This window comes from Nocardioides zeae, assembly GCF_030818655.1.
GTDB classification, from domain to species: Bacteria; Actinomycetota; Actinomycetes; order Propionibacteriales; family Nocardioidaceae; genus Nocardioides; species Nocardioides zeae_A.
Genome location: NZ_JAUTAN010000001.1, coordinates 3,709,085 through 3,936,356, shown reverse-complemented (window position 1 = coordinate 3,936,356; position 227,272 = coordinate 3,709,085). Strand labels below are relative to the sequence as shown.

The following is a 227,272-nucleotide window of genomic DNA, read 5'->3' as shown; positions in this document are numbered from 1 at the left end:
GGAGGAGATCTTCGGCCCCGTCGTCTCGCTCACCGGCTTCGACGACGAGGCGGACGCCCTCAAGATCGCCAACGACACCCTCTACGGCCTCGGCGCCGGCGTGTGGTCGCGTGACGGATCGCAGGCGTTCCGCGCCGGCAAGGAGATCCAGGCCGGCCGCGTGTGGACGAACAACTACCACGCCTACCCGGCGCACGCCGCGTTCGGCGGCTACAAGCAGTCGGGCATCGGCCGCGAGAACCACAAGATGATGCTGGACCACTACCAGCAGACGAAGAACCTGCTCGTGTCGTACAGCCCCGACGCGCTCGGCTTCTTCTGATGACGACGCCCGACACCGGTTCGGCCGGCACGACGAGCGACCTCCCGGACGGCGCCCTCGGCGTCACGGAGGACTCGCCGCTGCCGCCCGAGCCGGTGCGGGTCTCGGTCACCGACGCGGCGGCGGAGCTCGTCCGCAGCCTCACCGAGACCCACGGTCCGGTGATGTTCCACCAGTCCGGCGGCTGCTGCGACGGGTCGGCGCCGATGTGCTACCCCGACGGCGACTTCATCACCGGCGACGCCGACGTGCACCTGGGCGACCTCGACGTCGGGCTCGAGCGCGGCGTGCCGGTGTGGATGTCGAAGGCGCAGTTCGAGTACTGGAAGCACACCCACCTCACCATCGACGTGGTGAAGGGCCGGGGTGCCGGGTTCTCGCTCGAGGCCCCCGAGGGCGTGCGGTTCCTCATCCGGTCACGGGTGCTGACCGACGAGGAGTTCCTCGCCCTGGAGCGCAGGATCGCCTCCGCCTGACCCGCCTGCGTCACCCCCCTGCGTCACCCACCCGCGTCGCCGGGGCGCGACCACGACGGTCAGGCCCCGGCGATCCGGAACCCGCCGGGCACCGACCGGGCGACGTGGATCTGCTGGGCCATGGCGTGCGGTCCCGCGGCGAGGACGCGCCCGCGTGGCAGGTCCCCGCCCACCGCGCGCAGCTCCCGCACCACCTCCGATCCCCCCTCGCCACCCGACCGGCGCACGGCCGCGGCGTACAGCAGGATCGCCTCGTAGACGCCCTCCGACAGGCTCGACAGCGGGGGCGCCCACGCGCCGTACTGCTCGCGGTAGGTGCGGCGGAGCGCGACGTTGGCCTCGGTCTCGAGGCCGTCGAAGTAGCCGAGCGCCGTCCAGATGCCCGCCGCCGCCTCGTCGCCGATGTGCTCCCGCGTCGACTCGTCCATGACGAGCGACACCACGGTGCAGCGCTCCCGCAGCCCGGAGCGCCACATCTGGCGCTCGAAGGCGACCTCGTCCGCGCCGACCAGCGACGACACGACGACCCGTGCGTCGCTCCGCTGCAGCCGCTCGATGGCCTCGGCGAAGTCGGTCGTGCCCAGGGGCGTCAGGATGCTCGTCACCACCTCGCCGCCGATCTCGTCGACGGCCCGGCGACTCGCGGCGTGCGCGCCGTGCGACCACGAGTAGTCGTTGCCGATGAGGTGCCAGCGGTGGCCGACCTCCGCGGGACGCAGGTGCCGCGTGGCGGCCCGCATCTGCGCGAGCGGGCGCTCGCCCCACCGGAAGACGTTGTCCTCCCCCGCGCCCCCCTCGTTGAGCACGCCGTGGATGAGGGGGATGCCGGTGTCGGCGACGGCGCGTCGTACCGCCTCGAAGGAGGCGCTGGTGACGCTGCCGATGATCGCGCGGCACCCGTCCTGCACCATCCGCCGGGCCTCCACGGCGGCACGGCCCGGGTCGGTGGCGTCGTCGTGGACCACCACCTCGAGGCGCCGGCCCGCGAGGCCGCCCTCGGCGTTGACGCGGTCGACGGCGAGGCGGGCGAGGTACTCGCACGCCTGCGCGAACACCGCACCCGGCCCCGTCTTGCTCGTCAGGAGGCCGATGCGGTGCACGTCCGCCGCGGGCGCGCGGTCGTCCCGCCACCCGCGCTGCTCCATCCACCAGGCCAGCCCCGCCTCGTCGAGGTCGGCGGTCACCCGCAGACGGCACCCCGGTACGCCGTCGCTCACCTCGTCGGTGAAGTGCAGCTGCAGCCGTCCCCGCCACGGCTGGTCGTGGACGACCGTGATGCGGCGCCCGGGGACGCAGGCGCTGATCCGCCCGAGCAGGAGCACGACCGGCCCGTCCTCGCCCAGCGGGATCCGCGCGCTGACGGGCGCGCCGGGACGCACGACGGCGCAGTCGACGTCGAGCAGCCACCCCCCGGCGCCCGCTGTGGCACCACCGGGCCCCCGCGAGCCGAAGGAGGCATAGAGGTCCCCCGCCGAGAGGGTGTGTCGCTCACCGGCGACGAGGACGACCGTGGTCATGCGGTGCGTGCCCCTCGTGAGGGCCCCGGGGGCGGGGCGGGTGGGTCAGGGCCTACGAGGCCTCGGCAGCGTCGGCGACCTCGTCGTCGCTCGACGTCACGATAGGGGAGACGGCAGGAGCACCGGTGGAGGCGGGCGAGGCGCCCTGGGCCAGGATCGACTGCAGGAACCCGAGCGCGTCCAGCACGGGCCCGTCGGGGTGCAGCGCGTAGTAGCGGTACCGCCCCTCGCGCCGCTCGACGACGAGGGCGGCGCTGCGCAGCACCCGCAGGTGGCTCGAGATCGCCGTGCGCCCCACCTCCTGGATGGCGTCCGCCAGGGCACCGGCGGTCGTCTCGTCGTTCTCCGCGAGGAGGTGGAGGATCCGTCGCCGGATGGGGTCGGACAGGGCCTCGAACGCCGTCTGCGCCGCGTTGCGCACCACCGGTCACCTCTTCGGTCTCATGTCAGCCAGTCGACACACGTTAGCAGGCAACGGTCGCCTGCTAGTAAATCTGTCGACATCTATTGACATGTTCAGGCGACAGGCGTTCGCTCCTCCTGCATCCGTCAACGCTGATTGACACATCGGAGGAACATGTGAGCCTGACCCCACCGACACGCGGCGACGTCGAGCGCATCGCCGGCGCATCCGGCCTGGGCATCGCCGAGACCGACCTCGACACCTACCACGGCGCCGCCACCGGACTGCTGCAGTCCTGGAACGTCGTCGAGGAGCTCTACGCCGAGATCGCCCCGACCGCGCCCGCGCGGGAGTGGACCCGACCCCGGGACGAGGAGAACCCCTTCGGCGCCTGGTACGTCACCACCGAGATCACCGGCGCTGCCGATGGTCCGCTGGCCGGGCTCCGGGTGGCGGTGAAGGACAACACCGCCGTCGGCGGCGTCCCGATGATGAACGGCTCGCGGATGCTCGAGGGCTTCGTGCCCCGTCAGGACGCCACCACCGTCGCCCGTCTGCTGGACGCGGGCGCGACGATCGCCGGCAAGGCCGTGTGCGAGGACCTGTGCTTCTCCGGCGGCTCCCACACCGCCAAGTCCGGCCCGGTCCGCAACCCCTGGGACGAGACGCGCTCCACGGCCGGCTCCTCCAGCGGCAGCGCGGCACTCGTCGCCAGCGGCATCGTCGACGCGGCCCTGGGATGCGACCAGGGCGGCTCCATCCGGCTGCCCGCCGCCTGGTGCGGCGTGGTGGGCCACAAGCCGACATGGGGCCTGGTCCCCTACACCGGCGCCTTCCCGATCGAGCAGACGATCGACCAGATCGGCCCGATCACACGCACCACCCGGGACGCCGCCCGCGTCCTCACGGCGATCGCGGGGGTCGACGGCGTCGATCCCCGCCAGCCCGACGTGATCGAGGCGGTCGACTACGTCGCCGCGCTCGACGAGCCGGTCGCCGGACTCCGGATCGGCATCGTCACCGAGGGCTTCGGCCTGGCCAGCTCCGAGCCCGAGGTCGACGCCGCCGTCCGTGACGCCATCGCCACGCTCGAGGGCGCCGGCCTCGTCGCCGAGGAGGTCTCGATCCCCTGGCACAGCCACGGCGCCGCACTGTGGGACGTCATCTCCGTCGAGGGCGCGACCTACCAGATGGTCGACGGCAATGGGTACGGGCTCAACTGGAAGGGCCTGTACGACCCCGACCAGATGGAGTTCTACGGGCGCACGTGGCGCCAGGACCCGAGCGCCTTCTCCGAGACGGTGAAGCTCGTCCTGCTCGCCGGCCGGCACGCGCTCGAGACCTCCCACGGCACGCACTACGCGATGGCCCGCAACCTCGAGCCGCAGCTCGCTGCCGCCTACGACGCCGCGCTGGAGCGCTTCGACGTCCTCGTCATGCCGACCACGCCGATGCGCCCGACGGTGATCCCCGACGCCGACGCCCCGGTGGCCGACGTCCTGGGCCGTGCCCTGGAGATGCTCACCAACACCGCGGCCTTCGACGTCACCGGCCACCCGGCCTGCTCGGTCCCTGCAGGACTCGTCGACGGTCTTCCGGTCGGCCTGCAGATCATCGGCAAGAAGTTCGATGACGCCACCGTCCTGCGCGTCGCGCAGGCACTCGAAACCGCAGTCGGGGGCTTCCCGCTGCCGACCTCTGTGAGGAGCAACGCATGAACGGAGTGTTCGACCTCGCCGGCACCGACGGCGTCGGACCGGTCGTCGTCCCCGACGACGAGCCCGTCTTCCGCGCCGAGTGGGAGAAGGCGGTCTTCCCGATGTTCGCCATGTGCTTCCGCGCGGGCTTCTTCGGCGTCGACCAGTTCCGCCACGGCATCGAGCAGATCGATCCCGCGGTCTACCTGAAGTCGCCCTACTACGAGCACTGGGTGCACACCGTCGAGCACTTCGGCGAGAAGCTGGGCAAGCTCGACATGGCCGAGCTCGACCGACGCACCGAGTACTACCTGGCGAACCCCGACGCCCCGCTGCCCGCCCACGAGGACGACCCCGAGCTGCTCGCGTTCGTCGAGGCCGTCGTGCCTGCGGGCGCCCCCGCCGGCCGGCCCTCCGACAAGGTCGCGCGGTTCTCGGTGGGCGACGTCGTGCGGGTCGACCGCTCCTCGCCCAAGGGCCACACGCGGCGCGCCCGCTACGTCCGCGGCGCCGTCGGCGAGGTGGTGCTCCACCACGGTCCGATGATCTACCCGGACACGGCCGGGAACGGCCTGGGCGAGAACCCGGAGCACGTCTACACCGTCCGCTTCAGCAACGCCGAGCTCTGGGGCGAGGAGCACGCCGAGCCCAACGGCGCCGTCTACTTCGACGTCTGGGACCCCTACCTGGAGCTCGTGACCCCCGCCGCCGGCAGCGCCGCCGCGGCCCCCGCCACCCCCGGAGGAACCCCCGCATGAGCGACAAGATCCGCACCCAGGAAGAGATCGCCGCCCGCGTCAAGGCGCTGGAGTCGATGCTCATCGAGCAGGGCGTCATGACGACGCAGGCGATCGACCGCATGGTCGAGATCTACGAGCACGAGGTCGGCCCGCAGCTGGGCGCCCAGGTCGTCGTGAAGGCGTGGACCGACCCCGGCTTCCGCGAGCGCCTCCTCGCGGACTCCACGGAGGCCTGCAAGGAGCTGGGCATCAGCGGCCTGCAGGGCGAGGACCTCGTGGCGCTGGAGAACACCGACAGCGTCCACAACGTCATCGTCTGCACCCTGTGTTCCTGCTACCCCTGGCCGGTGCTCGGGCTGCCCCCGAACTGGTACAAGGACCCGCAGTACCGCGCCGCCATCACCCGCGAGCCCCGCAAGGTGCTGCGCGAGGCGTTCTCCTTCGACGTCCCCGAGTCCGTCGAGGTGCGCGTCTGGGACTCCAGCAGCGAGATGCGCTACTGGGTGCTGCCGCAGCGGCCGGCCGGCACCGAGGACTGGAGCGAGGAGCAGCTGCTGGCCCTCGTCACCCGCGAGTCGATGATCGGCGTCGGCCCGCTCGCCGAGGCGGCGTGATGGCGACCGCCACGACGCTGCCGCCGCCCTACACCGACCCCGCCGAGCTCAGCCGCGCCCGCGCGGCCGTCGAGCAGCTCGTCTGCGGCCTCCCCGGGGCGACCCCCGGCGCCACCCCCGGCCAGGACGGGTTCGAGCACCCGTGGGAGATCCGCTCGTTCGCGATGGCGGTAGCGGCCCACGAGCGGCTCGGCTTCGACTGGGCGCAGTTCCAGGGCGCCCTCATCGCCTCGATCGACGCGTGGGAGGGCGCGGACCCCGCGACGCGGGGCCCGTGGTCCTACTACGAGCACTGGGTGGCGGCCCTCGAGTCCGTGATGGCCGCCTCCGGGGTGCTCGACGGCACCGTGCTGGAGGTCCGCACCCAGGACGTCCTGGCGGTCCCGGCGAACCGGAACCACCACGAGGCGCACCTCGAGCCGATCGCCGTGGACCCGGCGCGCTGATGGCCGCCCGGCGCACCTCCCCGGCGCAGGCGACGCGGCGGGCCCGGTACGTCGCGGGCCCGTCGCTCGACCTCCGCCTCACGCTCGACACGACCGGCGCCGAGCAGATGCTGGTCAACCTGCGCTCCGACGCCGAGCTCCCGCTCGTGCAGCGCCTGCTCGAGGTCTTCGACGGGGCCGTTGCCGTCAGCCTCTGCCGCGTCGAGCGCGACGGACGCCGGGCGCTGGCCCTCCGCCTCGCGGAGCAGCGTCCGGTCACCTGGCTCGGGGCCGACCTGCTCGAGGTCGCCCCGGCCCACCGGGCTGCCGCGGCCTGACGGGCACGGCGGCAAGCAGTGCTGCCGCACCACGGGTGCTGCGGCGGACCGAGGAGTGATCCCGGTTCGCCGCAGCCCGCCCGATCAGATTAGGGTCACCTAACATGCGCACCCGGATCGCTCAGCGGCTCGTCCCCGATCCCGAGGTCGCACCCCCCGCCGTCACCGACGAGCGTCCCACCACGGGTGGCCGGCTCCTGCGCCGTACGCTCCGCCGGCACCGCGGCCGCCTCACCGCCGCCTTCGCGCTCATCGCCACGTGGCAGGTCTGCGAGGCAACCGTGCCGGTCGCGATCGGCATCATCATCGACCGCGCCGTGGCGACCGGCGACCTCGTCGCGCTGGGCTGGTCGGCGCTCGGGCTGGCGGCGCTGTTCGCGGTGCTGAGCTACAGCTACCGCTTCGGCGCACGCGTCTCCGGCTACGCGATGCAGGTCGAGAACCACCGCCTGCGCACCGAGATCACCGACCACGTGCTGTCGCCCGCCGGTGCCCGCACCGGTGCGATGCCCGGCGAGGTGCTCTCGCTGGCCACCTCGGACGCCGAGGTCAGCACCCTCGTCGTCCACCAGGTCGCCCAGGCCTGCGCCGGCATCGCCGGCCTCACCGTCGCCGTGGGCGTGCTGTTCTGGACCGACCCGCTGCTGGGCGTCGTCGTCGCGGTGGGTACGCCGCTGGTCCTGCTCGGCTCGCAGGCCGTCGCCCCGCTGCTCAGCCGCCGCACCGCGGCCGCGCAGGAGCGGATCGCCCGCGCGTCCGGCCTCGCGGCCGACCTCGTGTCGGGCCTGCGTCCGCTGCAGGGCGTCGGCGCGCAGGGCACCGCGCTGGGCCGCTACCGGGTCGCCAGCCGCGACGCCGCTGAGGCCGGTGTGGCCAGCGCCCGCGCCGAGGGCCTCATGCTCGGCGTCACGGCGGGCGCCTCCCTCCTGTTCCTCGCCGTCGTCGCGCTGCTCGCCGGCCTGCGCGCGGTCGACGGCCACCTCACCGTCGGCGAGCTCATCGCCGTCGTCGGCCTCGCCCAGTTCCTCGCCGAGCCCCTCCTCATGTGCGCCGAGCTGGTCTCCACCCTCGCGGCGTCGCGCGGCAGCGCGGGACGCATCTCGACGTTCCTCGCGACGCCGCCGCTCGAGCGGCACGGCGACCGTCCGGCACCGACCGACGCCCCCCTGGTCGTGCGCGACGTGGTGGCCGGTCCGCTGCGGGGGCTCGACCTCGCCGTACGCCCCGGGTGCCTGGTCGCCCTCGTCGTCGACGAGCCCGCGGCCGCCAGCACCCTGCTCGGCCTGCTGCGGGCGGAGGACGTGCCCGAGGCCGGTCAGGTCAGCCTCGGCGACGTGCCGCTGGCGGAGCTCGCGCTCGCGGAGCGCCACCGCACCCTGCTCGTCGCCGCGCACCGCGTCGACCTCTTCGAGGGCACGCTCGCCTCGAACGTGGACCCGGGCGGCGCGCTGCCGACCGCCCGCCGCGACGAGGTGCTCGGCGCCTCCGCCGCCGACGACGTCGTCGCCCTCTCCCCCGAGGGCCTCGACGCCCACGTCGCCGCCCACGGGTCGACGCTCTCGGGCGGCCAGCAGCAGCGCGTCGCCCTGGCGCGCGCCCTCGCCGCCGACCCGCCCGTGCTCGTGCTCGACGAGCCGACGACCGCGGTCGACGCCGTGACGGAGCAGCGCATCGCCGGCGGCCTCCGCGCGCTGAGGCAGGGCCGCGCCACCCTCGTGCTCACCTCCAGCCCCGCGCTCCTGGCGGTGGCCGACGAGGTCGTCCACGTCGTGGCCGGGCGCGTGGCCCGCACGGGCACCCACATCGCGTTGCTCGAGCACGCGGCGTACCGGGAGGCGGTGCTGCGATGACCGCGGAGACCAGGGGCACCGGCGAGACCGTGGAGATCGGTCGCGACGCGGACGCCGAGGCCGGGCGCACGCTGCTGCCCGTCGCGACGCCGCGGGAGGCGGCCCGCAAGGCGTGGGCGGCGTTCGCGGGCCACCGGGCGCCGCTGGCGCTCGCGGGCGTCATGTTCGCGCTGTCCGGCCTCGCCGGGCTCGTCGCCCCGGTGGTGTTCGGGCGGATCGTCGACGCGGTCACCGGGAGCGCGGAGGGCCCGGGCGGCCCAGGCGGCTCGGCGAGCGCCAGCGCCCTGGTCTGGTGGGGCGCCGGCGCCATCGCCGTCGCCGCCGTCGTCGAGCTCGTCGCGGCGTGGGCCAGCGTCACGTTCCTGGCCCGGGCCGGCGAGCCCGCGCTCGCGCGGTTGCGCGAGGAGGTCGTGGAGGTCGCGCTCGGCCTCGACCACGAGGTCGTCGAGAAGGCCGGCGAGGGTGACCTGCTCTCCCGCGCCGGCGACGACGTGCGGGTGCTCGCCGACGCCCTCACGAAGGTGGTCCCCCTGCTGGTGCGCTCCGTCGTCGCGATCGCCTTCACCGCCGTCGGGTTCTTCGCGCTCGACTGGCGCCTGGGCGTGGCGGGACTGCTGACGCTGCCGTTCTACGCGATGAGCCTGCGGTGGTACCTGCCCCGCTCCGGCCCCTACTACCGCGCCGAGCGCGCCGCCATGGGCGCCCGCGCCGAGGCGCTCCTCACGGCCGTCCACGGCAGCGCGACCCTGCGCGCGCAGGGCCTGGCGCCCGCGCACTCCGAGCGCGTCGGCCACGCCTCGTGGCGCTCGGCCGCCATCGGCCTCAGCGTGTGGAACCTGCTCACCCGCTTCGGCCAGCGCACCAACCGCGCCGAGCTGATCGGCCTGCTGCTGGTGCTCGGCAGCGGCTTCTTCCTCGTGCGCGGCGACCTCGGCCCCCGCAGTCACCGTCGGCGCCGTCACGACCGCCGCCCTCTTCTTCCACCGTCTCTTCAACCCCATCGGCGCGGTGCTGATGATCTTCGACGAGGTGCAGTCCGCGGGCGCGTCGATGACGCGCGTCGCCGGCGTCGCGCAGCTGCGCACCGCCGCCCCCGCCCCGACCCCGGCGCCGGCCGCACCGGCACCGCTGGTCATCGAGGGCGTCGGGCACGCGTACGACGCCGGTCGACCCGTCCTCGCCGACGTCAGCCTGGTGCTCGAGCCCGGTGAGCGCGTCGCGGTCGTGGGCGCCAGCGGCGCCGGCAAGTCGACGCTCGGGCAGATCGTCGCCGGGCGCATCGCCCCCACCGCCGGCACCGTGCGCCTCGGCGACGTGCCGGTCGCCGTGCACGGCGTCGCCGCGCGGCCCCCCGTCGTCATCGTGACCCAGGAGGTGCACGTGTTCGCGGGCACCGTGCGCGACAACCTCACGCTGGCGGACCCCGACGCCCCCGACGAGCGCTTGTGGGAGGTGCTCGAGCACCTCGGCTCCGCCGGCTGGGTGCGGGCCCTCGGCGGGCTCGACGTCGTGGTCGGCGAGGGCGCCACCGCGTTGACGCCCGCCCAGGCGCAGCACCTCGCGCTCGCCCGTGTCGAGCTCGCCGACCCGCAGGTGGTCGTGCTCGACGAGGCCACCGCCGAGGCCGGCTCGTCCGGCGCCCGCGACCTGGAGCGGGCGGCCGCGCGGGTGGTCCAGCGGCGTACCGCCCTGACGATCGCCCACCGCCTCACGCAGGCCGAGGCCGCCGACCGGGTGGTCGTCATGGACGGCGGCCGCGTCGTCGAGGTGGGCACGCCGGCCGAGCTGGTCGCGTCGGGCGGGCACTACGCGCGGCTGTCGGCGGCCTGGCACGCCTGACGTCGCAGCGCTCGCCCGCCGCCACGGGCGCGGGGTCCTCACCACCCGGCGTGCATAGTGAACGGGTGGCTGCGACCAGCGATTCCACCGGCGCCAAGCGCCGAACCCTGACCGTGCTCGTGACCGGTGCGTCCGGCTTCATCGGGCACCGGCTCGTGCCTGCGCTCGTCGCGGAGGGGCACGACGTCCGGGCGATGACCCGGCACCCCGAGGACTACGACGGCAAGGGCACCCCGGTGTACGGCGACGTCGCCGACCCCGGGTCGCTCGCGGAGCCCCTGACCGGGGTCGACGTGGCCTACTACCTCGTGCACTCCCTCGACGACGACGACTTCGAGGAGAAGGACGCGTCCGCAGCCCGGGCGTTCGGGCAGGCGGCGGCCGCGCTCGGCGTCCGCCAGATCATCTACCTGGGCGGTCTGGGCTCCGACGACGAGGAGCTGTCGCCCCACCTGCGCTCGCGTCGCGAGGTCGAGCACCTGCTCGCCGAGAGCGGGGTGCCCGTCACCACGCTGCGCGCCGCGATCGTCGTCGGCCACGGCGGCATCTCCTGGGAGATCACCCGCCAGCTCGTCGACAAGCTGCCCGCCATGGTGGCGCCCCGCTGGGTCAAGACCCGCACGCAGCCCATCGCGGTGGACGACGTCGTGCGCTACCTCGCCGGCGTCGCCGACCGCGAGGAGGCGCTCGACCGGGCCTTCGAGATCGGCGGCCCCGACCGGCTCGACTACCTGGGGATGCTCCGCGAGGCGGCCAAGATCTCGAAGGGCCACGCGCCGCCGATCGTGCCCGTCCCCGTGCTGTCGCCCCGCCTGTCGTCACGCTGGCTGGCCCTCGTCACCACCGTCGACGCCACGACCGGTCGCAACCTCGTCGACTCGATGGGCGTCGAGGTGGTCGTCACCGACCACTCGATCCGCGACATCGTGCCCGGCGAGCCGCTGACCTACGCGGAGGCCGTCCGTCGCGCCCTGGCCGAGAGAGAGGCCGAGGAGGCGGAGGGGAAGGCAGGGGCCGAGCGCTGAGTCCCGTACCTCCGGCTCCCCCGCCCCGGGGCGTCGACACCCGGCAGCGCGTCGTCACCATCGGCACGGTGGTGGCGGGCGCCGTCGTGCTCGCCCTCATGCTGCGGTTCGACCCCGGCTCGGTGGGGTTCTACGCCTGCACCGTGGCGCTCGCCGCGGTGTGGGCCGCCGGGGCCTTCCTCGCCGGGCCCGTCCACCTGGGCCGCACCGGACGGGCGCCCGGGCGCCGGCCGCTCCTCGTCCCGTTCGGGATCGGGGTCGGGCTGATCGCGCTGTTCGTCGTCGGCGGCCTGGTCGTGCGGGAGGTCCCGCTCCTCGAACCCCTCGACCGGGCCGTGCGCCACGTCGTGGCCTACACCGGCGACGGTGTCGCCCCCGGTCTCGTCGTGGTCACCGCCGTCGCGGGCATCTGCGAGGAGCTGTTCTTCCGGGGTGCCCTCTACGACGCCGTCCGCCGCCACCCCGTGCTCGTGACCGCGGCCGTCTACGTCGTCGCGACCGCCGCCACCGGCAACATCATGCTGGCCTTCGCGGCGGCCCTGCTGGGGGTCGTGACCGCCCTGCAGCGGCGGGCCACCGGCGGGGTGCTCGCCGGCTGCATCACCCACGTGACGTGGTCGGTCGGGATGCTCTTCATCCTGCCGATGCTGTTCCCGTCGGCGTAGCCCCCACCGGGGCGCTCACCCGCCGACGGCGGCCTGGAGCTCCTCGTTCGTCGCGATCTCGTCGGCGGGCGGCACGCTGAGGTCGAGCGGCTCGTTCTGCTCCGAGAAGGTGTACGTCGCGCCCGACGCCCCCTGCGCCACCTCGGCCTCGAGGATGAAGGGCTCGCCCGTCGTCGCCACCCGGAGCGTCGCGCTGCCGGCGCCGTTCGTGAGCGTGACCGCCGGGTCGCCGTCGACCTCGACCTCGTCGCTGACGAGCCAGCCGTCCTCCTCGAAGGCGTCCGCGTCGTAGGTGTCGCCGAGGAGCGCCTCCAGCCCCTGCTGGCAGAGGATGCCGAGCGACGTGGCGTCCGCCGACTCGGTGCCGTCGATCCACCGGTCGCCGACGACCTCCTGCAGCGCGGCGATCTGGGCGGCCTGGTCGCCGCCCTCGCCCTCGCCCTCACCTTCGCTGGGGGTGCCGGCGTACGCCGCCCAGTACTCCGGACCGGGCCGGAAGAAGAACTGGTCGTCCACGGCGAGCACCTCGCCGAAGGCGCCGTCCGCCCCCACCGATCCCGAGCAGTCGCCGTCGACGTCGAGGCGCAGGTCGAACGGCGGCAGCTGCGCGTCGGTGGGCTGGAGGACGACGCGCACCGACGTGAGCTCGCGCATGGCCCCGTCGATCCGCTCGCCGATCTCGCCGATGGGGTCGTCCTCGATGCCGTTGCGCTCCGCGCCCGCCGCGTCGGCGTCGTCGCCCTCGCGCAGCTGCGAGAACACCGCGAGCCCGCCGACGACGGCCACCAGGGCGAGGGCCGCCCCTCCACCGACCAGCGCGGGCCGCGAGAAGCGGCGGGGCTTCTCCACCCCCCGCTTCACGAGCAGGGTGGGCTCCTCCGCCTTGTCCGCAGGCTTGTCCGCAGGCGGGTCCGCCAGCTGCTCGTCGCGCTCCTGGTCGGGCTCGTCGGCCACCGTCTCGCTCCGATCGACGTCGTCGTGCCGCGCGTCACGGCGACGCGCCGACGGCGAACGGTACCGGTCGCCCCTGAGAGCGGTCAGCAGGTCCGCCCACGGACCTCCTCCGGCTGGGGGCGTCAGTCCAGGCCGACCTCGGCCGCCGGCACGACCCCGCGGGCGGCGGGGTCCGGGACGACGACCTCCTCGTCGTACGCCAGTTCGTCGACCGTCGCCGGCGACCCGTCGCGCGGCGTGACGACCCGGACGAAGCGGTGCTCGCCGGTGGCGGCGACGACCAGCGAGACAGGGCCCTCCTCGCCGGTGCGCTCGAGGCCGAGCACCGGCTGGTCGTCGACCTGCTCGAGTCCGGTGACCTCCGTGGTGGCGTCCTCGCCGCCGAGCAGCCGGCCGTCGCGCGTGTCGTCGAGGGCCTGGCAGACGAGGGCGATGTCGGTGAGGCCGGAGAGCGGGTCGAGCAGCACCCAGCGGCCGGCAGCGGCCGCGACGACGGCGTCCGCCTGCTCGGCCGTGAAGCCGACCTCCTCCAGGAAGGGGGCGTCGAACGCGCCGTACACGTCCTCGCTGTCACCGATGCCGGAGACCATGCGCGTCGGCCGGAGCACCTCCGCCGTGCCCGACCCGGCGGTGAGCGTGCCGAGGCACGCGCCCTCCTCGCCCACGGCGACCTGGGCGTCGACGGGGAGGCCGAGGTGCGTCGCACGCACCCGCGCCCGCACGGTGGTCACCTCCGACATGTCCTGCAGGACGGCGGCCTCGATCGACGAGGCGGGCAGGGCCGCGAACCGCTCGGCGGCCGCGGGGCTGTCGTCGGCCCCCGCGCCGGGCTCGGGCGGCGTCCCCGAGCCGGACGACGCGTCCTCATCGGCGTCGTCGGAGCTGCAGGCCGCGAGGCCGGGGAGGAGCAGGAGCGGTACGACGAGCGCCGCCCACCGGCGTCGGGAGGTCGGTCGGGTCATCGGTCGGGTCATCGCAGCACCTGCTCCTCGACCCACGTCGGCACGATCTGGCCGGCCTTGCCGTGGCGGGCCTCGTGGAACATGGAGCGCCCCTCGGAGGGCACGAGGTTGAGCTCGAGGGTGTGGGCGCCGTAGGCCCGCGCCACCTGCACGAACCCGGCCGCCGGGTAGACCGCGCCCGACGTGCCGATCGAGACGAACAGGTCGGCCTCGGCCAGCGCGTCCTCGATCTCCTGCATCCGGTAGGGGATCTCGCCGAACCACACCACGTCGGGCCGCAGCTCGCACGAGCCGCACGCGGGGCACGGCGGCAGGTCGGACAGCTCCCCGAGCCACTCGCTGCGCTTGCCGCACGACCGGCACAGGGCCTTCTTCAGCTCGCCGTGCATGTGGATGAGGCGCTTCGTGCCGGCGCGCTCGTGGAGGTCGTCGATGTTCTGCGTGACGAGGAGGAAGTCGTCGCCGAGGTGCTCCTCGAGGCGGGCCAACGCCTCGTGGGCCGGGTTGGGGTGGACGAGCGCGAGGGCCGCGCGTCGGGCGTCGTAGAACGCCTGCACCACCCCGGGCTGCATCTCGTAGGCCTCCGGGGTCGCCACGTCCTCGACCCGGTGCCCCTCCCAGAGGCCGTCGGAGTCGCGGAACGTCGGCACGCCCGACTCGGCGGAGATGCCCGCTCCCGTCAGCACCACGATGCGCATGGCGGTCATTCTGCACGCCCGTGCGCCAGGTCACGGTGGGGGCCGTCACACGTGGGACCGCGAGGTGCCCGTGCCCCCTCCCCGTGTAACGCGGTGTCCGGGCTACTCCACACGTGTTCTACCACCGCACAAGTGACACCTACACCGCGTTACACGTCGGGGGGTGGGCGTGCTCCGGCGTGACCCGACCGGGGATGCCCGACGGTGGGCCGGGCGCTCAGCCCGGGCGCGTGATCGAGACCGCGAGCGCGACGAGGTGGCCCATGCGGGCCAGCTCGGACTCGAGGAACTCCGGGCCGCCGCGCCGACCGACGACGATCTGCTCCGCGCGGCCGCTGCCGGTGCGCGCGAGCGGGACGGCGCAGAGCACGTTGACGTCGTCGTCCGGCTGTTCGACCCGCGCCACGCGGTCGACCGCGAACCAGCCGACCGTGCCGGGCGCGGCCCCGGTGGCGTGGACGATCTTGGTGCTGTCGTGGCAGCCGGGGGCGTCGACGCGACGTACCCGCGCCGCCCAGTCCGCCCGGAACGTCACCGGCAGCAGGTCGACGACCCGGTCCAGCGCCTCGGCGGGGTGCGCCGTCAGCTCCTCGACGGCCTCGAGGTCGAGGAAGAGGTTGCCGCCCGCGGCGTACCGGCTGATCCACACCACCCGGACCCCGTCGAGGCGGTTGCAGGCCGAGACGATCGAGTCGGGCATCGCCCCGGGGGCCATCTCGAGGAGCACGTCGTCGACCGCGGTGCCGTCGGGACGGTGCTCGACGATCTCGATGGCCTCGATGTCGGCGCCCGCCTCACCGATCGCGGAGGCCACCCGGCCCAGCGACCCCGGCACGTCGGGCAGCTCCACCCGCAGCAGGAAGGGCATGGCGCAGGTCCCTCCTCAGGCCTCGGGTCTCGTCCGTTCCGAGGTCACGATAGTCGCTCGGCCATCGTCGGACGGTCGGGTGCCCACGTGCCGTCCGGCACGCCGTGAACCGGACTGGCATGATGCTGGCAGTCCCACCCCGCCGGATCGGAGGCCCATGTCCCGTCGCGCCCTCGTCGCGCTGCTCGCCGTGGGCGCGCTCGTGACCGGCTGCTCCGACGACGTCGCCACCGAGCCCGACCAGCCCCACGAGCTCGCACCGTCGCAGCCGCCCGTCGACACGACGGCCGTCACCGTCGACGGCTACCCGGCCGTGGTCGACCCCTCCGTGCTCGAGGACGTGCCCGCCGCGTCGACGGTCACCGTCACCGAGCAGCAGGGCGAGGTGCACGTGACGTGGCCGCGGCTCGGCATCGCCGCGCTGGACGCCGAGCTCGACCGGCTCGGAGCGGACGAGGTGGCCGCGTTCCGCCCCACCGTGGCGTCGGCCCCCGAGGACTCCGAGCTCAACGGCACCTGGAGCTTCGTCGGGTCGTCCGGCGACATGGTCGGCGTGCTCACCGACACCTTCCGCCTCGCCGAGGGCAGCTCGGTGGAGACGTGGCAGACGACCTGGTACGACGCGGCCGCCGGCACCGTCGTCCCCAACGGCGCGCTCGTCGACGACCCCGCGGCGCTCGCCGAGGACGTCACCGAGGCCCTCGACGGCCAGCCGGCGGTGGACGTCGACCTGCTCGCCACCGCCCTCACGACCGGCGTGCCCGTGCTCGGGTTCACCGAGAACGGGGAGCTGTTCGTCGGCTTCGACGAGGGCCAGATCTCGCCTGCCCACACCGGTCGGGTGAGCGTCGTGCTCACGCTCGACCAGACGGACGACCTGCTCTCCGACCTCGGCGAGGTCGCCCAGGCGTCGCTCGTCGACCCCACCCTGCCCCCGGGCGCCGTCGACCCGGGCGCCGTCGACCCCGGCGCCGTCGACCCCGGTGCGGAGGAGACGGAGGGCGCGGAGGACACCGAGGACCGGGCCACCTCGACCCCGCCGGTGGACACCGGTGACGTCGACTGCGCCGTGCAGCAGTGCGTGGCCCTCACCTTCGACGACGGCCCCGGCGCCGGCACGCCCGCGCTCCTCGACGCGCTCGGCACGCTCGACGCGCCGGCCACCTTCTTCGTGCTGGGGCAGCAGGTCGCGACGTACCCGGGCGTCACCGCCGCCATCGCCGCCGCCGGCCACGAGCTCGGCGTCCACACGTGGGACCACCGGAACCTGACCCGCCTCCCGCTCACCGAGGTCGACCGCGAGCTCGCCCGCACGGTCACCGTGGTGGAGGACGTCGTGGACCAGACGCCGACGCTGTTCCGGCCGCCGTACGGCGCGACCGACGAGCGGGTCCGCACGCGCGCGGACGCCGCCGGGCTCAGCGAGGTGCTGCCGACGGTCGACCCCGACACGCTCGCCGGCCTCGCGCCCGCGGCGCTCGTCGAGCGGGTCGTCGCCGGCGCCGAGGCCGGCGGGATCGTCGTGCTCCCCGACACCGCCACCACGAGCGCGGCGACCGTGACCGCCATCGTCACCGGGCTGCGCCAGCGGGGCTTCACGCTCGTGACCGCGAGCCGCCTCCTCGACAGCACCGGAGACGCGGAGGACGGGGACGGCCCCGGGGACACCGAGACCACCGGCTGACCCCCCGGGTCGGCCCGGTCAGCCGGGTCAGCCGGGTCCTTCGGTCGCGCGGAGCCGCTCGCGGAGGCCGCTGGCGCGCTGCACGTGCCGCCCCACGGCAGCGCCGATCGCCTCCTCGGACCCCACCAGGCACACGGACCGCTGGGCCCGCGTGACCGCCGTGTAGAGCAGCTCCCGCGTCAGCAGTCGCGACTCCGGTCCGGGCAGCAGCACCGTGATCCGCTCCGCCTGGCTGCCCTGCGCCTTGTGGATCGTGAGGGCGTGCATGGTCTCCACGTCCCCCACCCGGCTCAGCGCCAGCTCGCGGGAGGCGCCCGCCGTGGCGAAGACGGCGCGGAACGAACCGTCCGGCGCCCGCACCACCACGCCGGTGTCGCCGTTGGCGAGGCCGAGACCGGGGTCGTTGCGGCTGACGAGGAGCGGACGGCCCGCGTAGGAACCGCCGGGCACCACCCCCGGGTCCTCCTCCGCCAGCCACGCCTCGACGCGCCGGTTCTGCGCGGCCACGCCGGCCGGACCCGACCGGTGCGCACACAGGAGCCGGTGCTCGGCCAGCAGCGCGAGCGCCGCCGCACCGTCCCCGGCGAGGGCGGCGGCCCGTACCGCCCGAGCCATGGGCAGCACGAGCGGTCGCAGCGCCTCGTCGAGCGCCGCCTCCGTCGCGGGCTCCGCCAGGTCGACGAACCCGACGGGCTCCGACGGGTCCGCCGGGGACCCGGGCGCGCGCCGTACGCCGCGGAGCAGCCCCAGCACGCCCGCGTCCTCGCCGGCGCCGTCGCCGGGGCCGTCCGTGTCGCCGTCGCGCAGCGCCGCGGCCAGGGTGCCGATGGAGGCGCCGAAGCGGTGGGAGGTGCGCAGACGCACGACCGGGCCGTCCTGCTCACCGAAACCCGCCACGAGGTCCGCGAGCACGGCGCCCGCCTCGACGGAGGCCAGCTGGTCGGGGTCGCCGACGAGCAGGAGCCGCGCGTCCGGACGCACTGCCTCAAGCAGGCGGGCGGTGAGCGTGAGCGACAGCATCGAGGCCTCGTCGACCACCACGACGTCGTGGGGCAGGCGGTTGCCCCGGTGGTGCCGGAAGCGCACGGACGAGTCGGGCCGCGCGCCCAGCAGCCGGTGGAGCGTGGTCGCGGGCGCCCCCTGCACGAGCCGGGCGACGCGGTCCTGGTCGGCCGGTGAGAAGCGGCGTGCCGACTCGGCCACCGCCTCCGTCAGGCGCGCGGCGGCCTTGCCGGTCGGCGCGGCCAGGGCGACCCGGGGCGGGCGGCCACCGGGACCCCGCTCGGCCTGCTCCGCCAGGAGCGCGAGTAGCCCGGCGACCGCGGTGGTCTTGCCGGTGCCGGGGCCGCCGGTCAGCACGGTGGTGCGGTGGGTCAGCGCGTGCCGGGCCGCGGCGCGCTGCTCCTCGTCCCCCGGGGCGGGGAACACCCGGGTCACCCCCTGCTCCAATAGGCCCAGATCGACGCCGGGCGCCGGTTGCCGCTCCCGCAGCCGGAGGTCGTCGGCAACCTGACGCTCCTCCCGCAGGTAGCGGTCGAGGTGGACCAAGGACCCCGCGCGGTGGAGCACGCCCGTCGCGACCAGCGCACTGCCGTCGATCGCGGCGCACCAGGCGTCGTGGTCCGGCCAGGTCCAGCCGGTCGGCACCTCCGTCGACGCCGCGACGCTGGCCAGGTCGAGGCACACGGACCCGCCGCGGACCGACCGCACGCAGAGCGCGAGGGCCAGCAGCGCCAGGTCGTGCTCCGCACCGCGCCCGTCGGCCAGCACCGCGAGACCGCCGACGCGCGTCGCCACCTGCACGTCGGCCGCCGTCAGCACCCCCGCGTGGTTGAGGTCGCGGAGGAGGCCCTCCGGCGCCACCGCGGCGATCCGGTGGTCGTGCGGACCGTCCGGCTCGAAGAGCTCGCTCATCGGTCGTCACCCCCGTCGAGCAGCGCGCTGACCGCCTCGACGAGCGGGACGGGCGGGACCCAGGCGAAGACGCCGCACGGCTGCCCGTCGACGAGGGGCGTGGCCGGTCCGCACATCCCGCGCAGGTAGAGGTAGAGCACGCCGCCCAGGTGGACCTCCGGGTCGTAGTCGCGCAGCCGCCAGCGCAGGAACCGGTGGGCCACCACGGCGTACAGCAGGGCCTGCAGCGGGTAGTCGCTCCCCGCCATGGCCGCCTCCATCGCCTCGGGCCGGTAGGTCGAGGCCCGGAGCGGGGGTGCGTCGTCCCCGTGCGGACCCAGCCAGTTCGTCTTGTAGTCGACGACGACGTAGCGGTCCGCGCCCTCCGCGCCCGCTCCGCGCAGCCGGAGCAGCACGTCCACCGATCCCCCCAGGTAGCCCCGCAACGGCTGCTCCGCCAGCGTCGCGTCGGCGTCGAGCACCGCGGCGTAGCTGCGGACGGGGTCACCCTCCGGGAGGTGCGCCCGCAGGACCGGCGCGAGGTCGCCGAGCACCACGCCGCCTGTGCCGGCTGCTCCGGTGCCGGTGCTCCGGGCGAGGTCGCCCCCCGACAGCGGGAGCTCGAAGTCGAGCTCGCGCAGGGAGTCGGCGGGCGCGACGGTCGCGAGCGTGCGGCCGCCGGCCAGCGGACCCAGCGGGGAGGCCGCGACGGCGAGGAGGGCCTCCACCAGTGCGTCCTCGTCGAGGTCGGGCACCGGCCACCAGGCGCGCTGCTCGGTCACGAGGGCAGCCACCCGCTCCGGCGCGTCGGGGGCCGTGAGGTCGGCGTGCTCCAGCACGGCGTGCACCAGCGACCCGAAGGTCGCGCCGACCGGCAGGTCCGCCATCGGTGAGACGAGGTCGCCGACGATCTCGCCGCCGACGGTCTCGCCGCCGGCGTCCGGAGCCGGTGGCGGCGTCCCGGTGTCGGGCTCGTCGTCCCGCGGCACGACCTCGGGCTCGCTGGTCGGCGGGAGCACAGGCTCGTGACCCCCGGTCGCGCTGCCTCCCGCGGCCAGGGCGGAGTACGACGTGCGGCGCCAGCCGAGGTCGACGTCGCGGTCGAAGGGGCGCACCGCGAGCGGGGGCGGCGGAGCGGCGGCCGGGCGGTCCGGCGCCGGAGCCGGCAGCGCCCGCTCGAGCACCGGCCCCCCGGCGGCCTCGAGCGCGGCCAGGCGGGCCTGGGCGTCGTCGTCGCTCGGCAGGGGCGCCGTGGGCGGCACCGTCGCGACACCGCGCGTGCGGCCGAACAGCACCCGGTGCAGCGGGGACCCCGCCGTGTTGTTCGTCGGCGCCCACCAGGCGACGACCTGGGACTGTGCGCGCGTGGCCGCGACGTACAGGAGCCGCAGCGACTCCCCCGCGTCCTCCGCCTGGTGCTCTTCGCAGCTGCGCCGCCAGTGCGGTCCCGACTCGCCACCGACGTCGATCGCGCGACGACGGTGCCCCCGCTCGTCGGGGGGCAGGTGGAAGAGCGGGACGGCGGGCTCGGAGACGTAGCGGTCGCTGAGCCAGGGCAGGTAGACCACCGGGTACTGCAGGCCCTTGCTCCCGTGGATCGTCACGAGCTGCACGGCCGCCAGGTCGCTGTCGAGCCGCCGGGTGCGCTCGTCGACCCCGTCGCTCGCCCCCTCCCGCATCTCGTGCTCGAGCCACGCCACGAGGCCCGCCGGGCCGAGGGCCTCCCCGCGAGCGCGGTCGCCGCCGCCCCGCGCCTCGCCCCGGGACGCCGCGTGCAGCGCCTCGGCGAGGTGGCGCAGGTCGGTCAGGTGGCGCTCCCCCTCGACGCGGGACAGCACGCGGGCCGCCAGGCCGCCCCGCTGGGCCGCCTCGAAGACCGCGGCCACACCGCGACGGGCGAGCAGCACCGACCAGCGGCGCAGCGCGTCGGCCGTGCGGTCGGTCGCGCGGTCGCCCTCCGCGGCGAGCGAGGCCGGGGTGTCGGGGAAGAACGAGGTGAGCGCGGCCGCCCGCACGAGCAGCGAGCGGTGGGGCGCGTCGACGGCGCTGAGGAGCGTGCGCCACTCCTCTGCGGCGGGGGTCGCGAAGACGCTGCCGCCACCCGCGAAGACCGCGCGCACGCCGACCTCGGCGAGGGCGTCGCGCACGGCGCCGAGCTGACGACGGGTGTGGGCCAGGACCGCCACGTCGCCGGCCTGGAGGCGGCGCCCGTCCCACTGCGCGCCCGAGGCGAGCAGGGCCGCCACGTCGCGCGCGCAGTCGGTGTCGACGTGGGGCCGCACCTGGTCCATGCGCAGGCCGCGTCCCTGCCGGGTCACCCGGCTGACGTCGGTGCGCCGCACCACCCGCAGGCGGAACGGCGCGTCCGACGGCGCCCCGCTCAGCCGCGCGGCCGTGTGGTGGGCGGCCACGGGACGCACGACGATGCGGTCGTCGCCCAGCGCCGTGCCCTCGAGCAACCGGTTCGTGGCGTCCACGAGAGCACGGTCGGAGCGCCAGTTGGTCGCGAGGGTCTGGTGGGTGGTGGCGGTCGCGGCCGCCTCGAGGTACGTCGCGACATCACCCCCGCGGAACGCGTAGATGGCCTGCTTGGGGTCGCCGATGAGCACCATCGTGGCGTGGCCCGAGAACGCGCGGTCGAAGACCTGCCACTGCACCGGGTCGGTGTCCTGGAACTCGTCGACGAGCACGACGCGCCAGCGCTGCCGCATCCGGGTGCGCGCCGCGGCACCCGGCTCCTCGAGGGCGGTGGCGAGCTGGCTGAGGAGGTCGTCGTAGCCCAGCAGCCCCGCCCGCCGCTTGCGGCGCTCCACCTCGGCCCGGACGGCGCGCGCGAACCGCACCCGGCGCAGGGCGGGCGTGCCCTCCGCGGGGTGCTCCGGGACGAGGGCTGCCTGCGGGTCGCCGACGGCGGCGGCACCCAGGCGGCGGGCGTCCGCGACCGAGAAGACCGGTGCCTCCTCGTCGACGAAGCCCCGCAGGTAGAGGTCGTCGACCACCTCGTCGCGGACGTCGGCGACGTCCTCCACCAGGCGGGCCGACGGGTCGGTGTCGCCCGCGACGCCGAGGCTGCGCAGCACCTGCTGGCAGAACTGGTGGATCGTCGCGATGGTGGCGCCGTCGAAGTGCGCCAGGGCGCTGCTGACCCGGGCGTGGCGGGCGCGGAGCGTCGCTCGGTCGCCCGTGCAGAGCAGGGCGACGACCTCGTCCACGACCCCCTCGGCGCCGCTCGTGGGCTCGCTCGTGGGTTCGCTCGTGGGTTCGCTCGTGGGTTCGCTCGTGGGTTCGCTCGTGGGCTCGTGGCGCGCGAGCGTCGCCGCCAGAGCGGACGCCACGTCGACCAGCTGGGCCCGCACCCGCTGGCGCAGCTCCTGGCTGGCGGCCCGTCCGAACGTGACGACGAGCAGCTCGTCGAGACGGGCGTGGCCCTCCGCGACGTACCGGGCGACGAGGGCACCGATCGTCCAGGTCTTGCCGGTGCCGGCGCTGGCCTCGAGCAGGGTCGTGCCCTGGGGCAGCGGGCCGAGCACGTCGAACGGCGTGAGCTCCGGCGGCGTCAGGTCATCGGCGCTCACAGCGGCCCCATCCGCTCGCCGCCGGTGACCAGGGGACCCCACACCCGCCAGGCGAGCTGCCCGATCCGGGTGCGGAAGCCCGGTCCCTCCGTGGAGGGCACCCACAGCTCGTCGTCGCGGGGCGGGCCGAGCAGCACCTCGACGCCGGACGCGTCGCCGTAGACCAGCGCGTGCTCCGGGTCCTCGTGCTCGCCGGGGACGGCGGCACGGTCGCGCGAGGTCTCCCACTCCCGCCGCGCCACGACCTCCAGCTCGACGTCGTCGCCGGCCCGCTGGCGGCGCATGGCCTCCGCGACGGCGCACGCCGTGCGCACCGGCATCGGCAGCGGCTCGGCGAGGCCGCGGTCCCGCAGGTCCACGAGGGCGCGCAGGTGGTCGAGGGCGCGGTGGTCGAGCGGTCCGGCCAGCGAGCGCTGCGGACCGGAACGACCGCTGCGCCCGACCGTGTGGGCCGTGAACGAGGAGTCGGGGTGGGCCGCCGAGAGCGCCAGCAGGCGCACCCACGCCCCGATGCGGTGCCGCGCCCGCACGCCGGAGAACCCGACCGAGACCAGGCGGTTGCCGTGCACGCCGCCGACGGTGCCGACGAGGCGGCGTCCGTCCCCCAGGTCGACGTCCACGTCGAGCGTGCGCGCATCACCGGCCCGCAGCTCGACGGTGTCGACGTAGAGCGCGCGCACGTCGCGCTCGGCGCTCGCGAGGGTGCGGGCGCCCAGCGCGCGCGGCGGCAGCTGACCTCGCCGACGCTCGGCCTCGCGGGCCAGCTCCGGGTGCACGCCGTCCAGCACGTCGGCGAGGAGCCGCGCGCCGACGCCCCACCGGTCGAGGGCGTCGAGCTCCAGCGGCAGCGCGTCCTCGACCTCGTCGGCGTCGAACCGGTTGCCGACCCCGAGCCCGGTGCGCAGGAACTCCCGCACCGGTCGCTCGACGAACCGCACCAGGTCGTCGAGCGCCACCTCCGGCTCGCGCTCCCGGGGCAGCGGCGCGGCGACGAAGGGACCCCGCGGCACCCGCTCCCGCACGACCGCGCGGGCGCCCGCCAGGGCGGTCGGGTCGAAGCTGAAGGGGGGCGCGCCCGGCGGCACGAGGCCGTGCCCCGTGGCCGCCCCGGGCTCGAGGTTGGCGGGGTGGAACGGCTGCAGCGGGTGACGCACCACCAGTGGTCGCTCGACCGGCGCCGTGGCCCGGAGCGCCGTGAGGAGCTCGCCCACCGGCACCGAGGGCGGCCGCACGCCGCCCGTGTGCTCCGTCGCCCCCGTGTAGGTCACGACCAGCCGCTCGCCGGCCGCCATGACGGCATCGAGGAGCAGCTGCCGGTCCTCCGCGCGGGGGTCGCGCTCGCCGAGGAGCGGTCGCCGGGCGAGCACGTCGTCGCCGTCGTCGATCCCCGCGCGCGGGAACACGCCGTCGTCGAGGCCCAGCAGGCAGACCACGCGGTGCGGGACCGACCGCATCGGCACGAGCGTGGCCACGGTGAGGGTGCCCGTGCGGAAGCTCGTGCGCGTCGGACGGCCCGACCAGAGCCGGGCCAGCAGGGCGCGGACGTCCGGCAGCATCAAGGGCGGCGCCACGCCGTCGTCGTCGGGGGCGAGGCGTCGCAGCTCGCGGTCGAGCTCGGCCTGCATCCACGCGTCGGCCGGGGCGACCGCGGCGAGCGACGCCACACCGTCGGCGAGCACCGTCGCCCACCGGGCGGCCGGCGCCGGGCCGTGCAGGGCGTCGAGGGTGACATGGAGCCGGTCGACGAGCTCGGCGACGCGGCCGGCCAGGTCGATCGCGCCGCTGCCCACGTCGTCGAGCGGCAGGGCGTGGGCCAGCCAGTGCGGCTCGTCTCCGGAGACCGCGACACCGAGCAGCACGCGGTCGAGGCCCGCCCGCCACGTGTTCTGGGCGATGCCGTCGAGGCCGAACCCCGCACGGTGGGGCGCATCGATCCCCCACCGCACACCGGCGTCCGCCACCCACCGCTGCAGCACCGTCAGGTCGTCGTCGGCCAGCCGGAAGCGGCGGCGCACCACGGGCAGCGACGCCAGGTCGAGCACGTCGGAGGCGGTCACCCGACCGCCGGCCATCGCGACGAGCCGCTCGGCCAGGGCCAGCAGCGGGTTGGTGCTGCCCAGCGCGCGGTCGGCGAGGCGGACCCGCAGCCGGTGGGCCGGGTGCCGCCCCTCCCGGGCTGCGGGCTCCTCGCCCTCGTCGAGCGCGCCGGCCAGCCCGAAGCCCGCCTCGATCAGGGGCGCGTAGGTCTCGACGTCGGGGCACATCACGAGCACGTCCCGGGGCTCGAGCGAGGGGTCGTCGGCCAGCAGCCCGACGAGCACCTCGCGCAGCACCTCGACCTGGCGCGCCGGTCCGTGGCACGCGTGCACCTGCACCGACGTGTCGACCGCCCGGGTGCGCGCGGCACGGTCGTGCTCGCCGGGGATCCGGTCAGCGCGCACGTCGGCCTGGAGGAGGTGCAGCAGCGGGGCTCCGGGCTCCGGCTCGTCGTGGTCGTCGTGGGTCACCACCGCGACACCGGGCAGGGCGGCGAGGCGCAGCCCCAGCTCACGCGCGTCGCGCCCCAGGGCGGCGAGCAGCGGGTGGTGGACGAGGACGTCGGTGTCGTGGTCCGCCCGCACGGGCGCCGTCGTGTCGACCGGGGCGTGCGCGTCCAGCGCTCGCGCGACCGCGGTGGACGCGACGGGCAGCCACAGGTGCACGTCGCGACGCTCCCCCAGGGCCGCGACGAGCTCCATCTCGGCGGCGGGCAGGCGCGTGTGGCCGAACAACGAGAGCCGCCCCGGCAGGTCGAGCTCCCCGACCTCACCCGCCCGCAGGGCCGCGACCGTGCGCTCGTGCCGCACGTCGGGCGGCGGCGCGTCGACCTCGTCGAGCACGCGGCGCCAGAGCTCGGCCTGCCAGTGCAGGTCGTCGGGCAGCGGTGCGCCCGCGCCGTCGGTCAACAGCCCCTCGCGCCACGCGGCCAGCAGCCGCGGGCGCTGCGAGGCGTAGGACCCGAACAGTCCTGCGAGGCGCCGCGCGACGGCCCACCGGCGCGAGCGCCGGAGGTCGCCGAGCTCCGCCGGCTCTCCCGGGGCGAGCGCCGCGCCCAGGTGGCGCGCCAGCGGCGCGCACCACGGCTCGTCGAGGTGGGCGTCGATGACGGCCAGCACCGGCCAGACGAGCCGCGACGGCTCCCACGGGTCGTCGCGGTCGCGATCGAGCAGCAGGGTCACCAGCGAGTGCGGCCGCAGGAACCGCACACCCGCGCACACCCCGTCACCACCTCGCGGGCCCGCCCCGAGCCGGTGGGAGAGCCGCTGGGCCAGCCACCGCTCGATCCCGCGCTCCGGCACGACCACCAGCTCGTCGGCGAACGGGTCGTCCACCGGGTGCGCGAGCAGGTCTCCCAGCGCGTCGGCGAGGACGCCGGTGCTGGTCGCGCGGTGGACGGTGAGGGTCACGCGGGAGAGCCTGCCACGAGCGACCGACACTCCCGGACGGTCCTCCACAGGGGTAGCCCGAGCTGTCGCCGCCCACTGCACCGCGACCCCCGGAAATGGTCACCGACGACAGTCCGGACGCCGCCTCACCCGTCGTTGCCGACCATTTCGTGGCCCCGCCGCGCCGCGGCGTACGTGACAGCTCGACGCCCACGCCGCGCCGTACGACCCACCTCGACGCCCACGCCGCGCCGTACGACCCAACTCGACGCCCACGCCGCGCCGTACGTGACAGCTCGACGCGACTACCCCGCCAGCGTCGCCGCGAGCCAGCCGCGGGCGAAGCGCTGCCACTCCTCGGTCTGGCCGCGCCAGGCGGCCCACACCTCGCGCGCGGTCATGCCGGGCGTCAGCAGCGCCGCCTCGGACGCGTCGGCGTTGACGAGGACGATGCGGCCGGGCGCGTCGTACGGCACGCGGGAGCGGGCCCAGATCGCGAACCAGATCTGCTGCACGTGGTCGCCGTCGGTGACCAGCTCCGTGCCGTCCCGCGACAGACGCACCTGGAAGGGCCGCTCGCCGGGCGCCTCGACCCGCACGCCCACGCGGCGGGAACGGGGGATCCGGCGCCGCACGTCGACCGCGACCGCGTCCGGCCACCACAGGAGCGCGGCGTCGAGGAACTCGTCGGGCTCGAGGCGCAGGGCCCCGTCCGGCGAGTAGATGCACGCGGTCACGTCCACGGGAGCCAGTGTGACGGATGCTCCCGCGGACGGCGCCGCTCAGTGGGGCAGCGGCGCGCCGTCGGCGCCGGGCTCCTGCTCCGGGTCCTGCTCCGGCTTGCGCACGAACGTCACGACGACGAGCAGCAGCAGCGACACGCAGGCGCCGACGAGGAAGGCCGACCGGACGCCGTCCGCCACCGCGACCTCGGCCGTCGCGCCGTCCTCGGCCGACCGCGTGGAGACGATGGTCATGACGGTGACGAACAGCGCCGTACCGGCCGCACCGGCGACCTGCTGGAACGTGCCCAGCACCGCCGAGCCGTGCGCGTAGAGCGCCGGGCGCACCGACCCGAGACCCGCCGTCATCAGCGGCGTGAAGGTCACGGCCAGTCCCAGGCAGAGCACGACGTACGCCGCGAGCAGCCACGCCACGGGCGTGTCGGCCCCGACGGTCGCGAGCATCCAGAGGGCCGCGCTGATGAGGGCGGCTCCGGGGAGGAGGAGCAGGCGGGGGCCGCGGGCGTCGTACACACGCCCGACGAGCGGGCCCGCGAGGCCCATGAGGATGCCGCCGGGCAGCGTCAGCAGGCCGGTCGCGGTCGGGCCCATGCCGAGCACGGTCTGGGCGTAGTAGGGCACCAGGATGAAGGTGCCCATCATCGCGGCCATCGCCACGAGCATCGCGACCATCGCGACGGTGAACTGCCGGGACGCGAAGACCCGCAGGTCGAGGAGGGCGCGGTCGGTGCGGGCCAGGAGCAGCTGGCGCGCGACGAACGCCGCCAGCGCGACGCCACCGACGGCGAAGGGCACCGCCGGGGACAGCCCGTGCGCCCCCTCGGCCGCGTGTCCGAGGCTGACGAGGCCGTAGACGAGACCACCGAAGCCGAGCACTGCGAGCGGCACCGAGACGAGGTCCACGGGGGCCGCGTGCGGCGCGGCGACCGGGCGCACGAGGCGCAGGCCCAGCACGAGGGCGGCCACCGCGACCGGCACGACGAGCCCGAAGACCCACCGCCAGCCGAGGTGCTCGAGCACCACGCCGGACAGCGTCGGACCGAGGGCCGGCGCCACGGAGATGACGATCGAGATGTTGCCCATCATCACGCCGCGGCGGGCCGGCGGGACGAGCGTCATGATCGTGGTCATCAGCAGCGGCAGCATGATGGCGGTGCCGGTGGCCTGCACGACCCGCGCCGTGAGCAGCACGCCGAACCCGGGAGCGAGCGCGGCGAGCGTCGTGCCCGCGGTGAAGAGGCTCATCGCGACCCCGAAGAGCGTGCGCGTGCCGAGGCGGGAGATCAGGTAGCCCGTCAGCGGGATGACGACGCCCATGGTCAGCAGGAACGCCGTCGTGAGCCACTGCCCGACGCTCGGGTCGACCCCCAGCTCGGTCTGCAGGACCGGCAGGGCGACGCTCATGACGGTCTCGTTGAGGATCACCACGAAGGTCGCCACCAGCAGCACGCCGATGAGGACGACGTCGCGACGCTCGAGCCTGGAACCCGGCACGGGTCCCGCGGCGGGTCCCGCGGCGGGTCCCGTCGCGGGCAGCGCCTCGGCGCGGGTGTCGGTCATGGGTGTCTCCTGGAGCAGCGGGGTGGGTGGCGCGACGGACGAGGGATCCGACCGGAGAGGCTCGCAGAACTCATCGTCCGCGAGCCAATCGTTTTCGACCGCCGGTCTGTTCCGCGCGCACTGCCTTGAGGATTCCTTGAGGAAACGTTCCGTCCGGGGCGGAGATGCCGTAGGTTCGCCGACGACGGCACCCTCCCCCTCCGGTCGTCACGGCGCCACGCCTCCCCCGGGCCCCAGAAAGTCGACGCCTCCCATGCTCCCCACGCCCCTCCGTCCCGCAGTGACGATCGCGGTCCTCGCGGCGCTCGTCGCCACCACCGGTGCGGCCGCGCCCGCCCCCGCCACCGCGCGGGTCGCCGCCGACACCCGCAGCGACGCGCGCATCGACCTGGGGGGCGTCGCGGTCCGCGACACCCTGCCCCCGACGTCGGTCACGACCTACGTCTGGCAGCCCGGCGCGACCAGCGTCGCGTCCTGGCGCACCACGGCCACCGCCGGCGGGCTGACCGAGCAGGTCACCGCCCGCGCCCCGCTCGCCACCCGTCCCGTCGTGGGCGGCGAGGAGCTCGTCGTGGGCGACGCCGTGCCCGGCACCTCCCCCGTCGTGGGCTTCGGCGGCGCGCTGACCGACTCCGCGGCGTACGTCATCGACACCTCGCCCCAGCGCGACGCGATCCTCGCGGACCTGTTCGGCGCGGACGGCGCCTCGCTGGACGTCGTGCGCCTGGCGATGGGGGCGAGCGACTTCGTCGCGACGCCCGGGCACGCGAGCTACGCGGACGCGCCCGACCCGACCCTCGCCTCGTTCTCGATCGAGCGCGACCGGGCCCACGTGCTGCCGGTGCTGCGGGACGCGCTCGCGATCAACCCCGACCTCGTCGTCGTCGCCGCGCCCTGGTCGGCGCCGGGGTGGATGAAGCGGTCGGGGAAGTACGTCGGCGACTGCTGGCAGCAGCAGAACCAGCTGCGCGACGACATGGTCGGGGTCTACGCGCGCTACTACGTGCGCTTCCTCCAGGCGTACGCCGCGGAGGGCGTCGACGTCGCCCAGGTGTCGCTCGGCAACGAGCCCCAGCACTGCAACTCGACCTACCCGACGATGACCATGCCCGCCGCCACCCAGGCCCGGCTCGCCACCGCGCTGCGGCCCGCGCTCGACGCGGCCGGGTTCACCGACGTCGCGATCCTCGGCTGGGACCACAACTACGTGGACGAGGGCACCGACCGCCCGACGGGCTACCCCGCCGCGCTGCTCGCCGCCGCCGGCGAGGCGGTCGACGCGATCGGCTACCACTGCTACGAGTCCAACCTCCGCCGCGAGCCCGCCGCCCAGCAGACCACCGCGCGACCGGCCTGGATGACGGAGTGCACCGGCACCACCCACTGGCGCGACACCCGGCAGAACCTCGTCAACGAGACGCACCTGGCGCTCCTCAACCCGCTCCGGTACGGCGCGGTCGCCTCCCTCTACTGGAACCTGGCGCTCGACACGGCCGGCGGGCCGCACCTCGGCGGGTGCGCGACCTGCCGGGGCATGGTCGAGGTGGGCGACGAGGGCTACGTGGTGGGGCAGTCCGCGGCGTACTGGTCCCAGCTCTCCCGCTTCGTCCAGCCCGGTGCGGTGCTGCTGGGCTCGACGCAGCGGTCGCCGGTGGAGACGGTGGCGTACGCCAACCCCGACGGCTCCCGCGTGCTCGTCGTGCTCAACACCTCCTGGAGCACGCTCGACTGGGGCACGCCCACCGACGGCTCGGGGTCGCCGGAGGAGGCGGGCGGGGACCCGACGGGCTCGCTCCTCGGCACGCTGCAGGGCCTCGTGCGGGGGCTGCTCGGCCGGTGAGGGCCCGCCCGCACCTATCCTTGGCTCCCGTGAGCGACGACGTGACCGAGACGGGGACGGCTCCGGCCGGCGAGGTACCGCCCGAGCTGGCCGCGCTGCGCTCCAGCATCGACAACATCGACGCGGCCCTGGTGCACCTGCTCGCGGAGCGCTTCAAGTGCACGCAGCGGGTCGGCGTCCTCAAGGCCGAGCAGCAGCTCCCGCCGGCCGACCCGGCCCGCGAGGAGCGGCAGATCACCCGGCTGCGCTCGCTCGCGACCTCGGCCGGGCTGGACCCGGTGTTCGCGGAGAAGTTCCTCAACTTCGTCATCGCCGAGGTCATCCACCACCACCAGCGCATCGCCGAGGGCGGCTGACGGTCGGTCCGTCGGGTCGGGTGCGGCCGGGTGCGGCCGGGGAAAGAAAACGCGGACGCGCTCGCGGAAAGTGCGCGCGGCCGGGCGGACGGGGAAAGAAAGTGCGCGGCGCCCCGCGGCCGGGGAAAGAAAACGCGGACCCGGGACTACCCCGCCCGGCGTGTCGCCCGGTCAGATTCCGCACTCTTCGCGGGCCCTTCCGGACCGATGCCGAGCCCGTCCGCGTTTTCTTTCCCCCGGCACGACGCCCACCCAGGCCGATCCGCGTTTTCTTTTCCCCGCGCCTCGGCCCGCCAGCCTGAGGCTCAGTCCGTCAGCGCCTGCACGACGAAGTCGGCGAGCTCGGCGTAGGCCTCGGCGTCGCTCAGCTCGAGCCGCTCGAAGAGCCGGCCACGCTGGATGTCGAACATCGTCGCCGCGACCATCTCGGCGACGAACCCCGCGTGCACCTGGCGCAGCTCGCCGGACGCGACGCCCTCGCTGACGAGCTGCCGGATCCGGTCGGCGGCGGCCTCGGTGTTGCGGCGGTAGACGGCGTCGGTGGCCGGGAAGGCGGCGATGTCCGCCAGGAAGGCCGGGGACAGCGACTGCAGGTGGTCGGCCACGGCCCGCAGGTAGGTGTCGATGAGGGGCCCGGCGCCCTCCACGCCGTCGAGGCGCGCCTCGATGAGGTCGGTGGCCCGGCGGAACGAGGCCCGCACGATCTCGACCGCCAGCTCCAGCTTCGAGCCCGCGAGGGAGTAGAGCGTCGTCTTCGAGCAGCCCAGGCGCACCGTCAGGTCGTCGAGGGTGAACCCGGCGAACCCCTCCGCCTCGCACAGGTCGACGAGGCGGTCGAGGAGCTGCTGCTGCCGCGCCGTACGACGCGTGCGTGCCGCGGTCACCACCGAACGTCCACCTCCTCGACTCCTGCCTCACCCTAGCGATACCGTGAACGATACTGTAGAACTGCTGCGAGTATCGCCCACCGAGGAGGACCCATGCCTGCCCGCCGACTGCTGCCCGACCAGGAGTCCGCCGACCTCATCGCGCTCGTGCGCGAGGTCGTGACCAAGGAGCTGGCCCCCCGCGCGGCCGAGGCCGAGGAGAAGGGCGAGTTCCCGCGCGAGGTGTTCCGGCTGCTGGGGCAGACGGGGGTGCTGGGGCTGCCGTACGCCGAGGAGGTGGGCGGCGGCGGGGTGTCCTACGAGGTCTACCTCCAGGTGCTCGAGGAGATCGGCCGCGTCTGGGCGAGCGTCGGCGTGGGCGTCTCCGTGCACGCGCTCTCCTGCTTCGGCCTCGCCACGCGGGGCACCCAGGAGCAGCAGGAGGCGTGGCTGCCCGACATGCTCGGCGGCGACCTCCTCGGCGCCTACTGCCTCTCCGAGGCCCACGCCGGCTCCGACCCGGCGGCCATGCGCACGACGGCGCGGCGCGACGGGGACGAGTACGTGCTCAACGGCGCCAAGGCGTGGGTGACCCACGGCGGCGAGGCCGACTTCTACAAGATCATGGCCCGCACGTCGGAGGACAAGAACGGCATCTCCTGCTTCCTCGTGCCGGCCGACACGCCCGGGCTCGTCGCCGACAACCCCGAGCGCAAGATGGGCCTGATGGGCTCGACCACGGCGTCGATGCTGCTCACCGACGTGCGCGTGCCCGTCGAGCGCCGGCTCGGCGCGGAGGGCGACGGTCTCAAGATCGCGCTCGCCGGCCTGGACTCGGGCCGTCTCGGCATCGCCGCCGTCGCGACCGGCGTCGCCCAGGGCGCGCTCGACGCGGCACTGGCCTACGCGCAGCAGCGCGAGGCGTTCGGTCGCCGCATCATCGACCACCAGGGCCTCGGCTTCGTGCTGGCCGACATGGAGGCGGCGGTGCAGTCCGCCCGCGCCGTCACGCTCCACGCCGCGCGCCTGCGCGACCAGGGCCTGCCGTTCTCGCGCGAGGCCTCCGTGGCGAAGCTCGTCGCCACCGACAACGCGATGAAGGTGACCACCGACGGCGTGCAGGTGCTGGGCGGCGTCGGCTACACCCGCGACTTCCCCCTCGAGCGCTACATGCGCGAGACAAAGGTCATGCAGATCTTCGAGGGCACCAACCAGATCCAGCGGATGGTCGTGGCGCGCTCGCTCGACGCGAAGCCCGACGCCTCGCTCCACGTCACCGCCTGATCCGCCGCCCGACCGCCGACCCCACCCGCCGGACCCCACCTGCCGACCCCACCATCCCCAGGAGAACCCCCATGCAGCTCGTCGACACCGCCGCCATCGTCACCGGCGCCGCCTCCGGCCTCGGTGCCGCGACCGCCTCCGCGCTCGCCGCGCAGGGCGCGACCGTCTTCGGCCTCGACCTCCCCGGCTCGCTCGAGTCCGCCCCCGCGGTCGACGGCGTGACCTACGTGCCGACGGACGTCACCGACCCCGAGCAGGTCGCGGCGGCGGTCGCGACCGCCGCCGAGGGCGCCCCGCTGCGCACCGTCGTCAACTGCGCGGGCATCGGCCCGTCGGCGCGCATCCTGTCGCGCAAGGGCCCCCACGACCTCGGCCTCTACGCGAAGATCATCCAGGTCAACCTCATCGGCACGTTCAACGTGCTGACGCTCGCCGCCGAGCGGATCGCCCAGACCCCCGAGCTCGAGCACGGCGCCCGCGGCGTCGTCATCAACACCGCCTCCATCGCGGCGTTCGACGGCCAGGTCGGGCAGGCGGCGTACTCCTCCTCCAAGGGCGGCGTCGTCGGCCTCACCCTCCCGGCGGCACGCGACCTGGCGCAGTACGGCATCCGCGTCAACGTCATCGCGCCCGGCATCGTCGAGACGCCGATGCTCGCCACGGTCTCCGAGGAGTTCCGTGCCGGCCTCGCCGCCGGGGTCCCGTTCCCGCAGCGCCTCGCCCGGCCCGACGAGTACGCCCAGCTCGCCCTCGCGATCATCGACCACGACTACCTCAACGGCGAGGTCATCCGCATGGACGGCGCGCTGCGCATGGCGCCGCGCTGATCCCCACCGCACCCACTTCCACCGGCAAGGAGACACCCGTGGCCGAGGCCTACCTCATCGACGTCGTCCGGCTCGCGTCCGGCAAGGGCAAGCCGGGCGGGGCCCTGTCCGGCACGCATCCCGCCGTGCTGCTGTCCCACGTGCTGACGGCGCTCACCGAGCGCACCGGCGTGGACCCGGCCCGCGTCGAGGACGTCATCACCGGCTGCGTCCAGCAGGTCGGGGAGCAGTCCATGAACATCGGGCGTACGGCGCTGCTGGGCGCCGGATTCCCCGAGACCGTGCCCGCCGTCAGCATCAACCGGCAGTGCGGATCGAGCCAGCAGGCCGTGGACTTCGCCGCGCAGGCCGTGATGTCGGGCTTCGCCGACGTCGTCATCGCCTGCGGCGTGGAGTCGATGAGCCGCGTGCCGATAGGCGCCTCGACCCTCGGCCTCGACACCGACGGTCCCGAGGTCGCCGCGCGCTACCCCGAGGGCCTCGTCAACCAGGGCGTCTCCGCCGAGCTGGTGGCGCAGCGGTGGAAGCTCGAGCGCGACGAGCTCGACGCCTTCTCGGCGGAGTCGCACCGCCGCGCCGCCGCGGCCACCGAGGCGGGCTTCTTCGACGGCGAGGTCGTGCCGATCGACGTCACGCTGCCGGACGGCACCACGCTCACCCACCGCGTCGACGAGACCATCCGCGCCGCGACGAGCGCGGAGGGCCTCGCCGGCCTCCGGGCGTCGTTCCGCACCGACGAGCTCGCCGCCCGGTTCCCCGATCTCGGATGGCAGATCACGCCGGGGAACTCCTCGCCCCTGACCGACGGCGCCTCCGCCGCACTCGTCGTGAGCGAGCGGGTGCTGGAGGAGCTCGGCCTCACTCCCCGCGCCCGCTTCGTGGGCTTCGCCGTGACCGGCGACGACCCGGTGCTCATGCTGACCGCCCCGATCCCCGCCACCCAGAAGGTGCTCGCCCGCACGGGCCTCGGCATGGACGACCTCGACGCCTACGAGGTGAACGAGGCGTTCGCCCCGGTGCCGCTGGCGTGGGCCCGCGAGCTCGGCGCCGACCCGGCGAAGCTCAACCCGAACGGCGGCGCCATCGCGCTGGGCCACGCGCTCGGCTCGTCGGGCACGCGCCTGCTCGGCACGCTCCTCGCCGACCTCGAGCAGACCGGCGGCCGCTACGGCCTGCAGACCATGTGCGAGGCGGCCGGCATGGCCAACGCCACCATCATCGAAAGGCTCTGATCCGTGGACCTCTCCTCCGGCTCCTCCACCGCGCTCGTCACGGGCGGCGCGTCCGGCCTCGGTCGCGCCACCGTGGAGGCCCTCCTCGCGGCCGGCGCCCGCGGTGCCGTCATCCTCGACCTGCCCTCCTCCGCCGGCGCCGACGTCGCGGCCGAGCTGTCGCAGCGCTTCGACCGCGACGTACGGTTCGCGGCGGCCGACGTGCGCGACGCCGACACCGTGCAGGCGGCGGTCGACCTCGCCTCCGAGATCGGCGACCTCCGCGTCGCCGTGAGCTGCGCCGGCACCGGCGCCCCCGGCAAGACCGTGGGCCGGGGCAACGAGCCCCTGCCGCTCGAGTCCTTCCAGCGGGTCGTCGAGATCAACCTCGTCGGCACGTTCAACGTGATCCGCCTGGCCGCGGCCCGCATGGCCGAGCTGGAGCCCCTCGGCGAGGAGCGCGGCGTCGTCGTCAACACCGCGTCGGTGGCGGCCTTCGACGGCCAGGTCGGGCAGGCGTCGTACTCCGCCTCCAAGGGCGGCATCGTCGGCATGACGCTCCCGATCGCGCGCGACCTCGCGAACCTCGGGATCCGCGTCGTCACCATCGCCCCGGGCCTGTTCGACACGCCGCTCCTCGCGACGTTGCCCGAGGAGGCCAAGGCCTCCCTCGGCGCCCAGGTGCCGCACCCGAGCCGGCTCGGCGAGCCGGGCGAGTACGGCGCGCTGGTCGCCCACGTCGCCGCCAACCCGATGCTCAACGGTGAGGTGATCCGCCTCGACGGGGCGATCCGGATGGCGCCGCGCTGACCCCAGCCCCGAACCGCGTCGTGGCCCCAGCGCACCACTTTCCGGTGCGCTGGGGCCACGACGCGTGTGCGGGGTTCAGGGCAGCTGCCGCAGCGCCCGCTCCAGCAGCGGCGCCACGGCCGTCCCGGCGGTGTCGAAGCCGTCGCCCACGGTGCCGCCGGAGCGGTACCGGTGGTCGATCCCGGCGGCGATCACCGCGAGCTTGAACGCCGCGAGCGCCAGGTGGAACTCCCAGTGGGGCAGGGCTCCGCCCGTGGCCTCGTACGCCGCGGCCAGCGTCGCCTCGTCGGCGAGGCGCGGCGAGGTCCAGGCCGCGTCGAAGCCCAGGATGAGGTCGAGGACGGGGTCGCGGTAGATCGCCATCAGCGCCACGTCGGCCACCGGGTCACCGATCGTGGAGAGCTCCCAGTCGACGATCGCCGCGACGGCGCCGGTGGGTCGCCCGTCGCCGTCGGCCGCCAGCAGCGTGTTGTCGATGCGGTAGTCGCCGTGCACCACGCTGGTGCGCGCCTGGTCCGGCAGCGCCTCCCCCAGCCGTGCCGCGACCCGCGTCGCGAGCGCGTCCACGCTCGCGTCGTGGTGCTGCTTGACGTGCTCCCACTGGCCGCTCCAGCGCCGGAGCTGGCGCGCGGCGTACCCGTCCGGCCGCCCGAAGTCCCCGAGACCGACGGCGACGTGGTCGACGTCGTGCAGGCGGGCCAGCGCCTCCACGAGACCCGCGGAGACGTCGGCCACCTCCGCGTCGGTGAGGGTGTCCAGCTGCTCCCGGCGCGCGACCGACAGGCCGTCGACGAACTCGACCACCGTGAACGGCGCGCCGAGCACGCTCTCGTCGGTGCACGAGGCGATCGTGGGCGCGACGGCGACACCCGCGCCCTCGAGGGCGCGCGTCACCCGGAACTCGCGGCCCACGTCGTGCGCCGAGGGCGTGTAGCCGCCGAGGGGCGGACGCCGCAGCACCCACCGGCTCGCGCCGTCGGTGACGGCGAACGTCAGGTTCGACTTCCCGCCCGCGATGAGACGGGCCGACAGGGTCCCCGTGGTCGTGGTCCCCTGCGTCGCCAGCCAGCCGGTGACGCGGTCGAGCTCCGCGGGCCCGAGCCCGCCGGCGGCGTCGTTCACGACCCGGCGCCGCTCGTGATGCGCTTGACCGCGCGCTTCGCGATCGACCAGCGGTGCACCTCGGAGGGGCCGTCGTAGATGCGGAACGGCCGGATCTCGCGGGCGATCTTGGCGACCGGCAGGTCCGCCGTGACGCCGAGGCCGCCGCACAGCTGCTGGGAGCGGTCCACGACGCGGTCGAGGGCCTCGGCCGCGAAGGTCTTGGCGATGGACGTCGACTCCGACGCCCGGCCCCCCGCGTCGAGCTCTTCGCAGGCCACCCGCAGCAGGGCCCGGGTCGCCGCGAGGTCGATCTCGTTGTCGGCGATGTGCTGCTGGGCGAGGCCGAGGTCGGAGATCCGGCCGCCGAACGCCTGCCGGCCCGCGACGTACGCGACCGCCGTCTCGTGGGCCCGGCGCGCCGCGCCGGTCCAGCGCATGACGTGGGTCATCCGCGCGGGACCGAGCCGCACCTGGGCGTAGCGGAAGCCGAGGTCGACCTCGCCCAGCACGGCGTCGTCGCCGACGACGACGTCCTCGAAGCGCATCTCGCAGTGGCCGCCGATCATGGCCCGGTCGACCGTCGGGAGGTGGCGACCGACGACCACGCCCGGGGTGTCCGCGGGCACGAGGAACATGGTCGCGCCACCCGGGCCGCCGGGCTCGCCGCCGGTGCGCGCCATGACGATGAAGAAGCCGGCGCCGTCGGCGCCCGTGATGAACCGCTTCTCCCCGCTGATGACCCAGCCACCGTCGCCGCGGACCGCGCGCGTGCGCAGCGCGGACGGGTCGGCACCGGCGCCCGGCGCGGGCTCGGTCATCGCGAAGGCGGAGCGCACGAGGCCCCGCGCGAGCGGCTCGAGGAACCGGGTGCGCTGGTCGGCGCTCGCGATGGCCTCGAGCATGTGCATGTTGCCCTCGTCCGGGGCGCCGACGTTGGTGGCGATGGGACCGAAGAGCGAGTAACCGGCCTCCTCGAGCGGGCCCGAGCGGTCCACCATCCCGAGGCCGTGCCCGCCGTACTCCCGCGCGACCTGCGGGGCAAACACCCCGGCGGCGCGCGCGGCCTCCTGGAGGGCGACGCGACGCTCGTCGCCTCCCGCCGCGACGATGTCGCCGTCGTGCTCGTCGTCGAGCGGCAGCACGTGCTCCGCGACGAACTCCCGCGTGCGCGCGGTCAGGTCCTCGGCCAGCGTTCCCATCTCCATCCCTCCTGACCGAACGCTCGCTCGGTCTGCGAGGGATGGTGCCAGATGGGCGGAGGTGACGCAATCAGGCCGGTGTGCCCGGGAGAGGAAAACGCGGACCGGACCCAGCCGGATCGAGGAAAACGCGGACTCCCCGCGGCCTCCGGTCCGCGTTTTCCTAGGATCGCGGCCGGCGCCCGACCCGCGCACCTGGCAAAGTTCAGAGAACCTGAACTTCCTCGCGCCCTCCCGCCCGCCCCCGCACCCCGCGCGTTCCGGCCGACTCGGCGCAGGCGCTACTCCGCCAGGTGGTCGCGCAGGGCGCCGAGGGCGGCGTCGAGCTGCTCGCCGAGGTCGGCGTCGTCGTGGGCCAGCCAGGTCTCGTACGCCGCGAGCGAGACCCCGAGGGCGGCATGGCCCACGACGACGGCGCGCACGTCGTCCGCCGCGATGCCGCGCCGCTCGGCGACGAAGCGAGCGATCACGCCGCGCCACTCGGCGTACATGAGCGCGGAGTGCGCCTGCAGCGCCGGCGTGCCGAGGAGGAGCCGCATGCGGCCCCGGTGCTGCTCCTCGCCGCCCGCGGGCACGGCGTTGAAGTCGAGGATCGCGTCGTGGAGGGCCTGCCACACGGGCTCGTCGTGCGGGGCCTCCTCGAGCCGGCGCGCGAGCTCGGCGAGGCCCTCGGAGAAGCGGCCCCAGGGGATGTCGTTCTTGGAGGCGAAGTAGCGGAAGAGGGTGCGTCGGCTGATGCCGGCGGCCGTGGCGATGTCGTCGACCGTCGTCTGCTCGAAGCCGTCGCGGTGGAAGAGGTCGAGCGCCACGGACTCGATGGACTCGTGGGTCGTCGACCGAGGTCGGCCGAACATCTCGCCGCGCTCGTGCCGCACCGCCGCCTCCTTCCGCCACCGGCACGACGGGGACGCCGGACCGCCCGCATCCCATCACGCGGGCACGGCCGCCGGAAGGAGGGCAGGCACCACCTGCCCGACCGGGCAGTTATGACACCAGGTGTCGCCTCGTCCTTCCCAAGTGGCACCCCGTGTCATTACTGTGGCGCACGGCACACGCGGGGGGCTCGCCACCCCGCACCGACACCGCGAGGAGATGCGCATGAGCAAGCCCCAGGAGTCCGTCGAGACGCAGACCGACCTGAGCGCCGACATGCTGATCGAGGAAGTCTCGATCGACGGCATGTGCGGCGTCTACTGAGCCGACGAGCCCAGGAGACCTGCGATGAGCGACGCCCCGGACAGCCCGGCCCCCGACGCCGTGCGACTCGACCAGCCGTGGGCCATCTCGCCCGCGGTGGCGCTGCGGCCCGAGCCGTTCGGGGCGCTCGCCTACCACTTCGGCAACCGCAAGCTGACGTTCCTCAAGCGTCCCGAGCTCGTCACCGTGGTGCGCGCGCTCGCCGACGAGCCCGACGTGGCTGCCGCCCTCGCGGCCGCCGCGGTGCCCGAGGCCCAGTGGCCCGGCTACCTCGCGGCCCTGCAGGGCCTCGCCCGCACCGACATGATCCGCCCGCGCCCGACCGAAGGAGCCGCAGCATGACGATCGCCCCCGAGCGCCCCGGGCCCAGCACCCGGATCGGCCAGCTGCTCCCCACGACCGGTGACCGCACCCCCCGGGGCGACCGCCTCGTCGACCAGTTCGAGCTCGGTCTCGACGCGCCGATCTGCCTGACGTGGGAGCTGACCTACGCCTGCAACCTCGAGTGCGCCCACTGCCTGTCCAGCTCGGGTCGTCGCGACCCCCGCGAGCTGTCGACCGACCAGGCGAAGGCCGTCATCGACGAGCTGCAGCGCATGCAGGTCTTCTACATCAACATCGGCGGCGGCGAGCCCACGATCCGTCCCGACTTCTGGGAGCTGCTCGAGTACTCCATCGAGCACAACGTCGGCGTGAAGTTCTCGACGAACGGCGTGCGCCTCAACGCCGAGCGTGCGGCCTTCCTCGCCTCGCCCGCGATGAACGGGTACGTCGACATCCAGATCTCGCTCGACGGCGCGACCGCCGAGGTCAACGACTACGTCCGTGGCTCCGGGTCCTTCGACACCGCGATCCGTGCACTGGAGAACCTCCAGGCGGCGGGCTTCTCCGACGCGAAGATCTCCGTCGTCTGCACCCGCCAGAACATCGGCCAGCTCGACGAGTTCAAGGCCATCGCCGACAAGTACGGCGCGATGCTCCGCCTCACCCGGCTCCGCCCGTCGGGCCGCGGCGCCGACGTGTGGGACGAGCTGCACCCGCTCCCCGAGCAGCAGCGCGAGCTCTACGACTGGCTGATGGCCAACGGCGAGAACGTCCTCACCGGCGACTCCTTCTTCCACCTCGCCGCGTTCGGCGAGTCGCTGCCCGGCCTCAACCTGTGCGGCGCGGGCCGTGTGGTCTGCCTCATCGACCCGATCGGCGACGTCTACGCCTGCCCGTTCGCGATCCACGACAACTTCCACGCCGGCAACATCCTCACCGACGGCGGCTTCCAGCAGGTCTGGCAGACGTCCCCGCTGTTCCAGGACCTGCGCGCCCCGCAGACCGGCGGCGCGTGCGCGAAGTGCTCCTTCTTCGACGCCTGCCGCGGCGGCTGCATGGCCGCCAAGTTCTTCACCGGGCTCCCCCTCGACGGTCCCGACCCGGAGTGCGTGCAGGGCTACGGCGAGTCCGCCCTGCAGTCCATGAACGAGGCGGGTGGCCGGGTGGTCCCGGAGCCCAGCCAGGACCACTCCAAGAAGAACCCCACCCGCAACCAGCCCGTGATGCTGCAGCTGGGTCGCCGCCCCGAGGACCTCGAGGCCGCCCTCACGCCCCGCGGCATGCCCGTCTCGGCGTGCGCCGAGAGCCCGCTCGCCGGTTTCGACCCGGGCACGGGCGCCCTGGGCGGCGGGGGCGGCTGCGCCTCCGGCGCCTGCGGGTGCTGATCCCGCGCCGTACCCGAACCCCCCGATCCGCCGGCGGGCACGCCTGCGCCGACCACGCGCGCCCGCCGGCACACCACCGCAGGAGAGACCCATGGCCAAGCCCGAGTGGCTGAGCAACCCCTGGAAGCAGAACCCCTGGTTCGAGTCCGTCGCCGTCGCCCAGGAGCGGGCGCGCAAGCGCCTGCCGCAGCCCGTGTACGGCGCGCTCGTCGCCGGCTCGGAGCGCGGTCAGTCCGCCGGGGACAACCAGGCGGCCTTCGCCGAGATCGGCCTCCAGCCGGTCGTCGCGGGCCAGCAGAAGGAGCGGTCACAGGCCACGACGGTCTGGGGCCAGGAGATCTCGCAGCCGGTCGTCATCTCCCCCACCGGTGTGCAGGCCGTGCACCCCGACGGCGAGGTCGCCGTCGCCCGCGCCGCCCGCGACCGCGGCACGCTCATGGGCCTGTCGAACTTCGCCTCGAAGTCCGTCGAGGAGGTCACGGGGACGGGGGCGCGGACGTTCTTCCAGATGTACTGGACCGGCGAGCGCGACATCATGCTCCACCGGATGCAGCGCGCCCAGGACGCGGGCGCGCTCGGCCTCATCGCCACCACCGACTGGTCGTTCTCGATCGGCCGCGACTGGGGCTCGCCCGAGATCCCGGAGAAGGTCGACCTCCGCACGATGGTGCGCTTCGCCCCGAAGGTGGCCGCCAAGCCGCGGTGGCTGTGGACCTTCGGCAAGACGGGCACGATCCCCGACCTCACCGCCCCCAACCTGGCGCCGCCGGGCGGGATCGCGGGACCGACGTTCTTCGGCGCCTACTACGAGTGGATGAACACCGAGCCGCCGTCCTGGGACGACGTCGCGTGGATGCGCGAGCAGTGGAAGCAGGTCTCCGGCGGCAAGCCGTTCATCCTCAAGGGCGTCAGCCGGGTGGACGACGCGCTGCGGGCCGTGGACGCGGGTGTCGACTCCATCTCCGTGTCGAACCACGGCGGCAACAACCTCGACGGCACCCCGGCCGCGATCCGGATGCTGCACCCGATCGCCTCGCGGGTCGGCGACGACCTCGAGGTCGTCATCGACGGTGGCATCCGCCGCGGCTCCGACGTCGTCAAGGCCGTCGCCCTCGGCGCCCGGGCCGTGCTCATCGGCCGCGCCTACCTCTGGGGCCTCGCCGCCAACGGCGAGCAGGGCGTGGGCAACGTGCTCGACGTGCTCCGCATGGGCGTGGACTCGGCGCTGCGGGGCATGGGCGTCGCGTCCATCCACGAGCTGACGCCCGAGCACCTCCTCGTCCCGGAGGGCTTCCACCGCACGCTGGGCGCACCGTGACCCCCGCCCTCTCGTCACGCACGTGGCCGGACGTCGAGCCCGGCACGCTCCTCCTCGTGCCGGTCGGCTCGATCGAGCAGCACGGTCCCCACCTGCCCCTCGACACCGACGGCGTCATCGCCGCCGAGGTCGCGGCGCGCGTGGCGGTGCACCTCCTCGACGAGGTGCCCGTGCTCGTGGCGCCGCCCCTGCTGTTCGCCGCCTCGGGCGAGCACCACGGCTTCCCCGGCACGCTGTCGATCGGCACCGAGGCGCTCGCCGCCCTGCTCGTCGAGCTGGTGCGCTCCGCCGAGCTCTGGACCCCGCGCGTCGTCCTCGTCAACGCCCACGGCGGCAACGTCTTCGCGCTCGAGAAGGCCGTGCGTCAGCTGCGGGAGGAGGGGCACGACACCGCCTGGGTCGCGTGCGCGACCGAGGACGTCGACCTCCACGCGGGTCGCACCGAGACCTCGATCATGCTCCACCTCCGACCCACCGCGGTCGACCTCCGCCGGGCCGAGGTGGGCAACACCGGCACCCTGACGGAGATCCTGCCGACGTTGATGAGCGGCGGCGTGCGGGCCGTCTCCGCCAACGGCGTCCTCGGCGACCCGACCGGCGCGACCGCCGACGAGGGCCGCTGCCTCGTCGCGGAGCTCGTGCGCGACGTGCTCCAGCGCGTCCGCCACGCCGCTCCCGACGCCCGGGGACACCTGGCCGCACCGGCAGCGCGGGCCGCGGGCCGCGTACCGGTGCAGGCGTGAGCGACCGCCGCGTCGCCCTCGTCACCGGCGCCGCCGGAGGGCTGGGCACGGCGGTCCTCGCCGCGCTCGCCCGTGACGGCTACGACGTGGTCGGTGTCGACGTCGCCCCCGTCGCCGCGCCCTGCGCGGAGTGGCACCTCGTCGACGTGCGGGACGGTACGGCGCTGCGCGAGCTGGCTGCGGACGTCGTGGCCCGCCGGGGCCGCCTCGACGCGGTCGTCGCCGCGGCGGCCGTCGTCGGCGGCGGCAGCCCGCTCTGGGCCACCCCCGACAGCGTGCTCGACGAGCTGTGGGAGGTGGACGCCAAGGGCGTCTGGACGACCGCCGCCGCGACGGTCCCCCACCTGCTCGCCTCGCCCGAGCCCCACCTCGCGCGCTTCGTCGGCATCGCGTCGGCCGCGGGCGAGCACGGGCTGTTCGGGCTGGCGGCCTACACGGCCGTGAAGCACGCGGTCGTCGGGATCGTGCGCGGCCTCGCCGCGGACCTCGCCGGCACGGGCGTCGTGGCCGTCGCCGTGTCGCCCGGCGCCACGCGGACGCCCATGCTCGAGGCGACCGCGGCCCTCTACGGCCTCGCGGGCGAGGACGGCATCGACGAGCTCGCCCGCCACCAGGGCCTCCGCCGGGCGCTCGAGCCGGCCGAGGTCGCCGACGTCGTCGCGCTCTGCTGCTCGCCGGCCGGAGCCGCGCTCCACGGGTCGGTCGTCAACGCCGACGGGGGTTTCGGGATCTAGCGCCAGGCGCGCCACCGTCCTCCCCGGAGCTCGGGTGGGACCGGGGCCCGCGGCGGCTCCTCCGTCCGGCCACCGAGGTAGCCCACCACCGCGTCGAGACCCACCTCCTCCTGGATCGCCGCCGCGATCGACAGGCCCTCCGCGCGCCACGACGCGTCGCCCGGCAGGCCGTCCGCGTGACGGCGCTGCGCGCGCCACCGGTGGATGCGGCGACGGGTCGGGACCGAAACGGCGAGGGTCCGGATCGGGAACCGCACGGGCCGGCCAGCCTCCATCCGGAGGAGATCCGCGCCCTCGCCCGGCAGGGCCAGCAGCAGCGCGTGCCGCCCCGGCTCGCACCGCCACACCTCGTGGTCCCCGCCCAGCTCGAGCTGGACCTGGCGCGCGAGGCCGAGCGCGCGCACCAGGTGGCCGAGCAACCCGTCCCGCATCTCATCGTCACCGTCGTCGCGCCTGCACCAGTCGGCGAGGTCCTCCTGCAGGGGACCGCTCAGCCCGAGCTCGTCGGCGTCGGCGTGCCCGGCGTCGTCCCAGGTGGGTCCGCGCAGCCACAGCGGGTGCTCGGTGTAGTCACTGAAGAACTGCAGGTAGACCATCGTGGGCCTCCGGGCCGGAACGGCCGTCGCGAGTCGGCCTCGCACCACCCCCCGGCGCCGTCGGCCGAGTGGATCAGCATGCACCGGCGGTGGTGACGCCGCCACCGATTTCCGGCGGCGGGCGGGGCGCCCGGCCACCTCCTGCGGAACGGGTGCAGCCGGAGGTTCCGTCGGCCCGCATCCGTTCCGCAGAACTCCAGCGGGGAACGCGCGGCGCGCCCCACAATCAGCATCATGACGACGTTCCCGATCCGACGGACCCTGGCGCTCGGCGCCGCCGTGCTGGCGATCGCGGGCGGGGGCCTCGCGGCGAGCGCTGGGATCTCGGCCGTCGCGAAGCCCGCGCCGCCCCACCCCCTCACCGTGGCGGAGACCGAGGCGTGGGTCGAGGAGCTGCTCGCGCTGCCGCCCGACGAGGTCTGCGAGCTGTCCGCCTCCAAGTCGTTGTGCGAGCGCACCCTCGACGGCGCGCCTGCCGGCCCGACCGGCGATGTCGCCACCCAGGTCGACCTCCAGGACGACGGCACGGCCCTCGTCACGTTCCGTGGGGAGCTCGCCACGGGCGAGCGGTTCCACAGCGAGATCGACGTGCTCCGCGACGCCGACGGCGAGGTGCGCGGCATCGCGCCCGTCTACTGGTGGTCGACGGTCGCCTGACCACCGCGCGTCGGACACCCCGGCAGAGGGTTCGCTCGGCCCACGCCCAGGTCCCGTCGTCGCGCCCCGCTCCGGCCTCGCCCCCGGCTGGTGAGTGGGACTGCGTGTAACGCGGTGTCCGGGCTACTGGAGCAGTAGTCGACCACCGCACAGGACGCACCAACCCTTCCATGGACGCCCGGACACCGCGTTACAACGGCGAGGACGAGCCACCCCACCCCCCCACACCGAAGACGACCCGTCAGCTCGCGACGCCGAGGCGCCGGTCGCGCAGGCGCTCGCTGCGCAGCCCCTCCATCTGCCGCGCCGCTTCCAGCAGGGCCGTCGGGGTCGTCGCTCCGAACGACGCGACGGCTGCGGCGTACTGCTGGCGGAGCCGGGCCATCGCCCGCTTCCGCGGCACGCCCCAGAAGTCGTCGGGCGTGAGGCGCTGGACCGCCAGGCCGACCCCTTGCAGCCCGCCCTCCCGACCCTTCTCCGCCATCACAACGTCGGCCACGGGCCCGACGGCGACGCCGCCCTCGGCGACCGACAGGTACTTCACCCGGCCGTCCAGCTCGATGGCCAGACATCCGACCAGCATGTCGATCCAGATGACACCGCGGCCGAGCCGCACCGGGAACTGGGTCACCGGACGCAGCCCGAGCGCCTCGACGACCAACAGGCGAGCGATCGACTCCCCGCCGTTCTCTGCGCCGGCGTCGGCCAGGTCGACCGCCCGACGCGCCTCGTGCACCCCTGGCCAGTGCCGCTGGCCGGCGACCTCACCGTGCAGGTCGGCGATGGTGACGTTGCGCCGCAGCACCTGGTCCATCGCGACGACGCCGGTGGTCAAGCCGTGCTCGCGGGCGAGGTCGACGGCAGTGCGGGCGGCGCCGAGGTGCGGGACGCCGTCGGTGAGCGCGAGATCGCCGGGCGGGGTGCGCGCGACGTGGTGCTTGACCCCGTGCTCGGTGCGTGTGCCGTTGACCCTGCCCCGGGTGACGTGGACGAGCCGCTCGCGCGGTACCGCGACGTCGATGCCGAGCGCCCGCGCCGCCGAGTCGTGGCTGAGGACGTGCGGGGCCCTCATCGTCAGGTGGACGGCGCGGTCGCGCATGCGCCACCGCCCCACGTCGTCGGCGGCCTCCCAGGCGGGCCGGGCGACGTACCCTCCCCGGCGCACCCGCACCCACTCCCCGCCGGGCCGCAGGAGCGTCCGGATCTCCGGTGTCCGGTAACCCACCCCCGCCGCCTGCTCGCGGGTGAACACGCCGCCCTGGGTGGCGGCCGTCGCCGCGAGGAGGGGATGCATGCGCCCACGGTGACCGACCGGCGGACCGAGCAACCGGTACGGCGCGCTGCCTGGGGACAGACGTACCCCGGGGCCCGCCTGGGGAGGGCCAGCGGGCCGGTCGGCGGCGTCCATCAACCCGTGTAACGCGGTGTCCGGGCTTCCTTGGAAGGGTTGGTGCTACTCCTGCGGTGGTCGACCACGTGTGCAGTAGCCCGGACACCGCGTTACACCGGGAGGGGCGACACCGGAAGAGGCGACACCGGAAGAGGCGACCACCGCCGAGGGCGTCACTCCGTCGCGTTGACGACGCCGCGCGCGAGCACGAGGTGCCGGTGCACGAGCTCCTCGGGGCTCAGCGGTCCGTCGGGCCGGTACCACGACGACACCCCGATGCAGAGCACCGTGACGCCGCGGCTCGCGGCCTTGGGGTACGGCGTGGCGAAGGTGCCGTCGGCCGCACCGTCCTCGACGGCGCTGTCGAGCATCGCCTGGAGCTCGTCGCGCAGCGCGACGATCCGGTCGCGGTTGGCGCCCTCGAGGCTCCGCAGCTCGCTCGAGGTCACGAACGCGTGCTTCGTGCGGAACATGTGGAACCGCAGGAGGCACTCGACCCAGGCGTCGAAGCGCGCTGCGGGGGATGCCCCGGCCTCCTCCAGCGCCGCGGCGGTGCGCTGCACGAGGTCGCGCATGACGTCCTCGAGGAGGGCGACGAGGATGTCCTGCTTGGACGGGTAGTGGTGGTAGAGCCCCGGCACCGACAGGCCGGCCGTGGAGGCCAGCTCCCGGATGGAGGTGCCGTGGTACCCGTGCTTGGCGAACGCCTCGAGCGCCGCCTCGAGGACCCGGGGCAGCTGGGCGTCGTCGTACTTCCGCCACTCCAGCGGCTCCGCAACCATGCGGAGCACCCTACGACCTCCGCCACGCCGGGAGGAGCGAACGCACCGAGCGTTCGCTCACCGCTCCACGCCAGACGCCCCACCCGTAGGCCAGGTCGTCGAGCCGACGGAGCACGGCGTACGTCGCGACGTCGGTCGCCGGCCGCTGCCGCACCCAGCCCGCCGCGGTGTCGGCGACGACGGCGGCGGCCACCAGGCGTCGTACCCGGCGGGACGTCGCGAGCCCCACCACGGTGAGGGGCCAGTGGTGGCGGAGCAGGCCCGCGGCGACCTGCTCGACGTTCATCCAGGTCGCGAGGAGCGTGAGGGACGTCGCGGTGCGCCGGGCATCGGCGTCGCCACCCAGCCGGTCCGCGAGCCGCGCGGCCACCACGACCCCCGCACCCCCGGCCAGGACGGTCGGCACCGGACGTTGCAGCAGGAGCGCCGCGACCTGCGCGACACCGAGCGGGGCGAGGACCGCGGGGGCGACGAGGTCGCCGTGCCGGGCGGCCAGGACCGCCGCGCTGCCGCCGTAGTCCGCCCGCCGCCGCGCCCACGCCCCGAGGGCGACCCGGTGGTCGTGGCGGGCGGTGGCTCCCGCGTCGTACCGCACCCGCCAGCCCGCGCGCACCAGCCGCCACACGAGGTCGACGTCCTCCCCCACCCGCAGGTCGGCGGCGAAGCCCTCCCCCAGCGCCGCGACCCGGGCGAGCAGCACGGCGGAGGGTACGTAGGCCACGGCGGTGCCGGGGGCCACGAACGCCGAGCGGGGACCCCGGTCGAGGGAGGAGGCCACGGCCTCGTACCGCGTCAGCGCCGACCCCGTCTCCACCAGACCGCGGATCCGCGGCGCGACCACGGCGAGGCCGGGGTCGACGAAGGCAGCGCGCAGGCGCCGGAGCTCCTCCGCCGTGACGACGACGTCGGAGTCGACGAACAGCACGTACGTCGCGCCCCGCCGCCGCGCCTCCGCGAGGCCTGCGTTCCGCGCACCCGCCGGTCCGAGGTTCGTCGGCAGCCGGAGCACGTCCGCGCCGTGCCGTGCCGCCGTCGCGGCGAGGGGGCCGGGATCGGGCGAGGCGTCGTCGACGACGAGCACCGGGACCGCGCCGCCGAGGGCGCCGAGCAGCCGCTCGACACCGTCGGCCCGCTCGTGGGCGGGGACGACGACGAGCACGTCGTCGCCGGCCGGCGGGGGTGCGTCCGCGACGTACGCCGCGAGCCCGGCCCCCACCAGCTGCGCCGCGAGCCCGGCGCGGCCGGGCGTGCCGTCGAGCACGAAGGAGCCGCCCTCGAGCAACCGTGCGCCACCCGCGCCGAGCCGGACCGCCCGCACCGGGGCGCCCCCCACGAGGAGGGCCCCGTAGCGGCGCACGCCCGCGTCGAGCAGCACACGCGTGCCCGGCGGCAGCGCGGGACGGTCGGGCGGCGGCGGGAGGCTCACGAGGACCAAAGGTAGTTCCGATCGGCGTTACCGCCCCGCACCTTCGCGTTCACACCCGTGACATAAAAGACAGTTCAACCTCTTGCCAACCGGGCGGGCAGCCCCCAGTGTTGACGGCCGAAAGTCCTCGTCGGGGTCGACGGGGCCGCCCAGGCTGCGCCGAGGCTCACCACGGCTTGGGGAGAACCAGATCGCGCACGCGCGAGTGGTGAGCACGGGAGACCCAGGCAGCACGCCGCTCCACCGCAGGGTGGAACGGCTTGGGGTGAAGGTCCGCCCACCGCGAGGTGGTCGGCCCGGGCAACGGCAGCCCGAACCCGACAGGTCATCTTTCGTAGGCGTCGCCGCAAGGAATCCCCTCCATGCATGCTGATGTCAGCGTGCCCGCACGTCCGGGCACCCCCGCACACGCTCCTTCTCCCATCCCCGGCACCCCCCGCCACCGCGCCCACGGCCGCGCCCGCATGACGGTCCGCACCCCCGGTCGCACCTCCACCCTCCGCCGGGCCGCCACCGCCGGCGGTCTCGCCCTCGCGGCCGTCGCCTCCACCGCGGCGCTCAGCGTCGGCACGGCCCAGCCGGCCGAGGCCTACCCCGCGCACTGGTCCTCGACCCAGCGGGCCGAGTACGAGCGCCAGATCGAGATCCGCAACTACGAGGTGCTCAAGGCGGCCCGCGCGCTCAAGGGCGTCAAGTACCGCTACGGCGGCACCAGCCCCAGCACGGGCTTCGACTGCTCGGGCTACGTCGGCTACGTCTACAAGAAGGTCGGCAAGACGCTGCCCCGCACGTCGCGCCAGATGGCCGAGTCGGTCGGTCGCATCAGCACGAAGTCGGCCCGCGTCGGCGACCTCGTCTTCTTCTACAGCGGCGGCCGCGTCTACCACGTGGCGATCTACGCGGGCGACGGCTACGTCTGGCACGCCCCCGGCACCGGCGAGCGCGTCAAGCTCGAGAAGATCTGGACCACCAGCGTCACCTTCGGCCGCGTCTGAGCCTCGGCCCCGCGCCACCGGCGCACCGCACGTCCCGAGAACCGTCGGCGGCGATCCCTAGGATCGCCGCCGACGGTCGTTCCGGGGGCGGCCGCACGCCGACGGTGACGAGGGGGCGCGGGTGCGCACACGCGTGGTGGGGATCCTGCTGACGTTGCTGGTGGTGGGCGCGATCTGGTTCACCGGCAACCGGGCGGAGGACGATCCCCGCGGCGGTCCCGACAGCGAGCCCGGCGGCGAGCCCGGCGACGGCGCGTCCAGCACCGCGGTCGTCACCGCGGTCGTCGACGGCGACACGATCCGGGTGGTGCCCGCGGGGTCCGACGAGGAGCGTCGCGTGCGCCTGCTCGGCCTCGACGCGCCCGAGGTGCGCGGCACCCCCGAGTGCGGCGGCGCCGAGGCCACCGACGTGCTCGTCGACCTGCTGCCGGTGGGCACCACGGTCACCCTCGTCGGCGACCCCACCCAGGACGACGTGGACCGCTACGACCGGCTGCTGCGCTACGTCGAGGGCCCCGACGGCACCGACGTGGGCGAGCGCCTGGTCGCGTCGGGCTGGGTCGCGACGTACGTGTTCCGGGACGAGTTCGAGCGCCTGGACCGGTACGCCGCGGCGGAGGACCGAGCGGAGGCCGAGGGCCGCGGCGCGTGGAGCGGCTGCTGAGCCCGTCGCACAGGTCGCACCGCCTCAGGCGCCGAGGTAGCGCCCCGGCCGGTGGTTGAGGGCGAGCACGAGGTTGAGCAGCGCCGCACCCACGGCCGAGACGAGCACGTTGGCGGGATCGACGACGGCCAGCGCGCCGAGCACGACGCCGACGTCGAGCGCCATCTGCACGTGGCCCGCCCGCCACCCGAGCCGCTCCTGCGCGAGGAGCGCGACCACGTTGAAGCCGCCGAGGCTGGCGCCGTGGCGGAACACGATGAGCAACCCGATGCCGACGAGGAGGTTGCCCGCCATCGCGGCGTAGACGGGGTCGAGGTCGGCGAGGTCGACGAAGCGGTGGTGGAGCTCCGCGAAGCCGCTCACCAGCACGACGCAGAGCAGGCTGCGTGCCGCGAACCCCCAGCCCATCTTCACCGCGGCGAGGGCGAAGAACGGCACGTTGAGCACGACGAGGACGACGCTGAAGGGCAGGCCCGCGGCGTAGGTCAGCAGCAGCGCCAGACCGGTCGTGCCTCCGGTGACGGCCGCGCTGGTCGTGAGGAACAGCAGCCCCAGGGAGACGAGGAAGGTGCCGGTGAGCACGCCCAGCACGTTCTCCACGAACGAGTGGGGAACCGTGTCGGGCGGGGTGCTCACGCCCGCACACTAACGACGCCGGCGGACACTCCCGACCGCGTGGGACCCAGTGCGGCACTCGGTACCAAATATGGGGCCGCAGTACCGCGACGTACCGGGTGTGCGAGCATCAACGGCAGTTGACGCCGTGCGCACCCCCGGGTGCCACCGACGAAGGGATCCGGACGACATGGGATTCGTGGACACCGCCCTCGACGAGGCCGGCCTGCTCAACCCGCACGTGCGGGAGTACGTCGCGCACTGGGCGGAGGTGACCGGCGCGGCGCGCATCGAGGTGGTGGACGCCGCCGACGACGCGCGGCTCGTCGCGGAGGCCCTCGAGGCCGGCGAGCTGCTGCCCGCGGGCGAGGGTCGGTACTACTCGCGCAGCTACCACAAGGACACCGCGCGCTCCGAGGAGCGGACGATCGTCGCGACCAACGACGAGCGCCACAAGGGCGAGTACAACAACTGGCGCCCCGCCGCCGAGATGCGCGAGCTGCTGACGTCGAAGATGCGTGGCCAGCTCGAGGGCAAGACGATGTACGTCGTCCCCTACCTCATGGCGCCGCAGGGCTCCCCGCTGGAGAAGTACGCCGCGGGCGTCGAGCTCACCGACACGCGCACCGTCGTGCTCCACATGATCCGGATGGCCCGCGTGGGCGTCTCCTACATCAACGACCTCGCCGAGCCCGACAGCTTCGTGCGCGCCGTGCACGTCGCCGGCGACCTGCCGAACCTCGGCCAGGGCACGGCGGACGACCAGCGCTACTTCGTGACGATCGCCGACGAGCGCACGATCCTGCACTACGGCTCGTCCTACGGCGGCAACGCGCTCCTCGGCAAGATCGCCCACGGCCTCCGCCAGGCCGCCTTCGACGGCTTCGCCTCGGGCGAGTTCCTCTCCGAGCAGTTCCTGCTGCTGGGCATCACGGACAAGCAGACCGGCGAGAAGCACCACGTCGTCGGTGGCTTCCCGAGCGCGTCCGGCAAGACCAACCTGGCGATGACCCTGGCCCCCGAGGCGCTGGGCGACCGCTACCACGTCGAGTTCTACGGCGACGACATCGCCTGGATCTGGCCCGGTGAGGACGGCCGCCTCTACGCCTTCAACCCCGAGGGTGGCGTCTTCGGCGTCGCGAAGGACACCAACGAGCTGACCAACCCGACCGCGCTGCACTCGGTCGACGAGGGCTCGGGTGCGATCTTCACCAACGTCGCCTACAACCCGGACACGCAGGAGGTCTGGTGGGAGGGCAAGACGCCCCAGCCGCCGGCCGACGTCACGGGCTGGGAGGACTGGAAGGGCGACAAGATCGCCGACCGGTCGGAGTCCGAGAAGGACGCCCCGTGGGCCCACCCGAACAGCCGCTTCACGACCGCGCTGAGCCAGGTGCCGAACGTCGCGCCGGACTACGACGACCCGGCCGGCGTGCCCGTCGACGCGATCATCTTCGGCGGCCGCACGCGTGACCGCGAGCCGCTGGTGCGGGCGTTCCACGACGTCGCCGAGGGCGTGTACGACGGGCTGACGCTCGGCGCCGAGGCCACGTTCGCCGCCGAGGGCGTCGAGGGCCAGCTGCGCTACGACCCCATGTCTATGCGCCCGTTCATGTCCTACGCCGAGGCCGACTACGCGGCGCACTGGCTCAAGATCGTCGGGGCCGCCTCGAAGCCGCCCATCTTCGCGCACGTCAACTGGTTCCAGCGCGACGCCGAGGACGGCCACTTCCTGTGGCCCGGCTACCGCGAGAACCTGCGGGCGCTCCTCTGGCTGATCCAGCTGCGCAAGGGCGAGGTCGAGGGCCGGCCCACGCCGGTCGGCATCCTCCCCACGCGCGAGGAGCTCGACCTGACCGGGCTCGACCTCCCCGAGGCCGACCTCGAGCGGCTCCTCGACATCGACGTCGAGCGGTGGCGCCAGGAGATGGGCTTCCGCCAGACGCACCTCGAGCTCTTCGAGGGTCTGCCCGAGGAGATCTGGGTGGCCCACCGTCGGGTGGCCGCCGCCCTCGACGAGGCCTGAGGCACCACCCCGGGCGTCCCGCCCGAGCAGCACCCGGCAGCGCCCTCAGCCCTGCAGTCGCGGCGTACCGCACTGCAGGGCGGGGGCGCTGTTGAGCGACAGGCGCGACCCCGCGATCTCGGCCCCCGCGAGGCCGAGGATCGGCGTGACGATGCCGCTGAGGATGCTGGTGGGCCGGGACGCGTCGAAGTAGGCCCGGGCCGACCCGTCGACGGCCGACTGGGCGAGGGCGTTCTTCTCGCTGGTCGTCAGCGCGACGCCGCCGACGTTGAGGCCCGCGACGTACTTGTGCGCCGTGACCGACGCGGTGCCGACGACGGTCGCGGAGTCGATGGTGACGCCGCCGGTGCTCGTCGTGTACGGCGTGTCGAAGCTCTGCGGCGGCACCTCGACCGTGAAGGAGCTGCGGCGCGAGGAGCCGATGGTCGCCGTGATGTCGATCGTCGCGTTCACCTCGACCCGCGTCTCGCTGAGCGACGGCAGGGCCAGCAGCTTCAGCTGGGTCTGCAGGACGGTGCGGACGTTGGTGCGCAGCGTGACCTTGACGAGCCCGTTCTCCACCGTGAAGGTCGCCTTCTGCGGGCTGCCGCAGCGCAGCTCCGTCAGGGTCGAGACCGTCGGTGCGACCCCCACGTCGAGGCTCACGTAGTTCGGCTGGTTGACCGTCAACGACGCCGGCGCGGCCAGGATCCCGGGGATGCCCGGCACGACGATCGACGTGACCACCGGGTTGAGCGAGGTGTCGACGTGCACCCCGAGCTGCTGGGTGTCGGTCGCGCGGGCCGTGGTGTGGGCCTCTCCCGGTCGCCCGCAGTACTGCCGTGCCCCCTGGATCAGCCGGATCGCCAGGCCGGTGTTGGTGACGCCGGGGGCGAGGCTCCCGATGTAGACGTTCATGAGGTTCTCGCCGTTGACGAGGTACATGGAGCCCGCCACCAGGTCGAGCAGGTCGTAGGTCGCGCCCACCACCGAACCGGAGCCGGACGAGACCCCGATGATCCGGCCCACCTGCAGGTCGATGCTCTGGGTGAGCGTCCACGAGCGGAGCTGGTTGAGGATCGTGACCTGGGTGCCGCTCGTGCCCGCCGGCAGCGCGTTGACCAGCGCCAGGTAGTAGTCGCGGGCCTTCACCGTCGCCGTCGCGAGCTCGTTGACCGACCCGAGGCCCAGGTTGGCGGCGAGCTTGTCGAGCGAGACGGCGACGCCCGCGAGCCCCGTGTAGTCGGCCGCCGACAGCGTGGCGTTGCTCTGGCCGATCCGGCGGAGCACCGGGTTGAGGAGCAGGGAGTTCCCCGACCGCACCATCGCCGCGTAGGAGCCCAGCCGGTAGCAGGCCGACGAGGTCGCGCCGGCGACCGCCGCGCGGGTCGCGGGCCCGTCGCCGCCCGTGATGGGGTAGCGCACCTGCGAGCGGGCGGTCACCCGCACCGCCGTCGGGGACGTCGCGGCGTCGGCGGCGGTGAACGCCCGGAACTGCCCCTGGAGCGTGACCTCGCCGACCTCCCACGTCACCCGCGTCCCGTCGCCGACGGCGTCGTCGTTGCGGGCCACCGACTGGTCCCGCGCGGCGTCCATGACGGCCCCGAGCTGCGCGGCCGTCCGGCCGTCGAGGTTGCGGGCGAGGTCGAGCGCGACCACGTCGGCGACGGCCTGCAGGTCGGAGCGCAGGACACGCTGCAGCCCGAGGTCGGTGACGAAGGCCGCGGCGGCGACGACGACCGCGATCATGACGGCGACGAAGACCGCGACGCTGCCGCGCTCGTCACGGCGGTGCTGGTGGTGGCGGTGCTGGTGGTGGCGCATCCGAGATCCCTCCCGCGGCCCGGGGTCGGCGACGGGGGAACCGCCGGGCCGGGTCGCGACGAGGACCCATCGGCGCGGGGGGACCGCGGTTGAGCAGAATCCCCGCGCTCGGTCCGTGAGCCACCGTTCGGGGTCGTAACAATCACCCGACAGACTGAGCGCATGACGAGCGAGAAGACGCTGGCCTCCGTGGACGACCTCCTCGAGGCCGACCGCCGCGAGCCCGACGCCGCCCTCTTCGCCGGTGGCGTGGGGTCCGAGCCGCAGCACGCGGCCCTGCGCGCCTCGGTGCGCCAGCTGACGACGTTGCTGGGCGAGTCGCTGACGCGCCACGAGGGTCCCGACCTGCTGGCGCTCGTCGAGAAGGTACGGCGCCTGGCCCGGCAACCCTCGGACGCCGAGCTCCACGCGCTGCTCGCCGACGTGGATCCCGCGACGGCGGTCGTGCTGGCGCGGGCGTTCGCGGCGTACTTCCAGCTGGTCAACACCACCGAGCAGCTGCACCGCCTGCGGGAGCTCGACGCGGGCGAGGAGGGGCCGTTCGCGGCGACGCTCGGCCGGGTGGGCGAGGCGCTCGCGGACGGCACCCTCACGCGGGACGAGCTCGTCGACCTACTGGGCCGGGTGGAGTACCGCCCCGTGTTCACGGCGCACCCGACGGAGGCCTCGCGCCGCACCGTCCTGCGCCTGCTCCGCAAGGTCGCGGAGGTCGTGACGACGGCCGAGCAGCCCGGCCGTCCCGCCACCCACCGCGCCGCCGACGAGCGACGGCTCGCCGAGCTGGTGGACCTGCTGTGGCAGACCGACGAGCTGCGCGTCGTGCGCCCCGAGCCGGGCGACGAGGCGCGCACGGCCGTCTACTACCTGCGGTCGATCGCCGCGGAGGTGGTGCCCGAGCTGCTGGGCGAGCTCGACCGGGCGCTGGCGACGCTCGACGTCGAGCTCCCGGCGACGGCGCGCCCGCTGCGGTTCGGCACGTGGGCGGGCGGCGACCGCGACGGCAACCCCAACGTGACGCCCGCGGTGACGCTGGAGATCCTCGCCCTCCAGCACGCGGCGGGGCTCGCCGAGCTCGTCGAGGCCGTCGACGAGGTGCTGACCGAGATGACCGCCTCCACCCGGGTGGTGACCCCCTCCGCGGCGCTCGCGGAGAGCCTGGAGCGCGACGCGGCCGCCCTCCCCGTCACGTGGAGCACGGTGCGGCGGCTCAACGCGGAGGAGCCCTACCGCGTGAAGCTGACGTTCGTGAAGGTGCGCCTGCAGCGCACCCGCGACCGGCTGCGCGCGGGCACGCCCCACGAGCCCGACCGTGACTACCTGTCGGTGGACGAGCTCGTCGCCGACCTGTGCCTCGTGCGCGACTCGATGCTCGCCTCCGGCGACACCCTCACCGGGGACGGCGCGATCCTGCGGCTGATCCGCACCGCGGTCACCTTCGGCGCCGGGCTGGCGACGATGGACGTGCGGGAGCACTCGGGCAAGGCGCACGCCGCCCTGGCGGAGCTCTACGGGCGCACGGGCGAGCTCCCGACGCCGTACGACGAGCTGGAGCGCCCCGAGCGCATCGCCCTGCTGGCGCGCGAGCTCGCGTCGTCCCGACCCCTCACGGGCGCCGGGGCGAGCGACCTCGGTGAGGCGGCGACGGCCTCCCTCGACCTCGTGCGCACCATCCGCACGGCGCTCGACACCTACGGCGACGGGGTCGTCGAGACCTACATCGTGTCGATGACCCACGACGTGGACGACCTGTGGGCCGTGGTCGTGCTGGCCCGCGAGGTCGGGCTCGTCGACCTGGGCTCCGCCGACCGTCCCGCGCGGGCCCGGATCGGCTTCGCGCCCCTCTTCGAGACGGTCGCCGAGCTCGAGAACGCGGGACCGCTGCTGGAGGCGCTGCTGGAGGAGCCGTCGTACCGGCGCCTCGTGGCCGCCCGCGGCGACGTCCAGGAGATCATGCTCGGCTACTCCGACTCGTCGAAGGACGCGGGCATCGCGGCGTCGCAGTGGCAGATCCACCGGGCGCAGCGGGCGCTGCGCGACGTGGCGGCGCGGCACGGGGTGACCCTGCGGTTGTTCCACGGGCGCGGCGGCTCGGTGGGCCGCGGCGGCGGGCCCACGGCCGAGGCGATCATGAGCCAGCCCTACGGGTCGCTGACCGGCGCGATCAAGGTGACGGAGCAGGGCGAGGTCATCTCGGACAAGTACGCGCTGCCGGGCCTCGGCCGCCGCAACCTCGAGGGGGCGCTCGCCGCCGTCGTCGAGGCCACCCTGCTGCACCGCCGCTCGCAGCTCCCGGCGGACCTCCTGGAGACCTGGAACGACACGATGGACGTCGTCGCCTCGGCCGGCCAGACGACCTACCGCGGCCTCGTGCGCGACCCTGGTCTCGTGCCGTTCTTCGTCGCCGCGACGCCGGTCGACGAGCTGGGCCGCATGAACATCGGCTCCCGCCCCGCGAAGCGCCCCGGCGGCGCGGGCGGTCTCGACGACCTCCGCGCGATCCCGTGGGTGTTCGGCTGGACCCAGACGCGGATGATCCTGCCGGGCTGGTTCGGGGTCGGCTCGGGCCTGCAGGCGGCGCTCGACGCCGGGCGGGCGGGCACGCTGCGGGAGATGTACGGCTCCTGGGCCTTCTTCCGCACCTTCCTCTCGAACGTGCAGATGACCCTGGCGAAGACGGACCTCGACATCGCGGCGGAGTACGTCGCGGCGCTCGTGCCCGCCGAGCACCACGGGCTGTTCGAGCTCGTGCGGGAGGAGCACGCGCGCACGATCGCGAACGTGCTCGAGGTGACCGGCCAGACGTCGCTGCTGGAGCACGCCCCCGTGCTGCGGCGGACGCTGGCGCTCCGCGACTCCTACCTGACCCCGCTGCACGCGCTGCAGGTCGCGTTGCTCCGGCGCGTCCGGGAGACGCCGGAGGGCGCCGAGCCCGACCCGCAGGTGCAGCGGGCGCTGCTGCTCACCATCAACGGCATCGCGGCGGGACTGCGGAACACGGGGTGACCGCTCCCGGCCCGCGGCGTGGGTCCTAGGGTGCGGCCATGCTCGCCACGACCCGCGACGGTGCCGTCTCGCTGCTCACCCTCCAGCGCCCCGAGCGCCGGAACGCGCTGAACCTCGACCTCTGCCGCGCCATCGACGCGGCGGCCCGCGCCGAGGTGGAGGCCGGCGCACGGGTGCTCGTGCTGACCGGCGAGGGCACGTCGTTCTGCTCGGGCGCCGACCTCGGGGGCGTGTACGGCGCGGAGTTCCTCGACGCGCTCTACGGCATGCTCCACGGGCTCACGCGCCTCCCCGTGCCGGTCGTGGCGGCGGTCAACGGACCCGCCATCGGCGCGGGGACGCAGCTCGCGCTGGCCTCCGACCTGCGGGTCGCGGACGTCTCGGCGCGGTTCGGCGTGCCGACGGCGCGCAACGGCATGGCCGTCGACGCGTGGACGATGCGCACCCTGCAGACGGTCGCCGGCGGCGGGGTGGCCCGACGGCTGATGCTCGCCGCCGAGACGGTCGACCGCGACGAGGCGCTGCACTGCGGGCTCGCCGACCGTGCCGGGACCCTCGACGACGCCCTGGCCTGGGCCGCCGAGATCGCGACCCTGGCCCCGCTGACCCTGGCCCACAACAAGCTGGTGCTCAACGGCGGCAGCGACGCGGACGTCGACCGCACCTTCGCCGCGTGCTGGGCGAGCGAGGACGTGCGCGAGGCCGCCGTCGCGCGGACCGAGAAGCGCGCGCCGGTGTTCCGGGGGGTCTGAGCCCTTCTTCTCCGGGTCGTGGTGCGAGGCCGTCGGTTTTCGGGGGTCTGGCACCACGACCGGGGGGCCGGTTCAGCGCAGCGGCACGAGCACGCGCTCGAGCCGACCCTGGGCGAGAGTGAGCACCTCGATGCCGTCCGGGCGCGAGAACAGCGCCACCGGTTCGAGGTAGCGTCGATCCTCGGCAGTCGGGTGGGCTGGCTGCTCGACGCGGGCGCCGTCCGCGACACGGACGGTGACGAGACGAGGCTTCTTGTCGATGCCGGGGTGGGCGACATATGCCAGCGTCCTGCCGTCGGACGACAGCAGGGGACCGATGGTGAAGGAGCGGGCCCGGACGATGTCGCCCCCCAGCCAGCGGTAGGTGCTGGTGGAGATGTCCGCCACTACCACGTTGACGTCGAGCGCCCCGGACGGGGCGCCCTGGACCTCGTTGCCCTCGGTGAGGAAGGCAATTCGATCACCGGTGGCGTCGATGGACGGGTCGGTCGAGGGGAAGTGCCCCGGGTCCCCCGACGGGGTCTGCGAGACGAGCACCTCAGCTCCGGTCTCGACGTCGAATCGGAACACCTGGTAGACCCACCGGGTCGAGGTCTGTCCCCACGGGATCGGGACCTCGGCGTCGTAGGCGACGAACCGGCCATTACCGGAGATCGCAGAGTTCCACGCAGCACGGCGAGCGACCGTCAGCTCGCCGGTGGGGAGGTCGACCACGGACAGGTACGGCGACCAGGTCGTCCGCTCCTCGTTGAAGAACCACCCGCGGAAGGCCACCCGCGTGCCGTCCGCGCTCAATGAGGGACGCTCGGCGCGCTCTGGCCACGCGACGTCCCCGCGCCTGGTGATCGTGCGCGAGACCCCACTGCCGATGTCGTGAACGACGAGAGCCTGGGTGGATTCGTGGCCGACGGGCTGCTGCTGCGCGACGGTGGGCGACTCCGTCACGAAGGCGACCGTCGAGCCGTCCGCGCTGACGGTGGGTGTCATCGACCAGCCGCTCGGGGCTCCGTCCCCATCGCCGGACAGCAGGCGAGTCTCTCCCGTCGCCCGGAGGTGGACGTAGACCTGCCCAGGAGCCCGCGAGCCGTCCGGACGGGTGGGCTGACCTGAGAAGACCACGACGGAGCCGTCACCGCTCGTCGCGTAGGACGACACCTGTTCGACAACGGACAGGAAGGAGTCGTCCTCCGCTGGCGGGACGTACCGCGTCAGGTTGATGGTGGCTGACACGGCAGTCCCCGCGCCGCCCTGGGGCCGCGAGACCGCGCGCAGGACCACGGGACCGGTGCCCTCCGGCACCACGACCGCCGGGAACGCCCGACCTGCGGTCGACTGGGGGAGGGACGCGACGCGCGTCCACCGACCCGCGTCGAGACGCTCGAGGTCGACGAAGCGTCCCGCCCGCGTCGGCGTCACCTGCACCCTCGTCGTCACGGACTGGCCGGCCACGACAGGCGCCGTCGTCGAGCTCAGCGTCAACGTCTGAAGTACTGGGGTGACCGTCACGACGGGCGAGTAGCGGGCCGGGTACGTCGTGCGACCGACCTTGTGGGCGGGAACGAACACGCGGAGCCGTGTCGGTGCGGCCGCCTTGAAGGAGAACGTGTACCGCCCGTCGTTCAGCGACCTCGCGAGGAACAGCGTCACCCAGGCTCGCCCGTTCCACCGCTGCGGGTAGACCTTGGTAGCAGCCTTGACCCCGATGCCCCCCGCCAGGTGAGAGGTCTCTCCGACGATCGGCACCGGGGTGGTCAGCCGCAGCGAGACGGCAGCGGGAGCGGCCTGGGCCGGCGGAGCGGTCACCTGCACGGCGGCCACGAGTCCAAGGGCCACGGCCAGGACGAGGCGTACGGCGTTCTTCAGCACGAGGCACGAGCCTAGGGATCTCGCGGCCGCACCGCAGCGGAACTCGTCACCACCTCGATCACGCCCGCCCCACCCCGGTCGTGGTGCGCGACCTGCGGAAACCCGGGGCCGGGCACCACGACCGGGGAGAGCGATCAGGCCCGACGCGGGAACTGCGTGAAGTCGGGCTTCCGCTTCGCCTTGAACGCCTCGCGGCCCTCCTGCGCCTCGGGCTGGCCGTAGAAGAGCAGGTTGGCGTCGTGGGCCAGCTGCTGGATGCCGGCGTAGCCGTCCTCGTGGGCGTTGAACGACAGCTTCGAGAGGCGCAGCGCCCAGGGCGAGAGCTCGAGCATCTCGCGGCACCACTTGAGGGTCTCGGCCTCGAGGTCGGCGAGGGGTACGACGGTGTTGACGAGGCCCATCTCGAGGGCGGTGGCCGCGTCGTACTGGCGGCAGAGGAACCAGATCTCCTTCGCCTTCTTCGGGCCGACGAGGTCCGCGAGGATGCTGGCGCCGTAGCCGCCGTCGAACGAGCCGACCTTCGGGCCGACCTGGCCGAAGCGGGCGTTGTCGGCGGCGATGGTGAGGTCGGCGACGAGGTGGAGCACGTGGCCGCCGCCGATCGCCCAGCCGGCGACCGAGGCCACGATCGGCTTCGGGCAGCGGCGCATCTGCACGTGCAGGTCGGTGACGTGGAAGCGGCCGGTGGCGCCCTCGTGGGTCTTGTAGCCCGAGTCGCCGCGCACGCGCTGGTCGCCGCCGGAGCAGAACGCCTTGCCGCCCTCGCCGGTGAGGATGATGACGCCGATGCGCTCGTCCTCGCGCGCGACGTCGAGCGCGTGCGAGATGTCGATGAGCGTCTGGGGGCGGAACGCGTTGTGCACCTCGGGACGGTTGATCGAGATCTTGGCGATCCCGTCGTCGGTCGTGGAGAAGATGATGTCCTCGTAGTCGCCCGCGGTGGTCCAGGTCGTGTCGTCGCTCATAGCAGTCATTGTGACCGGGTGCGCCATGTCAAGGGAACTTGACTCTGGTCGGGGCGGGGTCCTAGCGTTCGATGTCAAGGATGTTTGACGCGAGGGGGGCTCATGGAGCGGATGACGCTCGAGACGAAGGTGCGCTCGGTGCTCACGGTGGTGGTGCTGGTGGCGATCGGCGCCGTCTACACGTGGAAGTGGGAGACCACCGCACCCATCGTCGTCATCGCGGCCAGCCTGGCCGGTTTCCTCGGCGGCCTCTACCGCCGACGTCGGAAGCCGCAGCCCGGCCCGGCCGACATCGAGGCCGACTGGAGCCGGCGCGTCCAAGCCGGCACCTTCCTCGACACCATGCAGTTCTTCCTGCCCACCCTGGTCCTGGTCTCGATCGCCGTCGGCTGGGCGCACGAGGCCGCACCGTTCGTCTACATGACCGGCCTCACCGTGCTCGCCGGCATCGACTACGGCCTGCGCTACTGGCTGATCCGCACGAGGGAGCAGTGACCTGATGCGCAACCACATCGCCGAGCACCGCACCTGGCGCGGCTGGACCCAGCAGGACCTGGCGCAGCAGCTGGGCGTCTCGCGCCAGACGATCATCTCGATCGAGCGGGGCCGTCACGATCCCGCGCTGGCGCTGGCCTTCCGGCTGGCGGCGCTGTTCGAGACATCGGTCGACGCCCTGTTCGAGCCGGACGCGGGGAACGCCGGCGACTGAGGCCCCGCCGGGGGTCGCGAAGTGTGCGGCCGGGACGGCTCCCGTCCGGTCCGGACGGCACCAAGCGCACAGTTCCGCACCCCTGCGCCGCGCCGTACGACCCACCTCGACGCCCACGCCGCGCCGTACGACCCACCTCGACGCCCACGCCGCGCCGTACGACCCACCTCGACGCCCACGCCGCGCCGTACGACCCACCTCGACGCCCACGCCGCGCCGTACGACCCACCTCGACGTCACCCCCCGCGGACCACCTCCGACTCGGGCACCGGCTCGAGCGCCGACAGCCGCGGGTAGCGCACCACCCCCCACACCAGCGCCCCGGCGAGGCTGACGAGCAGCGCGCCCGCGGCGAGGCGGAGCGCCCACTCGACGCCCGCCGTACCGGCCACCACGCCCGCCGCCGCCGCCCCCAGCGGGCTGCCGCCCCACGCGATCATGCGGGCGGTGGTGTTGACGCGCCCCTGGAGCGCGTCGGGGGTGACGACCTGGCGCACGACGATGCCGTTGACGATGAGCGTCGTCGACGCCAGGTGGAAGCAGGCGAGGAGCACGAGGGCGAGCACGAGCGACGTCGTCGCCGACAGGGCACCCACCGCGACGGCCGCGACCGCGAACCCGCACGTCGTGATGAGGCCGACGCCGACCCGCTGCTGCAGCCGCGGCAGCGCGAGGCTGGCGACGAACGTGCCCAGCGCCCCCGCCGCGAACAGCCACCCGACGGCCGCGTCCTCCGCCCCCAGCCCGAGCCGCTCGACCCCGATCACGACGACGAGGCCCGCCACCGCGCCGCCGGCGAGGCTGCACCCGATCCCGAGCAGCGTCAGCGCGCGCACCACGGGCTGCCCGAGCACGAACCGCAGGCCCTCGAGGATGTCGGCGCCGAGGCGCGTACGGCGCTCCCCACCTCCCGCGGCCGCGCCCGGTCGCGTCTCGCTCCCCTCCCAGCGGAGCCGCGCGAGCACGAGCGCGGCGACGAGGTGGGCCGTCGCGTCGAGGCCGATGACGAGCGACGCGGGCAGGGTGGCGACGAGCACGCCGGCGACGACGGGCCCGGCCACGCTGATGGCCGTGCCGACGGTGACGAGCAGCGACGTGGCCGACGCGACCCGCTCCCGCCCGACCATCTGCGGCACCACCCCGAAGGACGCGGCGTCGGCGAACACGAAGAGCGCCCCCACGAGCAGCCCGGTCGCGAGCAGCTGGGGGTAGGTCAGCACGCCCAGGGCGTCCGCCACGGGGAGGGCGGCGAGCAGGAGGGCGACGCCCAGCGACGTACCCACGAGCACCCGCCGCCGGTGCCACCGGTCGACGAGCGCCCCGGCCGGCAGGCCGAGCAGCAGGTAGGGCAGCGTCTCCGCGGCCGCCATCAGCGCGGTGAGGGTCGCGCTGCCGGTGAGGCGGTAGACGAGCACCGGCAGGGCGACGAGCGTCAGCGCGCCGCCCGCCATGGCGAGGGCGCGGACGGCGAGGTAGGTCCGGTACGCCGGGACGTCCCAGGCGCTCACCGAGGGCGCACTCACAGGCTGGCTCCTCACAGGCTGGGCGGGGGCAGCAGGAGCAGCTGGCCGGGGTCGGTGACGTCGACCCGCCGTCCGTGCCGGTTCGGCGTGGTGGCAGCGACCTCGGCCCACCGCGGCAACCCGTAGTAGGCGAACGCGGCGGGCGCGTTGGGCACCAGTCCCCGCGCGCAGACCCGCGCGACCCGCAGCGGGGTGAGCGCCACGTCCGGCGTCGTCAGGTCGCAGACCACGACCTCGTGCCCGGCGGCGGCGAGCGCCGACCGCATCCCCGCCTCGGTCCCGACCGGCAGCGCGTCGATGCCGACCGTCTCCCCCGGGTCGGTGAAGCGCGGCCCGAGCTGCGCCTGCACCCGCGGGTCGAGCCACACCTGCGCCTGCGCGCCGAGGTCGCGCACGTGCTCCTGCGCCGACCCCGCGGCGTCGAGGTAGGAGCGGTCCGCCCGGTGCTCGAGGTAGAGACCCCGCGACAGCACCCCCGCGTCCATCGACCCGAAGACCCAGCCGTCGGCGTCGAGGAGACCGCGGGTGAAGACCCAGCTGTGCACCGCCTCGAGCACCGCCTTCGTGGCCGTCTCGACCGGGTCGAGCTTGGCCGAGAAGCCGCCGGCGGCGATGCCCGTGACGGGGTCGCGCACGAGGGCCGCGACGACCGGCACACCGAACCACGACGGCAGCTCCAGCAGGTGCACCTGCAGCCGCGACCCGGCGAGGTGGTCCGCGAGCCCCGGCACGCTCGCGACGTCGATCCCGCGGGCCGGCAGGTCGAGGTGCCACCACAGCGACAGGGAGTCGCGCTCGACCAGCTCCAGCAGCCCGCGCCGCGCGGCGTCGTCGAGCCCCTGGCCGGTGGCGATCCCCGCGTAGTTGAGGTGGTGCAGGAACGGGTCGCCCCGCCGCTCGCCGGTGCGCCAGTTGAGGTGCACCCACGACGCCGGGACGAGAACCTCGCCCCCACCGTCGCCCGTGCCCGCGACCCACGCGATCTCGACGTCGTCGGTGAACCGGGCGTAGGGGAACCCCGCCCGCGCGTGCTGCCAGTCCGCGAACCAGCGCAGGTCGTCGGGGCCGAGCAGCCGCCGCCCCTCGGCGCGCAGCTCGGCCGCGCTCGCCCGCCGGAGACCGGCGGGCACGTAGTTGCCGCAGTAGCGCTCCACCGCCTCCCCGATCGCCGCGACCCGGGCGCCCTCGAGGTCGCCGAAGGTCGTGCCGAGCGACACGAGGTCGCTCGGCCAGGCGCCGTGGGTGCGGGAGTCGGCGACGGCGGCGGTCAGGCCGACGTACGCCGCGGGCATGCCGTCCAGCCGGTCCACCGGGTGCAGCTCGCGGACGAGTCCCAGGAGCGGGTCGACGAGGTCGTCGAGGGCGAGCGGCGGGACGGGGGACGCGGTCAGTGCTGCGGCCATGGGGCGACCTCCAGGTCGACGTGGCGGACGGTGCGGACGTGCGGGGCGCCCGAGCGGGCGGGCGCGGTGCGGGGGAACGCGTCGGCGGCGACGACGAGCACGTGGTCGTCGGTGGGGTCGAGGACCACCGGCCCCAGCGTCACGCGCGGCCCGGCCGCGGCGCCGTGGGCGAGCTCCTCGAGCGCGGGCCCCCCGGCCCCCCGCGCCCGGCGCGCGAGCGCGACGCACCAGGGGCCGCCGGCCGGCGCGTCACCCGCGACGTACGCCGCGACGTCGGCCACGAGCGCCCGCCCACCTCCCGGGCGCGGCAGGTCGACGGGGAGGAGGAGCCGGTCGGGACGGCCGCGCGGGTCGAGCGCCCGCGTGCCGAAGGGCGGCGACGGGACGGGGTGGGCCGGGTCGACACGGAGGGCGCCGCCCGGGATCCGGCGACGGAGCGGGGTGCCGGGGCGGAGCGAGCGCGTCCCGTCGCCGACGACGGCGCCGGTCGGTGGCGCGCCGTCGACCAGCAGGTCCAGCCACGCCAGCACGCGGTCGGCCCGACGGGCGCCGCGCAGGTCGTGGCCCCAGGGACCGAGCACGAGGTGGGCCGGGCCGCCCCAGGCGCGGGCGAGGTCGACGGTGTCGTGGGCGAAGTGGTCGTGGAGGCCGCCGACCGCCAGCAGCGGCACGTGCTGCCGGGCGGCGAGCGCGGCGCGGGCGGCGTCGGTGCGGGTCGCGTCCACGACGCGCTCCCAGTCACCGAGGTCGGCGTGCTCGGACCACCAGCCGAGGCGCGAGGCGAGCTGGAAGGCGCCGCCGCGGGTCCACGCGGTCTCGCCGAGCCCCAGCGCGGGCACCGCGACGGACACGGCGTCGGGGCCGTCGGTGGGCGCCGCGCCCCGCCTCTCGAGGGTGGCCAGCGTGGCGAGGGCGCAGTGCGCGCCGTACGACGTGCCGTGGAGCACGACCGGACCCCGCACCCACGACTGGCGGCGGGTCCAGGCGAGGAGGTCGGCGCCGTCGGGGCCCTCGCCCGCGTAGGGCGTGAACCGACCCGGCGAGCCGTGACGGCCCCGCACGTCCTGGAGCACGAGCGCGACGCCCCGCCGCGCCCAGCCCACGCCCTCGGGGGCGTGGCCGACCGCGTCGTACGGCGTCCGCGCGACGAGCACGCCGCGGGGCGGGGCCGTCGGGACGCCAGACGTACGTCGCGAGCCCGCCCACCTCGTGCCGCTCGGCGTGCACGGTGGGTCCGGGTGCGGCGGCGAGCGTCATCGGGGCGGGGTCGGCACGGGCAGGACGGGGCGGCGCGCGACCGCGAGCGTGCGGAGGTCGATCGTGGTGGCGAGGTAGGCGTCGCGGGAGGCGTTCTCCCCCGGCCCGTCCGCCCGGTCGAGCGCCTCGCTGGCCAGGGTGTGGGCGACGAGCTCGACGGCGCGGGGCGAGGGCGTCGTGGAGGCGGCGACGACGGTCGGGGCGACCTCGGCGGCCGGGGCGACCTCGTCGAGGCGGCGGTGGTGACCGGCGGCGCGCCAGCGGGCGACGACGTCGGCGAGGGGTACGGCGCGGGGGGCGACGACGACGTGCCCCTCGGCGGACCACGCCTCGACGCTGGCGGTCCGCGGGGCCGTGACCTCGATGCGGAGCCGGTCCCCGGCGGCCTGCTCCACCGCTGCCCCCATCCGGCGCAGCGCGGCGGCGGTGGCGTCGGCGAGCGGTCCGGTGCCGTGCACCCGCGCAGTCGGGGTGGTCGTGGGCCGCAGGTGCCCGGCGGCGCCGAGGGCCTCGTACGCCGCGGCCGCGGTCGGCGTGCGCGGGCGACGGTCGGCGACGAGCGCGCGCCGCAGCTCGTCGGCCTCGGCGGGCGGGAGGTGCACGGCGTGGAGGGTGCCGTCCGCGGTGCGCAGCAGGTCGCCGTCGGCGGTGCGGTGGAGCCGGACCCCGGGGGCCAGCCGCGGCGCGGTGAGGACGGTCATGGGGGCTCCCGGGCGTGGGTGGGTCGACAGGTCGGGTCGGGTCGGGGTCGGATCGGAGGGTGCTGCCCGCGCGCCGCAGGAGAGGTGCGGCGCGCGGGCAGCGGGTCAGACGAGGTCAGACGAGGTCAGCGGTCGCCCTCGGCCTCGACGGTCTCGACCTCGTCGAACGGGTTCTCGACGAGCGCGTTGCTGTGACCGGCGGAGTGCGTCGCCAGGGCGGCGCGGGCGGGGACGGGGCTGAAGAACTCGTTCATCTGCTGCTCCTTCGCATCGGTGTGGTGCGGGCCCCCAGCGGGCCCGCATGAGGATCACACCATTTCTGAGAATGATTCTCAAGAGCGGGTGGTCAGTGCTCGATGCCGAGCTCGTCCTCGACCTGGTCGAGCACGATGCCGAGCGAGATCGTGCCGCGGCCGGTCGCCCACACGGACGCCTCGACCTCGACGACCCGGTCGTCGCGAGCGGCCGTCAGCTGCGCCCACTGGGGGTCGCTGGCGAGACGCTCCGACAGCGGCTCGGAGTCGCTCGAGGCCGAGAACGCCTGCGCGAAGACGACGTCGGGGTCCACGGCGGCGATCTGCTCGACGGCGACGGTGGCGAACGGGTCGGCGCCCGCCTCCCACGGGTAGTCGCTCACCTCGGCCAGCAGCGAGCCCACCGGGGTCGCGACGGAGTCGACCCCCAGCGAGCCGGGCTCGCCGAACATCGAGAGCGTGGTCAGGTCCGAGCGGTGCTCGGCGGCCTGCTCGACCCGCTCCGTGAAGGCGTCGGCGGCCGCGTCGGCCTGCTCCGAGGTGCCGGTCAGGTCACCGACGGTCCGCAGGACGTCGAGGGACTCCTCCCACGAGGTCGGGTCGACGAGGTAGAGCGGCGCGATCTCCTCGACCGCCTCCCGCAGGCCGTCCTGGGCGCCGGCGAGTCCGATCACGAGGTCGGGAGCGGCGAGGGCGATGTCCTCGACGTTCTCCTCGCCGAAGCCGCCGGTGATCTCGCGCATGTCGGCGTCGGGCCCGGCGTACCGCTCGTCGAGCGCCAGCTGGTCGCGGTAGGCGACCGGCGTGATGCCCACCTCGGTGAGCGCATCGACGCAGATCATGGTGAGGCAGGCGATGCGCTCGGCGGGGGCGTCGAGGGTGACCTCCACGCCGGTGGCGTCGGTGGCGCTGACGGGGCCGGCCTCCGCCCCGCCCGACGACCCGGAGGCGGCGTCGGAGGAGTCGCTCGCACAGCCCCCGAGCACCCCCGCGCCGAGGGCGAGGACGCCGGCGACGGCGAGGCTCCGGGAGGGTCGGACGGGACGAGCGGAGCGGGTGGTGCGGGTGCGGCGTGACGGACGCGGGTTGCGCATGGGATCTCCTGTACGTGAGGATGGCGGCCAAATGATAATGGTTCCCATTCGCGGCGCAACACGGTCCCCGTCGCGCCCCGACGCTCCCCGTCGCGCAGCCCGGCTCGGGCTCCACCTCGCCGTGGCCGCCACGCTCGTCGTGCTCGTGGTCGCCGCCCTGTGCCTCGGCGAGCCGCGGCTGGGCCCGGCCGCCGTGCTCGACGCCCTGCGCGACCCGGCGCACCCGCAGCACGTGGCGGTCACCGAGGCCCGGCTGCCGCGCGCCGTGCTCGGGGTCCTCGCCGGTCTGGGGCTGGCGGTCGCCGGGCTGCTCATGCAGGACGCGCTCCACAACCAGGTCGCCGGTCCCGAGCTGCTCGGGGTGTCCTCCGGCGCCGCCGTCGTCACCGCGGCCGTCGTGGTGCTGGCCCTGCCGGTGCCCCTCGCGGCGCTGCCCTACCTGGCGCTGGTCGGCGCGCTCGTCGCCGGCGTGCTCGTGCTGCTCGCGATCGGCGGCAGCACCCGCGACCCCGACCAGGTCGTGCTCGTCGGCGCCGCCGTCTCGGCCGCCTGCGCCGGCCTCGTCGTGGCGATCGTGGGGCTCGGCACCGAGGGCAACGTCGTGGTGCTGTTCCGCTACCTCCTCGGCAGCCTCGCCGCCCGCGGCTGGGACCACGTCGAGGTCGTGCTGCCGTGGGTCGTCGTCGGCGTCGCGGTCGCCGTCCTGCTGCGCCGCCGCGTCGGCGCGCTGGCGCTCGGGGACGTCGCGGCGACGGGCCTCGGCGTACCCGTCGTCCGCACCCGCCTCACCGCCCTCACCGTGGCGGCCGCGCTCGCGGCCGCGGTGGCGAGCGTCTGCGGACCGGTGGCGTACGTCGCGCTCCTGGCCCCCCACGTCGCCCGGCGCCTGCTCGGCAGCACGAGCACGGCGCGCGTCCTCGGACTGAGCGGCCTCGTCGGCGCGGTGCTGCTCGTGGCGGCCGACCTCGGGTCGCGCCTCGTGCTCTACCCCGTCGAGCTGCCGGTGGGCGTGGCCACGACGCTCGTCGGCGTACCCGCCCTCGTCTGGACCCTCGCCCGCTCCCGGGACGCGCGATGAGGGCGCTCGCGCTGACCGTCGGCGCCGCCCTGGCCGTCGTGGCGCTCGTCGCGGCGCACCTGTTCGTCGGGCGCTCCGCGCTCGCACCCGGGGACGTGGCCGCGGCCCTGCTCGGCCACGCGCGGGAGCCGGCGCACGAGATCATCGTGCTCCGCTTCCGGCTGCCCCGCGTGCTCGTCGGGCTCGCGGCGGGCGCCCTCCTCGCGACGTCGGGCGTGCTCGTGCAGGCCGTCGTGCGCAACCCGCTCGCCGAGCCCGCGACCACGGGCGTCGGCTCGGGCGCCGCGCTCGCCGTCGTGGTGAGCCTGCTGGTGGCGCCGGGGCACCCCTACGTCGCGCTCGCGGCCCTCGTCGGCGCCCTGGTCGCCGGCGGTCTGCTCTACCTGCTGGGGCGGCGGTCCCTCGCGCTGACCGGCATCCTGCTCGGCGCCGTGTTCGGGGCCCTCACGTCCTTCGCGCTCGTCCTCGACTCCGCCCCCATGGGGACCGTGCTCCGCTGGCTCGTCGGGTCGCTCAACGCCCGCACCACCGGGGACTGGGAGGCGGTCGCACCGTGGCTGCTGACGGTCCCGCTCGCGTGGCTGCTGGCCTCCCGCATGAACGCGTGGGCGCTCGGGGAGACGACGGCGGTGGGTCTCGGCGTACGCCGCGTGCTCACCCCCGCGGCCGTCCTCGGCGTCGCCGTGCTCGCCGCCGCAGCGGCCGTCACCGCTGCCGGGGCGGTCGCGTTCGTCGGTCTCGTCGCGCCCCACGCCGCCCGGATGCTCGTCGGCGCCGACCACCGGCGGCTGGTGCCCGCCGCCGCCGTGCTGGGCGCGCTGCTGCTGTCGGCGGCGGACCTCGTCGCGTTCGCCGTGTCCCTCGAGCTGCCCGGTGCCCGCCCCGACGTGGCGGGCGTGCCCGTCGGCGCGGTGACGGCGCTCCTCGGAGCGCCCCTGCTCGTCCACCTGGTGCGCCGCAGCGCGCGCCCGACCCTCCAGGAGCGCGGATGACGACGTCCCTCCCCCCGGTGCTGGCCGCCGACCGGATCACGGTCGCCTACCGCCGCGCGGCCGTGCTCGACGCCCTGTCGCTGCAGGTCGAGGCGGGCACCGCCACGGCGCTCGTCGGGCCCAACGGCTCGGGGAAGTCGACCCTCCTCGCGGCGCTCGCCCGGGTGCTGGCGCCCCGGTCGGGCGCGGTGCTGCTGGACGGCACGCCGCTCGGCGACCTCCCCACCCGCGCCGTGGCGCGGCGGCTCGCGCTGCTGCCGCAGACGTCGCTGGCACCGCCCGGGGCGACGGTGCGGGAGCTGGTCGAGCAGGGGCGGTACCCGCAGCGGGGCCCCTGGGCGATGCTGCGCCGCACCGACGACGCCGCCATGGAGCGCGCCCTCGAGCGCACCGGCGTCGCGCACCTCGCCGACCGGCGGCTCGCGACCCTGTCGGGCGGCGAGCGCCAGCGCGCGTGGATCGCGATGGCACTCGCGCAGGAGACGGACGTGCTGCTGCTGGACGAGCCGACCACCTACCTCGACGTGCGCCACCAGCTCGACCTCATGCGCCTCGTCGGTCGGCTCCGCGACGAGGGCATGACGATCGTGATGGTGCTGCACGACCTCAACCAGGCGGCCCGCTACGCCGAGCGGATCGTCGCGCTGCGCGACGGGGCGATCGTCGCCGACGGCGACCCCGCGACGGTCGTGACGCCGGCGCTCCTGCGCGACGTCTTCGAGATCGACGCCGTCGTCGTCCCCGACCCCGTCAGCGGCCGCCCGCACTTCGTGGAGCGCTGAGGCCGCGTCGAGCTGGGTCGGACGGCGCGGCAGGCGCGTCGAGTTGGGTCGTACGCCGCGGCAGGCGCGTCGAGTTGGGTCGTACGCCGCGGCAGGCGCGTCGAGTTGGGTCGTACGCCGCGGCAGGCGCGTCGAGTTGGGTCGTACGGCGCGGCAGGCGCGTCGAGTTGGGTCGTACGCCGCGGCAGGCGCGTCGAGTTGGGTCGTACGGCGCGGCAGGCGCGTCGAGGTGGGTCGTACGGCGGGCGTCGAGTTGTCATGTACGCCGCGGTTGTCCACAGGCGGTACGGCGCTGAGATCGGTGCCGATCAGAACTGTCGGTGGTCTCGGGTTGAGTGGTCGCCATGACGGGGGTCAGCTCAACTGGGGACGCCGGTGGCTTCGGGCCACCGGTGCCGGAACCCCCTGCCGAGTTCCTGGTCGATGCGCCGGAGCCGGACTGGTTGGAGCACGCGTTCACCACGGGTGAGTGGCCGGTCGAGGCGACGCTGGGGTGCCGGGTCGTCGCGCGCGGCGAGGGCCGGTACGACGCGGCTGAGCCCACCGCGGACGTCGAGCCGACCTGGGCGGTGCCCGGCGTGGGTCCCGGCGTGGGTCCCGGCGTGGGTCCCGGTGCGGGCTCGGATCCGGTCGACCGGGGGCACCCGGTCCTCGAAGCAATCCGGACGGCCACCGACGTGCTCGCGACCGACGGCCGCACCGGGCTCGGCTGGTTGAGCGCACCGCAGACCGGCATCGCGCTGCTCGACGCCCATCGGCTGGTCGCACGGGCCTCCGCACTGGTCGCGGTACTGGTACAGCACGCCGACGAGGTCGAGCTCCACCGGAGCAACGGCGCCTCCACGGCAGCGGTGTGGCTGGCAAACGCCGCGACCGTGACGCGCCGCGATGCCTACCGGCTCGCGCGCATCGGGTCCGCAGTGGGCGATCGCTGCAGCACCTACCTGGCGCCGGCGTGCGAGGCCGGTGCGGTGGACACCGAGCAGGCCGACGTCATCGTCAAGGCCCTCGACGCGTTACCCGACGACCTCGACCCCGGGCTCCGACTCCGAGCCGAGAAGACACTGGTGGGCTTCGCGGCCGACCACGACGCCCGGGCCCTGCGAGCGCTGGGGAAGAAGATCCTCACCGTGATCGCTCCCGAGGTGGGCGAAGCCCACGAGGCGGCATTGCTGGAGCGCGAGGAGCGAGAAGCCCGCGCCACCGCACGGCTCAGCATGGTCTCCGACGGACTCGGCCGCGTCTGGGGACGATTCGTGATCCCCGAGCTCCACGGGGCGATGCTCCGCAAGGCCCTCGACGCCTATGCGGCACCCAGGCACCTCAACACCGCAGACGACCCCGACCAACGTTTCCAACGGGACCGGACGACACCCGAACGCTACGGCCAGGCCTTCCAGCAGCTGCTAGAAATGCTCGACCAGAAAGACCTCCCGAGCACGGGCGGGACCGGCGCGACCGTCGTGGTCACCATGACGCTGGAGTCACTCCTGGGTGGGTTGGCGACAGCGTCCCTCGACACCGGCGGCACCCTCAGCGCCGGCGAAGCCCGCCGCTTGGCCTGCGGAGCCGGCCTCATCCCCGCCGTGCTCGGTACCGCCAGCGAGGTTCTCGACCTCGGCCGCACCGCCCGCTTCCACACCAAGGCCATGCGCACCGCCATGGCGACAAGAGACCGGGGCTGCGTCGCCGAGGGCTGCACAAGACCACCCCACCAGACCCACGCCCACCACCTCACCGCCTGGGCCCAGGGTGGGCACACCAACGTGCACGACGGCTGCCTCCTCTGCGACCAGCACCACCACCAGATCCACGACCCGCTCTACCTCACCGAACGACTCGGCACCGGCAAGCTCCGCTTCACCCGCCGCGAGTGAGCGGCGCTCCGACGAGGCGTCAGCCCTCCACCGGCGACCCCACCGCGAACAGCACCGCGGTGAGCTGGTCCTCCGGCAGGTCGAGCAGCGCGTCGAACGCGGTGTCGTCGTAGCCCATCACCGCGACGCCGGGCAGGCCGAGCGCGGTCGTCGCCAGGTAGAGGTGTCCCAACGCCACACCGGCGTCGAGGTGGAGGGTGCGGTAGTGCCGGGCGGGATACCGACCCAGCGTCGTGTCCAGCCGCGCCACCAGCGCCACGACCACACCCGCGCGCTCGGCGAGCTCCGGCTGGTCCAGCGCGCGGGCGAGGAAGGGCGTCGCGTCGCCGACCCGCACGGGCACGAGCGACGGTGCCTCCGTGCGCAGCTCCGCGCGGTAGACCCCGTCCGGCACCAATCCCGGCTCCGGACCCGGCGACGACCCGGCGACGCCCGGCCCCCGCACGACGCCCGGCGACGACCCGGCGACGCCCGGCCCCCGCACGACGACGTACGCCGCGAGCGACGGCAACCCGCCGGCCGACGGCGCGACGCTCAGCGCACGCGCCTGCCCGTCCGGGAGCCGCACGGTCCGCTGCACGCCCAGCGCGGCGCGGAGCAGCGCGGCGAGGTCGTCGAGCGCCACGGGGGCGGCGCCGTACCGGTAGGACGAGCGCCGCGCGGCGAGCACCTCACCCAGGTGAGCCGCCGGAAGTGCCGTGTCGGGAAGCGGCACCGGTGAGGAACCCGACCCCACCAACGGCGGCAGCACCTCTCGCGCGCCCCGCGGGTCGTCGACACCGCCCGTGGCGGTGCGGTTCAGCTCGTGGTGCAGCTCCCGCAGGCGCGGTACGTCGGGGTGCACCCCTCAGGCCGACGCGCGCTGCTCGCCCTGGTCGAGCTGCAGGGTCGCGGCGGTGCGCTCGAAGTGCGCGGCCGCGGCGGCCGGGTCCTGGGCGAGCGGCGAGCGGTGGCCGGGGACCATCTCGTCGAGCACCGGGCCCCAGGCGTCCATGCGGTCCGGGAAGCACCGACCCATGAGGTCGAGCATGATCGCGACGGTCGTCGACGCGCCCGGCGACGCGCCGAGCAGACCCGCGATGGTGCCGTCGCCCGCGGCGACGACCTCCGTGCCGAACTGCAGCACGCCGCCCTTCTCCGGGTCCTTCTTGATGACCTGGACGCGCTGGCCGGCGGTGATCATCTCCCAGTCGGCCGGGTCGGCCTCGGGCATGAACGCACGCAGCTCCGCGAACTTGGTGCTGCGCCGGGCGACGAGCTGGCTGACGAGGTAGACGACCAGGCTGACGTTGCGGAACGCGACCTGGATCATCGGCACGAGGTTGTGCAGCCGCACGGAGCGGAACAGGTCGAAGAGCGACCCGTTCTTGAGGAAGCGGGGGCTGAAGCCGGCGTAGGGCCCGAACATGAGGCTCGCCGAGCCGTCGACGACGCGGGTGTCGAGGTGGGGCACCGACATCGGGGGCGCACCGACGGGCGGCTTGCCGTAGACCTTCGCCGCGTGCTTGCGCACGGCCTCGGGGTTGCGCGTGCGGAGGAACTCGCCCGACACGGGGAAGCCGCCGAACCCGCGGATCTCCTTGATGCGCGACTTCTGCAGCAGGGTGAGCGCGCCGCCGCCGGCGCCGACGAACACGAACCGCGCCCGCAGCGTGAACTTCTCGCCCGTGGCGCGCTTCTTGCCGGTGACGACCCAGAGGCCCTCGGCGTCCTTCTTCAGCGAGGTGACCTGCGAGCCGAGCTGCAGCTCCGCGCCGCCGTCGACGAGCTGGTCGGTGAGGATGCGCGTCAGCGAGCCGAAGTCGACGTCGGTGCCCGCGGTCGTGAACGTCGCCGCGACGGGCTCGTCGCCCGAGCGACCGTCGATGAGGGTGGCCGCCCAGCCCCGGATGACCTCGGGGTCGTCGGAGAACTGCATCCCGGCGAAGAGGGGGTGGGTGCGGAGCGCGTCGTACCGCTTGCGCAGGTACTCCACGTTCTCCGCGCCCCAGACGAAGCTCATGTGGGGCGTCGGGTTGATGAACGCCTTGGGGTCGGGGATGCGACCGCTCTCGACCAGGAACGACCAGAACTGCCGCGACAGCTGGAACTGCTCGTTGACCTTCACCGCGGAGGTGATGTCGATGCTGCCGTCCGTCTTCTCGGGCGTGTAGTTGAGCTCGCAGAGGGCCGAGTGCCCCGTGCCCGCGTTGTTCCACGGGTCGGAGCTCTCCTGCGCGAGCGAGTCCAGGCGCTCGACGAGACGGATCCTCCAGCCCGGCTCGAGCTGCTGCAGCATCGAGCCGAGTGTCGCGCTCATGATGCCGCCACCGATGAGAACTACGTCGAGGGGTGCGTCCACGACAACGATTAGACCGAGCCATCGGTCGGGACACACAACCGGGGTGCCTCGATGCCCGCATAACGAGACGAAGGTCACGAACTGGATCGTTCAAGGCGGCGTGGCGCGTCACCTCGACGGGGGAGCCCGTGATCCGCCCGGGAATCCCGCGGGGCATGAGAGTCCTCTCATCCCGGCCTCACGCTCGCGTCACCGACCGTCCGCAGGGTTCCGGTCATGCCCCGTTCACCTCGCCGCCGGGTGGCGCTCTACTCCCACGACACCCAGGGTCTCGGCCACGTCCGCCGCAACATCGAGATCGCCGCCGCCCTCGTCGCCGCGCACGGGGCCACCGACGTGCTGCTGCTGACCGGCACGCCCGCGGCCGCGGCGCTGCCGCTGCCCCCGGGAGCCGAGGTGGTGGTGCTGCCCGGCGTCGCGAAGAGCGGTCCCGGGGCCTACGCCTCCGCCTCCCTCGGCCTGCGCCTCGGCGAGGTGCTCGACCTGCGCGGCCGGATGATCGAGAGCGCCCTCGCCGCGTTCTCCCCCGACCTCGTCGTCGTCGACAAGGTCGCACGGGGCCTGGGCGGCGAGCTCGACGCGGCGCTCCGCACGCTGCGCACGACGGTCGGGCCCCGCGGCCTGCCCACCCGTGTCGTCCTCGGGCTCCGCGACGTGCTCGACGACCCGGCGACCGCGCGGGCCGAGTGGGAGGCCGAGGGCACGACGGCGGCCGTGCGGGCGTCGTACGACGCGGTGTGGGTCTACGGCGACCCCCGCGTCCACGACCTCGCGGCCACGCTGCGGCTCCCGGACGACGTGGCGGCGATGGTGCGGCACACCGGGTACCTCGCCCACGGCCGCGGCGGTCACGTCACCGCACCCCCGGCGGGCGACCCGGCGCCCCCGACGGACCCCTACGTGCTGTGCCTCGTCGGCGGCGGGCAGGACGGCCACCGCCTCGCCGACACGGTGGCGCGCACGCCGCTGCCGGCCGGCCACCGCGCCGTCCTCGTCACCGGCCCCTGCATGCCGGTCGAGCAGCGGCAGGGGCTGCAGGAGCTGGCGGCCCGGCGACCCGACCTCGACGTGCACCCCTTCGTCGGCGACACCCGGCCCCTCGTGGCCGGCGCCGCCGCCGTCGTCAGCATGGGCGGCTACAACTCCGTCTGCGAGCTGCTCACCGCCGGACGACCGACGCTCGTCGTCCCCCGCACCACCCCGCGCCGCGAGCAGCTCGTGCGCGCCGAGGGCCTCGCCCCGCACACCGCGCTCGACCACGTGCTCCCCGAGCACGCGACGCCCGCGGTGCTCGCCGGGTGGCTGGACGGCGCCGTACGCCGCGCAGCGGCCCCCCACGACCTCGACCTCGACGGGCTCGGCCGGCTGCCGCGGCTCGTCGACGACCTGCTCGTCCCCACCCTCGCCGAGGAGACCTCCCGTGCCACTGCCTGAGAACCGGCTGCCTGAGAACCGGCTGCCTGAGAACCGGCTGCCTGAGACGCCCACCCGGCCGCGCGTCGGCTACGTGCTGACGATGTTCCCGCGCTTCTCGGAGACGTTCGTGCTCACCGAGCTGCTCGCCCTCGAGGCCCGGGGGCTGGAGCTGCGCGTCCTGTCGCTGCGCTCCCCCGACGACGGCCGGTTCCACGCGGCCCTCGGTGACCTCCGGGCACCGGTGACCTACCTGCCGCACCTGGCCCGCAGCCCGAAGGGCAGCGCCGTCTGGGACGCGCTGCGGGCCGCCCACGGCCGGCTCCCCGGGCTCGCGGCCCACCTCGACGACGTGCTGGCCCTCCCCGCCGAGACCGGGGCGGCGGCCCTCGCGGTGGCGACGGAGGCCGTCGCGCAGGGACTCACCCACCTGCACGCGCACTTCGCGGACACCCCGGCCACGGTCGCCCGCGTCGCCGCTCGGCTGGCCGGCATCACCTGCTCGCTCACGGCCCACGCGAAGGACGTCTTCCACGACGGTCTCGATGCCGACGCCCTCCGCGCCAACCTCGCGGGCGTCGACACGGTGGTGACGGTCTCCGACTTCCACGTCGACCACCTCCGGGCACTGGCGCCCACGGCCCACGTCGTGCGCGTCTACAACGGGCTCGACCTCGACCGCTTCGCCCTCCACACGGGCCGTCGCGCCACCCGCACCGTCGCGGCCGTCGGGCGCCTCGTGCCGAAGAAGGGCTTCGACGTGCTCCTCGAGGCCACCGCCCTGCTGGCCCGCGCCGGCGACCCGCTCCGCGTGCACCTCGTCGGCGCCGGGGCGGAGGAGGAGCGTCTCCGCGGCCTCGTCGCCACGCTCGGGATCGCCGACCGCGTCGACCTGCTCGGTCCCCTCCCCCAGGACCGGATGCTCCAGGTCGTCGCCGACGCGACACTGCTCGCGGCGCCCTGCCGCGTCGCCGCCGACGGCAACCGCGACGGACTGCCGACGGTCGTGCTCGAGGCGCTCGCCCTCGGCACCCCCTGCGTGACCACCCCCGTGACCGGCATCCCCGAGGCCGTCGCCGACGGCCGGAGCGGCGCCCTCGTGCCGGAGGACGACCCCGTCGCGCTCGCGGCCGCGCTCAGGGAGCTGCTCGACGACCCGGGGCTGCGGGCCTCGTACGCCGCGGCCGGCCGCGCCCGCGTCGAGGAGGCCTTCGACACGCGCACCAACGTGGCCCTCCTCGAGCGCCACTTCGGCGTGGCGGGGGTGCCGGCATGAGGGTCGCCTACGTCTCGACCGACCCCGGCATCGACGTGCTCGGCACCAAGGGCGCCTCGGTGCACGTCCAGGCCGTCGTCGCCGCCCTGCTGCGCCGCGGCGCGGAGGTCGACCTGCTGACCCCGCGCGCCGACGAGACCGCCGCCGCCGACCTCGCCGCCCACCCCCGGCTGCGGATCCACCGCCTGCCGCGCGTCGGTCGCGGCGAGCCCGCGGCCCGGGAGCGCGCGGCCCGGGCCAGCGACGCCTCCGTCGCGGGCCTGCTCAACGAGCTCCACGCCTTCCCCGGCACCCGGAGCACACGTCCGTTCGACCTCGTCTACGAGCGCTACGCCCTCTGGGGTCGCACGGCCACCGGCTGGGCCGCCGCCCGCGGCGTACCGTCCCTCCTCGAGGTCAACGCCCCCCTCCCCGTCGAGCAGGCCCGGCACCGCGTGCTGGTCGACGCGCCGGCGGCGTACGACGCGGCCCGCGCTGCCCTGACCGCCGCCACCGCCGTGATCGGCGTGAGCCCGGCCGTCAGCGACTGGGCGGCCTCCCTGGGGGCCGACCCCGTCACGACGATCGGGAACGGCGTCGACACGCGCCGCGTCGTGCCCGCCGCCCGGCCCGTGCACGACGGCCGACCCGACCCCGCCCGACCGTTCACGCTCGGCTTCGTCGGCACCCTCAAGGGCTGGCACGGCGTCGACACGCTCCTCGCGGCGCTGGCGCTGCTCGGCCCCGGCCACCGCCTGCTCGTCGTCGGCGACGGTCCGACGGCGACCGACCTGCGGGCCACCGCCGACCGGCTGGGCGTCGCGGACCGGGTGACGTGGACCGGCGCCGTACCGGCGACCGCCGTGCCCGCCCTGCTGCAGGAGATGGACGTGGCGTGCGCGCCGTACCCGCCCCTCGACGGCTTCTACTTCTCGCCGCTGAAGGTGACGGAGTACCTGGCCGCGGGGCTCCCCGTCGTGGCGAGCGACGTCGGGGGTCTCCGGGCGCTGCTCCGCGGTCCCGGAGGAGCGGGGGGAGACCTCGTGCCGCCCGGCGACGCCGCCGCGCTGGGCGACGCCGTCGCCGACCTCCGGGACGACGTCGTCCGCCGCCGCGCGCTCCGCGCCACCCACCGTCGCGCCGCCCTGGCGCTCGACTGGGACCACGTCGTCGAGGCGTCCCTCGCCACCCTGCCCCACCCGCCGGTCAGCCCGACAGGAGCCACCCGTGTCGCGTGAGAAGCCCACGACCCTCCGCGAGGCCGGGCCCGGCCTGCGTCGCACCGCGACGCACCTGCGGCCCTACCTGCGCAGGGAGACCCCGCTCGTGGCCGGCGGCATGCTGGCGCTGTTCGTCGAGGTGCTCATGCGGCTGGCCGAGCCGTGGCCGCTCAAGGTCGTCATCGACACCGTCATCGCCGCCTCGGGGACCGACGTCGCCGGCGCCGCACCCGGCGACGTCCGCGCCACGCTGACGATCGCCGCCGTCGCGCTGCTCGGGGTCGTGCTCGTGCGGGCGGTGGCCGCCTACCTGACGACGCTCGCCTTCGCGCTCGCCGGCAACCGGCTCCTGACGCGGGTGCGGGCCGATGCCTACGCCCACCTGCAGCGGCTGCCCATGGCCTTCCACGACACCGCCCGCACCGGCGACCTCGTGCAGCGGGTCACCGGCGACGTCGGTCGCCTCAAGGAGGTCGTCGTCACCGCGGGCCTGCCGCTCGTCGGCAACATCGTGACGATGCTCGGGATGGTCGTCGTCGTGGCGTTCCTCGACTGGCCCCTGGCGCTGCTCATGGTGGCCGTCGTGCCGCTCTTCCTGCTCGCCGGGCGGGAGACCTCGCGCAGCATCCACGGCGTCTCCAAGGAGCAGCGCAAGGCGGAGGGCGAGCTGGCCTCGCTCGCCACCGAGACGCTGTCGTCGATGCGGGTCGTGCACTCCTACGGCCTCGCCGACCACCTCCAGGGCCGCTTCGCGCAGAGCAACGGCCGGAGCCTCGCGGAGGGGGTGCGCACCAAGCGGCTCTCCGCCCGCCTCGAGCGGTCGACCGACGTGCTGGTGGGACTGGCGACGGCGCTCGTGCTCTACGTCGGGGCGCAGCGCGTGCTCGCGGGGATGCTGACGCCGGGCGAGCTCGTCGTGTTCCTCACCTACCTCAAGGCCACGTTCAAGCCGATGCGGGACCTGGCGAAGTACACGGGCCGCATCGCCGCCGCGGCCGCCTCCGGCGAGCGCGTCGTCGACCTGCTCGAGGTGGAGCCGACCGTGCGCGACCATCCCGCGGCACGCACGGCCCCGACCCTGCGCGGCGACCTCGTCCTCGACGACGTCTGGGTCTCCTACACGCCCGACGCCCCCGTGCTCCGCGGCGTCTCCCTGCGGGTCACGGCCGGGGAGCGGGTGGCGCTCGTCGGCACCTCCGGCTCCGGCAAGTCGACGCTCGCCTCCCTGCTCTCCCGGCTGCGGGACCCCGACGCCGGCGCCGTCCGGGTCGACGGCCACGACCTGCGCGACCTGACGCTGGAGTCGCTGCGCAGCCAGGTCTCGGTCGTGCTGCAGGAGAGCGTGCTGTTCGCGACCTCGATCGAGGAGAACATCGCCCACGGCCGCCCCGGTGCCACCCGGGAGGAGATCGAGGAGGCCGCCCGCATCGCCGGTGCGCACGACTTCGTCGAGGCGCTGCCGCACGGCTACGCCACCGTCGTCGGCGAGCGCGGCGCCACCCTCTCCGGCGGGCAGCGGCAGCGGATCGCCATCGCCCGCGCCGCCGTGCGTCGCGCGCCCGTCGTGGTGCTCGACGAGGCCCTCACCGGGCTCGACGAGGGCACCGAGGCCGAGGTGCTCGCCGCGCTCGAGCGGCTCACCGCGGGCCGCACCACCATCGTGGTCACCCACGACCTCGCCCACGCCCGCGACTGCGACCGCGTCGTGTGGCTCGAGGGCGGCGAGGTCGTCGCCGACGGCCCGCCCGCCGCTGTGCTCACCCCGGGAGCAGCCCGTGCGGTCGGCTGAGCGGATCGACCTCGGCGTGCCCGGGCTCGACGTGCTCCTCGGGGACGGGCTGGCCGACCTGCTCGGCACCGACGACCTCGTGCGCCTCCGCCTGCGGGTCAAGGCGGGCACCTCGGCCGCCCTGGCGGTACGCCGCGGGACCGACCACCTCCTCGTCCTCGCCGCCGCGGACCACGCCCGGCCGAAGCTGGCGAAGTCGCACGACCGGGCCGCCCGGCTCGGCGCCGTCGTGGCCGCCGACCCCGAGGCGGGCCTGCTCGCGACGACCCTCGTCGGCGACCGCGACCTTCCGGGCCTCCGCCACCTGCCCGCGGACGCCGTGGTGCTGTCGGCCAACCCGCAGCGGCGGGTCGTCGCGCGGCTGGACGGTCCGGACGGGCCCGCCGTCCTCCGCGTCGTCCGGCCCGCCGCGCACGCGGCGGCCGTGCGGGGGCCGCGGACGCTGGCGGGACGGGCCGGCACACCGCGGCTCCTCGACGCCCACGCCCGCCGCGGGGCGCTCACCACCTCCTGGGTGCCGGGCCGCCCGCTCGACGGCTCCCCCGACCCGCGGGCGCTGCGCCGGGCCGGCACCGCCGTCGCGGACCTGCACGGCACCACGACGGACCTGCCGCTCGAGGACCGTCCCCTCCGGGCCCTGGCGCAGGCCCGCGACCAGCTGGCCCTCCTCCTCCCCGCCGAGGCGGACCGGGTCGCCGCGCTCGCGGCGCGCACGGCGACCGCCCTGCGCGACGCTCCCTCCGGCCCGGTCGTCACCCTCCACGGCGACCTGTCCCGCGACCAGCTCGTGGTGGACCCCACGACGGGCCGGGTGGGGATCCTCGACCTCGACCGCGCCCGCCGGGGCGAGGCCGCCGACGACCTCGGCAACCTCCTCGCCGACGACCTCGTCCAGGGGCAGGGGTCCGGGCGGGGCGAGGCGAGCGCGCTCCTCGCGGGGTACGCCGCGGTGCGCCCCCTCCCCGACCCGACGGCCCTCCGGGCCTGGACCGCCGGTCACCTCCTGCGGCGTGCCGTCGAGCCGTTCCGCACCTGTGCACCCGACTGGCGGAGCGCCACGGCCGCCCTGCTCACCACCCTGGAGGACCTGTGCTGACCACGACCCCGACCCCGGCCACGACCGGCTTCCCCGCGATCCGCGCCGAGGTGGCCGCCGCCGGCCTCGACCTCGAGCGGGCGCAGCCCCGCAGCGGCACCCACCTGCTGCTGCACCTGCGGGAGCCGGCGACCGGGGGCGGCCCGGGCGGCGACCTCGTGCCCGGCCAGTGGTTCGCCGACGCCGAGGAGGCCGACCGGGTCGCCCGGCGTACCGCGGCCACAGCCCCCGCGGGCGCTGTCGAGCGCCGCGGGGACCACGTTGTCGTGCAGCGCCACGGCGCGGACCGCCGCCTGCCGGAGCTGGCCCCGCTCGTCGCGGCGCCCGGCACCCACCTCGTCGCCCACCGGCCCGAGCGGCGCGCCGTCGTGCGCGTCGACCGGGGCGACGCACCGCCCCACTTCGTGAAGGTGCTGCGCGGGGACCGCGCGGCCGGGGCCGCCGCCACGCTCGAGCACCTCGCCGGGGCGGGGTTGCCGGTGCCGCGCGTGCGACCCGGCACACCCCCGTCGCTCCTCGTCACCGAGGCGCTGCCCGGCACGACGCTGCACGACCTGCTCGCGACGGGTGCCGCCGTCACCACCACCGACCTCCACGCGGTCGGTGGTCTCGTCCGGCGCCTGCACGAGGTGGCCCCGCCCGCCGGGACGCCCCGCCACGACGCCGGGGACGAGGCGGAGCTCACGGGTCGCGCGGTGGGTCTCGCCGCGGCGTACGGGCTCGGCGTGCCGGCCGGGCTCCACGACGCCGTCGCGCGCCTCGCGGCGGTACCCGCCCCGGAGCGGTCCGTGCTGCTGCACCGCGACCTCCACGACAAGCAGCTGCTGCGGGACCCGGCCACGGGCGCCTGGTCGCTGCTCGACCTCGACCTGCTGGCGCTCGGCGACCCCGCGCTCGACCTCGCCAACATGGTCGTGCACCTCGAGCTCCGCGCCCGGCAGGGGCTGCTCGACCCCACCGTCGTGGAACGGTGGTCGGCGGCGCTGCTGGAGGGGTACGGCGCGGACGAACGCACCCGCGTCGCCGTCGACGCCCACGCGGCGGTCGCCCGGGTGCGGCTCGCGGCGGTCTACGCGTTCCGGCCGGGCGGGGGCTGATCCGCGAGCCGGGGGGTGCCGAGCCGCAGCTCGGCCCCCGTCCACCGCGCGCGCAGCCAGCGGTCGTGCGTCGTCACGACGACGGTGCCGGGCGCGACGCCGACCGCCTCCTCGAGCTCGCCCGCCAGCCGGAGCGACAGGTGGTTGGTCGGCTCGTCGAGCAGGAGCAGGTCGGGTGCGGCCGCGATGGCGACCGCGAGGTCGAGCCGGCGCCGCTGCCCGACGCTGAGCGCCCCGACGGGTGTCGCGTGGGCGCGCGGCGGCAGCAGCCCGAGCGAGCGCAGCGGGACGCGCTCGGCGGTCGCGGGACCCACCGCCGCGAGATAGGCCGCGCGGGCCGTGCGCCGCGGGTGCGTCACCACCGGGTCCTGCCGCAGCAGCCGCACGGTGCGGGCACGGACGTCGAGGTGGCCCCCGACGGGCACGTCACCCGGGAGCTCCCCCGCCAGCACCGCCAGCAGGGTCGACTTGCCCGACCCGTTGGGACCGCTGACGAGCAGCCTCCCGCCGGCGACGAGGTCGAGGCGGTCGAGCGCGAGGCGGCCGGGCACGACCAGCCCCCGCGCCTGCACGACGATCCCGTCGCCGTCCGCGTCCGCCGTGAGCGCCCCGGCGAAGCGCAGCGGCGGTCGCGGCTTGGGCAGGGCCTCCCGCTCGGCCACCTCCAGCCGGCGCTCCGCGTCGCGCACGCGCCGGGCGTGGGTGCGCTCGACGCGGGCTCCCTTGAAGGCGTGGATGAACTTGTCGTTGTCCCGGGGGCCGCGGTCGCGGGCCACGGCGGTCGTCCCGATCCGCGTCGCCGCCCGCAGGTCCGCGATCTCGTCCTGCTGCGCGGCCCAGGTCTCCTCCCAGCGGCGCCGGCTGGCCTCCTGGTGGGCGAGGTAGTCGCCGAACGAGCCGCCGAACACCCGCCCGCCCGCGCCGTCGGTGCCGAGCGCACCGGCGTCGAGGTCGAGCAGCGCGGTGCAGACCCCGTCGAGGAACGTGCGGTCGTGGCTGGCCGCCACCACGATGCCCGGCAGCTGCACCAGCGTGCTCTCGAGCAGCTCGAGCGCCTCGGCGTCCAGGTGGTTGGTGGGCTCGTCGAGCAGGAGGCAGTCCGGGCGCCGCACGAGCGCCGCTGCCAGCGCCAGCCGCGTGCGCTGCCCGCCCGAGAGCGCGGCCACGGGGCGGTCCCGGTCGAGGTCGGCGACGCCGAGCACGCCTGCCGTCACCTCGGCCCGGCGGTCGGCGTCCCAGGCGTCGTGGTGGGTCGCGCGGGCGAGCACGTCGTCGTACGCCGCGGCGACGTCCTCCCCGGCCGCCATCCGCGCGGCGAGGCGCTCGAGCTCAGCCACGAGGTCGTGGAGGGGCCGCAGCGCGTCGTCGAGCAGGTCGCCGACGGTGCCGCGCGTCGCGCTGCCGTCGCGGCCCACGGCCGGCTCCTGCGCGAGGTGGACGAGGTCGCGCGGCCGCACCACGGTGCCCGCGTCGGGGCGCTCGACACCGGCGAGGAGGCGGAGCAGGGTCGACTTGCCGGTGCCGTTCTCGCCGATCAGCCCGAGCCGGGTGCCGGGTGGCACCGTCAGGTCGAGGCCGTCGAGGACGGTGCGGTCGCCGTACGAGCGCACGAGACCGCGCGCGGCGAGGGGAGTCGGAGTGGTGGGGGTGGAGGGGCTGGTCACCGGGGGCTCTTCCGAGGAGGACGGGGACCGCGCGGGCAGGCAGGTGCCTCGGGCCGCGGTCGGGGGTGTCCTCAGAGCTCCACGGGAGCGAGGCTACGCAGCGGGCGGGAGGGGATCCAACCCATTTCCGCCGGGGACGCCGTCGTGCTCGCGGGCGTCGATGCGACGGAGCACGTCGATCACCCGTCCGGCGATGGTGCCGTCCGGGGCGTGGACGACGACGACCGAGCCGCCGGCGCGGACGTAGCGGAAGCCCTCGGCGAGCTCGCGGAGGCCGCCGGCGAGGAGCATCTCGACGCGGCTGAGGTCGATGGTCACCTCGGGGACCGCCCGCAGGTCGGTCGTCTCGAGGAACGTGCGCATGCCGTGGGCACTGTGGCGGTCCACGGTGCCGAGCACGGTGATCGTCGAGCCGTCCGGCTCGAGCCGGATGTCGACGGGGAAGGGGATCGGGGAAGGGATGGTCTGGTCGGGCATGGCTGCCCTCCTCAAGTTCACGCACCCGAGACCGGGAACGTCTCCGTCGACGGTACGCGTGTTCGACCGTCACGTCACTTGTCGCCGCGAGTCCCTTCACCCGTTCGGTGGCGTCGCAGGTCAGGGCGGTGGTTGCATCATCCAGGGACTGTCTGTCCGCGGTGCCCGCGACCCTCCGCGGGAGCCGATCTGCACAGAACCTCCACGGTTCGTCCCCCACTCCCGGCCCCCTGCGCTCCTAGCCTTCTCGGCATGGCCCACCGCACCCGCTCGGTCCTCGCGTCGTGGAGGACGACCCCGTCATCAACCAGGCGGTCACGGACCGCCTGACGGCGGAGGGGTACGTCGTCGCGCAGGCCTGGGACGGACCCACCGCCGTGGCGGCGCACGCGGAGCACGCGCCCGACGTGCTCGTGCTCGACGTCATGCTGCCGGGCTTCGACGGGCTGGAGGTGTGCCGCCGGGTCCAGGCGACACGTCCTGTCCCGGTGCTCATGCTCACGGCCCGGGACGACGAGGCGGACGTGCTCGTGGGGCTGGGGGTGGGCGCCGACGACTACCTGACGAAGCCGTTCCGGATGCGGGAGCTCGTGGCGCGCGTCGGGGTGCTGCTGCGGCGGGTGGAGCGGGCGGCGGAGCTCGCGGCCGCCCCGGCGGCGGCCCGCCCGGTGCTCGAGCTCGGCGACCTGCGGGTCGACGTGGGCGCGCGCCGCACGTGGCGCGCGGGCACGGAGGTGCGCCTCACGCCGACGGAGTTCGACCTGCTGGTCTGCCTCGCCGCCGATCCCGGCACGGTCGTGACCCGCGAGCGGCTGCTCGCCGAGGTCTGGGGCTGGTCGGACGCCGCCGGCACCCGCACCGTCGACAGCCACGTCAAGGGCCTGCGGGCGAAGGTGGGCGCCGACCGGGTCCGCACCGCGCACGGCGTGGGCTACGCGCTGGAGCCCGGGGCCGCCTCGTGAGCCGCGAGCCCCTGGCCGGGATCGGCTCGGTCAAGGTCAAGCTCGGCGTGCTCGTCGCCGCCAGCGTCACGGTGGCGACGCTCGTCGCCTCCCTCGGCCGGGCCGCCTCCGTGCCGCTGTGGCTCAGCCTGCCGGTCACGGTTCTGCTCGCCCTCGCGGTGACCCAGCTGCTGGCCGTCGGCATGACGTCGCCACTCCGGCAGATGACGGCCGCCGCTCGCCGGATGGCGCGGGGGGACTACACGGCCCGGGTGGCGGACGGGTCCCGCGACGAGGTCGGCGAGCTGGCCCGCGCGTTCAACACGATGGCCGGCGACCTCGGCGACGTGGACCGCCGCCGGCGCGATCTCGTCGCCACCGTGAGCCACGAGCTCCGGACCCCGCTCGCCGGGCTCCGCGCCGTGCTCGAGAACCTCGTCGACGACGTCGGCGCACCCGGCCCCGAGGCCCGCCACGCCGCGCTCGCCACCGCGCTGGGCCAGGCCGAGCGCATGAGCGGACTGGTCGAGGACCTCCTCGACCTCGCCCGCGTCGACGCGGGCCACGCCCCGCTGCGCCCGGAGGCGGTCGACGTCGCCGCCCTCCTCGACGCCTGCGTCGCGGAGGCCGTCACCGCGGCGGGCCCGCGCGGCCGGTCGGTGACGTACGCCGTCGACGTCGACCCCGTCGACCTCACCGTCCGCGCCGACCCGGCGCGCCTGCACCAGCTCGTCGCCAACCTCCTCGACAACGCCGCGCGGCACAGCCCGGCGGGCGGCACGGTGCGGGCCACCGCGGGCCCCGGCCCGGACGGCGGGCTCCGCCTGCAGGTGCACGACGAGGGGCCGGGCGTCCCGCCGGCCGAGCGGGACCGCGTCTTCGAGGCGTTCGGCACGGGCTCCGGCGGCGGCACCGGCCTCGGTCTCGCCGTCGCCCGCTGGGTCGTCGACATGCACGGCGGGGCGATCCGCTTCGTCGATCCCGTGGGGCCGACCGGCGCCCGCGTGCAGGTCGACCTGCCGCCCGCTCCCACGCCCAGTCCGTCCCCGACCACCCCGGAGGCAACCGTGTCCACCCCGCTCCCGACCCGCCCCGTCCCCGGCCGCGACGCACCGGTGCGGCCGCCCGGGGTCGTCGACGACCTCGTCGGCGACTTCTGGCCCGACGACGGCGTGCCGGCCCGGCTGCGGGTGCTCCTCGCCTCCCTCGGCGTGGGCCTGCTCGGCGCGGTCGTGCTGCCGTTCCGCGACCACGGCATCGGCGCGGCGCTCGTGCTCCTCGCCGCGGGCGGCGTCGTGCTCGGCGCGGCGAAGCACCGCCGCGACCCCTTCACGCTGGCCAGCGCGGTGCTCTGCGCACTGCTGGCGGCCGCGGTCGCGGTGCGCGACGCGGAGTGGATCGCGTTCCTCTGCGCGCTCACCGGCGCGGCGCTCTGCGTCATCGGGGTCACCCGGGGCCGCACCCTCCCGGCGTTCGTGCTCGCCGGGCTGTCGTGGCCGCTCGCCGGCCTCCGCGGCCTGCCGTGGCTGGGCCGCACGCTGGCGCGGCTCACCGGGCTCGGCCAGGGCGCGGCGCTGCTGCGGACCGTGGTGCTGTCGGCGCTCGGCCTGCTCGTGTTCGGCGCCCTCCTCACCTCGGCCGACGCGCTGCTGGCGGAGTGGGTCGACGCGCTGCTCCCCGACCTCACGGTCGACACGATGGTGCTCCGCGCCTTCCTGACGGTGGCGATCGGCGGCGCGGTGCTCGCCGCGGCGTACCTCGCCCTCAACCCCCCGCGGGTCGACCGCGGCCCGCGGCCGGCCCGTCCCGTCGCGCACCGCTTCGAGTGGCTGGCCCCCGTGCTGGTGGTGGTGGGCGTAGTCGCGGCCTTCCTCGTCGCGCAGGCGGCGGTGGTGTTCGGTGGGCACGACTACCTGCGCCGTACGACGGGGCTCACCTACGCCCAGTACGTCCACCAGGGCTTCGGCCAGCTCACCGTCGTCACCGCGCTGACGCTCGTCGTCGTCGGGGTCGCCGCGCGGAAGGCCCCCCGGGAGACCGTCGGTGACCGGGCGTGGCTGCGGGTCGCGCTCGGCGCCCTCTGCGTCGAGACCCTCGTGGTCGTGGCCTCGGCGCTGCACCGGATGGGCCTCTACCAGGAGGCCTACGGCTACACGCGGCTCCGCCTGCTCGTCGACGTCTTCGAGGGCTGGCTCGGCGTGGTCGTCCTCGCGGTGCTCGTCGGCGTCGTGACGCTGCGGGGCGCCGGGGTGGCGCGGTTCGCGCTGCTGAGCGGCGTCGTCGCCCTGCTCGGGCTCGCCGCGGTCAACCCCGACGCGTGGATCGCGGAGCGGAACCTGGAGCGGTACGACGCGACCGGGCGCGTCGACTGGACCTACCTCTCCGAGCTCTCCGACGACGCCGTGCCGGTGCTCGCCGACCTGCCGGCGGACGAGCGCGCCTGTGCGTTGCCGATGTTCGCACCGGCGGACGACGACTGGCTCGAGTGGAACCTGGGCCGCGCCCGGGCGGCCGACGCGCTCGATGCGCTCGGGCCACGGACGTACGCCGCGGAATCCTCGGGCGGCACCACCTGTTCCTGACGGGGACCGATCCACTGACGCACCATGGAGGAGCAACGTCGTGCAGCTGGACCTCTCGGGCCGGACGGCCCTCGTCACCGGATCGAGCCAGGGCATCGGCCTGGCCATCGCCACCGGGCTCGCCCGGGCCGGCGCCCGGGTCGCCGTGAACGGCCGCCGGCCCGAGGCGCTCGAGGAGGGGAGGCGCACCCGCGTCAGGCCGGCTCCTCCACCCGCGGCCGCCGCACGAACAGCGCCACGACGATCGCGACCGCCGAGATGACGCCGCCCCAGAGCAGGGCGGCGTGGACGCCCTCGGCCGTCGCGGCGGCCGTGTCCAGCCCCGCCTCCAGCTCGGCCGTCGAGCGTCGGGTCATGACGGTGATGAAGAGCGCCGTACCGGCCGCGCCGGCCACCTGCTGGGCGGTGCCCACGATCGCGCTGCCGTGGGAGTAGAGGTGCTGCGGCAGCGACCCCAGCGCCGAGGTGAGCAGCGGCGTGAACATGAGCGCCAGGCCGATGCTGAGCAGCACGTGGATGGCGACGACGACCCCGAGGGCGGTGTCGACATCGAGCAGCGACATCGCCCAGAGGGCGGCGCTGGCGACGACGGCACCCGGTACGACGAGGGGCCGGGGCCCGTGGCGGTCGAAGAGCCGTCCCACGACCGGCGCCAGGAGGCCCATCGCGAGACCGCCCGGGAGGAGCACGAGGCCCGTCTCGAGGGTGGTGCGACCCAGCACGGTCTGCAGGTAGATCGGCAGCAGGATGAGCGTGCCGAACAGCGCCATCATGGTGACGCCGACGAGGCCGACGGCGATGCTGAAGGTGGGCGTGCGGAACGCGCGGAGGTCCATGAGCGCCCGCTCACGCAGCGCCAGCTGCCGGGCGACGAACGCCACCAGGCCCACGGCGCCGACGGTGACCGGGATCCAGGGCGCCACCGGTGCGTGCCCCGAGGCAGACTCACCGATGCTCGACAGCCCGTAGATGAGACCGGCGAACGCCACCGCCGACAGCACGACCGACAGCACGTCGAGGGGCGGTCGGCCCGGCGTCGTCACGTTGCGCACCCACACGGCGCCGAGCGCCAGCGAGGTGAGCGCGATCGGCAGCACGATCCAGAACATCCAGCGCCAGCCGAGGTCCTGCAGGATGAGGCCCGAGACCGTCGGGCCGATCGCCGGCGCCACGGAGATGACGATCGAGATCGTGCCCATCATGCGACCGCGCCGCTCCGGCGCCACCGTCGTGAGGATGGTGGTCATCAGCAGCGGCATCATGATCGCCGTGCCGACCGCCTGCACGACGCGACCCGTCACCAGCAGGCCGAAGCCCGGCGACACCGCCGCGAGCAGGGTGCCGAGCGAGAAGGTCGTCATCGCCACGAGGAAGACGGTGCGCACGTGGAAGCGCTGCAGCAGCCAGCCCGTGAGCGGGATGACGACCGCCATCGTCAGCAGGAAGGCCGACGTCAGCCACTGCGCACGGGCGGCCGAGATGTCGAGGTCGGTCATGAGCTGGGGCAGGGCGACGCCCATGATCGTCTCGTTGAGGATCACGACGAAGGCGGAGACGACGAGCAGCGGCACGACGCCCCGCGGGAGGGCGGGCGCCGCCGGGGCGGCGGTGGGGGTGGTCTCGGCGGGCAGGGTCTGTTCGGTAGTCACGCGGGTCCTTTCTCGACCCGGACATTGTGGCAGTGACTGCCAACTCGGCGCCAGCTGACGGACCGCTAGCATGGGACGCCGAGGAGGCCCGATGACCACGACGCTGCGCGACCGCCGTCGCCGCCAGACCCAGCAGGACATCTCCACGGCCGCGCTGGCGCTGTTCGAGGAGCGCGGGGTCGCCGGCTGCACGGCCGACGACATCGCCGCCGCGGCCGGCGTCTCCTCGCGCACCTTCTTCCGCTACGCCGTGACGAAGGAGCGCGCCGCCCTGCTCGCCCACGTCGAGATCGAGGACGCCTTCGAGGCCGGGGTGGCGGCACTGCGACCGACCGAGCCCCTCCTCCCCCAGCTCGAGGCGCTGTGGATCGAGGTCATGCGCCTCCACGAGAACGGGCGGAGCCCCGCGGGCCGACAGTTCCGCACCCTCCACCGGCTGCTGCGCGCCGAGCCGTCCCTGCGTGCGGCCGCGGTCGCGGTCGACGACGAGCGCCGGGCGGGGTTCACCGCGGTGCTCGCGGAGATCACGGGCGCCGCCCCGTCGGACCCGACCCCCCGGGTGCTCGTCGAGGTCACCGCCGCCGTCGCGCGGGCCGCCTTCGACCGGTGGGCCGAGGCGATGGACGACCCCGCGACGTACGGCGAGCCCGACCTCGTGACGCTCTACGAGGAGGCGGTCACCGCGTTCCGGACGATGACGGCACGCTGACCCAGGCGGCGCCGGGCTCGTCCCGCGTCGCCTCGTGCTCGTCGGGCAGGTCGAGGACCTGGGCGAGCGTCGGGTCCAGCTCGACGAGCCGGCCCAGCACGGCGGCGCGCACCTCGGAGCCCCAGTCGTGACCGCCCTCGCCGCACACGAACGACCAGCCGCCGTCCTCGCGGAACACGTAGCGCGCCGGCCGCTCGGCCCGCTGCACGTGCAGGCAGACGTGGGCCACGGTGTCGTGGGGCAGGCCGGGGGCCACCTCCCGCTCGTACGGCGCGAGCTCGACCCGCGGCAGGCTCGCCACGTCGGGCACCGGGCTCAGCACGCTGCCGGGCACGGGCGGGCCGTAGCGCTCCGACGTCTCCCACGGCCAGTGCCGGTCGCCGTCCATGAGGTGCACCTGCGTGACCGCGACGGGCGCCGGCCAGCCCTGGGCGCGCGCCACCGTGTCGGCCATCGTCACGTGCTCCGCGGCCACCACCGGCGGCACGGGGGCGGCCACCGCGTCGTACCGGCCCGTCGCGTCGGCCGCGAAGACCACCGGGGTGTCGAGGCGGACCTGCTGGTCGCGCACGCGGAAGGCGAGGTCGTTGAGGAGGGCGTAGGCGGTCTCCTGGCTCTCCATGACCACGAGGAGCTCGGGGTGTCCTGGGTGCCCCGGGTGTCCCAGGCCGGCGAGCCCGACGGTGTAGGCAAAGGACGGCCCGTCCTCACCGCCCGCGACCGCGATGATCGCGTGGCCGTGCATCCGCGCCTGGCCGGCGAGCTCCGCGACCAGCTCGTCCCCGTCGATGCCGCTGCCGAGTTGGTCCATGCGGGCCATCCTCGGCCATCGGGCGGCGTGGTCCAGCATCGTGCACCAGCGATTTCGCGATATCGGCCTCGCCCGAACGTGGCGCGCCCTAGGCTCCCCGCCATGACCACCTCCGACGTCCCCGCCGCGCGCGCCACGCGCCGTACCCTCGTGCGCACCGCCGCGTGGGCCGTGCCCGCGGTGAGCGTCGTCGCCGCCGCTCCTGCGTTCGCCGTGTCGGGGGGGACGAGCCGGTTCGTCGTGCAGCAGACGCGGTACCTCGTCGTCGGCGAACCGGTGCCGGCCGAGTACCGCCTGGACGTGACCATCACGGGAGCACCGATCGCCGACGCGCGGATCGTCTGGACGCCGCGCACGCCGACGAGCCAGACCATCGGCCTGTTGTCCTCGAACCTGACGCACGTCTCCGGTGACTACTTCAGCGAGCCGACCATGTTCATCGTGAGCGGCACCTCGTTCTGGTTCACCGACGGTCTCGCCGACAGCGCCGACGGCTCGTGCACGCTGCAGCTCCTCGACGGCACGACGCTCCTGGAGACGCTCGTCGTCACCTACGACTCGTCGCTCGCACCCCAGCCCTACCCGGGAGTCTGACCCTGCGCCGCCCGGTGCGACAGCACCGCGGCGAGGAGGCCCGCGGCGAGCGGGATGAGCAGGGCGACGCGGAGGCTCGCGACGTCCGACAGCGCCCCGACGGCCGGTGACGTGACGAGGAAGCCGATCCGCATGAGCCAGCCGAGCAGCGCGATGCCGGTGCCTGCGGGCAGGCCGGGCACGCGGTCGGCGGCGGCGAAGGCCGCCGGCACGAGGGTCGCGCTGCCGAAGCCCATGAGGGCGAAGCCGAGGAAGGCGACCGGGTACGGCGCAGGCAGCATCGCCAGCGCCATCCCGGCCGCGATGAGCAGCCCCCCGCTGCGGGCGACCGCCTCGCGGCCCCACCGGTCGGTCATCGGGTCGCCGACGAGCCGGCCCACGAACTGGCTGACGAGCACCACGGTGAGCGCGAGGGCGGCGGTGCCGACGGGGGCGCCGGCCTCGGTGCCGAGGTAGAGCACCGCCCAGTTGTTGGAGACGTCCTCGACGAGCGTGCCGCAGATCGCGAGGACGACGAGCGGCAGCACGAGCCGCAGCGCCGTCCACCGGCCGGCCGCGGGCGCGGGGGTCTCGGCGAGCGCGTCGGCGATCGGAGCGGCGGCAGGCGGGAGGACGGCGAGCCAGGAACCGAGCACCGCGACGAGCGTCCAGACGATGCCGTTGACGATCATCTGGGTGCCGATCGCGACGTCCTGGGCCGCGGCGAACGCGCCGATCACGCCGCCCGTCGCCGCGCCGAGGCTCCAGATGGCGTGGAGGGAGTTGATGATCGACCGGCCCGCCCACCGCTCGACGGCGACGCCCTGCACGTTCTGCGCCGCGTCGACCACGGCGTCGACGATGCCGCCGAGCGCCAGGGCCGCCACGAGCACGAGCACGCTCGGGTGGAAGCCCGCCACCGCCATCGCCGCCGCGAGCACGCCCGACCCGACGGCCGTCACCGTCGGGGCCCCGAAGCGACGGACCACGGGGGCCGCCATCGCGGCGGCGGCCACCGCACCCGCCGGGAACGCGACCACGACGAGGCCGAACGCCGTGTTGGACAGGTCGAGCGCGGCCTTGATCTCGGGGTAGCGCGGCAGCAGCGCGCTGTAGAGCACCCCGTTGGTGAAGAACATGAGGGCGACGCCCCGACGGGCGCGGCCGGGCGTCGCGGCAGGCACCGGTCGAACCTAGGTCATGACCACCAGCTCCTGCGTCGCGCGGGTCGTGGCGCCGTACCGGACGCCGCGCGGCGGGGGCGGCGTGAGGGGTCGCGGAGCCTCAGACCGTGGCGTGGAGCGGGGCCTGGCTCCAGGTGGTCGCGAGCTCGAGACCGCTGCGGCGGAAGAGCTGCGACACCGGGCAGCGGCGGTCCGTCTCCGACTCCAGGCGTGCGAACTCCTCGGGGCTGGCGTCGGACTCGATGGTGGCCGTCACGGTGACCCGGTCGAAGTTGGCGTTGCCGTCGGCGCCGCCCACGAGCACGGCGGTGTCGAGGTCGCCCTGCACCTCGAACTCGAAGCGGCCCAGGGTGATGCCGAGGTCCTTCGCCACCAGCTGGGCGGTGACCTGGTTGCAGGACGTCAGCGCGCCGAGGGCGTAGAACAACGGGCTGGGCGCCGCGTCCTGCCCGCCGAACGCCGGGTAGGCGTCGGTCTCGAAACGGTGCTGCGAGCCGGGGACGTGCAGCTGCTGGGCGACGCCGGTGCCCTCGCCGCGCACGACGAACGGGACGACGGTCTCCTTGGGGCGAATGCTCACGGGGGATCTCCTTGTGGTCAAAGACGACTGGGTTACTCGATATAGAGAAGCACGGGGGTGGTCGGCCGGTGGGGCGTCTCGCCAGGTGGGCGGTCGGGCCGCCGTGACGGGTTTACCGTTGCCGTCGTGACGGACACGCCGGCCGACCTGCCGACAGGGGTACGCCGCGTGCTCGCCGCCACCGACGCGTGGACCGCACGAGATGCCGCCGAGGACCTCCTCGGGCTGGGCGAGCCGGGCGACCCCGCCTACGAGGTCTGGAACGACCTCATCGACATCTACGAGCACGGGGAGGTGTCGACGCAGGCTGCGTGGTCGGTGCTGCGTGCCGCCTGCGCCCAGTGGCTCGTCCTCGACGAGGCCGGTCGGCGGGCCTTCGAGCACCGGACCCTGGGCCGTGACCTCGACGACCTGCTGGCCGAGCAGGGACACCACCGAGGCCCGCAACCCGACCGGGCCGTGACCACCCCCTGGCGTGGGCGGTGGGACGAGGTGAGCCGTCACGTGTCGGGCGTCGAGGTGACGGGGTCGGCGTACATGGCGGCGGTGGGGGTGCTGCGGGTCCTGGCTGACGAGCCCATCCAGGGCGTGCTGAGCGTCGCCGCCCGCGAGGACGAGCTCACGACCCTCGCCCGGCGGTGGCGAGCCTCGCCCGCCGACCGCGAGGAGGTGGGCCGGGCGCTCCTCGAGCTCCTCCGCTCCCTCGGTCCCACCACCGTGCCTCCTCTCCTCGACGAGGAGGCGTGCGCATCGGTGACGACGACGCTCCGGCGCGCGGGATATCGTGGGGAGCTGCGAGCCCTCTTCCCACCACAGGGAGAAGAGCTGGTCGTGGTGCTGCCACCGGACGCCCTCGCCGAGCTCGACACGGACGCTCTCGAGAGGGACCTCGGGACGACAGTGGGACGCCGTGCTCGACTCCTTGCCCCGGACGACCGCCGGACCGTCCGTCTCGGCTGGGCCCCGCACCGTCAGTCGGTCGCGGGCAGCTCGTCCCCGTAGCGCCACGCACGCGCCCAGCCCGCCCCGACGAGCGCGACCGTGGCGGTGGCCGCGGCGTACAGGACGCCGGCGGCGACCAGCAGCTGCCGCGTACGACGCCGGCGGAGCGCACTGCGCTCCTCGGGGGTCGGGCGGACCTCGGCGCCGCGCTCGGCCAGGACGGCGAGGACGTGGGTGGCGGTGCGGTGGTTGGAGCGCGCGGCGTAGGCACACGAGAGAGCGACGGCGAGGGCGACGGGTGCGACCAGGGGCTCTCCCGCGATGACGGCGGCAACGCCACCGAGCGTGGCGAAGACCGCCATCACGAGGAGCATGACGAGGTACCAGCTCCGCCGGTGGGCCACCGTCTCGGCCCAGGCGTCACCGGGCGCCAGGGCGAGGAGACGTTCGCGACCGGCCTCGCCCTGGTAGCGGCGGTCCTGGCGGGCCGAGCTCAGCGGCAGGACGATCCAGACGACGGCCTGCAGCAGGATGGGCGTCACGCGGGTTCCTCGTGCATCGCCACCGTCTACCCCGGCCGGCGGGCCACGAACCTAGTCGATGCGCTTCACGGTCGCGCGGTGGTGGCGGGCGAGCTCGACGTAGGACCGCGCGTTCCGCTCCAGGATCCCCGCCGCCGTGCTGCCGGGCTCGATCGGACCGACGACCTTCGCGGGGGCGCCCTTCACGAGGCTGCCGTCGGGCACCTGGGTACCGGGCGTCACGAGCGAGCCGGCCGCGACGAGCACGCCGGAGCCGATGACAGCGCCGTCGAGCACGGTCGAGCCGTTGCCGATGAGGGTCCCGTCGCCGACCTCGAGGCAGTGGACGATGCAGCCGTGCGCGACGGTGCTCCCGGACCCGATCGTGAGGTGGCTCCCGGAGACGAGGTGCAGCACCGACCCGTCCTGCACGTTCGAGCCCTCGCCGATGGTGATGGTGCCGACGTCGCCACGGACGACCGCGCCGTACCAGACGCTCGCCCCCGCACCGAGGCGTACGTCGCCGACGATCGTCGCGGTCTCCGCGACCCACGCGTCGGGGTGGATGGTCGGGGCGACGCCGTCGAGCTCGAAGAGAGGCATTCGGTCAGCCTAGGCCGCGGCCGGCGCGCCACCGGCGCAGGACGTCGAGCCCGATCACGAACACCAGCACGAAAGCCGTCGTGACGAGGATCCGCGGGACCCACCCGGCTGCCGCGACCCCGCCGAACATCCCCAGCACCACGACCGGGCCCAGGACACAGCCGGCGGCGAGCCAGCGCTCGTCGGCGGGCCGCGACATCTCCTCGACGTACCGCCGCTCGCGCCGGCTCAGCCCGCGGTGCTCCCCCTCCACCCCGGAACCGTACGACGCGGCTCCCGTCCGGTGCCCACGTTCAGAACAGGATGATCCAGCTTCCTACGGACGCGCTCAGCAGGGCGACGCCCGCGATGCCGCATGCCGCTCCCGTGGCGACGTGGCGGATCCACCCGGTCGGACTGACGCAGGCGACGACCAGCACGGCCGCCGCCGCGATCGCGAACCCGACGAAGACCGCACCCGGACCCGCCACAGACTGGCCGAGAGCGGCGACCATGACGACCATCCCGTAGGCGCCCACCAGCACACCGGCGAGGCTGGACGGGCCGAACCAGCTCATGCCTGGCCACCGCCGAGCAGTACCCCGAGTGCAGAGAGAGGTCCGATCACGAACGGCACGCTGATGACCGCGCCACAACCGGTCGCCAGACCGACGCCGACCGACCGCACGGTGCCCCGCCGCGCCGACAGCAGCGACAGACCGAGCGCCAAGGACCCGCCGATGAGCACGAGGGCGGCCCCGTAGGCACTGACGAACGACAAGGCCCACCAGGCAACGAGGACGGCGGTCGGGGTCGCGGCCATGGTCGCCGTAGCAACGGGCCAGCGGATCGGTTCGCGCATTCCGCCTCCTTTGAACACGTTCAAAACTCTGTCTCGACCGTAGCGCAACAGGCGCTGGCGCGGTGGCCGAACCTGGGGAAACACGCTGGCGACCTGGGCCGGGGCGGCGTAGAATCGCACACATGTTCGACCACCTTCCGCCTCGTGAGCTGCTGGACGCAGCCGCTGAGGCGGTGCGCGCCCGCCGCCTGGCGGAGGTGCGTGACTTGGAGGTGATCGCGGCGTGGGCTGCGGTGCACTCGGGTGAGCCGGTCGGTCCCGTGCGGCGGAGGAACCCGCTCATCAGCGTGGGTGGGGAGGGTACGCCGCGGGTGCAGGACCACGCGCTCGGTGAGATTGCCCTGGCCCGTAGCTCGGGTGTGGTGGCGACGATCAACGCCCTCGCGGACGTGCTGGACCTGCAGCACCGTCTGCCGTTGACGTGGGCGGTGGTGCGGCAGGGGACCGCGGAGGTGTACGTCGCGCGGAAGGTCGCCCGGATGTCCCGTCATCTGCCGCGTGCGGTGGTCGGAGTCGTCGACTCCGCGGTGGCGCGGATGATCGCCACCGAGGCACCCGGGCGGGTGCTGACCGTGGCCGAGGGCAAGGTCATCGAGGCCGACCCCGCCCTGCACGAGGAGCGGGTGGAGGAGGAGAAGCGCCGCCGCTACGTCGGCCTCGGCCGCACCGACGAGTACGGACTCCGCACGTTGATCGCCCGCCTGGATGCTGGGGATGCGGCGTGGGTGCAGGCCACCGTCACCCGCGTCGCAGAGATCATCACCCCCGGCCACCCGGACGCGACCGCGGACGAGGTCCGCGCCATCGCACTCGGCTACCTCGCGCGACCCGCCGAGCTCCTCGCCCTCCTCGTCGAGCACGAGGCGGCTGAGTCGACCGCTTCGAAGGAACCTCCGCCGGTCACCGACGACGAACCCCTCGAGCCGTCACGCGCGACCGCACTGCCCGCCGCCGTGCTCGACAAGCTCCACCGCACCGACCTGACCAAGCTGCGCCCCAAGGCGGTCCTCTACGTCCACCTCCACGAAGCCACCCTCCTCAGCATGAAGGGCGTCGCCCGCGTCGAAGAACTGGGCCCCCGCACCCTCGGCGCCCTCCAACAGCTCCTCGCATCAACGAAGGTCACGGTGAAACCGGTCATCGACCTCGCCGACGCGGTCCGCACCACCGCCTACGAACACCCCGAAGCCATCAAAGAACGCGTCCACCTCACCACCAGCGGCGACTACTGGCCCTACGCCACCTCCACCAGCCGCAACGCCGACTACGACCACCCCACCCCGTTCGACCACGACCCCGAGAGATCCCCCGAAGCACAACAACCAGCCCAGACCGGCACCCACAACTCCGGCCTCCTGCAACGCCGCCACCACCGCTGGAAGACCCACGCCGGCTACCAAGCCCGCCAACGCGCGCCGGGCCACTACGTCTGGCTCACCCCCCACGGTCTCGGCTTCACCACCGACCCGACCGGCACCCACCCCTGCTCCGAGAACGAGGCGCGGCTGATGCTGGCGTTCGCGCGCCGCTACGACGGATGACGCGCGACGTCGTCGCGGAGGATCCCGGGCCACCGGCCGACCTCGGCCGGCGTGCTGGCGACCTCCAGGACCGCGCCCGGGACCAGCGACGCCAGCGTCTCGGCCGTGGACAGCGGGTGGGCGGGGTCCTCGGTCCAGGCGAGCACCGTGGTGGGCAGTCGGAGGCGGGCGATCGCCGTACGGTCGGGGAGGTCGCACAGCGCCGCGCCGCGGAACAGCGCCGGCAGGAGCGCCTCCTGCACGTCGGGCACGGTCTCGGGAGCCTCGACGGTGGCGGGTGGCCGCGGCGCCGCGCGCCCGGCCTCGACGAACGCCGCCATGCCCTGCTCCTCGACGACGACGGCGGCGCGGCGGTAGTCCTCGGCCTTCGCCACCCGCGACTCCCACGCGGTGGGCGGCACGAGCAGGGTGAGTCCGTCGAAGCGGTCGGGCTCGCGCACGGCGGCGTGCAGCAGGGTCGCGCACCCCATCGACGGGCCGACGCCGTGGATGCGCTCGCCGGGGAACCAGTGGTCGAGCAGCCGGAGGAGATCGTCGGCGAGCACCGTCCAGCGGTAGTCCTCGGGCACGGCGCGACCGGTGGAGCGTCCGTGGCCGCGGGCGTCGTACCGGAGCAACCGCGTGCCGCTCAACCCCCGCCCCAGGTCGAGGTCGAGCAGGCGGTCACGGTGGCGGCTGGAGGTGAGGCCGTGGAGCTGCACGACGGGGTGACCCCCTTCGTCGCTCAGCTCCACGTCGAGCTCGGCCCCGGGGACGGCGAACGTCGGCACGGCTGCTCCTGGGGTGGGCGGGTCCGCCTAGGGTACGGCCATGCGGCTGACCAACGTGGCGCACCTGCGACTCCCGTTCGGCCGCCTGTGGGGGTACGACGTCACCGTCGGCGAGCGCGGCGCCGCACTCCCCGTCTCGTTCGACCAGGGGCGCCACGTCGGCGCCGGCGACCGGGCGGGCAGCTGGATGGCGCTGTCGTTCCGCCTGCGGGGGCCCGTGGAGCGCGAGCGGCTCGCCGCGGCCTGGATGACGGTGGTCGCCCGCCACGGCACCCTCCGCTCGGCCTTCACCCCCGGGCCCGGGCCGGGTGACGCACCGGAGCTCCACGACGTCGCCCTCGCCCCCGGCGCCTGGGTCGAGCACGAGATCGGTCCCGGGCAGGCCGTCAACGACGCGCTGCGCGAGGTGCTCGACGCAGCGTGCTCGCCCTACCGGGCGCCGTCCCACCGGCTCTGCGTGCTCGAGACCGCCGACGGTCCGACCGTGGTCATCGGGGCCGACCACGCCCACGTGGACATGTGGTCGATGCTGGTCATCGTCCGCGACCTGCTCGGGGCACTGAACCCGGGCGAGGCGAGAGGTGAGATCGGCAGCGGCACCGAGCGCCCCACCGTCCCCGCCTTCGCCGAGCACACGCGGGCCCTCGAGGACCGGCCGGCCGCGCCCGACGACGTACGCGACCGGTGGGCCGAGATCCTCGCCGCCTGCGGCGACGTGATGCCCTGCTTCCCCCTCCCCCTCGGGGACGTCGCGTCGGAGCACCCGGAGCGGGTCGAGGTGCGCGACGTGCTCGACGTCGACGACACGGCCGCGATCGGCGCGCGCGCCCGCGAGCTCGGCGTGTCCACGCTGGCCCTCGTGGTGGCGGCCATGACGGAGGTGACCCGCGACCTCGCGGGCGAGCCCCTCCGGGCCGTCTTCCCGGTGCACAGCCGCACGCCCACCCCGGAGAGCGGCGCGACCTGGCACGACTCCGTCGGCTGGTTCATCACCAACGCGGTGATCGAGTCCCCCGACCCGGATCCCCGGGCGTGCGCGGCCGCCGTCAAGGAGGCGGTACGGCTCGGGTCGTGGCCCCTCGCCGACGTGCTGGCCCCCTGGGGCGGCATGCCGGCCGCACCCGGGATGTTCGCCATCTCCTGGCTCGACCTCCGCCGCCTCCCCGTGCGGGTGGACTCCGTGGGCCTGGAGGCGCAGTACGTCGGCGCCGCGATCCGCACCGACGGCGTCATGCTCTGGTTCGTCCTCGACGACTCCGGCCTCCACCTGCGGTGCCGCTACCCCGACACCCACGAGGCCCGCCGCAACGTCGGCGGCTGGCTCGACGCGCTGGTCGCGCGGCTCCGCAGTCGGTGATGCACACTCCTGGTCAGACGGCCGCTGACGCCCTATGCGCCGCGAACCGCTGGAGGGAGAGCACGAAATTCGCCGCGCCGATCACCACGAGCAGGATTGCGAGCGCGGCCCACAGGTGCTCCCATCTGTCGTTGGCGGCGGAGGCCTGAGCCCGAGCGACCTCGCCCAACGCGTTGGTCGCATTCGCGACGGTGTGCTCCGTGTCCGCGGCGGTGTTCTGGATCCCCGTGTAGGCGTCGCCGCCGTAGAACTCGTACGACGACGTACTGGCGACGTCCTGGTAGCCCGACGCCCGGCCCCCGGGCGCCTCCTCGACGACCCACTTGGCGGCCAGCAACGAACCCACCAGCAGAACTGCGGCGAGAGCGAGTGAGATCGCGCTGAGGATCCCGCCCGAACGTCGACGGTTCGACGCCTTGAAGGATGCGGGTGGAAGCGCTGGGGGCACGTACGGCGGCGGCCCACTCGGTACGTCGATGCCAGTCATGATGCAGTCCTTCGTTCGTCGGAAGGCCCGGGACTCCGCAAGCTGCCAGCACGTGCGAACAGCCCAGCGACCATGGTCCCCCGGTCCGCTCGAAGGATCGGCACCGGAGACCGCCGGTCAAGGAAAGTCGGCCGGGTCGAGCATTGGGCGCACCGACCGGGCCGTCCATCCCGCCGTTGCGCCCGTTGCCCGGCACGTCCCCACCGTCGGAACGGACGTGAAATGCAACGAGGCCGGCTCCGAAGGAGCCGGCCTCGTCGTGCTGCGCGCCCGTAGGGATTCGAACCCCAAACCTTCTGATCCGTAGTCAGATGCTCTATCCGTTGAGCTACGGGCGCCCGTCGCTCGCCTGAACGAGCAACCCGGAAACCATAGCCGACGCCGCGCGCCAGACGAAATCCGCTTCCCCGGACCGGCGCACCGCCCCGGCCTTGTGAGGCCGTGAGCGAAAAGTGACGCGAGCGTGAAACACGCACCCCGGTCGGCGTAACACGCGCGACCCAGGCTCCTTCCCGTGACCACCATCGCTCCCCCGCCCGTGACGGGCACCCCCACGAGCACCAAGCGCCGCACGCGACGTTGGATCGACGACTGGCGCCCCGAGGACGAGCAGTTCTGGGCCACGACGGGCCAGCCCGTCGCCCGCCGCAACCTCCTCTGGTCCATCTTCGCGGAGCACCTGGGCTTCTCGGTGTGGCTGATCTGGAGCGTGAGCTCGGCCTACCTGGTGGCGATGGGCTTCGCGTTCTCCCCGCAGCAGCTGTTCCTGCTGGTCGCGATCCCCAACCTGGTGGGCTCGCTGCTGCGCATCCCCTACACCTTCGCGGTCGGGCTGTTCGGCGGCCGCAACTGGACGATCGTCTCGGCGGCGCTCCTGCTCGTCCCGACGCTCGGCTTCGCCGCGGCGGTCACGAACGAGGGCACGCCGTACTGGGTCTTCTGCGTCATCGCCGCCACCGCCGGCTTCGGCGGCGGCAACTTCGCCAGCTCGATGGCCAACATCAACTACTTCTACCCGACCGCGAAGAAGGGCGCCGCGCTCGGCCTCAACGCCGCGGGCGGCAACCTCGGCGTCGCGCTCATCCAGCTGCTGCTGCCCGTCGTCGTCGGCGGTGCCGGCATCTTCGGCCTGGTGACGGCGTCCGAGGGCGGCATCCACCTGGAGCGTGCCGCGCTCCTCTACGCGGGCCTCGCCGTCGCGGCCACCGTCGCCGCCTGGCTGTGGATGGACAACCTGGGCACGGCGGTCGCCAAGCCCCGCGAGCAGCTGCGGGTCGTCAAGGAGCCGCACACCTGGATCATGTCGGTGCTCTACATCGGCACGTTCGGCTCGTTCATCGGCTACTCGGCCGCGATGCCGCTGCTCATCAAGCTCAACTTCTGGGTCCCGGAGCCCGCGCCGCTCGGCACCGGCATCTACTTCGCCTACTACGCCTTCCTCGGCGCCGGCGTCGGCTCCGTCGCGCGGCCCGTGGGTGGCTGGCTCGCCGACCGGTACGGCGGCGCGAAGGTCACGCTGGCCGCCTTCGCCGGGCTCGCCGCGAGCACGCTGGCGGTGCTCTGGACCGTCTTCCAGCTCACGCCCAACCCGACCGCCGACCCGGCGATCGCGACGGAGAACGAGAGCCTCTTCCCGCTGTTCCTCGGCTTCTTCCTGCTCGTCTTCGCCTGCACCGGCATCGGCAACGGCTCGACCTACAAGATGATCCCGGCGATCTGGCGCCGCCGGGCCGAGGCCTCCACGCCCGCCGGCACCCCCGAGCGCACCGGTGCCCTGGCCGCCGCCGGCAAGCAGGCCTCCGCCGCGCTCGGCGTCATCGGCGCCGTCGGCGCGATCGGCGGCTTCCTCATCCCGCTCGCCTTCAGCGCACCGTGGGTCGCCGACCCACTGTCCGCCACCAAGGGCGCGTTCATGGTCTTCGCGGCCTACTACGTGCTCTGCGCCGCCGTGACCTACGGCGTCTACCTCCGCCGTGGCCGCACCGCCGCGCACGTCTGATCCACCCCCGTCCCCGACCCCGCCCCGACAGAACCGGAGTCCCCGTTGACCACCACCCACTGCCCCTACTGCTCCCTGCAGTGCGGCATGACGCTCCGCCGGGAGGGCCGCGCCCTCACGGTCGGGCCGTGGGCGGAGTTCCCGGTCAACGAGGGCGCCCTGTGCCGGAAGGGGTGGACGAGCGCCGGCCTGCGCGGCCACCGCGAGCGCCTGACCACGCCGCTCGTGCGGGACCGCGCGGCCGACGGCTCGCGCGGCGAGCTGCGGGCCGCCACCTGGGACGAGGCCCTCGACCTCGTCGCCTCCGAGCTCTCCCGGGTCCGCACCGAGCACGGCGCCGACGGCGTCGCCGTGTTCGGTGCGGGGGGACTCACCAACGAGAAGGCCTACGCGCTGGGCAAGTTCGCCCGCGTCGCGCTGGGCACGAGCCAGATCGACTACAACGGCCGCTGGTGCATGAGCTCCGCCGCCTCGGCGGGCCTCCGGGCGCTGGGGCTCGACCGCGGCCTGCCCTTCCCCCTGGCCGACGTCGAGAAGGCCGACGTGCTCGTGCTCGCCGGCTCCAACCTGGCCGAGACCGCTCCTCCGGCGGCCCGCCACCTCGACCGTTTGCGCGCCCGGGGCGGGCAGGTCGTCGTGGTCGATCCGCGGCGTACGCCGACCGCGGAGCGGTCCGACCTCCACCTCGCCCCGGTGCCGGGCACCGACCTCGCGCTCGCCCTCGGCGTCCTCCACCTCGTGGTGGCGGCCGGCGCGGTGGACGAGGCGTACGTCGCGGCCCGCACCACCGGCTTCGACGAGGTCCGTCGGTCGGTCGCGACCTGGTGGCCCGAGCAGGTCGAGCGCGTCACCGGCATCGCCGCCGCCGAGGTGCGGGCCCTCGCCGACCTGCTCATCGGCACCGCCCGGGCCGGCGGGCGCGTCCTCGTGCTGACCGCCCGCGGCGTCGAGCAGCACAGCCAGGGCTCCGACACCGTGCTGGCCTGGATCAACGTCGCGCTCGCGCTCGGCATGCCGGGACGCGAAGGCGCCGGCTACGGCTGCCTCACCGGCCAGGGCAACGGCCAGGGCGGCCGCGAGCACGGCCAGAAGGCCGACCAGCTGCCCGGCTACCGCTCCATCGAGGACCCCGCGGCGCGGGCGCACGTCGCGGCGGTGTGGGGCGTCGACCCCGCGAGCCTGCCGGGCAAGGGCCGCTCCGCCTACGAGCTGCTGGATGCGCTCGGCCGGCCCGCCACCGACGACCAGCCCGCCGGTCCGCGCGCGATGCTCGTCCTGGGCTCCAACATCGTCGTCTCCGCCCCCAACGCGCTCCACGTGACCGAGCGGCTGCGCAGCCTCGACCTCCTCGTCGTCGCCGACCTCGTGCTGTCGGAGACCGCGGCCCTCGCCGACGTCGTGCTGCCCGTGACCCAGTGGGCGGAGGAGACGGGCACGATGACCAACCTCGAGGGACGCGTCGTGCTGCGGCAGCGGGCGATCACGCCGCCCGCGGGCGTGCGCACCGACCTCGAGGTCATCGCCGCGCTGGCCGAGCGGCTCGACGCGCCCAGCACCTTCCCCGCCGACCCCGAGGAGGTCTTCGCCGAGCTCGGCCGGGCCTCCGCGGGCGGGCCGGCGGACTACGCGGGCATCACCTACGACCGCATCCGCGCCGAGCACGGCGTCTTCTGGCCCTGCCCCGCGCCGTACGCCGACGGCACCCCCCACCCCGGCACCCCGCGGCTCTTCGCCGACCGCTTCGGGCACCCGGACGGCCGCGCGCGGTTCCTCGTCACGACGTTCCGCGGCGCCGCCGAGCAGCCCTGCGACGACTTCCCCCTGCACCTGACGACGGGGCGGGTGCTGGGGCAGTACCAGTCCGGCGCCCAGACGCGCCGCGTCAAGGACCTCCCCGACACGGGCCCGTACGTCGAGCTCCACCCCCTCCTGGCCCGCCGCCTCGGCACGACCGACGGCGAGGTGCTGACCGTGCGCACCCGCCGCGGGGCCATGCGCGCCCCGGCGCGCGTGGTCGAGACGATCCGACCCGACACCGTCTTCGTGCCCTTCCACTGGGTCGGCGCCAACCGGCTCACCAACGACGCCCTCGACCCGGCGAGCCGCATGCCGGAGTTCAAGGTCTGCGCGGCGGCGGTGACCGCATGAGCGAGCAGCACGTGGTGGTCGTCGGCCACGGCATGGCCGCCGTGCGCCTCGTCGAGACGCTCGTCGCCGGCGGCTGGGTCGAGCGCGGGAACACGCTGACCGTGCTCGGTGACGAGACCGGCCCGGCCTACAACCGCATCCTGCTCTCCGCCGTGCTCGAGGGCGTCCACGACGAGCGGGCGATCACGCTCCGCGACGAGGACTGGTACGCCGCGGCCGGCGTCACCCTGCGCACCGGCGCCCGCGTCGCGGAGATCGACCGCGAGGGCCGCGAGGTCGTGCTCGTCGACCGCAGCCGGGTCGCCTACGACCGGCTCGTGCTCGCCACCGGCAGCATCCCGACGCTGCCCCCGGTGCGCGGGCTGGTGCGCCCCGACGGCTCGCTGCACCCGACGGTGCACGCCTTCCGCTCGGCGGGCGACCTCCGCGGTCTGCTCGCCGCGCTCGACGACCCGTCGCGGCCGGTGCGCCGCGCGGTCGTCGTCGGCGGCGGCCTCCTCGGGCTCCAGGTCGCCCGCGCGCTCGGCGCCCGCGCCGGGCGCCGCGCCGTCGTCACCGAGGTCGTCGAGGGCGCCGACCACGTGCTGTCGCGCCAGCTCGACCGGGCCGGGGCGAGCATCCTGGCCCGCGACCTCGCCCGCCTCGGCACGACCGTCTACACCGGCGCCCGCGCCACGCGGCTCGTCCCGAGCCCGATGCCCGAGCACGCCGTGGGCGTCCGCCTCGACAACGGCCACGTGCTCGCCACCGACCTCGTGGTGCTGACCGCCGGCGGCCGGCCCGCCACCGCGCTCGCCCGCGGGGCCGGCCTCGAGGTGCGCCGCGGCATCGTCGTCGACGATCACCTCACGACCACCGACCCGTCCGTCCACGCCATCGGCGACTGCGCCCAGCACGCGGGCCGGGTCTCCGGCTTCGTCGGCCCCGCCTGGGACCAGGCGGTCTGCCTGGCCGGGCACCTCCTCGACGAGACGGGCGCCGGGACGGGCGCCGCGCCGTACCCCGGCATCCGCGAGGTCGCCCGCCTCCGCGCCACGGGTCTCGACGTGGCCGTGCTCGGCGACCCGGAGGCGGCGGCCGCGGCCGGCGGCGAGGTCGTCGCCGTCACCAACCCCGTCACCCGCTCCCACCGCAAGCTCGTCGTGCGCGACGGCCGCATCGTCGCCGCCGCCCTCGTGGGCGACCTGGCGCGGGTGGGGCTGCTGACGCAGTACGTCGAGCGCGGCACCGTGCTCGGCCCCCACGAGCCCGGCGACCTCCTCCTGCCGGAGCGGCGCACCAGCGCCTCCGGCCCCGCCGACCTGCCCGACACCGCCGAGGTCTGCGCCTGCGCCGGTGTCAGCGCGGGCGCACTGCGCGCCTGCCGCTCCCTCGACGAGGCACGGGAGACCACCCGCGCCACCACCGGCTGCGGCGGCTGCTCCGACGCCGTCCGCGCCCTGCTCGCCACCCGCACGCCCGCACTCACCGGAGGAACCCCATGAGCCCCACCACCGACGGCCGCCGTCCCCGCATCGTCGTGGTCGGCCACGGCATGGTCGGCCACCGGTTCGTCGCCGCCGCCGTGGAGCGCGGCCTCACCGCGACCCACGACGTCGTGGTGATCGGCGAGGAGCCGCGGGCGGCCTACGACCGCGTGGCCCTCACCTCGTTCTTCGAGGTCGGCGCCGAGGCGCTCTCCCTGCTGCCCGGCGGCGCGTACGACGACCCCCGCGTCTCGCTCCGCCTCACCACCGCGGTGGTCGGCGTCGACCGCGACGCCCGCACGGTGACGACGGCGGAGGGCGAGACGATCGCCTACGACGAGCTGGTGCTCGCCACGGGTGCCGCCCCGTTCGTGCCCCCGATCCCGGGCAAGGACCTCGACGGCTGCTTCGTCTACCGCACCATCGAGGACCTCGAGGCGATCCGCGAGGCCGCCGCGCCCGGCCCCGACGGCACGCCCCGGCGCGGCGTCGTCATCGGCGGCGGCCTGCTCGGCCTCGAGGCGGCCAACGCGCTCCACCAGCTGGGCGTCGAGGCACACGTCGTCGAGATGGCCCCGCGGCTCATGCCCGTGCAGCTCGACGAGACCGGCGGCGCCACCCTCGTGCGCCACATCGAGAAGCTGGGCCTCACCGTGCACTGCGGCGTCGCCTCCACCGAGGTGCTCGACGACGGCACCGGCCGGGTCGCGGGCCTCGGCCTGCGCGACGCCGAGCCGATCGCCGCGGACATCGTCGTGTTCTCCGCGGGCATCCGGCCCCGCGACGCGCTCGCCCGCGACGCCGCCCTCGAGGTCGCCCCGCGCGGGGGCGTGCTCGTCGACGAGCGGCTGCGCTCCGTGACCGACCCGCACGTGTGGGCGATCGGCGAGTGCGCCGCCCCGGCGGGTGTCATGTACGGCCTCGTCGCCCCCGGCTACGCCATGGCCGAGATCGTCGTCGACGCCCTGCTCGGCGGCACCGCGGGCGCCTTCACCGGCGCCGACATGTCCACCAAGCTCAAGCTGCTCGGCGTCGACGTCGCGTCCTTCGGCGACGCGTTCGCCACCACGCCCGACGCCCTCGAGCTGGTCTTCTCCGACGCGGTCGCGGGGCTCTACAAGAAGCTCGTCGTCGGTCCAGCTCCGGACGCCCCCGACTCCTGGGTGCTGCTCGGCGGGATCCTCGTGGGCGACGCCTCGGCGTACGGGCTCCTGCGCCCCATGGTGGCCAGCGGGATGCTCCTGCCCGAGAACCCCGAGGAGCTCATCCTCCCCGAGTCGCGCGGTGCGCTGCAGCTGGGCCTGCCCGACGAGGCCGTCGTGTGCTCCTGCAACAACGTCACGAAGCGCGACCTGCTCGACGCGGTCGACGTCGAGGGCGAGCACCGGTGCGAGGACCTCGGGTCGACCAAGGCGTGCACCGGCGCGGGCACCACCTGCGGCTCGTGCGTGCCGACGGTGAAGGGCATCATCGAGGACTACTTCACGGCCGTCGGCAAGACCGTCGACCGGAGCCTCTGCGAGCACTTCGCCCTCACCCGCCAGGAGCTCTTCGACATCGTGGCCGTGCACGGCTACCGCTCCTTCACCGAGGTCGTCGAGGGCCACGGCACCGGCCGCGGCTGCGACATCTGCCGCCCGACCATCGCCTCGATCCTCGCCAGCCAGCTCAACGGGCACGTGCTCGAGGGCGAGACCGGCGCGCTCCAGGACACCAACGACGCCTACCTCGCCAACATCCAGAAGAACGGCACCTACTCGGTCGTCCCGCGCATCCCCGGCGGCGAGATCACGCCCGACAAGCTCATCGTCATCGGCGAGGTGGCGCGCGACTTCGGGCTCTACACGAAGATCACCGGCGGCCAGCGGATCGACCTCTTCGGGGCCCGGATGGAGCAGCTGCCGGCCATCTGGACGCGCCTCGTGGACGCCGGCTTCGAGTCGGGGCACGCCTACGGCAAGTCGCTGCGCACCGTGAAGTCGTGCGTCGGGTCGACGTGGTGCCGCTACGGCGTGCAGGACTCGGTGCAGCTCGCCATCGACCTGGAGCTCCGCTACCGCGGCCTCCGCAGTCCCCACAAGCTGAAGGGCGGCGTCTCCGGCTGTGCCCGCGAGTGCGCGGAGGCCCGCAGCAAGGACTTCGGCGTGATCGCCACCGAGAAGGGCTGGAACCTGTACGTCGCGGGCAACGGCGGCGCCACACCGCGCCACGCCGAGCTGCTCGTGGGCGACGTCGACACCGCGACGCTCGTGCGCTACCTCGACCGGTTCCTCATGTACTACATCCGCACCGCCGACCGCCTCCAGCGCACGGCGCCGTGGGTGGAGTCGCTCGACGGCGGCCTGGAGCGCGTGCGGGAGGTCGTCGTGGACGACGCCCTCGGCCTCGGCAGCGAGCTCGAGGCCGCGATGGCCCGCCACGTGGACTCCTACTTCGACGAGTGGAAGGCGACGCTGGACGACCCGGCGAAGCTCTCCCGGTTCGTGTCCTTCGTCAACGCCCCCGACGTGCCGGACCCCGCGATCAGCTTCACCACCGAGCGCGGCCAGGTGCGTCCGGCGGACCCGGACGCCCCCGCCGCCCCCGTCGAGCTCGGCACGACCATCCCGGTAGGAGCCCCCCGATGACCCCCACCACCACGACCGGGTGGACCCCCGTCTGCACCGTCGACCAGCTCCCCCGCGAGCGCGGGGTCGCCGCGCTGGTCGACGGCCGCGCGGTCGCCCTGTTCCGCACGTACGACGACGCGTGGTTCGCCCTCGACAACCGGTGCCCGTTCGCCAACGCCTCGGTGCTGGCCCGTGGCATCGTGGGCACGCGCGGCGACGTACCCTTCGTCGCCTCGCCCATGCTCAAGCAGCCGTTCGGCCTGCGGGACGGCGTGTGCCTCGACGACCCGACCGTGCGGGTCACGACGTACGCCGTGCGCGTGACCGACGGCGTCGTGCACGTCGGTCCCGCGAACCAGGAGGTCCCATGACGCACGGCCCCCTGTCGGGCTTCACCATCGGCGTGACCGCGGCCCGCAAGGTCGAGGAGCAGGTCGCGCTGCTGGAGCGCCGGGGTGCCGCGACCGTGTGGGCGCCCGCGCTGGCGCTCGACCCCCGCCGGGTGGACGACGCGACCCTGCGGGCCGTCACCGAGGAGGTGCTGGCGCGGCCGGTCGACCTGTTCCTCGCGACGACGGGCATCGGGATGAAGGCCTGGTTCGACGCCGCCGAGTCGTGGGGCCTGCTCGACGACCTCGTCGCCCACCTCGGCCGCGCCGAGATCCTCGCCCGCGGACCGAAGTCGGTCGGGGCGCTGCGCCGGCGCGGTCTCCGCGAGCTGTGGTCGCCCGAGTCGGAGCGGTTCGACGACGTGCTGGCCCACCTCCGCGGGCGGGACCTGACCGACGCCCACATCGTCGTGCAGGAGCACGGCCAGTCGCTGTCGATGGTCGCCCACGCCCTGCGGCGGCTCGGTGCCGTCGTCACGTCGGTGGCGGTCTACCGCGTCGAGGCCGCCGAGGACCCGACCCCGATGTTCGGCCTCATCGACCACATCGCCGACCGCAGCGTCGACGCCGTCACCTTCACCTCCGCGCCGGCCGTCGCCGCCCTCATGGAGGCCGCCGCCTCCGTCGGGCGCCGCGACGAGGTCGTCGCCGCGTTCCAGGCCGACGTGCTCGCCGCCAGCGTCGGGCCGGTCACCACCGCCGCCTTCGAGCTGTGGGGCGTGCCGACGGTCGAGCCCGACCGCGCGCGCCTCGCGGCGATGGTCAAGATGCTCGAGACCGAGCTGCCGCTGCGCTCGGAGGGCCTCGCGCTCGAGGCGGGCGGCCACCTGCTGCGCCTCGTGGGCGACACGGTGCTCGTCGACGGGGTCGAGGCGCCGCTCACGCCCGCGCCGCTGGCCGTGCTCCACGCGTTGGCCGAGAACCCGGGGGCGGTCGTCCCGCGCCGTACGCTGCTCGCCGCGCTGCCCCGCGGCGCCGACGGCTCCGACCACGCCGTCGACATGGCGGTGGCCCGGCTCCGGGCCGCCGTCGGCACCAAGGTCGTGCAGACCGTCGTCAAGCGGGGCTACCGCCTCGCGGTGGAGTCCTGAGGAGATGCCCGTGCTGCCCCACCTCCTGCCCCACCTCCTGCCCCGGCTGGTCACCGTCGCCCACGGCACCCGTGACGGCTCGGGCAGCCCCGTCGCCCGCGAGCTGACCCGGGCGGCGGGCGAGCTGGTCGGTGTGCCGGCGACGGCGTCGTACGTCGAGCTCGCCGACCCGCTCCTGACCGAGGTGCTGGCCGCGGCCGACCGTCCGGTCGTGGTCGTGCCGCTGCTCCTGTCCGCCGGCCTCCACGTGGACTCCGACGTGCCCGAGGCGGTCGCCGCGGCCCCGGTGCCGGCGGCCCTGACGGCCGCGCTGGGGCCCTCGCCGCTGCTGGCCGACGCGATGTGCGCCCGCTTGCGGGACGCCGGCGCGCGGCCGGGCCAGCCGGTGACGATGGTCGCCGCGGGGTCACGCCGTCCCGGTTCCCTCGACGACCTCGCCACCACCGCGCGCATGCTCGGCCTCCTGTGGGGCGCCCCCGTGCGGGTCGCCACCCTCTCGGGGCTCGGCGACCGCCCCGCGGACGTGGTGCGCCCGGGCGACGCCGTGGCGCCGTACCTCCTCGCCCCCGGCTTCTTCGCCCGGCGCTGCACGGAGGAGGCCCGCGCCGCGGGCGCCACCGTCGTCGCCGACGTGCTCGGTGCGCACCCCTGCGTCGTCGAGCTCGTCGCCCACCGCGCCCAGGTGGGTCTCGCGCTCGCCCGCCGGGCCGCTCGGGCGGCCTGACCTAGGCTCGACCCATGACGGGGTGGGTCGTGCTGCTGGTCCTGGTCGCTCTCGCCGCTGCGGCGGGGGTGGTCGTCGTGCGGCGCCGACGGGCCGAGCGCCTCGCCGCCGCCGACGCCCTGCGCCGCGTGACGGCGGTCGCCGAGGAGGACGTCACGCGCTTCGGCGAGGAGCTGCAGGAGCTGCACGTCGAGACCCTGGTGACGGACCTCGACGCACCGATGCGCCAGGACTACCAGCGGGCGCTCGACGCCTACGAGGCGGCGAAGGACCTGCTCCGCGACGTGCAGCAGCCCGCCGACGTCAAGGGCGTCACCCGGTCCCTGGAGGACGGGCGGCACGCCATGGCGTGCGTGCTGGCCCGCCAGGCGGACGAGCCGCTGCCGCAGCGCCTGTCGCCCTGCTTCTTCAACCCCGCCCACGGACCCTCGACCACGGAGGTGGCCTGGGCACCGCCCGGCGGGATCGAGCGCGACGTGCCCGTCTGCCGCGCCGACGCCGAGCGGCTCGCCGCGGGCGCCGACCCCGACACGCGCATGGTGCGCCGCGACGGCGCGATGGTGCCCTGGTACGACGGCGGGGCGGCCTACCGGCCCTACGTGAGCGGCTACTACGGCAACGCCGCCGCGCAGGGCCTCTTCCCCGCCGTGTTCCTCGGGGCGGTCCTGGCCGGTCCCGCGCTCGGGACGGCGGGCCACGACCTCGAGGGCGGAGGCTACGACGGGAGCGGCTTCGACGGCGGCGGGTTCGACGGTGGAGGGTTCGGACGGGGGCTTCTGAGCGCCGCGCCGATCGAGCGCTCGCGCTGGCCCGATCGGGTGAAGTGCCAGGTCAGAAGTGGTGCAGGTCACGTCTACGACGCCGTGTCGTGGGTTCGACCCACGCTTAGACCGATCCAATGGTGAACCCGTCAGGGCCCGTCTAGCCTCACCTCAACCCGGGCTCGCCACGAGCCCGGCATCGCCGTCGACGACGCCGCGCGATCAAGCACTCCGACCACACCGTCGACACGCTCGACGGCCGGCGGGGCCCTGCCGAGGCGGGTCACGTCGGAAGCGCGAGAGGTAACCATGACCGCCACCGCCACCGCCCCCGAGTCCACGGACTCCACGCCGCCCACCACGCACGCCGGGATCCTCGCCTGGGTCGAGGAGGTCGCCGAGCTCACGCAGCCCGCGCGCATCCACTGGGTGACCGGCTCCGACGAGGAGTGGACGGAGCTGACCGACGCGCTCGTCGGGACGGGCACCTTCACCCGCCTCAACCCCGAGCTCAAGCCGAACTCCTTCTACGGCGCCTCCGACCCGATCGACGTGGCGCGGGTCGAGGACCGCACCTACATCTGCTCCGTCGACGAGCGCGACGCCGGCCCCACCAACAACTGGATGGCGCCGGAGGAGATGAAGGAGCTCATGCGTGGGCTCTACGCGGGCTGCATGCGCGGGCGCACGATGTACGTCATCCCCTTCGTCATGGGACACCTCGAGGCCGAGCAGCCGATGTTCGGCGTCGAGATCACCGACTCCGCCTACGTCACGGTCTCCATGCGCGTCATGGCCCGCCTCGGCACCAACGTGCTCCGCCGCATCGAGGAGCTCGACGCGTCCGGCGCGGAGGTCAAGTGGGTGCCCGCGCTGCACTCCGTCGGCCACCCGCTCGCCGAGGGCGAGGCGGACGTCGCCTGGCCGTGCAACGAGACCAAGTACATCGTGCAGTTCCCCGAGGAGCGCGCGATCTGGTCCTTCGGCTCGGGCTACGGCGGCAACGCCCTGCTCGGCAAGAAGTGCTACGCCCTGCGCATCGCGAGCGTCATCGCCCGCGACGAGGGCTGGCTCGCCGAGCACATGCTCATCCTCAAGCTCACGAGCCCGCAGGGCGTCGTGAAGTACGTCGCGGCCGCATTCCCCAGCGCCTGTGGCAAGACCAACCTCGCCATGCTCAAGCCCACCATCCCGGGCTGGAAGGTCGAGACGCTCGGCGACGACATCGCCTGGATGCGCATCGGCCCCGACGGGCGCCTGTGGGCCGTGAACCCGGAGTACGGCTTCTTCGGCGTCGCCCCCGGCACCAACGAGCACACCAACCCGCACGCGATGGCCACCATCAACAAGGGCAACTCGCTCTTCACGAACGTCGCGCTCACCGAGGACGGCGACGTCTGGTGGGAGGGCCTCGAGAACCCGCCGGCGCGGGCGACCGACTGGAAGGGCAACCCCTGGACGCCCGAGAGCGACGAGCTCTCCAGCCACCCCAACTCGCGCTACTGCACCCCGATCAAGCAGTGCGACATCCTCGCGGCCGAGTACGACGACCCGCGTGGCGTGCCGATCGACGCGATCCTCTTCGGCGGTCGCCGCAAGACGACCATCCCGCTCGTGTTCGAGGCCCGTGACTGGACCCACGGCACGTTCCTCGGCGCGACCCTGTCGAGCGAGACCACGGCCGCCGCGATCGGCGCGGTCGGCGTCGTGCGTCGCGACCCGATGGCGATGCTGCCGTTCATCGGCTACAACGCGGGCGACTACTTCGGCCACTGGATCAACATCGGCAAGGACAACGACGCCGCCAAGCTGCCGAAGATCTTCTACGTCAACTGGTTCCGCCGCGACGACGAGGGCGGCTTCCTGTGGCCCGGGTTCGGCGAGAACAGCCGGGTGCTGAAGTGGATCGTCGAGCGCATCGACGGCCAGGCCGCCGCCGTCGAGACCCCGATCGGTCACGTGCCGGCCGAGGGCTCGTTCGACATCGACGGTCTCGACCTGACGCCCGAGGCGCTCGCCGCCGCGCTCGCGGTCGACGTCGACGAGTGGAAGGCCGAGATCCCGCAGATCACCGAGTGGTTCGAGAAGTTCGGCGACGACCTGCCGTCCGTGCTCTGGACCGAGCTCGACGGCCTCAAGGCGCGCCTCGGTCTCTGACCGCCGCTCCCCCCGCGACGCCCCCGGCCGACGGCCGGGGGCGTCGTGCGTTCCATGGGATCATCGGGGCCGGGGGTCGGGAGCAGCCGGACGCGGGTCGGAGGTCGTGGATGGTCGAGGTGGGTCCGGAGCAGCGCGCGCTCTTCGAGGAGTCGGGGATCCCGCTCTACGAGGAGGTGCTGGCCGGGGGCGGCCTGGCCGACGACGACCCGCGCATCGCCCGCGGCGGGGCGTTGCACGCGCCGTACGCGCTCCTGGTGGAGCTCGGCCTGCTCGGGCTCGACCCGCGCACCAAGCGGTGGGTGGCGGTCGACCCCACCGCGGCGACCTCCCAGGTCGTCACCCCGCTCGGGCAGCGCGGCGCGGAGCTGCTGGCCGAGTCGTCGGCGTGGGCCCGCACGTTCGGCGCGCTCTCGCAGGCGTGGCGCCGCGCGCCGCAGCCAGCCGCCGGGCCGATCACCGAGATCCGTGGCGACGCCATCGACCCCTACATCGCCGCCGTGGTGGCCGACGCCGAGTCCGAGCTGCTCACCGCGCAGCCGCAGGTCGGCCGCAACTCCGGCTCGCTGGCGAAGGCCGCCGAGCGCGACGTGCGGGCGCTGGAGCGCGGCGTGCGGATGCGCACGCTCTACCAGCACGCGGCGCGCCGCAGCTCGATCACGCACAAGTACGTCGCGACCGTCACCGAGCGCGGCGCCGAGGTGCGCACGCTCGACGAGTTCTTCAACCGCATGATCGTGGTCGACCGGATGGTCGCCATCATCCCGGGCCGGGAGGGCCACTCGGTGGCCATCGCCATCCGCGAGCCCTCGCTCGTGGCCTACCTCGTCGACGTCTTCGAGCGGCACTGGGAGCGCGGTCGGGCGTTCTCCAACAACGAGAGCTCCATGCTGCGGGACATCGCGGCGGAGCAGCGGGCCATGACCATCCGGATGCTCATCGAGGGCCACGCGGACCCGGTGAGCGCGAAGCGGCTCGGCGTCAGCCCCCGCACCTACGCGGGCTACGTCGCGGACCTGAAGGACGAGTTCGAGGCGCAGACGCGCTTCCAGCTCGGCTACACGATGGGGCAGCGCGGCGTGTCCGGGCACGAGCGTCCCGAGTCGTCCTGAGGCACCGGGGCCCGGGAAGAGAACAAGGGCGGTGGCGCATGGCGCCACCGCCCTCACACCTGAGGCGAGCCGGGGGGCAGGGACCGCACTGTGGGGGTTGGGTTGGTCCTCGCCTCAGGAGCTGGTGGGGGTCAGGATCAGCCCTGGCCCCAGCTGGTGTCGCTCGGCTCGTCCTGGACGGGGGCGGTCTGGACGACGGCGATGCGCTTCTTCTGGCCCCAGCTGGTGTCGGCGTGGGCGGAGCCGGCGGCGGCGCCGATCAGGCCGATGCTGACGGCGGCAGCAGCGACCGCGAGTCCGGCGCGGCGGACGAACTTCATGGTGGCTCCCTCGTTGCGCTGACAGTGACGGGTCCCTCTGGCCCGCTCGTCCCATACTGCTGCATGAGAAGGGTTCCCGTCAGGGAAAGGCCGGGTCATGTCTGTGCAATGCGATTTCCTGCAGGAATGTGCAGTCCGGGAGAACGACTGAGCCCCACGGGCGGACCCGTGGGGCTCAGGCACTGCGGAGGCGGAGGGATTTGAACCCTCGATGGGGTTGTAGCCCCAAACCCGCTTAGCAGGCGGGCGCCATAGACCGGACTAGGCGACGCCTCCTCGACAGCCGTCACAGGCTACACAGAGCAGCCGGGCCGCGCCCAATCAGGTGGCGCTCAGAGCCGGCGCAGGCCCCGGCCCCGCATCAGCCGCTCGTGGACCAGCTCGACGAACTGCTCCCGGTCGCCCGCGAGGAACGTGACGGGGATGGTCGTGGACCCCCCGTCCTTGAGCCGCAGCACCACGCAGGGCTCGTCCGCGACGTACGTCGTCACGGCGTCCTCGACGTCCACCCACCGCGCGCGGGTCACGCCCGCGCCGCGCACGAGGCGCACCAGGTAGCCGTCCTCGGTCAGGCGCACGACGTAGGCGCGGGTCAGCAGGTGCAACCCCGCGGCCCCGAGCAGGAACAGCAGCACCGCGACGACGAGCACGGGCACGGCCGGGGAGACGTCGAGGAGCCAGGCGCCCGCGAAGAGCACGACGGCGACCACGCCGAGGACGACGACGGCGGTGCCGAGGAGCCGGGCGGCGACGGCGGGGGCGAGGCGGATGTCCTGCTGCACCGGACCATTGTCCCCCACGGCATGTGGTGACACGTGTCACACTCGTGGCGGGACCCGTCCCGACCGTCCCCGACCGTCGCCCGAGGAGATGAACGTGCGCACCCCCCACCCCGCCCTCCACGCGCTGCACGTCGCCCTCGACGCGCTGCCGCCCCCGCACAGCCGCCAGGGACCGGCGCTCGGCAACTGGCGCTGGACCGTGCGCCAGCGGCTCGCCGGCGTGCGCAGCCTGCTGCTCAACGAGACCGACACCTACGGACCGGCGTGGCGCGCACCGGAGGGCTCCGGCCTGCTCGACGCGCGCAACACGCTCCTCGAGCGGGTGCGGGTCTACGACACCCTCATGCTCCAGACCCCCGAGCCCGACGTGGTGCGGCGCGACCTCATGCGGCTGCTCATCGACGTCGACAACCACACGGCCCGCGTGCGGGACGCCCTCGCCGCGTCACCCCCGGCCTGAGGGGTCCCGAGCACCCCTACACTCAGGTCCCGACGCGTGGCTGCGGCCGCGCTCGGGAGGGGTGCCGGAGTGGCCGATCGGAACCGCCTTGAAAGCGGTCGTGGGGAGACCCACCGCGGGTTCGAATCCCGCCCCCTCTGCTCAGCCGGGTCAGGCGGGGTCGAGCACCACGAGCACGTCGCCCTCCTGGATGACGTCGCCCGGCGCCACCTTGATCTCGCGCACCCGACCGGCCTGCTCGGGGTGCACGGGGATCTCCATCTTCATGGACTCCAGCAGCAGCACGGTGCTCAGCGGGGTGACGTCGTCACCGACCGCGCAGCCGACCTCGACCACCGACGCCACCATCTCGGCGACGACCTCCACGACCTGCTTGCGAGCCATGGGCACGACGCTAGCCGTTACCGTGGGGTAGGACGGCCTCGGAGCAGCCTCAGAGCAGCGGACGCGTCCGGGACGGCTCGGGACGCACGGCGCTGCGCTCCTCGTTGCGCCGGGCCCGCGAGCCGCGGGAGCCGGTGAGGGCGAGGTCGGCGCGGATCACGACGTAGGCGATCACGAAGCCGATCACCAGGGAGTAGACGACCCCGAGGAGTGCCTGCAGCAGCGTCGCCGAGGGGTTCATGACCCCGTTGGCGACGGGCGCCGTCGCGGCCACGCCGAAGATGCAGAGCCACCAGCCCTGGCGGCGGCGGGCCCGCATGTAGGTGCCCCAGGCCAGGGCGGGCACGCCCAGGGCCGCCTGGATCGGACGCGGCACGCCCCCGACGGTCTCGAGCATCCAGCTGGCGGAGTCGAGCACCGACCCGACGACGGACGTGGCGCCGTAGCGGCGGAGGGCCTCGGCGTACGCCAGGATCACCGCCAGCACGAGCGAGCCCACGACGACGGCGATCACCCCGCGGCGACCGAGGCCGTGGAGGCCGGCGCCGAGGCGGTAGACGAGGCCGAGGACGACGAGGAACGACAGCGCGAGCACGGTGTACTCGAACCGCGCCAGCGAGATCGTCGGGGCGTAGCCGACGGCCGCGACCGCAGCACCACCCGACAGCACCACCGCGATGACGACCTCGCGCACCGCGATGAGGAACTGGCGGGCGGGCACCGTGGCCATCACGCCGAGCACGGCCCCGACGGTGCAGGTCATGACCGCCGCCCCCGTGCGCAGCTCCTGGGTGTCGAGGAGGAGCACGGCCGCGCCCGCCACCGCGGCCAGCGCGGCGAAGACGATCGGGCGGCCGCCGGTGCGGGCGGCGAGCGCCCACGTGTAGGCGCTCGTCACCGCGACGGCGCCGATGCCCTCCGTGACGTCGGGCAGCACGCCGGTCCCCCCGAGCACCAGGAGCGCCAGTCCGCCGACGACCAGCAGCCACCAGGCACCGAGGCGGCGTTCACGGGAGACGGTGGGGGTCGGCACGGCGGGCAAGGCTACAGCCGCCGGTTGGCCAGCGACGGATTCGTGCGGCGGGCGTCCTCGAGCACGGACCGCCGCACCTCCCCCACGAGCACCTCGGCGTCGGGGCCCGCCTCCGCCACCACGGCCCCCAGCGGGTCGAGCAGCACCGAGTGGCCGCTGTAGCGCGGAGCGGGCTGGCCGGTCGCCGCGACGTACGCGGTGTTCTCGATCGCGCGGGCCGCCGCGAGCGTGCTCCAGTGCCGGACCTTGCCCTCCCCGGCCACCCAGGCCGCCGGGCAGACGAGCACCTCGGCGCCGTGGTCGACGACGAGCGTGCGGGCGAGCTCCGGGAAGCGCAGGTCGTAGCAGGTCAGCAGGCCCAGCCGGAACCCCGCGACGTCGACGGTCACCGGCGCCATCGGGCCGGCGAGCAGCCGGTCGGACTCCCGGTAGCCGAAGGAGTCGTAGAGGTGGATCTTGCGGTACGACGCGCGCACGCCCCCGCCGTCGACCACCACCAGCGTGTTGAACGGGCGGCCCGGGTCGTCCGAGCGCTCGAACATCCCGGCGACGACGGTCGTGCCCGTCGCACCGGCCGCGGCGACGGCAGCGGTGACGAACGGACCCTCGAGGGTCTCGGCGTGCGCGGAGACGTCGGAGCCGGCCTTGCCGAAGTCGCGGGCGAAGACCTCCGGCAGCACGACGAGGTCGACCTCCGGGCCCGCCTCGGCGACACGGGCGGCGAGCCGGTCGCGGTTCACCGCCGGGTCGAGGTCGGAGGCCTCCTGCACGAGCGCGACACGCATGAGACCCAGGGTAGGCGGCCTACGCTCGTCCCCATGCGTGCTGTCATCGCCCCCGAGCCGGGAGGGCCCGAGGCCCTCGTCCTGACCGAGCGCCCCGACCCCGAGCCGGGTCCGGGCGAGGTGCTCCTGGAGGTCGCCGCCACCGCCGTCAACCGCGCCGACCTGCTGCAGCGGCAGGGGTTCTATCCGCCGCCGCCCGGCGCGAGCGACGTGCTCGGGCTCGAGTGCAGCGGCACCGTCGTCGCGCTGGGCGACGGCGTCGCGGCGGACGGCCGCTGGTCGGTCGGCGACGAGGTGTGCGCGCTGCTGGCGGGCGGAGGCTACGCCACCCACGTCGTCGTCCCCGCCGGCCAGCTCATGCCGCTGCCGCCGGGCGTCGACCTCGTCACCGCGGCCGCGTTGCCCGAGGTGGCCTGCACCGTCTGGTCGAACGTGGTGACCGTCGGCGGGCTCGCCGCGGGCGACACCTTCCTCGTGCACGGCGGGGCCGGCGGCATCGGCACGTTCGCCATCCAGCTCGCCAGCGCCCTCGGGGCCCGGGTGTTCACGACGGCCGGCTCGGCCGAGAAGCGGGCGTTCTGCGAGGAGCTCGGCGCCGAGCGCGCGATCGACTACCGCGAGGAGGACTTCGTCGCGGTGCTGAAGGAGGCCGGCGGGGCGGACGTCGTGCTCGACAACATGGGCGCGAAGTACCTGGGCCGCAACGTCGACGCCCTCGCCACGGAGGGACGGCTCGTCGTCATCGGCATGCAGGGCGGCGCCAAGGGCGAGCTCGACCTCGGTCGCCTGCTCGCCAAGCGCGCGTCGGTGCACGCCACCTCGCTGCGGGCCCGGCCCGTCGACGAGAAGACGGCCATCTGCGCCGCGGTCGCCGAGCACGTGTGGCCCCTCGTGGGCTCCGGGGCGGTGCGCCCGATCGTGCACGCGACGCTGCCGCTCGACCGCGCCGCGGAGGCGCACGGCCTGCTCGAGGCGTCGTCCCACTCCGGCAAGGTGCTCCTGACCCCTCAGTAGGCTCGGGGTCATGAGCGACGAGGCGCAGGACGGGCAGCAGCAGGACCAGGCCGACCAGGTCGTCATCATCGGTCCCGACGGCCAGCCCGTCGGCACCGTGCCGGCCAGCGCGCTCGCGGGCCGCGTGGCGACCGCGGACGACGCCGACGGGTCCGACGGGTCCGACGGCGAGACCCACCCGCGCGACCTGGTCGAGCAGCCCGCCAAGGTCATGCGCATCGGCAGCATGATCCGCCAGCTGCTGGAGGAGGTGAAGGCCGCGCCGCTCGACGAGGCCAGCCGCAACCGCCTCAAGGAGATCCACCAGTCGTCCATCAAGGAGCTCGAGGCGGGCCTGGCGCCGGAGCTGGTCGAGGAGCTGCAGCGGCTCTCGCTGCCGTTCGCGGAGGGCACCCCGAGCGACGCCGAGCTCCGCATCGCCCAGGCGCAGCTCGTGGGCTGGCTCGAGGGCCTGTTCCACGGGATCCAGACGGCGATCTACGCCCAGCAGATGGCGGCCCGGGCCCAGCTCGAGCAGATGCGGCGGGCCCTGCCCGGCGGTCAGGGCGCGCCGGGTGTCCCCGGCCCGGTCCGGGGCGACGAGGGCGAGGCGCCGCGGTCGGGCGGCATGTATCTCTGAGCCGCCCGGCCGACCAGCCGCACGGCCGCCCGCGTCAGCGGCGGCGGCCGGTGATGCGGGCCAGCAGGGCCGTGCCCGCGAGCCCGAAGACCCCGATGGCGGCCAGCAGCAGCCCGGGGAGGGCGAGCCCGGCCGCACTGGGGCCGGTGTCGCCGTCGGACACGTCGGACCAGGTCACCTCCGCGGGGGCCGCCACGTCGGGCTGCTCCCCCTGGGCGATGACCTCCTCCACGGCGGTGAGCTGACCGGTCGACAGGAAGCTGCAGGTCTCGGCGGCCAGCACGCCGGTCTCGGCGTCGGTGGCCGCGCCGAGCAGCACCACGTAACGGACCCCGGCCTCCGGGGGCATCCCCTTGCCCGTGGCGTCGGCGCCGACCGCCACCTGCACCTCGCGCGGCGCGAGGTCGCCGGCGAGCACGCGCTCGACGTCGAGCCGCACGTCGAGCGGCACGGAGTCGGCCACGCCGGACGTCCCGGGCGTGGTGGGGCCGCCCTCGGTGGTCGCGGCGGCGACGTCGGTGACGATGCCGACCACGACGGAGTCGGCCGCGGCGACCTGGTCCTCCAGGGTGCCGTCGCAGGCGCTGGCGGGCGCCGCGGCGTACGTCGGGACCGCGGTCGCGCCGACGGCCGCGGGCGCGAGCAGCAGGCCGCCCGTGACGGCGACGACGGCCCCGGCGACGCGGTGGCGTCGGGCGGGTCGATCGTTCATCGGGGTCCTCCTGGGCTCTGGTCGTCGGCGCCGGCCCATCCTGCCAGACCGAACAGCGCGGCCAAGGTGGCTGCGACCCCGTCCTCGTCGTGGCGGCCGGCCACGGCGTCGGCCGCGGCGACGGCGTCGGGGTGCGCGTCCGCCATGGCCCAGGAGCGTCCGACCCAGGTCAGCATCGGCACGTCGTTGGGCATGTCGCCGAAGGCGACGACGTCCGCCGCCTCCACGCCGAGCTCGGCGCAGAGGGTGGCGAGCGTGGTGGCCTTGGTGACGCCGCGGGCGCTGATCTCCACGAGCGCGGTGGTCGACGACCAGGTCACGGTGGCGAGGTCACCGACGGTGGCGTCGAGGGCGCGCCAGTAGTCCTCCGGGTCGGCCTCGTCGTGCCGGGCGAGGAGCTTGACGCAGGCGGGTGCGTCGTCCGCGACGAGCTCCGCGAGCGGGGCCACGACGGGCTCGGGGCCCCGGTGCGGCCGGCCACCGCCGGGGCGCGGCCGCCACTCCGGCTCGTGCGCGAAGCCCGTCAGCGTCTCGAGGGCGAACATCGTGCCCGGGACCGCGGCGCGGACCCGGTCGGCGACGTCGAGGAGGGTCGCCGGGGCGATGGCGAAGGCGTCGCGCACCTCCCGGGCCGCCACGTCGAAGACGATGCCGCCGTTGGAGCAGATGGCGAGGCCGTGGCCACCGACGTCCACCCAGAGGTCCTCCATCCAGCGGACGGGACGGCCGGTGACGAACACGACGGGCACGTCGTGCTCCTCCTCGAGGGCCACGAGCACCGCACGCGTGCGGTCGCTGACCCGGCCGTCGGCGCCGAGCAGCGTGCCGTCGAGGTCGGTCGCGACGAGGCGGGGGCGGCGGGTCACGGACGCGACCTCAGCCGAACCAGCGGTCGATCTCGACCGCCGCACCGTCGTCGTCGACGGTGCCGGTCACCGCGTCGGCCGCGTCGCGCACCACCTGGACCGCCTGGCCCATCGCGACGCCCCGGCCGGCCCACGCCAGCATCTCGACGTCGTTGCGGCCGTCGCCGATCGCGAGCACGTCGGCGGCCTCGAGACCGAGGTCGGCGCACACGTGGTCGAGGCCGGAGGCCTTGGAGACCCCCACCGGCGTGAGGTCGAGCCACGCCGTCCAGCCGACGACGTAGTCGGTGCCCTGCAGGCCCAGCCGACCCGCCATCTCCACGAACTCCTCCGCGGTCGCCTGCGGGTCCCGCACGATGACGCGGCTGACGGGCTTCGCGACCATGTCGTCGAGGTCGGTGACGACGAGCTCGCCGTCCAGCTCGCCCTCCGGGAACGGGCGGCTCACGTGGTAGCCCTGCCCGCCGCGGTCCTCGACCGCGATCAGCGCGGTCGGCTGCTGCTCGAGCACGGCCCGCACGGCGTCGCGCGCGTCGAAGGTCTCCTCGTGCACCACCTCGAGGGGGGCGTACCGGCTGAGCACGGCGCCGTTCGACGCCACGATCCACAACCGGTCGTCGCCGCTCGGCGTCTCCTGGCCCCGCAGGCCCAGGAGGTCGGCCACGGGCGTCATCGCGTGCACCGAGCGGCCGCTGGACAGCACGACGTGGGCGCCGGCGTCCATCGCCCGGCCGATGGCCGCGACGACCGCGGGGCTCACCTCCTCGTGGGGCGTGCCGGAGCCGTCGACCCAGCGCAGCAGCGTGCCGTCGATGTCGAGCGCGACGAGGCGGGGGCGCCACCCGGGCTCAGGCACCGACCACCTCGAGGACCTCGCGCCCGCCGAGGTAGGGGCGGAGCGCAGCGGGCACCCGGACGCTGCCGTCGGGCAGCTGGTGGGTCTCGAGGATCGCCACGATGGTGCGCGTCATCGCGCACAGCGTGCCGTTGAGCGTGGCGATCGGCTTCGTGCCGTCCGCGAACCGTCCGCGCGTGTCGAGGCGCCGCGTCTGGAAGTCGGTGCAGTTCGACGTCGACGTCAGCTCGCGGTACTTGCCCTGCGTCGGGATCCACGCCTCGCAGTCGAACTTGCGCTGGGCGCTGAGGCCGAGGTCGCCCGCGGCGACGTCGATGACCCGGTAGGCCAGCTCGAGCTTGTCGAGAAACGCCTTCTCCCAGCCCAGCAGGCGCTGGTGCTCGGCCTCGGCGTCCTCGAGCGTCGTGTAGACGAACATCTCGACCTTGTCGAACCAGTGCACCCGGATGATGCCCCGGGTGTCGCGGCCGTGCGAGCCGGCCTCCTTGCGGTAGCAGGGGCTGAACGCGGCGTACCGGAGCGGCAGCGAGCCGGCGTCGAGGATCTCGTCGGCGTGGTAGGCCGCCATCGGCACCTCGGAGGTGCCGACGAGGTACATGTCCTGGCCCTCGATGCGGTAGACGTCGTCGGCCGCCTGGCCGAGGAAGCCCGTGCCCGCCATGGCCTCCGGCTTCACGAGCGCGGGCGGGATGACCTCGGTGAAGCCCGACTCGTGCGCCTGGTCCATCGCCATGTTGACGAGGGCTCGCTCCAGCTGCGCCCCGACGCCGGTGAGGAAGTAGAACCGGCTGCCCGAGACCTTGGCGCCCCGCTCGATGTCGATCGCGCCCAGCAGCCGGCCGAGCTCGACGTGGTCCCGCGGCTTGAAGCCCTCAGCGGCGAAGTCCCGCGGCGTGCCGACCTCCTCGAGCACGACGAAGTCGTCCTCGCCGCCCGCCGGCGTCGCGTCGGCGGCGGGGTTCGGGATGGAGAGCAGCGCGTCCTGCCAGGCGGCCTCGGCGGCCTTCTGCTGCTCCTCGGCCGCCTTCACCTCGGCGGCGAGCGTCTTGGTGCGGGCGAGCAGCTCCTGCTTCTCCTCGGGCGCGGCCTTCGGGATCAGCTTGCCGACCTGCTTCTGCTCCGCCCGCTTGGCCTCGAACACCGCGATCGCGTCGCGACGGGTGCGGTCGGCCGTCAGCGCGACGTCGACGACCTCGTCGGAGAGCCCCCGCTTGGCCTGGGCGGCACGGATGCGGTCGGGGTCGTCACGGAGCAGGCGGGGGTCGATCATGGGGGCGAGGCTATCGCCCGACCTCAGAGCAGCTCGGTGCGGCGGTCCGCCTTGAGGCCCTCGACGATCTTCTTCACGTCCTGCGCGCGGGCGCGCGTCGTCACGAGGAGCGCGTCGCCGGTGTCGACCACCACCACGTCGTCGAGGCCCACGACCGCGATGTCGCGCTGGCCGTCGGCCACGACGATGCCCGAGGCGTCGATGGTGCGCACCCGCGCGGGGTCGCCCAGCACGGCGAGGCCGCTGCCCGGGTCGCCGTCCTCGGTGTCGGCCCCGAGCAGCCCGGCCAGGGCGTCGAAGTCGCCGACGTCGTCCCAGTCGAACGTGCCGGGGACCGTCGCGACGACGCCCTGCTCGGCCGCCGGCTCCGCGACGGCGTGGTCGATGGCGATCTTCTCGAGGCCCGGCCACCGCTCGTCGAGGCGCGTCGGATCGGCCGCGATCTCCCGGAGGCCCGCGGCCAGGTCGGGGTGGTTCGCCGCCAGCAGGTCGAGCAGCACCCGCGCGCGGACGACGAACATGCCGCCGTTCCAGCGGTACTGCCCCGTCGCCAGGTACGCCGCGGCCCGCTCCGCGTCGGGCTTCTCGACGAACTCCTGGACGACCCGGGCGGTGCCGCCGCCCGCGGGGTCCACGAGGTCGCCCGAGCGGATGTAGCCGAACGCCGTGGAGGGGTGGGTGGGCTCGATGCCGATCGTGACGACGACCTCGCGGGCGGCGGCGAGCGCCACGGCCTCGGACACGCAGGCCGTGAAGCCGTCGACGTCGTGGATCACCTGGTCGGCGGCGAACGAGCCGAGCACGGCCTCGGGGTCGCGGGCCTCGAGCACCGCGGCGGCGAGGCCGATCGCGGCCATCGAGTCGCGCGGCGTGGGCTCGGCGAGGAGCTGGTCGGCGGGCAGGTCGGGCAGCTGGGAGACGACGGCGTCCCGGTGGGCCGTGCCGGTGACGACGAGCACGCGCTCGCCGGCCAGGGGCTGCACGCGGTCCCAGGTCTGCTGCAGGAGCGAGCGGCCCGAGCGGGTGAGGTCGTGGAGGAACTTGGGGCGACCCGCCCGCGACACCGGCCACAGCCGTGTGCCGGCGCCGCCCGCGGGGATGACCGCCCAGAACCGCTCGTTGCCCGTCATGGGGGGAGAATCTCACGGAGCCCGGGGCGCCGCCGGGGAAGGCCGGGGCCCGCGGTGTGACGTGCATACTCTCCCGGGTGCCCTGCCGGGCCCTGCGCGCCCGGCCCCACCCCCGTCGTACGCCGCTGCACCCGCCGCGGAAGGAGACCGCATGCTCGACCGTTCCCGCACGTTGCTGCTCGGCTGGGCGGCCGTCTGCCTCGTGCTGCTCGCCGGGCTGGGCGCGGCCGTCACGAGCGGGTGGGGTCCTCTGGTCGGGCTCGACGACCGGGGCGAGGGGGTGCAGTCGTGGCGGACGGACGTCGACTGGCTGCGCGACCTGCTGGCCGGGGTGGAGCTGGTCTTCGGCACCGTCGGGGTGACGATCATGACCGTCGTGCTGGCGCTCGCGCTGGTGCGCACGCAGCGCCGGGCCGCGATCTACGTCGTCGTCGTCATGCTGGCGACGGCCCTGGCGACGACCGCGATCAAGCTGGTCGTCGGGCGCCCGCGACCGGACTGGCAGGACGTGGTCGGCACCCTCACCAGCAAGTCGTTCCCCTCCGGCCACGTGTCGTCCGTGACGGCGCTGGCGGGCGTCTGCCTCGTGCTGTCGGTGATGGTGGTGCGCCGCAAGACCGTACGGCGCGTGGTCGTCGCCGTCGGCGTGCTGCTCGTCGTCGTGGTCGCGCTCGACCGGGTGCTGCTCGGCCGCCACTACCCGACGGACACCGTCGGCGGGGCGCTGCTCGGCGCCGCGATGGTGCTCGCCGGACTCGCCCTCTACTCGCCGCTGCCGCGCAGCATCGCGGTGCGGGCGGAGCCGCTGCCGGAGGTCTACTCCTCCGAGCGCCGCCTCGCGGTCGTGCTCAACCCGATCAAGGTCGAGGACGTCGAGGTGTTCCGCACGGTGGTGACCCGCCTCGCGACGGAGGCGGGCTGGTCGGAACCGGACTGGTACCTCACGACCATCGAGGACCCCGGCACGGGCATGGCGCACGCCGCCGCCACCGCCGGGGCCGACCTCGTGCTCGTCTGCGGCGGCGACGGCACCGTGCGGGAGGTCTGCGCGGAGCTGGCCGGCACCGGCGTGCCCGTCGGCATCATCCCCGCGGGCACCGGCAACCTGCTGGCCCGCAACCTCGACATCCCGCTCTACCTGCGCTCCGCGATCGACGTCGGCCTCAACGGCCAGGACCGGGCGATCGACCTCGTCCACGTCGGCGGCGACGGCATCGAGGACACCCACTTCATGGTGATGGCCGGCATGGGCTTCGACGCCGCGATCATGGAGGGCGTCAACGAGGACATCAAGAAGAAGGTCGGCTGGCTGGCCTACGTGCTCTCGGGCATGAAGTCGCTCATGTTCCCCGCCGTCAAGGTCGACATCACCGTCGACGGCGGCGAGACGACGACCCACCGCGCCCGCACCGTCGTCGTGGGCAACGTCGGCTACCTCCAGGCCGGCATGCCGCTCCTGCCCGACGCGACCATCGACGACGGGATGCTCGACGTCGTGCTGCTGCACCCGCGCCGCTTCTGGTCGTGGATCCCGCTCGCCACGCGCGTGCTCTTCAAGCGCCAGCGCACCGACGACACCATCAACCGCTTCCGGGGCCGCTCCATCGTCGTGCGCGCCCACACCGACACCCCGCGCCAGCTCGACGGCGACTCGATCGGCTCGGGCCGCGAGCTGCGCATGGAGTGCATCCACGGGCGGCTGCTCGTGCGCGTGCCGCGCTGAGCCTCAGTCCCGCCGCGGCGGGCACGCGACTCAGGCCCGGGTGAGATGAGTGCGCGCGCGGAGCCGCCCCCCGGGAAAGAAAACGCGGACCCGGGCCGGGGCCGTCCCGGCTGGGGGAAAGAAAACGCGGATGGGCGGCACCCTCGTACGGCGTGTCGCACGCCCGGAGTCCGCACTCTTCTCGACCCGGATCAGGCCGGCGCGCACTTTCCTCCACCCGCACGGATCACGGCCCGACCACCGTCCGCGTTTTCTTCTCCCTGGGCATCAGGGCCGCGCTGAGCCTCAGTCCCGCCGCGGCGGGCCCAGCCCGTCGACCTCGCGCTCGCGGACGAGCTCGTCGGCGATGTCGACGAGCTTGCGGTTCTGCTCCTGCGACAGCCGGCGGAGCACCTCGAACGCCACGGTCTCCTCGAGCTCGAAGCGCTCCATGACGATGCCCATCGCCGCGCCGATGCGGGTGCGGCGGGTCATGGCGTCGAGCATCCGCTCGACGTCGTGGGCGGCGGCGAGGGCCACGGCGCCGTGGGTGGCGAGGACCTGGGCGCTCTCCCGCTCCTCGTGCCCGAAGCCGCCGACGGCGTCGGAGTAGAGCGTCAGCACGCCCACCTCGTCGCGCTGCGTCGCGAGGCGCAGGCTCAGCAGGGAACGGACCCCGAGGTCACCGGCGATCTCGCTCGACCAGTCCGGCCAGCGGCTCTCCGCCGCCAGGTCGTAGGAGTGCACCAGCGCCTCGCCGCGCAGGGCGTCGAGCGCGGGGCCCTCGTCGAGCACCTGCTGCAGCTCGTCGGCGCGGCGCACGCGCGGGTCGGTGGCGGCGACGTTGCTCAGCGAGCCGTCGGAGCCGAGCACGGCGAGAGTGGCCTCGGTGCAGGAGGGCAGCAGGTCGCGGGACGCGGCCACCAGCTGCTCCCGGGTGGCGTCCACCCCTCGCAGGTCGTGCAGCTCGAGGGCGAGCTCCGCCATTCGTCGACCGAGGTCCGACACGCGCACGTCGAGCAACCTTCATCCGCAGCCTGGGCACATGTCACCCTCGGCTGCCTGCTCAACCGCAGGACATAAGTTGCCAGGTCAGGGGGCCCCCGAGCAAATGAGGCGCGCAGCCGGTCGGGAAATGGGCGGTTGGGGTCGGTCCGCCTCGACCGAGGTCGTCCCAGCTGCACAGTTCTGCCGCCCGCTCGGGCCCGTGGCCCCGAGCGCCCTTCCTCCCGGCAGCTCAGTCGCCGGTGAGCCGACCGCCCCCCACGACCTCGCCCGCGAGCTCGTGGAGCTTGCGGTTCTGCTCCTGGGAGAGGCGGCGCAGCACCTCGAAGGCCACCGGCTGGGTGAGGCCGTGCCGCTCCATGACGATGCCGATCGCCGCGCCGATCCGGGTGCGGCGCTCCATCGCGGCGTGGAGGTCGTCCACGTCGGAGGACGCCGCGATGGCGACGGCGGTGTGCGCAGCAAGGGTGAGGGCGGTCTCCCGCTCGTCGTGGTCGAAGCCCCCGACCTCGGTCGAGTAGAGGTTGAGGGCGCCGATGTCGTCGCGCCGCGTCCACAGCCGTACGGCGAGCATCGAGCGCGCCCCGAGGTCGGGCACCACCTGCTCCACCCACCGGGGCCAGCGGTCGTCGGCCGCGAGGTCGGCGGAGTGCACGACGGCGTCGTCGCGGATGGCCTGGACGCAGGGGCCCTCGCCCAGCTCGTACTGGAGGCGGTCGCCCTTGAGCACCGCGTCGTCGGTGGCCGCGACCGTCTCGAGGGTGCCGTCGCGGTGGAGCATCGTCAGGCCCGCACCGGTGCAGGACGGGATCGTCTCCACCGCTGCGCGCACCGCCTGGTCGGCGGTGTCCGCGGTGCCGCGCGTCCCGTCGAGGTCCCGCGCCAGCTCGGCCATCCGGCGGCTGAGATCGTTCATGGGGCAGAGATTGGCAGCGACCTCCGGACGCTGCAAGCCGTCACGGCCGGGCCGCGCCGATCGCCTCCGCCTCCTCCGGCGAGAGCTGCTGCTCGCTGCTCCAGGCGCTGACGGTCTTCGCGTAGGTGCGGGCCTCGCTGCGCCCGTGGATGGAGGTCACGACCGCGCCGGAGCCCGTGTCGTCGAGCAGGGCGAGGCTCCACGACAGGTGCCCGCCCATGTCGCCGTGCGCGTCGTACCGCACCACCGCGAGGTGCCGCAGCGATCCCGCGGCCTCCGACCGCAGCGTCGCGACCTCCTGCCGGAGGCCGAGCACGTCGGCCGGCACGTCCGCGTCGGGGGTGGGACGCGCCGTACGCCGCAGCGCCGCCACCGCCACCCCGAGGCTGGCAGCGGCGAGGGCGAGGGCGAGCACGACGACGATCCACACGGCCGCGACCCTAGTCGGTGGCGGACCGCGGCCGTGGGAGCGTCAGCTCAGCAGCAGGTCGACGTCGCCGGTCGGGTCGCCGGCGTCGTCGTAGAGCTCGACGACGATGGTGTACGTGCCCGGGTCGAGCTCGAGGTCGAGCCACTCGTCGTCGTGCTCGAGCCCGGCGTCGGCGTAGTCGACCTCCTCGCCGTCGGCGTCGAGCACCGTCACGACCAGGTCGCCGTCCTCGATGTGGTTGACGACATCGAGCAGCACCCAGCCCTCGGTCGCGACGTCGAGCGTCACCTCGAGCTCGCCGTCCTCGAGCGACGTGACGAGGAGGCCGTCCTCCGCGCCCGCCAGCGTCGCGTCGGCGCGCGGCAGGTCGTAGGCGTCGGGCTCGCGCTCGAGGCCGTCCGAGTAGCCGCCCTCGTAGGACTCCACGTCCAGCGTGACCCCCGGACCAGCGGCGACGACGAGGCCGGCGCACGGACCCTCGTCGGTCCAGCAGTAGCTCGCCGTGCCCGGCCCGGTGGCGACGACCTCGCCGTCCTCGGCGGCAGCCTCGACGGCGTCCGCCGTGAACGACGCGACGCCGTAGGCGCCGTACTGCAGCTCGACCGGGTCCCCCAGGGCGACGGTCGGCACGGCGCCGACGTTGACGGTCACGGCGACCTCGGCGCTCCGCTGCTCGGCCAGCTGCACGTGCACCAGCTGGTCGCCGGACTCGTCCACGGTCACCGCGGTGACGACGGGCTCGCCCTCGGCCGCCTCGTCCCACAGCCCGCGCTCGACGACGCTCGCGTAGTCGGGGAAGGAGGGATCAGCCGACTGGTAGACGTCGAGCCCGTCGACCTCGACCCCCGGCTCGACCGCCACCGACAGCACGTCGCCCGCCTCGGCCGGGACCTCCAGCAGCGCCGCGCCGGCCTCGTCGAACGTCACCGCCGTCGTGCCGGTCCCGACGGGGATCCGCTCGCCGTCCGTGGGGTCGCCCAGGAGCTGCGTCAGCCATGCCTCCGGCAGCTCGGCCGCCACGGTGGCGAGGTTGTCGTAGAGCGTCGCCAGCGGGTCGACCTGGTAGCCGCCCTCCACCTCGACGAGGGTCAGCACGAGACCGTCGATCGTCGTCGCGTCGACGAAGTCCGCCGGCAGGCACTCCTCCTCGCCCTCGACCGTCAGGCAGGAGCCGTCGAGCACGAGGTCGACGTCGTCGGAGTGCGCGCCCTCGACGGCCGTGCCCTCCGCGGCGAGCCGGTCGACCCGCAGCCGCACGAGCCCGTTCGCGTCGCTGATCTGCGTGGTCGCGAGGTCGGTCACCGCGAGGTCGAGCGCCAGACCGTCGGAGTCCACGAGGTCCTGCAGGGCCGACGCGAAGGGGTAGAGCCCGCCGACCAGGTCCACGGGCAGCGCGTCGAGCACGTCGGCGACCTGACCGTCACCGAAGCTCTCGACGAGCAGCCGGATCGCGTCGTCCGGGGTCGCACCCACCGCGCGGTCGCCGCTCTCCGCGGCGTCGAGCGCCGTCGCGAGCGCCGCGAAGTCGGGCGCGGGCGCCTCGGTGACGCGGGCGACGACGTCGGCGACCGTGCCGACGATGCTGACGTGCCAGCGGTCGTCGTGGCGCACCACGAGGAAGGTCGTGTCGACGTCGGCACCCTCGTCGGCACCGTCCTCCAGGTCGTCCCCCGACCAGGAGAACGGCATCGCCACGTAGCTCCACAGCGCGGCCAGCGGCACCTCGAGGCGGTCCAGCTCCACGGGCTCGTCGGCGAGGCTGTCGGCGACGTCCTCCTCCGGGGTGGAGGCGTACCAGCCGTAGCCGTCGTCGATGCCGTCGAACGACCGCGACGGGCCCTCGGACACGACCACCGAGCCGGACCCCGAGGCGTCGGACTCGACCTCGATCGACGCGAACGCTCCCAGCCCGACGAGCGCACCCAGCGGCCCGAAGGTCTCCGCGACGTCGATCGGGGCGCCGTCCTCGCGCTCGACCACGAACGTGCCGCCCTCGACGGTCACCCGCGCGACGCCGTCGGCGAGCTGCTCGGACGACAGGTCGAGGTCCTCGATGCTCGCGACGAGTCCCTCGCCCGCGAGCGCGGCGGCGTCGACGTCGAGGCTGGCGAGCCGCTGCTCGACGGCCTCCTGCAGCGCGTCAGCCCCGCGCGCCTCCCCCGGGCTGAGCGCCGCGATCGAGGCGACGCCGTCCTCGGCGGCCATGCCCTCGAGGAAGTCCTCGACGGCCTGCTCCGGCGACGAGGCACCGGACGCGAACCCGGCGAGCGCGCGCACCGCGGCGACGCCGAGCAGCACCACGGCGAGGGCGACGAGGGCGAGCACGAGCCAGGTACGGCGCCCGTCGCGCCCCGCCGGGTCGGTGGACGGCACGGGCCGTGGCGGCAGCGGCGGCAGGACGGAGGCGTGGCTCATCGGGGGTTCTCCTCGAGGGTCGGCGACCGGCGGTCGGTGCCGAGGGCGGCGAGGGCGACGAGCGCCCCCAGTGCGGCGAGCAGCGCCCCGGACCCGGGCCGGGCGCCGCTCAGGTGGGTGGGGTCGAGGTCCGCGACGCGCACGAGCAGCAGACCGGTCACGGCGACGGCGAGGAGGCCGAGGAGGGCGCGCACGCGGCGTACCCCACGGCCCGGCAGGGCGGCTCCGGCCAGCAGCGCCGCCCCCAGCAGCGGGAGCGCGACGAGGGCGACCACCTCGGCCGTCGAGACCGACGGCAGGGAGCCGGCCCGGACGAGGCCGAGCACGTCGACGGGGGCCGTCGTGGACAGCGCGCCGCGGGACGTCCAGGTCAGCAACGACTGGACCACCAGCGCGGTGCCCGCCACCGCCCAGAGGGCAGGCGCGACCGCGGTCGCCCACGACCGACGTCCCCCCATGTGCCCTCCCCCCGGCGTGCTCGCCCGCGGGCGTCGAGGAAGGGTACGGCGCACGCGCGCCGCGACGCAGCGCAATGGCTGGGCGGGGGTGTACCGGTCCAGTCCGCCCGGAATCCACGGCGGGACCACTACGGTGGCCCGCATGACGGCGACGACGACGGCCGGGTGGGGTGCCGACAGCGAGGTGGGACGCCTGCGCACGGTGGTGCTGCACCGGCCCGGCGCCGAGCTGCGCCGGCTCACCCCCCGCAACAACGACCGGCTCCTCTTCGACGGGATCCCCTGGGTGGGACGCGCCCAGGAGGAGCACGACGCCTTCGCCCAGGCGCTGCGCGACCGCGACGTCGAGGTGCTCTACCTGACCGACCTGCTGACGGAGACCTTCGCGTCGCCGGAGGCGCGCGGGGACGCGATCGCCGGCGTGCTCCGCAGCCGCCACCTCGGCGACACCCTGCGCGACTACCTGGCCGACCACCTGGCCGACGCCTCGCCGGCCGAGCTCACCGAGGCCCTCACCGCCGGCATCCGCAACGACGAGGTGCGCGGCGGGCACGGGTTGGTGACCTCGCTGCTCGCCCCCGACGACTTCCTCGTCGACCCGCTCCCCAACCTGCTCTTCACCCGCGACTCCAGCGTGTGGGTGCGCGACCGCGTGGCCGTCACCAGCCTGGCGATGCCCGCCCGCAGCCGGGAGACGCAGCTGACCGAGCTGATCTACGCGCGCCACCCCCGGTTCGCCGGTGCGGAGCGGATCCACGGCTGGCACAACGAGTACGTCGAGGGTGGGGACGTCCTGCTCCTCGCGCCCGGCGTGATCGCCGTCGGGGTCGGCGAGCGGTCGACGCCCGCCGGGGTCGAGCGCCTCGCGCGCCAGGCCTTCCACGGCGGGCTCGCCCACACCGTGCTGGCCGTCCCGATCGCGCAGGAGCGCGCCACGATGCACCTCGACACCGTCTGCACGATGGTCGACGTCGACAAGGTGGTGATGTATCCCAACGTCGCCGACACGCTCCGCGCGCACGCCGTCACCCTGGCGGAGCCCGTCGGCGACCGCAGCGAGTCCGAGCTGGTGCTCCGCGTCGCGCCGGCCGCCCCGTTCCTCGAGGCCGCAGCGGCCGCGATGGGCATCGACCGGCTGCACCGGATCGACACCGGCCTCGACCCCGTGACCGCCGAGCGCGAGCAGTGGGACGACGGCAACAACACGCTGGCGCTGGCGCCACGGGTCGCGGTCGCCTACGAGCGCAACGACGAGACCAACGCGCGGCTCGAGGAGGCCGGCATCGAGGTCGTGCGGATCGCCGGGTCCGAGCTGGGCTCCGGCCGCGGCGGGCCCCGCTGCATGAGCTGCCCGGTGCTGCGCGACCCCCTCGACTGACGCTGGACCGATACCCGCGTGACCCCGACCGCCTCGGCGCGTTGGGGGGTCGGGACGGCCCTGGACACCTCACGGCCCGTTCCGCCAGGATCGCGCCATATCGATCCTGATCATCACGAACCGGCACCGAGAGACGCTGCCGGTGAGTCCCGAGAGGTTGCGCATGCCCATCTTCGACGCACTGACCCCCGCCGAGATCGCCACGGTGAAGAAGGCGGGCACGGAGCTGCCGCTGCCGGCCGGCTGGTCGCCGATCAACGAGCGGACGGGCGCGGACAAGGCCTACATCATCCTCGAGGGAGAGGTGTCGGTGCGCCGCGGGGGCGAGGAGATCGCGACCCTCGGGCCCGGCGACATCATGGGCGAGATGGCGATCGTCAACCACACGCTCCGCTCGGCGACGGTGGTCGCGACCACCCGGCTCAAGGTGGTGCACCTGACCCCCCAGGCGATCGAGGAGCTGAGCTCGTCGGTCCCCGCCTTCGGCACCGCGATCCGCGCCGCTGCCGCCGAGCGTCTCGGTGGCAACGCCTGACCCGAGCCGCCAGGTCGAGGCGGCGCTGCTGGGCGGCGCGCCCCACCTGACGCGGCGCCAGGTCGCCGAGCGGGTCGGCGTGCCCCTCGCCCTGGCCGAGGAGCTGTGGCACCGCCTCGGCTTCCCCCACCACGGCGACGACGACGTGGCGTTCACCGACGCCGACGTCGAGGCGCTGTCGCTGGCCCGCGACCTCGTCATGCTCGGGATCCTCGACACCGAGTCGCAGGCCGCCCTCGTGCGCACGTGGGGCCGCAGCTTCGCGCGCCTGGCCGAGTGGCAGACCGACCTGCTCGCCCGGCGGGCCCTCGACTCCGACGAGCCGGACCTGCGGATCACGGAGCTGACGGCCGAGGTGCTGCCGCGCCTCGAGGTGCTGCAGAGCTACATCTGGCGGCGCCACCTCGCCAGTGCGGCCAACCGCATGCTCACGCCGACGACGGTTGCCACCGCCGGGGAGGCGACGACGACGCTCACCGTCGGGTTCGTCGACATCGTGGGCTACACGACGCAGAGCCGGAACCTCTCGGAGGCGGAGCTCGTCGCCTGGGTGGAGGGCTTCGAGGACACCGCCACGACCGTCGTGACCGACCACGCCGCCCGCGTCATCAAGACGATCGGCGACGAGGTCCTCTACGTGACCGACGACCCGGTCGCGGCCGTCGAGGTCGCCCTCACCCTCACCGAGCGCGGCGCCGACCCCGACGACCCGTTCCCGCAGGTGCGGGCGGGGCTGGCGCACGGCCAGGTCGTGGTGCGCCTCGGCGACGTCTACGGCAGCACCGTCAACGTGGCGGCCCGGCTCACCTCGCTCGCCCGGCCCGGGACCGTGGTGGTCGACGAGGGCCTGCAGCACGTGCTCGTGGGCCTCGCGACGCCGGACGAAGACGACCCGGACGAGCCCGACGACGACGAGGCCGACGAGCCCGACGGCTCCGAGCGGGGCGGGATCGCGCCGTACGACGAGGTGCGGCGCCGCGCGGAGGAGCTCGCCGACGACGCCTACCAGCGTGCCCGCGACGCGTTGTCCCTGCTGACCGGCGAGGAGAGCCCCGAGCACCTGCCCTACCGGTTCCGGAAGATCCGACGGGCCAGCGTGAAAGGTTTCCCGGGACTGCGCGGGCGGGTACTGCGCCGGGCGGAGCCGCACGGCTAGGCTCCGAACGGCCCGACGGGGGGACTCCCGCGGGGTGACCAGGGAGGCGCTGCGTGGCTCGTCTGACCGCGAACAAGAAGGTGTTGCTGGCGGACGTCGCCGGCACCACCGTGAGGGCGATGTCCGGCTCGATGGTGGCCTACCAGGGCCAGGTCGAGTTCAAGAGCGCCGGCATGGGCGGCGGGGGCGGCTTCCGCGCCGCGATCCGCCAGCGCGTCGCCGGCGAGTCGATCTCGCTCATGGAGTGCACCGGCAACGGCCGGGTGCACCTGGCCTACCAGGCGCAGGACGTCACCGTCATCAACGTGCAGAACGACACCGTGACCGTGGAGTCGGAGCACATCCTGGCCGTCGCGGGCGAGCTCCGGCTGGACGTGCAGTTCGCCGGGCTGCGCGGCATGACCACGGGCCAGGGCCTCGCCACCACGAAGGTGATGGGCTCCGGCCAGCTCGGCATCGTCTCCGACGGCCCGCTGATCGGCCTCGAGGTGGTGCCCGGCCAGCCGCTGGTCGTCGACCCGGACGCGTACGTCGCGGGGCTCGGCAACCTGCAGATGTCGCTGGTCTCGGGCGTGAGCTGGCGCTCGCTCGTCGGCGACGGAGGTGGCGAGCCGTTCTCGCTGCGGTTCGAGGGGCACGGCCGGGTGTACATCCAGCCGGCCGAGCGGTGAGGGGGCACGACGTGACGTACGAGGTCGTCAACTCCAAGGTGGTCCGCGTGCAGGTCTCGCAGGCCAACCCCGTGCTCGCCCGCCGCGGCGCGATGCTCGGCTACTCCGGGCAGGTCGCCTTCCGGCCCGTCTCGGGTGCCGCCCAGGGCGTCGGCGGCATGGTCGGCACGATGCTGGCCGGCGAGAGCAACAAGATGATGGTCGCCGAAGGCCAGGGCTCCGTGCTCTACGGCTTCCGGGGGCTCTACGTGACGGTCATCGACCTCACGGGCGACTCGCTCGTGGTCGAGGCCGACCGGCTGCTGGCCCACGACGCCCACCTGCAGACGGGCGTCGAGATGGTCGGCCAGGGCGGGGTCCGCTCCGCCGTCCGGGGCGCGATGACCGGCCAGGGGCTCTTCACCACGCGGGTCTCCGGCAACGGCACCGTCTCCGTGCTCTCCCACGGCGGCACGTTCCCCATCCAGCTCAACGGCGAGACCGTCGGCGTCGACCCGCAGGCGTACGTCGCGCACACCGGCGCGCTGCAGGTCGACCTCAAGGCGTCCGTCGGCATGCGCGACCTCATCGGCCGGGGCTCGGGCGAGGCGTTCCAGCTGCACGTCTCGGGCCACGGCACCGTCTACGTCCAGGCCTCGGAGGAGAAGTTCTGATGATCGACGGCATCGAGACCCCCACCTGGGACGCGAACAGCCTCCCGGCCGACGACAACGTCAACCCCTACGCGTTCTCCATCGCGCTCGCCGGCGAGTGGTTCGTGTCGAAGGGCGCGATGATCGCCTACTACGGCAACGTCGAGTTCGCCGGCGTCAGCCAGTACGCCTCGCGCGCGTCCTGGGTCGCCGCTCGCTTCTCCTCGCCGCTCTACGCCAGCGAGTGGGTCGTCGCGGCGGGGCAGGGCAAGGTGATCGTGGCCGACCGGGGCTACGACGTGAACTCCTACGACCTCGACGAGGGCAACCTCACGATCAAGCAGACCAACCTGCTGGGCTTCCAGACCTCGCTGGAGCTGAAGCAGTCGATCGTGCCGGGCTTCGTCACGCTCATCGGCACCGGCACGTTCCTCGCCTCCTCCAACGGGCCGGTCATCTTCGTGGAGCCGCCGTTCCGCGCCGACCCCGACGCCCTCCTGGGCTGGGCCGACTGCCCCTCGCCGAGCCAGCACTACGACCACCACTGGATGGCGCAGTCGTTCATGGCCGGCATCCAGGGCATGTTCGGGCGCGAGTCGGGCGAGGAGCGGCAGTACGACTTCACCGGCGCCGGCACGATCCTCATGCAGAGCTCGGAGCAGCTGCGCGTGGACGGCGCGCTGCTGAAGCTCGTGGAGAGCCAGACGAACCTCCTCGACGCGCAGTCCGCGGGGGCGCTGGGGCAGCGGCTCGTGCAGCGCTCGCAGCAGCAGTAGGGCGGTCGCCGCGGCGTACGGAGTGTGAACACCCGCCGTGGCGGGCACTCCGGCGACCACCGGTTCGTTGAACTCGACGAACCACGACGACGCACCACCAACGATCCCGGCGACCGCCGGGGTCACGACGGAAGGAAAGCTTCATGGGAGTCTCGCTCAGCAAGGGCGGCAACGTCTCGCTGTCGAAGGAGGCCCCGGGCCTCACCGCGATCGACATCGGCCTCGGCTGGGACGTCAACACGTTCTCGGGTGGCGACTTCGACCTCGACGCGTCCGCGATCCTGCTCGGCGCCAGCGGCAAGGTCGTCTCCGACCAGCACTTCATCTTCTTCAACAACCTGAAGTCCCCGGACGGCTCGGTCGAGCACGCCGGTGACAACACGACGGGTGAGGGCGACGGCGACGACGAGGTCATCAAGGCCAACCTCGCCTCCGTTCCGGCCGAGATCGAGCGCATCGTCGTCGCGGTCTCGATCTACGACGCCGAGACCCGCAGCCAGAACTTCGGCGCGGTGCGCAACGCGTTCATCCGTGTCGTGAACCAGGCCAACGGCTCGGAGATCGCCCGCTACGACCTGTCGGAGGACGCCTCCGTCGAGACCGCCATGGTCTTCGGCGAGGTCTACCGCAACGGTGGCGAGTGGAAGTTCAAGGCCGTCGGCCAGGGCTACGCCTCGGGCCTGCGCGGCATCGCCTCGGACTTCGGGGTCAACGTCTGACCCGACCGGGTCGCAGAGACAGCGACGGCCGGCACCCAGGAGGGTGCCGGCCGTCGTTCACGTTGAGGGTCCGGCCGCTGCTGACGGGGGATACAGCAACGACCGGACGAGAGGAATCTACTGATCCGACCGGCCGGTGGCAACTCCCCACGGCCACCGGTCTCCCGTGTCGCGTGCCACCTGACCTGCGCGTTCGCTGGAATCTGACTCAGCGGATGGGTCAGCGGATGGTCACCTGACGGCCCGCGAGCGCCGACCGCACGGACCGCTGCTCGGTCGTCAGGGGCTCGGTGGTGGCCAGTGCGGCGTCGAGCCGCTGCCGGAACGCAGCCGCGCCCTCCTCGAGCACCTCGGCGCCGGTGCCGGCGGGCAGGTCCCACACCGGGGTCAGCAGACCGTGGGCGCGGAACATGCCGACGAGCTTCGAGCCCTCCGCGACCTGGTCCTCGCCGGCCGCGTGCAGTCGGGCGAGGGCGTCGAGCAGCTCGTCCTCGGGCTCCGGCATCACCCAGCGCAGGTGCTCCTTGGTGTGCACGTCGGCCCAGTACGCCGCGGGCACAGCCGCCAGCTTGCGGCTCGGCGTCATCTGGGCGTCGGCCTGCTCGGCCGCGGAGGCGACGGCACCCGTCTCGTCGCCGATGAGGTCGCTCCAGTAGCCGAAGGACTCGTGCACGGTGACGTCGAGCGGCTCGTCGACGATCAGGTCCTGAAGGCGCGGGCCCTCCCCCGGGTCGCTCGTCAGGCCGACCGTGCCGGTCTCGCCCTGCTCGGCGTACGCGAGCGCCTGCACGAGCACGGCACCCAGGTCGCGGGCGGGGTCGCCGAAGCTGTGGAGCACCTGCAGCGCGAGCACGACGCGGCCGTCGGCGTCGACGTACGCGGGCGCGGCCCCGGGCAGCAGGGTGGCCAGCACGACCTCGCGGTCGCCCTCCTTGAGGGTCAGCGGCGCGGTCGCCGCGGGGACGAGCTCGCGCAGCGCGATGAGGTCGCCCTCGGCGGCGAGGCCCTCGAAGGGGCGCTTCACGAACACCGGCGGCGGGCCGTCGGGCGAGCCGTGGCACGCCTTGTAGCGCCGGCCCGAGCCGCACGGGCAGGGCTGTCGGGGCCCGACCTCGCCGGGGGTCTGCTGCTGGTCACGTGCCTTGGTGCGGGAGCGCTTCGCCATGCGCGCCAGCGTAGAGGGCCGCCTCAGGTGCCGTCCGTGGGGAGGGCGTCGACGAGCCCGCGCATCACGCGGGGGCGGTCGGTGATCACGGCCGTGACGCCGAGGCTGCGGCACAGCTCGAGCTGCTCGGGCGTGTTGACGGTCCAGACGTTGATCTCGTGCGGCGACTCCGCCAGTCGCCAGGCGAGGCCGGGGTGGTCGGTGAGCTCGCCGATGCCGGGGCCGACCATCCAGTCGCGGCCGATCATGCGGCGCAGGGCGGGCCACATCTCCGCGCGCTCGAAGAGCTGCACCACCCGCACCTCCGGCGCGAGCCGCTGCACCCGCTGCAGCGCGGTGTGGGCGAAGCTCATGACCCGCACCGGCGCGTCGGCGCCGTCCCAGCCGAACTCGCTCAGCAGCTGCACGAGGCGGCGCTCGACGAGGCCGCCGTACCGGGTCGGGTGCTTGGTCTCGATGAGCAGCTCGACGCGGCGCGGCGCCTCCGCGGCGACCTCCATGAGCCGGCGCAGCGTGAGCACGCCGTGCATCGACTCGTCGACGACCGGCGCCTCGTCGTCGAGCTCCGCCCAGGGCCGCTTCCAGGAGGCGATGTCCAGCTGGTGGAGGTCGGCGAGCTCCATCGTTGAGATGAGCCCCCGGCGCTGCGCGGCGACGCGGCGGAGGTCGCGGTCGTGGACGCAGACGAGGTGCCCGTCGGCGGTCAGCCGCACGTCGCACTCCAGCCCGTCGGCGCCCGCCTCGATCGCGGCGAGGAAGGCGCCGAGCGTGTGCTCGGCGTTCTCCTCGCTGTCCCCCCGGTGCGCGACGACCTGCGGCCTCATGCGGACCATCCTGCCCGTCGTGGGCGTCGAGTTGGGTTGTACGGCGCGGCGGGTGTGTCGAGGTGGGTTGTAAGGCGCGGCGGGAGCGCCGAGGTGGGTTGTAAGGCGCGGCGGGTGCGTCGAGTTGTCATGTACGCCGCGGCGGGGGCGTCGAGGTGGGTCGAACGGCGCGGCGGGGGCGTCGAGGTGGGTCGAACGGCGCGGCGGGCGCGCCGAGATGCTATATACGCCGCGGCCCAGGTTGGGGACTCGTCGCTGCGTACGTGACAACTCGACGCCGGCCTCGGATCGGTCATCCACAGATCACCACCAAAAGGTGGTTATCGAATGTCTGTTCGATTAGAGTTGGGGTCATGGATCGGGGGACCCAGCACACGGCGACCGCGTTGATCGACGCGGTCCGCGAGCGCGCCACGGCGGCTCGTGTCGCGGAAGCGGCTGCGTTCGTCGCCGTGGGCGACTGGGCGACGGCGCACACCTCCGAGGAGGTCGTGGGCGATCCGATCACGGCGTTGGGCGAGTGGCGCGAGGAGTCCTTCGTCGAGGCTCTGGCGGGGGATCAGTTCCTCGAACTGGGCGGCCCGGGAGCGCCGGTGGTGGCGGAGTTCTGCATCGGCGAGGTCGCCGCCGCCCGGGGGTGCTCGTTCGACGCCGCACGGCGACTGGTGGGGGATGCGATCGAGCTGCGCTACCGCCTCCCGCGTGTCCAGGCCCGGATCGCCGCGGGTGAGGTCGACGTCTGGCGCGGACGCCGCATCGCGCAGAGCACCCGCACCTTGACGTTCGAGGCGGCGAGCTTCGTGGACCGCCACATCGCGTACGTCGCGCACAAGGCCACCGGTCCCGAGGTCGACCGTTTGGTGGCGGAGGCCGCGGCGCGGTTCGACCCGGAGACCACCGAAGCCGAACGGGCCGAGGCTGACGGAGGACGCCACCTCACGATCGAGCTGGGCGACATCGGCTACACCGACCCGCTCACTGGGTGCCTGCGCGGGACCGTGGACGTCCACGGGACCCTCGACCTGGCCGACGCGCTCGACCTGGAGCGCACGGTCGCGCACGTGGCGCGGCAGCTGGTCGCCCTGGGGTGCGACCAAGACCTCGACGTCCGCCGCTCCATCGCCCTCGGTGAGATCGCCCGGCGCTGCGACGGTGTCACGACGCTCCAGTACGACGCGGCCAGCGGGCCTGATGGCGACGAGACCCGACCGGTCCAGCGGGCGCGGCGCGAGGTCGTGCTGTTCGTCCATCTCGACCAGGCCGCGATCGCCGGCACCCTGAACGGGTTCGGTCCCGGGATCGACGCCTGCACCGGCATGACGGGGATCGACCTGGCCCGCCTCGACACCCCCGGCGCACCCCGCGGCGCAATCACCGCCGAGCAGGTCCAGGCCTGGTGCGCCAGCCCGGACACCACCGTCACGATCAGGCCGATCATCGACCTCAACCTCGAGGACGCCGTGAACGGCTACACCCCACCGGACCGCATCGCCGACCACGTCCGCGCCCGCTGGCCCCGCTGCGTCTTCCCCTACTGCACCCGCAGCTCACGCACCGCCGACCTCGACCACTGCCGCGCCTACGACGACAACGGCCCACCCGGCCAGACCTCGACCAAGAACCTCTTCCCGCTCTGCCGGCGTCACCACCGCATGAAGACCCACCGCGAGATGACCACCGGCAACAAATGGACCTACCGCCCCACCGACCCCACCGACCCCACCCAGAACGAGCCACCGAACGCCGTCATCTGGACCAGCCCGATGGGCCTGCGCTACCTCGTCGACCGCGACGGCACCCACCCCTGGCCACCAACGACCACCTAGCGCCGCCCACACCTCACCGCCGCCCGCCCACACCCCGTGACCGGGCGGCGAAGCATGCCCACCCGCGGGCACCCGGCGCTAGGCTCGCCGCATGCCCGAGCTGCCCGAGGTGGAGGCGCTGGCGCTCGACCTGAGCGGCCGGCTGGACGGCCGCGCGATCGCGAAGGTCCACGTCGCCGCGTTCAGTGCCCTGAAGACCTTCGACCCGCCCCTGACGGCGCTCGAGGGCGCATTCGTCGACGGCGTCACTCGCCACGGCAAGTTCCTCGACATCGACGCCGGCGGTCTGCACCTCGTGCTGCACCTGGCCCGGGCGGGCTGGGTCCGCTGGCGCGACGAGGTGCCGACGATCCCGCCGAAGCCGAGCAGCAAGTCGACCCTCGCCGTGCGGGTCGTGCTCGACGACGGTTCCGGCCTCGACGTCACGGAGGCGGGCACGCGGAAGAGCCTGGCGATGTACGTCGTGCACGACCCCGCCGACGTCCCTGGCATCGCCCGCCTCGGGCCCGATCCGTTGACGCCCGACTTCACCCGCGACGTGCTCGCCGCGATCCTCCAGCGCGCCGGCCGCGCCCAGATCAAGGGCGTGTTGCGCGACCAGTCGATCATCGCGGGCATCGGCAACGCCTACTCCGACGAGCTGCTCCACGCCGCCAAGCTGTCGCCCTTCAAGCCGGCGAACAGCCTCACCGACGAGCAGGTCGACACCCTCCACGCGGCGCTCGACGGGGTGGTGGGGGACGCCGTACGGCGCTCCCGCGGTCTCGCGGCGAGCGAGCTGAAGGGCGAGAAGAAGACCAACCTGGCCGTCCACGGCAGGACGGGCGAGACCTGTCCCGTGTGCGGCGACGTCGTGCGCGAGGTGTCGTTCGCCGACTCGAGCCTGCAGTACTGCGCCACCTGCCAGACCGGCGGCAAACCGCTCGCCGACCGGCGGATGTCGAAGCTGCTCAAGTGAGGCGCTGACGGCTCCACGTGCTGGGCGCCAGCGGCTCGGGCACGACGACGCTCGGGCGCGCCCTCGCGGACCACTGGTCGGTGCCGCACGCCGACGCGGACGACTACTTCTGGGTGCCGACGGCCCCGCCGTACGTCACGAAGCGTCCCGTGCCTGACCGGCTGAGCCTGATGGCGACGATGTTCCTCCCGCGCGAGGCCTGGGTGCTGTCCGGTTCGATGCTCGGCTGGGGCGAGGACGTCGTCGAGGCCTGCAACGCCATCGTCTTCCTCACCCTCGACCCGGCCGAGCGGATGCGCCGCCTCGAGCAGCGCGAGGAACGCCGCCGGGCCGGCGAGACGTACGACGCGGAGGCGTTGGCCGCGTTCATGACGTGGGCCCGCGGGTACGACGACCCGACGTTCGAGGGACGCAGCCGCGTCGGTCACGAGGCCTGGCTGGCCGACCGCCGGCAACCCGTGCTCCGCCTCGACAGCACCCGGGGGCCTGCAGAGCTGGTGCGGGAGGTCCTCCGGTGGGAACCGGTCCGCCGGTAGCGTCTCCCCCATGGTCTCCATCCCCACCGTCTCCATCGACGGCGTCCCGAACCCCCTGCCCGAGGGCCTCGCCGTGCTCGACGTGCGCGAGCCCCACGAGTGGGAGGCGGGGCACATCGCCGGTGCCGTCCACATCCCGCTCAGCGAGCTCCCGGCGCGCCTCGACGAGGTGCCGACGGAGCAGACGCTCGTCGTGTGCAAGGCGGGCGGCCGCTCCGGTCAGGCCGTGGCGTGGCTGTCGCAGCAGGGACGTGACGTCGTCAACCTCGACGGCGGGATGCTCGACTGGGCCGGGGCCGGGCGCCCGATGGAGAGCAGCACGGGTCAGCCCCCGCACGTGGCCTGACGGTCAGTCCTCCGTGGGCTCGGCCGACGGCTCGATCGTCTGCGGCGGGTTCGTCACCTGCGGGCAGCCCTCGAGGTAGCGCGACCACGCCTCCAGCTGCGCGATCTGCTCGGGCGGGTAGTCGGGCTGCTCCAGCTCGGCCGCCACGGCGTCGGTGGGCACCTGCGCGGCGTACTCCTGCAGCAGCGCGAGTCCCGCCGCCGCGTCGTCCGGCAGGTCGGTGGGCCGCTCGACGTCGCTCATGCTCTGCGCCCAGAGGCGCAGGTCCTCCCCGGTCTCCATGAACGCCACGAGGCCGGCGGCGGTGCAGAAGTCCTCGAGCACCTGGTCGGGACCCAGGGTCGTCTCGAGCGCCGTCGGTGCGGTCGACGGCGAGCCCGACGACCCGTCGGCCCCGTCGCTGTCCCCGTCGCCACCGCCGTCGCTGCACCCGCTGGCCAGCAGGAGCACGGCGGCCGCCGTGGCGGTGAGGACGGAGCGGGTACGACGCACGCGGCTCACGCTACCCGCGTCACAGGCAGAGGTCGGCCTCGTAGTCGGCGTACGCGTCGAAGTCGGCGCGGTCCGACGGGCTGAGGTCGTCGTAGGGATTGTCGCTGTCGAAGTCGGCCGTCGGCGCGCCGTCGATCTCGCGCAGCACCTCGAGGTAGAGGAGGAAGCCGGCACGCTGGTCGGAGTCCGCGCCCGTGGGGGTCCCGACCTCGGCGAGGTCGTCCGCGACGGGGTCGGTGTCGAAGTGCGTCACGATGCCGTCGATCTGGTCACCGATGTCGTCGTCGGCCGCCACGACCGCCTCGCAGAAGTCGTCCTCGGACGCGTCCGTCGGGGGCTCGTCGGACGGCGCCTCGGTCGCGGAGGTGGTCGACGTCGTCGACGGGTCACCCCCCGGGTCGGCGGACGGGTCGGCGGACGGGTCGTCGCCCCCGCCGAGCAGCAGCACCGCCCCGATCGCGACGAGGCCGGCCACGATCACCGTGGTCAGCGCCACGGCGAGCAGGGTGCGCCCGCCGACAGCACCGCGCTGGCCGTGGGTCGTGCGTCGTCGCATCCGCTCGCGCTCCGTCCGGGGCCGTCTCATCAGAAGCTGGCGCAGGTCTCCGTGTAGTAGTCGCCGAACGCCTCCTCGCCGTCGAGCTCGGCCTCGTCCTGCTCCTCGAACTCGTCGACCGTCAGCCCGTTGCCGGCCTCCATGGCCTCGATGATCGCCTCGAAACCCGTGCGGGCGTCGTCGGGGATGTCCGCGGGCGTGCCCGTGGCCTTCAGCACCTCGATCGCCACCCCGAAGTCGACGGTCTCGTCGCCCTCCTGCGTCGACTGGTCCAGGATCTCCTCACCGGCGACCTGCATGGCCGCGCAGAAGTCGTCCTCGCTCGCGTCGGTCGGCAGGTCGAAGGTCGGGCTGGTGACGGTCTCGCTCGGACGTGCGTCACGGTCCCGGTCGCGGTCGTCGTCGCGGTCGCTGCTGTCGTCGCGATCGTCGTCACCGCCGAGGGTGAGCACGAGGACGACCACCACCAGCGCGACCACCGCGACCAGAGCGACCACCAGGGCGACGACCAGACCGGTCCGCTTCGGACCCGGCGTGGGCTGGCCCGGCGTGGGCTGGCCCGGCGGCGCACCCGGGAACCCCGGCTGACCCGGCAGCCCTCCCGCCGGGAACGCGGGAGGCGGCGGCTGCTCCCCCCACGTCGTGCCGTTCCACCAGCGCTGCGTGCCGGAACCGTCGTCGTACCAACCAGGAGGAGTGCTCACCGGCCACATTGTGTACGACGCGCACCTCCCCGAAACATCACGAGGCGCCGGCGGCGTGAGCCACCGGCGCCTCGTGCTGGACGCTGCTGCGGGACCGTCAGGCGCCGCTGCAGGTCTCGAGGTAGTAGTCGCCGAACTCGTCGTCGCCGTCGAGGTCGTCGCTCTCGTCGTTGACCTCGTCGACGGTCTTGCCGTCGAGCTCCTTCATCGCGTCGAGGACGGACTCGAAGCCCTCCCGGGCGTCGTCGGAGATGCCCTCCGGCGTGCCCGTGCTCTCGAGCTCGTCGATGGCGTCGCCGAAGTCGACCTTCTCGTCGCCGTCCTTCTCGCCCTGCTCGACGATGGACTGGCCGGCACTCGTCATCGCGTCGCAGAAGTCGGACTCGCTGGCGTCGGTCGGGGCGCCGCCGCAGGCGGTCAGGGTGGCGCCGGCCAGCACGAGGGCGGCGGCGGACAGAACTCGCTTCATGGAAGTCTCCTCGATCTCGGGGATGTCATCGGGTCACACGCGGTGCTCCGCCGGGGGCCGGCGGGACGGCGGACCGTCAGAACATGCCTTCCTCACCGCAGGTGTCGCTCACGTAGTCGCCGAAGGCGTCGACCTTGTCGTTGTCGTCCTCGCTGATCTTCTCGTCGTCGAGGTCGTTGATCTCCTCCTCGCCGAGACCGTTGCCGGCGTCGCGGAACTCCGTCACGACGACCTCGAAGCCCTCGCGCGCGTCCTCGCTGATGCCCTCGGGCGTGCCGACGTCGGCGAGGTCGTTGGCGTAGTCCTCCGCGTTGAACTCCTCGTTCTCCTGGTCGAAGTACTCGAGGATCGCCGTCCCGCCGGCGACACCGCAGAAGTCGTCCTCGCTGGCGTCGGTGGGGGCGTCCACGCCACCGCCGCAGGCGGTGAGGGAGGCGCCGGCGAGCACCAGCGCAGCGACGGAAAGAACACGCTTCATGAAGGCTCCTAGGTCTCGGGGGGCCACCCGCGTCCGCACGTCGGCGGCGGTGGCGCGAGCGGCACCATCCCCGGGCCGCACCGCGCCAAACCCGACCGACTCAGGAATTTCTCAGTGGTCGAAGGGCGCCGGCAGCGGCAGGGTCAGCGCGCGCTCCAGCCGCGCCAGGTACTCCGCCCGGTCCACCTCGACGACGCCGAGGCTCGCGAGGTGCGGCGTCCGCCACTGCACGTCGAGCAGGCGTGGCGCGGGGAGCTCGGCCGCATCGGCGGCGAGCAGCTCGACCAGTCCGACGAGTGCCACCTTCGAGGCGTCGCGGACCCGGTGGAACATCGACTCGCCGGCGAACAGCCCGCCGATCGCCACGCCGTACAGGCCGCCGACGAGCTCGTCCCCCTGCCACGCCTCCACCGAGTGCGCCCAGCCGAGGTCGTGGAGGCAGCCGTAGGCCTCCGCGACGCGGTCGTCGATCCATGCCCCGCTGCGCGACGGGTCGGCGCACCCGGCGACGACCTCGGCGAACGCCGTGTCGACGCGGATGTCGAAGTCGCGCCGGGCCCGGCGCAGCGAGCGGCTGACCCGCACCTCGTCGAGCGGCAGCACGCCGCGGCGCAACGGCGAGAACCACAGGAGGTGGTCGTCCTCGGGCATCGGGAACTGCCCGCTGCGGTACGCCGCGAGGAGGGTCCCCGGCTCCAAGTCGGCCCCCGCGCCGACCACGTCATCGTCGAGCGTGCGCAGGCGCGGGTCGCCGAAGTCCCAGTAGGTGGGAGGCGGTTCGACGGGCACGGCTCCAACGTACGCGGGGCCGCATGACCGGGTGCTCCCTACGATCTGCGCATGGGGCTGAAGCAGACACTGGGCCGAGCGGCCGCGTCCAACGTGCCGACCGTGGCACCCAAGCTGACATCCGGGTTCGTGCGGAAGGCGTTGCACCACGCCATCCACGGAGCCGGACCACTCAAGCCGGCCGCCGAGGCGGCCGCCTCCTACCTGGCCGACCACGACGGCGACGTCGAGGCCGCGATCAAGGCGGCACAGCTGCGGCACGCCCAGTACGCCGGCGCCCAGGGCCTGCTGACCAACGTCGGCGGCATCGTGACGGTGGCCGTGACCATCCCCGCGAACATCTCGGGGCTGACGATGATCCAGGCCCGGCTCATCGCGATCACGGCCCACCTGCGGGGCTACGACCTCGACGATCCCCGGGTCCAGAACGCCGTGCTCGCCTGCATGATGGGACCCGGCGAGGTCAAGCGCATGCTCAAGAAGAAGACCATCCCGGCGCCGCCGATGGCGATCGCGACCGCGCCGCAGCACGACCCCGAGCTCGACGTGCGGCTGTCGAACGAGGTCGCCGTCGACCTCATCACCCGCGTCATGGGCAAGCGCTTCGCCGTCACCGTGAGCCGCCGCGTGCCCGTGCTGGGCGGCGTGGTCGGCATGACCGCGGACGGCTGGGCGACGTGGCAGCTGGGCCGGTACGCCGCGAGCGAGCTCCTGGCCCGCCCGAAGAAGGCCTCCTGACCCGGTCCTGACCCGGTGCTGACCCGGTCCTGACCCGGGTCGTGGTGCGAGCCCCGCGGATTCCGCAGGCCTCGCACCACGACCGCGGGGGTCAGTTGAGGTAGACCGAGATGTAGTCGTCCGGGTCGGCGCTCGGGAGCACGTCCGTCACGTCCGCCGCGATGAGCACCGTGTAGGTGCCGGGCACCGCCTCGAACGAGCAGGTCTCGTCGCCGAACACCTCGGCGTCGTTCGCCGAGCAGACGGTGGTGCCCTCCGCGTCGTACACCGCGATCCGGATGTCGAAGTCGGGGTAGAGGTTGGTCGCGTCGACCGTCATCGAGCCCCCCGTCGTCACCTGGAAGTCGAGGCTGGCCAGCGCCGGCTCGCCCTCGGCGGTCGGGTCCGCGAGCGTGGTCGGCGAGTTGAAGGTCATGCCGTTGGGGAACCGGCCCTCGGCCAGGTCGCCGGCCGGCTCGGTCGGCTCGTCGGTGGGCTGCTCGTCAGCCGGCACGCCGGGCTCCGGGAGCGTGAGGCCCGGCTCGGTCGCCACCACGAGGGTCTCGTCGTAGAGGTAGCACCCCTCGCCGTCACCGCAGAAGTACTCGGCGGCGTCCGTCGTGAACAGCCCCTCCGGCACCAGGTAGTCGGAGCTCGTCAGGTCGAAGAACGCCGCCCCGATCGGCGCGCCGTCCTCCACCGGCACCTCGTCGCCGGGCTCGAGGTCGTTCGCCGAGATCACGTCGACGAACAGCTCGACGGTGTCGGCGTCACCGGAGTAGTCCAGCGTGATCGTCTGCGTGCCGTCCTCGGCCGCAGCCCAGACCGCGAACGGGTCGTCGCCCTCCCACGTCTCGAGCATCACGAACTCGTCGGCGTCGACGTCCGGCTCCCCCAGGTCGCCGTTGCCCTCGGCCGCGAGCAGCACCAGCTGGTTCTCCTCCACGCCCTCCAGCTCCACCTCGACCCGGCCGTCGGTCACGTCGAACTCGTTCGTCGCGCCGAGCTCGATGCCTGTCGAGGTGTCGCGGTCGCGGTCACGGTCGTTGTCGCCGTCGTTGCTGTCGTCCCGGTTGACGACGAAGAAGACGACGATCGCCGCGACGATCGCGAGCACGAGCACCACGGCGCCGACGACGATCCAGATGCCCTTGCCCTTCTTGCCACCCTGGCCACCCGGGCCGCCGGGCCCGCCGGGCCCGCCGGGGCCGAACCCGCCGCCGTACCCTCCCGGCGCCTGCGGGTAGCCCTGGCTGTAGCCCTGCCCGTACCCCTGCCCGTACCCCTGCCCGTAGCCCTGGCCCTGGTCGTAGCCCTGGCCGTAGCCCTGGCCCTGGTCGTAGCCCTGGTCGTAGCCCTGGCCGTAGCCCTGCTGCCCGTAGCCCTGCTGCCCGTACCCCTGCTGGCCATAGCCCTGCCCGTAGGGCTGGTTCCCGTAGGACTGGTCGCCGTAGCCACCGCCCTGCGGCGGGTAGGGCTCGCCCACGGAGGTGGGGGCGTCGCCGGACGTGCTCCCGCCGTACGGCGCGTTCGAGCCCGCGTCGACGGGGGTGCCGCAGCGGTCGCAGAAGGCGGAGCCCGGGGTGATCTCGCCGCCGCAGGCGGTGCAGGTGGACATGAGCAGCTCCTCGGTCAGGGTCGTGTCGAGGCCGGGAGCCGCAAGGGGCGGGTCCGGCTGGCGGCGTCGTCTACCCCGACCGTGCGTGGTCTAACCCGCTGGCCCGTACCGCCCGGTGGTGAACGACCGTTAACCTGAGCCCCGTGACCACGCCGACCCGCCGCGAGCAGATCCTCGCCACCGCGGCCGCGCTCTTCGCCCGCCGCGGCTTCCACGGAGTCGCCGTCACCGACATCGGCGCCGCCTGCGGGATCTCCGGTCCGGCGCTCTACAAGCACTTCGCGTCGAAGGACGCGCTGCTGGCGGAGCTCCTCGTCGGGATCAGCGAGGAGCTGCTGCGGGTGGGCCTGGAGCGGGTCGAGGCCGCCGACTCCCCGCGCGCGGCGCTCGACGCGCTCGTCGACTGGCACCTCTCCTTCGCGCTCGACCACCGCGACCTCATCGTCGTGCAGGACCGTGACTGGAGCTCGCTGCCCGACGAGGCGCGGGAGCAGGTGCGCCGGCTCCAGCGTGCGTACGTCGACGTGTGGGCCGACCGGCTCCGCGAGCTCGACCCGCACCTCGGCCTCGAGGCCGCCCGCGCCACCGCGCACGCCACCTTCGGCCTGCTGAACTCGACGCCGCACAGCGCGCTGCTGCCCGACGCCGCGATGCGGGAGCTGCTGCACGGCATGGCGCTGCGGGGGTTCGGGGTCGCCTGAGCGACGAGTTCCGCGAAACGGCTTGCGAAGCGGCCCGGCCACCCCGACCATCGCTCCGTGCCCGAACTCCACCAGTGGGGAGCCTTCCTCCTCGCCTCGCTCCTGTTCATCCAGCTGCCCGGACCCAGCCTCCTCTTCACGATCGGCCGTGCCCTGACGGTCGGACGTCGCGACGCGCTGCTGTCGGTCGTGGGCAACGGCACGGGCATCTTCGTGCAGGTGCTGCTCGTCGCCGTCGGCCTCGGCGCGGTGGTCGCGGCGAGCGCGACGGCGTACACCGTGGTGAAGATCGTGGGCGCCGTCTACGTCGTCTACCTCGGCATCCAGGCCGTCCGCCACCGCGCCGACGCCCGGCGGACCCTCGAGGAGGCCAGCGCCGCTGCGGAGGCGGCACCCGCCACCTCCCCGCTCTCCGCGCTGCGGGTCGGGGCGCTCGTCGGGGTCACCAACCCCAAGACGCTCGTCTTCTTCGTCGCCTTCCTGCCGCAGTTCACCGACCCGTCGGCCGGTACGACGGGGCTCCAGGTGGCCACGCTCGGGCTCGCGTTCGCCGCGATGGCGGTCGTGTCGGACTCCGTCTGGGCCCTGGTCGCCTCGCAGGCCCGCGCCTGGTTCGCCCGCCGGCCCGCCCGTCTCGACCGCCTCGGCGCGACCGGGGGCGTGATGATGGTCGGGCTCGGCGCGTCGATGCTGGTGGCCGACCGCTAGAGCCCGGGCAGGGCGCACGTCACCAGCGCTCCGGCACCTCGCCCCGCTCGAGGGCCGCCAGCAACCGGGCGGCCCGGAGCGCGGCATCGACCGCCACGTCGAGCTCGTCGGGCCCGTCGGGTTGGTCCGGCTGGTCGGGGTCCCCGGTCGCTCCGGTCGGCGCCGGGCCCCGCGCGTGCAGGCGGACCAGCAGGTCCTCCCGCGGCAGACCACGGAGCGCGAGCAGCACGAACGGATCCTCCGCCAGCAGCCAGCCGAGCTGCACGAGCACGGCGAGCGCGTGGGCGCAGGGATCCAGCGTGTGCGGACAGGTGCAGGTGGTGGCGAGCTCGCCGCCGTACGGCAGCAGCTCGGCCCCCACCTCCTCCGCCTCCTCGACGAGCTGGTGGGGCAGATCGCCCGCCAGGAGCGCGGCGATGCGACCCGCCTCGGCGGCGACCACCTCGACGAGGCCGGCGAGGGCCTCGTCGTCGCACCGGGGCACCTCGACCGTCACGGTCCAGGCGTCGTCGTCGTCGCGCACGGCCGCCAGCGCCGAGCCCGGCCCGATCCCGATCGCGCCCACCATGCCGGCGCGGGCCAGCCGGGACCCGTCACGCAGGTCGCGCTCGGCGAAGGCCGCCTCCTCGACGGCGCGGGCCCACGCCTTCGCCCACCACGGGCGGGGGCCGCTCGACCGGCGGGGCGCCAGGCGCGGGTGGGTGACCCGGACCTCCGGCACCGAGCCCGGTCCCGGCACTGGCGCCACCTCAGGCCGTCCCGGGATCGCGGCGCAGCGTGACGAGGTCGCGCAGCTCGGCGTCGTCGAGCTCCGTGAGCGCGGCCTCCCCGCGACCGAGCACCGCGTCGGCCAGACCGCGCTTGCGGCGCAGCAGCTCGGCGATGCGCTCCTCGATCGTGCCGCGCGTGACGAAGCGGTGCACCTGGACGGGGCGGGTCTGGCCGATCCGGTAGGCCCGGTCGGTCGCCTGCTCCTCGACGGCGGGGTTCCACCAGCGGTCGACGTGGACCACGTGGTCGGCGCGCGTGAGGTTGAGCCCGGTGCCGCCGGCCTTCAGGGAGAGCAGGAAGACCGGCGGACCGCCCGCCTCCGGACCGGCCTGGAACGCGGCCACCATGCGCTCGCGCTCGGCGACCGGCGTCTGGCCGTGGAGGAGCTGCAGCCCCACCCCCGCCGCCGCGAGATGGCGCTCCACGAGGCGCGCCATCGCGACGTACTGCGTGAAGACCAGCACCGACGAGCCCTCGGCCACGACCGTGCGCACGAGCTCGTCGAGCAGGTCGAGCTTCTCCGAGCGGCCCGCGATCCGCCCCTGGCTCTGCTTGAGGAAGTGGGCGGGGTGGTTGCAGATTTGCTTGAGCCCGGTGAGCATCGCGAGCACCAGGCCGCGCCGGGCGTCCTCGTCGGAGCGCTGGATGCGCTCCATGCAGTCGCGCACGTAGGTCTCGTAGAGCACGACCTGCTCCCGCGTCAGGTCGAGCAGGTGGTCGGTCTCGGTCTTGGGCGGCAGCTCCGGGGCGATGCCCGGGTCGGACTTGCGGCGACGGAGCAGGAACGACCCGATGAGGTCGGCGAACTGCCGCGCCTTCTCCGGGTCGACGCCCGACTCGATGGGCGCCGCCCAGACCTTGCGGAACGCGTTGCGGCTGCCGAGCAGACCGGGTGTCGCCCAGTCGAGGATCGCCCAGAGCTCCGTGAGGTTGTTCTCCACCGGCGTGCCCGTGAGCGCGACCCGCGCGTCGGTCTCGAGCCGGCGCAGCGCGCGGGCCGTGCCGGAGGCGGGGTTCTTCACGTGCTGCGCCTCGTCGGCCACCACGAGGCCCCACCGCAGGCCCGCCAGCGCCCGGGTCTCGCCGGTGAGGTCGCTGCGCATCGTGCCGTAGGTCGTCAGCACGAACCCGGGGTCGCCCTCGGCGCTCGTGGCGACGTCGAGGGTCTCCTCCGTCGTCGCGCCGAGCGAGCGCGCCGTGCCGTGGAACCGCCGCACCGGGACCCCGGGCGCGAACCGCCGGATCTCCGCCTCCCAGTTGCCGAGCAGGGAGGCCGGGCAGACGACGAGGGTCGGGCGACGCGGCTGCTCGGGGTCGGCCGCCGCCCGCTCGGCCCGGTGGAGGTGGAGCGCGATGAGCGTCAGGGTCTTGCCGAGACCCATGTCGTCGGCGAGGCAGGCGCCCAGCCCGAGCCCGGTCAGCTCGGCCAGCCAGGTGAGGCCGTGCCGCTGGTAGTCGCGCAGCGTCGCCTCCAGCCCCGCCGGAGGCGGCACCGGCTCCCGGCTCGCGGCACCGGTGATGCGCTCGCGGACCTTCAGCAGGGACGCCCCGACGATCACCTCCGCCGGCGCGTCGTCGAGGTCGACCACCCCGGTGAGGGCGGCGGCGAGCGCCTGCGTCGGCCGTACGGCGCGCACCAGCCGCTTCCGGGCCCGCCGCGCGACCTCGGGATCGACGACGGTCCAGGAGCCGCGCAGCTTGACGATCGGCGCCGCAGCACGGGCCAGCTCGTCCATCTCGTCGTGGGTCAGGGGCTCGCCGTGGAGCGCCACCTGCCACGAGAAGGCGAACATCGCCTCCGGCCCGAAGAGGCCGTCGTGGAGCAGGTCCTCCCGCTTGCCGCGGGCGCCGTCGCGCGGGGCTCCCGTGTGGTCGAGCACGGCGCGGGTGGTGAGGTCGTGGCCCAGGCTGCGCGGCCAGAGCACGTCGACGCCGCGGTCGCGCAGGGCGCCGACACCGTCCTCCAGCAGGCTCGCGATCTCGTCGGAGTCGAGCGTGATCTCGTCGGGCACCGCGAGGGCCAGGAGCCGGTCGAGCACCGGCCAGGCGCCTGCCGCCTCGCGCAGCGCGATCGTCGCGTGGGTGCGGGCGCGGGAGCCGAACCCGTGGCGGTCGTGACCGTCGGGGTCGTCGCTCCACAGCAGCGCCGCGTCGCACAGGTGGAGCGGGTTGCGCTCGTCGTGCACCTGCAGCACGAGGCGCACCGCGCCCGCGACGAGCTCCTCCTCGTCGGCCTCGACCCGCAGGGACAGGGTGACCAGCTGCGGGAGGCTCTCCTCGGCCCGCGCCCGCTGCGCCGCCTGGATCCGCTCCCGCAGGCGGTCGGTGAAGGCCGCGCGGGCCGGCACCGGCACGGCGTCCGTGGGGGCCGGACGGGGGCGGCCGACGCCCGGGCGGGTCCCGCGGTCGCCCCGGCTCCCCCGCGCCAGGCTCGCGCCCGCGCTCGGCGGGGTGCGCGGCATCGTGTCGACGACGGCGTCGAGGGCCGCGCGGCCGATGGCGAACGCCGCGGCGGCGTCGATGTCGTCGTGGGCCCGGGCCCGGGCCAGCTGCGTCAGGCGGTCGTGGTCGTCGGGCTCGAGCACCGCGCGCCAGCAGTCGGCGCTCTCGTCGGGCTCGAACCGCCCCGCGGCCACCATGCGCACGGCGAGCAGCGCCGCGCCCGCGAGCAGGCCCACGCTCGGGTGCGCCGATGCGTCGGACTGCGCCCGCGTCAGCACCGGGAGGGCCGCGCGGATCGGCAGCGCCACCTCCCGCCCGCCACCGGTGAACTCCACCGCGCTCTCGCGCGGCACGGCACCGGGACGGAACGTCGCGGGACCGACGAGGGGGACGAAGCTCACCAGGACCTCAAGGGTGGGGGACGGACGATCGAGAGCCCGACGAACCTAGCGCGGACCGCCGACGGTCCTGACGGCGTCGGTCGGGGTCGGTCGGAGCCGGTCAGAACAGCACGACGTTGTCGGGGTCGAGCACCCCGATGCCGAGCACGAGCAGCGGAGGCAGGAGGTAGCCGGCCACCACCACGCCGGCCCACGGCCACCGCCAGTGCCGCCGGAAGACCCGCCACAGCGCGGCACCGAGCAGCACGAACATCCCGACCCAGAGGACGGCCCCCAGCAGCGCGAACGGCAGGGTCTCGGCGTAGTCGTAGGAGCCGACGAACCGATCGCGGTGCACGACGAGGTGCATCGCGAGCACCGCGAAGGCGGCCACGGGCGTCAGCACGAGGCCGACCGCCCCGCTGACGAGGCCGACGATCCACGGCCCGGCCACCGGCATCCACTCGTCGCGGCGACGGCGGCGCTCCCGCCGGGCGTCCCACGTCCTCCGCGCCTTCCGGGCCTCGTGCTCCACCTGGGCGGGACTGCCCCGCCACGGCTCGGCCGTCGCGATCGGTTCCCGCCGCTCCGCCCACCGTCCGCTCGTCCCGTAGGCCGGTGCCTCGTGGTCCCCCATGCCCCGCCCCCCGTTCGCCTGGTCGTGGACCGACCGTACCGACGATCCGGCCCGGTGTCGCCGCCCTGGTCACCCCACCCGGGTGGCCGCCCCCCCGCGCCGGGCGTCCGCCCGGACGGTGCAGCACCCCGACGAGCAGCACGGCCGCGACCACCTGCGCGGCGGCGACGAGCGCGACGAGCACCCAGCGGTGCTGCTCGTAGAGGCCGCCCGCGACCACGCCGCCCACCAGCGCTGCGACGCCCTGGAAGGCGGCGAAGACGCCGTACGCCGTGGCCAACCGCTCCCGGGGCACGAGGTCCGCGACGAGCGCCTTCACCGTCGAGTCCTGCACGCCGGCGGCGAGGGCCCACAGCGCCAGCCCGACCAGGACCAGGTCGAGGCGGTCGGCCAGCGCCAGGACGGGGACCAGCGCGACGATCGGGGCCAGCACGTGCAGCACCCGCCCCTGCCAGCGGTCGTAGGCCCAACCCGTCGCCAGCGCGCCGAGCGCGGCGACGAGCATGGCGCCGGCGTAGACGAGCGGCACCACGGCCACCGTCACCAGTCCGGCGTCGACCAGGTGGAAGGAGAGGACCCCGAAGGTGGTCAGGCCGGCCGTCGTGGCGGCCACCGCTGCGGCGAACAGGAAGAACGGCCGGGGCAGCGCCGCGCGCGGCAGGTCCACCGGTGTCCGCAGCCCGTGCTCGCGGGGCGACAGGCGCGACCGCAGCACCGCCAGCAGCAGGAGGGCCAGGGCTCCCGGCACCGCCAGCAGCGCCAGCGACGTCGCCGTGGTCGCGCCCACCGCGAGCAGGCCCGCAACGGCCAGCGGACCTGCGAAGGCCCCGACCTGGTCCAGGGCCTTGTGCACCGCGAAGCCCTTGCCCCGGCCCACCTCCCGCGCGGCGTCGGCGAGCAGCGCCGACTTCGACGGGCTCCGCACGGCCTTGCCCGCCCGCTCCAGCAGGATGAGCACGGCCGCGACCCCGAGCCCCGCCGCGCCCAGTGCCGGCGCGACCGCCAGGAGCGGCACGCAGACCGCGGTCATGCCGTACCCGACGACCGTCAGCGTCCAGTGGCGCCCCCACCGGTCCGCGAGCGGGCCGGAGACCAGCCGCAGCACGAGGGCCATCGCCTCCCCCGCGCCCGTGATGAGACCCACGACCAGCGCCGAGGCGCCGAGCGCCGCCAGGTAGGGACCCGCGACCGCGCGCATGCCCTCGTAGACCATGTCGGCGCACAGGCTGACGAGCCCGAAGACGGTGACGGTGCGCCAGGGCGACCAGGAGCCGGGACGGTCAGCCATCGGTGGGCTCGTCGGCCGGGAGGTTGGCCGCGAAGACGAGCTCGGCGTACGCGGCGAGCTCCTCCGTCACCGCCGCCAGCCGGGCGGTCGCGTCCGCCGCCTCGGGCAGGCCGAGCGCGTCGCGTCGCAGGAGGTCGCGGTGCCAGCGCCGCAGCCGCTCGAGGCTCTGCTCCTCCTCCTCGAGCTCGCCGAACGTCAGCTTCTGCTGCGCGATCTCCTTCGCGATCTCGGCGCTCAGCTTGCCGCAGTCCCGCACCAGCTCGGCCCACTCGTCCCGCCGCACCGCCTCGAAGGCGTCGCGCAGGAGGCCGAGGTCGTCGGAGGCGTACGGCGCGGCCACCAGCACCGTCATGGACCCGCCGCCCCGCTCGACGAGCTCCCGCACCGTCGGCAGGTGGTCGGTGAACGCGGGCAGGTCGGGCAGCGTCCACACGCCTGCGGCCGCGGGTACGGCGCCGGCACGCCGCAGCTCGCGCCAGACCGCCACCCGGTGGCGGGACGGCTGCGCCGGGACCTTGGGCACGACCAACAGCCAGCGGAGGTCGGTAGCACTCGTCACGTGCAGAAATGTAGCGACTGTTACAACGCATCTGCGCTCGGGGGGCGCCGAGCCGCGTCGTACCCTGCGCTCATGACCCTTCTCGACACCCCCATCGCCCGCCTCGACGGCACCCCCGCGACCCTCGGCGAGATCACGGGCGGGCGCCCGGCCCTGCTGGTCAACGTGGCGAGCAAGTGCGGGCTGACGCCGCAGTACGAGGCCCTCGAGCAGCTCGCCGAGACCTACGCCGACCGCCTGGCCGTCGTCGGCCTGCCCTGCAACCAGTTCGGCGGCCAGGAGCCCGGCACCAGCGAGGAGATCGCGGAGTTCTGCTCGGCGACGTACGGCGTCTCCTTCCCGATGACCGAGAAGATCGAGGTCAACGGCGAGGGCCGTCACGCGGTGTACGACGCGCTCGTCGGCCAGCCGTACGACGACGAGGGCGGCTTCAAGAAGAACCCCGAGCCCGGCGACGTGCAGTGGAACTTCGAGAAGTTCCTCGTCGACGGCGACGGCCGGGTCGTGGCGCGCTTCGCCCCGACGACGACCCCCGACGACCCCGCGCTCGTCGCCGCCGTGCAGGGCCTCGTCGGCTGACCCCGCCCGACCCGGTGGTCTAGATCACCCGGCCGCGGGGGCAATTGGCTCAAGACTTCTGCAAGACCCGCGCGTTGGGCAGGGAGGGTGCCGGGTCCGCAGCGCTGCGGACCCGTTCGGGGGCAGAGGGCACCGCCACGTCCATGCGCTCGGGCTCGACCCGGGCGCCGCTCGTCGCGAGGGTCAAGGGGAGTCGCACGTGTCCACACCGTCGGAGGCACCGACACCGATCGAGCTGCACCAGCGCCAGGCCGAGGCCCGCTTGCGCGAGCACCTGCAGGTGCTGACCGGGCACGTCGATGTCGAGCCGCACGAGACGAGGCCCTCGGCCGCTCCCCTCTGGCTCGACCACGTGCCGGGCATCCCGTGGCGCCGTACGGGCCAGGACCTCGTCGCGGTGATCGACCCCGTCTGGATCGCTCCGGGCAGCGCGTCGGCGCGGATGCACGCGAGCCAGGAGGTGCTGCGGGAGGTCGCGCCCCACCTCGTGCCCCACCTCCAGCCCGGCGAGCGCGTGGAGGCGACCCACGACGGCCTCCTCGTCTTCCGGCTGCACCACACGGGCCACGGTGCGCGTCCGGTGCGGCTCCAGGAGATGGCCTACTTCACGCTCGAGGCGCTGGGGCGCCTCGGCGGGACGGTCCACAACGTCGAGCTCGGGGTCGGCTGGGCCCCGATCACGCACCGCACCGACGAGGCGCGCGCCATCCGGATGGCCACCGACGGCGCCCGGCACTCGGTGGCCCAGCGCGACTTCCAGCCCGTCGGACGCCACGCGGACGAGCGGGAGGCGGTGATCTCGCGCCGTACGTTCGCGGCGCAGATCCTCATCGCCACCGTCGGCGCCTTCGTGCTGCCGCTGGTGCTGCTGTTCGCGGCGTACGCGCTGGGGCTCGACATCTCCGGCGTCCTCTACTGGGCCGTGGTCGGCGCCCTGGCCATCACCGCGACGGCGATCTGGGCGGAGTGCTTCGCCTCGCTCGACCCGACGCCCCCGCCACCCCTGCCCGAGGGCGCGGACGGCGACGCCCCACCGGCGTCGGCGATCATCGCGGCCTACCTGCCCAACGAGGCCGACACCATCCTGGAGACGCTCGACGCGTTCCTCGCGCAGCAGTACTCGGGCGGCCTCCAGGTCGTGCTCGCCTACAACAGCCCCCAGGAGCTGCCCGTCGAGGCCGACCTCGCACGGCTCGCCGAGGAGCACCCCGGACTGGTCGTCCTCAAGGTGCCCGACAGCACCTCGAAGGCGCAGAACGTCAACGCCGCACTGCGCGTCACCACCGGCGAGTTCATCGGCATCTTCGACGCCGACCACCACCCCATGCCGGGCGCCTTCGAGCGGGCGTGGCACTGGATCGCCGACGGCGCCGACGTCGTGCAGGGCCACTGCGTCATCCGCGACGCCGACACCCCCCTCGCGCGGCTGGTGGCGGTGGAGTTCGAGCAGCTGTACGCCGTGGCGCACCCCGGCCGCACGCTGCTGCACGGGTTCGGCATCTTCGGCGGGTCCAACGGCTACTGGCGCCGCGACACCCTCCAGCAGCTGCGGCTGCGGGGCTCCTACCTGACGGAGGACATCGAGGCCTCGATGCGCCTGCTGCTCGCCGGCGGCCGCATCGTCAACGACCCCGGCCTCGTCAGCCGCGAGCTCGCCCCGCCGACGCCCACCGCCTGGTGGCGGCAGCGGCTGCGCTGGGCGCAGGGCTGGTTCCAGGTCTCGCTGCGGCACCTGTGGCCCCTGCTGCTCACCTCCGGGCTCGACGCGCGACGCAAGCTGGGCGTGCTGTTCCTCCTCGCGTGGCGCGAGCTCTACCCGTGGGTCGTGCAGCTGGTCTGGCCGCTCATGCTGTTCCTGGCCTGGCGCGACCAGGGCATCGACGTCAGCTCCCCGATCTTCTTCTTCCTCAGCCTCTACATCATCAGCTCGGGTGCCGTGCAGACCCTCGTGGCCTGGCGGGTCGCCGTGCCGGAGGTGCGGAAGCACACCCGCTGGTTCGCGGCGTTCGCGCTCGCGAACGTCGTGTTCTACACGGGCGCCAAGAACCTCGTGAACCGGGTGGCGCACCTCAAGCAGCTGCGCGGCGAGCGCGAGTGGGTCGTCACCGCACGCACCGCCGCCACCGACGGCACCGCCGCGGCGTCCCACCCGCGCGACACCTCGCGGAAGGCCGTGGCATGAGCGAGCAGCAGACGACCGCCGCCCCGTCGCGCGCCGCGCTGACCGGGGTCACCGGCACCTTCGACAAGGCCTCGGCGTCCGCCGGCATCGGCAAGACCCGCGGCACCAGCGGCGGCGGTCGCGCGATCTACCCCCTGGGCTGGCTCCGCGGCGTCGCGGCGCTGCTCGTCGTGGTCGTGCACGCCTACATGTGGAACCGCACCGGGCCGTTCGGCACGTGGCCCTACGACGGCGTCGGCCACCAGCTCATGTACGGCGTCGACCTGTTCGTCGACATGTTCTTCGTGCTCTCCGGGTTCGTCATGTGGCTCCCGCTGGCCGCCGCCGCGCTCACCGGGAAGCCTGGCCGTGGCGGCGCGCTCACCCTGGCGAAGCGCCTCGCGCGCGTGCTGCCGCTCTACTGGGTGCTGACGATCATCGTGTGGGCTTGGAGCAACCCCAACCTCCCCGGCCACTGGGAGGACCTGCTCCTGCACCTGACCTTCACGCACGTCTACTCCGACCAGTACATCTTCTGGACCAACGGCCCTGCCTGGACGCTCGCCGTCGAGTTCCACTTCTACGTGCTGATCGCCCTCGTGACGCCCCTGATGCACCGCGCGGTCGTCAAGGCCAAGTCCAAGGACGAGCGGATCGCGCTCGCCCTCGGCGTACCGCTCGTGCTCACCATCACCGGGCTCGTCTACATCGCGTGGGTCACCCAGATCGCGCGGCCCGCGACGACGGACTGGTCGATCATCTTCTCGCCCATCGGCAAGTCCACCGACTTCGGCATCGGCATGCTGCTCGCCGTCTTCACCGTCGCCGGCGTGAAGCTCAACCGGCCCACCCGCGCGGCCTGCGCGATCGTCGGCGCCGGGTCGGCGCTGGGCCTCGCGCTCGTGCGCCCCATCGACACCCTCCAGCAGGAGTGGTGGCACCCCGGCTACGCGATCGCGGTCGCCGTGTTCATGGCCTCGATCGTGCTCCACTCCGGCCCGTGGCCGCGGGTCCTGTCGTGGGGGCCGCTCGCCTGGCTCGGCGGCCTCGGCTACGGGATCTACCTCATCCACGAGCCCGTCATGCGGTGGGTCGGCAGCATGGGCCTGCTGCCGGAGAAGGCGCCCGGGCACATCTTCTGGATCACGTCGATCTGCGTCGCGATCCCGACGATCGCGCTGGCGTGGGTGAGCGCGAACACCGTCGAGCTCATCGGCGAGAAGCTGCTCGCGACGGTCGACCGCAACGGCCGGCCGCGCAACTACTACCCGCACCTGCCCGACGAGGCGCCGCGGCCCCCGCGGCGCGGAGCGGCCGGCGGGCCCGCCGAAGCGCCCGCCGCTCCGACCGGGCCCTGGCGACTGCCGGCGCTCGCGCGGTCGGTGCTGGGACGGTCGGCGCTGGCGCGGTCGGGCGGCTGAGGGGGGCCGGCTCTGGCAGCCCGCGGCGCTCGACTACTCCGGGCACTCCTGCGGAGGCGGTCCCGGCAGCCTCCTGAGACGGACGAACGCGACGACGCACAGGGCGGCGGCGACGCCGATGGCGACCGAGGTGCTCGACACCGCGGCGATCGCGCCGCCCACGAGTGCCGCCACGGGTGCCGCGCCGACGCCCATGATGTTGAACGCGCTGGTCACGCGGCCCAGGAGATGGCCGGGGGTCAGCTCCTGCCGCACGGTGACGGTGATCGTGTTCCACGCCATGGTCGCGACCCCCAGGAGCAGCAGGGCAACGGCCGCAGGCGCCGGGCCTGGAGCAACAGCCAGACCGGCGATCGCCCCGCCACCCACCAGCGCTGACGACCTGAGGCACCCGTTCACCCCGAGGCGGTTGCGGAGACGCTCGGTGCTCAAGGCTCCCGCGACGCTGCCGACGGCGTAGGAACTGATCAGGAGGCCGTAGCCGGCGGGCGGAAGGCCCAGGTGCTCGAGCGCGTGGATCACCAGCACCGCCAGCAGGATGCCCGTGGCGGCCGCGAGCAGGATCGTTCCCGAGGCCATCGCACGGAGGGAGGGGTGCGCCAGGATCCACCGCACCCCGTCGAGGGTCTCCTCCCCCAGGGTCCGACCTGACCGCGGCGCTGTGGGCGGACGCACGCGGGGCAGCCGTCGCACACACACGGCCGACACGAGTACCGACGCCGCCTGGGTGAGCAGGGGGATCACCGCCGCGAGAACGAAGAGGGCGCCGCCGACCGCCGGGCCGATGAAGCTCCCCGCGACGGTCGCCCCGGCCTGGAGCCGACCGTTCGCCGCCGCCAGCCGCTCTTTCGGCACGAGCGTGGGCAACATCGCCGGCGCCGCACTGCGGATCAGAGTGGATCCGGTGGCCAGGACGAAAGCAGCACCGAGGACCACCGGCACCGACGCCCGGTCGGTCGCGACCAGGGCGCACAGCAGGGCCACCACGACGACACGGGCGGCGTCCGTCCGCCACATCACGGTGCGCCGGTCCCATCGATCCACCACGGTGCCCGCCACCAGGCCGAAGAGGAGCCAGGGCAGGCCGGTCGCCACGTGGAGCAGGGACACGACCATCGGGTCGCGCGTCTGGTCGGCGACGAGCAGTGGGAGCACCGTCATCGACAGGCCGTCGCCCAGCGCTGCACCGACAGTGGCGCCCCAGAGCCACCCGAACCCCCCACGCTTCTCGCCGGCGTCCCCCATGACTACCCCCCAAACGTACGTTTTGTACATAACGTATCGTTACGACGGTGACGAAGGAAGTCCCCGTGTCGGAGGCGCGCAGTCAGCTCTCGGAGCTCGTCAATCGCGTCCGCTTCGGCGGCGAGCAGATCGTGCTGACCCGTCACGGCAAGGGTGTGGCCGCCCTCGTCCCCCTCGAGGTCGTCGAGGCGCAGCAGCCCCCGGACGTCTCGAGCGCTGGGGACGCGCCGAATCGCGTGCTCGACCTGGGCTCCCGCGCTGCGCCGCCCCCGGGGCAGATCGCAGCCCGCACCGACCCCTGGTGACGAGAACGGCCCGCGGGCCGGGCCGGGGGTTCAGCTGCCGGCGGCCAGCACCAGCGGGCGGACGGTCTCGACCCCGGCCTCGGCCAGGGCGTGCGCGGCGAGCGTGAGACACCAGCCGCTGCCGATCCGGTCGTCGACCAGCAGCACCTCCCGCGGCGGCGGCCCGTCGTGCTGGGAGAGGTCGAGGGCGAAGCGCCGCCCCACGGCCGCCACCCGCCGCGCCGAGTTGGCCGCGCCCGCGCCGGGCGGGACGGACGGGTCGACGACCGCCCAGGTGCCGACGATCGGCACCTGCAGGTAGCGCGACAGCCCGGAGGCCAGGTCGTGCCCGAGCGTCGGCCGGCTCGTGGAGTCGACGACGACGATCGCGTCGACCGAGGGACGCCACTCCTGCAGCACCTCGACGACCGCGCGCACCAGCGGCGTCGGCACGGGCCCGTCGACCGGACCTTCGGGGCCCTCGCGGAACAGGTCGCGCAAGGCCTGGCCGTGACCCAGGTCGGTGAGGCGCGCGACGGCGCGACCCTCCGCGGCCGGCCGCTTCAGCTTGCCCTTGAGCGCGATCCCGAGCCGGTCGAGGCCGGTCGGCCACATCTTGCGCGGCTCGATGACGACACCCGGCCGGTCGAGGCGGGCGCGGGCCTCGGCAACGGCGCTCTCGTCGACGTCGGCCGAGACGCGCAGGCCGCCGCAGTTGTCGCAACGGCCGCAGTCGCCCTCGGGCCCGTCGGCGACCGGGTCGTCGAGCTGCTCGCGGAGGAAGCGCATGCGGCACACGTCGGTCTCCAGGTAGGCCAGCATCGCCTCCTGCTCCCGCTGCCGGGCCTCCGCGACGCGGGCGTAGCGCTCCGCGTCGTACTCCCACGGCTGGCCCGTGGACTCCCACCCACCCTTGACGCGGCGCACCGCGCCGTCGACGTCGAGCACCTTCAGCATCGTCTCGAGGCGGTTGCGGCCGAGCTCGACCTCCGTCTCGAGGGTGGCGGTCGAGAGGGGCCGGCCGGCAACGTCGAGCACCTCGAGCGTCTGGCGCACCAGCCGCTCGGGCGGGAAGGCGAGCGAGCCGAAGTAGGCCCAGATGTCCCGGTCCTCGCGACCGGGCAGCAGCACGACGTCGGCGCGGTCGGCACCGCGGCCGGCGCGGCCGACCTGCTGGTAGTAGCTGACCGGGGAGGACGGCGCACCGAGGTTCACGACGAAACCCAGCGTGGCGTCGAAGCCCATGCCGAGCGCGCTCGTGGCGACGAGCGCCTTGATCTCGCCGGCGACCAGCGCCGCCTCGAGGGACGCGCGCTCGGTGGGCTCGGTCTGTCCCGAGTAGGCCGCCACGGCGTACCCGTGGTCGCGCAGGTGCTGCGCCACCTCCTGGGTCTGGGCCACGGTCAGGCAGTAGACGATCCCCGACCCGTCGAGCTCCCGCAGGTGCTCGGCCAGCCACGCGAGCCGCTGCTCGCTCGTGCGCAGCCGCACGACACCGAGGTGGAGGGACTCGCGGTCGAGCGACCCGCGCCGCACGAGCACCTCCTCGCCCGCCACCTCCAGCTGCTCGGCGACGTCGGTCGTCACGCGCTGGTTGGCGGTCGCCGTGGTGGCCAGCACCGGTACGCCGCGCGGCAGCTCCGCGAGCAGCGTGCGGATCCGCCGGTAGTCGGGCCGGAAGTCGTGGCCCCAGTCGGAGATGCAGTGCGCCTCGTCCACCACCAGCAGGCCGGTGGTCGCCGACAGCCGCGGCAGCACCTCGTCGCGGAACGACGGGTTGTTGAGGCGCTCCGGCGACACCAGGAGCACGTCGACCTCGCCCGCGGCGACGGCGGCGTGCGCCTCGTCCCACTGCTCGAGGTTGGTCGAGTTGATGGTGACCGCGCGGATGCCGGCGCGCGACGCCGCCTCGATCTGGTTGCGCATGAGGGCGAGCAGCGGCGAGACGATCACCGTCGGGCCCGCCCCGCGGGCGCGCAGCAGCGCGGTGGCCACGAAGTAGACCGCCGACTTGCCCCAGCCCGTGCGCTGCACGACGAGGGCGCGCCGCTTGTCGAGCGCCAGCGCCTCGATCGCGGCCCACTGGTCGTCGTGGAGCCGCGCGTCGTCGCGGCCCACGATCGCCTGCAGGTGCTGCTCGGCCTCGGCGCGCACGGCGGCGCGGTCGGTGCGGTCGTCTCCCATGCGTCCTTCCTAGCAGCGGGGGGCGACAAGTCGCGACGCGCGGGCGGCAGGGCTGTGGAGGCCGCCCGGTGCGCTGTGGGCGACCGACCCGGGTGGCGGCCTCAGACCAGGGCCACCGCCAGGACCAGGACGACGACGGTCAAGGACACGATGCCTGCGAGGGCGAGCCACGTCCCCCGCTTCCCCCGCCCGAGCCGCGGTGACGGCTGGTCGGGACCGAGCGGCTCGTCCTCCGGCTCGCGCGGCACCCCGTAGTGCGGACCCATCGCTGGATGCATCGCAGATCACTCCCCCAGGTCGGGCGACCGACGCCAGCGCCTCGTCGACGACGTCCTCCGACGCCGGCTCGCGGGTTCCCTTTCAGACGTTAGCACCGCGACGACGACGTCCAGTGGGGACGACGTCCAGCGGGGGCGAGGGCAAGGTGCGGGCGGGGCTCAGAACTGTGCGGCTGGGACACGCCGGACCGGAGCTGGGCTACGCCAACCGCACATTTGCGCACCCCGGGGTGAGCCCCCGCCGCGGTCGTGGTGCCAGGCCTCCACTTTCCGCAGGGCTCGCACCACGACCCGGGAAGGACGGAAGGGAGGACCCCTGGCGAATCCGCACTCGGGACGGGTCGGAGGCATACTGCTGGCAGACGCCCGACCGCCTGCCCGTCCGGAGGCCCCGATGCCCGCCGCACCGCTGCGCGCCCCCCGCGCGCTCTGCGCGGGTGCCGTTGCGGGTGCAGGCGCCGCGATCGCCCACGTGGGCGCCGGTGCGTCGCTGCCCCCGGTCTGGCTCCTCGCCACCGTTGTCGCCCTCGGCACGCTCGTCAGCGCCCCGCTCACCCGCCGCCGCATGGACCTCGCCGGCCTCGCCGGGGTCGCGCTCGTCGCGCAGGCCGTGTTCCACGGCGGCTTCATGCTCCACGCGCCCGGCGAGAGCCACGCCCTCGGCGCCATGGCCCTCAGCCACACCCTCGCCGCCGCGGCCACCGTCACGGTCGCCCTCGGCGCCGAGCGTGCGTGGTGGCGGGTCGTCGACGCGGCGCTCACCCACCTCCTCCCCCGTACGTCGCACCCCACGGCCCCGCCGTCCCTCGGTCGCCTGCCCTCCCCGGCCGCGCCCGACGGGCCGGTGGTGCGCCTGGTGGCCGCGCCGCGGCGTACCCGGGGTCCTCCGGCGCTCCGCGCCCTCGCCCTCCCGGCCTGAGCGTCCCTGCCCGCAGGTGACGCCTCGGCCGTCACCTGCGCGCGCCGCGCGCCCACCACCAGGAGAACCCTCCGTGAAGCTGAACCAGACCCCCACCCTGCGTGCCCGCACCGCCCTCGTCGGCGGGGCCGCCGCCCTCGCGCTGGTGCTGTCCGCCTGCGGGTCGGACTCCTCCGGCGACGCCACGGGCTCGTCGTCCGCCGACGCGTCCGCCGGCGCCCCCGACGCGGCCGACGCGGCCGACACCGCCGCCCTGAGCGTCACCGACCCCTGGGTCAAGGCGACCGACGACGACATGACCGCGATGTTCGGCACGATCGTCAACGACACCGACGCCGACATCACCGTCGTCGGCGCCACCTCCGACGTGGCCGGCACCGTCGAGCTCCACGAGGTCGTCGCCGGCGACGGCGGCGCCATGCTCATGCAGCCCAAGGAGGGCGGCTTCACCGTGCCCGCCGGGGGCACGCACGCGCTGGAGGCCGGGGGCGACCACGTCATGCTGATGGACCTCACCGGCCCGCTCGAGGCCGGCCAGGACGTCACGGTCACCCTCGAGCTCGCCGACGGCTCCACCCAGGACGTCACCGCCGTCGTGAAGCCGTTCACGGGCGCGGACGAGGAGTACGCGGGCGGCATGGACATGGGCGACGAGGACATGGACCACGGCGACCACGAGGACATGGACCACGGCGACCACGACCACTCCGAGGACCAGTGACCGGACTCAACCGGCGCAACCTGCTCGCCTCCGGCGCCGCCGCCCTCGGCGGCGCCGGGGTCGGGTGGGGCACGCGCGGGCTGCGCGAGCCCGACGGGAGCGGCACGAGCGGGACGAACGGCACCGCGCCCACGTCGACCGAGCCGGCCGCGGACCACGTCACCGGCGGCGACACCATCGACTTCCACGGCGTGCACCAGGCCGGGATCGACACCGCCGCGCAGGCGCACCTCAGCCTCGTCGGTCTCGACCTGCTCGAGGGCGGGGGCGTCGAGGAGCTCGGTCGCATGATGCGGCTGCTCAGCGACGACGCGTCGCGCTTCACGTCGGGGCGCGGCGCCCTCGCCGACACCGAGCCGGAGCTCGCGGCGAGCCCCGCCCGGCTGACGGTGACCTTCGGCTTCGGGCCGCGGGTGCTGCGGATGCTGCGTCCGGCCTACGACCCGGGGCTGCAGGAGCTGCCGGAGTTCCCCCTCGACCGGCTCGACCCGGCGTGGGGGCAGACGGACGTGGTGCTGCAGATCTGTACCGACGACCCGGTGACGTTGAGCCACGTGCGGCGCATGCTGCTCAAGGACGCCGCGCCGTTCGCCACCACCCGGTGGGTGCAGGACGGCTTCCGGCGCGCCCGCGGCACCGAGGCGGCCGGCACCACGATGCGCAACCTCATGGGCCAGGTCGACGGCACGGTGAACCTGCCGGCCTCCGACCACGCGGACCTGCTGTGGAGCACCGGACGGGCGTCGGGGTTCGACGGGGGCACGTTCCTCGTCGTACGCCGGATCGAGATGGACCTCGTCGACTGGGACCGCACCGACCGCGTCGCGCGGGAGTTCTCGGTCGGCCGGAAGCTGGCGGACGGGGCCCCGCTGACGGGCTCCGCGGAGCACGACGAGCCCGACTTCGAGGCCGTCGACGCCGTCGGGTTCCCCGTCATCGACCCGGCCAGCCACGTCGCCCGGATGCGCAGCGCGAACACGGAAGAGCGGTTCCTGCGCCGCGGTTACAACTACACGACGCCGGACGGCGGTGCGGGGCTCCTGTTCCTCGCCTTCGCCGCCGACGTGGAACGGCAGTTCGTGCCCGTCCAGCAGCGCATGGACGAGCTCGACCTGCTCAACGAGTGGGTGACGACGATCGGCTCGGCGGTCTACGCCGTGCCCCCGGCGTGCGTGGACGGCGATTTCGTCGGTCGCGAGATGCTGGGACTGCCGTCGCCGACGACCTCTGGAGGAGACGCATGACCCGCCGTACCCCCGCCCTGCTCGGCGCCCTCGCCGCCGCCGTGCTGGGCCCCCTCGTGCTGGCGCTCGCCCTCGCGGCGCCCGCACAGGCGCACGCGTCGCTCGTGTCGTCCTCCCCGGAGGACGGCGCGAGCGTCGCGACGCTGCCCGACGAGGTGACGCTGACGTTCAGCCAGGAGGTGCGCGCCCCGGCGTACGTCGTGGTGACCGGTCCCGGGGGCGACCTCGCCTCGGGCGACCCCGCGATCGACGGCGACACCGTCACGCAGGCGGTGACCGCGGGACCGGCGGGCGACTACAGCCTCACCTTCCGGGTGGTGTCCTCCGACGGGCACCCCATCACCGGCGAGGTGACCTTCACGGTGACCGAGGGCGACGGGTCGACCCCCGACAGCTCGGCCGTGGCCGACGACCCGGAGGTCGCGGGGGCCGGCACCACCGACCCCGCGGAGAGTGACACCGACCAGGCCGCGGCGACGCCGACGGAGGGCTGGTGGTCCCGTCACGCCGACCACGTGCTGATCTTCGGCGGTCTCGTGGTGGTGGCGGGCGGCCTGCTCGTCGTCGCGATGCGGAGGCCGGCGGAATGACCACGACGAGCACGGACGAGCGCCCCGCCCCCCTCACCGACGCGGAGCGGCGTGAGCTCGGGGAGCAGCGGCGGCGCCTCGGCGTGGGTCTCCTCGGCCTGGCGGTCGCGGGCCTGGCCGCCATGTGGCTGCTGCTCGAGCTCGCCGGCGGCGCCCCCCAGGCACCGCCCGCGGGCATCCCCGACCCGGGTGCGCTCACGGGCTGGGCCATCCCCGTCCTCGAGCTCGTCACCCACGCGGCCGCGATCCTCGCGGTGGCCTGCCTCGTGGTGCCCCTGCTCGTCGTCCGTCGTCTCGCCGACGAGCTCGGCCGTGCCAGCCACCGCGCGGTGCGCACCGCCACCTGGGCCGCCGTCGTCTGGTTCGTCGCCGCGCTCGCCCAGGGCGTCTTCACCGTCTCCGACCTGTTCGCGCAGCCCGTGGGCGAGCTGGAGTGGCGCGCCGTGCAGACCTACTTCACCGACGTCAGTCAGGGCCAGGCGGCGACGACGCAGCTCGTGCTGGTCGCCGTGCTCGCCGTCATGACGCGGTGGGTGGCCACCGCGCGGGAGAGCACGGGCCTGCTCCTCGTCGCGCTCGTCGCGCTGGTGCCGCCGCTGCTCACCGGCCACTCCGCGAGCTCCGGCTCCCACGACCTCGCCATCGTCAGCATGGTCGTGCACGTGCTCGCCGCCGTCGTGTGGATCGGCGGCGTCGTCGCCCTGTGGTGGCACCTCGCCGACGCGCCCGTCGCGCGGGCCCGGGCCGCCCGCCGGTTCACGGGCGTGGCCGCCTGGGCCTTCGCCGCGACCGGGGTCTCCGGCATCGTCAACGCCGCCGTCCGGGTCGGCGGCCCGAGCGGCTTCCTCGACAGCGCCTACGGTCGGGGCGCGCTCGCCAAGATCGGCGTGCTCGTCGTCATCGGCGTCATCGCCTGGCTGGTCCGTCGCCGCGCGGTGGCCGGGCTGGCGGACGGGGCCGCCGCGCGCCGTACCTTCCTCCTCCTCACCGCCACCGAGATCGGCTGGATGGCCGTCGCGGTCGGGCTCGGGGTCGCGCTCTCCCGCACGCCCCCACCGGTCGAGGAGACCTACACCTCCGGCGCCGAGGCCCTCCTCGGGGCCCCGATGCCGCCGGCACCGACCCTCGAGCGCCTGCTCGTCGGGCTCAACCCGTCGGGCGTGGGGCTGCTGGTCGTGGTGGGCGGGCTCGCGGCGTACGTCGCCGGGATCGTCGCCCTCCGCCGCCGCGGGGACCGGTGGCCGGTGCTCCGCACGATCTCGTACGTCGCGGGCCTCGCCGTCGTCGGCTACGCGACGCTCGGCGGGCTGGGCGTCTACAGCCACGTCATGTTCAGCGCCCACATGGTCAGCCACATGCTGATCTCGATGGTCGCGCCGATCCTGCTCGTCGCCGGTGCGCCCGTCACGCTCGCGCTCAACGCCCTGCCGGGCAGCGACGTGCGCGGGGGGCAGGGGCCGCGGCAGATCCTCGCGGCGGCGCTGCAGTCGAGGCCGGCCGCGATCCTGTCGCACCCCGTGGTGGCGGCGGTGCTGTTCGTGGGGAGCCTCTACGCGGTCTACTTCACGGGCGCCTTCGAGTGGCTCATGCAGAACCACCTCGGGCACGCCTGGATGGAGGTGCACTTCCTCGTCACGGGCTACCTGTTCTACGAGTCGCTCATCGGGATCGCGCCGGTGCCGCACCGGCTGCCCTACCTCGCGCGCCTCGGCATGCTCGTCGTGGTCGCCCCGTTCCACGCGTTCTTCTCGATCGCGCTCATGTCGAGCGAGACGCCGGTGGGCGAGGGGTTCTACCGCGCGCTGGACCGGCCGTTCGCGCGCGACCTGCTCGCCGACCAGGAGCTCGGCGGGTCGTTGTCGTGGGCGATCGGCGAGATCCCGATCCTCATGGTCGTGCTCATCCTGCTGGCGCAGTGGTTCCGGCACGACCGCGCCGAGTCGAAGCGGCACGACCGGCGTGAGGAGGCCAGCGACGACGCCGCGCTGAAGGCCTACAACGAGCGCCTCGCGGCCATCGGGCGCGAAGACGTCGAACGCCGCTGAGGGAGGTCGGCCCGGACGCAACTTTCCCCGGTCGACCGGGGAACGTGTCACTTTGACCATCAATATTGATGGTCAAAGCGGCGTGTTCCCCGGTCGACCGGGGAAAGTGCCAATCCTGCCCGCCCCTCAGAGGGTGCGGGCCACGTTGGTGATGTTCTCGACGACCTCGCCGGCGACCTTGGTGAACAGCAGCTTCGCGGCCGGGTCGGCCAGCTTCGCGATGCCGTTGAACGTGATCGTCGCCTGGTAGGTCACCTGCGTCCGACCGGGACCGGCCTCCGCGAAGGTGAGGTGGTCCTCCGCCGTGGCGGTGTCGTTCTCACCGCGGAGCACCACCGTCGTCGGTGTGAGCTCCACCAGCTCGTACACGAGCTCGGTCGAGATCCCCGCCAGCTTCGACGTGTTGTCCCAGGTCGAGCCCACCCGCACCTCGCCCGCGTCGCGTCGCTCGCAGCGCTCCGTGCCGGGGTCCCACTCGGTGGCGTGGGTGAAGTCGGCGAGGTAGTCCCGGATGGCCGGGAGCTCCGCCTCGACGACGAACGTGCGGGTGATCTGCATCCGGGATCAGCCCTCGACGCGCGCCGCGTCGGTCGCCGCGGTCTCGGAGTCAGCACCGGACGTGGCCAGACGGCCACCGATGTCCTCGAGGTGGGCGCGCACGAACCACTGGAACTTCTCGAGCTCCGCGGTCTCGCCGATGAGCATGTCCTCGGTGATCGGGTCGAGGTCGCCGCTGAGCTCGATGGCCTTGCGGTTGTCCTCGATGACGCCGTTGTAGACGAGGTCGAGGGCACCGAGGTGCGCGATCGCCGTGTCGCGGCCGACCGAGTAGTCGTCCCACGTGCGGTCGTTGATGACGGCGCCGGGCGTGCCCTGGGGCGAGCCACCGAGGGTGGCGATGCGCTCGGCGACCTCGTCGGCGTAGCCACGGACGAGCTCGACCTGCGGGTCGATCATCTCGTGGACGGCGATGAAGTGCGGGCCGACGACGTTCCAGTGCACGTGCTTGAGCGTCAGGTGCAGGTCGTTGTAGGCCGACAGGCGCTGCTGCAGCGCCGTGATGATCTCGGTGACCTGGTCGGTCGTCAGGCCGGGCACGGTGTACTTCACGGACATGGGGTTCCTCCTGCGTCGGTCGGGATGTCGCGTTGCCCCCACCGTGCCACGCACCGCCAAAATCTCAACAAACCTGAGATGACCACTGTTCAGGTCTGCGGTCTGGACCGCATTCGCGATGCCTGTGCCCCACCGGTCGCGCGGCGTACCTTCCGCGGCATGACCGCCCAGCCTCGTACGCCGCGTCTCGGACGCCTCACCCGCCTCGTGCCCAGCCGGGCCAGCCTCCCCGGCCTCGCCGTCGGCGCCGCCGCCCTCGTCGTCGCCGCGTCCAGCGGTGCCGTCGCCGCCACCATGATCACCGGCGCGCAGATCGCCGACGAGACCGTGACGACGAAGGACGTCAAGAACGGCAGCCTCACCGGTGCCGACGTCGCCGACGCGACGCTCTCCGGCGTCGACGTGAAGAACGGCAGCATCTACGTCTCCGACCTCAGCGCCAGCGCGCTCAAGCCGCTGCTGCGGATCAACGGGTACGAGGTGCTCTCGGCGAGCTCCAGCCTCGAGACCGGCGAGGACGACGTGCTGTCGCTCGACTGCCCCGACGGCAAGCTGGTGCTCAACGCGTCGGCGTACTGGAACGTCAGCAACGAGGCCATCCAGATCCTCATCGGCTCGGACGGGACCTTCGCCTCGGCGTACCCCGAGAACAGCAGCGGCGCCGCCGACGAGGCCGTGCTGCAGCTGACCTGCGCCACGGCGTCGTACTGACCGACTCCGCTCCCCCGGCGCGGGTCGGGCCATCCGTGGCCCGGTCCGCGCCGAACCCCCGGACGTGCGCCCCTCCGACCACCTCCGCCTCCGCGCCGGGCAGCTGCTCGCGCCGCTGACGGTGCGCTACGGCACCCGCCTCCGCTTCGCCGGCTCCGACCTGCCGCGACCCCGGCGGCTGCGGGTCCCGACACGGCACGGCCGCGTCCCGGTGCTCGTCCACACCCCGCCCGACGCCACCGGCGGGGCCGTCGTGCACCTCCACGGCGGCGCGTTCCTCATGCGTCACGTGCGCATGGACGACTGGTGGTGCCGGTACGTCGCGGCCACGACCGGCGCCGTCGTGGTGGCCGTCGACTTCGACGTGGCGCCGCGCGCGACGTACCCGGTCGCCCAGGAGCAGTGCCACGACGTGGCCGCCTGGGTGGCGGGCGCGGGCGCCGCGCGGCTCGGCGTGGACCCGGCCCGCGTGGCGGTCGGCGGGTTCAGCTCCGGCGGCGGGCTGGCCGCCTCCGTCTGCCTCCAGGCGCGCGACACCGGCTCGTTCTCGCCCGTGCTGCAGGTGCTCGGCGTGCCGGCCCTCGACATCGCGGCCGACCCGCCCCGCGGCGGCATGATCTCGCCGGAGCTGCGGGCGTTCGTGCGCCGCGCCTACTTCCCCGACGCCGAGCGCCGGACCGAGCCGTACGCCTCGCCGCTGCGCGCCGTCGACCTCACCGGTGTGCCGCCCGCCGTCGTGCTCACCGCCGAGCGGGACACGCTGCGCGCCGAGGGCGACCGGTACGCCGCGCGCCTGGCCGACCTCGGGCTCCTGGCGTGGCACGACGTCACGCCCGGCGTCGACCACTACTTCCTGACGGAGGACCCGGTGCGGGCCGAGGCGACGATGGCGCGCACCGCGGAGATCATCCGCGAGGCGACGAGCGTGCGGCCCGACGCGGCCTGAGCCTCACCAGATCCGGACGCGCTGCCCCTCGTCGAGCCACAGGCCGTCGCCCGGCTGCGTGCCGAACGCGGCATGGAACTCGCTGAGGTTCCGCACGATGTTGGCGCGGAACTCCGGCGGCGAGTGCGGGTCGATCGTCAGGTACTGCCGCTCCTGCTCGATCCGCCGCTTCGTGCGCCACACGTGGCTCCACGACAGGAAGAGGCGCTGCGACCCGGTGAGCCCGTCGGCGCCGACCTCCGTCGTCGGACCGCCCTCGGGGTCGAGGCCCAGCGAGATCAGGTACGCCTTGTGCCCGATCGTCAGGCCGCCGAGGTCGCCGATGTTCTCGCCGACGGTCAGCGAGCCGTTGACGTGCTCGTCGGGCAGGTTCCGGGGGCTGAACGCGTCGTACTGCGCCACGAGCGCCCGGCTCTTCGCGTCGAACGCCTCCCGGTCGGCCTGCGTCCACCAGTCGCGGAGGTTGCCGAGGCCGTCGTACTGCGAGCCCTGGTCGTCGAAGCCGTGGCCGATCTCGTGGCCGATCACCGCACCGATGCCGCCGTAGTTCTCCGCCGGGTCGGCGTCGGGCGAGAAGAACGGCGGCTGCAGGATCGCGGCCGGGAAGCAGATCTCGTTGGTGCCCGGGTTGTAGTAGGCGTTGACCGTCTGCGGCAGCATCAGCCACTCGTCGCGGTCGACCGGCGCGCCGATCTTGGCGAGCTGGCGGTCGGTCTCGAAGGCGGCGACGGCGGCCACGTTGTCGACGAGGTCGTCGGGCACGACGACGAGCGCCGAGTAGTCGCGCCACGTCGTCGGGTAGCCGATCTTCGGCACGAACTGGCCGAGCTTCTCGAGCGCCCGCTCCTTGGTCTCGTCCGTCATCCAGTCGAGCGTGCGGATCGAGCGGCGGTAGGCCTCGACCAGGTTCGCGACGAGGTCGTCCATCATCTCCTTGGCGACGGGCGGGAAGTGGCGCGCGACGTACTCCCGGCCGACCGCCTCGCCCACCGCGCCCTCGACGAACGAGATGCCGCGCTTCCAGCGCGCCCGCAGCTCCGGCGTGCCCGACAGGGTGCGGCCGTAGAAGTCGAAGTTGGTCTCGGCGAGGTCGTCGGTGAGGTACGCCGCGAACGCCCGCAGCACCCGCGCCGTCAGCCACAGCCGCCAGCTCTCGATCGGTACGGCGCGGAGCACGCCCGCGAGGTGCTCCAGGTAGGACGGCTGCTTGACGACGACCTCGGCGAGCAGGTCCTCGGCGCCCGCGGAGGCGCCCGAGAGGTTGCGCGCGTAGACCTCCCAGTCGAAGTCCGGGCAGAGCTCGACGAGGTCGGCGAGGGTCAGCAGGTTGTAGGTCTTCTGGATGTCGCGGGTGGCGGCGCGCTCCCAGTGGCCGTGCGCCAGGCGCCGGTCGAGGGCGAGGACCGTCTCGGCCGCCTCGGCGGGGTCCTCCTGGCCGATGATCGTGAACAGCCGGGTCAGGTAGGCGACGTACTTCTCCACGGTCTCCGCGAAGCGCTCCTCGCGGTAGTACGACTCGTCGGGCAGGCCGAGGCCGCCCTGGTAGACGTGGAAGAGGTAGCGCTCGGAGTCGCCCGCGTCGGTGTTGACGTAGGACCCGAAGAAGCCCGTGCCGCCGACGCGCTCGAGCTCGCCGACCAGCGCCGCCAGCTCGCGGAGGTCCCGCAGGCCCGCGACGGCGTGGAGGTAGGGCTCCACCGGGGCGAGGCCCTTGGCCGCGATGGCCTCGGTGTCCATGAAGGAGCGGTAGAGCGCGCTGATCCGCGCCTCGTCGCCCTCCAGGGTCGCCGGGTCGGAGGCCGCGTGGGCCTCCACGATCGCGCGCACCTGCTCCTCCGCCGCGTCGGCGAGCGCCACGAACGGACCCCAGCTGGAGCGGTCCTCCGGGATCGCGGCCGTCGCCAGCCACTGGCCGTTGACGTGGCCGAAGAGGTCGTCGGTGGGGCGCACGGACAGGTCCATGCCCTCGCGGGCTGCATCGAGCATCGTCACGGGGATCACCCTAGGACGGTGCTGGGCGTCGGCGCCCCCACGACCCGGGCGGGTCGTGGGGCAGGTCCCGTCAGCGGACGTGCACGACGAGCTTGCCGGTCGCGCGCCGCTCGTCGAGGTCGCGGAGCGCCTGGGCGGTCTCCTCGAGCGGGTAGGTCGCGCCGATCGGCGGGTCGATCACGCCGCTGCGCAGGTGGGGCAGCAGCTCGGCCCACTGCTCGGCGAGGTAGCCGGGGTTGCGGCGGATGTGCTCGCCCCACCCGACGCCGCGCACGTCGGTGTTGGTGAGCAGCAGGCGGTTCACCTTGATCTCCGGGATGCCCTGGCCGGCCGCGAAGCCGACGACGAGCAGGCGGCCCTCCGGGGACAGCGAGCGCACGGAGTCGAGGAAGACGTCGCCGCCCACGACGTCGACGACGAGGTCGACCCCGCGACCGCCCGTCAGCTCCTTCGCGGCGTCCTTGAAGCCGTCCAGCATGACGACGTCCTCGGCGCCCGCCGCGCGGGCGACCTCCGCCTTCGCCTCCGTCGAGACGACCGCGATCGGACGCGCACCCCAGGCCTTCGCGACCTGGATGCTCGCCGTGCCGACGCCGCCCGACGCGCCGTGCACGAGCACGGTCTCGCCGGGCTGCATGCCACCGCGGCGCAGCAGTGCGAAGTGGGCGGTCAGGTAGTTCATGACGAGGGCGGCGCCCGCGTCGTACCCCACCTCGTCGGGCAGGGGCAGCACCATCGGCGCGGGGGCGGCGACGAGCTCGGCCGCCGACCCGGAGCCGAGGGCCGCGACGACGCGCTGGCCCACCGCGAGGCCGGAGCCCTCGGGGGCGCTGACCACGGTGCCGGCGACGTCGGTGCCGAGGGCGAAGGGCAGCTCGGGCCGCACCTGGTACTGCCCCCGGCTCAGCAGCAGGTCGGGGAACGAGATGCCCGCGGCGTGGACGGCGATGAGCACGTCGTCCGCACCGGGCTGGGGGTCGGGCAGGTCACCGACCCGCACGTCGGCGGGTCCGGTCAACGAGGTCACGGTGGCAGCGCGCATGGGGGCACGCTACCGAGCGAGCGCTCGGGACGGGGAGAGGGGCGTCAGCGCGCCTCGACGAGCTGCGACATCTCGAAGTGCATGGGGTCGGTCCAGCCCCAGTCGCCACCCCAGGTGAAGCCCCACTTCTTGAAGATCTGCACCACGGACCGGTCGATCTCGCCGACCGTGCCGCGGCCGTTGCCGGGCACGTTGAGGTCGAGCGCGATGCCGAACGAGTGCAGCGAGGGCTGCGTCGTGTTGGCGATGAAGCGGGGGTAGTAGCACCCGCCGTACTCGCCCGGGTGGATCTTGTCCGCCAGTCCCCGCTCCACGATCTCGCGGAGCGCCGCCTCGAGCTGCGGGAGCATCACCTTGTGGCAGGTCACGGTGCCGAGGATCGGCACCTGCTGGGTGCGGATGTTCTCCTCGACCCACGCCGGGTCGGGCGCGATGCGGCCGCCGGAGAGCACCTGGTAGTTGAACGTGCCGACCGCCGCGGCCACCGAGCCGCCCGTCAGCACGGCCGTCTGCTGCACGGAGATGTCGAGGTCCGGGCCGAGCACCTGCACCGAGGCGCCGTCGCCGGCGAGCTCCTGCAGCGCCGGACGCACCTCCTGCGGGGAGGCGGAGCCGGTGGCGATGAGGAGGGCGTTGTCGCCCGGGATGCCGAGGGACTCGCCCCAGCTCTTGTTGACGACGCCCTGCACCCGGGTGACCTGCGGGGCCAGCGCACCGACGTGGAGGTCGGGCGCGCCCTCCTCGTTGCCGAGGCGGAGGTAGCCGTCCGCGTCGCGCAGCGTCTCGCCGACGTCGGTCGGCACGGCGATCTCGCCGGCCGCGACGCGGGTCCAGACGTCGAGCAGCTGGGCGCTCTCGGCGGGGGTGAAGCGCCGGTACGTCGCGGGATCGACCGCCGCGACGGTGAGCACCTGGTCCTGGACCGGGATCTGGGCCAGGCCGATCGGCTCGGCGACCTCGACGCCGGGCAGGTCGCGGATGGCCGCGATCGTGTCGTCGTCGAGCTCCTCGGTGGAGGAGACCAGCATGTCGGCGCCCAGCAGCGGCTCCGTCAGCTCGCCGGGGGCGTCCGTCGCGTGCTCGGCCATCTGCTCGATGCGCGGGTCGGCGGCGGTGCCACCCTGCGGGGGTGCGGCGGGTTCCGTCGTCGTGTCCGCCGCGGCACCCTCGACCTCGTCCTCGACGGGCTCGGCCGTGCAGCCGGCGAGCACGACGGCGACCGTCATCGCGGCCGCAGCCGCGGCGCGTCGCGTCCTCTGCATCGAGCCCTCCCCTCCGACGGGGAAGCGTACCGCCCAGTAGCGCACGTCACACGCGGTCCCGGGCTGGGCTGCGTCGAGCTGGGTCGTACGGCGCGGCGTGCGCGTCGAGTTTGGTCGTACGGCGCGGCGTGCGCGTCGAGTTGGGTCGTACGGCGCGGCGTGCGCGTCGAGTTTGGTCGTACGGCGCGGCGTGCGCGTCGAGTTTGGTCGTACGGCGCGGCGTGCGCGTCGAGTTTGGTCGTACGGCGCGGCGTGCGCGTCGAGTTTGGTCGTACGGCGCGGCGTGCGCGTCGAGTTTGGTCGTACGGCACGGCGTTGGCGCCGAGTTGTCGCGTACGCCGCGTCGCACCGGCCGCAACCGCGGCGTACGTGACAACTCGGCGCGGGGTCAGGCCGGGTCGTCGCCCTCGCGCGGTCGCGGCGCGGCACCCAGGTGCTCGGCGTGGTAGATCGCCTGGTCGATGAGCTCCGACAGGTGGTTGTCGAAGAGCGTGTAGATCATGTGGCGCCCGCGGCGCTCGGACTCGACCAGCCCCATCGTGCGCAGCAGGCGCAGCTGGTGGGAGACCGCGGGCTGCTCCATCCCGACGGCGGCGACGAGGTCGCCGACGGTCATCGGCCCCTCCTGCAGGTTGGCGAGGATGAGGAGCCGGCTCGGGGTGGCGAGCGCCTGGAGGGTCGCCGCGACCGACTTCGCCGTCGCGGGGTCGAGCCGCGCGCGCGACGGGCGGTCGTCGATTCCATGGCCCACCCGCGGAGCATAGCGTTGCCAAATATGCAGATGTGTTCATGTAACAATCCAGGCATGAGCAGCACGACCCTCCCGCACACCACGACGGCCGCCGCCCGACCCCTCCCCCGGCCCGCACCCCTCAGCCGGACCATCTGGCGAGTGGCCGAGGCCCGGTGGGCGACGGCCGCCACGGCGCTCTTCGCCGTCGGCGGCCTCGTCGACCTCCTCGACGGACCCCTGTGGCTCGCCTGGACCCTCTACCTCGCGTGCTACCTCGCCGGCGGGTGGGAGCCGGCCCTCGCCGGCCTGCAGGCGCTGCGCGAGCGCACCCTCGACGTCGACGTGCTCATGGTCGTCGCCGCGATCGCCGCCGCGTCGATCGGCCAGGTCTTCGACGGCGCGCTGCTCATCGTCATCTTCGCCACCTCCGGGGCCCTCGAGGCGATCGCCACGCGCCGTACCCAGGACTCCGTCCGCGCCCTCCTCGACCTCGCCCCCGAACGCGCGACCCGGCTCGCCACCGACGGGGCGGAGGAGGTCGTCGACACCGCCGACCTCGTGCCCGGGGACCTCGTGCGCGTGCGCCCCGGCGACCGGATCGGCGCGGACGGGACGGTCGTCGACGGCGCCTCCGACGTCGACCAGGCGTCCATCACCGGAGAGCCGCTCCCCGTCCCCGCGACGGTCGGCACCCCGGTCTTCGCGGGCACCGTCAACGGCGCCGGCGTGCTGACCGTCCGGGTCGACCGGGCGGCCGCCGAGTCGGTGGTGGCCCGCATCGTCGCGATGGTCGAGGAGGCGTCGGAGACCAAGGCCCGCACGCAGCTGTTCATCGAGCGGGTCGAGCAGCGCTACGCGGCCGTGGTGGTCGTCGCGACGCTGCTGCTCCTCGGCGTGCCGCTCGCCCTCGGCGCGGCCTTCGAGCCCACCCTCCTGCGCGCGATGACGTTCATGATCGTGGCCTCGCCGTGCGCGATCGTCCTGGCCACCATGCCGCCGCTGCTCGCCGTCATGGCCAACGCCGGTCGCCACGGCGTCCTCCTCAAGTCGGCCGTCGCGCTCGAGCGCCTCGCGCAGGTCGACCGCGTGGCCTTCGACAAGACGGGGACGCTCACCCTCGGCTTACCGGAGGTCGTCGCCGTGACCCGGCTGTGCCGGACCGTCGCGGAGGACGACCTCGTCGCGCTCGCCGCGGCCGCCGAGCGCGGGAGCGAGCACCCGGTGGGTCGCGCGGTGGTGCGGTACGCCGCGGAGCGAGCCCTCGCCGTACCCCCCGCCACCGACTTCCTCGCCACCCCCGGGCGGGGGGTCCGGGCCACGGTCGGCGGCCGCGTCGTCGAGGTCGTCGCGCCCCGCGGTCTCGAGGTCGCCGCCACCGAGGCCGTCGCCGCGCACGAGGAGGCCGGGCGCACCGCGGTGGTCGTGGTGGTCGACGGCCGGCCGCACGGGGTGGTCGCGCTGGCGGACCGGGTCCGGCCCGAGGCCCCGGCGACCGTCGCCGCGCTCGGCGCGCTGACCGGCGGCGAGCCGGTGCTCCTCACCGGCGACAACCGCGCGGCGGCGGCCGCGCTCGCCGACCGCACGGGCATCGCCGAGGTGCGGGCGGGCCTGCTGCCCGAGGAGAAGGCGGCCGCCGTCCGGGACCTCCAGGATGCCGGCCACCGCGTCGCGCTGGTCGGCGACGGCATCAACGACGCGCCGGCGATGGCGACCGCCCACGTGGGGGTCGCGATGGGGCGCAGCGGCTCGGACCTCGCCACCCAGACGTCCGACGTCGTGCTCGTGCGCGACGACCTGACCGCGCTCCCCCGGGCGGTCGCGCTCGGCCGCCGGGCCGAGCGGGTCGTGCGGGCCAACCTGGCCTTCGCCGCCACCGTCATCGTGGTGCTCGTGACGTGGGACCTCGTCGCCACGCTGCCCCTGCCGCTCGGCGTCGCGGGCCACGAGGGGTCGACGATCGTCGTCGCCCTCAACGGCCTCCGCCTGCTGCGCGAGAAGGCGTGGCGCGATGCGGTGTGAGGCGCCCGGGGTCTCGCCGAGTTGGGTTGTACGCCGCGGCGTCCGCGTCGAGTTTGGTCGTACGCCGCGGCGTAGGCGTCGAGGTGGGACTTACGCCGCGGCGTAGGCGTCGAGGTGGGACTTACGCCGCGGCGTAGGCGTCGAGGTGGGACTTACGGCGCCGTACGACCCAACTCGACGCACCTGCCGCGCCGTACGACCCAACTCGACGCACCTGCCGCGCCGTACATCCCAACTCGACGCAGGTCAGTCGACGATCCCGCCGACGGTCGCCAGGTCGGGGCCGTCGTGGTCGAGGAGGGCGCGGAGCATGGCGGCCAGCCCGCGCGCCAGGTCGGGCAGCGCCACCTCGGCGGTCGTCGGCACGTGCACGAACCCCGAGGGCACCCCGCTGCCCGCGAGCAGGTGCTGCAGCCGGAAGAAGACGTGGTTGCAGACGAAGCTGCCCGCCGTGTGCGACAGGTCGGCGGGCACGCCCGCCCTGCGCAGCGCCGCGGTGGCGGCCTTGACCGGCAGGGTGGAGAAGTACGCCGCGGGCGCGCCCGCCACGACCGGGACGTCGCACGGCCGGGCGCCGGCGTTGTCCGGGATGCGGGCATCGTCGAGGTTGACCGCGACCCGCTCGGGCGTCACGCCGGAGCGTCCGCCGGCGAGGCCGAGCGCGGCCACGAGCGACGGCCGGTGCTCGGCGACGAGGGCCGCGAGCCGGTCGCCGGCGGTGCCGAACTCCACGGGCAGCACGGCGGTCACCAGCGGCTCCGGGCCGGTCCAGGCGTCGGCCAGGAGCGGGAGCACGTCGCCCGAGGGGTTGTCGGGGTCACCGGCGAAGGGCTCGAACCCGGTGACGAGCACCGTCATGCCCGCCCCAGCACGCGCCCGGCGATCCAGACGAGCGTCTCGGCGGTCTCCTCCGGAGGGCCGCCGGGCTGCATGACGTGGCTGAGCACCGTGCGCACGATGACGTCCACGCTGGCCGCGAGCTGGGCCGGGGGCAGGTCGATGTCGTAGGTCGTGATCCGGTCGAGGAGCACCGTGCTCGCCGTCGCCAGCAGCGACTGAGCGTGGGTGGTCAGCAGCGGCAGGAGCTCCGTCTCGGCGCCGTGGGTGGCGGACACGACCGCGTGCAGCAGCTCGTTGTCCTGCGCCAGCTCGAGGATGCCCCGGCAGGCCGTCCGCAGCGCGTCGAGGATGTCCGCGGGGTGGGCGTCGAAGGCCCGGTCGACCTCGGCGAGGAAGCGGGCGAGCTCGTTGAGCACCATCGCCTCGGCCAGGTCGGGCTTCCCGCCCACCTCGTTGTAGACCGTCTGGCGGCTCACCCCCACCTCGGCCGCGAGCCGCGCCATCGTGACCTTGCCCCAGCCGTCGCGGCCGGTCAGCAGGGTCGCGGCGTCGAGGATCCGGTCGCGCAGGGTGAGCGGCTCCCCCGGCGCGGCGGCCTCCCCGATCTGCTGCGCAGCCATGGGTCGATCCTAGTGATAGCCCGGACGCCGGAGCCCCGCGCCTGGTAGCAACTACCCCGTGCCAGCAGGACGGAACGACATCCAGGGCCTCCGCGCCCTCGCGGTGCTCGTCGTCGTCGCCCACCACCTGGCGGGCCGCCCGGCGGGCGGGTTCGTCGGGGTCGACGTGTTCTTCGTCGTCTCGGGCTTCCTCATCACCGGCCTGCTGCTGCGCGAGCACGAGCGCACGGGGACGATCTCGTTCCGGTCCTTCTACGGTCGCCGCGTCCGGCGCCTGCTGCCCGCCGCGGTGCTCGTGCTGGCGGTGACGGTGGCCGCGACCGGCCTCGTGCTCGGCGCCGCCCGGGCCCGCGACACGGCGGTCGACGCCGCCTGGGCGCTGGTGTTCGCCGGCAACTGGCACGCGGCCGCCGAGGCGGTGGACTACTTCCGCGCCGACGGCCCGGTCTCGCCGCTGCAGCACTTCTGGTCGCTCGCGGTCGAGGAGCAGTTCTACGTCGTGTGGCCGGCGCTCCTGGCGGTGGTGCTGGGGCTCGCGGCGCGGCGTACGTCGCCGGCCCGCGCCCGCCTGGCCCTGGGCGCCACCGTGGCGGTCCTCGCGGCCGCGTCCCTCGCGTGGGCCCTCCACGTGACGGCGACGGCGCCCACCGCGGCGTACTTCTCCACCGCCGCCCGGGCGTGGGAGCTCGCCGCGGGGGCGCTGCTGGCCGTCGGCGCCGGTGCGTGCTCCCGCCTCCCCGACGGGCTGCGCCCGCTGCTGTCCTGGGCCGGCCTGGCCTGCATCGTGGTGTCGGTCGGCTGGGTCGCACCGACCACTGCGTTCCCCGCGCCCGGCGCGCTCCTGCCCGTCCTCGGCACCCTGCTCGTGCTCGCGGCAGGCACCCACGGGGACCCCGACCACCAGCAGCGGTGGCTGTGGCCGCTGACGAACCCGCTGAGCCGGTGCGTCGGGGACCTGTCCTACGCGCTGTACCTGTGGCACCTGCCCGTGATCGTCCTGGGCGTGCCGCTCGTCGGGGACGGCGCGGGCGCGCTCGCCGGCCTGGCGCTCCTGTCCCTCGTGCTCGCCGCCGCGACGTACCACCTCGTCGAGGACCCCCTCCGCCACGCGCGCTGGTCGCGTCCGCGCCCCCGGTCCCGCTCTCGGAGCCGCTACGGCCTCGCCGGTGCCGTGACGACGGTGCTCGTCGCCGCGACGGCCACCGTGGTGGCGCTGCAACCGGGCAGCAGCGGCACGACGCCGGACGCCGCGGAGGTCGCGGAGATCCGGGCGCTGACGGCCGCGTCGTACTCCCCCGCGGTCGCCGACCTCCAGACCGCCGTCCGGGTCGCGCTGGCCACGGACGACTGGCCCGACGACCTGTCACCCGGCGTCGACGAGGCGATCGCGCAGGAGGACGTGCCGGAGGACGTGGACCGGTGCGGCCAGGTCGAGCACGTCGACGTGGCGGGCTGCACCTGGGGCCACGAGGACGCCACCCGCCGTGCCGTCGTCGTCGGCGACTCGATCTCGCTGTCCTACGTCGTGACGCTCCGCGACACGTTGCCGGACGACTGGAGCCTGACCGCCCTCGGCGCCTTCGGGTGCGCCTTCACCGACAAGGTGCGCGCCCACCCCGACGCCGACGTCGTGGCCGGCTGCGAGCACCGCAAGGAGCTGGCGGCCGACGCGATCCGCGAGCTCGAGCCCGACCTGCTCGTGGTGGCGAACATGTACGTCCCCCGGCCCGTCATCGGCAAGCGCGTGCCGATGACGCCCGAGGAGTGGCGCACGAGCACGGAGACCGAGGTCGCGCCGCTGCGCTCCGCGGTCGGCCACCTGGCCTTCCTGGCACCGCCGCCGTCCGACGTGGACATCGCCGACTGCTGGAGCCGCGTGGCGTCCCCCGCCGACTGCGAGGGCCGGGTCACGGCGTCGTGGGAGGCGATGGCCGACGCCGAGGTCGCGCTCGCCGCCGACCTCGGCGCGACCTACGTCGACAGCCGCGACTGGTTCTGCGCCGACGACCGCTGCCCCGCGTTCGTCGGCACGACGCCGGTGAAGAACGACCTCGTGCACATGACGCAGGCCTACCAGCGGGTGATCGAGCCCGCCGTGGCGGAGCGCCTCGCCGAGCTGGGCGTCTACGGACTCAGCGCGGCGCCGGCGCCCCCGCACCCGTCGCGAACGCCACCGCCTCCTCCCACGGACCGCGGTCGAGCACCCGCCGCCTCAGCTTCATGACGACGCGGGGCAGGTCCACGACGAAGGCGCCGACCACGCGGTCCTCCCGCCGGTAGAGGACCACGAGCCCCCCGCCCGTCGCGAGCTCGTCGACGACGACGCGCGCCTCCTCCGCGCGCGGCGTGCCGACGAACTGGAGGCGGTGGCCGTACCAGTCCGACCAGAAGTACGGCACCGTCACCACCGGCTCCGCCGCCGCCGGGTCGAGGGCGTGCCGCGCCGCCGCGGCACCGTGGTCGGCGGCGTTCGTCCAGTGCTCGAGGCGGTGCTGCTCGCCGTCGAAGAGCGGGTTCTCGACGTGGGCGACGTCGCCCGCCGCCCACACGCCCGGCACGTTCGTCGCCATCGTCGCGTCGACGAGCACCCCGCGGTCGCCCTCGTGCAGGGCGACGCCGCTGCCCTCCAGCCACGCCGTCGCCGGGCGTACGCCGATGCCGAGCACGACGAGGTCGGCGGGCAGCGTGGTGCCGTCGGTGAGCCGTACGGCGCGCACCCGCCGCCGTCCGTCCGGTCCGTCCGGCGCGTCCTCCTCCAGCCCGGCCACGCCCACGCCCAACCGGAGGTCGGTGCCCGCGGCCCGGTGCAGACCGACGCACGCGACGCCGACCTCGGCGCCGACGGACCGCGTCAGCGGCACGTCGAGGGCCTCGACGACGGTGACGGGCAGGCCCCGCTTGCGAGCCGCGGAGGCGACCTCGGAGCCGATGAACCCGGCCCCGACGACCACGAGCCGCGCGCCCGCCTCGAGCGCCTCCCGCACGCGCCGGGCGTCGTCGACGGTACGGAGCTGGGTGACGCCCTCGAGCGGACCGTCGGGTCCGTCGGGGTCGGTGCCCGGCAGCCACCGTGGCACCGACCCGGTGGCGATCACGAGCGCGTCGTAGGGCAGCCGCTCCTCACCGAGGAGCACCTCGCGCGCCGCGGTGTCGAGACCCGTGGCCCGCACCCCGAGGCGGAGGTCGACCCGCAGCTCGTCCCGCAGCGCCTCCACGGTGCTCAGCTCCATCACCTGGCCGGCGCCGCGCTGGCCGTCGAGGTCGAGGAAGGCCTTGGACAGCGGGGGGCGGTCGTACGGCGCGTGCACCTCGTCGCCGACGAGCACCAGCTCCCCGTCGTACCCGGCGCGCCGCGCGGCCTCCACGGCCCGCAGCCCCGCGAGCGACGCTCCCACCACGACCAGCCGCTGCACACTCATGCGGCCATCCTCACCCCTGCAGCGTGAGCGCGAGCACGGGGCACGCGTCGACCGCGGCGGTCAGGTCGGTGCGGTGCTCCTCGCCGGGCTCGGCGTCGAGCACCTCGACCACCCCGTCCTCGCCGACCTCGAAGAAGTCGGGCGCCATGGCCTCGCACATGCCGAGGCCCTCGCACTTGCCCAGGTCCGCCCCGATCCTCATGCCACGCTCCTGTTCTCGGTGGTCGCCGAGCCGACCGTGTCCGGGTCCACCGGCACGAAGTCGACCTTGTCGCGCACCCCGCAGTCGGGGCAGGTCCAGTCATCGGGCACGTCCGCCCAGGCCGTGCCGGCCGCGAAGCCCTCGCGCTCCTCGCCCGCGGCGACCGTGTAGACGTAGGCGCACCCGGGACACTGCGCGGCGAGCACCTCGTCGAGGCCCTCGATCTCCACGCGCGACGCGTCCTCGAGCGCGGCCTCGGCGGCGAGCCGGTCGTGCGCCGCGGCGCGGAGGGCGGCGGCCCGCGCACCGTACTTCTTCTCCACCCAGGCACGCTTGCCGGGCTGGACGTTGATCCGGTCGAGGTCGCCCTCGACGTGGCGCAGCACCCGCTCGTCCATGACCCGACGCCACAGGGGCGGCACGGCGGCGAGCACGATCATGCCGGCGTACCCGGTCGGCAGCACCGGGGACTCCTCGAAGTCCCGCAGGGTCTGGTAGCGCCGCGTCGGGTTCGCGTGGTGGTCGCTGTGGCGCTGCAGGTGGTAGAGCAGCACGTTGGTCGCGATGTTGTTGGAGTTCCAGGAGTGCTGCGGCAGCACGCGCTCGTAGCGCTCCTTGCCGGCGCGGCCGACCTTCTGGCGGAGCATCCCGTAGTGCTCCAGGTAGTTGACGACCTCCAGCAGCGAGAAGCCCACGACGGCCTGGACGACGAGGTACGGCAGGATCCCCACCCCCAGCCACGCCACGAGGCCGATCCAGAGCACGGCCGACATGACCCATGCGTTGAGCACGTCGTTGCCGGGGTGGAACGGGTGCGTGCCCTTGCGGCGGTAGCGCTTCGCCTCCAGCTCCCAGGCGCTGCGCAGCGAGCCGAGGACGGTGCGCGGCCAGAAGCGGTAGAACGTCTCCCCGAAGCGCGAGCTGGCCGGGTCCTCCGGCGTCGCCACCCGCACGTGGTGGCCGCGGTTGTGCTCGATGTAGAAGTGGCCGTAGAAGCTCTGCGCGAGCGCGACCTTCGAGAGCCAGCGCTCGTTGGCCTCCTTCTTGTGGCCCAGCTCGTGCGCGGTGTTGATGCCGATGCCGCCGATGCACCCGATCGAGATCGCGATGCCGACCTTCTCCCAGGTCGCGAGGGTCTGGCCGAACACCTCGCCGCCCGCAATCATCCACATCGCGGCGACGAACCCGGCGTACTGGATGGGCAGGAAGAGGTAGGTGATCCAGCGGTAGTAGCGGTCCTGCTCCAGCTGCTCGATGACGTCGTCCGGCGGGTTGGAGCGGTCGAGCCCGGTCATCAGGTCGATCGCCGGGACGATGCCGAGGATGACGACGGGGCCGAGCCAGAGCCAGACGCCCCAGCCGGTCAGCGCCCACATGCCGATGGCGACGAACGCCAGCGAGGGCACGACCAGGCCGATCAGCCACAGGTAGCGCTTGCGGTCCTTCCACTGCTCCGTCGAGCCGGCGGGAACGGTGCCCGCCACCCTCTCCACGTCTGCCATCCGCCGGCTCCCTTGCTGTCGTGTGGCCCCGCTCACGTCGGGCGTTTGACAAACCATAGGGAGATGTAAAGCGCTTGACAAGAGGGAGCGGAATGTAAAGTCGCGGCTCTCTGTCAGGCTCGGGGTACCCGCCACCCCCGAACGGAGACGAGATGACCGACGCACCAGCCGGACCCCAGCTCGGTCGGCACGTCGCCGTCCCGGGCGACGGGACCGTCCTGTTCCTCATCGGGATGCGCATCAACCGGCTCCACCGGGTGCGGTCGTGGCTGCCGATCACGCGCGCGATGCCGCAGATCCTGGCCGAGCTGGAGGCGCACCCCGAGGACGGCCTGCTCAGCTCCCGCGGCTTCTGGTCGGGCCGCGTGGTGATGCTCGTGCAGCACTGGCGCAGCGCCGAGGACCTCGGCCGCTACGCCCGTCGCCGCGACCGCCGGCACGCCGCGGCGTGGGCGGCCTTCGACCGCGCCACCGCGTCGTCGGGGGACGTCGGGGTGTTCCACGAGACGTACGTCGTGCCGGCCGACGGCATCGAGAGCCGGTACGTCGACATGCCGCCCTTCGGGCTCGGCGCCGCCACGGCGATCGTGCCGCGGCGGGGCGGGGGCGGTCGGGGGCGGCGGTCGCGGGCCGAGCGGCTCGTGGTCGGGGCGGAGGACGCGGACTGAGTCGGTCGTGGGGCGGGCGGGCGCCGGGCCGGGCCCGGAAGTGTGCGGCTGGTGCGGGTCGCCGGCGGTCCGAGCTGCCCAGGTGCACAGTGCGAAGCTCCCACCACGAGGCTCCGACAGGGAGGGACCGATGACCGAGCACATGCTCAGTGGCCCGTGGGCCACACGCGACCTGTGGGTCGCTCCCGAGTGGCAGGGCAAGCCGCGGTTCGGGCCCCACCTGCTCCCCGACGGCCGGGACATCCTCGACCTCATCGAGAGGGGCGACATCGAGGAGCTCGGGTTCGACGTGTGGTTCAGGCAGGTCGAGGGCTCGCGCGGTCAGCGCTTCGGCGACCTGCTGTGGGCCGGGGGCCTCGCCACCAAGGTCGTGTCGCGTCGCTTCGTCGATGCACTGGAGGACCTGGGGGTCGCGGGCGACGTCCGGACCTACCCCGCCCGCCTGTTCGACCGGAAGATGAGGCCGATCGAGAAGGACTACGTCGGCCTCGTCGAGCCGACGGGTGGGGACGGCGAGATCCATGCCGCGCATCCCACGCTGCGCAACATGAGTCTCGTGGTCAGCTCCCGGGTCCTTGAGGGACTCCAGGAGCGTGGGGTGACCGACTACCGGGCGGAGCCCTACGTCCCGTTCGCACTGCCGACGTAGGGCCCGGCCACGCGGGATAGGCTGCTGCACCTGCGCGGCGAGGGGGAGGTGCGATGACCGACGGATGGCTCGACCGCCCTGTCGCGATCAACCGCAAGAACGCCGCCGAGGCCGTCTTCGACGACCTCCGCGCCGCGATCGAGTCGGGGTCGCTGCCCGTGGGCACGCGCCTGCCCGCCGAGGCGGGGCTCGCGACGCGCTACGGCGTCAGCCGCCCCGTCGTCCGCGAAGCGCTTCGCTCGACCCAGGCCCTGGGCCTCACCCGGACGCGCACCGGCAGCGGCACGTACGTCGTGGCGACCTCCCCGGCCCCCGAGCTCACCTACGGCTCCTACTCGGCACGCGACCTGATGGAGGCGCGCCCCTTCATCGAGGTCCCGTCGGCGGGGTGGGCGGCGGAGCGGCGTACGCCGGAGCAGCTGGAGGCGCTCGTGGCCATCGCCGCGGAGATGGACGCCGAGGAGGACCCCCACGCGTGGACCGAGCTCGACTCGCGGTTCCACTCGGCCATCGCCGAGGCGTCGGGCAACCTGCTCTTCCGCAAGGTCGTCGCCGACGCGCGCGAGGCCCTGAGCCAGCAGTCGGAGGTCGTCAACCTCGTCGCCCACCGGCGCGAGGCCTCCAACGCGGAGCACCGCCGCATCCTCGCGGCGATCGAGGACGGCGACGGTGCGGGCGCCAGGGAGCGGATGGCCGAGCACCTGCACGAGGTCGCGCAGGTGCTCAGCACCCTCATGGACGGGTCGACGCCTCCGGCGTGACCGGGTGCTGCGGGATCGCGGCGAGGCGCTCGGGGCGCAGCGCCTCGGCGAGCGCGTCGGCGTCGAGGAGCCCGCGTTCCAGCACGATGTCGGGCACGGTGCGCCCGGTCATCAGGGCCTGCTGGGCCACCTCGGTCGCCGCGTAGTAGCCGATGATCGGGTTGAGCGCCGTCGCGAGCCCGATCGAGTCGCGGACCCGCGCGGCCATGACCTCGACGTTGGCGCCGATGCCGTCGACGCAGCGGTCGGCGAGCGTGCGGCAGGCCGCCGCCAGCTGGGTGATGCTCTGCAGCAGCGCGTGCACGATGACGGGCTCGAAGGCGTTGAGCTGCAGCTGGCCCGCCTCCGCGGCCATCGTGACGGTCACGTCGTGGCCGATGACCGCGTAGGCCACCTGGCTCACCATCTCCGGGATCACCGGGTTCACCTTGCCGGGCATGATGCTCGACCCGGCCTGCATCGGGGGCAGCGTGATCTCACCGAAGCCGGCGCGCGGGCCGGACGACAGGAGCCGCAGGTCGTTGCAGGTCTTCGACAGCTTCACCGCGACGCGCTTGAGCACGCCGGAGAGGTGCACGAAGGCGCCCGGGTCCTGGGTCGCCTCGACGAGGTTGGCGGCCGTGACGAACGGACGGCCCGTCAGCCGGCCGAGGTGCGCGCAGGCCAGGGCGGCGTACCCCTGCGGCGCGTTGAGCCCCGTGCCGATCGCCGTCGCGCCGAGGTTGATCTCGAGCAGCAGGGTGGCTGCCTCGGCGAGCCGCGCGCGGTCCTCGCCGATCATCACCTCGAACGCGGAGAACTCCTGGCCGAGCGTCATCGGCACGGCGTCCTGCAGCTGCGTGCGTCCCACCTTGACGACGGTCGCGAACTCCGCCGCCTTCCGCGCGAACGACGCCTCGAGCCGCACCATCGCCGCCAGCAGCTCGTCGAGCGCCGTCACCAGGGCGACGTTGACCGCGGTGGGGTAGGCGTCGTTGGTCGACTGGCTGAGGTTGACGTGGTCGTTGGGGTGCAGCCGCGAGTAGGCGCCCTTCGGGTGCCCGAGCAGCTCGAGCGCCCGGTTGGCGATGACCTCGTTGGCGTTCATGTTGGTCGAGGTGCCGGCGCCACCCTGGATCATGTCGACGACGAACTCGCCGTGGAGGGCTCCCCCGCGGATCTCCCGGCAGGTCGAGACGATCGCCTCGTACCGCTCGTCGTCGAGCAGGCCCAGCTCGTGGTTGGCGGCCGCCGACGCCTGCTTGACCACCGCGAGGGCCGAGACGAGTGCCGCGTGGTGACCGATCGGCGTACCCGTGACCTGGAAGTTCGCCACCGCCCGCGCCGTGTGCACGCCCCAGTAGGCGTCCGCCGGCACCTCGAGCTCGCCGAGCAGGTCGCGTTCGGTGCGGGTCGCGGGGACGACGGGCAGGTCGAGGGGGGTGTCGGTCAGGTCGGCGGCGGGGTCGGCCACAGGATGCTTCCTTCTGTCAGGCTGTCTTACAGATCAGGGTATGACCGCATGTCAACGCGGTCAACAGGCCACTGGCACCGTCGCAGCCGACTGTCGGGACTAGGTGCGATCCGGGCCGAACTGTCGGTCCGGCGTGCTACCAAGGGTGCTCCACATATCGAAGGGGGCCGTTGGTGCCGTCGTTTTCCGAACGCATGGGCTTCGTTGAACCACGAAGTGTCGTCCAGAAGAACTCGATCGACCGTCCCTTGCGGAACCGCCTCTGGGATGTCGCCGATGCAGCAATGTCCGGCGAGTTCCGGTACGAGACGCCGAGTGCCACGCGGATGGCGCCCAGAATCTGGTGCGGTTTCTTCCACCGCACCCGTGACTCGATACCAGCGAGCGCAAGTACATTCAAACGGCAAGTGCGGGATTCCTTCTTTGCATTCGAGTGGAACGAGGTCTACGACTTTGTGGAGTTCGTCCTGAGGAACGCCCCCCTCGGAACCGGAGAGATTGGAAACCTGGGCAACCTTCTGAACAGGTCGCTCTCGGAGCATCTTTCCGCCTACCGCTGGGTCGGCGGCGAGTTTGTCCCCGTCTCAGACGAGGAGAGCATCGGAGCGCTGGAGCGCGCCCTGGAGTCACCTTTGGTTGGCGTCCGTACCCATATCTCCAAGGCACTTGGACTGCTGTCCGACCGCTCAAACCCGGACATTCCGAACAGCATCAAAGAGTCGATCTCCGCAGTCGAGTCCATGGTCTCGTCGATCGTCGGACAGAAGACGACAATGGGGGCGGCGCTCAGCAAGCTGGAGGGTGCCGGCATGCTTCTCCATCCCGACCTTCGCGAAGGCTGGAAAAAGCTCTACCACTACACAAGCGACGGTGACGGCATCCGTCATGGCATGCAAGAGGAACGCGATCTCGATGTCGATGACGCGCTCTACTTTGCGGTCGCCTGCTCAGCCTTCGTTTCTCTGCTGACCGCAAAGTCGGCGAAGTACGGCATCGAATTGAAGCCGGTCGAGAAGGTCAAGAAGCCTTGATCGCGAAAACCCCGCCCGGTGCGGCGGCACGTTCGGCTAGAGCCAACTTGCTGTCGCTGCGCCTGGGTAGCCGTTGACCCAATGGACCCATTGGTCGACAAGGGGGACGGTGGCTCTGCGGCGCTGAACGTACGGCCGTAATCAGCGGCAGGTGAAGGTCGTTGCTCTCAAGCCGCCAGAGGCGCAGTAGTTCGGTCGAGAACCGTTGCATCGCTGATTGGCCAAACCCCCATCCGCCACGACGCCGCCGCCAGCCGTCGGGACTGCGCAAGCGACGCCACTGCCCGGTAGCCCTCGTCCCGAGAACTCATGCTCACCACCCGGGGACGGCCGGCCTGGTGCTGGATGCGAGGGTCCAATCCTGAGTCATCAACGGCGGTTGCGCGCACTTGAGGGAGAGCGCCGAAGGGGCTCAGAGTTATCGCCGCGTCGGCAAGACGTTCGCTCCGTGACCCACAGAAGACGGCTACGTAGGCCGCGTTCCCACGGAGCCCGCCACGACCCGGTTCTTGACGCACACCGCCACGCCGTGCGACCGTTCCCGCCGATGTGATCTGTCATACAGGTTGACAGCCTGGCAGATCGGCCCCTCACACGACCGCGAGGTTGACATGACCACCGACCAGACCGGCACGGCCCCCGTCGTGCACCCGGAGGAGGAGGCGGGCTTCCGCCAGGGCCTCCGCCCGCGCCAGATCCAGATGATCGCCATCGGCGGCGCCATCGGCACCGGCCTCTTCATGGGCGCCGGCGGGCGGCTCGCGGACGCCGGCCCCGCGCTCGTGCTCGTCTACGCGCTCTGCGGCTTCTTCGCGTTCCTCGTGCTCCGCGCGCTGGGCGAGCTCATCGTGCACCGGCCGTCGTCGGGCTCCTTCGTCTCCTACGCCCGGGAGTTCTACGGCGAGAAGATGGCCTTCGCGGCGGGCTGGCTCTACTGGCTCAACTGGGCGATGACCTCGGTCGCGGACGTCACCGCGGTCGGTCTCTACATGAACTTCTTCAAGCAGTACGTCGACTGGCTCGCCCCGGTCGACCAGTGGGTCTTCGCCATGGTCGCGCTCGTGCTGGTGCTCGGCATGAACCTCCTGAGCGTCACCGTGTTCGGCGAGCTCGAGTTCTGGTTCGCGCTCATCAAGGTGGTCGCGCTCGTGACCTTCCTCGTGGTCGGCATCTGCTTCGTCGTGCTCGGCACCCCGGTCGACGGCCACCAGCCCGGGCTCTCGCTCATCACCGACAACGGCGGGCTGTTCCCCAACGGCGTACTGCCCGCCTTCGTGGTCATGCAGGGCGTCGTGTTCGCCTACGCCTCCATCGAGCTCGTCGGCACCGCCGCCGGCGAGACGCAGAACGCCCGCGAGGTCATGCCCCGCGCGATCCGCACCGTCATCATCCGGCTGGCCGTGTTCTACGTCGGCTCGGTGCTGCTGCTGGCCCTGCTCCTGCCGGCCTCGTCCTACAGCGCCGGGGAGAGCCCCTTCGTCACCTTCTTCGGCTCGATCGGCGTCGAGGGTGCGGACATCATCATGAACCTCGTCGTGCTGACCGCGGTGCTCTCCTCGCTCAACGCCGGCCTCTACTCCACGGGCCGCATCCTGCACTCGATGGCCGTCTCCGGCTCGGCTCCCGCGGCGCTCGCCAGGATGAACGGCAACGGGGTGCCCTACGGCGGCATCGCCGTCACCGCCGTCGTCACCGCCCTCGGTGTCGTGCTCAACGCGATCGTGCCGTCGCAGGCCTTCGAGATCGCCCTCAACCTCTCGGCGCTCGGCATCATCAGCGCCTGGGCCGTCATCATCCTGTGCCAGCTCAAGCTGTGGCAGCGCGCCCGGCAGGGGCTGCTCGAGCGACCGTCGTTCCGCATGTTCGGCGCTCCGTGGACGGGTTTGCTGACGCTCGTCTTCCTCCTCGCCGTCGTGGTGCTCATGGCCTTCGACGACCCCATCGGCACCTGGACGGTCGCGTCGATCGGCCTCATCGGGCCGGCACTCGTGGTGGGATGGTTCGGCTGCCGCGGACGGATCGCGGCCCTCGCCGCCGAGCGCGGCGGCACCCTCGAGAGGAGCCCCGAGTGACGGTCGCCCTGGTCACGACCGGCGGCACGATCGCCAGCGTCCGCGGCACGGACGGCGCCAGCACCCCCGTGCTGGCCGCCTCCGACCTGCTCGCGGGTGCGATGGCGGCCGGCGGGCCGGCCGTGCGGGTCGTCGACCTCCTCGCCAAGGACTCGGCCGTCCTGACCCTGCCGGACATGCAGCGCATCAGCGACGCGGTGGGCGAGCAGCTCGCCGACCCGTCCTGCCAGGGCGTCGTGGTGGTGCACGGCACCGACGCCATGGAGGAGACCGCGCTCCTGCTCGACCTGCAGCACCGCGACCCGCGACCGATCGTCGTCACCGGCGCGCAGCGCACGGCCGACGCGCCCGACGCCGACGGGCCGGCCAACCTCCGGGCGGCCCTCGCGGTGGCCTCCGGCGCCGGTTCACCCGACCGCGGGGTCGTCGTGGCGATGGGTGGCCGGGTGCTCCGCGCGACCGGCCTCGCCAAGCGCAGCACCGACGCCATCGACGGGTTCGTCGACACCCCCGGCCTGGGCCGGCCGCCGCACCTGCCGGCCCGCGTCGACGGCGTCCGGATCGACCTCGTGGCCGTCCACCCGGGCGGCGACGCCCTCCACCTCGACGCCAGCCTCGCGGCCGGCGCCCACGGCCTCGTGCTCGTCGGGCTCGGCGCCGGCAACGCCACGCCCGCCGTGGTCGACGGGGTACGGCGGGCGGTCGCCCGCGGCGTACCGGTCGTGGTCTCCACCCGCGTCCCCGAGGGCGAGCTGTCGGCGGGGTACGGCGGGGGCGGCGGGGGCCACGACCTCGCCGCCGCCGGCGCGGTGCTGGCGCGGCTCCTGCGTCCCGGCCAGGCCCGCGTGCTGCTCGCCTCGCTCGTGGCCGCCGACGCGGACGACGCCGCCCTGCGCGCCGCGTTCGCGGTCTGAGGCGTGGTGACACTTTCCCCGGTCGACCGGGGAAAGTGTCACTTGGACCATCAACATTGATGGTCTAAGCGGCGTGTTCCCCGGTCGACCGGGGAAATTGCCGGGCCCTCAGGAGTTCTCCTTCCGGAACACCGCGGTCCCCCACCAGACGCCGAGGGCGAGCAGGGCGACGGCCCAGGTCACGCCCCACATCACGCCGCTCGACCCGAAGTCGCCGAGGAACGTCGACCGCACCGCGTCGGTGACCCACCGGAACGGCATGAAGTCGCTGACCGACTCCAGCCACGCGGGGCCCAGCGTCATCGGCAGCATGATCCCGCTGAGCAGCAGCACCGGCATCATCACCATGTTGATGATCGGCGCCATCACGTCCTCGCTCTTCGTCGTCAGCGCGAGCGCGTTGGACGCCGCCGCGCAGGCGCCGCCCACCGCGAGGGTGATGACGATGCCCGCGACGATGCCGAGGACGTCGCCGCGCATGCCCATCCAGTAGCCGAGCCCCACCAGGATCAACGCCTGCGTCAGCAGCAGCGACAGGTCCCGCGCGAGGCGCCCGACGAGCAGGGCCGTCCGGCTGGCCGGCGTGACGCGCTCCGCCTCGACCACGCCCTCGCGCCACTCGGCGATGAGGCCGAAGCCGGCGAAGAACGCACCGAACATGCCGAGCTGCACGAGGAGGCCGGGCACGAGGAACGTGTACGGGTTGTCCGTCGGCAGGTCGAACGACCCGACGAGGGGCTTGAGGAGCGGCCCGAACAGCACGAGGTAGAGCACCGGCTGCATGACCCCGATGAGCACCCACGCGGGGTTGCGGAGGTTCATCCGGATCTGGCGTCGGTAGACGATCATCGCGTCGCGCACGAGCCCGTTGGGCTCCAGGCCGTCGGGCTCCTGGCGAGCCGGGCCGGCGGACGCGGTGGACACGGACGGCGCGGAGGTCATCGGCCGGCCCCTTCCAGCTCGGAGGACTCGGGAGATCCGGGCGCGTCGCCCTCCGCGTCGCGCAGGGAACGCCCGGTGAGGGTCAGGAACACGTCGTCGAGCGTCGGGCGGAGCACCTCGATCGAGTCGAGCGCGACGCCGGAGGCGTCGAGGTCGCGGAGCAGACCGGGTACGGCGCGCCCCGCCCGCGGCACCCGCGCGCGCACGTGCCGCTCGGCCACCTCGAGCTGCTCACCGATGGCGCCGAGCCGCTCGGCGGCGACGGCCACCTGGTCGAGCGTCGCCACCTCGAGGTCGACGAGGTCGCCGGCGACCTGCGCCTTGAGGTTGTCGGCGGTGTCGGAGGCGACGATGCGGCCCTTGTCGATGATGACGATCCGGTCGGCGAGGGCGTCGGCCTCGTCGAGGTAGTGCGTCGTCAGGAACACCGTCGCGCCCCGCCGGTCGCGCAGCCCGCGGATGTGCTCCCACAGGTTCGCGCGGGCCTGCGGGTCGAGACCCGTCGTGGGCTCGTCCAGGAAGACGAGGCCCGGCTCGTGGACGAGCCCCATCACGATGTCGAGGCGCCGCTTCTGGCCGCCCGACATGTTCTTCGGCATCCGCCGCCAGAGCCCCTCGAGGTCGAGCTGCGCGAACAGCTCCTGGCCCTTCGCGTGCGCCGCCCGCCGGGTCATCCCGTAGAGCATCGCGTGGTCGACGACCTCGTCCCCGGCGTACGCGCCCGAGAACGTCGAGCCCACCTGGGAGACGTAGCCGATCGCGCGGCGTACCTGCACCGCCTGCGTCGCGACGTCGTAGCCCGCCACCCGCGCCGTACCGGCCGTCGGCTTCAGCAGCGTCGTCAGCATGCGCAGCGTCGTGGTCTTGCCGGCCCCGTTGGGGCCGAGGAAGCCGACGACCTCGCCCTCGGCGACGTCGAGGTCCACGCCGGCGACGGCGTGCACCTCGGTCTTCTTGCGGCCCTGACCCGTGAGGAAGGTCTGCACGAGCCCCCGTGCCTCGATCATCGTGTCCCCCTGCTCGTCGGAAGGTGCTGTGGAGAGTGAAGCGGTACGACGGGGGTCAGGTCGACCCCGTTTCCGCCCCTGCACGCTCCGACCGGGCCCGCCACGCGGAATCATCGGCGCCGACGACCTAGCCTGGGCGGATGCAGCAGCAGCTCCCCCTCGGCATCGACTTCGGCGGCAGCGGCATCAAGGCGGCGCCGGTGGACCTCACGACCGGGACGTTCGCGGCCGAGCGCCTGCGGATCCCCACGCCGGAGACGTCGACGCCCGACAACGTCGCCGCCGTGCTCGAGCAGCTCTCCGCGGCGTTCCCCGGCGACACGCCCGTCGGGCTGACCGTGCCCGGCATCGTGCGGCGCGGCGTGATCGGCTCGGCGGCCAACATCGACGAGAGCTGGATCGGCACCGACGCGGCGTCGCTCGTCTCCGGCGTGCTCGGCCGTCCGGTCCACGTGCTCAACGACGCGGACGCGGCGGGCCTCGCCGAGGCGACGTACGGCGCGGCCCGCGGCACCGCCGGGCTCGTCGTCGTCACCACCCTCGGCACGGGCATCGGCGGCGCCCTCGTCCACGACGGCACGCTCGTGCCCAACGCCGAGCTGGGCCACCTGTGGCTGGAGCTCGACGACGAGGTACGCCGCAAGCACGACCCCGTCGCCGTGCACGCCGAGTCGTGGGCGGCCAACAGCGCCCGCGAGCGCGAGGACCTCTCGTGGGAGGAGTGGGCCCGGCGCCTGACGGTGTTCTACCGCGCGCTCGAGGGGCTGTTCTCGCCCGACCTGCTGGTCGTCGGCGGCGGGGTCAGCAAGAAGGCCGACAAGTTCCTGTCGATGATCGACATCCGGACGCCCATCGTCCCCGCGCAGCTGCGCAACGCGGCCGGGATCGTCGGCGCAGCGCTGGCGGCGAGCCGGGCCTGAGGACTGCACCATCACGCTCGTTCATTTTTGAAGCCCTTTCACTTAAAGTGAAACGACACGAGAAATGAACGGAGCCACATGGCAATCGATGCGGGCGACCAGATCGTCGAGGTGGTGCGGGAGCGACTCGCCGAGCTCGGCCTGCAGTCGCGATTCACGCAGGACCGCACGGGATCGCAGGACGGCGTCATCGAGCTGACCACCGGTAGGTCCAGCCAGGAGTTCGACCTCGAGGTCAAGCACTCGATGAGCCTGACGACCGTCGCTGGCGACAGGCTCGCTGACCGTGACGGGCACACCCGACCGGCACTGGTGGTCGGCGCACGCATTCACGAGCGGAGCGCACGCGCGTTCCGCGACCTCGGCATCGCCTATGCCGACATGCTCGGCAACGCGAGCATCAGGTTCGACAACGTGCTCGTCGACGTGCGCGGACGACGCCCGGACGGCAGCGAACCACGAGCTCTGCCCACTGCCGACGACCGCCACCTCGGTGCCGACCCCGGACCCTCGCCCCGCAACCTCTTCAGCAGCAAGCGTTCGATGGTGATCGCATCGATCTTGACCTGGCCCCACCTGTTGCACGAACCCACCAAGTCGTTGGCGCAGGCTGCTGGCGTCTCACTCGGCTTGGCGCACGAGACGGTCCACGCGCTCGAGATGGCCGGCTACCTCGTCGGCCGTCGCCTCAGGCTCGACCGCGCCGGAGAACTTCTGCACTTGTGGGCGGCCGCCTATCCAGCCGGCCTCGGCGTCAAGTTGGCGATCGCCTCGTACACGAGCGACCGCGGCGGCAGCGTCGACATCGCGCCAGCCGACATCGCGTGGCCCGACCAGTACCCGATCGTGCTCAGCGGCGAGTCAGTCCCCGACCTCGGACTGGGCCGGCCCAGCAAGCACACCCTCTACACCCCGGAGTGGAACCCCACGGTCGCGGCTCGCAACCGCTGGCGTCCCGCTCGCACCCCGAACGAAGCCGACATCCGGATCCGTCACCAGTTCTGGACCACCCCCGGTCCACCCCCGCAAGGGCGGTCGACCACGGCTCCCTGGCCCATCGTGTACGCCGACCTCATGGCGGAGAACGATCCTCGTCTCCGGGAGGCGGCCACCGACTGGAGAGCCCGCCATGCTCGACTTCCGTAGCGTTCCAGCTGACGACCTCGCGCTGGTCGACCACGTGTGCGCGGCGCTCGTCGGAGACAGTCCAGGCCGTGCCGGGCACCTCATGATCGTCGGCGCCCATGCCCGGGGACATCATCCACACAGCGCTCGGACACACCTCCTCGCTTCGACGGACCGACGACGTCGACTGCGCCATCGTCATCGACGACTGGAAGGTCTACGACGAGCTCACCGCGCCGCTCCAGCGAGTAGGCGCGACAGGCATCCGCTTCGACGTCGGCGGGGTCCGCACCGACCTCATGCCCTTCGGTGCCGTCGAGCAGCCGGCCGGGACCGTCACCCCGGCCGCACGCCGCGAGCCGATGAGTGTGTGGGGCTTCCGCGAGACCTTCGCCGCCGCGCACGCGCTGGCACTTCCGAACGCTGGCGAAGTTCGCATTCCCACCATCGCCGGCTACAGCGCGCTCAAGCTCATGGCGTGGCTCGACCGGAGCGCTCACGGCGACTACAAAGATGCTGGCGACCTCGCGACAGCCCTTCTCTGGTCCCTCGAATCGACCGATGCCCACGAGCGGTTCTGGAACGACACAACCGCGATCGAACTGTCGGAAGGCGATCCACGACCAGGCACCGCCCGACTCCTCGGCTCGGACGTCACGAGCCTCCTCGGACCTCAGCGAGCGACCGAGCTCCGGGAACGATGGCCAGGCGAGCGTCCCTACGCACTGATCCCCGAGATGAAGATCCCGGGGCCGACACCCTGGCCGAACGACCTCGCCCGACGTCTCGAGATCCTCAACGCCTTCGAGGCTGGCCTCGGCGTCTCGCTCACCACCATGTAGCGCGCCACCTCAGGACACCGCCGCCGCCAGCCGCGGCACGAGGTTCTCCACCGCGTAGGGCACCGACAGCGGCGAGTTGTAGGTGATGGCCCCCCGCTCGTCGGTCGTGGCGACCACGACCCCGCCGTCCTGCACGACCCCGAGGCTGGCGAACAGCGGGTTCTCCGCCGCGAGGTCGAGGCTCTCGTCGTCGCTGAGCACGAGCAGCAGGTCGCCGTCGAGGGCGCCGACGTTCTCGCGGGACAGCTCGACGAAGAAGCTGCCGCCGGTGTCCCGCTCGCTGACGGCCTCCGGGAGGGTCACCCCCAGGTCGGCGAGGAACTGCCCGCGGGCGTCGCCGGGCAGGAACGCGCCGTACTTGCCGTCGTACGGCAGCACCGCCGCCCCCGTCGCCCCCTCCAGCTCGGGGTGGTCGGCGCGCGCCGAGGCGATGGCCGCGTCGGTCTCCTCGACGATCCGCTCCCCCGCGCTCGGCTGACCGAGGGCCGTGGCGATGAGCTCGACGGCGTCCTCGCGGGAGGCGGTGTACGCCGGCACCCCGGCCGGGCGACCGACCACCGGTGCGATCTCCGCGAGCTCGTCGTAGGTCGCCTGGTCGAACCCGGCCGAGACCCCGATGATGAGGTCTGGGTCGAGGCTGGCCACCTTCTCGAGGCTGGGCTCCGAGTCGGACTCCAGGAACGTCAGGTCGTGGCCCTCGACGAGGTCGTCGGTCCACGGGCCGAGGCCGTCGTCGAAGAAGGCGTAGCCGGTGTTGCCGACGGGCACCTTGCCGAGGGCGAGCACCACGTCGGCGTCCGTCACGCCGAGCGTGACGATCCGCTGCGGCTCCTCCTCGATCGTCGTCGTGCCGAACTCGTGGGTGATCGTCGCGGGGTACGCCCCCGCCTCCGCCAGCTCGGCCCCCTCCGACGAGGCCGCCTCGTCCGTGGTGCCGCACGCGGCGAGCAGGGGCAGGAGCACGAGGCCTGCGACGAGCGGACGGATGGGACGGGACGGCGACATGGGGCGACTCCTCCGGGGGCGACTTAGGTTGTCCTAACCTAACCAATCACCCAGTGGATGGCGCCGCCGGGTCCGCTCCCACCCCCGGACGTCATGCGTTGCGGTCGCCCGGGCCGCCGGTTCGCATGACGTCCCGGCTCGCGGTCAGGTGCCCCGCGGTTCGCCACCCCGTCCGGCCACCTCGTCCAGCGCCGCGATGGCGCCCCGCAGGTAGCGCGCGACCACGGCCCGCTCCGCCTCGTCGAACTGGTCGTCGAGCGCCAGGACCGCCCGGAACATCGGCATGAGGCGCCCGCGCAGCTCGACGCGTCCCGTCTCGGTCAGGTGCACCTCCGTGCGACGTCGGTCGGCGGCGTGGGGCCGACGCTCGACGTACCCCCGCGCCACGAGCCGGTCCACGATCCCCGTGGCCGCCGCCGAGGTGACCTCGAGCCGCCGTGCGATCTGCGCCGGCCCGACGGGACCCGGGACGAGGTGCTGCAGCACGGCCATCTCGTGGTCACCGAGGCCTGCTCCGCGCGCGACGACGCGGTGGACGGCGGCGCTGCGGTCGAGCAGCGTGCGGAGCGCCTCGAGCGTCTCGGACATGTGCCACCCCGGCCTGAGCTCCCCGGCCATGGTTGTTCACCGCCTTAGTGGTTAACTTCGTGAAGCATATGTCCCGTCCCCCTTGAGGAGTCTGCCGTGTACCACCTTCTGAGCCGCGTTCGAGGTGTCGTCGTCTCGCGACGCACCTCCTGGCTCGTCGCCCTCCTGCCGCTCCTCCTGGCCGGCGCGCTCATCGGTCTCGGCGAGGGCGAGCGCGACCGCACGCCGCTCGACAACGTGCCCGCCGGGGCCGACAGCACCGCCGCGCTCGAGCTGGCGGAGGAGCTGCCCGAGCAGGACGGGACCGTCGCGGTCGTGCTGTTCACCGCGGACGACGACGGGCCGCTGGGCGAGCGGGTTCCCGAGCTCGAGGACCTCGTCGCCGAGCTCACCGGGGGCGCGCCGACCCTCCAGCCCTCCGAGGACGGGACGGCCGCGATCGCCGTCGTACCGCTCGACGCGTCGAGCGCCACCGAGGTCTCCGACGCGGTGACGGACCTGCGGGACCGGCTCGCGGACGGCGTGCCCGACGGGCTGACCGCCCAGGTCACCGGGCCGGCCGGCATCGAGGCCGACCTGGCGGCCGTCTTCGAGGGCGCCGACCTCCGTCTGCTCGCGATCACGGCGCTCGTCGTCGCGGTGCTGCTCGTCGTCACCTACCGCAGCCCCATCCTCTGGGTCGTGCCGCTGCTGGTCGTCGGCGCCGCCGACCGCCTCGCCGCCGTGCTCGCCACCCACGTCCTCGCCCTGCTCGACGTCGCCTGGGACGAGTCGACGGTCGGCATCCTGTCGGTGCTCGTGTTCGGCGCGGGCAGCAACTACGCGTTGCTGCTCATCAGTCGCTACCGCGACGAGCTGCGCTCCCGCGAGGACCGCTTCGCCGCGATGGACGTCGCACTGCGCCACACCGCCGAGGCCGTGCTCACCAGCGCCTCCACCGTGGTCGTCGGCGTGCTCACGCTCGTGCTGTCCCTGACCCCGACCACCCGCGGCCTCGGCATCGCCTGCGCCGTGGGCATCACCGTGGCCGCCCTCTTCGTGCTGCTCGTCCTGCCCGCCGCACTCGTCTGCTTCGGCCGCTGGATCTTCTGGCCGACCGCCCCGAAGCACGGCGACGCGGTGCTCGCGGAGAGCCGCTCCACCTGGCGCCGCATCGGTGACGTGGTGGCGCGCCGTCCCGCGGCGTACGTCGCCGGCTCGGCCGTGCTGCTCGTCGCCCTGGCCGCGGGCACGACCCAGATCTCCACCGGCCTCGGCACCTCGGAGCAGTTCCTCGACACGCCCGAGGCGATCACCGCGAGCGAGCGGATCGCGGAGTCGTTCCCGGCGGGTACGGCGGAGCCCACCCAGGTCGTCACCCGCGCGGACGCCGACGACGTGAGCGCCGCCGCCGAGGGCGTCGACGGGGTCGACGCCGTGCGGGTGACCAACGAGGGCGCCGGCGTCACCCAGCTCGACGTGACCCTCGCGAGCACGCCGGGCAGCGACGCCGCCGAGGCGAGCGTGGAGGACCTGCGCGCCGCGTTGGCGGACTTCCCCGACACCCACGTCGGGGGCGCGTCGGCCGACTCGCTCGACGAGGCCGACGGCAACGCCCGCGACCGGCTCGTCATCCTGCCGCTGATCCTGCTGCTGGTGCTCGGTGTGCTGGGCCTGCTGCTGCGCTCGATCCTCGCGCCGGTGATCCTCGTCGGCACCGTGGTCGCGACCTTCGCCGCCGCGCTCGGCGCCTCGTGGTGGATCTTCACCGGGCTGCTCGGCTTCGCGAACCTGGCCGGCAACGTGCCGCTCTTCGCGTTCCTGTTCCTCGTGGCGCTCGGCATCGACTACAACATCTTCCTCGTGACGCGCACCCGCGAGGAGGCGCGGGAGCACGGGACCCGCGAGGGCGTCCTGCGCGCGCTCGGCGCGACCGGTGGCGTCATCACCAGCGCGGGCATCCTGCTGGCGGCGGTGTTCGCCGTGCTCGGCGTGCTGCCCCTCGTGGTGCTGGCGCAGCTGGGCGTCGTCATCTGCATCGGCGTGCTGCTCGACACGCTGCTGGTCCGCACCGTCGTCGTACCGGCGATCGTGCGCCTGCTGGGCGAGCGGTTCTGGTGGCCGCGGAAGCACGCCTGAGCCGCCCCCACCCCGTCGTGTAACGCGGTGTTCGTGCTACTGGTGCGGTGGTCGACCACCACTCCAGTAGCCCGGACACCGCGTTACACGCGCGGGAGCCACGACCTCACGGCACCACCACGACCGGCACGGGCGAGTGGCGCAGGATCTTGGCGGCGCTGGAGCCGAGGAACACCCGCGACAGCAGGCCTGCCGACGACGAGCCGACCACCAGCAGGTCCTCGGGCGTCCACGGCAGGCCGCCGACCGCCTCCGCCCAGTCGCGGCCGCGGCTGACGACCCGCTCGACCTCCGCGGGCACGACGTCGACCGGCAGTGCCGCGAGGGCCTCGACCTGGGCGGCGGTCGCCTGCTCGAGGTAGGCCTCGAGCACGTCGTCCTCGCCGCGCACCTCGGGCGGGTACATCGTGCGGCCCAGCACCCCGAGGGTCGCCACCCGCAGCGTCGCGCCGAGGTCCACGCACAGCGCCACGGCCCGCTCGAGGGCCGCCGCCGACGCCGGGTCGCCCCGGAACCCGACGGTCACCCGCCCGACCTGCGTGCCGGGCGCGGCTCGGAAGCCCCGCGTCGCGACGGCGACCGGCACCGGAGAGGAGTGCAGGAGCCGGTCGGCGGCCGACCCGACCACGACGTGGCCCCACGCGCCGTTCGCGCCCGCGCCGAGCACGACGAGCGACGCGTCGGCCGCCGCCACCTGCTCGAGCAGCGTCCCGGGCACGGAGCGCCCGACGGCGGGCACGACCTCGGCCTCCACCCCGGCGGACCCCAGGTCCGGCGCCAGCTCCGCCAGGAGCGACCGCACCGCGGCCACCTCCTCGGTCGCGGCGTCGGCGAGGTACGCGGCGTACTCGCGGTCCACGCCCCCCGACAGCGGCGTCGGCCACGGGCCCGGCACGACGCACACGACCCGCAGGCGCGTGCGGAGCGAGCGGGCGAGGAGCGCGGCGTACGACAGCCCGTCGACGTCCGGCTTCCCCGGCGCGATGCCGGCGACGATGGTCATCTCAGACCCCCTCGCCCCGAGCGGCCGCCGGGTCGTTGAGGCGCGCGTGGCGCCGGCCCCACAGCAGGTAGAACGCCAGCACGACCGCCAGCCACGTGCCGAAGATTGCCCAGGTCACCGCGGGCAGCCCCGAGAGGATGTAGGCGCAGACGACCACGGTGAGGACCGGGGTCACGGGATAGCCCGGCACCCGGAACGGCCGCTCCAGGCCGGGCTGCGTGCGCCGCAGCACGAGCACCCCGAGCGCCACCACGATGAACGCGCCGAGCGTGCCGATGGAGACCGTGTCCCACAGGTAGTCGCTCGGCACGAAGCCCGCGACCAGGGCGACGACGACCGCGACGACGACGGTGTTGTACGTCGGGGTGAGGGTCCGCGGGTTCACCCGCGCGAAGCGGGACGGGAGCATGCCGTCGCGGCCCATCGCGAAGAGGATCCGGGTCTGGCCGTAGAGGGTCACGAGGGTGACCGAGAAGATCGAGATGACGGCGCCCGCGGCGAGCACCGTGCCCGGGATGCTCGAGCCGGTGATGTTCTGCAGGATGACCGAGAGCCCGGCCTCCTGCTGCTCGGGGCTCTCGAACTCCGACGCCGGCTGCGCGCCGACGCCCGCGATGGCGACGAGCACGTAGACCGTGATGACGACGGCCAGCGCGCCCATGATCGCCCGGGGCAGGGCCCGCTGCGGGTCGCGCACCTCCTCGCCCGCCGTCGACACCGCGTCGAGGCCGATGAACGAGAAGAAGATGGTCGCGGCCGCGGCGGAGACACCCGCGGCGCCGGCCGCCCAGAAGGCGTCGAACCGGTCGACCTCGAACGCCGAGAAGCCCACGACCACGAAGAGCCCGAGCACGGCGAGCTTGATGAGCACCATGATCGTGTTGACCCGCGCCGACTCGCTGGCGCCGCGCACGAGCAGCAGCATGCAGAGGAGCACGAGCACGACCGCCGGGAGGTTGATCCACCCCGTGGGCCCGTCCTCGTAGGGCACCGGCGACACCGACAGCTCCTGGGGCAGGCGCACGCCGAGCACGGAGCCCGTCAGCTCGTTGAAGTAGCCGCTCCAGCCGACGGCGACGGCGGCCGAGCTCACGCCGTACTCCAGCAGCACGCACGCCGCGATCACCATCGCGACGAGCTCGCCGAGGGCGTGGTAGGCGTAGGAGTAGGTCGAGCCGCTGACCGGGATCGCGCTCGCCAGCTCGGCGTAGCAGATCGCCGACAGGCCGGCCGCGAGACCGGCGACGAGGAACGAGACGACGACGGCGGGACCCGCGTCGGGCACGGCCTCCTGCAACACGAAGAAGATGCCGGTGCCGACGGTGGCCCCGACGCCGAACATCATCAGCGAGAAGGTGCCGATGCTGCGGCCGAGCTCCGGCCCGTCGTGCCCACCGCGTACGGCGAGGGGCTTGCGCCGCAGCAGCTGGGTGCGGAACGGGACCGGTGTCATCGGGCCTCCTGCATCGACCACGCGCCGGTCGCGTGGTGCGGCGACGCTACTCCTGCGCTGTTACGGGGACCTGCCCCCGAACGCAGTCGTGGCCCCAGCGCGTCGATTTCCGATGCGCTGGGGCCACGACAAGGGGGTCAGATCTTCACGTGCTCCTCGCCCGCGATGGCCGCGGCGACGGCCTTCGGCACGGCGGGGTCGAAGACGCTGGGGATGATGAAGCTCGGGTTGAGCTCCTCGTCGGTGACGACGAGGGCGATCGCCTCGGCGGCACGCAGCAGCGCCTCCTGGGTGACCTCGGAGGCGCGGGCGTCGAGCAGGCCGCGGAACACGCCGGGGAAGGCGAGCACGTTGTTGATCTGGTTCGGGTAGTCCGAGCGGCCCGACGCGACGACCTTGGCGTACTGGCTCGCCACGTTGGGGTCGATCTCCGGGTCGGGGTTCGCCAGCGCGAACACGATCGGGTCGCGGCCCATCGTCGGGATCCACTCGCCCTGGAGGATGCCGGGCGCGGAGACGCCGATGAACACGTCCGCCTCGACGAGCGCGTCCTTCAGGCTGCCGGCCACCTGGCGCGGGTTGGTGCGGCTCGCGAGCTCGCGGTGCGCCGGGGGCAGCGTGTCGTCGGTGCTGACGAGGCAGCCGATCTTGTCGACCACGACGACGTCGGTGACACCGGCGGCGAGGAGCAGGTTCACGATCGCCGTACCGGCCGCGCCGGCACCCGAGACCACGATCCGCACGGTCTCCAGCTGCTTGTCGACGACGCGCAGCGCGTTGGTGAGCGCGGCGAGCACGACGATCGCCGTGCCGTGCTGGTCGTCGTGGAAGACCGGGATGTCGAGCTTCTCGCGCAGGCGGGCCTCGATCTCGAAGCAGCGCGGGGCGGAGATGTCCTCGAGGTTGATGCCGCCGAAGCCGGGGGCGATCATCTCGACGGCCTTGACGATCTCGTCGGTGTCCTGCGTGGCGAGGCAGATCGGCCACGCGTCGATGTCGGCGAAGCGCTTGAACAGCGCCGCCTTGCCCTCCATGACCGGCAGCGCGGCACCGGGGCCGATGTTGCCGAGGCCGAGCACGGCGGAGCCGTCGGTGACGACCGCGACCGAGTTGCCCTTGATGGTGAGGCGCGGGACGTCCTCGGGGTTCTCCGCGAGCGCGCGGGAGACCCGGCCGACGCCCGGCGTGTAGGCCATCGACAGGTCGTCGCGCGTCTTCAGCGAGACCTTCGAGGAGACCTCGATCTTGCCGCCGAGGTGCAGCAGGAACGTGCGGTCGGAGACCTTGTGGACCGTCACGCCCTCGAGGGCGCCGACCGCGTCGACGAGCGCCTGCGAGTGGTCGGCGTTGGACGCGGAGCACGTCACGTCGAGCACGAGGCGGTCGTGGCGGGACTCCGCGACGTCGATGGCGGTGACGACGCCACCCGCACCGGAGATCGCGGTGGCGACCGTGCCGATGTGGCTGTTGTCGGGCGTCGTGTGCAGACGCATGGTGATCGAGTACGACGACGTGGTCGCGGGAGTGGACGTGACGGGGGCCATGGAACACACCATCGGGCCGGGTTCGGGTTACGGGCAAGTCACGTGCGACCACAGTGTCCAAAAGCGAGCGACCGCTCCGTCGGCCCAGGTCAGAGGGCGGGCCGGGGGTAGCGTCGCCCCCATGACCGACGTCTCCGTCACCGACAACACCGACGCGGCCCGCTTCGAGGTGCGCGTCGACGGCGCGCTCGCCGGGTTCGCCGACTACCGCCTCCGCGAGCACGGCACCGTCGTCGCCGTCATGCACACCGAGATCGACGACGCGTTCGCCGGCCAGGGCCTCGCGAAGCAGCTCGCCGTCGCGGTGCTCGACGGGCTGCGCGCCGATGGCCGCTCCCTGCTGCCGTTCTGCCCCTTCTTCCGCGGGTACGTCGCGAAGCACCCCGAGTACGTCGACCTGGTGCCCGAGGCCCGCCGCGCCGAGTTCGACCTCTGACGCCGTGCCCCGGGTCAGCGCCGCCCAGTGGGTGCCGGTCGGACCGGCCACCGCGTTCGCGGTCTCCCAGACGACGGGCGAGGTGCGGCTCGCCTGGGACCCGTTCGTCCGCAGCCAGCACCTCGTCGACGCCGCGCGTCCCGCGAAGGGCGTCCGCACCGTCACCCGGGCGCGCATCGGGCTCCGCATGGTGAGCGAGTACGCGTCGTACCGGCCCCCGACGTCCGTCGGGATGACCATGGTGAGCGGCCCGTGGTTCTTCGCGACCTTCGGTGGCGGGTGGCGCTTCGCGCCCGAGGAGCGGGTGCTCGACGGCACGCCGGTCGCGGGGACGCTGGCGACGTGGAAGTACAGCTACGCCGTGCGCCCCGGCTGGTTGCGACCCGTGGCGGAGCCGATCGGGCAGCGGCTGCTGGGCCGCGAGATCCGCGCCCGCATCGCCGCCTTCGCCCTCGCGTGCACCGACGCCGACGTGCTCGCGGCGGCGGCGCGGGACCGGACGACCGACGGGACCTGAGGGCGCGGCGCCGGGCGTCAGTCCTCGATCCGCTGGCCCAGCTCCGCCGCGATCGCGGGAGCGAGCTGGGTCAGCTGCCCGGGCGACACCGTCGCCCCCGCCAGGCCGCGGACGCCGGACACCTCGTCGAGACGGGCGCCCCGCAGGTCGACGTCCTTCAGCGGCCTCCGCCGACGGTCCCGGTCCGGTGTCGCCCGACCGAGCCGCCACCCCTGTGGAGGACGCCCGGCGCGGAGAACACCTCCACAGAGGGCCGTGTGAGCGCTCTCATCGTCGCGTTCTCCGCCGGGGGCGTCCTCCACAGGGGTCGGTTTGAGGCCGCGTGGTCCGGCGCACACTCCGGCGCATGACCGAGCGCGGGGCACCCACCGGCACGGCCGTCGCGTGGCGGCGGCCGGTGGCGGACCTGCTCGCCGCGTACGCCGCCGCCGGCGACCTCTCCTTCACCGAGGTGGTCGCGGAGAACGTCGACCCCGCGTGGCTCCCCGCCGAGCTCACCGCACTGCGGGACGCGGGCGTCCCGGTCGTGCCGCACGGCGTGACCCTCGGTCTCGCGGGCGCCGACCTGCCCGACCCTCACCGCCTGGCCCACCTCGCCGCGCTCGCGGAGGCGTTCGACGCCCCGCTGGTCAGTGAGCACGTGGCCTTCGTGCGCGCCGCCGCCACCCCGGACCCGCTGCACGGCGACGTGCTCGAGGCCGGTCACCTGCTGCCGCCACCCCGCACCGCCGACAGCCTCGACGTGCTCGTCGAGAACGTCCGGGCCGCGCAGGCCGCCCTGCCGGTGCCGCTCGCCGTGGAGAACATCGCCGCGCTCTTCACGTGGCCCGAGGACACGCTCGACGAGCCCGACTTCCTCACCGCGCTGGTCGAGCGCACGGGCTGCCGGCTCGTCCTCGACGTCGCCAACCTCCACGCCAGCGCCGTCGCCCGTGGCAGCGACCCGGTCGCCGACCTGCTGCGCTTCCCGCTCGAGGCCGTCGCCTACGTCCACGTGGCCGGCGGCCAGGAGCGGCCCGACGGGCTCTACCTCGACACCCACGCCCACGCGATGGTCCCGCCGGTGCTCGGGCTCGTGAGCACGCTGGCCGCGGCGTACCGGGAGCGGGGGCTGCCCGTCCCCGGGATCCTGCTGGAGCGGGACGAGGACGTGACGCCGGAGGCGGTCCGGAGCGAGTACGACGCGTTGCGCGCCGCCGTCGCCGACCACCGCGTCGCGGGAGCGGTCCGGTGAGCGCCCGCGCGCGGCTGGCCGGCCGCCAGGAGGAGGTGCTGGCCGCACTGCTGCGCGGGGACGTCCCACCCGGGTTCGCCCCGGCGAGCGCGGCGGGCACGGCGCTGACGACCCGGGTGCTGCACCGCAAGCGCAGCGACGCCGTGCTCCGGGTCGCGCCCGAGCTCGACCTCCTGCCCGGCTGGCGCGACCGCTTCCGCGGCTGGGCCGCCGACCACCCCGCTGCCGGGTGCGCCCACGACGACCTCGCGGCCTTCACCGCGTGGCTCCCGCGGCACCACCCCGACGCCGCCGGTTGGCTGCGTCTCCACGCCGTCCACGACGGACGCCGCCGCGCGGCCGTCGTGACGATCGCCGGGCGACGGTCCCTGGTCCTCGGACTGGGTACCCGCACCTGGCACCTCACCCGCCGGCGGCGCGCCGGCCTCTCGGAAGGAGCTGCACCATGACGATCGTCATCGTGTGCGTCGTGCTGGCGGTGGTGGCCGGCGCGGTCGCCCTCGCGGTCAGCACGAGCACGTCCTCGGGCCAGCGGCGTCGACGGTCCGCCGGGCGCGGCGGGGCGTACGGCGCGGGCGGCGGCTACGTCGGGGGCTGCGGCAGCAGCGACTCCGGCCACGACTCGTCCTGCGGCTCCAGCTCGTGCAGCTCGAGCTCCTGCAGCTCCGGCTCGTCCTGCGGGGGCGGCGGCTGCGGATCGAGCAGCTGATGGCACAGCTCGGGTCGATGGTCGTGCTGGGCCTCGTGGTGCTCGGCGTCGTGCTGGTGGTGCTGGTCGTCTTCGCCGTCGTCACCCGGCGCAGCGGGCGACGACGGGCGGGCCCGGCAGCGAGCGAGCCGGGCGCCGACGAGCCCCGTGCGGGGGACGACGACCGCGACTCCGCCTGATCAGGCTGGTCCGCCTGATCAGCCCGTGAAGGGCGTGCCCCAGGCGCCGTCGTACCCCACCTCGGAGGCGCCCAGGCGCGTCCGGTCCTTGGTGTGCCGCGCGACGTCGCCCTCGGCGGCCCGCGCGACGTGCTCGTCGCCGCCCAGGCGACCGACGGCGATGCCCGCCATGACGCGGTAGGCCTCCGGCACCCCGAGCGCGGCCGCGGCGGCGTCGTGGTCGAAGCCCGCGAACTGGTGGCTGTGCAGCCCGATGGCCTGCGCCTGGAGCGTGAGGTGCGCGACGGACTGCCCGAGGTCGTAGAGGGCGTAGTCGCCCATCCCCTTCCGGCCCTCCCACTCGCCGGTGAGCGCAGCGGCGACGATCAGGACCGGCGCGGTCGGCACCCACCCGGAGTTGCCGTTGCTGAGAGTGCCGACGACGGCGTCGTACGCCGCGGTGCCGACCCGGGTGACGATGTACGCCCACGGCTGCGTGTTGCCGGTCGACGGCGCCCAGGCGGCCGCGGTCAGCATCGACGCGATCTCGTCGTCGCCGACGGGGGCGTCGGTGGCGAAGACCGCCGGGCTCCAGCGCGAGCGCATGGGCTCGGCGAGCACCTCGGCTCCGGGTCGGGGGGCACGGGCGAGGGTCTCCTGCGTGACGGACATGGACTCAATTGTGAGCCAGGGCCTTCCCGGGACAACCGCGCGGTCCCGACTGCGGCACACGTCACACGGGTGAATGTTTTGCACTTTGGGATTCGCAGTGCAAACTTGCACTTCGTGAGCACGAGTGCAGAAAACGGCGCGGCCGACCACCGCGCCAGCAAGCGCGAGGAGACGGCGCGTCGCATCATGGTCTCCGCCCAGCGCCTGGCGTCGGAGCACGGACTTGACGGCTTCACCATGGACGAGCTCGCCGCGGCCTCGGGGGTCTCGCGCCGCACGCTGTTCAACTACTACCCGTCGAAGGTGGACGCCTGCCTGGGTCCGCCGATCGAGGTGCCCGCCAGCGCCATGGAGGCCTTCGCGTCCGGTGGGCCGACGGGCGACCTCGGCGCCGACCTCGAGCACCTCGCCCGCGAGGTGCTGGGGATCGAGGAGCCCACGCGCGAGGAGATGGTGCTGCACCGGCAGCTCTTCCAGAACCCCCGGCTGGTCGAGGCACTGCACGACCGCTTCGCCGAGCTGGCCGTCGACCTCGAGGGGGCCGTGCGCGCCCGGGGCGGCGAGCAGATCGACCAGGAGGGCGCCCTGCTCCTGATCCGTGTGCTGCTCGTCGTGTTCGACACCGCCATCGACGCCAGCATCGCCGGCGACGACACCCCGCTCTCCGACCTGTTCTCGCGCCACTTCGGCAACCTCCGCCGGCTGCTCGCCTGAGCCGCCGCCCGACGTACCCACCCCACGCCCGCACCCCGACAGGAGCACCAGCGATGGCCACTCTTCTCTACCGGCTCGGAAAGACCGCCTTCCGGCGGTGGCCGGCCTTCATCGGCGTCTGGGTCGTCGCGCTCGTCGCCGTCGGCGCGACCGCGCTCGCGATCCAGCAGCCGACGAGCAGCACCTTCTCCATCCCCGGCATCCCCTCGGAGCGCGCCAGCGACCTGCAGGCGGAGCTCTTCCCCGGCGCCGAGGACGCGCTCAACGACACCTCGGTCACCGTCGTCGTCGCGGTGCCGGAGGGCGAGCAGCTGAGCGACCCGGCGTACGCCGAGCGCATCAGCCAGCTCGTCACCGACATCTCCGAGAGCCCGCAGGTGCTCTCGAGCGAGCAGGCGCCGATCCTCGACCCGGTGGCCGCGGCCGCCGCCCAGGAGGAGGCACTGGTGGCCGGGGGCGCGAGCCCCGAGGACGTCGCCAACCTCGCACCCGTCGACCCGGACGGCCGGGTCGGGCTCATCACCTTCGACTTCGACGTCGACGAGCCCACGGACATCAAGCCGGAGAGCCAGGACGCGGTCCTCGAGCTGCTGGACGACGCGCGCGGTGACGGGCTCGAGGTGGAGGCCAACGGCCCGGGCCTGCAGGTCATGGAGATCAGCGGCGCGTCCGAGCTCATCGGCATCGCGGTCGCCCTCGTCGTGCTCGTGCTGACCTTCGGGTCGCTCGTCGCGGCCGGTCTGCCCATCGTCACCGCGATCGTGGGCGTCGCCCTGACCTCGCTCGGCGTCACCGGCATGACGGCGTTCACCGACGTCTCCGACATGACCCCGATCCTGGCGGTGATGATCGGCCTGGCGGTCGGCATCGACTACGCGTTGTTCATCCTCGCCCGCTACCGCAGCGAGCTGCAGCACACGGACGACCGCGAGGAGGCGATGGGCATCGCCGTCGGCACGGCGGGCTCGGCCGTGGTGTTCGCCGGACTGACCGTCCTCATCGCCCTCGCGGCACTGGCCGTGGTGCGGATCCCGTTCCTCACGGCGATGGGTCTCGCGGCCGCCAGCGGCGTCTTCCTCGCCGTGCTCGTGGCCCTCACGCTCCTGCCCGCCGTGCTCGGCATGCTCAAGTCGAAGGCCTTCGGCGGCACCGTGCGGCGCTACGATCCGAAGCGCGGCGAGGACGGGCGCATCGTCAACAACGGCGTGCGCTGGGCCCGGCTCGTCGGGCGCTCGCCGCTGGCCGCGGTGGTGCTCGTGGTCGTCGCGCTCGGCGCCCTCGCCGTACCCGTGCAGAACCTGCAGCTCGCCCTCCCCAGCGACTCGACGAGCCCGAGCGACACGACGCAGCGCAAGGCGTCCGACCTCATCGCCGAGGCGTTCGGCGACGGTCGGCAGGCGCCGCTGCTCGCGGTCGTCGACGGGCGTGACATCACGGACGACGCCGAGCGCCAGGCCGCCTTCGGCGAGGTCGTCGCCTGGGCGGCGGAGCAGGACGACGTGGCCCACGCACAGATCACGCAGACCAACGCCGACCCGCAGGGGGACCCCGCGGCGGCGACCGGGGCGCTGGTGCTCATCACGCCCGCCTCGAGCGCGGAGGACGCCGCCACGACGGACCTCCTCGCGGACCTGCGCGACACCCAGGGCGACATCGAGTCGTCGACCGGTGCGGAGCTCGGCGTGACGGGCATGACCGCCGTCGCCGTCGACGTGTCCGACCGGCTCAACGACGCGCTGCCGATCTACCTCGTCGTCGTCATCGGCCTGGCGTTCCTGCTGCTCGTGCTGGTGTTCCGCTCGATCCTGGTGCCGCTCACCGCCACCCTCGGCTTCCTGCTGACGGTGCTCGCCACGCTCGGCGTCACGGTGCTCGTGTTCCAGGACGGCGCGCTCGGGATCGTCGAGGGCCAGCCGCTGGTGAGCTTCATGCCGATCTTCCTGGTGGGCGTGGTGTTCGGCCTGGCGATGGACTACCAGGTGTTCCTCGTGACCCGCATCCGCGAGGCCCACGTGCACGGCGCCGACTCGGTGGCGGCGGTCGTCGACGGCTTCCGCAACTCGGCCCGGGTCGTGGCGGCGGCAGCGGTCATCATGATGTCGGTCTTCGCGGCCTTCATGCTGATGGACATGTCGTTCATCAAGGCGATGGGCTTCGCCCTGGCGACGGCGGTCTTCATCGACGCCTTCGTGGTGCGGATGACGCTGATCCCGGCGCTGATGTACCTCATGGGCGAGAAGGCCTGGTGGCTCCCCCGCTGGCTCGACCGTGTCCTCCCCCGTGTCGACGTCGAGGGCGAGAGCCTCGAGCGGGCGCACGCGCGGCACTGACCCACCCGGGCTCGTGGCCCCAGCGCGACGTTTACCGTCGCGTTGGGGCCACGTGGCGTTCCGGGGTGGTCTGTGCCCGCCGCCCCGTGTAACGCGGCGTCCGGGCTACTGAACACGTGGTCGACCACCGCACAAGTAGCAGTAACACCGCGTTACACGCGTGCGCCGAGGATCCGGAACCCCGCCCCACCCCCCCCCGCCGCCCGAGCCGGATCGACGGCCGACCGCCCCGGGGCGTGCTCGTCCGGCTGACATCTAGCGCGGTGTTAGTGCTACCTCCGCGGTGGACGACCACGTGTGGAGTAGCCCGGACACCGCGTTACACGACGACAAACCAGAGCGCCGCACGGCAAGGTCTCGGGTCCTCGGCCGTGCGGCGCCCTGGGTCAGCGGGAGCCTGGGGGAAGGCTCAGTTCAGCGGCGACTCCGTGAGGGTCGCGTCGCCGCTCATCTCCTGGCCGTTGCGCTCCCAGGTGATGGTCACCGTGTCGCCGGGCTCGTAGGACGCGACGGCGGCCGCCAGCTCGTCGAAGGTCGACACCTGGGTGTCGCCGATGGCGGTGATGACGTCGCCCTCCTGGAGGCCGGCCTGGCCGGCGGGGGTGTCGGCCTCGGCGGCCGCGACGAGCGGCTCACCACCGGACGGGTCGATGCTGACGCCGAGGTAGGCCGGCGTGCCGATGACGATGCCGTCGCCCTCGTCGCCGTCGATGACGGCCTGCACGACGTCGAGCGCCTCGTCGATCGGGCGGGCGTAGCTGATGCCGCCGCCCTCCTGGACCTGGCCCGTGCCCTGCGCCTGCGCGCCGGGGACGGCGGAGGACGTCGGGCCGTCCTGGCCGTTGGTCGACGCGGCGGCGGTGCTGATGCCGATGACCTCGCCCTCGGCGTCGAACATGGGGCCGCCGGAGTAGCCGGGGACCACGTCGGCGTCGGTCTCGATGAGACCGCCGATCTCGGTCTCGTTGCCGTTGTACTGGTCCGTCGTCGTGATGCTCTCGTCGAGCGAGGTGACCTCGCCGCGCACCTCGGAGAGGAAGCCCTGGCCGCCGGCGTTGCCGAGCGCGGCCACGGCGTCGCCGACGTCGACCCCGCCGTCGTCGTCGAGCGTGACGGTGTCGAGGTCGCTCACGCCGTCGATCTGGAGCACGGCGACGTCGGCGGACGCGTCGTACCCGAGCACCGTCGCCTCGTGCGTCTCACCCGTCGCGGCGACCTCCACCTCGACGGTCGTCGAGTTGTCGACCACGTGGTAGTTGGTGACGGCGAGCCCGTCGGAGGTGAGCACCATCGCCGTACCGGCGCCCTCGCCGCCCTGGAGCGCCGTGTTGACGAGCAGCACGCCCGCGTCGGACACCTCGCCGGGGTCGGAGGCCTCGTCCGTGTCCCCGCCGCCGCGGTTGACGAGGTCGTCGATGTCGGGGTTGCTCGAGGTCGAGCTGCTCGGCTGCGCGTCGTCGTCGGCGTTGAGGACGACCGGGATCGCCACGGCGCAGGTCAGCGCGGAGCCGATGACACCACCGGCGACCGCGGCGAGCACCCCGGCCCCCCGCCGGCGGCGCGGCGGCGGTGGGGGCGGCCACGCGCCGTACGGCCCCTGGGCACCCGGCGGGACCTGGCCCCACCCCGCCTGCGGGGGGAACTGCTGCTGGGGCTGCTGGGGGTACGACGCGGGCTGGCCCCAGGCGTCGTGGGCGCCGGAGGGGTGGGCCCCGGACGCGTGGGCCCCGGACGGGGCCTGTCCGTACTGCTCCCCCGGCGGCGGGAACGCACCGGGTGCGCCGTACGAGGGGAGCGGCTGGGTCGCGGGACGCTCCGGCTCGTGGGGCGGCGGAGCGGAGGGACGGGAGTCGTTCATGGCAACCAGTTCACACCCGCTGACCCAATGTCCCGTGAGGGGACTCTGTGAATCACGTGTGAGCAGCCGTCATGATGAGTGAGCGGCGTCACACCCCGAGGCCGCGCCCCGTCGCGCCACCGCGCGCCCACGAGTCCGAGGAGTCCCCATGCGCATCGGTGTCCCCACCGAGGTCAAGAACCACGAGTACCGCGTCGCCCTCACCCCCGCCGGCGTCACCGAGCTGGTCGGCCACGGCCACGAGGTGCTCGTGCAGAGCGGCGCCGGGCTCGGCTCGGCGCTGACGGACGAGCAGTACGCCGCAGCAGGCGCCCGCATCGTCACCGGCGCCTCGGCGGACGAGGCCGCCGACGCCACCTGGGCGGAGGCGCAGCTGGTGCTGAAGGTGAAGGAGCCCGTGGCGGAGGAGCACCACCGGCTGCGTCCGGGCCTCGTGCTCTTCACCTACCTCCACCTGGCCGCGGACAAGGCACTCACCGAGGAGCTCCTGGCGCGTGAGGTCACGGCCCTGGCCTACGAGACGGTGCAGGGGGCGGACGGCTCGCTGCCGCTGCTGGCCCCCATGTCGGAGGTCGCGGGGCGGCTCGCGCCGCAGGCGGGCGCCTACCACCTGATGCGGGCCGGGGCCGGCGTGCTGGGGGGCCGCGGCGTGCTCATGGGCGGGGTCCCGGGCACCTACGCGGCGAACGTCGTGGTCGTGGGCGCCGGGGTCGCGGGCCTCAACGCCACCACGGTCGCGCTCGGCATGGGCGCGCGCGTCCTGCTCTTCGACCGGAGCCCGGCCGCCCTGCGTCGCGCCGACCAGCTCTTCGGCCACCGCGTGCAGACGGTCGCGTCCAACTCGCTCACCCTCACCGAGGCCGTGCTCGAGGCGGACCTCGTCATCGGCGCCGTGTTGATTCCGGGCGCGAAGGCCCCGACGCTGGTCACGAACGAGACGGTCGCCCAGATGCGCAGCGGCGCCGTGCTCGTCGACATCTCGATCGACCAGGGCGGCTGCTTCGAGGACTCCCGCGCCACGACCCACGCCGACCCGACCTACCGCGTGCACGACGCGACGTTCTACTGCGTCGCGAACATGCCGGGCGCCGTGCCGCACACCTCGACCTACGCGCTGACCAACGTGACGCTGCCGTACGTCGCGGAGGTCGCCGGTCGCGGCTGGCGCGACGCCTGCGTGGCCGACCCGGCGCTCGCGCGCGGCCTCGCGACGCACGCGGGGGCCCTGACGAGCGAGCCGGTCGGGCGCGCGCACGCGCTGGACGCGGTGCGGCTCGCCGACGTGCTCGAGGGGTGAGCCGCCTCACGCGGCGGAATCATCTTGAACGCGGTGGCACTGTCACTGGCATGGCTTCCGCAGAGATCCCGACCGTCAGCCTCAACAACGGCACGACCATCCCGCAGCTCGGCTTCGGCGTCTACCAGGTGCCGCCGGACGAGACGGAGCGCGCGGTGCTGACCGCCTTCGAGGCGGGCTACCGCCACATCGACACGGCGCAGATGTACCAGAACGAGGCCGGTGTCGGTCGCGCGCTGCGCAGCTCGGGCCTGGCCCGCGAGGACGTCTACATCACGACGAAGCTCAACAACGACTCCCACGAGCCGGCCGTCGCCCGCGCCGCCCTCGAGCAGTCGCTGCGCGAGCTCGACGTCGACCACGTCGACCTCTTCCTCATCCACTGGCCGCTCCCGACGCGCTACGGCGGCGACTACGTGTCGACGTGGCGCACGCTCACCGAGCTGGCGGCCGAGGGCAAGGCCGCCTCGGTCGGCGTCTCCAACTTCCACCCCGAGCACCTCAAGCGGATCGTGGACGAGACGGGGATCGTGCCCGCGATCAACCAGATCGAGGTGCACCCCTACCTGACGAACGAGGAGGCGCGCCTGGCGTCCGGTCGCCTGGACGTGGCGGTCGAGGCCTGGTCGCCGATCGCGCAGGGCGCGGTGCTGGACGACCCGGTGCTGGTCGAGCTGGCCGAGAAGTACGGCAAGACGCCCGCCCAGGTGACCCTCCGCTGGCACATCGAGCGCGGCGACATCATCTTCCCGAAGTCGGTGACGCCGGAGCGGGTGAAGGAGAACGCGGACATCTTCGACTTCTCGTTGACCGCCGACGAGGTCAACCGGATCACCGGCCTCGACAAGGGCGAGGAGGGGCGCACCGGCCCCAACCCGGACACGTTCGACTGGATCCCGGGCGCCTGATCGCTCAGTCCACATCGGTCGTGGTGTGAGGCCGCCGTTTTCCGGCGGCCTCACACCACGACCGCGTGGGTTCCGGGGTCAGATCCCCAGGTGACGGTCGAGGTTCGTCGCGAACCCGTTGCCCATCGAGGCGACGACGCGCTTCATCGCGGTCTTCACCGCCGGCGCCGACAGCCGCGGGAGCGGCAGGTCGACGGTGATGGTGAGGCTGATGGCGAGGTGCGCGGCCACCGCGGCCGCGCCGCGCTCGTCGTCGGTCGCGTCCCGCAGCTCGTACCAGCCCTCCGCCCCCGCGTCCTCGTCCCGCCCCGCGGGCGGGTCGTGGCGGAAGTCGATGCGCTCCAGCTCCACGAACGTCATGCGCTCGGTGAACTCCGGCGCCACCGCCAGGCTCAGGCCCGGCACCTTGGCCATGCGCCAGACCCAGTGCTCCCCCCGCTCCTCGATCGAGGTGAGCATCGGGGTCAGCTCGGCGAGCGTCGCGGGGTCGGTGAGCACGTCCCACACCGCCTGCCGCTCGACGGGCAGCACGGCGGTCGCCTCGTGGGAGACGGAGAAGGCGGTCATGCGGTCGCTCCTGTCGCGTCGGTACGGCGCGGCGTCAGCATCGCCGCAGCGAGACCTCCGCCGATGGCGCCGAAGAGGTGGCCCTGCCACGAGATGCCCGGCTGACCCGGGAGGACGCCCCACAGGGCGCCGCCGTAGAGCACGAGCACCACGATGCCGACGGCGATCTGGCCGATCCGCCGCGTGAAGAAGCCGCGGAGCACCAGGTAGACGATGAACCCGAACACGAGCACCGACGCGCCGATGTGGTTGGTGCCGGACGGCGCGATCAGCCAGGTGCCGAAGCCGCCGATGACCCAGATCGCGCCGGTGACGGCGAGAGCCTGCCCGATCCCGGACAGGGCGATGACGAAGCCCAGCACCAGCAGCGGGACCGTGTTGGAGATCAGGTGCTCGAACCCGAGGTGCAGCAGCGGTGCCGTCGCGATGCCGACGAGCCCCTCGTCGGTGCGCGGCTGCACGCCGTACTGGTCGAGACGGTGGCCGACGATCGTGTCGACGATCTCGAGGACCCACAGGACCGCGACGAACCCGCCGACCAGCGTCACGGCGTCGCGCACCGGCCCACGCTCGGGGGCCGTCCGCACCGGTGTGCTCATGTCCGTCAGGCTAGCGACGGCTCCCTGGGGGACGCCGGCGTCAGTCGCCGCCGAGCACCACGTGGCCGTTCCCGTCCTCGTCGATCCACTCCTCACCGACGCCGTGGTGGGACCGACCGCGGGAGCCCCGCGGACCGCCCTCGTGCATCGACGGTCCCGAGGCCAGCAGGCTGCGGGTGAACGACTCGCGGTCGCCGAGGAGCTCGTCGAGGGCCGCCTCGAGGTGACGGTCCACGGCCGGCACACCCTCGACCGCGGCGGCCAGCACCGTGCGACGCACCAGCTCCTTCGCGAACGACGCGGTGACGCCCTCGGCGCGGTCCGCAGCGGCCCCGACGGCCTCGTCGCTGAGGTCGAGCCCTCGCGCGTAGAGGGCGAAGAGCCGACGCCGCGCGGCCGCGTCGGGACGCGGCACCTCGACGGCGAGGTCGATGCGCCCCGGACGCTGCGCCAGCGCCTGCTCGAGCAGGTCGGGCCGGTTCGTCGTGAGGAGGAAGGCGACGTCCGCATCCCCGTCGAGACCGTCCAGTGCCTCGAGCAGCTCGAACAGCAGCGAGTCGGGCGAACCCATCATGTCGCGGTCCTCGGCGATGAGGTCGCAGTCCTCGAGCACGACGATCGCGGGCTCCAGCACGCGAGCGATGCTCGCGGCGTCCCGCACCGCGCCCAACGAGTTGCCGCTCAGCATCAGCACCGTCGTGCCGTCGGCCGCCCCCACGAGGTGCCGCACCGTGTGGGTCTTGCCGGTGCCCGGGGGGCCGTAGAGCAGGACGCCGCGCTTCAGGTGCTGTCCGGCGGCGAGCAGCGCCTCCCGGTGGGCGCCGAGGGCGAGCACGTGCTGCTCCAGCCGCTCGAACGCGCCGTCCGGGAGCACCACGTCCTCCCGCGCCACGGAGGGCCGCTCCACGAACGCGACGCCCCCGAGCATCGACTCGAACCCGTGCGGCCGGAACGTCATCACCTGCCCGCGCAGCACGCTGTCGGCCGTCATCCGGCGCCGGACCTCCGCCAGGAAGGCATCCACCGTCTCCGCACTCGCTCCGACCACCTCCAGGGTGGCCTGCTCACGGTCCCACTCCGGGTCGGCGGCCGACTGCAGCACGGCCACCGGCTCACCTCCCCACGTCAGGAGGCGCAGACCGCGGGAGACGACGCGCCGCTCCTCCCCCGGACCGACCGGCATCGAGATGTGGTCGATCGGAGCGACCCCCACCGGACCGTGCCGCCCCGCCAGGATCGAACGAAGACCGACGTCCCGCTGGCGACGGTCGACCGACAGGCCCACCACACGACCCTGAGCCCCGGCCAACGCGTCCAGCACCGCGTCGGCGTCGACGAGCCGCCACGGCGGGAGCTTCTCCGTGACGATCGAGCACTCGACGCCGGTGAGCCGAGATGGGCGTCGAGGAGCCGCACCAGCTCACCCGCGTCGGAGGAGGTGGCGCGCTCGTGGTCGTGCACCACCTTGTCGAGGAACCGGGCGAAGGCGTCGATGAAAGCGTCCTGGTCGGCCATGGACGCAGCCTGGCAGGACGCGCCGACAATCCTCGACCGGTTTTCCACCGCCCCCCTGTCCCGGCCGCCCCGAGCCCGTTCCCGACCCACCTCTAACCTGTCGAGGTGAACGCGCCGCGCCCCGACGACGCCACGTCCGCGTGGGCGGCGCGTCGCACGCACCACTGGCAGGACTGGCCGCTCGACGCCCTCCTCGCCGCGCGTGAGGCCTCCGGCGTGACCGTCAGCCTCGTCGTACCGGCCCGCAACGAGGCCGCCACCGTCGGCGACGTCGTGTCCCGCGTGCGGGAGCGGCTCGTGGAGACCGCCCGCCTGCTCGACGAGATCGTCGTCATCGACTCGGACTCCACCGACGGCACCGCCCAGGCCGCGGCCGACGCCGGGGCCGAGGTGCACGCCGCGGCCGAGATCCGCCCCGACCTCGGCTGGGCGCCGGGCAAGGGCGAGGCGATGTGGAAGTCCCTCTTCGTGACGCGCGGGGACGTGCTGGTCTTCATGGACGCCGACCTGCGCGAGTGGGACACCCACTTCGTGCCCGGCCTCCTCGGGCCGCTCCTCACCGACCCGACGGTGGGCCTCGTCAAGGGGTTCTACGAGCGGCCGCTCGACGTCGAGGGCGGCGGGCCGTACGACGGGGGTCGGGTCACCGAGCTCGTCGCCCGCCCGCTCCTCGCGCTCGCGTTCCCGGAGCTCGCCGGGCTCGTGCAGCCGCTGGCCGGCGAGTGGGCGGTCCGTCGCGAGCTGTTCGCCTCGCTGAGCGTCCCGACGGGGTACGCCGTGGAGCTGGCCGCGCTCGTCGACACCCTGCGCGCACGGGGCGTCGACGCGATCGCCCAGGTCGACCTGGGTCGTCGCTCCCACCGGCACCAGGCGCTCGCCGACCTGGGGGCCATGGCGACCCAGATCCTGGCCGCGGTCGCGCGCCGCACGGGCGAGGTCGGGGGCGTCGACACGGTGGGCCTGCGGCAGTTCGTGCGCACCGAGGCCGGCGCCGTACCGCACCTGCGGGCCGTGACCGTGGGCGAGCGACCACCCCAACGCACGGTCCTGGCACCGGAGGAGACCGCATGACGCTGCGCCTGGGGCGCCACTCGTTCCCCGACGACGCGACGCTGATGATGGCGATCGTCAACCGCACGCCCGACTCGTTCTACGACAAGGGCGCCACCTGGGCGGAGGACAAGGCCTTCGACCGCGTCGCCCAGGTGGTCGACGAGGGCGCCGAGATCGTCGACATCGGCGGCATCAAGGCCGCGCCCGGCGTCGAGATCGACGAGGCCGAGGAGCGCCGCCGGGTGGTGTCGTTCGTGGCGCGCGTGCGCGCGGCGTACCCCGACCTCGTCATCTCCGTCGACACCTGGCGCGCGTCGGTCGGGCGCGCCGTGTGCGCCGAGGGCGCGGACGTGCTCAACGACGCCTGGGGCGGCGCCGACCCGCAGCTCGTCGACGCGGCGGCCGAGCACGACGCCGCGATCATCTGCACCCACACCGGCGGGGTCACGCCGCGCACGCGGCCGCACCGGCTGGCGTACGACGACGTGGTCGCCTCCGCGATCGCCGACACGACGGCGTACGCCGAGCGCGCGCTGGCCGCCGGCGTGGCGCGGGAGTCGATCGTGATCGACCCGGCCCACGACTTCGGCAAGAACACCTTCCAGTCGCTCGAGGTGACCCGCCGGCTGGGCGAGATGGTCGCGACGGGCTGGCCCGTGCTCGTCAGCCTCTCCAACAAGGACTTCGTCGGCGAGACCCTCGACCGCGGAGTGGGCGACCGGCTGCTCGGCACGTTGGCCGCGACGGCGATCTGCGCGCAGGCGGGGGCGCGGATCTACCGGGTCCACCAGGTGCCCGAGACCCGGCAGGTCGTCGACATGGCGTGGACCATCGCGGGTCGGCGTCCGCCGGCCCGGGCCATCCGCGGCCTGGCCTGACGCGCCGCTGCCCGCCGCTGCCCGCCGCCGTCGGCGGGTCTGGATAGATTCCTGCCCATGACGTCACGCACGCCGCTGACCACCCTGCTGCCCCGACGAGGACGTCCCCTCGTCGTCCTGGCCGGCCTGATCGGGCTCGTCGGGCTGCCGCTGCTGGCGGCGGCGGTGGTGGACCTCGACGGCGCCTGGCTGATCGCGCTCGGCATCGGCTTGGTGCTCACGGTGCAGGCCGTCGTGCTCGGCGCGCTGCACGGGGTGGTCGGTCGGCTCGCCGTCAACGACCGTCACGTCGGCGCCGGCACCGACACGGTGGTGACGCTGCTCAAGGCCCGCACCGACGGCCTGCGCGAGTCCGTCGAGAAGAACGCGATCCGCACGACCGACCTCGTGCGCGGCGCCGTGGCCGACTCCGCGAAGGCCGAGCGGGCCGAGCTCCACCGCGTGCGCGCCGCGACGCTCGACGAGGTGCAGAAGATGTTGACGGCGGAGAACGTGGGAACGACCCGCCAGACCCAGGCGCTGCTGCAGCTCTTCGACGCGGTCCGCATCGAACGTCCCCTGCCCGGCCTCAGCGGCTTCGCGGCGTCGCCCGACCTGCTGCTCTACCTGGTCGACCTGCTCCGCACGCGCCGCCCGGCGACGGTGCTGGAGTTCGGCTCCGGCTCCTCGACGCTGCTCATGGGCCTCGTCGCGAAGCAGTACGGCCTGCCCACCCGCATCATCTCCGTCGACCACGACGCCTACTACGGCGGCCAGACGCAACGCACCCTCGAGGAGGCGGGCGTCGCCGACGTCGCCGAGGTGCGCATCGCGCCGCTCGTCGACTCGCCCGTGGCGGGCCACGAGCCGCAGTGGTACGACGCGGCTGCCATCGGTGACCTGCCCCCGATCGACCTCATGATCGTCGACGGCCCGCCGGGATCGGGCGGTCCCGAGGCGCGCTACCCCGCGTTCCCCGTCATGCGCGACCGCCTCGCGCCGGGCGCCCTGGTGCTCATGGACGACTACGACCGCTCCGACGAGCGCATCACCGGCGAGCGCTGGGCCGAGTCGGAGCCGGGCGCGACCATCGAGCGCGTGGACCTCTACAAGGGCCTCGGCGTCCTGCGGATGCCCTGAGGCTCTGCCCTCCCTCACCTCCCCGCCCCCGGGTCGTGGTGCGAGGCCATCGTTTTCCGCAGGCCTCGCACCACGACCCGGGGGGAGGGTCAGCGGGCCATCTCCAGCAGCACGGCGAGGTCGAGCAGGGCCACCGGGTCGAGGTCGTCCCCCGCGGCCGCCCGCAGCGCCCCGGCCCACCGCAGCAGGCCCCGCCGCTCGGCCCGTGCCGCGTGGTCGGCCAGGTCGCTGCGCAGGCCCGCCGCCCCGCGACGCGCCCCCAGCACGAGCAGGCGTCCCACCGTCGCGGTGACGTCGCCCGTGAGGCGTTGCCACGGGTCGGTCGAGGGCGGGGCCTCCCCCGACGCCGAGCCGTCGGGGCCCGGTGCCTGCGGCACGCCCAGCGGCACGACGAGCGGGCCGCCCTCCCCGTCGAGCAGGGTGGGTCGCACGACGAGGCCGTCCGCGCGGCGTACCCACCGGCCGGCCACGGCCGTCGTCCCGCCCGACGCCAGCCGCTCCGCCGTCGCCCTCGGCACCGGGCAACGCGCGGGTCGAGACCGGCAGCTCGAGCCGGGCCGTCACACCGACCTCGTCGGTGACCGTCGCCGTCAGTCGCGCCTCGAGCGGGTCGTGGCGGACGTCCTCGACGGAGGCGACGCGCACGGCGCCCACGCCCGCCGCGGAGCCGCGCGGGGCCAACGGCCCGGGCACGTCGACCCCCACCGCGACGGCGTCGAGGCGGGCCGCGAGCAGGGGCGAGTCCTCGGGAACCGCCCAGGTCGCGCTGCGGCGTACCGGCGGCGTGCCCCGCGGCAGCACGAGCTCGGCGCCGCGCCGACGGCTGCGCGGGAGCACCGCGGCGGCGGCCGCCCACGCGGCGTAGGTGCTGCCCGCCCGCGTCCGCGCCCCCAGCCGCTGCGCGGTCACCGGCGTCTCCTCGGTGTCGGTGCCCTCCACCGTCAGCGTGCGCACGGCCCCGGAGCGCACGTCGCCCAGGTAGACCCGCAGCCGGCTCCAGCCCCCGACGTGGAGGTGCTCGGCGCCGAGGCCGACGAGGCGCTGGGCACCGACGGGCTGCTCGGCGTCGGGGACGCCGGCGACCAGCGCGGCCGGCACGCCGCCGGGCCACCCGAGCGACCGCAGCCGCGACTCCAGCTCGCCGGCGAGCCCGACGAGCCGAGCCGGGGACACCTCGGCGTCACGCGCGGCCTGGTGGGCCAGCTGGGCGACGAGGTCGCGCACGACCGCGCCGGGGTGCACGAGGCCGGCGTCCTCCATCCGGGTCGCGAGCCCGACCCCGGCGGCCACGAGCTCCTCCGCGGAGCCGAGGCCAAGGCCCACGAGCTGCCGCCACCACCCGTGCCAGGCGTCGTGGAGGGCGGTGGGGGCCGCGGCGAGTCCGCCCTCGGCCGGGGCCTGGGCCACGAGGTCGCCAGCGTCCCGGTCGCCAGCGGCCCGGTCGCCAGCGGCCGCCACGGCCACCAGCGCGTGGTCGAGGTGCACGCAGCCGGTCCGGCCGCAGTCGCAGCGCGCGAAGCGGGGGTCGGCATCGGCGCCTAACCGCACCGTCGCCTCGGCGGGCACGTGGAGCACGACCGTCGTGCGCTCGCCGCGCTGCACGCTGGCGACGAGCCCGTACGCCGCCCGCGCCCGCGCCGCTGCCGCCCCGGTGCGGGCGTCGACGCCGCTGTCACCCCCCTCGGGTCGTGGTGCGAGGCCGTCACCTTTCGCAGGGCTCCCACCACGACCCCGGGACGACGGGGTCCTGGCGCGCCACGCCAGCACCGCCCGCACGACGTGGCGACAGCCCCCGCCCGCCGCGCAGTCGCAGCGCCACGCGTCGAAGGACCCGGCGCCCAGCAGGCAGGAGGCGTCAGGGGCGGTCGCCTCGAGACCGGCGTCGGTCTCGACGAAGGTCACCTCGACAGTGCCCTGCTCGACCTCCCGCTCGGCGCGACGCACCGTGCCGACGTTGGTCAGGTCGCGCAGGACGTCGAGCGTGAGCCCGCCGAGGTCGGGGATCACGGGCCGCGAACCCCGGGTCGGGGTGGGAGGCGCGGCCGGCGGCCCGGCCTCACGCCGTCCGTCGACCACCTCCGCGACCCACTGCGCGAGCGCGTCGGGGGTCATGGCGCCGACGTGCGCCCCGAGCCGCGCGAGCTGGCGGGCCTCCTCCTCGTGGACGGTGACGGTGCCGTCCTCCTCCAGCGCGGCGAGCGCCAGCACGGTCACCCCGCTCTCGGCGAGCTCCCGGACCGCGCCGTGGAGCACCGCCGCGTCCCCGCCCTCGAAGAAGTCGCTGATGACGACCACGATCGCGCGCCGCGGCTCGGTCACCAGCGACGCGCAGTAGCGCACCGCCTTCCCGATGTCCGTGCCCCCGCCGAGCTGCACCCCGAGCAGCACCTCGACCGGGTCGGCCAGCTGGTCCGAGAGGTCGACGACCTCGGTGTCGAACGCGACGAGGTGGGTGCGGATCGACCCCACGCCGTGGAAGATCGCCGCCGTCACGGCCGAGTGGATCACCGAGCTCGCCATCGACCCCGACTGGTCGACCGCGACGATGACCTGCCACCGGTCGACCTGCCGGCGCACCCGGCTGGCGAACAGCGGTCGCTTGATGACGAGCTGGCCGCTGACCGGATCGACGTTGCGGAGGTTGGCCCGGATGGTGGCCCGCGCGTCGAAGTTCGCCGCCACCCGCTGCCGGCTGGGACGCCGGGGGTCGCGCACCCCCGCGAACGGGCTGCGCACCGGCGTCGCCAGCCGCTCCAGGAGCTCGGCCACCACCTGCGCGACCACCGTGCGGGCGGCGGCGAGCACGTGGGGCGCCATGAGGCTGCGGTTGCGGAGGATCGCCGTCAGCAGCGCCTGGCTCGGGGTGACGGCGGCCAGCGCCTCGGCGTCGAGCACGAGGTCGTCCACGCCGCGCGTCTCGACCGCCCGCTCGACGAGCCGGTCGGCCACCGAGCGCGGGAACAGCTCCTG

Annotated in this window: 216 protein-coding genes, 3 tRNA genes and 2 pseudogenes (1 of these 221 only partly in view); 118 read left to right on the top strand and 103 right to left on the bottom strand. The window is 74.2% G+C overall.

From position 1 onward, the window contains the following. Together exaC and QE405_RS18675 are read left to right on the top strand one after the other, a co-directional pair. Positions 1-322 carry the final stretch of an acetaldehyde dehydrogenase ExaC gene (gene exaC / locus QE405_RS18680; RefSeq protein WP_307204003.1) on the top strand. The gene continues 1,202 nt to the left of window position 1, outside the view, so only the last 322 of its 1,524 coding nucleotides appear in the window; its start codon lies off the left edge, out of view; its stop codon occupies positions 320-322. After that, positions 322-798, top strand: a complete 477-nt coding sequence (locus QE405_RS18675) for a DUF779 domain-containing protein (protein WP_307203996.1) — start codon at positions 322-324, stop codon at positions 796-798. The genes exaC and QE405_RS18675 overlap by 1 nt, the downstream gene beginning before the upstream one ends. A 59-nt stretch (positions 799-857) precedes the next feature. Here the strand turns inward: QE405_RS18675 and QE405_RS18670 are convergent, their stop codons facing one another. Both QE405_RS18670 and QE405_RS18665 read right to left on the bottom strand, forming a co-directional pair. Continuing rightward, on the bottom strand, positions 858-2,315 hold the full coding sequence (locus QE405_RS18670) for a substrate-binding protein (RefSeq protein ID WP_307203991.1): 1,458 nt from the start codon (positions 2,313-2,315) through the stop codon (positions 858-860). Between the two features lie 52 nt (positions 2,316-2,367). Next, the gene (locus QE405_RS18665) at positions 2,368-2,739 is read right to left on the bottom strand and encodes an ArsR/SmtB family transcription factor (RefSeq protein ID WP_307203986.1); all 372 of its coding nucleotides are present in this window, start codon (positions 2,737-2,739) and stop codon (positions 2,368-2,370) included. Positions 2,740-2,894: 155 nt separating this feature from the next. On the opposite strand from QE405_RS18665, the gene QE405_RS18660 reads away from it, so the two are divergent. The 10 genes from QE405_RS18660 (at position 2,895) to QE405_RS18615 (ending at position 11,911) form a co-directional block, all read left to right on the top strand. Beyond that, positions 2,895-4,436: an amidase gene (locus tag QE405_RS18660; RefSeq protein ID WP_307203969.1), complete on the top strand. Its 1,542-nt coding sequence runs from the start codon at positions 2,895-2,897 to the stop codon at positions 4,434-4,436. After that, complete coding sequence (gene nthB / locus QE405_RS18655) at positions 4,433-5,173, top strand: nitrile hydratase subunit beta (RefSeq protein ID WP_307203963.1); 741 nt, start codon at positions 4,433-4,435, stop codon at positions 5,171-5,173. The genes QE405_RS18660 and nthB overlap by 4 nt, the downstream gene beginning before the upstream one ends. After that, a complete protein-coding gene (gene nthA, locus QE405_RS18650) occupies positions 5,170-5,769 on the top strand; it encodes a nitrile hydratase subunit alpha (protein WP_307203958.1) in 600 nt (199 codons plus the stop codon). The genes nthB and nthA overlap by 4 nt, the downstream gene beginning before the upstream one ends. After that, the gene (locus tag QE405_RS18645; RefSeq protein WP_307203950.1) at positions 5,769-6,215 is read left to right on the top strand and encodes a nitrile hydratase accessory protein; all 447 of its coding nucleotides are present in this window, start codon (positions 5,769-5,771) and stop codon (positions 6,213-6,215) included. Before nthA ends, QE405_RS18645 begins: the two co-directional genes overlap by 1 nt. Next, complete coding sequence (locus QE405_RS18640; RefSeq protein ID WP_307203946.1) at positions 6,215-6,532, top strand: hypothetical protein; 318 nt, start codon at positions 6,215-6,217, stop codon at positions 6,530-6,532. The genes QE405_RS18645 and QE405_RS18640 overlap by 1 nt, the downstream gene beginning before the upstream one ends. A 104-nt stretch (positions 6,533-6,636) precedes the next feature. Further along, on the top strand, positions 6,637-8,382 hold the full coding sequence (locus QE405_RS18635) for an ABC transporter ATP-binding protein (RefSeq protein WP_307203941.1): 1,746 nt from the start codon (positions 6,637-6,639) through the stop codon (positions 8,380-8,382). Continuing rightward, positions 8,379-9,593 (top strand): ABC transporter transmembrane domain-containing protein, encoded by a 1,215-nt coding sequence (locus tag QE405_RS18630; protein WP_307203935.1) that lies wholly within the window; start codon positions 8,379-8,381, stop codon positions 9,591-9,593. The genes QE405_RS18635 and QE405_RS18630 overlap by 4 nt, the downstream gene beginning before the upstream one ends. Next, positions 9,577-10,221: an ATP-binding cassette domain-containing protein gene (locus QE405_RS18625; RefSeq protein WP_307203931.1), complete on the top strand. Its 645-nt coding sequence runs from the start codon at positions 9,577-9,579 to the stop codon at positions 10,219-10,221. Before QE405_RS18630 ends, QE405_RS18625 begins: the two co-directional genes overlap by 17 nt. A gap of 65 nt (positions 10,222-10,286) precedes the next feature. Continuing rightward, a complete protein-coding gene (locus QE405_RS18620) occupies positions 10,287-11,246 on the top strand; it encodes an NAD(P)H-binding protein (RefSeq protein ID WP_307203930.1) in 960 nt (319 codons plus the stop codon). Positions 11,247-11,314: 68 nt separating this feature from the next. Continuing rightward, positions 11,315-11,911, top strand: coding sequence for a CPBP family glutamic-type intramembrane protease (locus tag QE405_RS18615; RefSeq protein ID WP_307203929.1), 597 nt, complete (start codon positions 11,315-11,317; stop codon positions 11,909-11,911). Between the two features lie 15 nt (positions 11,912-11,926). Here QE405_RS18615 and QE405_RS18610 read toward each other — a convergent pair whose 3' ends face one another. The 4 genes from QE405_RS18610 to QE405_RS18595 all read right to left on the bottom strand — a co-directional run bounded on the left by QE405_RS18610 (position 11,927) and on the right by QE405_RS18595 (position 15,393). Continuing rightward, on the bottom strand, positions 11,927-12,865 hold the full coding sequence (locus tag QE405_RS18610; RefSeq protein ID WP_307203928.1) for a hypothetical protein: 939 nt from the start codon (positions 12,863-12,865) through the stop codon (positions 11,927-11,929). Positions 12,866-12,987: 122 nt separating this feature from the next. Next, positions 12,988-13,827 carry a hypothetical protein gene (locus QE405_RS18605; RefSeq protein WP_307203927.1) on the bottom strand — a complete coding sequence of 280 codons (840 nt, stop codon included), beginning with the start codon at positions 13,825-13,827 and terminating at the stop codon, positions 12,988-12,990. A gap of 8 nt (positions 13,828-13,835) precedes the next feature. Next, on the bottom strand, positions 13,836-14,525 hold the full coding sequence (locus QE405_RS18600; protein ID WP_307203926.1) for an NAD-dependent deacylase: 690 nt from the start codon (positions 14,523-14,525) through the stop codon (positions 13,836-13,838). Between the two features lie 217 nt (positions 14,526-14,742). After that, on the bottom strand, positions 14,743-15,393 hold the full coding sequence (locus QE405_RS18595; protein WP_307203925.1) for an ACT domain-containing protein: 651 nt from the start codon (positions 15,391-15,393) through the stop codon (positions 14,743-14,745). Positions 15,394-15,550: 157 nt separating this feature from the next. On the opposite strand from QE405_RS18595, the gene QE405_RS18590 reads away from it, so the two are divergent. Further along, positions 15,551-17,077: a polysaccharide deacetylase family protein gene (locus QE405_RS18590; protein ID WP_307203924.1), complete on the top strand. Its 1,527-nt coding sequence runs from the start codon at positions 15,551-15,553 to the stop codon at positions 17,075-17,077. Between the two features lie 27 nt (positions 17,078-17,104). Here the strand turns inward: QE405_RS18590 and recD are convergent, their stop codons facing one another. The 5 genes from recD to QE405_RS18565 form a co-directional block, all read right to left on the bottom strand. Then, entirely contained in the window at positions 17,105-18,991 is a 1,887-nt protein-coding gene (recD, locus tag QE405_RS18585) for an exodeoxyribonuclease V subunit alpha (protein WP_307203923.1), read from the bottom strand. After that, complete coding sequence (locus tag QE405_RS18580) at positions 18,988-22,545, bottom strand: UvrD-helicase domain-containing protein (protein WP_307203922.1); 3,558 nt, start codon at positions 22,543-22,545, stop codon at positions 18,988-18,990. The genes recD and QE405_RS18580 overlap by 4 nt, the downstream gene beginning before the upstream one ends. Beyond that, complete coding sequence (gene recC / locus QE405_RS18575) at positions 22,542-25,991, bottom strand: exodeoxyribonuclease V subunit gamma (RefSeq protein ID WP_307203921.1); 3,450 nt, start codon at positions 25,989-25,991, stop codon at positions 22,542-22,544. Before recC ends, QE405_RS18580 begins: the two co-directional genes overlap by 4 nt. A gap of 284 nt (positions 25,992-26,275) precedes the next feature. Next, positions 26,276-26,713, bottom strand: coding sequence for a hypothetical protein (locus QE405_RS18570; RefSeq protein ID WP_307203920.1), 438 nt, complete (start codon positions 26,711-26,713; stop codon positions 26,276-26,278). 39 nt (positions 26,714-26,752) lie between these two features. Then, complete coding sequence (locus QE405_RS18565; RefSeq protein ID WP_307203919.1) at positions 26,753-28,273, bottom strand: MDR family MFS transporter; 1,521 nt, start codon at positions 28,271-28,273, stop codon at positions 26,753-26,755. Between the two features lie 280 nt (positions 28,274-28,553). On the opposite strand from QE405_RS18565, the gene QE405_RS18560 reads away from it, so the two are divergent. Next, positions 28,554-30,113: a glycoside hydrolase family 30 protein gene (locus tag QE405_RS18560; protein ID WP_307203903.1), complete on the top strand. Its 1,560-nt coding sequence runs from the start codon at positions 28,554-28,556 to the stop codon at positions 30,111-30,113. Between the two features lie 29 nt (positions 30,114-30,142). Continuing rightward, positions 30,143-30,469: a chorismate mutase gene (locus QE405_RS18555; protein ID WP_307203897.1), complete on the top strand. Its 327-nt coding sequence runs from the start codon at positions 30,143-30,145 to the stop codon at positions 30,467-30,469. A gap of 305 nt (positions 30,470-30,774) precedes the next feature. Here QE405_RS18555 and QE405_RS18550 read toward each other — a convergent pair whose 3' ends face one another. Beyond that, complete coding sequence (locus QE405_RS18550; RefSeq protein ID WP_307203892.1) at positions 30,775-31,353, bottom strand: TetR/AcrR family transcriptional regulator; 579 nt, start codon at positions 31,351-31,353, stop codon at positions 30,775-30,777. A 96-nt stretch (positions 31,354-31,449) separates the two neighbouring features. Between QE405_RS18550 and QE405_RS18545 the strand changes: the two genes are divergently transcribed. From QE405_RS18545 to QE405_RS18530, 4 genes are all read left to right on the top strand, one after another. Then, complete coding sequence (locus tag QE405_RS18545; RefSeq protein ID WP_307203886.1) at positions 31,450-32,619, top strand: acyl-CoA dehydrogenase family protein; 1,170 nt, start codon at positions 31,450-31,452, stop codon at positions 32,617-32,619. Positions 32,620-32,690: 71 nt separating this feature from the next. After that, entirely contained in the window at positions 32,691-33,446 is a 756-nt protein-coding gene (locus tag QE405_RS18540; RefSeq protein WP_307203871.1) for an SDR family NAD(P)-dependent oxidoreductase, read from the top strand. Between the two features lie 38 nt (positions 33,447-33,484). Beyond that, positions 33,485-34,678, top strand: coding sequence for an acetyl-CoA C-acyltransferase (locus QE405_RS18535; RefSeq protein ID WP_307203864.1), 1,194 nt, complete (start codon positions 33,485-33,487; stop codon positions 34,676-34,678). Positions 34,679-34,681: 3 nt separating this feature from the next. Continuing rightward, positions 34,682-35,467, top strand: coding sequence for an SDR family NAD(P)-dependent oxidoreductase (locus QE405_RS18530; RefSeq protein ID WP_307203857.1), 786 nt, complete (start codon positions 34,682-34,684; stop codon positions 35,465-35,467). A 75-nt stretch (positions 35,468-35,542) separates the two neighbouring features. On the opposite strand, the gene QE405_RS18525 is transcribed toward QE405_RS18530, so the two are convergent. The 3 genes from QE405_RS18525 to mftR all read right to left on the bottom strand — a co-directional run bounded on the left by QE405_RS18525 (position 35,543) and on the right by mftR (position 38,645). After that, entirely contained in the window at positions 35,543-36,589 is a 1,047-nt protein-coding gene (locus QE405_RS18525; RefSeq protein ID WP_307203850.1) for a phosphotransferase family protein, read from the bottom strand. Further along, a complete protein-coding gene (locus QE405_RS18520) occupies positions 36,586-37,770 on the bottom strand; it encodes an acyl-CoA dehydrogenase family protein (protein ID WP_307203845.1) in 1,185 nt (394 codons plus the stop codon). Before QE405_RS18520 ends, QE405_RS18525 begins: the two co-directional genes overlap by 4 nt. 281 nt (positions 37,771-38,051) lie before the next feature. Beyond that, a complete protein-coding gene (gene mftR / locus QE405_RS18515; protein WP_307203839.1) occupies positions 38,052-38,645 on the bottom strand; it encodes a mycofactocin system transcriptional regulator in 594 nt (197 codons plus the stop codon). Positions 38,646-38,868: 223 nt separating this feature from the next. Here mftR and mftA point away from each other — a divergent pair, with 223 nt between their 5' ends. From mftA to QE405_RS18485, 6 genes are all read left to right on the top strand, one after another. After that, positions 38,869-38,967 carry a mycofactocin precursor MftA gene (gene mftA, locus QE405_RS18510; protein ID WP_163771247.1) on the top strand — a complete coding sequence of 33 codons (99 nt, stop codon included), beginning with the start codon at positions 38,869-38,871 and terminating at the stop codon, positions 38,965-38,967. Between the two features lie 24 nt (positions 38,968-38,991). Continuing rightward, positions 38,992-39,309, top strand: a complete 318-nt coding sequence (gene mftB, locus QE405_RS18505) for a mycofactocin biosynthesis chaperone MftB (protein WP_307203810.1) — start codon at positions 38,992-38,994, stop codon at positions 39,307-39,309. Then, positions 39,306-40,676: a mycofactocin radical SAM maturase gene (gene mftC, locus QE405_RS18500; RefSeq protein WP_307203805.1), complete on the top strand. Its 1,371-nt coding sequence runs from the start codon at positions 39,306-39,308 to the stop codon at positions 40,674-40,676. Before mftB ends, mftC begins: the two co-directional genes overlap by 4 nt. 91 nt (positions 40,677-40,767) lie before the next feature. Then, a complete protein-coding gene (gene mftD, locus QE405_RS18495) occupies positions 40,768-41,994 on the top strand; it encodes a pre-mycofactocin synthase MftD (protein ID WP_307203792.1) in 1,227 nt (408 codons plus the stop codon). Continuing rightward, the gene (gene mftE / locus QE405_RS18490) at positions 41,991-42,737 is read left to right on the top strand and encodes a mycofactocin biosynthesis peptidyl-dipeptidase MftE (RefSeq protein WP_307203786.1); all 747 of its coding nucleotides are present in this window, start codon (positions 41,991-41,993) and stop codon (positions 42,735-42,737) included. Before mftD ends, mftE begins: the two co-directional genes overlap by 4 nt. Next, positions 42,734-43,471 carry a mycofactocin-coupled SDR family oxidoreductase gene (locus QE405_RS18485; protein ID WP_307203779.1) on the top strand — a complete coding sequence of 246 codons (738 nt, stop codon included), beginning with the start codon at positions 42,734-42,736 and terminating at the stop codon, positions 43,469-43,471. Before mftE ends, QE405_RS18485 begins: the two co-directional genes overlap by 4 nt. On the opposite strand, the gene QE405_RS18480 is transcribed toward QE405_RS18485, so the two are convergent. Further along, the gene (locus QE405_RS18480) at positions 43,468-44,067 is read right to left on the bottom strand and encodes a hypothetical protein (protein WP_307203772.1); all 600 of its coding nucleotides are present in this window, start codon (positions 44,065-44,067) and stop codon (positions 43,468-43,470) included. The genes QE405_RS18485 and QE405_RS18480 overlap by 4 nt on opposite strands. A gap of 234 nt (positions 44,068-44,301) precedes the next feature. Here QE405_RS18480 and QE405_RS18475 point away from each other — a divergent pair, with 234 nt between their 5' ends. Next, positions 44,302-44,724 carry a hypothetical protein gene (locus tag QE405_RS18475; RefSeq protein ID WP_307203765.1) on the top strand — a complete coding sequence of 141 codons (423 nt, stop codon included), beginning with the start codon at positions 44,302-44,304 and terminating at the stop codon, positions 44,722-44,724. A gap of 241 nt (positions 44,725-44,965) precedes the next feature. Here QE405_RS18475 and QE405_RS18470 read toward each other — a convergent pair whose 3' ends face one another. The 3 genes from QE405_RS18470 to mftF all read right to left on the bottom strand — a co-directional run bounded on the left by QE405_RS18470 (position 44,966) and on the right by mftF (position 48,322). Further along, complete coding sequence (locus QE405_RS18470; RefSeq protein WP_307203758.1) at positions 44,966-46,018, bottom strand: hypothetical protein; 1,053 nt, start codon at positions 46,016-46,018, stop codon at positions 44,966-44,968. Between the two features lie 269 nt (positions 46,019-46,287). After that, positions 46,288-46,896 (bottom strand): TetR/AcrR family transcriptional regulator, encoded by a 609-nt coding sequence (locus QE405_RS18465; protein ID WP_307203751.1) that lies wholly within the window; start codon positions 46,894-46,896, stop codon positions 46,288-46,290. A 10-nt stretch (positions 46,897-46,906) separates the two neighbouring features. After that, positions 46,907-48,322 (bottom strand): mycofactocin biosynthesis glycosyltransferase MftF, encoded by a 1,416-nt coding sequence (gene mftF, locus QE405_RS18460; protein ID WP_307203743.1) that lies wholly within the window; start codon positions 48,320-48,322, stop codon positions 46,907-46,909. Positions 48,323-48,786: 464 nt separating this feature from the next. Here mftF and QE405_RS18455 point away from each other — a divergent pair, with 464 nt between their 5' ends. Both QE405_RS18455 and QE405_RS18450 read left to right on the top strand, forming a co-directional pair. Continuing rightward, complete coding sequence (locus QE405_RS18455; protein WP_307203737.1) at positions 48,787-49,317, top strand: C40 family peptidase; 531 nt, start codon at positions 48,787-48,789, stop codon at positions 49,315-49,317. A 121-nt stretch (positions 49,318-49,438) separates the two neighbouring features. Next, a complete protein-coding gene (locus QE405_RS18450; protein WP_307203722.1) occupies positions 49,439-49,981 on the top strand; it encodes a thermonuclease family protein in 543 nt (180 codons plus the stop codon). A gap of 24 nt (positions 49,982-50,005) precedes the next feature. Here QE405_RS18450 and QE405_RS18445 read toward each other — a convergent pair whose 3' ends face one another. Next, positions 50,006-50,617 carry a YitT family protein gene (locus QE405_RS18445; protein ID WP_307203715.1) on the bottom strand — a complete coding sequence of 204 codons (612 nt, stop codon included), beginning with the start codon at positions 50,615-50,617 and terminating at the stop codon, positions 50,006-50,008. 169 nt (positions 50,618-50,786) lie between these two features. On the opposite strand from QE405_RS18445, the gene QE405_RS18440 reads away from it, so the two are divergent. Beyond that, entirely contained in the window at positions 50,787-52,622 is a 1,836-nt protein-coding gene (locus QE405_RS18440; protein WP_307203708.1) for a phosphoenolpyruvate carboxykinase (GTP), read from the top strand. Between the two features lie 45 nt (positions 52,623-52,667). Here QE405_RS18440 and QE405_RS18435 read toward each other — a convergent pair whose 3' ends face one another. After that, complete coding sequence (locus tag QE405_RS18435) at positions 52,668-54,425, bottom strand: pilus assembly protein TadG-related protein (RefSeq protein ID WP_307203703.1); 1,758 nt, start codon at positions 54,423-54,425, stop codon at positions 52,668-52,670. Positions 54,426-54,587: 162 nt separating this feature from the next. Between QE405_RS18435 and ppc the strand changes: the two genes are divergently transcribed. Both ppc and QE405_RS18425 read left to right on the top strand, forming a co-directional pair. Then, on the top strand, positions 54,588-57,428 hold the full coding sequence (ppc, locus tag QE405_RS18430; RefSeq protein ID WP_307203696.1) for a phosphoenolpyruvate carboxylase: 2,841 nt from the start codon (positions 54,588-54,590) through the stop codon (positions 57,426-57,428). Positions 57,429-57,466: 38 nt separating this feature from the next. Continuing rightward, the gene (locus QE405_RS18425) at positions 57,467-58,180 is read left to right on the top strand and encodes an enoyl-CoA hydratase (protein WP_307203688.1); all 714 of its coding nucleotides are present in this window, start codon (positions 57,467-57,469) and stop codon (positions 58,178-58,180) included. 72 nt (positions 58,181-58,252) lie between these two features. Here the strand turns inward: QE405_RS18425 and QE405_RS18420 are convergent, their stop codons facing one another. Both QE405_RS18420 and menB read right to left on the bottom strand, forming a co-directional pair. Continuing rightward, positions 58,253-60,046 carry a hypothetical protein gene (locus tag QE405_RS18420; RefSeq protein ID WP_307203680.1) on the bottom strand — a complete coding sequence of 598 codons (1,794 nt, stop codon included), beginning with the start codon at positions 60,044-60,046 and terminating at the stop codon, positions 58,253-58,255. 134 nt (positions 60,047-60,180) lie between these two features. Beyond that, positions 60,181-61,011: a 1,4-dihydroxy-2-naphthoyl-CoA synthase gene (menB, locus tag QE405_RS18415; RefSeq protein ID WP_307203675.1), complete on the bottom strand. Its 831-nt coding sequence runs from the start codon at positions 61,009-61,011 to the stop codon at positions 60,181-60,183. A 102-nt stretch (positions 61,012-61,113) separates the two neighbouring features. Here menB and QE405_RS18410 point away from each other — a divergent pair, with 102 nt between their 5' ends. Next, positions 61,114-61,506, top strand: a complete 393-nt coding sequence (locus QE405_RS18410) for a hypothetical protein (RefSeq protein WP_307203669.1) — start codon at positions 61,114-61,116, stop codon at positions 61,504-61,506. Between the two features lie 4 nt (positions 61,507-61,510). Further along, the gene (locus QE405_RS18405; RefSeq protein ID WP_307203667.1) at positions 61,511-61,720 is read left to right on the top strand and encodes a helix-turn-helix transcriptional regulator; all 210 of its coding nucleotides are present in this window, start codon (positions 61,511-61,513) and stop codon (positions 61,718-61,720) included. 236 nt (positions 61,721-61,956) lie between these two features. On the opposite strand, the gene QE405_RS18400 is transcribed toward QE405_RS18405, so the two are convergent. The 6 genes and pseudogenes from QE405_RS18400 to QE405_RS18375 form a co-directional block, all read right to left on the bottom strand. After that, positions 61,957-63,243, bottom strand: coding sequence for an MFS transporter (locus tag QE405_RS18400; RefSeq protein ID WP_307203660.1), 1,287 nt, complete (start codon positions 63,241-63,243; stop codon positions 61,957-61,959). An 11-nt stretch (positions 63,244-63,254) separates the two neighbouring features. Further along, on the bottom strand, positions 63,255-64,646 hold the full coding sequence (locus tag QE405_RS18395; protein ID WP_307203648.1) for a YcaO-like family protein: 1,392 nt from the start codon (positions 64,644-64,646) through the stop codon (positions 63,255-63,257). Further along, a pseudogene (locus tag QE405_RS18390) lies at positions 64,631-65,803 on the bottom strand (CocE/NonD family hydrolase); the annotation flags it as partial. The pseudogene QE405_RS18390 and the gene QE405_RS18395, both read right to left, overlap by 16 nt. A gap of 96 nt (positions 65,804-65,899) precedes the next feature. Further along, positions 65,900-66,604: a hypothetical protein gene (locus tag QE405_RS18385; protein ID WP_307203642.1), complete on the bottom strand. Its 705-nt coding sequence runs from the start codon at positions 66,602-66,604 to the stop codon at positions 65,900-65,902. Positions 66,605-66,729: 125 nt separating this feature from the next. Next, a complete protein-coding gene (gene amiA, locus QE405_RS18380; RefSeq protein ID WP_307203636.1) occupies positions 66,730-66,858 on the bottom strand; it encodes a streptamidine family RiPP in 129 nt (42 codons plus the stop codon). 92 nt (positions 66,859-66,950) lie between these two features. Beyond that, positions 66,951-67,952 (bottom strand): ABC transporter substrate-binding protein, encoded by a 1,002-nt coding sequence (locus QE405_RS18375; RefSeq protein WP_307203629.1) that lies wholly within the window; start codon positions 67,950-67,952, stop codon positions 66,951-66,953. A 121-nt stretch (positions 67,953-68,073) separates the two neighbouring features. Here QE405_RS18375 and QE405_RS18370 point away from each other — a divergent pair, with 121 nt between their 5' ends. The 4 genes from QE405_RS18370 (at position 68,074) to QE405_RS18355 (ending at position 72,681) form a co-directional block, all read left to right on the top strand. Further along, positions 68,074-69,030 carry a FecCD family ABC transporter permease gene (locus QE405_RS18370; protein ID WP_307203623.1) on the top strand — a complete coding sequence of 319 codons (957 nt, stop codon included), beginning with the start codon at positions 68,074-68,076 and terminating at the stop codon, positions 69,028-69,030. Continuing rightward, the gene (locus QE405_RS18365; protein ID WP_307203609.1) at positions 69,027-70,022 is read left to right on the top strand and encodes a FecCD family ABC transporter permease; all 996 of its coding nucleotides are present in this window, start codon (positions 69,027-69,029) and stop codon (positions 70,020-70,022) included. Before QE405_RS18370 ends, QE405_RS18365 begins: the two co-directional genes overlap by 4 nt. Beyond that, a complete protein-coding gene (locus QE405_RS18360) occupies positions 70,019-70,804 on the top strand; it encodes an ABC transporter ATP-binding protein (protein ID WP_307203594.1) in 786 nt (261 codons plus the stop codon). Before QE405_RS18365 ends, QE405_RS18360 begins: the two co-directional genes overlap by 4 nt. Positions 70,805-71,148: 344 nt before the next feature. Then, a complete protein-coding gene (locus QE405_RS18355; protein WP_307203579.1) occupies positions 71,149-72,681 on the top strand; it encodes an HNH endonuclease signature motif containing protein in 1,533 nt (510 codons plus the stop codon). A gap of 19 nt (positions 72,682-72,700) precedes the next feature. Here QE405_RS18355 and QE405_RS18350 read toward each other — a convergent pair whose 3' ends face one another. Continuing rightward, positions 72,701-73,525, bottom strand: a complete 825-nt coding sequence (locus QE405_RS18350) for a nitroreductase family protein (protein ID WP_307203573.1) — start codon at positions 73,523-73,525, stop codon at positions 72,701-72,703. 3 nt (positions 73,526-73,528) lie between these two features. Continuing rightward, positions 73,529-75,022 carry a malate:quinone oxidoreductase gene (locus QE405_RS18345; protein ID WP_307203565.1) on the bottom strand — a complete coding sequence of 498 codons (1,494 nt, stop codon included), beginning with the start codon at positions 75,020-75,022 and terminating at the stop codon, positions 73,529-73,531. A gap of 216 nt (positions 75,023-75,238) precedes the next feature. Between QE405_RS18345 and QE405_RS18340 the strand changes: the two genes are divergently transcribed. The 6 genes from QE405_RS18340 to QE405_RS18315 are packed head-to-tail and all read left to right on the top strand — an operon-like array spanning position 75,239 to position 82,892. After that, on the top strand, positions 75,239-76,456 hold the full coding sequence (locus QE405_RS18340) for a glycosyltransferase family protein (RefSeq protein ID WP_307203560.1): 1,218 nt from the start codon (positions 75,239-75,241) through the stop codon (positions 76,454-76,456). Further along, positions 76,443-77,711 (top strand): glycosyltransferase family 4 protein, encoded by a 1,269-nt coding sequence (locus QE405_RS18335; RefSeq protein WP_307203556.1) that lies wholly within the window; start codon positions 76,443-76,445, stop codon positions 77,709-77,711. The genes QE405_RS18340 and QE405_RS18335 overlap by 14 nt, the downstream gene beginning before the upstream one ends. Further along, the gene (locus tag QE405_RS18330) at positions 77,708-78,928 is read left to right on the top strand and encodes a glycosyltransferase (protein WP_307203550.1); all 1,221 of its coding nucleotides are present in this window, start codon (positions 77,708-77,710) and stop codon (positions 78,926-78,928) included. Before QE405_RS18335 ends, QE405_RS18330 begins: the two co-directional genes overlap by 4 nt. Continuing rightward, complete coding sequence (locus QE405_RS18325) at positions 78,918-80,699, top strand: ABC transporter ATP-binding protein (protein ID WP_307203545.1); 1,782 nt, start codon at positions 78,918-78,920, stop codon at positions 80,697-80,699. Before QE405_RS18330 ends, QE405_RS18325 begins: the two co-directional genes overlap by 11 nt. After that, complete coding sequence (locus tag QE405_RS18320) at positions 80,686-81,795, top strand: phosphotransferase (RefSeq protein ID WP_307203538.1); 1,110 nt, start codon at positions 80,686-80,688, stop codon at positions 81,793-81,795. Before QE405_RS18325 ends, QE405_RS18320 begins: the two co-directional genes overlap by 14 nt. Further along, the gene (locus tag QE405_RS18315; protein ID WP_307203531.1) at positions 81,789-82,892 is read left to right on the top strand and encodes a phosphotransferase; all 1,104 of its coding nucleotides are present in this window, start codon (positions 81,789-81,791) and stop codon (positions 82,890-82,892) included. Before QE405_RS18320 ends, QE405_RS18315 begins: the two co-directional genes overlap by 7 nt. Here QE405_RS18315 and QE405_RS18310 read toward each other — a convergent pair. Both QE405_RS18310 and QE405_RS18305 read right to left on the bottom strand, forming a co-directional pair. After that, on the bottom strand, positions 82,865-84,556 hold the full coding sequence (locus tag QE405_RS18310) for an ABC-F family ATP-binding cassette domain-containing protein (RefSeq protein ID WP_307203524.1): 1,692 nt from the start codon (positions 84,554-84,556) through the stop codon (positions 82,865-82,867). The genes QE405_RS18315 and QE405_RS18310 overlap by 28 nt on opposite strands. Before the next feature lie 93 nt (positions 84,557-84,649). Beyond that, positions 84,650-85,033, bottom strand: coding sequence for an STAS domain-containing protein (locus QE405_RS18305; protein ID WP_307203518.1), 384 nt, complete (start codon positions 85,031-85,033; stop codon positions 84,650-84,652). A gap of 284 nt (positions 85,034-85,317) precedes the next feature. Here QE405_RS18305 and QE405_RS18300 point away from each other — a divergent pair, with 284 nt between their 5' ends. The 3 genes from QE405_RS18300 to QE405_RS21015 are packed head-to-tail and all read left to right on the top strand — an operon-like array spanning position 85,318 to position 88,818. Continuing rightward, entirely contained in the window at positions 85,318-85,995 is a 678-nt protein-coding gene (locus tag QE405_RS18300) for a response regulator transcription factor (protein ID WP_307203512.1), read from the top strand. Continuing rightward, entirely contained in the window at positions 85,992-88,556 is a 2,565-nt protein-coding gene (locus QE405_RS18295; RefSeq protein ID WP_307203506.1) for a DUF4153 domain-containing protein, read from the top strand. The genes QE405_RS18300 and QE405_RS18295 overlap by 4 nt, the downstream gene beginning before the upstream one ends. Then, a complete protein-coding gene (locus QE405_RS21015; protein WP_373459474.1) occupies positions 88,498-88,818 on the top strand; it encodes an SDR family NAD(P)-dependent oxidoreductase in 321 nt (106 codons plus the stop codon). The genes QE405_RS18295 and QE405_RS21015 overlap by 59 nt, the downstream gene beginning before the upstream one ends. Here the strand turns inward: QE405_RS21015 and QE405_RS18285 are convergent. Beyond that, a complete protein-coding gene (locus QE405_RS18285) occupies positions 88,751-90,205 on the bottom strand; it encodes a DHA2 family efflux MFS transporter permease subunit (RefSeq protein WP_307203502.1) in 1,455 nt (484 codons plus the stop codon). The two genes, QE405_RS21015 and QE405_RS18285, sit on opposite strands and share 68 nt — an antisense overlap. A 91-nt stretch (positions 90,206-90,296) precedes the next feature. Here QE405_RS18285 and QE405_RS18280 point away from each other — a divergent pair, with 91 nt between their 5' ends. After that, positions 90,297-90,914, top strand: coding sequence for a TetR family transcriptional regulator (locus tag QE405_RS18280; RefSeq protein ID WP_307203489.1), 618 nt, complete (start codon positions 90,297-90,299; stop codon positions 90,912-90,914). On the opposite strand, the gene QE405_RS18275 is transcribed toward QE405_RS18280, so the two are convergent. After that, entirely contained in the window at positions 90,883-91,725 is an 843-nt protein-coding gene (locus tag QE405_RS18275) for a DUF4262 domain-containing protein (RefSeq protein ID WP_307203485.1), read from the bottom strand. The two genes, QE405_RS18280 and QE405_RS18275, sit on opposite strands and share 32 nt — an antisense overlap. A 102-nt stretch (positions 91,726-91,827) precedes the next feature. Here QE405_RS18275 and QE405_RS18270 point away from each other — a divergent pair, with 102 nt between their 5' ends. Beyond that, the gene (locus tag QE405_RS18270; RefSeq protein WP_307203484.1) at positions 91,828-92,319 is read left to right on the top strand and encodes a hypothetical protein; all 492 of its coding nucleotides are present in this window, start codon (positions 91,828-91,830) and stop codon (positions 92,317-92,319) included. On the opposite strand, the gene QE405_RS18265 is transcribed toward QE405_RS18270, so the two are convergent. Beyond that, entirely contained in the window at positions 92,304-93,482 is a 1,179-nt protein-coding gene (locus tag QE405_RS18265; protein ID WP_307203480.1) for an MFS transporter, read from the bottom strand. The two genes, QE405_RS18270 and QE405_RS18265, sit on opposite strands and share 16 nt — an antisense overlap. A gap of 100 nt (positions 93,483-93,582) precedes the next feature. After that, positions 93,583-94,062: an OsmC family protein gene (locus QE405_RS18260; RefSeq protein ID WP_307203474.1), complete on the bottom strand. Its 480-nt coding sequence runs from the start codon at positions 94,060-94,062 to the stop codon at positions 93,583-93,585. 126 nt (positions 94,063-94,188) lie between these two features. Between QE405_RS18260 and QE405_RS18255 the strand changes: the two genes are divergently transcribed. Then, a complete protein-coding gene (locus QE405_RS18255; RefSeq protein WP_307203467.1) occupies positions 94,189-95,064 on the top strand; it encodes a hypothetical protein in 876 nt (291 codons plus the stop codon). Here QE405_RS18255 and QE405_RS18250 read toward each other — a convergent pair. The 5 genes from QE405_RS18250 to QE405_RS18230 are packed head-to-tail and all read right to left on the bottom strand — an operon-like array spanning position 95,034 to position 96,969. Further along, positions 95,034-95,546 (bottom strand): hypothetical protein, encoded by a 513-nt coding sequence (locus tag QE405_RS18250; RefSeq protein ID WP_307203461.1) that lies wholly within the window; start codon positions 95,544-95,546, stop codon positions 95,034-95,036. The two genes, QE405_RS18255 and QE405_RS18250, sit on opposite strands and share 31 nt — an antisense overlap. Positions 95,547-95,597: 51 nt before the next feature. Next, the gene (locus tag QE405_RS18245; protein ID WP_307203454.1) at positions 95,598-96,128 is read right to left on the bottom strand and encodes a gamma carbonic anhydrase family protein; all 531 of its coding nucleotides are present in this window, start codon (positions 96,126-96,128) and stop codon (positions 95,598-95,600) included. A gap of 4 nt (positions 96,129-96,132) precedes the next feature. Continuing rightward, a complete protein-coding gene (locus QE405_RS18240; protein WP_307203440.1) occupies positions 96,133-96,381 on the bottom strand; it encodes a hypothetical protein in 249 nt (82 codons plus the stop codon). A gap of 40 nt (positions 96,382-96,421) precedes the next feature. Then, positions 96,422-96,685 (bottom strand): hypothetical protein, encoded by a 264-nt coding sequence (locus QE405_RS18235; protein WP_307203433.1) that lies wholly within the window; start codon positions 96,683-96,685, stop codon positions 96,422-96,424. Continuing rightward, positions 96,682-96,969 (bottom strand): hypothetical protein, encoded by a 288-nt coding sequence (locus QE405_RS18230; RefSeq protein ID WP_307203428.1) that lies wholly within the window; start codon positions 96,967-96,969, stop codon positions 96,682-96,684. The genes QE405_RS18235 and QE405_RS18230 overlap by 4 nt, the downstream gene beginning before the upstream one ends. A 122-nt stretch (positions 96,970-97,091) precedes the next feature. Between QE405_RS18230 and QE405_RS18225 the strand changes: the two genes are divergently transcribed. Next, a complete protein-coding gene (locus QE405_RS18225; RefSeq protein ID WP_307203423.1) occupies positions 97,092-98,510 on the top strand; it encodes a hypothetical protein in 1,419 nt (472 codons plus the stop codon). Here QE405_RS18225 and QE405_RS18220 read toward each other — a convergent pair. Then, positions 98,498-99,280 carry an alpha/beta fold hydrolase gene (locus QE405_RS18220; protein ID WP_307203417.1) on the bottom strand — a complete coding sequence of 261 codons (783 nt, stop codon included), beginning with the start codon at positions 99,278-99,280 and terminating at the stop codon, positions 98,498-98,500. The genes QE405_RS18225 and QE405_RS18220 overlap by 13 nt on opposite strands. Positions 99,281-99,320: 40 nt before the next feature. On the opposite strand from QE405_RS18220, the gene QE405_RS18215 reads away from it, so the two are divergent. After that, a complete protein-coding gene (locus tag QE405_RS18215) occupies positions 99,321-100,637 on the top strand; it encodes a peptide synthetase (protein WP_307203410.1) in 1,317 nt (438 codons plus the stop codon). Positions 100,638-100,650: 13 nt separating this feature from the next. Here the strand turns inward: QE405_RS18215 and QE405_RS18210 are convergent, their stop codons facing one another. Together QE405_RS18210 and QE405_RS18205 are read right to left on the bottom strand one after the other, a co-directional pair. After that, entirely contained in the window at positions 100,651-101,124 is a 474-nt protein-coding gene (locus QE405_RS18210) for a hypothetical protein (protein ID WP_307203403.1), read from the bottom strand. Between the two features lie 265 nt (positions 101,125-101,389). Further along, positions 101,390-101,462, bottom strand: a tRNA-Arg gene (locus QE405_RS18205). Between the two features lie 176 nt (positions 101,463-101,638). Here QE405_RS18205 and QE405_RS18200 point away from each other — a divergent pair. From QE405_RS18200 to QE405_RS18155, 10 genes are all read left to right on the top strand, one after another. Beyond that, positions 101,639-103,123, top strand: a complete 1,485-nt coding sequence (locus QE405_RS18200) for an MFS transporter (RefSeq protein ID WP_307203396.1) — start codon at positions 101,639-101,641, stop codon at positions 103,121-103,123. 45 nt (positions 103,124-103,168) lie between these two features. Then, entirely contained in the window at positions 103,169-105,271 is a 2,103-nt protein-coding gene (locus QE405_RS18195) for a molybdopterin oxidoreductase family protein (RefSeq protein WP_307203390.1), read from the top strand. Then, entirely contained in the window at positions 105,268-106,755 is a 1,488-nt protein-coding gene (locus QE405_RS18190; protein ID WP_307203384.1) for an FAD-dependent oxidoreductase, read from the top strand. The genes QE405_RS18195 and QE405_RS18190 overlap by 4 nt, the downstream gene beginning before the upstream one ends. Further along, positions 106,752-109,364, top strand: a complete 2,613-nt coding sequence (gene nirB / locus QE405_RS18185; protein WP_307203377.1) for a nitrite reductase large subunit NirB — start codon at positions 106,752-106,754, stop codon at positions 109,362-109,364. The genes QE405_RS18190 and nirB overlap by 4 nt, the downstream gene beginning before the upstream one ends. After that, positions 109,361-109,717 carry a nitrite reductase small subunit NirD gene (nirD, locus tag QE405_RS18180; RefSeq protein WP_307203370.1) on the top strand — a complete coding sequence of 119 codons (357 nt, stop codon included), beginning with the start codon at positions 109,361-109,363 and terminating at the stop codon, positions 109,715-109,717. The genes nirB and nirD overlap by 4 nt, the downstream gene beginning before the upstream one ends. After that, positions 109,714-110,826 carry a uroporphyrinogen-III synthase gene (locus tag QE405_RS18175; protein ID WP_307203363.1) on the top strand — a complete coding sequence of 371 codons (1,113 nt, stop codon included), beginning with the start codon at positions 109,714-109,716 and terminating at the stop codon, positions 110,824-110,826. The genes nirD and QE405_RS18175 overlap by 4 nt, the downstream gene beginning before the upstream one ends. Positions 110,827-110,836: 10 nt before the next feature. Further along, a complete protein-coding gene (locus QE405_RS18170; protein WP_307203358.1) occupies positions 110,837-111,550 on the top strand; it encodes a sirohydrochlorin chelatase in 714 nt (237 codons plus the stop codon). Between the two features lie 14 nt (positions 111,551-111,564). Further along, positions 111,565-112,455 (top strand): hypothetical protein, encoded by an 891-nt coding sequence (locus tag QE405_RS18165; protein ID WP_307203352.1) that lies wholly within the window; start codon positions 111,565-111,567, stop codon positions 112,453-112,455. 165 nt (positions 112,456-112,620) lie between these two features. Beyond that, on the top strand, positions 112,621-114,468 hold the full coding sequence (locus QE405_RS18160; protein ID WP_307203345.1) for a phosphoenolpyruvate carboxykinase (GTP): 1,848 nt from the start codon (positions 112,621-112,623) through the stop codon (positions 114,466-114,468). A 110-nt stretch (positions 114,469-114,578) separates the two neighbouring features. Continuing rightward, on the top strand, positions 114,579-115,580 hold the full coding sequence (locus QE405_RS18155; protein ID WP_307203338.1) for a LuxR family transcriptional regulator: 1,002 nt from the start codon (positions 114,579-114,581) through the stop codon (positions 115,578-115,580). Between the two features lie 137 nt (positions 115,581-115,717). Here QE405_RS18155 and QE405_RS18150 read toward each other — a convergent pair whose 3' ends face one another. The 3 genes from QE405_RS18150 to QE405_RS18140 form a co-directional block, all read right to left on the bottom strand. Continuing rightward, a complete protein-coding gene (locus QE405_RS18150; RefSeq protein WP_307203332.1) occupies positions 115,718-115,900 on the bottom strand; it encodes a hypothetical protein in 183 nt (60 codons plus the stop codon). Between the two features lie 185 nt (positions 115,901-116,085). After that, positions 116,086-116,176 (bottom strand) — tRNA-Ser (locus tag QE405_RS18145). 56 nt (positions 116,177-116,232) lie between these two features. After that, positions 116,233-116,682 carry a hypothetical protein gene (locus QE405_RS18140; protein WP_307203328.1) on the bottom strand — a complete coding sequence of 150 codons (450 nt, stop codon included), beginning with the start codon at positions 116,680-116,682 and terminating at the stop codon, positions 116,233-116,235. 94 nt (positions 116,683-116,776) lie between these two features. Here QE405_RS18140 and QE405_RS18135 point away from each other — a divergent pair, with 94 nt between their 5' ends. Next, on the top strand, positions 116,777-117,142 hold the full coding sequence (locus QE405_RS18135; protein ID WP_307203325.1) for a hypothetical protein: 366 nt from the start codon (positions 116,777-116,779) through the stop codon (positions 117,140-117,142). Between the two features lie 55 nt (positions 117,143-117,197). Then, positions 117,198-117,282, top strand: a tRNA-Ser gene (locus QE405_RS18130). A 10-nt stretch (positions 117,283-117,292) separates the two neighbouring features. On the opposite strand, the gene QE405_RS18125 is transcribed toward QE405_RS18130, so the two are convergent. The 3 genes from QE405_RS18125 to QE405_RS18115 are packed head-to-tail and all read right to left on the bottom strand — an operon-like array spanning position 117,293 to position 119,344. Beyond that, the gene (locus tag QE405_RS18125) at positions 117,293-117,526 is read right to left on the bottom strand and encodes a biotin/lipoyl-binding carrier protein (protein WP_307203321.1); all 234 of its coding nucleotides are present in this window, start codon (positions 117,524-117,526) and stop codon (positions 117,293-117,295) included. Positions 117,527-117,575: 49 nt separating this feature from the next. Continuing rightward, complete coding sequence (locus QE405_RS18120) at positions 117,576-118,559, bottom strand: hypothetical protein (RefSeq protein ID WP_307203319.1); 984 nt, start codon at positions 118,557-118,559, stop codon at positions 117,576-117,578. Between the two features lie 11 nt (positions 118,560-118,570). After that, the gene (locus QE405_RS18115) at positions 118,571-119,344 is read right to left on the bottom strand and encodes a carbon-nitrogen hydrolase family protein (protein ID WP_307203317.1); all 774 of its coding nucleotides are present in this window, start codon (positions 119,342-119,344) and stop codon (positions 118,571-118,573) included. Positions 119,345-119,377: 33 nt separating this feature from the next. On the opposite strand from QE405_RS18115, the gene QE405_RS18110 reads away from it, so the two are divergent. Both QE405_RS18110 and QE405_RS18105 read left to right on the top strand, forming a co-directional pair. Beyond that, positions 119,378-120,358 carry an NAD(P)H-quinone oxidoreductase gene (locus QE405_RS18110; RefSeq protein WP_307203315.1) on the top strand — a complete coding sequence of 327 codons (981 nt, stop codon included), beginning with the start codon at positions 119,378-119,380 and terminating at the stop codon, positions 120,356-120,358. 10 nt (positions 120,359-120,368) lie between these two features. Then, a complete protein-coding gene (locus QE405_RS18105; protein ID WP_307203313.1) occupies positions 120,369-120,977 on the top strand; it encodes a bacterial proteasome activator family protein in 609 nt (202 codons plus the stop codon). Positions 120,978-121,011: 34 nt separating this feature from the next. Here QE405_RS18105 and QE405_RS18100 read toward each other — a convergent pair whose 3' ends face one another. From QE405_RS18100 to QE405_RS18080, 5 genes are read right to left on the bottom strand one after another with little or no spacing between them, the layout of a single operon-like run. Further along, entirely contained in the window at positions 121,012-121,689 is a 678-nt protein-coding gene (locus QE405_RS18100; RefSeq protein ID WP_307203311.1) for a hypothetical protein, read from the bottom strand. Further along, the gene (locus tag QE405_RS18095) at positions 121,686-122,555 is read right to left on the bottom strand and encodes an HAD family hydrolase (RefSeq protein ID WP_307203309.1); all 870 of its coding nucleotides are present in this window, start codon (positions 122,553-122,555) and stop codon (positions 121,686-121,688) included. The genes QE405_RS18100 and QE405_RS18095 overlap by 4 nt, the downstream gene beginning before the upstream one ends. A gap of 10 nt (positions 122,556-122,565) precedes the next feature. After that, positions 122,566-123,411 carry an HAD family hydrolase gene (locus QE405_RS18090; RefSeq protein ID WP_307203308.1) on the bottom strand — a complete coding sequence of 282 codons (846 nt, stop codon included), beginning with the start codon at positions 123,409-123,411 and terminating at the stop codon, positions 122,566-122,568. Further along, complete coding sequence (serS, locus tag QE405_RS18085; protein WP_307203306.1) at positions 123,404-124,681, bottom strand: serine--tRNA ligase; 1,278 nt, start codon at positions 124,679-124,681, stop codon at positions 123,404-123,406. Before serS ends, QE405_RS18090 begins: the two co-directional genes overlap by 8 nt. Before the next feature lie 23 nt (positions 124,682-124,704). Beyond that, a complete protein-coding gene (locus tag QE405_RS18080; RefSeq protein ID WP_307203304.1) occupies positions 124,705-125,811 on the bottom strand; it encodes a mannose-1-phosphate guanylyltransferase in 1,107 nt (368 codons plus the stop codon). Between the two features lie 151 nt (positions 125,812-125,962). Between QE405_RS18080 and QE405_RS18075 the strand changes: the two genes are divergently transcribed. Then, the gene (locus QE405_RS18075) at positions 125,963-127,534 is read left to right on the top strand and encodes a YegS/Rv2252/BmrU family lipid kinase (RefSeq protein WP_307203302.1); all 1,572 of its coding nucleotides are present in this window, start codon (positions 125,963-125,965) and stop codon (positions 127,532-127,534) included. 285 nt (positions 127,535-127,819) lie between these two features. Here the strand turns inward: QE405_RS18075 and QE405_RS18070 are convergent, their stop codons facing one another. The 5 genes from QE405_RS18070 to QE405_RS18050 all read right to left on the bottom strand — a co-directional run bounded on the left by QE405_RS18070 (position 127,820) and on the right by QE405_RS18050 (position 132,737). Further along, the gene (locus QE405_RS18070; RefSeq protein WP_307203300.1) at positions 127,820-128,527 is read right to left on the bottom strand and encodes a GAF and ANTAR domain-containing protein; all 708 of its coding nucleotides are present in this window, start codon (positions 128,525-128,527) and stop codon (positions 127,820-127,822) included. 223 nt (positions 128,528-128,750) lie between these two features. After that, a complete protein-coding gene (locus QE405_RS18065) occupies positions 128,751-129,434 on the bottom strand; it encodes a GAF and ANTAR domain-containing protein (protein WP_307203297.1) in 684 nt (227 codons plus the stop codon). Between the two features lie 40 nt (positions 129,435-129,474). After that, positions 129,475-129,864: a DUF4446 family protein gene (locus QE405_RS18060; RefSeq protein ID WP_307203295.1), complete on the bottom strand. Its 390-nt coding sequence runs from the start codon at positions 129,862-129,864 to the stop codon at positions 129,475-129,477. Between the two features lie 42 nt (positions 129,865-129,906). Continuing rightward, complete coding sequence (locus QE405_RS18055) at positions 129,907-132,279, bottom strand: hypothetical protein (protein ID WP_307203293.1); 2,373 nt, start codon at positions 132,277-132,279, stop codon at positions 129,907-129,909. Further along, entirely contained in the window at positions 132,276-132,737 is a 462-nt protein-coding gene (locus QE405_RS18050; protein ID WP_307203291.1) for a hypothetical protein, read from the bottom strand. Before QE405_RS18050 ends, QE405_RS18055 begins: the two co-directional genes overlap by 4 nt. 142 nt (positions 132,738-132,879) lie before the next feature. Here QE405_RS18050 and QE405_RS18045 point away from each other — a divergent pair, with 142 nt between their 5' ends. The 7 genes from QE405_RS18045 to QE405_RS18015 all read left to right on the top strand — a co-directional run bounded on the left by QE405_RS18045 (position 132,880) and on the right by QE405_RS18015 (position 138,604). Further along, on the top strand, positions 132,880-134,115 hold the full coding sequence (locus tag QE405_RS18045; protein ID WP_307203289.1) for an arginine deiminase: 1,236 nt from the start codon (positions 132,880-132,882) through the stop codon (positions 134,113-134,115). Between the two features lie 163 nt (positions 134,116-134,278). Beyond that, positions 134,279-134,650, top strand: coding sequence for a Crp/Fnr family transcriptional regulator (locus tag QE405_RS18040; RefSeq protein ID WP_307203287.1), 372 nt, complete (start codon positions 134,279-134,281; stop codon positions 134,648-134,650). Beyond that, complete coding sequence (locus QE405_RS18035; protein WP_307203284.1) at positions 134,637-135,806, top strand: adenylate/guanylate cyclase domain-containing protein; 1,170 nt, start codon at positions 134,637-134,639, stop codon at positions 135,804-135,806. Before QE405_RS18040 ends, QE405_RS18035 begins: the two co-directional genes overlap by 14 nt. 53 nt (positions 135,807-135,859) lie before the next feature. Next, the gene (locus QE405_RS18030; protein WP_307203282.1) at positions 135,860-136,477 is read left to right on the top strand and encodes an AIM24 family protein; all 618 of its coding nucleotides are present in this window, start codon (positions 135,860-135,862) and stop codon (positions 136,475-136,477) included. A gap of 11 nt (positions 136,478-136,488) precedes the next feature. Next, positions 136,489-137,130, top strand: a complete 642-nt coding sequence (locus tag QE405_RS18025) for an AIM24 family protein (RefSeq protein WP_307203280.1) — start codon at positions 136,489-136,491, stop codon at positions 137,128-137,130. Further along, complete coding sequence (locus QE405_RS18020) at positions 137,130-137,885, top strand: AIM24 family protein (RefSeq protein WP_307203278.1); 756 nt, start codon at positions 137,130-137,132, stop codon at positions 137,883-137,885. Before QE405_RS18025 ends, QE405_RS18020 begins: the two co-directional genes overlap by 1 nt. Positions 137,886-138,028: 143 nt before the next feature. Then, positions 138,029-138,604: a TerD family protein gene (locus QE405_RS18015; protein ID WP_307203276.1), complete on the top strand. Its 576-nt coding sequence runs from the start codon at positions 138,029-138,031 to the stop codon at positions 138,602-138,604. 220 nt (positions 138,605-138,824) lie between these two features. Here the strand turns inward: QE405_RS18015 and QE405_RS18010 are convergent, their stop codons facing one another. Together QE405_RS18010 and QE405_RS18005 are read right to left on the bottom strand one after the other, a co-directional pair. After that, a complete protein-coding gene (locus tag QE405_RS18010; protein WP_307203274.1) occupies positions 138,825-139,769 on the bottom strand; it encodes a DUF5926 family protein in 945 nt (314 codons plus the stop codon). 23 nt (positions 139,770-139,792) lie between these two features. After that, entirely contained in the window at positions 139,793-140,593 is an 801-nt protein-coding gene (locus QE405_RS18005; RefSeq protein WP_307203272.1) for a glycerophosphodiester phosphodiesterase, read from the bottom strand. Between the two features lie 353 nt (positions 140,594-140,946). Between QE405_RS18005 and QE405_RS18000 the strand changes: the two genes are divergently transcribed. The 4 genes from QE405_RS18000 to QE405_RS17985 all read left to right on the top strand — a co-directional run bounded on the left by QE405_RS18000 (position 140,947) and on the right by QE405_RS17985 (position 144,259). After that, on the top strand, positions 140,947-142,419 hold the full coding sequence (locus QE405_RS18000) for an HNH endonuclease signature motif containing protein (RefSeq protein WP_307203270.1): 1,473 nt from the start codon (positions 140,947-140,949) through the stop codon (positions 142,417-142,419). A 91-nt stretch (positions 142,420-142,510) separates the two neighbouring features. Further along, positions 142,511-143,377, top strand: coding sequence for an Fpg/Nei family DNA glycosylase (locus QE405_RS17995; protein ID WP_307203268.1), 867 nt, complete (start codon positions 142,511-142,513; stop codon positions 143,375-143,377). Between the two features lie 17 nt (positions 143,378-143,394). Then, complete coding sequence (locus QE405_RS17990) at positions 143,395-143,913, top strand: AAA family ATPase (protein WP_307203266.1); 519 nt, start codon at positions 143,395-143,397, stop codon at positions 143,911-143,913. 10 nt (positions 143,914-143,923) lie between these two features. After that, complete coding sequence (locus QE405_RS17985) at positions 143,924-144,259, top strand: rhodanese-like domain-containing protein (protein WP_307203264.1); 336 nt, start codon at positions 143,924-143,926, stop codon at positions 144,257-144,259. 3 nt (positions 144,260-144,262) lie between these two features. On the opposite strand, the gene QE405_RS17980 is transcribed toward QE405_RS17985, so the two are convergent. The 6 genes from QE405_RS17980 to aat all read right to left on the bottom strand — a co-directional run bounded on the left by QE405_RS17980 (position 144,263) and on the right by aat (position 147,747). Further along, positions 144,263-144,751 carry a hypothetical protein gene (locus QE405_RS17980; protein ID WP_307203263.1) on the bottom strand — a complete coding sequence of 163 codons (489 nt, stop codon included), beginning with the start codon at positions 144,749-144,751 and terminating at the stop codon, positions 144,263-144,265. A 19-nt stretch (positions 144,752-144,770) separates the two neighbouring features. Continuing rightward, a complete protein-coding gene (locus QE405_RS17975) occupies positions 144,771-145,307 on the bottom strand; it encodes a hypothetical protein (RefSeq protein ID WP_307203261.1) in 537 nt (178 codons plus the stop codon). 29 nt (positions 145,308-145,336) lie between these two features. After that, on the bottom strand, positions 145,337-146,011 hold the full coding sequence (locus tag QE405_RS17970) for a DUF2510 domain-containing protein (protein WP_307203259.1): 675 nt from the start codon (positions 146,009-146,011) through the stop codon (positions 145,337-145,339). A 97-nt stretch (positions 146,012-146,108) separates the two neighbouring features. Next, positions 146,109-146,480, bottom strand: coding sequence for a hypothetical protein (locus tag QE405_RS17965; RefSeq protein WP_307203257.1), 372 nt, complete (start codon positions 146,478-146,480; stop codon positions 146,109-146,111). 76 nt (positions 146,481-146,556) lie between these two features. Further along, entirely contained in the window at positions 146,557-146,958 is a 402-nt protein-coding gene (locus QE405_RS17960; RefSeq protein ID WP_307203255.1) for a hypothetical protein, read from the bottom strand. Positions 146,959-147,069: 111 nt separating this feature from the next. Beyond that, positions 147,070-147,747, bottom strand: a complete 678-nt coding sequence (aat, locus tag QE405_RS17955) for a leucyl/phenylalanyl-tRNA--protein transferase (protein ID WP_307203253.1) — start codon at positions 147,745-147,747, stop codon at positions 147,070-147,072. Positions 147,748-147,798: 51 nt separating this feature from the next. On the opposite strand from aat, the gene QE405_RS17950 reads away from it, so the two are divergent. Beyond that, positions 147,799-148,485, top strand: a complete 687-nt coding sequence (locus tag QE405_RS17950; RefSeq protein ID WP_307203251.1) for an EcsC family protein — start codon at positions 147,799-147,801, stop codon at positions 148,483-148,485. Between the two features lie 91 nt (positions 148,486-148,576). Here the strand turns inward: QE405_RS17950 and QE405_RS17945 are convergent, their stop codons facing one another. Continuing rightward, entirely contained in the window at positions 148,577-150,082 is a 1,506-nt protein-coding gene (locus QE405_RS17945; RefSeq protein WP_307203249.1) for a zinc ribbon domain-containing protein, read from the bottom strand. Positions 150,083-150,225: 143 nt separating this feature from the next. Between QE405_RS17945 and QE405_RS17940 the strand changes: the two genes are divergently transcribed. Together QE405_RS17940 and QE405_RS17935 are read left to right on the top strand one after the other, a co-directional pair. Further along, on the top strand, positions 150,226-150,783 hold the full coding sequence (locus QE405_RS17940; RefSeq protein ID WP_307203247.1) for an SACE_7040 family transcriptional regulator: 558 nt from the start codon (positions 150,226-150,228) through the stop codon (positions 150,781-150,783). A gap of 57 nt (positions 150,784-150,840) precedes the next feature. Continuing rightward, positions 150,841-151,491, top strand: coding sequence for a LysE family translocator (locus QE405_RS17935; protein ID WP_307203245.1), 651 nt, complete (start codon positions 150,841-150,843; stop codon positions 151,489-151,491). A 19-nt stretch (positions 151,492-151,510) separates the two neighbouring features. On the opposite strand, the gene QE405_RS17930 is transcribed toward QE405_RS17935, so the two are convergent. Genes QE405_RS17930 through QE405_RS17915 form a run of 4 tightly spaced genes read right to left on the bottom strand, consistent with a single transcriptional unit; the run spans position 151,511 to position 157,568 of the window. Next, the gene (locus QE405_RS17930) at positions 151,511-152,230 is read right to left on the bottom strand and encodes an SWIM zinc finger family protein (protein WP_307203244.1); all 720 of its coding nucleotides are present in this window, start codon (positions 152,228-152,230) and stop codon (positions 151,511-151,513) included. A 10-nt stretch (positions 152,231-152,240) separates the two neighbouring features. Further along, the gene (locus tag QE405_RS17925) at positions 152,241-155,105 is read right to left on the bottom strand and encodes a DEAD/DEAH box helicase (RefSeq protein ID WP_307203242.1); all 2,865 of its coding nucleotides are present in this window, start codon (positions 155,103-155,105) and stop codon (positions 152,241-152,243) included. Further along, positions 155,102-157,009 (bottom strand): MFS transporter, encoded by a 1,908-nt coding sequence (locus QE405_RS17920; protein ID WP_307203240.1) that lies wholly within the window; start codon positions 157,007-157,009, stop codon positions 155,102-155,104. The genes QE405_RS17925 and QE405_RS17920 overlap by 4 nt, the downstream gene beginning before the upstream one ends. Continuing rightward, positions 157,002-157,568: a Chromate resistance protein ChrB gene (locus QE405_RS17915; RefSeq protein WP_307203238.1), complete on the bottom strand. Its 567-nt coding sequence runs from the start codon at positions 157,566-157,568 to the stop codon at positions 157,002-157,004. Before QE405_RS17915 ends, QE405_RS17920 begins: the two co-directional genes overlap by 8 nt. 72 nt (positions 157,569-157,640) lie before the next feature. Here QE405_RS17915 and QE405_RS17910 point away from each other — a divergent pair, with 72 nt between their 5' ends. From QE405_RS17910 to QE405_RS17900, 3 genes are all read left to right on the top strand, one after another. Then, positions 157,641-158,147 (top strand): glutathione peroxidase, encoded by a 507-nt coding sequence (locus QE405_RS17910; RefSeq protein ID WP_307203236.1) that lies wholly within the window; start codon positions 157,641-157,643, stop codon positions 158,145-158,147. A 199-nt stretch (positions 158,148-158,346) separates the two neighbouring features. Then, positions 158,347-160,329 carry a glycosyltransferase gene (locus tag QE405_RS17905; protein ID WP_307203234.1) on the top strand — a complete coding sequence of 661 codons (1,983 nt, stop codon included), beginning with the start codon at positions 158,347-158,349 and terminating at the stop codon, positions 160,327-160,329. After that, complete coding sequence (locus QE405_RS17900; protein WP_307203232.1) at positions 160,326-161,729, top strand: acyltransferase family protein; 1,404 nt, start codon at positions 160,326-160,328, stop codon at positions 161,727-161,729. Before QE405_RS17905 ends, QE405_RS17900 begins: the two co-directional genes overlap by 4 nt. Positions 161,730-161,762: 33 nt before the next feature. Here QE405_RS17900 and QE405_RS17895 read toward each other — a convergent pair whose 3' ends face one another. Further along, a complete protein-coding gene (locus QE405_RS17895) occupies positions 161,763-162,974 on the bottom strand; it encodes an MFS transporter (protein ID WP_307203230.1) in 1,212 nt (403 codons plus the stop codon). 47 nt (positions 162,975-163,021) lie between these two features. Between QE405_RS17895 and QE405_RS17890 the strand changes: the two genes are divergently transcribed. Then, complete coding sequence (locus QE405_RS17890; RefSeq protein ID WP_307203228.1) at positions 163,022-163,279, top strand: type II toxin-antitoxin system Phd/YefM family antitoxin; 258 nt, start codon at positions 163,022-163,024, stop codon at positions 163,277-163,279. Positions 163,280-163,309: 30 nt separating this feature from the next. Here QE405_RS17890 and QE405_RS17885 read toward each other — a convergent pair whose 3' ends face one another. Both QE405_RS17885 and QE405_RS17880 read right to left on the bottom strand, forming a co-directional pair. Next, complete coding sequence (locus QE405_RS17885; protein ID WP_307203226.1) at positions 163,310-165,442, bottom strand: RecQ family ATP-dependent DNA helicase; 2,133 nt, start codon at positions 165,440-165,442, stop codon at positions 163,310-163,312. A gap of 101 nt (positions 165,443-165,543) precedes the next feature. Next, entirely contained in the window at positions 165,544-165,708 is a 165-nt protein-coding gene (locus QE405_RS17880) for a hypothetical protein (RefSeq protein ID WP_307203224.1), read from the bottom strand. Positions 165,709-166,114: 406 nt separating this feature from the next. On the opposite strand from QE405_RS17880, the gene QE405_RS17875 reads away from it, so the two are divergent. The 5 genes from QE405_RS17875 to QE405_RS17855 all read left to right on the top strand — a co-directional run bounded on the left by QE405_RS17875 (position 166,115) and on the right by QE405_RS17855 (position 171,239). Then, entirely contained in the window at positions 166,115-166,639 is a 525-nt protein-coding gene (locus QE405_RS17875) for a hypothetical protein (protein WP_307203222.1), read from the top strand. Between the two features lie 73 nt (positions 166,640-166,712). Then, positions 166,713-167,360: a copper chaperone PCu(A)C gene (locus QE405_RS17870; protein WP_307203220.1), complete on the top strand. Its 648-nt coding sequence runs from the start codon at positions 166,713-166,715 to the stop codon at positions 167,358-167,360. Next, positions 167,357-168,604 carry a Dyp-type peroxidase gene (locus QE405_RS17865; RefSeq protein ID WP_307203218.1) on the top strand — a complete coding sequence of 416 codons (1,248 nt, stop codon included), beginning with the start codon at positions 167,357-167,359 and terminating at the stop codon, positions 168,602-168,604. The genes QE405_RS17870 and QE405_RS17865 overlap by 4 nt, the downstream gene beginning before the upstream one ends. Continuing rightward, entirely contained in the window at positions 168,601-169,194 is a 594-nt protein-coding gene (locus QE405_RS17860) for a copper resistance CopC family protein (RefSeq protein WP_307203216.1), read from the top strand. Before QE405_RS17865 ends, QE405_RS17860 begins: the two co-directional genes overlap by 4 nt. After that, positions 169,191-171,239: a cytochrome c oxidase assembly protein gene (locus QE405_RS17855; protein WP_307203214.1), complete on the top strand. Its 2,049-nt coding sequence runs from the start codon at positions 169,191-169,193 to the stop codon at positions 171,237-171,239. The genes QE405_RS17860 and QE405_RS17855 overlap by 4 nt, the downstream gene beginning before the upstream one ends. Positions 171,240-171,365: 126 nt before the next feature. Here QE405_RS17855 and QE405_RS17850 read toward each other — a convergent pair whose 3' ends face one another. Continuing rightward, on the bottom strand, positions 171,366-171,797 hold the full coding sequence (locus QE405_RS17850) for an SRPBCC family protein (protein ID WP_307203212.1): 432 nt from the start codon (positions 171,795-171,797) through the stop codon (positions 171,366-171,368). Between the two features lie 6 nt (positions 171,798-171,803). Continuing rightward, positions 171,804-172,355: a Dps family protein gene (locus tag QE405_RS17845; protein WP_307203210.1), complete on the bottom strand. Its 552-nt coding sequence runs from the start codon at positions 172,353-172,355 to the stop codon at positions 171,804-171,806. Between the two features lie 159 nt (positions 172,356-172,514). Between QE405_RS17845 and QE405_RS17840 the strand changes: the two genes are divergently transcribed. Continuing rightward, positions 172,515-173,066 (top strand): hypothetical protein, encoded by a 552-nt coding sequence (locus QE405_RS17840; protein ID WP_307203208.1) that lies wholly within the window; start codon positions 172,515-172,517, stop codon positions 173,064-173,066. A gap of 64 nt (positions 173,067-173,130) precedes the next feature. Then, the gene (locus QE405_RS17835) at positions 173,131-174,012 is read left to right on the top strand and encodes an alpha/beta hydrolase fold domain-containing protein (RefSeq protein WP_307203206.1); all 882 of its coding nucleotides are present in this window, start codon (positions 173,131-173,133) and stop codon (positions 174,010-174,012) included. A gap of 3 nt (positions 174,013-174,015) precedes the next feature. Here QE405_RS17835 and QE405_RS17830 read toward each other — a convergent pair whose 3' ends face one another. The 4 genes from QE405_RS17830 to QE405_RS17815 all read right to left on the bottom strand — a co-directional run bounded on the left by QE405_RS17830 (position 174,016) and on the right by QE405_RS17815 (position 179,059). Next, entirely contained in the window at positions 174,016-175,998 is a 1,983-nt protein-coding gene (locus tag QE405_RS17830) for a M13 family metallopeptidase (protein ID WP_307205925.1), read from the bottom strand. Positions 175,999-176,074: 76 nt separating this feature from the next. After that, a complete protein-coding gene (locus QE405_RS17825) occupies positions 176,075-177,046 on the bottom strand; it encodes an NADPH:quinone oxidoreductase family protein (protein WP_307203204.1) in 972 nt (323 codons plus the stop codon). Between the two features lie 44 nt (positions 177,047-177,090). Further along, positions 177,091-178,308: a M15 family metallopeptidase gene (locus tag QE405_RS17820; protein WP_307203202.1), complete on the bottom strand. Its 1,218-nt coding sequence runs from the start codon at positions 178,306-178,308 to the stop codon at positions 177,091-177,093. Positions 178,309-178,696: 388 nt separating this feature from the next. Beyond that, positions 178,697-179,059: an ArsR/SmtB family transcription factor gene (locus QE405_RS17815; protein ID WP_307203200.1), complete on the bottom strand. Its 363-nt coding sequence runs from the start codon at positions 179,057-179,059 to the stop codon at positions 178,697-178,699. A 54-nt stretch (positions 179,060-179,113) separates the two neighbouring features. Here QE405_RS17815 and QE405_RS17810 point away from each other — a divergent pair, with 54 nt between their 5' ends. Next, positions 179,114-181,060, top strand: coding sequence for a heavy metal translocating P-type ATPase (locus QE405_RS17810; RefSeq protein WP_307203199.1), 1,947 nt, complete (start codon positions 179,114-179,116; stop codon positions 181,058-181,060). Between the two features lie 246 nt (positions 181,061-181,306). Here the strand turns inward: QE405_RS17810 and QE405_RS17805 are convergent, their stop codons facing one another. Both QE405_RS17805 and QE405_RS17800 read right to left on the bottom strand, forming a co-directional pair. Then, positions 181,307-181,918 (bottom strand): pyroglutamyl-peptidase I family protein, encoded by a 612-nt coding sequence (locus tag QE405_RS17805; RefSeq protein WP_307203197.1) that lies wholly within the window; start codon positions 181,916-181,918, stop codon positions 181,307-181,309. Further along, the gene (locus QE405_RS17800; protein ID WP_307203195.1) at positions 181,915-182,520 is read right to left on the bottom strand and encodes a TetR/AcrR family transcriptional regulator; all 606 of its coding nucleotides are present in this window, start codon (positions 182,518-182,520) and stop codon (positions 181,915-181,917) included. The genes QE405_RS17805 and QE405_RS17800 overlap by 4 nt, the downstream gene beginning before the upstream one ends. Before the next feature lie 58 nt (positions 182,521-182,578). Here QE405_RS17800 and QE405_RS17795 point away from each other — a divergent pair, with 58 nt between their 5' ends. After that, positions 182,579-184,744, top strand: a complete 2,166-nt coding sequence (locus QE405_RS17795) for an acyltransferase family protein (protein WP_307203193.1) — start codon at positions 182,579-182,581, stop codon at positions 184,742-184,744. Here QE405_RS17795 and QE405_RS17790 read toward each other — a convergent pair. From QE405_RS17790 to QE405_RS17780, 3 genes are read right to left on the bottom strand one after another with little or no spacing between them, the layout of a single operon-like run. Next, positions 184,653-185,939 (bottom strand): NAD(P)/FAD-dependent oxidoreductase, encoded by a 1,287-nt coding sequence (locus QE405_RS17790; protein ID WP_307203191.1) that lies wholly within the window; start codon positions 185,937-185,939, stop codon positions 184,653-184,655. The two genes, QE405_RS17795 and QE405_RS17790, sit on opposite strands and share 92 nt — an antisense overlap. 10 nt (positions 185,940-185,949) lie before the next feature. After that, positions 185,950-186,141: a ferredoxin gene (locus QE405_RS17785; protein ID WP_307203190.1), complete on the bottom strand. Its 192-nt coding sequence runs from the start codon at positions 186,139-186,141 to the stop codon at positions 185,950-185,952. Continuing rightward, complete coding sequence (locus QE405_RS17780) at positions 186,138-187,643, bottom strand: fatty acid desaturase (RefSeq protein ID WP_307203188.1); 1,506 nt, start codon at positions 187,641-187,643, stop codon at positions 186,138-186,140. The genes QE405_RS17785 and QE405_RS17780 overlap by 4 nt, the downstream gene beginning before the upstream one ends. A 152-nt stretch (positions 187,644-187,795) precedes the next feature. Here QE405_RS17780 and QE405_RS17775 point away from each other — a divergent pair, with 152 nt between their 5' ends. From QE405_RS17775 to QE405_RS17765, 3 genes are all read left to right on the top strand, one after another. Then, positions 187,796-188,311: a DUF4188 domain-containing protein gene (locus tag QE405_RS17775; RefSeq protein WP_307203186.1), complete on the top strand. Its 516-nt coding sequence runs from the start codon at positions 187,796-187,798 to the stop codon at positions 188,309-188,311. A 130-nt stretch (positions 188,312-188,441) separates the two neighbouring features. Continuing rightward, positions 188,442-188,960 carry a hypothetical protein gene (locus tag QE405_RS17770; protein ID WP_307203184.1) on the top strand — a complete coding sequence of 173 codons (519 nt, stop codon included), beginning with the start codon at positions 188,442-188,444 and terminating at the stop codon, positions 188,958-188,960. Positions 188,961-189,013: 53 nt separating this feature from the next. Further along, entirely contained in the window at positions 189,014-189,721 is a 708-nt protein-coding gene (locus tag QE405_RS17765) for a FadR/GntR family transcriptional regulator (protein ID WP_307203182.1), read from the top strand. On the opposite strand, the gene QE405_RS17760 is transcribed toward QE405_RS17765, so the two are convergent. Next, positions 189,693-191,174, bottom strand: coding sequence for an aspartate ammonia-lyase (locus QE405_RS17760; protein ID WP_307203179.1), 1,482 nt, complete (start codon positions 191,172-191,174; stop codon positions 189,693-189,695). The genes QE405_RS17765 and QE405_RS17760 overlap by 29 nt on opposite strands. Before the next feature lie 173 nt (positions 191,175-191,347). On the opposite strand from QE405_RS17760, the gene QE405_RS17755 reads away from it, so the two are divergent. The 3 genes from QE405_RS17755 to QE405_RS17745 all read left to right on the top strand — a co-directional run bounded on the left by QE405_RS17755 (position 191,348) and on the right by QE405_RS17745 (position 195,191). Further along, on the top strand, positions 191,348-192,205 hold the full coding sequence (locus QE405_RS17755; RefSeq protein WP_307203178.1) for an AbiJ-NTD4 domain-containing protein: 858 nt from the start codon (positions 191,348-191,350) through the stop codon (positions 192,203-192,205). 611 nt (positions 192,206-192,816) lie between these two features. Beyond that, positions 192,817-194,277, top strand: a complete 1,461-nt coding sequence (locus QE405_RS17750; RefSeq protein ID WP_307203176.1) for an amino acid permease — start codon at positions 192,817-192,819, stop codon at positions 194,275-194,277. Beyond that, the gene (locus tag QE405_RS17745; protein ID WP_307203174.1) at positions 194,274-195,191 is read left to right on the top strand and encodes an asparaginase; all 918 of its coding nucleotides are present in this window, start codon (positions 194,274-194,276) and stop codon (positions 195,189-195,191) included. The genes QE405_RS17750 and QE405_RS17745 overlap by 4 nt, the downstream gene beginning before the upstream one ends. 108 nt (positions 195,192-195,299) lie before the next feature. Here QE405_RS17745 and QE405_RS17740 read toward each other — a convergent pair whose 3' ends face one another. Both QE405_RS17740 and QE405_RS17735 read right to left on the bottom strand, forming a co-directional pair. After that, complete coding sequence (locus tag QE405_RS17740) at positions 195,300-196,133, bottom strand: ABC transporter permease (protein WP_307203171.1); 834 nt, start codon at positions 196,131-196,133, stop codon at positions 195,300-195,302. Continuing rightward, entirely contained in the window at positions 196,130-197,140 is a 1,011-nt protein-coding gene (locus QE405_RS17735) for an ATP-binding cassette domain-containing protein (protein ID WP_307203169.1), read from the bottom strand. The genes QE405_RS17740 and QE405_RS17735 overlap by 4 nt, the downstream gene beginning before the upstream one ends. 140 nt (positions 197,141-197,280) lie before the next feature. Here QE405_RS17735 and ppgK point away from each other — a divergent pair, with 140 nt between their 5' ends. The 3 genes from ppgK (at position 197,281) to QE405_RS17720 (ending at position 200,027) form a co-directional block, all read left to right on the top strand. Then, entirely contained in the window at positions 197,281-198,060 is a 780-nt protein-coding gene (ppgK, locus tag QE405_RS17730) for a polyphosphate--glucose phosphotransferase (protein WP_307203167.1), read from the top strand. Positions 198,061-198,138: 78 nt separating this feature from the next. Further along, positions 198,139-199,206, top strand: coding sequence for a type IV toxin-antitoxin system AbiEi family antitoxin (locus tag QE405_RS17725; protein WP_307203165.1), 1,068 nt, complete (start codon positions 198,139-198,141; stop codon positions 199,204-199,206). A 98-nt stretch (positions 199,207-199,304) separates the two neighbouring features. Next, the gene (locus QE405_RS17720) at positions 199,305-200,027 is read left to right on the top strand and encodes a hypothetical protein (protein ID WP_307203163.1); all 723 of its coding nucleotides are present in this window, start codon (positions 199,305-199,307) and stop codon (positions 200,025-200,027) included. A 9-nt stretch (positions 200,028-200,036) separates the two neighbouring features. Here the strand turns inward: QE405_RS17720 and QE405_RS17715 are convergent, their stop codons facing one another. Together QE405_RS17715 and QE405_RS17710 are read right to left on the bottom strand one after the other, a co-directional pair. Next, positions 200,037-201,032, bottom strand: coding sequence for an iron-siderophore ABC transporter substrate-binding protein (locus QE405_RS17715; RefSeq protein ID WP_307203161.1), 996 nt, complete (start codon positions 201,030-201,032; stop codon positions 200,037-200,039). A gap of 144 nt (positions 201,033-201,176) precedes the next feature. Then, complete coding sequence (locus QE405_RS17710; RefSeq protein WP_307203160.1) at positions 201,177-201,620, bottom strand: MarR family winged helix-turn-helix transcriptional regulator; 444 nt, start codon at positions 201,618-201,620, stop codon at positions 201,177-201,179. A gap of 96 nt (positions 201,621-201,716) precedes the next feature. On the opposite strand from QE405_RS17710, the gene QE405_RS17705 reads away from it, so the two are divergent. Continuing rightward, a complete protein-coding gene (locus tag QE405_RS17705; RefSeq protein WP_307203159.1) occupies positions 201,717-203,738 on the top strand; it encodes an MMPL family transporter in 2,022 nt (673 codons plus the stop codon). Between the two features lie 106 nt (positions 203,739-203,844). Here QE405_RS17705 and QE405_RS17700 read toward each other — a convergent pair whose 3' ends face one another. The 3 genes from QE405_RS17700 to QE405_RS17690 form a co-directional block, all read right to left on the bottom strand. Then, a complete protein-coding gene (locus tag QE405_RS17700) occupies positions 203,845-204,741 on the bottom strand; it encodes a universal stress protein (RefSeq protein WP_307203157.1) in 897 nt (298 codons plus the stop codon). 1 nt (position 204,742) lies between these two features. Then, positions 204,743-206,194 carry an amino acid permease gene (locus QE405_RS17695; RefSeq protein ID WP_307203154.1) on the bottom strand — a complete coding sequence of 484 codons (1,452 nt, stop codon included), beginning with the start codon at positions 206,192-206,194 and terminating at the stop codon, positions 204,743-204,745. 137 nt (positions 206,195-206,331) lie between these two features. After that, complete coding sequence (locus tag QE405_RS17690) at positions 206,332-207,738, bottom strand: NAD-dependent malic enzyme (protein WP_307203152.1); 1,407 nt, start codon at positions 207,736-207,738, stop codon at positions 206,332-206,334. 121 nt (positions 207,739-207,859) lie between these two features. Between QE405_RS17690 and QE405_RS17685 the strand changes: the two genes are divergently transcribed. From QE405_RS17685 to QE405_RS17660, 6 genes are all read left to right on the top strand, one after another. After that, entirely contained in the window at positions 207,860-208,174 is a 315-nt protein-coding gene (locus QE405_RS17685) for a GNAT family N-acetyltransferase (RefSeq protein ID WP_307203150.1), read from the top strand. Positions 208,175-208,178: 4 nt separating this feature from the next. Then, positions 208,179-208,691 (top strand): SRPBCC family protein, encoded by a 513-nt coding sequence (locus QE405_RS17680; protein WP_307203148.1) that lies wholly within the window; start codon positions 208,179-208,181, stop codon positions 208,689-208,691. A gap of 346 nt (positions 208,692-209,037) precedes the next feature. Continuing rightward, complete coding sequence (locus QE405_RS17675; RefSeq protein ID WP_307203146.1) at positions 209,038-209,925, top strand: multinuclear nonheme iron-dependent oxidase; 888 nt, start codon at positions 209,038-209,040, stop codon at positions 209,923-209,925. Further along, on the top strand, positions 209,922-210,374 hold the full coding sequence (locus QE405_RS17670) for a hypothetical protein (RefSeq protein ID WP_307203144.1): 453 nt from the start codon (positions 209,922-209,924) through the stop codon (positions 210,372-210,374). The genes QE405_RS17675 and QE405_RS17670 overlap by 4 nt, the downstream gene beginning before the upstream one ends. Beyond that, a complete protein-coding gene (locus QE405_RS17665; protein ID WP_307203143.1) occupies positions 210,371-210,634 on the top strand; it encodes a hypothetical protein in 264 nt (87 codons plus the stop codon). The genes QE405_RS17670 and QE405_RS17665 overlap by 4 nt, the downstream gene beginning before the upstream one ends. Then, a complete protein-coding gene (locus tag QE405_RS17660) occupies positions 210,634-210,813 on the top strand; it encodes a hypothetical protein (RefSeq protein WP_307203141.1) in 180 nt (59 codons plus the stop codon). The genes QE405_RS17665 and QE405_RS17660 overlap by 1 nt, the downstream gene beginning before the upstream one ends. A gap of 18 nt (positions 210,814-210,831) precedes the next feature. Here the strand turns inward: QE405_RS17660 and QE405_RS17655 are convergent, their stop codons facing one another. Then, on the bottom strand, positions 210,832-211,464 hold the full coding sequence (locus tag QE405_RS17655; protein ID WP_307203139.1) for a nitroreductase family protein: 633 nt from the start codon (positions 211,462-211,464) through the stop codon (positions 210,832-210,834). Between the two features lie 114 nt (positions 211,465-211,578). Here QE405_RS17655 and QE405_RS17650 point away from each other — a divergent pair, with 114 nt between their 5' ends. Then, entirely contained in the window at positions 211,579-212,178 is a 600-nt protein-coding gene (locus QE405_RS17650) for a TetR/AcrR family transcriptional regulator (RefSeq protein WP_307203137.1), read from the top strand. Between the two features lie 53 nt (positions 212,179-212,231). Continuing rightward, positions 212,232-214,508, top strand: coding sequence for an MMPL family transporter (locus tag QE405_RS17645; RefSeq protein ID WP_307203135.1), 2,277 nt, complete (start codon positions 212,232-212,234; stop codon positions 214,506-214,508). A 409-nt stretch (positions 214,509-214,917) separates the two neighbouring features. On the opposite strand, the gene QE405_RS17640 is transcribed toward QE405_RS17645, so the two are convergent. Next, positions 214,918-216,366, bottom strand: a complete 1,449-nt coding sequence (locus QE405_RS17640; protein ID WP_307203133.1) for a S1C family serine protease — start codon at positions 216,364-216,366, stop codon at positions 214,918-214,920. A gap of 148 nt (positions 216,367-216,514) precedes the next feature. Between QE405_RS17640 and ald the strand changes: the two genes are divergently transcribed. Together ald and QE405_RS17630 are read left to right on the top strand one after the other, a co-directional pair. Beyond that, complete coding sequence (gene ald, locus QE405_RS17635) at positions 216,515-217,663, top strand: alanine dehydrogenase (RefSeq protein ID WP_307203131.1); 1,149 nt, start codon at positions 216,515-216,517, stop codon at positions 217,661-217,663. 50 nt (positions 217,664-217,713) lie between these two features. After that, entirely contained in the window at positions 217,714-218,571 is an 858-nt protein-coding gene (locus QE405_RS17630; protein WP_307203128.1) for an aldo/keto reductase, read from the top strand. A 78-nt stretch (positions 218,572-218,649) separates the two neighbouring features. Here QE405_RS17630 and QE405_RS17625 read toward each other — a convergent pair whose 3' ends face one another. Genes QE405_RS17625 through QE405_RS17615 form a run of 3 tightly spaced genes read right to left on the bottom strand, consistent with a single transcriptional unit; the run spans position 218,650 to position 221,022 of the window. Next, complete coding sequence (locus QE405_RS17625) at positions 218,650-219,138, bottom strand: hypothetical protein (protein ID WP_307203126.1); 489 nt, start codon at positions 219,136-219,138, stop codon at positions 218,650-218,652. Next, positions 219,135-219,737: a rhomboid family intramembrane serine protease gene (locus QE405_RS17620; protein WP_307203124.1), complete on the bottom strand. Its 603-nt coding sequence runs from the start codon at positions 219,735-219,737 to the stop codon at positions 219,135-219,137. The genes QE405_RS17625 and QE405_RS17620 overlap by 4 nt, the downstream gene beginning before the upstream one ends. A gap of 40 nt (positions 219,738-219,777) precedes the next feature. After that, positions 219,778-221,022 (bottom strand): AAA family ATPase, encoded by a 1,245-nt coding sequence (locus QE405_RS17615; protein ID WP_307203122.1) that lies wholly within the window; start codon positions 221,020-221,022, stop codon positions 219,778-219,780. Between the two features lie 335 nt (positions 221,023-221,357). Here QE405_RS17615 and QE405_RS17610 point away from each other — a divergent pair, with 335 nt between their 5' ends. The 3 genes from QE405_RS17610 to QE405_RS17600 are packed head-to-tail and all read left to right on the top strand — an operon-like array spanning position 221,358 to position 224,302. Continuing rightward, positions 221,358-222,323, top strand: coding sequence for a glucosyl-3-phosphoglycerate synthase (locus QE405_RS17610; RefSeq protein ID WP_307203120.1), 966 nt, complete (start codon positions 221,358-221,360; stop codon positions 222,321-222,323). Then, on the top strand, positions 222,320-223,183 hold the full coding sequence (gene folP / locus QE405_RS17605) for a dihydropteroate synthase (protein ID WP_307203118.1): 864 nt from the start codon (positions 222,320-222,322) through the stop codon (positions 223,181-223,183). Before QE405_RS17610 ends, folP begins: the two co-directional genes overlap by 4 nt. A gap of 57 nt (positions 223,184-223,240) precedes the next feature. Beyond that, on the top strand, positions 223,241-224,302 hold the full coding sequence (locus QE405_RS17600) for a class I SAM-dependent methyltransferase (protein ID WP_307203116.1): 1,062 nt from the start codon (positions 223,241-223,243) through the stop codon (positions 224,300-224,302). A gap of 89 nt (positions 224,303-224,391) precedes the next feature. Here the strand turns inward: QE405_RS17600 and QE405_RS17595 are convergent, their stop codons facing one another. Next, positions 224,392-224,820: a hypothetical protein gene (locus QE405_RS17595; RefSeq protein ID WP_307203114.1), complete on the bottom strand. Its 429-nt coding sequence runs from the start codon at positions 224,818-224,820 to the stop codon at positions 224,392-224,394. 59 nt (positions 224,821-224,879) lie between these two features. On the opposite strand from QE405_RS17595, the gene QE405_RS17590 reads away from it, so the two are divergent. Continuing rightward, positions 224,880-225,167 carry a hypothetical protein gene (locus QE405_RS17590; protein ID WP_307203113.1) on the top strand — a complete coding sequence of 96 codons (288 nt, stop codon included), beginning with the start codon at positions 224,880-224,882 and terminating at the stop codon, positions 225,165-225,167. 143 nt (positions 225,168-225,310) lie between these two features. Then, positions 225,311-225,844: a hypothetical protein gene (locus tag QE405_RS17585; RefSeq protein ID WP_307203111.1), complete on the top strand. Its 534-nt coding sequence runs from the start codon at positions 225,311-225,313 to the stop codon at positions 225,842-225,844. Between the two features lie 600 nt (positions 225,845-226,444). On the opposite strand, the pseudogene QE405_RS17580 reads toward QE405_RS17585, so the two are convergent. Next, positions 226,445-227,119 (bottom strand): annotated as a pseudogene (locus QE405_RS17580) (VWA domain-containing protein); the annotation flags it as partial. Positions 227,120-227,272: the final 153 nt, after the last annotated feature.

Coding starts and splice junctions, on each gene's coding strand:
- QE405_RS18675 (WP_307203996.1), top strand. CDS start 322: ATGACGACGCCCGACACCGGTTCGGCCGGCACGACGAGCGACCTCCCG.
- QE405_RS18670 (WP_307203991.1), bottom strand. CDS start 2,315: ATGACCACGGTCGTCCTCGTCGCCGGTGAGCGACACACCCTCTCGGCG.
- nthB (WP_307203963.1), top strand. CDS start 4,433: ATGAACGGAGTGTTCGACCTCGCCGGCACCGACGGCGTCGGACCGGTC.
- nthA (WP_307203958.1), top strand. CDS start 5,170: ATGAGCGACAAGATCCGCACCCAGGAAGAGATCGCCGCCCGCGTCAAG.
- QE405_RS18645 (WP_307203950.1), top strand. CDS start 5,769: ATGGCGACCGCCACGACGCTGCCGCCGCCCTACACCGACCCCGCCGAG.
- QE405_RS18640 (WP_307203946.1), top strand. CDS start 6,215: ATGGCCGCCCGGCGCACCTCCCCGGCGCAGGCGACGCGGCGGGCCCGG.
- QE405_RS18635 (WP_307203941.1), top strand. CDS start 6,637: ATGCGCACCCGGATCGCTCAGCGGCTCGTCCCCGATCCCGAGGTCGCA.
- QE405_RS18630 (WP_307203935.1), top strand. CDS start 8,379: ATGACCGCGGAGACCAGGGGCACCGGCGAGACCGTGGAGATCGGTCGC.
- QE405_RS18605 (WP_307203927.1), bottom strand. CDS start 13,827: ATGACCCGACCGACCTCCCGACGCCGGTGGGCGGCGCTCGTCGTACCG.
- QE405_RS18600 (WP_307203926.1), bottom strand. CDS start 14,525: ATGCGCATCGTGGTGCTGACGGGAGCGGGCATCTCCGCCGAGTCGGGC.
- QE405_RS18595 (WP_307203925.1), bottom strand. CDS start 15,393: ATGCCCTTCCTGCTGCGGGTGGAGCTGCCCGACGTGCCGGGGTCGCTG.
- QE405_RS18590 (WP_307203924.1), top strand. CDS start 15,551: ATGTCCCGTCGCGCCCTCGTCGCGCTGCTCGCCGTGGGCGCGCTCGTG.
- recD (WP_307203923.1), bottom strand. CDS start 18,991: ATGAGCGAGCTCTTCGAGCCGGACGGTCCGCACGACCACCGGATCGCC.
- QE405_RS18565 (WP_307203919.1), bottom strand. CDS start 28,273: ATGACCGACACCCGCGCCGAGGCGCTGCCCGCGACGGGACCCGCCGCG.
- QE405_RS18545 (WP_307203886.1), top strand. CDS start 31,450: ATGCCTGCCCGCCGACTGCTGCCCGACCAGGAGTCCGCCGACCTCATC.
- QE405_RS18540 (WP_307203871.1), top strand. CDS start 32,691: ATGCAGCTCGTCGACACCGCCGCCATCGTCACCGGCGCCGCCTCCGGC.
- QE405_RS18520 (WP_307203845.1), bottom strand. CDS start 37,770: ATGGGAACGCTGGCCGAGGACCTGACCGCGCGCACGCGGGAGTTCGTC.
- mftA (WP_163771247.1), top strand. CDS start 38,869: ATGAGCAAGCCCCAGGAGTCCGTCGAGACGCAGACCGACCTGAGCGCC.
- mftB (WP_307203810.1), top strand. CDS start 38,992: ATGAGCGACGCCCCGGACAGCCCGGCCCCCGACGCCGTGCGACTCGAC.
- mftC (WP_307203805.1), top strand. CDS start 39,306: ATGACGATCGCCCCCGAGCGCCCCGGGCCCAGCACCCGGATCGGCCAG.
- mftD (WP_307203792.1), top strand. CDS start 40,768: ATGGCCAAGCCCGAGTGGCTGAGCAACCCCTGGAAGCAGAACCCCTGG.
- QE405_RS18480 (WP_307203772.1), bottom strand. CDS start 44,067: ATGGTCTACCTGCAGTTCTTCAGTGACTACACCGAGCACCCGCTGTGG.
- QE405_RS18475 (WP_307203765.1), top strand. CDS start 44,302: ATGACGACGTTCCCGATCCGACGGACCCTGGCGCTCGGCGCCGCCGTG.
- QE405_RS18470 (WP_307203758.1), bottom strand. CDS start 46,018: ATGCATCCCCTCCTCGCGGCGACGGCCGCCACCCAGGGCGGCGTGTTC.
- QE405_RS18465 (WP_307203751.1), bottom strand. CDS start 46,896: ATGGTTGCGGAGCCGCTGGAGTGGCGGAAGTACGACGACGCCCAGCTG.
- QE405_RS18455 (WP_307203737.1), top strand. CDS start 48,787: ATGACGGTCCGCACCCCCGGTCGCACCTCCACCCTCCGCCGGGCCGCC.
- QE405_RS18440 (WP_307203708.1), top strand. CDS start 50,787: ATGGGATTCGTGGACACCGCCCTCGACGAGGCCGGCCTGCTCAACCCG.
- QE405_RS18435 (WP_307203703.1), bottom strand. CDS start 54,425: ATGCGCCACCACCAGCACCGCCACCACCAGCACCGCCGTGACGAGCGC.
- ppc (WP_307203696.1), top strand. CDS start 54,588: ATGACGAGCGAGAAGACGCTGGCCTCCGTGGACGACCTCCTCGAGGCC.
- QE405_RS18425 (WP_307203688.1), top strand. CDS start 57,467: ATGCTCGCCACGACCCGCGACGGTGCCGTCTCGCTGCTCACCCTCCAG.
- menB (WP_307203675.1), bottom strand. CDS start 61,011: ATGAGCGACGACACGACCTGGACCACCGCGGGCGACTACGAGGACATC.
- QE405_RS18410 (WP_307203669.1), top strand. CDS start 61,114: ATGGAGCGGATGACGCTCGAGACGAAGGTGCGCTCGGTGCTCACGGTG.
- QE405_RS18405 (WP_307203667.1), top strand. CDS start 61,511: ATGCGCAACCACATCGCCGAGCACCGCACCTGGCGCGGCTGGACCCAG.
- QE405_RS18395 (WP_307203648.1), bottom strand. CDS start 64,646: ATGGCCGCAGCACTGACCGCGTCCCCCGTCCCGCCGCTCGCCCTCGAC.
- QE405_RS18385 (WP_307203642.1), bottom strand. CDS start 66,604: ATGACCGTCCTCACCGCGCCGCGGCTGGCCCCCGGGGTCCGGCTCCAC.
- amiA (WP_307203636.1), bottom strand. CDS start 66,858: ATGAACGAGTTCTTCAGCCCCGTCCCCGCCCGCGCCGCCCTGGCGACG.
- QE405_RS18375 (WP_307203629.1), bottom strand. CDS start 67,952: ATGCGCAACCCGCGTCCGTCACGCCGCACCCGCACCACCCGCTCCGCT.
- QE405_RS18365 (WP_307203609.1), top strand. CDS start 69,027: ATGAGGGCGCTCGCGCTGACCGTCGGCGCCGCCCTGGCCGTCGTGGCG.
- QE405_RS18360 (WP_307203594.1), top strand. CDS start 70,019: ATGACGACGTCCCTCCCCCCGGTGCTGGCCGCCGACCGGATCACGGTC.
- QE405_RS18355 (WP_307203579.1), top strand. CDS start 71,149: ATGACGGGGGTCAGCTCAACTGGGGACGCCGGTGGCTTCGGGCCACCG.
- QE405_RS18340 (WP_307203560.1), top strand. CDS start 75,239: ATGCCCCGTTCACCTCGCCGCCGGGTGGCGCTCTACTCCCACGACACC.
- QE405_RS18330 (WP_307203550.1), top strand. CDS start 77,708: ATGAGGGTCGCCTACGTCTCGACCGACCCCGGCATCGACGTGCTCGGC.
- QE405_RS18305 (WP_307203518.1), bottom strand. CDS start 85,033: ATGCCCGACCAGACCATCCCTTCCCCGATCCCCTTCCCCGTCGACATC.
- QE405_RS21015 (WP_373459474.1), top strand. CDS start 88,498: ATGCGCTCGGGCCACGGACGTACGCCGCGGAATCCTCGGGCGGCACCA.
- QE405_RS18280 (WP_307203489.1), top strand. CDS start 90,297: ATGACCACGACGCTGCGCGACCGCCGTCGCCGCCAGACCCAGCAGGAC.
- QE405_RS18275 (WP_307203485.1), bottom strand. CDS start 91,725: ATGGACCAACTCGGCAGCGGCATCGACGGGGACGAGCTGGTCGCGGAG.
- QE405_RS18270 (WP_307203484.1), top strand. CDS start 91,828: ATGACCACCTCCGACGTCCCCGCCGCGCGCGCCACGCGCCGTACCCTC.
- QE405_RS18245 (WP_307203454.1), bottom strand. CDS start 96,128: ATGCCTCTCTTCGAGCTCGACGGCGTCGCCCCGACCATCCACCCCGAC.
- QE405_RS18235 (WP_307203433.1), bottom strand. CDS start 96,685: ATGAGCTGGTTCGGCCCGTCCAGCCTCGCCGGTGTGCTGGTGGGCGCC.
- QE405_RS18230 (WP_307203428.1), bottom strand. CDS start 96,969: ATGCGCGAACCGATCCGCTGGCCCGTTGCTACGGCGACCATGGCCGCG.
- QE405_RS18225 (WP_307203423.1), top strand. CDS start 97,092: ATGTTCGACCACCTTCCGCCTCGTGAGCTGCTGGACGCAGCCGCTGAG.
- QE405_RS18215 (WP_307203410.1), top strand. CDS start 99,321: ATGCGGCTGACCAACGTGGCGCACCTGCGACTCCCGTTCGGCCGCCTG.
- QE405_RS18210 (WP_307203403.1), bottom strand. CDS start 101,124: ATGACTGGCATCGACGTACCGAGTGGGCCGCCGCCGTACGTGCCCCCA.
- QE405_RS18190 (WP_307203384.1), top strand. CDS start 105,268: ATGAGCGAGCAGCACGTGGTGGTCGTCGGCCACGGCATGGCCGCCGTG.
- nirB (WP_307203377.1), top strand. CDS start 106,752: ATGAGCCCCACCACCGACGGCCGCCGTCCCCGCATCGTCGTGGTCGGC.
- nirD (WP_307203370.1), top strand. CDS start 109,361: ATGACCCCCACCACCACGACCGGGTGGACCCCCGTCTGCACCGTCGAC.
- QE405_RS18175 (WP_307203363.1), top strand. CDS start 109,714: ATGACGCACGGCCCCCTGTCGGGCTTCACCATCGGCGTGACCGCGGCC.
- QE405_RS18165 (WP_307203352.1), top strand. CDS start 111,565: ATGACGGGGTGGGTCGTGCTGCTGGTCCTGGTCGCTCTCGCCGCTGCG.
- QE405_RS18160 (WP_307203345.1), top strand. CDS start 112,621: ATGACCGCCACCGCCACCGCCCCCGAGTCCACGGACTCCACGCCGCCC.
- QE405_RS18155 (WP_307203338.1), top strand. CDS start 114,579: ATGGTCGAGGTGGGTCCGGAGCAGCGCGCGCTCTTCGAGGAGTCGGGG.
- QE405_RS18150 (WP_307203332.1), bottom strand. CDS start 115,900: ATGAAGTTCGTCCGCCGCGCCGGACTCGCGGTCGCTGCTGCCGCCGTC.
- QE405_RS18125 (WP_307203321.1), bottom strand. CDS start 117,526: ATGGCTCGCAAGCAGGTCGTGGAGGTCGTCGCCGAGATGGTGGCGTCG.
- QE405_RS18115 (WP_307203317.1), bottom strand. CDS start 119,344: ATGCGTGTCGCGCTCGTGCAGGAGGCCTCCGACCTCGACCCGGCGGTG.
- QE405_RS18110 (WP_307203315.1), top strand. CDS start 119,378: ATGCGTGCTGTCATCGCCCCCGAGCCGGGAGGGCCCGAGGCCCTCGTC.
- QE405_RS18105 (WP_307203313.1), top strand. CDS start 120,369: ATGAGCGACGAGGCGCAGGACGGGCAGCAGCAGGACCAGGCCGACCAG.
- QE405_RS18100 (WP_307203311.1), bottom strand. CDS start 121,689: ATGAACGATCGACCCGCCCGACGCCACCGCGTCGCCGGGGCCGTCGTC.
- serS (WP_307203306.1), bottom strand. CDS start 124,681: ATGATCGACCCCCGCCTGCTCCGTGACGACCCCGACCGCATCCGTGCC.
- QE405_RS18080 (WP_307203304.1), bottom strand. CDS start 125,811: ATGACGGGCAACGAGCGGTTCTGGGCGGTCATCCCCGCGGGCGGCGCC.
- QE405_RS18075 (WP_307203302.1), top strand. CDS start 125,963: ATGCTCGACCGTTCCCGCACGTTGCTGCTCGGCTGGGCGGCCGTCTGC.
- QE405_RS18065 (WP_307203297.1), bottom strand. CDS start 129,434: ATGAACGATCTCAGCCGCCGGATGGCCGAGCTGGCGCGGGACCTCGAC.
- QE405_RS18055 (WP_307203293.1), bottom strand. CDS start 132,279: ATGAGCCACGCCTCCGTCCTGCCGCCGCTGCCGCCACGGCCCGTGCCG.
- QE405_RS18050 (WP_307203291.1), bottom strand. CDS start 132,737: ATGGGGGGACGTCGGTCGTGGGCGACCGCGGTCGCGCCTGCCCTCTGG.
- QE405_RS18045 (WP_307203289.1), top strand. CDS start 132,880: ATGACGGCGACGACGACGGCCGGGTGGGGTGCCGACAGCGAGGTGGGA.
- QE405_RS18040 (WP_307203287.1), top strand. CDS start 134,279: ATGCCCATCTTCGACGCACTGACCCCCGCCGAGATCGCCACGGTGAAG.
- QE405_RS18020 (WP_307203278.1), top strand. CDS start 137,130: ATGATCGACGGCATCGAGACCCCCACCTGGGACGCGAACAGCCTCCCG.
- QE405_RS18015 (WP_307203276.1), top strand. CDS start 138,029: ATGGGAGTCTCGCTCAGCAAGGGCGGCAACGTCTCGCTGTCGAAGGAG.
- QE405_RS18010 (WP_307203274.1), bottom strand. CDS start 139,769: ATGGCGAAGCGCTCCCGCACCAAGGCACGTGACCAGCAGCAGACCCCC.
- QE405_RS18005 (WP_307203272.1), bottom strand. CDS start 140,593: ATGAGGCCGCAGGTCGTCGCGCACCGGGGGGACAGCGAGGAGAACGCC.
- QE405_RS18000 (WP_307203270.1), top strand. CDS start 140,947: ATGGATCGGGGGACCCAGCACACGGCGACCGCGTTGATCGACGCGGTC.
- QE405_RS17995 (WP_307203268.1), top strand. CDS start 142,511: ATGCCCGAGCTGCCCGAGGTGGAGGCGCTGGCGCTCGACCTGAGCGGC.
- QE405_RS17985 (WP_307203264.1), top strand. CDS start 143,924: ATGGTCTCCATCCCCACCGTCTCCATCGACGGCGTCCCGAACCCCCTG.
- QE405_RS17975 (WP_307203261.1), bottom strand. CDS start 145,307: ATGCGACGACGCACGACCCACGGCCAGCGCGGTGCTGTCGGCGGGCGC.
- QE405_RS17965 (WP_307203257.1), bottom strand. CDS start 146,480: ATGAAGCGAGTTCTGTCCGCCGCCGCCCTCGTGCTGGCCGGCGCCACC.
- QE405_RS17960 (WP_307203255.1), bottom strand. CDS start 146,958: ATGAAGCGTGTTCTTTCCGTCGCTGCGCTGGTGCTCGCCGGCGCCTCC.
- QE405_RS17950 (WP_307203251.1), top strand. CDS start 147,799: ATGGGGCTGAAGCAGACACTGGGCCGAGCGGCCGCGTCCAACGTGCCG.
- QE405_RS17945 (WP_307203249.1), bottom strand. CDS start 150,082: ATGTCCACCTGCACCGCCTGCGGCGGCGAGATCACCCCGGGCTCCGCC.
- QE405_RS17920 (WP_307203240.1), bottom strand. CDS start 157,009: ATGGCTGACCGTCCCGGCTCCTGGTCGCCCTGGCGCACCGTCACCGTC.
- QE405_RS17910 (WP_307203236.1), top strand. CDS start 157,641: ATGACCCTTCTCGACACCCCCATCGCCCGCCTCGACGGCACCCCCGCG.
- QE405_RS17900 (WP_307203232.1), top strand. CDS start 160,326: ATGAGCGAGCAGCAGACGACCGCCGCCCCGTCGCGCGCCGCGCTGACC.
- QE405_RS17895 (WP_307203230.1), bottom strand. CDS start 162,974: ATGGGGGACGCCGGCGAGAAGCGTGGGGGGTTCGGGTGGCTCTGGGGC.
- QE405_RS17885 (WP_307203226.1), bottom strand. CDS start 165,442: ATGGGAGACGACCGCACCGACCGCGCCGCCGTGCGCGCCGAGGCCGAG.
- QE405_RS17880 (WP_307203224.1), bottom strand. CDS start 165,708: ATGGGTCCGCACTACGGGGTGCCGCGCGAGCCGGAGGACGAGCCGCTC.
- QE405_RS17875 (WP_307203222.1), top strand. CDS start 166,115: ATGCCCGCCGCACCGCTGCGCGCCCCCCGCGCGCTCTGCGCGGGTGCC.
- QE405_RS17860 (WP_307203216.1), top strand. CDS start 168,601: ATGACCCGCCGTACCCCCGCCCTGCTCGGCGCCCTCGCCGCCGCCGTG.
- QE405_RS17855 (WP_307203214.1), top strand. CDS start 169,191: ATGACCACGACGAGCACGGACGAGCGCCCCGCCCCCCTCACCGACGCG.
- QE405_RS17850 (WP_307203212.1), bottom strand. CDS start 171,797: ATGCAGATCACCCGCACGTTCGTCGTCGAGGCGGAGCTCCCGGCCATC.
- QE405_RS17845 (WP_307203210.1), bottom strand. CDS start 172,355: ATGTCCGTGAAGTACACCGTGCCCGGCCTGACGACCGACCAGGTCACC.
- QE405_RS17840 (WP_307203208.1), top strand. CDS start 172,515: ATGACCGCCCAGCCTCGTACGCCGCGTCTCGGACGCCTCACCCGCCTC.
- QE405_RS17830 (WP_307205925.1), bottom strand. CDS start 175,998: ATGCTCGATGCAGCCCGCGAGGGCATGGACCTGTCCGTGCGCCCCACC.
- QE405_RS17825 (WP_307203204.1), bottom strand. CDS start 177,046: ATGCGCGCTGCCACCGTGACCTCGTTGACCGGACCCGCCGACGTGCGG.
- QE405_RS17820 (WP_307203202.1), bottom strand. CDS start 178,308: ATGCAGAGGACGCGACGCGCCGCGGCTGCGGCCGCGATGACGGTCGCC.
- QE405_RS17810 (WP_307203199.1), top strand. CDS start 179,114: ATGAGCAGCACGACCCTCCCGCACACCACGACGGCCGCCGCCCGACCC.
- QE405_RS17805 (WP_307203197.1), bottom strand. CDS start 181,918: ATGACGGTGCTCGTCACCGGGTTCGAGCCCTTCGCCGGTGACCCCGAC.
- QE405_RS17800 (WP_307203195.1), bottom strand. CDS start 182,520: ATGGCTGCGCAGCAGATCGGGGAGGCCGCCGCGCCGGGGGAGCCGCTC.
- QE405_RS17790 (WP_307203191.1), bottom strand. CDS start 185,939: ATGAGTGTGCAGCGGCTGGTCGTGGTGGGAGCGTCGCTCGCGGGGCTG.
- QE405_RS17785 (WP_307203190.1), bottom strand. CDS start 186,141: ATGAGGATCGGGGCGGACCTGGGCAAGTGCGAGGGCCTCGGCATGTGC.
- QE405_RS17780 (WP_307203188.1), bottom strand. CDS start 187,643: ATGGCAGACGTGGAGAGGGTGGCGGGCACCGTTCCCGCCGGCTCGACG.
- QE405_RS17775 (WP_307203186.1), top strand. CDS start 187,796: ATGACCGACGCACCAGCCGGACCCCAGCTCGGTCGGCACGTCGCCGTC.
- QE405_RS17770 (WP_307203184.1), top strand. CDS start 188,442: ATGACCGAGCACATGCTCAGTGGCCCGTGGGCCACACGCGACCTGTGG.
- QE405_RS17765 (WP_307203182.1), top strand. CDS start 189,014: ATGACCGACGGATGGCTCGACCGCCCTGTCGCGATCAACCGCAAGAAC.
- QE405_RS17750 (WP_307203176.1), top strand. CDS start 192,817: ATGACCACCGACCAGACCGGCACGGCCCCCGTCGTGCACCCGGAGGAG.
- QE405_RS17740 (WP_307203171.1), bottom strand. CDS start 196,133: ATGACCTCCGCGCCGTCCGTGTCCACCGCGTCCGCCGGCCCGGCTCGC.
- QE405_RS17735 (WP_307203169.1), bottom strand. CDS start 197,140: ATGATCGAGGCACGGGGGCTCGTGCAGACCTTCCTCACGGGTCAGGGC.
- ppgK (WP_307203167.1), top strand. CDS start 197,281: ATGCAGCAGCAGCTCCCCCTCGGCATCGACTTCGGCGGCAGCGGCATC.
- QE405_RS17725 (WP_307203165.1), top strand. CDS start 198,139: ATGGCAATCGATGCGGGCGACCAGATCGTCGAGGTGGTGCGGGAGCGA.
- QE405_RS17720 (WP_307203163.1), top strand. CDS start 199,305: ATGCCCGGGGACATCATCCACACAGCGCTCGGACACACCTCCTCGCTT.
- QE405_RS17715 (WP_307203161.1), bottom strand. CDS start 201,032: ATGTCGCCGTCCCGTCCCATCCGTCCGCTCGTCGCAGGCCTCGTGCTC.
- QE405_RS17710 (WP_307203160.1), bottom strand. CDS start 201,620: ATGTCCGAGACGCTCGAGGCGCTCCGCACGCTGCTCGACCGCAGCGCC.
- QE405_RS17700 (WP_307203157.1), bottom strand. CDS start 204,741: ATGACCATCGTCGCCGGCATCGCGCCGGGGAAGCCGGACGTCGACGGG.
- QE405_RS17695 (WP_307203154.1), bottom strand. CDS start 206,194: ATGACACCGGTCCCGTTCCGCACCCAGCTGCTGCGGCGCAAGCCCCTC.
- QE405_RS17690 (WP_307203152.1), bottom strand. CDS start 207,738: ATGGCCCCCGTCACGTCCACTCCCGCGACCACGTCGTCGTACTCGATC.
- QE405_RS17685 (WP_307203150.1), top strand. CDS start 207,860: ATGACCGACGTCTCCGTCACCGACAACACCGACGCGGCCCGCTTCGAG.
- QE405_RS17675 (WP_307203146.1), top strand. CDS start 209,038: ATGACCGAGCGCGGGGCACCCACCGGCACGGCCGTCGCGTGGCGGCGG.
- QE405_RS17665 (WP_307203143.1), top strand. CDS start 210,371: ATGACGATCGTCATCGTGTGCGTCGTGCTGGCGGTGGTGGCCGGCGCG.
- QE405_RS17660 (WP_307203141.1), top strand. CDS start 210,634: ATGGCACAGCTCGGGTCGATGGTCGTGCTGGGCCTCGTGGTGCTCGGC.
- QE405_RS17655 (WP_307203139.1), bottom strand. CDS start 211,464: ATGTCCGTCACGCAGGAGACCCTCGCCCGTGCCCCCCGACCCGGAGCC.
- QE405_RS17645 (WP_307203135.1), top strand. CDS start 212,232: ATGGCCACTCTTCTCTACCGGCTCGGAAAGACCGCCTTCCGGCGGTGG.
- QE405_RS17640 (WP_307203133.1), bottom strand. CDS start 216,366: ATGAACGACTCCCGTCCCTCCGCTCCGCCGCCCCACGAGCCGGAGCGT.
- ald (WP_307203131.1), top strand. CDS start 216,515: ATGCGCATCGGTGTCCCCACCGAGGTCAAGAACCACGAGTACCGCGTC.
- QE405_RS17630 (WP_307203128.1), top strand. CDS start 217,714: ATGGCTTCCGCAGAGATCCCGACCGTCAGCCTCAACAACGGCACGACC.
- QE405_RS17625 (WP_307203126.1), bottom strand. CDS start 219,138: ATGACCGCCTTCTCCGTCTCCCACGAGGCGACCGCCGTGCTGCCCGTC.
- QE405_RS17620 (WP_307203124.1), bottom strand. CDS start 219,737: ATGAGCACACCGGTGCGGACGGCCCCCGAGCGTGGGCCGGTGCGCGAC.
- folP (WP_307203118.1), top strand. CDS start 222,320: ATGACGCTGCGCCTGGGGCGCCACTCGTTCCCCGACGACGCGACGCTG.
- QE405_RS17600 (WP_307203116.1), top strand. CDS start 223,241: ATGACGTCACGCACGCCGCTGACCACCCTGCTGCCCCGACGAGGACGT.